General features: G+C 59.8%; 176 protein-coding genes and 3 tRNA genes (2 of these 179 only partly in view). 87 read left to right on the forward strand and 92 right to left on the reverse strand.

From position 1 onward, the window contains the following. From ACYVM5_RS07365 to ACYVM5_RS07400, 8 genes are all read right to left on the reverse strand, one after another. A protein-coding gene (locus ACYVM5_RS07365) for a SusC/RagA family TonB-linked outer membrane protein (protein ID WP_460617495.1) crosses the window boundary here: on the reverse strand, nucleotides 1-1,813 show its 5' portion. 1,472 nt of this gene lie to the left of the window's left edge; the window shows 1,813 of its 3,285 coding nt (coding positions 1-1,813); its start codon is at nucleotides 1,811-1,813; the stop codon falls past the left edge of the window. A gap of 42 nt (nucleotides 1,814-1,855) precedes the next feature. Beyond that, nucleotides 1,856-2,686 (reverse strand): 5-dehydro-4-deoxy-D-glucuronate isomerase, encoded by an 831-nt coding sequence (gene kduI / locus ACYVM5_RS07370; RefSeq protein ID WP_460617496.1) that lies wholly within the window; start codon nucleotides 2,684-2,686, stop codon nucleotides 1,856-1,858. Between the two features lie 95 nt (nucleotides 2,687-2,781). Next, nucleotides 2,782-3,552, reverse strand: a complete 771-nt coding sequence (locus ACYVM5_RS07375; RefSeq protein ID WP_460617497.1) for an SDR family oxidoreductase — start codon at nucleotides 3,550-3,552, stop codon at nucleotides 2,782-2,784. A 414-nt stretch (nucleotides 3,553-3,966) separates the two neighbouring features. Next, complete coding sequence (locus tag ACYVM5_RS07380; RefSeq protein ID WP_460617498.1) at nucleotides 3,967-4,923, reverse strand: pectinesterase; 957 nt, start codon at nucleotides 4,921-4,923, stop codon at nucleotides 3,967-3,969. 65 nt (nucleotides 4,924-4,988) lie between these two features. Next, a complete protein-coding gene (locus ACYVM5_RS07385; RefSeq protein WP_460617499.1) occupies nucleotides 4,989-6,629 on the reverse strand; it encodes a glycoside hydrolase family 43 protein in 1,641 nt (546 codons plus the stop codon). Nucleotides 6,630-6,737: 108 nt separating this feature from the next. Continuing rightward, nucleotides 6,738-8,429, reverse strand: coding sequence for a sodium/sugar symporter (locus ACYVM5_RS07390; protein WP_460617500.1), 1,692 nt, complete (start codon nucleotides 8,427-8,429; stop codon nucleotides 6,738-6,740). A gap of 285 nt (nucleotides 8,430-8,714) precedes the next feature. Beyond that, nucleotides 8,715-10,631, reverse strand: coding sequence for a glycoside hydrolase family 88 protein (locus tag ACYVM5_RS07395; protein ID WP_460617501.1), 1,917 nt, complete (start codon nucleotides 10,629-10,631; stop codon nucleotides 8,715-8,717). A gap of 128 nt (nucleotides 10,632-10,759) precedes the next feature. Next, complete coding sequence (locus ACYVM5_RS07400) at nucleotides 10,760-13,123, reverse strand: glycosyl hydrolase family 28 protein (RefSeq protein WP_460617502.1); 2,364 nt, start codon at nucleotides 13,121-13,123, stop codon at nucleotides 10,760-10,762. 400 nt (nucleotides 13,124-13,523) lie between these two features. Between ACYVM5_RS07400 and ACYVM5_RS07405 the strand changes: the two genes are divergently transcribed. Further along, nucleotides 13,524-14,546 (forward strand): T9SS type A sorting domain-containing protein, encoded by a 1,023-nt coding sequence (locus ACYVM5_RS07405; RefSeq protein ID WP_460617503.1) that lies wholly within the window; start codon nucleotides 13,524-13,526, stop codon nucleotides 14,544-14,546. A gap of 349 nt (nucleotides 14,547-14,895) precedes the next feature. Next, nucleotides 14,896-18,606 carry a beta strand repeat-containing protein gene (locus ACYVM5_RS07410; RefSeq protein WP_460617504.1) on the forward strand — a complete coding sequence of 1,237 codons (3,711 nt, stop codon included), beginning with the start codon at nucleotides 14,896-14,898 and terminating at the stop codon, nucleotides 18,604-18,606. Nucleotides 18,607-18,881: 275 nt separating this feature from the next. Here ACYVM5_RS07410 and ACYVM5_RS07415 read toward each other — a convergent pair whose 3' ends face one another. Next, nucleotides 18,882-21,404: a TonB-dependent receptor plug domain-containing protein gene (locus tag ACYVM5_RS07415; protein WP_460617505.1), complete on the reverse strand. Its 2,523-nt coding sequence runs from the start codon at nucleotides 21,402-21,404 to the stop codon at nucleotides 18,882-18,884. Between the two features lie 394 nt (nucleotides 21,405-21,798). On the opposite strand from ACYVM5_RS07415, the gene ACYVM5_RS07420 reads away from it, so the two are divergent. After that, a complete protein-coding gene (locus tag ACYVM5_RS07420; protein WP_460617506.1) occupies nucleotides 21,799-22,830 on the forward strand; it encodes a LacI family DNA-binding transcriptional regulator in 1,032 nt (343 codons plus the stop codon). 70 nt (nucleotides 22,831-22,900) lie between these two features. On the opposite strand, the gene ACYVM5_RS07425 is transcribed toward ACYVM5_RS07420, so the two are convergent. From ACYVM5_RS07425 to uvrA, 6 genes are all read right to left on the reverse strand, one after another. Beyond that, nucleotides 22,901-24,685 (reverse strand): T9SS type A sorting domain-containing protein, encoded by a 1,785-nt coding sequence (locus ACYVM5_RS07425; RefSeq protein ID WP_460617507.1) that lies wholly within the window; start codon nucleotides 24,683-24,685, stop codon nucleotides 22,901-22,903. A gap of 254 nt (nucleotides 24,686-24,939) precedes the next feature. After that, entirely contained in the window at nucleotides 24,940-25,770 is an 831-nt protein-coding gene (gene prmA / locus ACYVM5_RS07430; RefSeq protein ID WP_460617508.1) for a 50S ribosomal protein L11 methyltransferase, read from the reverse strand. A gap of 121 nt (nucleotides 25,771-25,891) precedes the next feature. Then, complete coding sequence (locus tag ACYVM5_RS07435) at nucleotides 25,892-26,242, reverse strand: DUF6150 family protein (protein ID WP_460617509.1); 351 nt, start codon at nucleotides 26,240-26,242, stop codon at nucleotides 25,892-25,894. Between the two features lie 106 nt (nucleotides 26,243-26,348). Further along, nucleotides 26,349-27,113 (reverse strand): triose-phosphate isomerase family protein, encoded by a 765-nt coding sequence (gene tpiA / locus ACYVM5_RS07440; RefSeq protein WP_460617510.1) that lies wholly within the window; start codon nucleotides 27,111-27,113, stop codon nucleotides 26,349-26,351. An 87-nt stretch (nucleotides 27,114-27,200) separates the two neighbouring features. Next, nucleotides 27,201-28,082: a hypothetical protein gene (locus ACYVM5_RS07445; RefSeq protein WP_460617511.1), complete on the reverse strand. Its 882-nt coding sequence runs from the start codon at nucleotides 28,080-28,082 to the stop codon at nucleotides 27,201-27,203. Nucleotides 28,083-28,305: 223 nt separating this feature from the next. Then, on the reverse strand, nucleotides 28,306-31,149 hold the full coding sequence (uvrA, locus tag ACYVM5_RS07450) for an excinuclease ABC subunit UvrA (protein WP_460617512.1): 2,844 nt from the start codon (nucleotides 31,147-31,149) through the stop codon (nucleotides 28,306-28,308). Nucleotides 31,150-31,315: 166 nt separating this feature from the next. On the opposite strand from uvrA, the gene ACYVM5_RS07455 reads away from it, so the two are divergent. The 4 genes from ACYVM5_RS07455 (at nucleotide 31,316) to ACYVM5_RS07470 (ending at nucleotide 36,327) form a co-directional block, all read left to right on the forward strand. After that, nucleotides 31,316-32,713, forward strand: a complete 1,398-nt coding sequence (locus tag ACYVM5_RS07455; protein WP_460617513.1) for an alpha/beta hydrolase family protein — start codon at nucleotides 31,316-31,318, stop codon at nucleotides 32,711-32,713. Between the two features lie 180 nt (nucleotides 32,714-32,893). Beyond that, nucleotides 32,894-34,378, forward strand: coding sequence for an alpha/beta hydrolase family protein (locus tag ACYVM5_RS07460; protein WP_460617514.1), 1,485 nt, complete (start codon nucleotides 32,894-32,896; stop codon nucleotides 34,376-34,378). A gap of 107 nt (nucleotides 34,379-34,485) precedes the next feature. Continuing rightward, nucleotides 34,486-35,541, forward strand: coding sequence for a ComEA family DNA-binding protein (locus ACYVM5_RS07465; protein WP_460617515.1), 1,056 nt, complete (start codon nucleotides 34,486-34,488; stop codon nucleotides 35,539-35,541). A gap of 150 nt (nucleotides 35,542-35,691) precedes the next feature. Next, nucleotides 35,692-36,327 carry a nucleotidyltransferase family protein gene (locus ACYVM5_RS07470; RefSeq protein WP_460617516.1) on the forward strand — a complete coding sequence of 212 codons (636 nt, stop codon included), beginning with the start codon at nucleotides 35,692-35,694 and terminating at the stop codon, nucleotides 36,325-36,327. A gap of 205 nt (nucleotides 36,328-36,532) precedes the next feature. Here ACYVM5_RS07470 and ACYVM5_RS07475 read toward each other — a convergent pair whose 3' ends face one another. Continuing rightward, the gene (locus tag ACYVM5_RS07475) at nucleotides 36,533-37,807 is read right to left on the reverse strand and encodes an MFS transporter (protein WP_460617517.1); all 1,275 of its coding nucleotides are present in this window, start codon (nucleotides 37,805-37,807) and stop codon (nucleotides 36,533-36,535) included. 129 nt (nucleotides 37,808-37,936) lie between these two features. Here ACYVM5_RS07475 and ACYVM5_RS07480 point away from each other — a divergent pair, with 129 nt between their 5' ends. From ACYVM5_RS07480 to nth, 4 genes are all read left to right on the forward strand, one after another. Further along, on the forward strand, nucleotides 37,937-38,341 hold the full coding sequence (locus tag ACYVM5_RS07480) for a hypothetical protein (RefSeq protein ID WP_460617518.1): 405 nt from the start codon (nucleotides 37,937-37,939) through the stop codon (nucleotides 38,339-38,341). Nucleotides 38,342-38,639: 298 nt separating this feature from the next. Next, on the forward strand, nucleotides 38,640-39,278 hold the full coding sequence (locus ACYVM5_RS07485; protein ID WP_198069106.1) for an RNA polymerase sigma factor: 639 nt from the start codon (nucleotides 38,640-38,642) through the stop codon (nucleotides 39,276-39,278). Beyond that, on the forward strand, nucleotides 39,256-39,447 hold the full coding sequence (locus tag ACYVM5_RS07490; RefSeq protein ID WP_457065254.1) for a hypothetical protein: 192 nt from the start codon (nucleotides 39,256-39,258) through the stop codon (nucleotides 39,445-39,447). The genes ACYVM5_RS07485 and ACYVM5_RS07490 overlap by 23 nt, the downstream gene beginning before the upstream one ends. 210 nt (nucleotides 39,448-39,657) lie before the next feature. Beyond that, nucleotides 39,658-40,335: an endonuclease III domain-containing protein gene (gene nth / locus ACYVM5_RS07495; protein ID WP_460617519.1), complete on the forward strand. Its 678-nt coding sequence runs from the start codon at nucleotides 39,658-39,660 to the stop codon at nucleotides 40,333-40,335. 98 nt (nucleotides 40,336-40,433) lie between these two features. Here the strand turns inward: nth and ACYVM5_RS07500 are convergent, their stop codons facing one another. Next, nucleotides 40,434-41,636 carry a glycosyltransferase family 4 protein gene (locus ACYVM5_RS07500; RefSeq protein ID WP_460617520.1) on the reverse strand — a complete coding sequence of 401 codons (1,203 nt, stop codon included), beginning with the start codon at nucleotides 41,634-41,636 and terminating at the stop codon, nucleotides 40,434-40,436. Between the two features lie 87 nt (nucleotides 41,637-41,723). Then, entirely contained in the window at nucleotides 41,724-42,746 is a 1,023-nt protein-coding gene (locus ACYVM5_RS07505) for a gliding motility protein GldB-related protein (protein ID WP_460617521.1), read from the reverse strand. A 79-nt stretch (nucleotides 42,747-42,825) separates the two neighbouring features. Here ACYVM5_RS07505 and ACYVM5_RS07510 point away from each other — a divergent pair, with 79 nt between their 5' ends. Continuing rightward, nucleotides 42,826-43,506 (forward strand): porin family protein, encoded by a 681-nt coding sequence (locus ACYVM5_RS07510; RefSeq protein ID WP_460617522.1) that lies wholly within the window; start codon nucleotides 42,826-42,828, stop codon nucleotides 43,504-43,506. A 78-nt stretch (nucleotides 43,507-43,584) separates the two neighbouring features. On the opposite strand, the gene ACYVM5_RS07515 is transcribed toward ACYVM5_RS07510, so the two are convergent. The 3 genes from ACYVM5_RS07515 to ACYVM5_RS07525 form a co-directional block, all read right to left on the reverse strand. Continuing rightward, complete coding sequence (locus tag ACYVM5_RS07515) at nucleotides 43,585-45,192, reverse strand: Rne/Rng family ribonuclease (RefSeq protein WP_460617523.1); 1,608 nt, start codon at nucleotides 45,190-45,192, stop codon at nucleotides 43,585-43,587. 343 nt (nucleotides 45,193-45,535) lie between these two features. Beyond that, a complete protein-coding gene (locus tag ACYVM5_RS07520; RefSeq protein ID WP_460617524.1) occupies nucleotides 45,536-46,456 on the reverse strand; it encodes a tetratricopeptide repeat protein in 921 nt (306 codons plus the stop codon). 128 nt (nucleotides 46,457-46,584) lie between these two features. Beyond that, nucleotides 46,585-46,926 carry an HU family DNA-binding protein gene (locus ACYVM5_RS07525; protein WP_317170162.1) on the reverse strand — a complete coding sequence of 114 codons (342 nt, stop codon included), beginning with the start codon at nucleotides 46,924-46,926 and terminating at the stop codon, nucleotides 46,585-46,587. A gap of 157 nt (nucleotides 46,927-47,083) precedes the next feature. On the opposite strand from ACYVM5_RS07525, the gene mutY reads away from it, so the two are divergent. The 4 genes from mutY (at nucleotide 47,084) to recG (ending at nucleotide 51,593) form a co-directional block, all read left to right on the forward strand. After that, nucleotides 47,084-48,166 carry an A/G-specific adenine glycosylase gene (gene mutY, locus ACYVM5_RS07530; RefSeq protein WP_460617525.1) on the forward strand — a complete coding sequence of 361 codons (1,083 nt, stop codon included), beginning with the start codon at nucleotides 47,084-47,086 and terminating at the stop codon, nucleotides 48,164-48,166. A 141-nt stretch (nucleotides 48,167-48,307) separates the two neighbouring features. Continuing rightward, complete coding sequence (locus tag ACYVM5_RS07535; RefSeq protein ID WP_460617526.1) at nucleotides 48,308-48,742, forward strand: single-stranded DNA-binding protein; 435 nt, start codon at nucleotides 48,308-48,310, stop codon at nucleotides 48,740-48,742. A gap of 157 nt (nucleotides 48,743-48,899) precedes the next feature. After that, nucleotides 48,900-49,484: a gliding motility lipoprotein GldD gene (gene gldD / locus ACYVM5_RS07540; protein ID WP_460617527.1), complete on the forward strand. Its 585-nt coding sequence runs from the start codon at nucleotides 48,900-48,902 to the stop codon at nucleotides 49,482-49,484. Nucleotides 49,485-49,493: 9 nt separating this feature from the next. Then, entirely contained in the window at nucleotides 49,494-51,593 is a 2,100-nt protein-coding gene (recG, locus tag ACYVM5_RS07545; RefSeq protein WP_460617528.1) for an ATP-dependent DNA helicase RecG, read from the forward strand. 63 nt (nucleotides 51,594-51,656) lie between these two features. On the opposite strand, the gene ACYVM5_RS07550 is transcribed toward recG, so the two are convergent. Then, nucleotides 51,657-51,884, reverse strand: a complete 228-nt coding sequence (locus ACYVM5_RS07550) for a hypothetical protein (protein ID WP_460617529.1) — start codon at nucleotides 51,882-51,884, stop codon at nucleotides 51,657-51,659. Nucleotides 51,885-52,263: 379 nt separating this feature from the next. Here ACYVM5_RS07550 and ACYVM5_RS07555 point away from each other — a divergent pair, with 379 nt between their 5' ends. Both ACYVM5_RS07555 and ACYVM5_RS07560 read left to right on the forward strand, forming a co-directional pair. Further along, nucleotides 52,264-53,688, forward strand: coding sequence for a hypothetical protein (locus ACYVM5_RS07555; RefSeq protein ID WP_460617530.1), 1,425 nt, complete (start codon nucleotides 52,264-52,266; stop codon nucleotides 53,686-53,688). A gap of 215 nt (nucleotides 53,689-53,903) precedes the next feature. Beyond that, entirely contained in the window at nucleotides 53,904-58,457 is a 4,554-nt protein-coding gene (locus ACYVM5_RS07560; protein ID WP_460617531.1) for a T9SS type A sorting domain-containing protein, read from the forward strand. Between the two features lie 112 nt (nucleotides 58,458-58,569). On the opposite strand, the gene ACYVM5_RS07565 is transcribed toward ACYVM5_RS07560, so the two are convergent. The 8 genes from ACYVM5_RS07565 to ACYVM5_RS07600 all read right to left on the reverse strand — a co-directional run bounded on the left by ACYVM5_RS07565 (nucleotide 58,570) and on the right by ACYVM5_RS07600 (nucleotide 68,485). Next, nucleotides 58,570-60,360, reverse strand: coding sequence for an acyl-CoA dehydrogenase family protein (locus tag ACYVM5_RS07565; protein ID WP_460617532.1), 1,791 nt, complete (start codon nucleotides 60,358-60,360; stop codon nucleotides 58,570-58,572). A gap of 174 nt (nucleotides 60,361-60,534) precedes the next feature. Beyond that, entirely contained in the window at nucleotides 60,535-60,849 is a 315-nt protein-coding gene (locus ACYVM5_RS07570; protein ID WP_460617533.1) for a YggL 50S ribosome-binding family protein, read from the reverse strand. Further along, the gene (locus ACYVM5_RS07575) at nucleotides 60,850-61,326 is read right to left on the reverse strand and encodes an energy transducer TonB (protein WP_460617534.1); all 477 of its coding nucleotides are present in this window, start codon (nucleotides 61,324-61,326) and stop codon (nucleotides 60,850-60,852) included. 93 nt (nucleotides 61,327-61,419) lie between these two features. Then, nucleotides 61,420-62,604 carry an acetyl-CoA C-acyltransferase gene (locus tag ACYVM5_RS07580; protein WP_198069122.1) on the reverse strand — a complete coding sequence of 395 codons (1,185 nt, stop codon included), beginning with the start codon at nucleotides 62,602-62,604 and terminating at the stop codon, nucleotides 61,420-61,422. A 122-nt stretch (nucleotides 62,605-62,726) separates the two neighbouring features. Next, on the reverse strand, nucleotides 62,727-65,132 hold the full coding sequence (locus ACYVM5_RS07585) for a 3-hydroxyacyl-CoA dehydrogenase/enoyl-CoA hydratase family protein (RefSeq protein WP_460617535.1): 2,406 nt from the start codon (nucleotides 65,130-65,132) through the stop codon (nucleotides 62,727-62,729). An 83-nt stretch (nucleotides 65,133-65,215) separates the two neighbouring features. Beyond that, nucleotides 65,216-65,695, reverse strand: a complete 480-nt coding sequence (locus tag ACYVM5_RS07590) for a MarR family winged helix-turn-helix transcriptional regulator (RefSeq protein ID WP_460617536.1) — start codon at nucleotides 65,693-65,695, stop codon at nucleotides 65,216-65,218. A gap of 140 nt (nucleotides 65,696-65,835) precedes the next feature. Continuing rightward, complete coding sequence (locus ACYVM5_RS07595; protein WP_460617537.1) at nucleotides 65,836-66,612, reverse strand: carboxypeptidase-like regulatory domain-containing protein; 777 nt, start codon at nucleotides 66,610-66,612, stop codon at nucleotides 65,836-65,838. 109 nt (nucleotides 66,613-66,721) lie between these two features. Beyond that, nucleotides 66,722-68,485: an AMP-dependent synthetase/ligase gene (locus tag ACYVM5_RS07600; protein ID WP_460617538.1), complete on the reverse strand. Its 1,764-nt coding sequence runs from the start codon at nucleotides 68,483-68,485 to the stop codon at nucleotides 66,722-66,724. Between the two features lie 199 nt (nucleotides 68,486-68,684). Between ACYVM5_RS07600 and ACYVM5_RS07605 the strand changes: the two genes are divergently transcribed. From ACYVM5_RS07605 to ACYVM5_RS07620, 4 genes are all read left to right on the forward strand, one after another. Then, the gene (locus ACYVM5_RS07605; RefSeq protein ID WP_342297115.1) at nucleotides 68,685-69,842 is read left to right on the forward strand and encodes a formimidoylglutamase; all 1,158 of its coding nucleotides are present in this window, start codon (nucleotides 68,685-68,687) and stop codon (nucleotides 69,840-69,842) included. Between the two features lie 8 nt (nucleotides 69,843-69,850). Continuing rightward, entirely contained in the window at nucleotides 69,851-70,096 is a 246-nt protein-coding gene (locus tag ACYVM5_RS07610) for a cytochrome b5-like heme/steroid binding domain-containing protein (protein WP_460617539.1), read from the forward strand. A gap of 11 nt (nucleotides 70,097-70,107) precedes the next feature. Then, nucleotides 70,108-70,908: an N-acetylmuramic acid 6-phosphate etherase gene (gene murQ, locus ACYVM5_RS07615; protein ID WP_460617540.1), complete on the forward strand. Its 801-nt coding sequence runs from the start codon at nucleotides 70,108-70,110 to the stop codon at nucleotides 70,906-70,908. Nucleotides 70,909-71,015: 107 nt separating this feature from the next. Then, nucleotides 71,016-71,600 (forward strand): hypothetical protein, encoded by a 585-nt coding sequence (locus ACYVM5_RS07620; RefSeq protein WP_460617541.1) that lies wholly within the window; start codon nucleotides 71,016-71,018, stop codon nucleotides 71,598-71,600. A 123-nt stretch (nucleotides 71,601-71,723) separates the two neighbouring features. On the opposite strand, the gene ACYVM5_RS07625 is transcribed toward ACYVM5_RS07620, so the two are convergent. The 3 genes from ACYVM5_RS07625 to era all read right to left on the reverse strand — a co-directional run bounded on the left by ACYVM5_RS07625 (nucleotide 71,724) and on the right by era (nucleotide 74,539). Further along, nucleotides 71,724-71,993, reverse strand: a complete 270-nt coding sequence (locus tag ACYVM5_RS07625) for a hypothetical protein (protein WP_460617542.1) — start codon at nucleotides 71,991-71,993, stop codon at nucleotides 71,724-71,726. A 158-nt stretch (nucleotides 71,994-72,151) separates the two neighbouring features. After that, nucleotides 72,152-73,480 (reverse strand): ribosome biogenesis GTPase Der, encoded by a 1,329-nt coding sequence (gene der / locus ACYVM5_RS07630; protein ID WP_460617543.1) that lies wholly within the window; start codon nucleotides 73,478-73,480, stop codon nucleotides 72,152-72,154. A gap of 162 nt (nucleotides 73,481-73,642) precedes the next feature. Further along, nucleotides 73,643-74,539: a GTPase Era gene (era, locus tag ACYVM5_RS07635; protein WP_460617544.1), complete on the reverse strand. Its 897-nt coding sequence runs from the start codon at nucleotides 74,537-74,539 to the stop codon at nucleotides 73,643-73,645. Nucleotides 74,540-74,766: 227 nt separating this feature from the next. On the opposite strand from era, the gene hemH reads away from it, so the two are divergent. Both hemH and ACYVM5_RS07645 read left to right on the forward strand, forming a co-directional pair. Beyond that, complete coding sequence (gene hemH, locus ACYVM5_RS07640; protein ID WP_460617545.1) at nucleotides 74,767-75,813, forward strand: ferrochelatase; 1,047 nt, start codon at nucleotides 74,767-74,769, stop codon at nucleotides 75,811-75,813. 132 nt (nucleotides 75,814-75,945) lie between these two features. Further along, nucleotides 75,946-77,139 carry a T9SS type A sorting domain-containing protein gene (locus ACYVM5_RS07645; RefSeq protein ID WP_460617546.1) on the forward strand — a complete coding sequence of 398 codons (1,194 nt, stop codon included), beginning with the start codon at nucleotides 75,946-75,948 and terminating at the stop codon, nucleotides 77,137-77,139. 12 nt (nucleotides 77,140-77,151) lie between these two features. Here the strand turns inward: ACYVM5_RS07645 and ACYVM5_RS07650 are convergent, their stop codons facing one another. Further along, nucleotides 77,152-77,604 carry a YlmC/YmxH family sporulation protein gene (locus ACYVM5_RS07650; protein WP_460617547.1) on the reverse strand — a complete coding sequence of 151 codons (453 nt, stop codon included), beginning with the start codon at nucleotides 77,602-77,604 and terminating at the stop codon, nucleotides 77,152-77,154. Between the two features lie 92 nt (nucleotides 77,605-77,696). Continuing rightward, complete coding sequence (locus tag ACYVM5_RS07655; RefSeq protein ID WP_460617548.1) at nucleotides 77,697-78,380, reverse strand: hypothetical protein; 684 nt, start codon at nucleotides 78,378-78,380, stop codon at nucleotides 77,697-77,699. Nucleotides 78,381-78,492: 112 nt separating this feature from the next. On the opposite strand from ACYVM5_RS07655, the gene ACYVM5_RS07660 reads away from it, so the two are divergent. Beyond that, on the forward strand, nucleotides 78,493-79,536 hold the full coding sequence (locus ACYVM5_RS07660) for a DUF2157 domain-containing protein (protein WP_460617549.1): 1,044 nt from the start codon (nucleotides 78,493-78,495) through the stop codon (nucleotides 79,534-79,536). Then, complete coding sequence (locus ACYVM5_RS07665) at nucleotides 79,533-80,729, forward strand: hypothetical protein (RefSeq protein ID WP_460617550.1); 1,197 nt, start codon at nucleotides 79,533-79,535, stop codon at nucleotides 80,727-80,729. Before ACYVM5_RS07660 ends, ACYVM5_RS07665 begins: the two co-directional genes overlap by 4 nt. Before the next feature lie 62 nt (nucleotides 80,730-80,791). On the opposite strand, the gene ACYVM5_RS07670 is transcribed toward ACYVM5_RS07665, so the two are convergent. Further along, nucleotides 80,792-81,961, reverse strand: a complete 1,170-nt coding sequence (locus ACYVM5_RS07670; protein ID WP_460617551.1) for a cysteine desulfurase family protein — start codon at nucleotides 81,959-81,961, stop codon at nucleotides 80,792-80,794. 141 nt (nucleotides 81,962-82,102) lie between these two features. Further along, a complete protein-coding gene (gene glmM, locus ACYVM5_RS07675; protein ID WP_460617552.1) occupies nucleotides 82,103-83,500 on the reverse strand; it encodes a phosphohexomutase domain-containing protein in 1,398 nt (465 codons plus the stop codon). A 75-nt stretch (nucleotides 83,501-83,575) separates the two neighbouring features. Between glmM and mazG the strand changes: the two genes are divergently transcribed. From mazG to ACYVM5_RS07715, 8 genes are all read left to right on the forward strand, one after another. Then, nucleotides 83,576-84,433, forward strand: coding sequence for a nucleoside triphosphate pyrophosphohydrolase (gene mazG, locus ACYVM5_RS07680; RefSeq protein WP_460617553.1), 858 nt, complete (start codon nucleotides 83,576-83,578; stop codon nucleotides 84,431-84,433). A gap of 267 nt (nucleotides 84,434-84,700) precedes the next feature. After that, nucleotides 84,701-85,582, forward strand: coding sequence for a MotA/TolQ/ExbB proton channel family protein (locus ACYVM5_RS07685; RefSeq protein WP_460617554.1), 882 nt, complete (start codon nucleotides 84,701-84,703; stop codon nucleotides 85,580-85,582). A gap of 89 nt (nucleotides 85,583-85,671) precedes the next feature. Next, nucleotides 85,672-86,304: an ExbD/TolR family protein gene (locus ACYVM5_RS07690; protein WP_198069142.1), complete on the forward strand. Its 633-nt coding sequence runs from the start codon at nucleotides 85,672-85,674 to the stop codon at nucleotides 86,302-86,304. A 53-nt stretch (nucleotides 86,305-86,357) separates the two neighbouring features. Then, nucleotides 86,358-86,894, forward strand: coding sequence for an ExbD/TolR family protein (locus ACYVM5_RS07695; protein ID WP_198069143.1), 537 nt, complete (start codon nucleotides 86,358-86,360; stop codon nucleotides 86,892-86,894). Continuing rightward, nucleotides 86,891-87,718, forward strand: a complete 828-nt coding sequence (locus ACYVM5_RS07700; RefSeq protein ID WP_211532026.1) for an energy transducer TonB — start codon at nucleotides 86,891-86,893, stop codon at nucleotides 87,716-87,718. The genes ACYVM5_RS07695 and ACYVM5_RS07700 overlap by 4 nt, the downstream gene beginning before the upstream one ends. A 381-nt stretch (nucleotides 87,719-88,099) precedes the next feature. Next, nucleotides 88,100-88,372, forward strand: a complete 273-nt coding sequence (locus ACYVM5_RS07705) for a hypothetical protein (RefSeq protein WP_460617555.1) — start codon at nucleotides 88,100-88,102, stop codon at nucleotides 88,370-88,372. Then, nucleotides 88,365-89,357, forward strand: a complete 993-nt coding sequence (locus tag ACYVM5_RS07710; protein WP_460617556.1) for a PstS family phosphate ABC transporter substrate-binding protein — start codon at nucleotides 88,365-88,367, stop codon at nucleotides 89,355-89,357. Before ACYVM5_RS07705 ends, ACYVM5_RS07710 begins: the two co-directional genes overlap by 8 nt. A gap of 54 nt (nucleotides 89,358-89,411) precedes the next feature. Beyond that, nucleotides 89,412-91,055 carry a tetratricopeptide repeat protein gene (locus ACYVM5_RS07715; protein ID WP_460617557.1) on the forward strand — a complete coding sequence of 548 codons (1,644 nt, stop codon included), beginning with the start codon at nucleotides 89,412-89,414 and terminating at the stop codon, nucleotides 91,053-91,055. A 66-nt stretch (nucleotides 91,056-91,121) separates the two neighbouring features. Here the strand turns inward: ACYVM5_RS07715 and ACYVM5_RS07720 are convergent, their stop codons facing one another. The 14 genes from ACYVM5_RS07720 to ACYVM5_RS07785 form a co-directional block, all read right to left on the reverse strand. Continuing rightward, nucleotides 91,122-92,174 carry an RluA family pseudouridine synthase gene (locus ACYVM5_RS07720; RefSeq protein WP_460617558.1) on the reverse strand — a complete coding sequence of 351 codons (1,053 nt, stop codon included), beginning with the start codon at nucleotides 92,172-92,174 and terminating at the stop codon, nucleotides 91,122-91,124. A 72-nt stretch (nucleotides 92,175-92,246) separates the two neighbouring features. Further along, nucleotides 92,247-92,888, reverse strand: coding sequence for an OmpH/Skp family outer membrane protein (locus ACYVM5_RS07725; protein ID WP_460617559.1), 642 nt, complete (start codon nucleotides 92,886-92,888; stop codon nucleotides 92,247-92,249). A gap of 41 nt (nucleotides 92,889-92,929) precedes the next feature. Continuing rightward, on the reverse strand, nucleotides 92,930-93,607 hold the full coding sequence (locus tag ACYVM5_RS07730) for an OmpH/Skp family outer membrane protein (protein WP_198069148.1): 678 nt from the start codon (nucleotides 93,605-93,607) through the stop codon (nucleotides 92,930-92,932). A 38-nt stretch (nucleotides 93,608-93,645) separates the two neighbouring features. Further along, a complete protein-coding gene (gene bamA / locus ACYVM5_RS07735) occupies nucleotides 93,646-96,168 on the reverse strand; it encodes a BamA/OMP85 family outer membrane protein (protein WP_460617560.1) in 2,523 nt (840 codons plus the stop codon). 9 nt (nucleotides 96,169-96,177) lie between these two features. Then, nucleotides 96,178-96,924 (reverse strand): undecaprenyl diphosphate synthase family protein, encoded by a 747-nt coding sequence (locus ACYVM5_RS07740; RefSeq protein ID WP_460617561.1) that lies wholly within the window; start codon nucleotides 96,922-96,924, stop codon nucleotides 96,178-96,180. Nucleotides 96,925-97,056: 132 nt separating this feature from the next. Continuing rightward, a complete protein-coding gene (gene porG, locus ACYVM5_RS07745; protein WP_460617562.1) occupies nucleotides 97,057-97,812 on the reverse strand; it encodes a type IX secretion system protein PorG in 756 nt (251 codons plus the stop codon). Nucleotides 97,813-97,860: 48 nt separating this feature from the next. Further along, nucleotides 97,861-98,754 carry a DUF6089 family protein gene (locus ACYVM5_RS07750; protein ID WP_460617563.1) on the reverse strand — a complete coding sequence of 298 codons (894 nt, stop codon included), beginning with the start codon at nucleotides 98,752-98,754 and terminating at the stop codon, nucleotides 97,861-97,863. Nucleotides 98,755-98,892: 138 nt separating this feature from the next. After that, nucleotides 98,893-99,786 (reverse strand): diacylglycerol kinase catalytic domain-containing protein, encoded by an 894-nt coding sequence (locus tag ACYVM5_RS07755; protein ID WP_460617564.1) that lies wholly within the window; start codon nucleotides 99,784-99,786, stop codon nucleotides 98,893-98,895. A gap of 80 nt (nucleotides 99,787-99,866) precedes the next feature. Then, a complete protein-coding gene (locus ACYVM5_RS07760) occupies nucleotides 99,867-101,324 on the reverse strand; it encodes a BamA/TamA family outer membrane protein (protein WP_460617565.1) in 1,458 nt (485 codons plus the stop codon). A 6-nt stretch (nucleotides 101,325-101,330) separates the two neighbouring features. Then, the gene (locus ACYVM5_RS07765) at nucleotides 101,331-102,005 is read right to left on the reverse strand and encodes a CBS domain-containing protein (protein WP_460617566.1); all 675 of its coding nucleotides are present in this window, start codon (nucleotides 102,003-102,005) and stop codon (nucleotides 101,331-101,333) included. Nucleotides 102,006-102,140: 135 nt separating this feature from the next. Then, a complete protein-coding gene (locus tag ACYVM5_RS07770) occupies nucleotides 102,141-102,923 on the reverse strand; it encodes an alpha/beta fold hydrolase (protein ID WP_460617567.1) in 783 nt (260 codons plus the stop codon). Nucleotides 102,924-102,934: 11 nt separating this feature from the next. After that, entirely contained in the window at nucleotides 102,935-103,531 is a 597-nt protein-coding gene (locus tag ACYVM5_RS07775) for an anthranilate synthase component II (RefSeq protein WP_460617568.1), read from the reverse strand. Nucleotides 103,532-103,533: 2 nt separating this feature from the next. Next, on the reverse strand, nucleotides 103,534-104,064 hold the full coding sequence (locus ACYVM5_RS07780; RefSeq protein ID WP_460617569.1) for a CvpA family protein: 531 nt from the start codon (nucleotides 104,062-104,064) through the stop codon (nucleotides 103,534-103,536). A gap of 90 nt (nucleotides 104,065-104,154) precedes the next feature. Continuing rightward, nucleotides 104,155-104,616 carry a GatB/YqeY domain-containing protein gene (locus ACYVM5_RS07785; protein ID WP_460610687.1) on the reverse strand — a complete coding sequence of 154 codons (462 nt, stop codon included), beginning with the start codon at nucleotides 104,614-104,616 and terminating at the stop codon, nucleotides 104,155-104,157. A 214-nt stretch (nucleotides 104,617-104,830) separates the two neighbouring features. Between ACYVM5_RS07785 and ACYVM5_RS07790 the strand changes: the two genes are divergently transcribed. The 3 genes from ACYVM5_RS07790 to ACYVM5_RS07800 all read left to right on the forward strand — a co-directional run bounded on the left by ACYVM5_RS07790 (nucleotide 104,831) and on the right by ACYVM5_RS07800 (nucleotide 110,388). Continuing rightward, a complete protein-coding gene (locus tag ACYVM5_RS07790) occupies nucleotides 104,831-105,544 on the forward strand; it encodes a pyridoxine 5'-phosphate synthase (protein ID WP_460617570.1) in 714 nt (237 codons plus the stop codon). 70 nt (nucleotides 105,545-105,614) lie between these two features. Then, the gene (mnmH, locus tag ACYVM5_RS07795) at nucleotides 105,615-106,655 is read left to right on the forward strand and encodes a tRNA 2-selenouridine(34) synthase MnmH (protein ID WP_460617571.1); all 1,041 of its coding nucleotides are present in this window, start codon (nucleotides 105,615-105,617) and stop codon (nucleotides 106,653-106,655) included. A gap of 139 nt (nucleotides 106,656-106,794) precedes the next feature. Continuing rightward, entirely contained in the window at nucleotides 106,795-110,388 is a 3,594-nt protein-coding gene (locus tag ACYVM5_RS07800) for a T9SS type A sorting domain-containing protein (RefSeq protein WP_460617572.1), read from the forward strand. A gap of 81 nt (nucleotides 110,389-110,469) precedes the next feature. On the opposite strand, the gene ACYVM5_RS07805 is transcribed toward ACYVM5_RS07800, so the two are convergent. After that, nucleotides 110,470-111,468: an AAA family ATPase gene (locus ACYVM5_RS07805; RefSeq protein ID WP_460617573.1), complete on the reverse strand. Its 999-nt coding sequence runs from the start codon at nucleotides 111,466-111,468 to the stop codon at nucleotides 110,470-110,472. Nucleotides 111,469-111,777: 309 nt separating this feature from the next. Here ACYVM5_RS07805 and ACYVM5_RS07810 point away from each other — a divergent pair, with 309 nt between their 5' ends. The 8 genes from ACYVM5_RS07810 to ACYVM5_RS07845 all read left to right on the forward strand — a co-directional run bounded on the left by ACYVM5_RS07810 (nucleotide 111,778) and on the right by ACYVM5_RS07845 (nucleotide 122,242). After that, nucleotides 111,778-111,993, forward strand: coding sequence for a PID-CTERM protein-sorting domain-containing protein (locus ACYVM5_RS07810; protein WP_460617574.1), 216 nt, complete (start codon nucleotides 111,778-111,780; stop codon nucleotides 111,991-111,993). A gap of 107 nt (nucleotides 111,994-112,100) precedes the next feature. After that, nucleotides 112,101-112,673, forward strand: coding sequence for an exosortase X (gene xrtX / locus ACYVM5_RS07815; protein ID WP_460617575.1), 573 nt, complete (start codon nucleotides 112,101-112,103; stop codon nucleotides 112,671-112,673). Further along, nucleotides 112,666-113,172: an XrtX-associated membrane protein gene (locus tag ACYVM5_RS07820; protein WP_460617576.1), complete on the forward strand. Its 507-nt coding sequence runs from the start codon at nucleotides 112,666-112,668 to the stop codon at nucleotides 113,170-113,172. The genes xrtX and ACYVM5_RS07820 overlap by 8 nt, the downstream gene beginning before the upstream one ends. A 286-nt stretch (nucleotides 113,173-113,458) precedes the next feature. Next, a complete protein-coding gene (locus tag ACYVM5_RS07825; protein ID WP_460617577.1) occupies nucleotides 113,459-115,672 on the forward strand; it encodes a T9SS type A sorting domain-containing protein in 2,214 nt (737 codons plus the stop codon). A gap of 180 nt (nucleotides 115,673-115,852) precedes the next feature. After that, on the forward strand, nucleotides 115,853-118,060 hold the full coding sequence (locus ACYVM5_RS07830) for a T9SS type A sorting domain-containing protein (protein WP_460617578.1): 2,208 nt from the start codon (nucleotides 115,853-115,855) through the stop codon (nucleotides 118,058-118,060). Nucleotides 118,061-118,329: 269 nt separating this feature from the next. Continuing rightward, the gene (locus ACYVM5_RS07835) at nucleotides 118,330-119,601 is read left to right on the forward strand and encodes a site-specific integrase (RefSeq protein WP_460617579.1); all 1,272 of its coding nucleotides are present in this window, start codon (nucleotides 118,330-118,332) and stop codon (nucleotides 119,599-119,601) included. 48 nt (nucleotides 119,602-119,649) lie between these two features. Further along, a complete protein-coding gene (locus ACYVM5_RS07840) occupies nucleotides 119,650-120,063 on the forward strand; it encodes a helix-turn-helix domain-containing protein (protein WP_460617580.1) in 414 nt (137 codons plus the stop codon). Nucleotides 120,064-121,210: 1,147 nt separating this feature from the next. Next, a complete protein-coding gene (locus tag ACYVM5_RS07845; RefSeq protein ID WP_460617581.1) occupies nucleotides 121,211-122,242 on the forward strand; it encodes a hypothetical protein in 1,032 nt (343 codons plus the stop codon). A gap of 420 nt (nucleotides 122,243-122,662) precedes the next feature. Here ACYVM5_RS07845 and ACYVM5_RS07850 read toward each other — a convergent pair whose 3' ends face one another. Beyond that, nucleotides 122,663-122,974 carry a helix-turn-helix domain-containing protein gene (locus ACYVM5_RS07850; RefSeq protein ID WP_460617582.1) on the reverse strand — a complete coding sequence of 104 codons (312 nt, stop codon included), beginning with the start codon at nucleotides 122,972-122,974 and terminating at the stop codon, nucleotides 122,663-122,665. A gap of 74 nt (nucleotides 122,975-123,048) precedes the next feature. Between ACYVM5_RS07850 and ACYVM5_RS07855 the strand changes: the two genes are divergently transcribed. The 5 genes from ACYVM5_RS07855 (at nucleotide 123,049) to ACYVM5_RS07875 (ending at nucleotide 132,317) form a co-directional block, all read left to right on the forward strand. Beyond that, the gene (locus tag ACYVM5_RS07855) at nucleotides 123,049-124,719 is read left to right on the forward strand and encodes a T9SS type A sorting domain-containing protein (protein ID WP_460617583.1); all 1,671 of its coding nucleotides are present in this window, start codon (nucleotides 123,049-123,051) and stop codon (nucleotides 124,717-124,719) included. A 236-nt stretch (nucleotides 124,720-124,955) separates the two neighbouring features. After that, a complete protein-coding gene (locus tag ACYVM5_RS07860; protein ID WP_460617584.1) occupies nucleotides 124,956-126,365 on the forward strand; it encodes a TRM11 family methyltransferase in 1,410 nt (469 codons plus the stop codon). Continuing rightward, nucleotides 126,362-128,947: a sensor histidine kinase gene (locus tag ACYVM5_RS07865; protein ID WP_460617585.1), complete on the forward strand. Its 2,586-nt coding sequence runs from the start codon at nucleotides 126,362-126,364 to the stop codon at nucleotides 128,945-128,947. Before ACYVM5_RS07860 ends, ACYVM5_RS07865 begins: the two co-directional genes overlap by 4 nt. After that, the gene (locus ACYVM5_RS07870) at nucleotides 128,940-130,748 is read left to right on the forward strand and encodes a hypothetical protein (protein WP_460617586.1); all 1,809 of its coding nucleotides are present in this window, start codon (nucleotides 128,940-128,942) and stop codon (nucleotides 130,746-130,748) included. Before ACYVM5_RS07865 ends, ACYVM5_RS07870 begins: the two co-directional genes overlap by 8 nt. A gap of 90 nt (nucleotides 130,749-130,838) precedes the next feature. Further along, entirely contained in the window at nucleotides 130,839-132,317 is a 1,479-nt protein-coding gene (locus ACYVM5_RS07875; RefSeq protein ID WP_460617587.1) for a TIR domain-containing protein, read from the forward strand. Between the two features lie 351 nt (nucleotides 132,318-132,668). Here the strand turns inward: ACYVM5_RS07875 and ACYVM5_RS07880 are convergent. The 3 genes from ACYVM5_RS07880 to mutS all read right to left on the reverse strand — a co-directional run bounded on the left by ACYVM5_RS07880 (nucleotide 132,669) and on the right by mutS (nucleotide 135,741). Continuing rightward, nucleotides 132,669-132,751: transfer RNA gene (locus ACYVM5_RS07880), tRNA-Leu, on the reverse strand. A gap of 89 nt (nucleotides 132,752-132,840) precedes the next feature. Then, a tRNA-Gly gene (locus ACYVM5_RS07885) sits at nucleotides 132,841-132,916 on the reverse strand. A 131-nt stretch (nucleotides 132,917-133,047) separates the two neighbouring features. Beyond that, entirely contained in the window at nucleotides 133,048-135,741 is a 2,694-nt protein-coding gene (mutS, locus tag ACYVM5_RS07890) for a DNA mismatch repair protein MutS (protein WP_460618077.1), read from the reverse strand. A 225-nt stretch (nucleotides 135,742-135,966) separates the two neighbouring features. Between mutS and ACYVM5_RS07895 the strand changes: the two genes are divergently transcribed. Both ACYVM5_RS07895 and ACYVM5_RS07900 read left to right on the forward strand, forming a co-directional pair. After that, nucleotides 135,967-136,500 (forward strand): RNA methyltransferase, encoded by a 534-nt coding sequence (locus ACYVM5_RS07895; protein WP_460617588.1) that lies wholly within the window; start codon nucleotides 135,967-135,969, stop codon nucleotides 136,498-136,500. Nucleotides 136,501-136,545: 45 nt separating this feature from the next. Beyond that, nucleotides 136,546-136,956: a hypothetical protein gene (locus ACYVM5_RS07900; protein WP_460617589.1), complete on the forward strand. Its 411-nt coding sequence runs from the start codon at nucleotides 136,546-136,548 to the stop codon at nucleotides 136,954-136,956. Nucleotides 136,957-137,045: 89 nt separating this feature from the next. On the opposite strand, the gene ACYVM5_RS07905 is transcribed toward ACYVM5_RS07900, so the two are convergent. Together ACYVM5_RS07905 and ACYVM5_RS07910 are read right to left on the reverse strand one after the other, a co-directional pair. Further along, nucleotides 137,046-137,816 carry a TerC family protein gene (locus ACYVM5_RS07905; RefSeq protein WP_198069170.1) on the reverse strand — a complete coding sequence of 257 codons (771 nt, stop codon included), beginning with the start codon at nucleotides 137,814-137,816 and terminating at the stop codon, nucleotides 137,046-137,048. 102 nt (nucleotides 137,817-137,918) lie between these two features. Then, entirely contained in the window at nucleotides 137,919-138,410 is a 492-nt protein-coding gene (locus tag ACYVM5_RS07910; RefSeq protein ID WP_460617590.1) for a YajQ family nucleotide-binding protein, read from the reverse strand. Nucleotides 138,411-138,560: 150 nt separating this feature from the next. Between ACYVM5_RS07910 and ACYVM5_RS07915 the strand changes: the two genes are divergently transcribed. Beyond that, a complete protein-coding gene (locus ACYVM5_RS07915) occupies nucleotides 138,561-139,019 on the forward strand; it encodes a GNAT family N-acetyltransferase (RefSeq protein WP_460617591.1) in 459 nt (152 codons plus the stop codon). Here ACYVM5_RS07915 and ACYVM5_RS07920 read toward each other — a convergent pair. Continuing rightward, nucleotides 139,016-139,321, reverse strand: a complete 306-nt coding sequence (locus tag ACYVM5_RS07920) for an Mpo1-like protein (protein ID WP_460617592.1) — start codon at nucleotides 139,319-139,321, stop codon at nucleotides 139,016-139,018. The genes ACYVM5_RS07915 and ACYVM5_RS07920 overlap by 4 nt on opposite strands. 111 nt (nucleotides 139,322-139,432) lie before the next feature. On the opposite strand from ACYVM5_RS07920, the gene ACYVM5_RS07925 reads away from it, so the two are divergent. Continuing rightward, nucleotides 139,433-139,912, forward strand: coding sequence for a PaaI family thioesterase (locus ACYVM5_RS07925; RefSeq protein ID WP_460617593.1), 480 nt, complete (start codon nucleotides 139,433-139,435; stop codon nucleotides 139,910-139,912). 73 nt (nucleotides 139,913-139,985) lie between these two features. Here ACYVM5_RS07925 and ACYVM5_RS07930 read toward each other — a convergent pair whose 3' ends face one another. Beyond that, nucleotides 139,986-140,993: an NYN domain-containing protein gene (locus tag ACYVM5_RS07930; RefSeq protein WP_460617594.1), complete on the reverse strand. Its 1,008-nt coding sequence runs from the start codon at nucleotides 140,991-140,993 to the stop codon at nucleotides 139,986-139,988. Nucleotides 140,994-141,377: 384 nt separating this feature from the next. After that, a complete protein-coding gene (locus ACYVM5_RS07935) occupies nucleotides 141,378-142,118 on the reverse strand; it encodes a metal-dependent hydrolase (protein WP_460617595.1) in 741 nt (246 codons plus the stop codon). A 182-nt stretch (nucleotides 142,119-142,300) separates the two neighbouring features. Between ACYVM5_RS07935 and mfd the strand changes: the two genes are divergently transcribed. The 4 genes from mfd to ACYVM5_RS07955 are packed head-to-tail and all read left to right on the forward strand — an operon-like array spanning nucleotide 142,301 to nucleotide 148,419. Continuing rightward, complete coding sequence (gene mfd / locus ACYVM5_RS07940) at nucleotides 142,301-145,720, forward strand: transcription-repair coupling factor (protein WP_460617596.1); 3,420 nt, start codon at nucleotides 142,301-142,303, stop codon at nucleotides 145,718-145,720. A 9-nt stretch (nucleotides 145,721-145,729) separates the two neighbouring features. Beyond that, nucleotides 145,730-146,419, forward strand: a complete 690-nt coding sequence (locus ACYVM5_RS07945; RefSeq protein ID WP_460617597.1) for a DUF6624 domain-containing protein — start codon at nucleotides 145,730-145,732, stop codon at nucleotides 146,417-146,419. 9 nt (nucleotides 146,420-146,428) lie between these two features. After that, a complete protein-coding gene (locus ACYVM5_RS07950; protein ID WP_460617598.1) occupies nucleotides 146,429-146,881 on the forward strand; it encodes a GNAT family N-acetyltransferase in 453 nt (150 codons plus the stop codon). Between the two features lie 59 nt (nucleotides 146,882-146,940). Continuing rightward, a complete protein-coding gene (locus tag ACYVM5_RS07955; protein WP_460617599.1) occupies nucleotides 146,941-148,419 on the forward strand; it encodes a PAS domain-containing protein in 1,479 nt (492 codons plus the stop codon). A gap of 64 nt (nucleotides 148,420-148,483) precedes the next feature. Here the strand turns inward: ACYVM5_RS07955 and ACYVM5_RS07960 are convergent, their stop codons facing one another. After that, nucleotides 148,484-149,188, reverse strand: a complete 705-nt coding sequence (locus ACYVM5_RS07960) for a DsbA family oxidoreductase (RefSeq protein WP_460617600.1) — start codon at nucleotides 149,186-149,188, stop codon at nucleotides 148,484-148,486. Between the two features lie 301 nt (nucleotides 149,189-149,489). Between ACYVM5_RS07960 and ACYVM5_RS07965 the strand changes: the two genes are divergently transcribed. Then, nucleotides 149,490-150,482 carry an aldo/keto reductase gene (locus ACYVM5_RS07965; RefSeq protein WP_460617601.1) on the forward strand — a complete coding sequence of 331 codons (993 nt, stop codon included), beginning with the start codon at nucleotides 149,490-149,492 and terminating at the stop codon, nucleotides 150,480-150,482. Between the two features lie 14 nt (nucleotides 150,483-150,496). After that, nucleotides 150,497-150,985 (forward strand): YdeI/OmpD-associated family protein, encoded by a 489-nt coding sequence (locus tag ACYVM5_RS07970; protein ID WP_460617602.1) that lies wholly within the window; start codon nucleotides 150,497-150,499, stop codon nucleotides 150,983-150,985. A 9-nt stretch (nucleotides 150,986-150,994) separates the two neighbouring features. Here the strand turns inward: ACYVM5_RS07970 and ACYVM5_RS07975 are convergent, their stop codons facing one another. Both ACYVM5_RS07975 and ACYVM5_RS07980 read right to left on the reverse strand, forming a co-directional pair. Further along, complete coding sequence (locus tag ACYVM5_RS07975; RefSeq protein ID WP_460617603.1) at nucleotides 150,995-152,668, reverse strand: T9SS type A sorting domain-containing protein; 1,674 nt, start codon at nucleotides 152,666-152,668, stop codon at nucleotides 150,995-150,997. A 209-nt stretch (nucleotides 152,669-152,877) separates the two neighbouring features. Next, nucleotides 152,878-153,324: a DUF2141 domain-containing protein gene (locus ACYVM5_RS07980; RefSeq protein ID WP_460617604.1), complete on the reverse strand. Its 447-nt coding sequence runs from the start codon at nucleotides 153,322-153,324 to the stop codon at nucleotides 152,878-152,880. Between the two features lie 232 nt (nucleotides 153,325-153,556). Between ACYVM5_RS07980 and ACYVM5_RS07985 the strand changes: the two genes are divergently transcribed. The 5 genes from ACYVM5_RS07985 to ACYVM5_RS08005 all read left to right on the forward strand — a co-directional run bounded on the left by ACYVM5_RS07985 (nucleotide 153,557) and on the right by ACYVM5_RS08005 (nucleotide 157,761). After that, the gene (locus tag ACYVM5_RS07985) at nucleotides 153,557-153,973 is read left to right on the forward strand and encodes an META domain-containing protein (RefSeq protein WP_460617605.1); all 417 of its coding nucleotides are present in this window, start codon (nucleotides 153,557-153,559) and stop codon (nucleotides 153,971-153,973) included. A gap of 76 nt (nucleotides 153,974-154,049) precedes the next feature. Then, nucleotides 154,050-155,381 (forward strand): NAD(P)/FAD-dependent oxidoreductase, encoded by a 1,332-nt coding sequence (locus ACYVM5_RS07990; RefSeq protein ID WP_460617606.1) that lies wholly within the window; start codon nucleotides 154,050-154,052, stop codon nucleotides 155,379-155,381. A 96-nt stretch (nucleotides 155,382-155,477) separates the two neighbouring features. Then, nucleotides 155,478-155,945, forward strand: a complete 468-nt coding sequence (locus ACYVM5_RS07995) for a DUF2721 domain-containing protein (RefSeq protein WP_460617607.1) — start codon at nucleotides 155,478-155,480, stop codon at nucleotides 155,943-155,945. Between the two features lie 104 nt (nucleotides 155,946-156,049). Next, nucleotides 156,050-156,805 (forward strand): SDR family oxidoreductase, encoded by a 756-nt coding sequence (locus ACYVM5_RS08000; RefSeq protein ID WP_460617608.1) that lies wholly within the window; start codon nucleotides 156,050-156,052, stop codon nucleotides 156,803-156,805. A gap of 173 nt (nucleotides 156,806-156,978) precedes the next feature. Next, nucleotides 156,979-157,761: a nitrilase family protein gene (locus tag ACYVM5_RS08005; protein ID WP_460617609.1), complete on the forward strand. Its 783-nt coding sequence runs from the start codon at nucleotides 156,979-156,981 to the stop codon at nucleotides 157,759-157,761. Between the two features lie 74 nt (nucleotides 157,762-157,835). Here the strand turns inward: ACYVM5_RS08005 and ACYVM5_RS08010 are convergent, their stop codons facing one another. Then, the gene (locus ACYVM5_RS08010; protein WP_460617610.1) at nucleotides 157,836-160,139 is read right to left on the reverse strand and encodes a T9SS type A sorting domain-containing protein; all 2,304 of its coding nucleotides are present in this window, start codon (nucleotides 160,137-160,139) and stop codon (nucleotides 157,836-157,838) included. Nucleotides 160,140-160,246: 107 nt separating this feature from the next. Here ACYVM5_RS08010 and ACYVM5_RS08015 point away from each other — a divergent pair, with 107 nt between their 5' ends. After that, nucleotides 160,247-161,545, forward strand: a complete 1,299-nt coding sequence (locus ACYVM5_RS08015) for a UDP-N-acetylmuramoyl-tripeptide--D-alanyl-D-alanine ligase (RefSeq protein ID WP_460617611.1) — start codon at nucleotides 160,247-160,249, stop codon at nucleotides 161,543-161,545. A 93-nt stretch (nucleotides 161,546-161,638) separates the two neighbouring features. Here ACYVM5_RS08015 and rfbC read toward each other — a convergent pair whose 3' ends face one another. Both rfbC and ACYVM5_RS08025 read right to left on the reverse strand, forming a co-directional pair. Next, on the reverse strand, nucleotides 161,639-162,184 hold the full coding sequence (rfbC, locus tag ACYVM5_RS08020) for a dTDP-4-dehydrorhamnose 3,5-epimerase family protein (RefSeq protein WP_460617612.1): 546 nt from the start codon (nucleotides 162,182-162,184) through the stop codon (nucleotides 161,639-161,641). Between the two features lie 194 nt (nucleotides 162,185-162,378). After that, entirely contained in the window at nucleotides 162,379-163,494 is a 1,116-nt protein-coding gene (locus tag ACYVM5_RS08025; protein WP_460617613.1) for a glycosyltransferase family 4 protein, read from the reverse strand. Between the two features lie 174 nt (nucleotides 163,495-163,668). On the opposite strand from ACYVM5_RS08025, the gene ACYVM5_RS08030 reads away from it, so the two are divergent. Beyond that, entirely contained in the window at nucleotides 163,669-163,965 is a 297-nt protein-coding gene (locus tag ACYVM5_RS08030) for a c-type cytochrome (RefSeq protein ID WP_460617614.1), read from the forward strand. A gap of 52 nt (nucleotides 163,966-164,017) precedes the next feature. Here ACYVM5_RS08030 and ACYVM5_RS08035 read toward each other — a convergent pair whose 3' ends face one another. After that, the gene (locus ACYVM5_RS08035) at nucleotides 164,018-165,307 is read right to left on the reverse strand and encodes a kelch repeat-containing protein (protein WP_460617615.1); all 1,290 of its coding nucleotides are present in this window, start codon (nucleotides 165,305-165,307) and stop codon (nucleotides 164,018-164,020) included. Between the two features lie 404 nt (nucleotides 165,308-165,711). Here ACYVM5_RS08035 and hflX point away from each other — a divergent pair, with 404 nt between their 5' ends. Both hflX and ACYVM5_RS08045 read left to right on the forward strand, forming a co-directional pair. Beyond that, nucleotides 165,712-167,043: an HflX GTPase family protein gene (hflX, locus tag ACYVM5_RS08040; protein ID WP_460617616.1), complete on the forward strand. Its 1,332-nt coding sequence runs from the start codon at nucleotides 165,712-165,714 to the stop codon at nucleotides 167,041-167,043. Between the two features lie 125 nt (nucleotides 167,044-167,168). Further along, nucleotides 167,169-168,263, forward strand: coding sequence for a hypothetical protein (locus ACYVM5_RS08045; protein WP_460617617.1), 1,095 nt, complete (start codon nucleotides 167,169-167,171; stop codon nucleotides 168,261-168,263). Between the two features lie 107 nt (nucleotides 168,264-168,370). On the opposite strand, the gene ppk1 is transcribed toward ACYVM5_RS08045, so the two are convergent. The 5 genes from ppk1 to ACYVM5_RS08070 form a co-directional block, all read right to left on the reverse strand. Then, nucleotides 168,371-170,446 (reverse strand): polyphosphate kinase, encoded by a 2,076-nt coding sequence (gene ppk1, locus ACYVM5_RS08050; protein ID WP_460617618.1) that lies wholly within the window; start codon nucleotides 170,444-170,446, stop codon nucleotides 168,371-168,373. A gap of 205 nt (nucleotides 170,447-170,651) precedes the next feature. Then, nucleotides 170,652-171,146 carry a SixA phosphatase family protein gene (locus ACYVM5_RS08055; RefSeq protein ID WP_460617619.1) on the reverse strand — a complete coding sequence of 165 codons (495 nt, stop codon included), beginning with the start codon at nucleotides 171,144-171,146 and terminating at the stop codon, nucleotides 170,652-170,654. Between the two features lie 147 nt (nucleotides 171,147-171,293). Beyond that, entirely contained in the window at nucleotides 171,294-173,309 is a 2,016-nt protein-coding gene (locus ACYVM5_RS08060) for a GEVED domain-containing protein (RefSeq protein ID WP_460617620.1), read from the reverse strand. 290 nt (nucleotides 173,310-173,599) lie between these two features. Further along, a complete protein-coding gene (locus ACYVM5_RS08065) occupies nucleotides 173,600-174,898 on the reverse strand; it encodes a M43 family zinc metalloprotease (protein WP_460617621.1) in 1,299 nt (432 codons plus the stop codon). A 198-nt stretch (nucleotides 174,899-175,096) separates the two neighbouring features. Then, nucleotides 175,097-179,224 carry a metallophosphoesterase family protein gene (locus tag ACYVM5_RS08070; RefSeq protein ID WP_460617622.1) on the reverse strand — a complete coding sequence of 1,376 codons (4,128 nt, stop codon included), beginning with the start codon at nucleotides 179,222-179,224 and terminating at the stop codon, nucleotides 175,097-175,099. A gap of 210 nt (nucleotides 179,225-179,434) precedes the next feature. Here ACYVM5_RS08070 and ACYVM5_RS08075 point away from each other — a divergent pair, with 210 nt between their 5' ends. Then, the gene (locus ACYVM5_RS08075; protein WP_460617623.1) at nucleotides 179,435-180,787 is read left to right on the forward strand and encodes a Pycsar system effector family protein; all 1,353 of its coding nucleotides are present in this window, start codon (nucleotides 179,435-179,437) and stop codon (nucleotides 180,785-180,787) included. Nucleotides 180,788-180,843: 56 nt separating this feature from the next. Further along, a tRNA-Arg gene (locus tag ACYVM5_RS08080) sits at nucleotides 180,844-180,917 on the forward strand. A 30-nt stretch (nucleotides 180,918-180,947) separates the two neighbouring features. Here the strand turns inward: ACYVM5_RS08080 and ACYVM5_RS08085 are convergent. Further along, nucleotides 180,948-181,433, reverse strand: coding sequence for an HNH endonuclease (locus ACYVM5_RS08085; protein WP_460617624.1), 486 nt, complete (start codon nucleotides 181,431-181,433; stop codon nucleotides 180,948-180,950). A 42-nt stretch (nucleotides 181,434-181,475) separates the two neighbouring features. Between ACYVM5_RS08085 and ACYVM5_RS08090 the strand changes: the two genes are divergently transcribed. The 4 genes from ACYVM5_RS08090 (at nucleotide 181,476) to ACYVM5_RS08105 (ending at nucleotide 187,322) form a co-directional block, all read left to right on the forward strand. Continuing rightward, nucleotides 181,476-182,606 (forward strand): WG repeat-containing protein, encoded by a 1,131-nt coding sequence (locus ACYVM5_RS08090; RefSeq protein WP_460617625.1) that lies wholly within the window; start codon nucleotides 181,476-181,478, stop codon nucleotides 182,604-182,606. A 108-nt stretch (nucleotides 182,607-182,714) separates the two neighbouring features. Continuing rightward, nucleotides 182,715-185,024, forward strand: coding sequence for a GH92 family glycosyl hydrolase (locus tag ACYVM5_RS08095; protein WP_460617626.1), 2,310 nt, complete (start codon nucleotides 182,715-182,717; stop codon nucleotides 185,022-185,024). Nucleotides 185,025-185,182: 158 nt separating this feature from the next. Beyond that, nucleotides 185,183-185,965 carry a hypothetical protein gene (locus ACYVM5_RS08100; protein WP_460617627.1) on the forward strand — a complete coding sequence of 261 codons (783 nt, stop codon included), beginning with the start codon at nucleotides 185,183-185,185 and terminating at the stop codon, nucleotides 185,963-185,965. Between the two features lie 523 nt (nucleotides 185,966-186,488). After that, nucleotides 186,489-187,322: an alpha/beta fold hydrolase gene (locus ACYVM5_RS08105; RefSeq protein WP_460617628.1), complete on the forward strand. Its 834-nt coding sequence runs from the start codon at nucleotides 186,489-186,491 to the stop codon at nucleotides 187,320-187,322. A gap of 138 nt (nucleotides 187,323-187,460) precedes the next feature. Here the strand turns inward: ACYVM5_RS08105 and ACYVM5_RS08110 are convergent, their stop codons facing one another. Then, nucleotides 187,461-190,349 (reverse strand): TolB family protein, encoded by a 2,889-nt coding sequence (locus ACYVM5_RS08110; RefSeq protein WP_460617629.1) that lies wholly within the window; start codon nucleotides 190,347-190,349, stop codon nucleotides 187,461-187,463. Between the two features lie 244 nt (nucleotides 190,350-190,593). Between ACYVM5_RS08110 and ACYVM5_RS08115 the strand changes: the two genes are divergently transcribed. Together ACYVM5_RS08115 and ACYVM5_RS08120 are read left to right on the forward strand one after the other, a co-directional pair. After that, nucleotides 190,594-191,148 (forward strand): YceI family protein, encoded by a 555-nt coding sequence (locus tag ACYVM5_RS08115; RefSeq protein ID WP_460617630.1) that lies wholly within the window; start codon nucleotides 190,594-190,596, stop codon nucleotides 191,146-191,148. 130 nt (nucleotides 191,149-191,278) lie between these two features. After that, nucleotides 191,279-191,689, forward strand: coding sequence for a hypothetical protein (locus ACYVM5_RS08120; RefSeq protein WP_460617631.1), 411 nt, complete (start codon nucleotides 191,279-191,281; stop codon nucleotides 191,687-191,689). Between the two features lie 82 nt (nucleotides 191,690-191,771). Here ACYVM5_RS08120 and ACYVM5_RS08125 read toward each other — a convergent pair whose 3' ends face one another. The 3 genes from ACYVM5_RS08125 to ACYVM5_RS08135 form a co-directional block, all read right to left on the reverse strand. After that, nucleotides 191,772-192,776, reverse strand: a complete 1,005-nt coding sequence (locus ACYVM5_RS08125; RefSeq protein ID WP_460617632.1) for a fatty acid desaturase family protein — start codon at nucleotides 192,774-192,776, stop codon at nucleotides 191,772-191,774. Nucleotides 192,777-192,868: 92 nt separating this feature from the next. Beyond that, a complete protein-coding gene (locus ACYVM5_RS08130; RefSeq protein WP_460617633.1) occupies nucleotides 192,869-193,288 on the reverse strand; it encodes a hypothetical protein in 420 nt (139 codons plus the stop codon). Between the two features lie 58 nt (nucleotides 193,289-193,346). Further along, complete coding sequence (locus ACYVM5_RS08135) at nucleotides 193,347-193,745, reverse strand: hypothetical protein (RefSeq protein WP_460617634.1); 399 nt, start codon at nucleotides 193,743-193,745, stop codon at nucleotides 193,347-193,349. Nucleotides 193,746-194,076: 331 nt separating this feature from the next. On the opposite strand from ACYVM5_RS08135, the gene msrA reads away from it, so the two are divergent. The 4 genes from msrA (at nucleotide 194,077) to ACYVM5_RS08155 (ending at nucleotide 202,586) form a co-directional block, all read left to right on the forward strand. Next, on the forward strand, nucleotides 194,077-194,739 hold the full coding sequence (gene msrA / locus ACYVM5_RS08140) for a peptide-methionine (S)-S-oxide reductase MsrA (RefSeq protein ID WP_460617635.1): 663 nt from the start codon (nucleotides 194,077-194,079) through the stop codon (nucleotides 194,737-194,739). A gap of 154 nt (nucleotides 194,740-194,893) precedes the next feature. Continuing rightward, nucleotides 194,894-199,126, forward strand: a complete 4,233-nt coding sequence (locus tag ACYVM5_RS08145; protein WP_460617636.1) for a PAS domain-containing sensor histidine kinase — start codon at nucleotides 194,894-194,896, stop codon at nucleotides 199,124-199,126. 172 nt (nucleotides 199,127-199,298) lie between these two features. Then, nucleotides 199,299-200,453 (forward strand): methionine aminotransferase, encoded by a 1,155-nt coding sequence (locus ACYVM5_RS08150; RefSeq protein WP_460617637.1) that lies wholly within the window; start codon nucleotides 199,299-199,301, stop codon nucleotides 200,451-200,453. Between the two features lie 594 nt (nucleotides 200,454-201,047). Next, nucleotides 201,048-202,586 (forward strand): family 43 glycosylhydrolase, encoded by a 1,539-nt coding sequence (locus ACYVM5_RS08155; protein WP_460617638.1) that lies wholly within the window; start codon nucleotides 201,048-201,050, stop codon nucleotides 202,584-202,586. Between the two features lie 86 nt (nucleotides 202,587-202,672). Here ACYVM5_RS08155 and ACYVM5_RS08160 read toward each other — a convergent pair whose 3' ends face one another. The 3 genes from ACYVM5_RS08160 to ACYVM5_RS08170 all read right to left on the reverse strand — a co-directional run bounded on the left by ACYVM5_RS08160 (nucleotide 202,673) and on the right by ACYVM5_RS08170 (nucleotide 210,476). After that, nucleotides 202,673-203,356, reverse strand: coding sequence for a hypothetical protein (locus ACYVM5_RS08160; protein ID WP_460617639.1), 684 nt, complete (start codon nucleotides 203,354-203,356; stop codon nucleotides 202,673-202,675). Between the two features lie 129 nt (nucleotides 203,357-203,485). Beyond that, a complete protein-coding gene (locus ACYVM5_RS08165; protein ID WP_460617640.1) occupies nucleotides 203,486-209,620 on the reverse strand; it encodes an alpha-2-macroglobulin family protein in 6,135 nt (2,044 codons plus the stop codon). Between the two features lie 259 nt (nucleotides 209,621-209,879). Continuing rightward, nucleotides 209,880-210,476, reverse strand: a complete 597-nt coding sequence (locus ACYVM5_RS08170) for a DinB family protein (protein WP_198069226.1) — start codon at nucleotides 210,474-210,476, stop codon at nucleotides 209,880-209,882. A gap of 159 nt (nucleotides 210,477-210,635) precedes the next feature. On the opposite strand from ACYVM5_RS08170, the gene ACYVM5_RS08175 reads away from it, so the two are divergent. Beyond that, nucleotides 210,636-211,571 carry a hypothetical protein gene (locus ACYVM5_RS08175; RefSeq protein WP_460617641.1) on the forward strand — a complete coding sequence of 312 codons (936 nt, stop codon included), beginning with the start codon at nucleotides 210,636-210,638 and terminating at the stop codon, nucleotides 211,569-211,571. A gap of 80 nt (nucleotides 211,572-211,651) precedes the next feature. Here the strand turns inward: ACYVM5_RS08175 and ACYVM5_RS08180 are convergent, their stop codons facing one another. After that, the gene (locus ACYVM5_RS08180) at nucleotides 211,652-212,869 is read right to left on the reverse strand and encodes a hypothetical protein (protein WP_460617642.1); all 1,218 of its coding nucleotides are present in this window, start codon (nucleotides 212,867-212,869) and stop codon (nucleotides 211,652-211,654) included. A gap of 197 nt (nucleotides 212,870-213,066) precedes the next feature. Between ACYVM5_RS08180 and ACYVM5_RS08185 the strand changes: the two genes are divergently transcribed. Further along, entirely contained in the window at nucleotides 213,067-213,261 is a 195-nt protein-coding gene (locus ACYVM5_RS08185) for a cold-shock protein (protein WP_198069229.1), read from the forward strand. Nucleotides 213,262-213,389: 128 nt separating this feature from the next. On the opposite strand, the gene ACYVM5_RS08190 is transcribed toward ACYVM5_RS08185, so the two are convergent. Together ACYVM5_RS08190 and ACYVM5_RS08195 are read right to left on the reverse strand one after the other, a co-directional pair. Next, a complete protein-coding gene (locus ACYVM5_RS08190; protein ID WP_342298537.1) occupies nucleotides 213,390-213,881 on the reverse strand; it encodes a gliding motility lipoprotein GldH in 492 nt (163 codons plus the stop codon). A 37-nt stretch (nucleotides 213,882-213,918) separates the two neighbouring features. Then, complete coding sequence (locus tag ACYVM5_RS08195; RefSeq protein WP_460617643.1) at nucleotides 213,919-215,595, reverse strand: PSP1 domain-containing protein; 1,677 nt, start codon at nucleotides 215,593-215,595, stop codon at nucleotides 213,919-213,921. 479 nt (nucleotides 215,596-216,074) lie between these two features. Here ACYVM5_RS08195 and ACYVM5_RS08200 point away from each other — a divergent pair, with 479 nt between their 5' ends. Next, on the forward strand, nucleotides 216,075-216,884 hold the full coding sequence (locus ACYVM5_RS08200; protein ID WP_460617644.1) for a M57 family metalloprotease: 810 nt from the start codon (nucleotides 216,075-216,077) through the stop codon (nucleotides 216,882-216,884). Between the two features lie 85 nt (nucleotides 216,885-216,969). On the opposite strand, the gene ACYVM5_RS08205 is transcribed toward ACYVM5_RS08200, so the two are convergent. The 8 genes from ACYVM5_RS08205 to rsfS form a co-directional block, all read right to left on the reverse strand. Further along, nucleotides 216,970-219,552, reverse strand: a complete 2,583-nt coding sequence (locus tag ACYVM5_RS08205) for a S8 family serine peptidase (RefSeq protein ID WP_460617645.1) — start codon at nucleotides 219,550-219,552, stop codon at nucleotides 216,970-216,972. 180 nt (nucleotides 219,553-219,732) lie between these two features. After that, entirely contained in the window at nucleotides 219,733-220,839 is a 1,107-nt protein-coding gene (locus ACYVM5_RS08210; protein ID WP_460617646.1) for an NHL repeat-containing protein, read from the reverse strand. 222 nt (nucleotides 220,840-221,061) lie between these two features. Continuing rightward, nucleotides 221,062-222,228, reverse strand: a complete 1,167-nt coding sequence (locus ACYVM5_RS08215) for a zinc-dependent alcohol dehydrogenase (RefSeq protein WP_460617647.1) — start codon at nucleotides 222,226-222,228, stop codon at nucleotides 221,062-221,064. A gap of 113 nt (nucleotides 222,229-222,341) precedes the next feature. Beyond that, entirely contained in the window at nucleotides 222,342-223,241 is a 900-nt protein-coding gene (locus ACYVM5_RS08220; RefSeq protein ID WP_460617648.1) for a hypothetical protein, read from the reverse strand. A 126-nt stretch (nucleotides 223,242-223,367) separates the two neighbouring features. Then, complete coding sequence (locus ACYVM5_RS08225) at nucleotides 223,368-224,150, reverse strand: UDP-2,3-diacylglucosamine diphosphatase (RefSeq protein WP_460617649.1); 783 nt, start codon at nucleotides 224,148-224,150, stop codon at nucleotides 223,368-223,370. Continuing rightward, complete coding sequence (locus ACYVM5_RS08230; RefSeq protein WP_460617650.1) at nucleotides 224,147-224,809, reverse strand: LutC/YkgG family protein; 663 nt, start codon at nucleotides 224,807-224,809, stop codon at nucleotides 224,147-224,149. Before ACYVM5_RS08230 ends, ACYVM5_RS08225 begins: the two co-directional genes overlap by 4 nt. Nucleotides 224,810-224,934: 125 nt before the next feature. Next, nucleotides 224,935-227,055: an ATP-dependent metallopeptidase FtsH/Yme1/Tma family protein gene (ftsH, locus tag ACYVM5_RS08235; RefSeq protein ID WP_460617651.1), complete on the reverse strand. Its 2,121-nt coding sequence runs from the start codon at nucleotides 227,053-227,055 to the stop codon at nucleotides 224,935-224,937. A 238-nt stretch (nucleotides 227,056-227,293) separates the two neighbouring features. Continuing rightward, on the reverse strand, nucleotides 227,294-227,674 hold the full coding sequence (gene rsfS, locus ACYVM5_RS08240) for an RsfS/YbeB/iojap family protein (RefSeq protein WP_460555825.1): 381 nt from the start codon (nucleotides 227,672-227,674) through the stop codon (nucleotides 227,294-227,296). Between the two features lie 67 nt (nucleotides 227,675-227,741). Between rsfS and ACYVM5_RS08245 the strand changes: the two genes are divergently transcribed. The 3 genes from ACYVM5_RS08245 to ACYVM5_RS08255 all read left to right on the forward strand — a co-directional run. Next, nucleotides 227,742-228,500 carry a biotin--[acetyl-CoA-carboxylase] ligase gene (locus ACYVM5_RS08245; protein WP_460617652.1) on the forward strand — a complete coding sequence of 253 codons (759 nt, stop codon included), beginning with the start codon at nucleotides 227,742-227,744 and terminating at the stop codon, nucleotides 228,498-228,500. A gap of 259 nt (nucleotides 228,501-228,759) precedes the next feature. After that, nucleotides 228,760-229,401, forward strand: coding sequence for a T9SS type A sorting domain-containing protein (locus tag ACYVM5_RS08250; RefSeq protein ID WP_460617653.1), 642 nt, complete (start codon nucleotides 228,760-228,762; stop codon nucleotides 229,399-229,401). Nucleotides 229,402-229,599: 198 nt separating this feature from the next. Next, a protein-coding gene (locus ACYVM5_RS08255; protein WP_460617654.1) for a protein O-mannosyl-transferase family crosses the window boundary here: on the forward strand, nucleotides 229,600-230,686 show its beginning. Its footprint extends 1,925 nt past the window's final position; 1,087 of the gene's 3,012 nt are visible here — the first part of the coding sequence; it begins with the start codon at nucleotides 229,600-229,602; its stop codon lies off the right edge, out of view.

Genomic DNA, 230,686 nt, shown 5'->3' on the forward strand with positions numbered 1-230,686 from the left:
TCAGACGGCCAAAGCCCGACAGCAGACGGTATTCGTCGCGGTCCGTGGTCGGCGCGGGCTGGGCAAACGTGCCGCCGGCGGGCAGTACGCCTTGGTTAATGTTGGCAATGGCCTGCTCGGGGGTAATCTCCTTGGGCAGGTACTTGGTCTGGATGTTCTGGGAAGTCGTCAACTGCTGGTACACTTCCTGGCCTACCAAAGCATCAATGCTGTGCTTGCCGGTCTTGAAGTTGTAGCTCAGCACGTTCGAGTTGTTGATGCTCGTGGTCATGCCGGTTGCCACGTTGGCAAAGGGCTGCAGGTTGAAGTTGCCGGCGGGCTGGCGCAGCGTGGGCGAGTACGGGCCGTAGAAAGATTCGAGGCTCGAATTCGTGATGTCGATGCCGCCCGTGGAGCGGAAAGTCAGGTTTTTGATGATGATAAAGCTGGCGTTGCCGGCCAGGTTCAGCACCTTGCGGCGGTTGCGGCGGTAGTCGTTGTCGATGGCCACCAGCGGATTCACCAAGTTGCTATTGGTCACGAAGTCTTCGTCGAACGCATTGGGGTCCGACGAGCTCAGGTTGGGCAAGTTCAGCGGCGCGTACAGCACCGTGTTGCGCAAGCGGGTGTTGATGGACGACGTAGAAACGCCCGTAGGCGTAGTGCCGTTGGTCGAAGTGCCCGCGCCCTCAATCACCTGGTCGTTGTAGCGCACGTTGAAGCCCAAGCGGAATTTCTCCGACGCCTTGGTGTCGAAGCGGAAGTTCAGCAGGTTGCGCACGTAGCCCGAGCTCACCTGAATGCCGTCCTCCTGGTTATTGGTCAGGCTCAGCGAATAGGTAGTGCCTTTGGTACCACCGGCCACCGAGATGTTATGCGTCTGCATCAGCGCCTTGCGGCCGAATACCTGGTTCTGCCAGTCGATGTTGGGCATGTTGCGCAGGTTTTGCAGCGTATCGCTGCGGAAGCGCGTGGTGCCAAACCGCGACTTGAACGCCGACAGCCCCGTTGCGCCCAGCGAAGTAGCCCGCTCAAACTGATAATCCACAAACTGGCTGGGGTTCATCACGTCCAGCTTCTTGGCTAGGGCGCGCACGCCCACGAAGCCGTTGTAGCTCACCACCGTCTTGCCTTCGCGGCCGGCTTTGGTGGTAATGATAACCACGCCGTTGGCACCGCGCGCACCGTAGATGGCGGTGGCCGAAGCATCCTTTAGCACGTCAACCGACTGAATGTCCTGCGGCGCAATCACGGCCAGGGCGTTTTCTACCTGCACCCCGTCCACCACGTACAGCGGCGAGTTGTCCTGGGTCACGGAGCCACCGCCCCGCACGCGCACCACCACGTTGGCGCCGGGCGAGCCTTCCGAAGAAGTGAGCTGCACCCCGGCGAGGCGGCCGGCCAGGGCCTCCGCGGCCGAGTTTACCGGAATATCCTTAATCTGCTGGGCGCTGACGGACGACACCGAGCCGGTCACGTCGCGCCGCTGCACGGCCTGGTAGCCAATCACCACCACATCTTCCAGCTGCTTGCTGTCCGAAGCCAGCGACACGTTGATGGTCGACTGGTCGCCCACGGTCACTTCTTTCGACACGTAGCCCACGTAGCTGAAGCGCAGCTTGGCACCACTGCTCCCGGCGGGCAGCGTGATGCTGTACTCGCCGTTGATGCCCGTCGAAGCACCGTTGGTGGTGCCTTCTACCAGCACCGTCACGCCCGGCAGGGTTTCCCCGTCGGCCGCTTTCACAACGCCCTGAACCTGGCGGCTTTGCGCCGCTGCCAGCCCGATGCTCCCCAGGAGCAGCAGCCAGAGCAGGAGAAGATGTTTTTTCATCAGATAAAAAATTTGGGTGGGAGTTTTTTATTAATCAGTTGGTTAGCGCAGCGTGTCGAGGGGCACGGCGTCCATGTCGGTGTATTCGCGGTTCTCGCCGGCCATGCCCCAGATGAAGGCGTAGTTGCTGGTGCCGCAGCCGGTGTGGATGGACCACGGCGGCGAGAGAATGGCCTGCTCGTTGCTCACCCACAGGGGGCGGGTTTCGGTGGGCTCGCCCAGCAGATGCAGCACGCGCTGGCCTTGGGGCATGTTGAAGTAGAGGTAAGCCTCCATGCGCCGGTCGTGGGTGTGCGAGGGCATGGTGTTCCACACCGAGCCGGCTTTGAGCTGCGTCAGGCCCATCACCAGCTGGCAGCTCTGGATGCCTTCCTGGTAGATGTATTTATAGATGGTGCGCTCGTTGGCCGTTTCCATCGCGCCCATTTGCACCGGTGTGGCTTCGGCCTGCGTGCGGCGGGCGGTGGGGTGCACCGCGTGGGCCGGGGCCGAAAGCAGGTAAAACTTGGCTGGATTGGCCGCGTCGGCGCTGGCGAAGGCTACTTCCTTGCTGCCCATACCCACGTAGAGGCAGTCCTGGTTGCCCAACTCGTACACGGTGCCGTCTACCGTCACGGTGCCGGCTCCGCCCACGTTGAGGGCGCCCAGCTCGCGGCGCTCCAGGAAGAAGTTCGCCTTCAGCGATTCCGGGCAGGGCAGCGTCAGCGCGGCCGCAGTGGGCTGCGCGCCGCCCACAATCATGCGGTCGTAGTGCGTGTAGGTCAGCTCGATTTCGCCGGCCGTGAAGATGGTTGAAATCAGGAAATGCTCCCGGATGCCGCTTGTGTTGAGCGTGGCAGTTTCGCGGGGGCCAATGGCAAAGCGCTGAGTCATGGTTCAGTTAGCAGTTAGCAGTGAATAGTTAGCAGTTTTTCAGAAGGCAATCGAACAAAGTTCTTCACTGCCCACTGATAACTGTAAACTGATTTTTACCGCCCCATCCAGCCGCCGTCGACGGTGAGGATGGTGCCGTGCACGTAGTCCGAGGCGGCCGAGGCCAGGAACACGGCGGGGCCGGCGTAGTCGGTGGGCAGGGCCCAGCGGCCGGCCGGAATGCGTGCGAGGATGGCGGCGCTGCGCTCTTCGTCCTGGCGCAAGGCGGCGGTGTTGTCGGTGGCCACGTAGCCGGGCGCAATGGCGTTCACGTTCACGCCCCGGCCGGCCCACTCGTTGGCCAGCGCTTTCACCAGGCTGCCCACGCCGCCTTTGCTGGCCGCGTAGCTGGGCACGTTGATGCCGCCCTGGAAGGTGAGCAACGACGCCGTAAAGACGATTTTGCCGCTGCCATTTTTCAGCATCTGGCCGCCAATGGCGCGGGCCAGCCGGAACGGCGCATCGAGGTTGATGCTCAGTACGGCGTCCCAGTCTTCGTCGGAGTGCTCGGCGGCGGGGGCGCGGCGGATAATGCCGGCGTTATTAAACAGAATGTCGATAACCGGAAAGTCGGCCTGCACTTCTTTGATAAAGCCCTGCAGCTCGTCCAGCTTGCCGAAATCGGCCTGGTAGCCGCGGTACTCACGGCCCAGGGCCTGCACAGCTACTTCGGTTTCGCCACCGGCAGGCATGTGGATGGATACGCCGATGATATCAGCGCCCGCCTCGGCCAAACCGAGGGCAATGGCCTGCCCGATACCCCGGTCGCAACCCGTGACGAGGGCCCGCTTGCCGGCTAAGCTAAATGCAGAAGAAAATGCGGTCATAAAAGGGACGATGTTGAGACGATAAAGCAGCGCAGACCCACTCAAAAATACAGTTGGAGCCGGTCCTGCTTCTTAAAGGTTTGGTGAAGCCTTTGCCAAAAGCAAGAGTTGGACAATATTTTTTTGTGCAATCGTTGCCGGGAACGATGCCATGTGCCACTCCCCTGCCCATACCGTCGTCTGAAATTGCTTCAGAACCCGAAAAACCAATAAAATGGGCTTGATTCCTCCACCCCTTATGAGCGGAACCCTTTATTGAACTTTAACAAGAAATCAGACTTTCGTAAAGCCCATTGGCTTTTCCATCGAATCCATGTTTTTCATCAATCCCAAGGCAAGAAAAAGCCCCGGGAGCCAGCCGCTTTGACGCAACCAGACTCCCGGGGATGCCGGTAAAAAACCGCTAAAAGGGGCTTATTGCGGCACGCTTGGCACCCAGCCGCCCAGCACGGCTTCGCGGGTGTAGAAAGCGGCCTGCTGCGGCGTGAGTTGGTGCGACCACAGGATGCGGGCCTTGGGCGCGGCCCCGGGGCCGATGGATTTAAACTCGCCAAAAAAGGCGTCCTGCTTGTTGCTTTCCTTGCCCCAGTGGTCCCAGCCTTTGGGCGTGATGAGGTTGCTCAGCTCGCAGTTGAGCAGCACGGTTTTGGCGGCGGGTTTCCAGGGGCGGGCGATGAAAAGGGAGCCGGGCGTGCCTTCGCCCACAATCTTACAGCGCTGCAGCACGAAGCCGTAGCGGATGCTGTCGGGCGTGGAGGGGGCCATGATGACGGTGCCGCCCGCCTTGCAAAACAGCGTGCAATCCTCAAACCAGGCCGTGGCCGAACCCAGGATAAAATCGGTGGTGCCTTCGATGTAGCAGTTCTTGTAGTACTGCCGGCTGCCGTAGCCGTAAGGGTACAGCGTGTCGCGGAAGCCCAGGAAACGGCAGTTTTCGAACTGGGCTTTGTCGCCGTACACCCACATGGCCGGGCCCTGGCCCACGGTGCCGGCCGTATTTTCGAAGGTGAGGTTGGCGGCCGAAAAATCATTGCCGAAGACCCGGAAGCTGGCCGCTTCGGATGTACCCAGGGGCTCGCCGTTGGCGGGGGTGCGGCCGTTGTAGTCGTCGTAGGTGAGCACGGTGGTGTTCACTTCCTCGCCCACCAGGCGCACCAGGTTCTGTTTTTTGGCCAGATTGAGCTTCTCTTTGTAAACGCCCTTGCGGATAAAGATGGTGATGGGCGTGGTGTTGTTTTTAGGCACTGCATCGAGGGCGGCCTGAACTGTATGGTAGGCGCCACTACCATCCTGTGCTACTACGAATTGCTTGGTTTGAGCGAAACTAGATAAGCTCAGCAATAACAATGAGAAGAGGAAAAGTGTGCGCATGGGTAGGGGTGGGAGTTGGGGAGAAAGAAGCGCCGGCGCGGTCAGCGCTTCCGGACCCTGCTAATTTATGGGGTTATTCTCCACCAGTCCAAATCAGCAGCCCCCGAATCATTGTTCTTGCCTATTCGACTACAAAACAATCCTATTTTAGCTCCAATCCATTTTCCTTCCCGTGCCTGGAAGCTGGCTCCGACGGGTTTGAACTCCCGACCGTCGAGACTGTAGCTGAACTGGCACCGCGCGCCAGCCGCCACCTGCACCCGCAAATAGACGGGGCCGGCGGCCGGCACCAGGCTGATGGGTGGCGAGCCCGCTTCGAGCGTGAGCTTGTCGGCATCGTGGCAGGTGGTTTGGGCAATCTGCCACTGGCCGCCCTGGTTGGTGATGGCCAGGTAAGCGTAATCCAGCCCCATCACGATGAGGCCAACCCGCTCGCCCTCGGTGCGCGGCGTGAAGGTGAGCTTGGTGGTGGCCGTGAACACCTCGGCGGGCAGTTTTTGCAGCAGCAGGCTGGGCACCTGCCAGAAGTTCTTGAAATCGGTGGGCAGCGGTTGGGCGTAGAGGCGCAGGAAGCCCAGCGGGCCGTTGGGGTAGGCCCAGCCCATTTGGGGGTTGGCGTGCCACTGCCACTGCAGGCCCAACATATTGCTGCTGAACTCGTCGGAAGTGGCGGGCGTGGCCAGCGGCTGGGCGGGGCCGGGCACGCGGGGCTTGCGGTAGGTGAGCACGGGCTGGCCCTTGCCGTCGCCATCGGCATCGGTGCCGATGACGGGCCAGTCGTTTTTCCAAACCATGGGCTCCAGGTGCACCACGCGGCCGTAGGCCCCCTGGTCCTGGAAGTGCAGAAACCAGTCTTCTTTACCGTCCGGGGTGTCGACCCAGGCGCCCTGGTGGGGGCCATTGGTGGGGGTTTTGCCCTGGTCCATCACAATCCGGTCTTCGTAGGGACCGAAGACGTGGCGGGAGCGTAGCACGGTTTGCCAGCCGGTGGGCACGCCGCCGCCAGGCGCAAAAATGTAGTAGTAGCCGTGGCGCTTGTAAAACTTCGGGCCTTCGATGGTGGGGTGTTTGGCGTGGCCGTCAAAGACCAGCGCATCTTCGCCCACCACTTTCAGCCCATCGGCGCTGAGGCGCGATACGGCGATGATGCTTTTGAAGCCGGCGCGGCTGCCCGCGAAGGCGTGCACGAGGTAGGCCTGGCCGTCCTCATCCCAGAGTGGGCAGGGGTCAATCCAGCCCCGGGCCTCCTTGATGAGGCGGGGCGTTTCCCAGGGGCCAGCGGGGTTGCTGGCCCGCGTCACGTAGATGCCGCGGTCGGGGTCAGGATAATAGATGTAGAACTGCTTGTTGTGGTAGCGAATGGCGGGGGCCCACACGCCGTTGCCGTGCTGCGGCAGCCGGAACTCGGCCACCGGCGGCTGCTCCCGAAACACGGCCCCGATAATGGACCAGTTCACCAAGTCCTTCGAGTGCAGGATTTGCAGGCCCGGCACGCAGTTGAAGCTCGATGAAACCAGGTAGTAATCGGTGCCGACGCGTACCACGTCGGGGTCCGAATAATCGGCGTAAAGCACCGGGTTTTTGTATGTGCCGTTGCCCAGGTCGGGCACCCAGACCTGCGACAGGGTGGACTGGGCAGTGGCTTTAAGCCCGAAGCCAGCAGCTAATGCTACGACAAGCAGCAGCCGAGAAAGGAAGTTTCGCATAAGTGCTACAAAACAAAACCCGTCGGCCGGGGCCGACGGGCATATGACAATAACCTATTTCAACGTAGCCCAACTGTCGTTTCAGTGTGCTGCGGAAACACCGACAGGCTACCAGTAAATGGTGTACAGTGTGGTGAGGATGACCAGAATAACGGCCGTCCCGATAGCAAAGCTGGGCTGCGGCTTGAACATGCTGCGGTCGACTTCCAGCCCGTTGGTTTTCACACCACGGCTGGCTTCGTACAGGCTGATAATGACCATCCCAATCACGCAGAAGAGGAACACGAAACCCATCCGGTCGAGGAAAGGGATTTCGTAGACACCGGCAGCATTTTTGACGGCGAAGCCGAACGGCGAGAGGAACGACAGGTCCATCATGCCGGGCAGGAACTTGAGGAAAATCGAGAGCAGGAAGCCGCCGATGGTAGCAAACAGCGCCGCGCTCGACGTCGTTTTCTTCCAGAAGAAACCCAGGATAAACATGGCAAAAATGCCCGGCGACACAAAGCCCGTGTACTCCTGAATGTACTGGAACCCCCCTTTTTTGTCGATGCCCAGGTGCGGCGCGATGAGTACGCCCAGAATCATGGCCACCACCACGGCAATTTTGCCGGTGCTCACCAGCGTCTTTTCGGAGGCTTCGGGGTTGATGATTTTCTTGTAAACGTCGAGGGTGAAAATGGTGGCGATGGAGTTGGCTTTGCCCGCCAGCGAGGCCACCACGGCGGCCGTGAGGGCGGCGAAGGACAGGCCCTTCAGGCCCACGGGCAGGATGTTGAGCAGCACCGGGTAGGCGCGGTCGGGGTTCAGCTCGCCGCCCGATACCATGGCCTTGCCAAATTCGCCGAAGATGTCCTGCTTGTAGAGCACGTAGGCCGCAATGCCGGGCAGCACCACAATCACGGGCATCAGCAATTTGAGGAAGGCGGCGAACAGGATGCCGGCACGGGCCGTAGGCAAATCAGCTCCGAGGGCGCGCTGGGTGATGTATTGGTTGCAGCCCCAGTAATTCAGGTTCACAATCCACATACCCCCGATGAGAACCGTAAGGCCCGGCAAGTCCATGTAGTTTTCGTTGTCGCGCTTGAAAATCATTTGGAAGTGGTCGCCGGCGTGCTGCGTCATCATGTTGAAGCCGTTGAGGACGCCTGAGGTGCCGTAGTGCTCCGCTACCAGGTTCAGGGCCAAGTAGGTGGTAGCCAAGCCGCCGAGAATCAGGAAGAACACCTGAATAACGTCGGTGAAGCCAATCACCTTCATGCCGCCCAGCGTGATGACGACTGCGAAACCGGCCAGCATGTACATACAGAACGTGAGGTTCAGGCCGGCGATGCTGCTGATGGCAATGGCCCCGAGGTAGAGAATCGAGGTCAGGTTGACCACAATGTAGAGCGCCAGCCAGAAGAGGGCCATAATCATGGCCACCGTGCTGTTGTAGCGCTGGCTCAGGAATTGGGGCATCGTGGCGATGTTGTTCTTCAGGTAAACCGGGATGAAGAACACGGCCACGACCACCAGCGTAATGGCGGCCATCCACTCATAAGTGGCGATAGCGAGGCCCATCTTGAAGCCTGAGCCCGACATACCCACAAACTGCTCGGCCGAGATGTTGGAGGCGATGAGTGAGGAGCCGATGGCCCACCACGTCAGCGAACCTTCGGCAAGGAAGTAGTCCTTGGAATCGCCTTCGATGGTGCCGTCGTGGCCGGTTTTGCGCCGATAAATCCAGATGCCGTAGCTGGATACGATGATGAAGTAGACGAAGAAAACGATGTAATCAATCGTAGCGAGCTGGTTCATTGAACGAGGACTGGAAATTTGCAGCAGCGCGACTACCCGCACCGGCGGGCGCAGCGTGGCGAGGCTATGGTAAAGTAATGTTCCGGCAAAAAAACCGCTTCTGAAAGTATTTTCTCAAATAAATGCCTAGGAGCAGCGCCAAGGCTACACAATCGGTTGTGTAAAGTATTTACAGGTTGCGTTTTGCCACGGTGCGTGCGGCTATCGGTGCCGGTGGGGCACTCAACAAAAAAGACCGGGCAGGCCCAGTCTTTTTTGTTGGTATTTAACTAGGTGGTAATCTGCTTACTTGCCCAGCAACCAGGTGGCCAAGTTCTTTCCGGCCTGGAAATTCTCGAATGAAGCCGGGATTTTGCGGCCGTCGGTGTACTCGTTGTACAGCCACGGGTCGCCGAGGACGAAGACTTTGCCCTTGCCCAAGCGGGCCGTGGCCATGATGACCTTGCCGTTGTTGGTGACCAGCGGCTGGGCCGGGGCCGCCACCGACAGCACCGAAAGCTCCTTGACGTAGGCCGCAGTGGCATTTTTGAACACGGCTTTGCCGGAGGTCAAATCCACTTTGCCCTGTTCGAACTGCGAGCCCTGCACCATGTTCACGCTCTGGTTGGTGAACTGCACGCCGAAGTTTTTGGCCAGCTCGTTGAAGTGCTTGATTTCGCAGTTGGCGGTGTCGTTGGCGAGGAGCACGAGGGTGCCGCCGCCTTTCACCCATTCAGTGATGGCCTTGCTGTCGGCGGGCTGCACGTAGTTGGGCTTCGGCGACTCCTTGCGCGAGTCCGGGTCGACGATGATGTACACGCTCAGGGGCTTGAGGCTGGCGGCGGTAGGAGCCGCGGGCACAGCTACCGTCTTAGCGCCCAGCTCGCGGAACTGGTTGCCCCACAGCCAAAAGCCGCCGTGGGTGCGCTCCTCCCAGGTGTAGTGCCACTGCTCCTGCTCGCCCGTCACGGGGCTTTTGCGCATCTCGTGGTTGAAGTAATAGTCCAGGCCCACGGTTTTGCCCTGGCCGAGCTTGTCTTCGGCCGCAATTTCCATCTCCGTGCTGGCCAGAATGAAGGGGCCGACGCCCTTCAAATCGTTCTTGCGCAGCGGCTCGGTGAGGTAGTATTCAAACGAACCGTCGCGGTAGGGCTTGCCGCCCAGCCCGCCCACGCTCACCGTACCGTTGAAAGCCAGCGCGCCGCTGGGCTCGGTTTCCACGAAGGTTTTCAGCAGGCCGTCGTAGCCCTTCTTAGCCACTTCGGCGTATTTTTTATCGAGGTAGCCCAGCCGCACGCCCTTAGCCAGCGCGTAGACGAACATGCTGCTGCCGGAGGCTTCGGCGTAGTTGCCCTTGCGGCCTTCCTGGCCCATCACGAGGCTCCAGGTGCCGGTTTTGGGGTCCTGGTACTTGGCCAGCGCGGGGGCCAAGCGTTGCAGGGCCTTGATGAGCATGGGCCGCTGCGGGTGGTTGGCGGGGAAATAGTCGAGCACGTCGACCAGCGCCATGCCGTACCAGCCAATGCCGCGGTCCCAGAAGTTGGGGCTCTGGCCGGTGGTTTTATTGGCCCAGGCTTGCTCCTTGCTTTCGTCGTAGCCGTGGTAGAGCAAGCCGGTTTTGGGGTCCACCAAATGCTTTTCGATGAGGGCAAACTGCTTGGCCACGTCATCAAAGCCGGCGGCTTGGTTGAAAACCTGGCTGTAGTTGGCGTAGAACGGCTCGGCCATGTACAGGCCATCGAGCCACATCTGGTTGGTGTAGATTTTCTTGTGCCAGAAGCCGCCTTCCTTAGTGCGCGGCTGGCCGTCGAGCTGCTTGCGCAGGTACTGCACCGCCTTGATGTACTTCTCATTACCGGGCACCGACATCTGGCTCAGCAGCAGCAAGGCGCGGCCGGTGGCCATGTTATCGAGGTTGAAATCCTCCTGCTTGTACCGGATGATGCTACCATCGGCCTGCACCGAGTAGTCGAGGTTTTTCTTGATGTAGCTGAAGTATTTGGCGTCGCCGGTGCGCTCCCAGATGCGCTCCATGGCGTACATCATCAAGCCCTGCTCGTAGCCCCAGCCGGCCATTTTGTTCTTGCCGATGACCATCGAATCGGGGTGCCAGGTCATGAAGGCATCGGCCATGCGCTGGGAGTAGGCGGCCGGCCGCGCCGTTTGGGCGGTGGCGGTTTCAGCTAACAGCGCCAGCAGTGGCAGAAGAATCTTTTTCATCATTTTGATTTTATGTCAAATAAGCTTTCCCGCAGTGTGCGCAGTGATAAAAATGCAGTGGTTCGCAGTGTCGTTCAACCGTCCACTGCGGAACACTGCATTTTTATCACTGCGCACACTGCGGGAAATAATTACCGCTGCGCGACACTGACCGTTTTCTTGGCCACTTTGTCGCCCAGTTGCACGTCCTTTTTCGCCAGCTTGGTGTTGGTATTCACCAGGCGAATATCCTTGCTGCGGTCGCCGGTCACGCGCAGGAGCAGCTCCGCACCGTTGGCGTAGCGGATGCCGTCGAGGGTGATGTTGCGGCTGTTCTGCACTTCCATCACAGGCGAGGTTTCGGTGGAGAGCAGCGTCACGTTTTTCAGGCGAATGTTCTCAGCTTCCTGGCACAGCAGGCCTTTTTTGCTTTCCAGCACCGCGTTTTCAATGCTGATGTCCTTGATGCTCATCTCGGGCAGGCCGCGCACCAGAATGCCCGTGGTGGCGCCCTTGCAGGTGATGTTGCGAATGCGGAAATTTTTGAACTGCGGCGTGCCTTCGTTCAGCGGCTTGGCGGCGATGACGGGCGGCGCGGTGCTTTCACCGGCCAGCGGCACGGGGTCTTTGGCCGCGTAGTACATATCGAACAGCACGGCCTCGCCGGCAATGTCGGTCATGTCCACGCCGTCCACGAAGATGTTCTCGACCACGCCGCCGCGGCCCCGAGCCGTTTTGAAGCGCAGGCCCACGTCGGTGCCGATGAAGGTGCAGTTGCTCACGTACATGTTGCGCACGCCGCCCGACATCTCGGAGCCAATCACGAAGCCGCCGTGGGCATGGTACACCTTGCAGTCGCGAATGATGAAGTTTTCGGTGGGCACGCCGCGCTTACGGCCTTCCTCGTCGCGGCCCGATTTGATGCACAGGCCGTCGTCGCCCACATCAAACGTGCAGCCTTCCACCAGGCCGTTGCGGCAGGATTCGAGGTCAATAGCGTCGGTGTTCTGGCCGTACCAGGGGTTGCGGGCCGTCACGTTGCGCACGGTGATGTCTTCGCACAGCAGCGGGTGGATAGTCCAAGCCGGCGAGTTCTGAATGGTGAAACTCTCCAGCAGCACCTGCTTGCAGCGCGTGAGGCTGAGCATGTTGGGCCGCAGGAAATCCCGGATATCATCAAAATCAGCCGGATTCAGGCTCTTGCGCGGGGTCCCGGCCGCCGCCAGCATATTGCCTTTCAGCGAAGCGGCCGAGGGGTACCAGTAGTCCTTCTTGTCATTGAGCACGCCGCCCGAGGCCACCAGCTTTTGCCACTGGCTCTCGTTGAGCTTGTTCTTTTTCACGGGCCGCCAGGCATCGCCCGCGCCGTCAAACGTGCCGTTGCCGGTGACGGCAATATTGGTCAGGTCCACGCCCGAAATCGGGGCCTGGCTGCGGATGGCCTCCTCCCCTTCCCAGGTGGTTTTGATGAGCGGGTACTGGCTGCGGTCGGCCGTGAACTGTACGAGCGCGCCGGTGGCCAGGTGCAGGTTCACATTGCTTTTCAACACGATGGGGCCGGTGAGCCACAGACCACGCGGCACCAGCACGGTGCCACCGCCCACGGCGCAGGCGTCAATGGCCTTGCGGAATGCTTCGGTATTCAGGGTCTGGCCGTCGGCCACCGCGCCGTATTTAGTCAGGTTGAAAGTATCCTTTTTAAAGGCAGTTTGCAGCACCACGGGCAGGTCGGCGGCCAGCTTGCCATCGAACGGAGTGTGGGCGAGGTGGCTGGCCAATGCGAGGTGCTGCGTTTGCACGTCTTCGGCCACAATCTGGGCCACACGGGTGGCGCCGTACTCCGAAAAATGGGTGTTATCGTTCTTGGCGGGCGGCACGGGGTTGGGCTGGTAGTAGCCATTCTGGTAGCTCCAGAACAGCGGGCGGGTGCCGGTTTCGCCCATGGCCGAGTACATGGCCCAGCTTTTTTCGTGCAGGTCAATGAGCGGCACTTTCTGGGTTTTGGCTACTTCGCGCACCACGCCGGGGTATTCGCCGTGGTCGTCCTTGCGCTTGCCGGCATCGTCGAAGTAGCGGCGGCCCACCGGCGTGAGCAGTACCGGGTTCGCGCCTTTGGCTTTGGCCTCCTGCACAAATTTGGTGAGGAGCTGGCGGTACAGCGTCTGGGCCGGAGCCGAGCGAGTGCTGTCCTCCACCTTCTCGTCGTTGTGGCCGAACTGGATGAACACCCAGTCGCCGGGCTTGAGGTCCTGTACCACTTTGGCCCAGCGGCCTTCGCGCAGGAAGCTTTTGGTGCTGCGGCCGTTCATGGCGGTGTTGCGGATAACCACGCCGCCGTCGAAATACTGGCCGAATTCCATGCCCCAGCCGCGCTCGGGCTTGCTGAGGTCGGCCTTATCGGCCATGGTGGAATCGCCGACCAGGAAAATCTGCGTTTTCGGGGCATCGGCCGGGCGAAAGGCTGCCGTGAGGCAGGTGCCCAGCCCGGCCAGCAGCGCGACCAAAGTTGATTTCATCGGAGCAAAGGAAAGAGTGACATGGGCCCAAAACAGGCCCCGCGGGCAGTATCGCCCTATACAATATTAGGCCCCTTCCCGACCGCTACTCCCCTGTTCTCACCCGCTCAAGCGCTTTTTTTTGCGCAATCGTTGCCGGGAACGTTCTCGCATCGGCCAATTCCAGCGAGTAAAAACCGCCTAGTCCAACCGCAACTTGGTTTAAAGCCGGTCGGCCTTCCTTCGCCGTCGTGGGTTGATAACGTTCCCGGCAACGATTGCGCAACTAAAGGCAGCCGGTTGCTTGTGTTTTACCTTATAAGTAACCAGCTTGCATCAACAAAAACCGTATTTTCAGCTCGAATTGAAGGCGGCTTGTACTTTGCTTTTGTATCCTTTCATTTTCACCTGCTCATTCAATATGAAAAATCTTTTACTCCCTGCCTTACTCCTGGCTGGCGGCCTTGGCCTGACGCAACAAGCAGCGGCTCAAACCACGCCGGTGTTCAAATTCTGGTCGCTGAAGGCCAATGCTCAGGATAGCGCAGCGCTCCGCTCGCCAAGCACCATGGCAGCCAGCAGCGTCACGCTGCGCAAGTTTGTGCTCTCAAACGGCACGGCAGCCGCGCCACCCAAGCCCTTTAGCTCGCTGTACGGCATGGCCTTCGCCCCCTCAGCCGATGGCGGCGGCTGGTCGACCACTGCTGGGGGTACTGGCAGCACGCTGCGCCGCTACTTCAGCGTGCAGGTGACGGCTACCGCACCGGCCGGCACCACGCTCCGCGCCGACTCCGTAGTAATGAACCTGGCCTTTCTGAGCACCACCAGCGGCACCAACGTAGGGGTTGTGTATTCGAAGAACGGCTTCACTTCCCCCGCTGATTCGACGGAAGCTACTGGTAGTGCCCGCACTCCCTCGGGCACCACTGTAGGAGCAGCCAACGGCACCACCCTTTTCAATACCTTCCAGGTAACACCTTCGATTGCGCTGCCCACCGGAGGCGCTGCGGCTACCCCCAACAACCTGCGCTACGCCATTCCGCTGAACGGCGCAACCGGCGTCACCATTGCCCCCGGCCAGACGCTGACCGTGCGCATTTACTTGAGCTGCAGCAGCAGCAGCGTCGGTCGTTATGCTTTGATGCGCAACCTGGCTCTCAAAAGCCAGCAAGTGGCCTTGTCCACTCGTGCAGGCTTGGCTAGCACCAGCTTGGCTGCCTACCCCAACCCCGTGCAGAATCGCCTGAACGTGCCCCACACCGCCGCCAGCCGCGATGCCCGCGTGACGGTATTTAGCACCACCGGAGCCCGCGTGGCCAGCTTTAGCGCCCAGCCCGGCACCACTGAAACGGCCGTGGACCTGAGCAGCCTGAGCCGCGGCCTCTATCTGGTAGAGTACGCCGACGGTGGCCAGCGCAGCAGCGCCCGCATCACCAAAGAATAGCACGCAACTGCTTCGGTATTGCAAAGCGTCTCCGGGTTGACTGGAGGCGCTTTTGCTTTTTGGGGCAAATGGCAATACTGCGACTATCGCTATTATCGCAACAACCTGTTAATCAAAGACTATAAAGCACAACCACCGCTTCCTGGCGTCATTACCGGGAACGATTGCACAAGTATTAGTCCGGCCTTTCTTTTTTTACGGCCTGATTATTTGATACTTCGCTGTTGTTTTACCTTTTCACTTCGTTTCCACCATTCAATTCCCACCGTACATGCTACAACAAATACCCGTTTCCACCAGGGCCAAAGCATCCCGCCGGGCTGGCTTTTTCCGCCGAGCTACTCCCCGGGTGCTCACCTGTCTTTCGCTCCTGCTGCCCGGCCTAGCGTGGGGTCAGGTTCAAACCCCCACTGCCATTACGCCCATCAGCTTGGGTACTACGGCCTACACGCAGGATTTTAACACCCTGGTCAATACGGGCACCGGCTCGACGGTGCCGGCGGGCTTCGGCTTTGTGGAAACCAATGTGGGCACCGGCACCACGGCCAACAACACGTACACGGCCATCACCATCACCTCCACGGGCTCGGGCAGCTCGGGCACCGGCGATACGTACAGCTACGGGAGCGGCACCACTGCCACCACCGACCGGGCTTTTGGCAGTGTGCGCAGCGGTAGCCTGGCTGCTCAGTTTGGCTTTGCTTTCACCAACACCACGGGCGCTACCGTCACCAGCTTGGCGGTGAGCTACACCGGCGAAACCTATCGGCTGGCAGGCTCAAACCCCGCCCGGGGCGCTTCCGACCGCCTCGACTTCCAGTACAGCACCGATGCCACATCCCTCACCACCGGCACTTTCACGGATGTGAATACCCTGGACTACGTGGGCCCGGTAAACAACGTGACCACCAGCACGGGATACGATGGCAACGACGCGGCCAACCGCACCGCCGTTACCGGCACCATTACGGGGCTGAGCATTCCGGCGGGGGCGACCTTCTACATTCGTTTCGTTGACTTTGATGTGAGCGGAGCTGATGACGGCCTGGCCATTGACGATTTCTCGGTAACGGCCTCTTCCGCCGTGGCGTGCAACGCCGCGTTCAGCTACAGCAATGCCTCGTACTGCGCCAGCGGCACCAACCCCACGCCGACGGTGACGGGTACCACTGGCGGCACGTTCTCTTCCACTGCAGGACTGACTATTGATGCTACGACCGGTACTATCACGCTCAGCAGCACCACGCCCGGCACCTACACCGTAACCTACACGGTAAGCGCCACTTGCAGCAGCACGGCTACCGTCTCGGTATCGGGTTCGCAGTCGGCTACCTTCAGCTACGGAGCCACGGCCTACTGCCGCACGGTGACGACCAGCCAGCCGGTGGTACTTGCCACGGGTAGCAGCGCCGGCACCTTCACTTCGACCACGGGTCTGACCATTGATGCCGCTACTGGCGCTATCACGCCCTCGACCTCTACGGCCGGCACCTACACAGTGACCAACACCGTAGCAGCTTCGGGCTCCTGCGCGGCGGCCACGGCTACCACCACGGTAACCATTACAGCTCAGCCAACGGCTAATATCGGCTACGGGGCGAGCAGCTACTGCACCACCACCACGGGCAGCGTGGTGCTGGGCATCGGCACGGGCAGCACGCTGGGCACCGTCACGGTGAACCCGGCCACGGGCCTGACCATCGCGGCCAACGGCGCCATCACGCCTTCAACTTCCACCCCCGGCACCTACTTCGTCACCAACACCGTGGCCGCCAGCGGCGGCTGCGCAGCCGTGACCGGCGGCACCACCGTCACCATCACCGCACCCCAGACGGCCGGCTTCAGCTACCCGACGGCTGCCTACTGCACCAGCGCAACAGGCACAGTGGCGGCCACCTTAGCCACGGGCGCTACGGCGGGCACTTTCAGCTCTACTACGGGCCTGACGTTGAATGCTACGACGGGGGCCATCACACCTTCTACTTCCACGGCCGGCACCTACACCGTAACCAATACGGTGGCGGCCAGCGGCGGCTGCGCGGCGGCTACCTCCACGGCTACCGTTACCATCAATACCGGGACTTCGGCAGCGTTTGCCTACAGTGGCTCGACGTTCTGCCTGAGCGGCACCAACCCTACGGCCACGGTAACGGGCACCACGGGGGGCACATTCTCATCGACCTCGGGCTTGGCCATTAATGCCACCACGGGCACCATCACGCTCAGCGGCAGCACGCCCGGCACCTACACCGTGACCTACAGTGTGGCCGGCACCTGCGCCAGCAGCAGCACCGCCACGGTCACGCTGACCAATGCGCCTTCAGCAACTTTCAGCTACCCCACGGCTTCGTATTGCACTTCGGGTACTACTGCTCCGGTGCCAACTTTCCCCACGGGCAGCAGCGCCGGCACGTTCACGTCCACGACGGGCCTCACGATTAACGCCACCACCGGGGCCATTACGCTGGCTTCGTCCACGCCCGGCACCTACACGGTGACCAACAGCATTGCGGCCGCTAATGGCTGCTCGGCTGCTACCGCTACTTCTACCGTAACTATTACGGCTCCGGCTACAACAGGCTTCAGCTACGCGGCCACGAGCTACTGTACTTCCGCTACGGGTGCCGTGGCGGTGAGCCTCGGCACGGGCAGCACGGCCGGCACTTTCACGTCGACCACCGGCCTCACGCTGAATGCCACGACGGGCGCGATTACGCCTTCCACTTCTACCCCTGGCACCTACACCGTAACCAACACGGTGGCCGCCAGCGGCGGCTGCGCGGCCGTGACCAGCACCGCTACCGTAACCATTACGGCGCCGGCCACGGCCAACATCGGCTACGGGGCCAGCAGCTACTGCACCACCACCACGGGCAGCGTGGCGCTGGGCATCGGCACGGGCAGCACGCTGGGCACCGTCACGGTGAACCCGGCCACGGGCCTGACCATCGCGGCCAACGGCGCCATCACGCCTTCGACTTCCACCCCCGGCACCTACTTCGTCACCAACACCGTGGCCGCCAGCGGCGGCTGCGCAGCCGTGACCGGCGGCACCACCGTCACCATCACCGCCCCGCAAACGGCTGGCTTCAGCTACGGCGCTACGCCCACTTTCTGCGTGAGCAGCACCACCAACCCCAGCCCCACGCTGAGCACGGGCGCTACGGCCGGCACCTTTAGCTCGACTACGGGCCTGAGCATTGCCGCCAATGGCACCATCACGCTTTCGACCTCCACGCCCGGCACCTACACGGTGACCAACACCGTGGCGGCCAGCGGCGGTTGCGCGGCCGTGACCAGCACCGCTACCGTAACCATTGCTCCGGTACCGTCGGCGGCCTTCACTTACGCCAACGCGGCTTACTGCGCCAATGCTACGGCCGCCACGCCCACCGTGACGGGCGCTACGGGCGGTACGTTCACGTCCACCACGGGCCTGACTATTAACGCCAGCACCGGGGCCATCACGCCCGCGACGTCCACGGCCGGCACCTACACCGTGATGTACACGGTGGCCGGCACCTGCTCGGCCAGCAGCACCCGCTCGGTGACGATAAACGCGGTGCCGGCTACGCCCACCATCACGGTTTCGGGCACGCCGGCCACGGGCATCACGCTCACGTCGAGCGCCACCACCGGTAACCAGTTCTACCTGAACAATGTGCTGATACCCGGCGCTACGGCCCAGACTTACCTCGTCAACTCCGGCACGCGCAACGGCTCCTACACCGTGACCACGACCAATGCCGCCGGCTGCACCTCTTCCTTCTCGGCTTCGACGACGGTAACCGTGACGGCCGCCCGTTCGGCTGCGAATGGCCCGGAGCTTAGCCTCTACCCCAACCCCACTACCGGCCTGCTGCAGGTAGCCCTCACGGCTCCCACCAAGGCGCTGGAACTGTCGGTGCTTAATGCCCTCGGGCAGCGAGTGCTGGTGCGGAATGTAGCCGCCGGCGACCAGCACGCGGTGCTCGACCTCACGGCGCTGCCCGCGGGCGTGTATGTGCTGCAAGGCCGCACGGCCGATGGCACCACCACGCGTCGCTTTGTGCGCGAATAGTCAGTCCGAAAAACATGAAAAAAGGCCTGCCGAATACGGCAGGCCTTTTTTGTTTTAGCCCAATTCGCACTAAGCATGTCAGTCGCCTGGTTTTGAGTATTGCTGGCCCCGCCGACCAAGCATCTGGCGGGCGAGTTACTTGCTCCTTCATTTTATCACTTCTATCAAGCAAAAAGCCCTGCTGGAGTTTCCGGCAGAGCTTTTTGCTTACATTGGAGAGGGTGAGCCCGAGCAAATGCTTCCGCAACCCAGCGGATTTCCCTTGTCACCGGGGTTTACTTCCCTTTCACAGTGAGCGTGCCGCTGCCCATGGCGGGCGCGCCGTCTAGGCTCAAGCCCTCGGCTATGGCCTGGAAGGTGCCACTGCCATCAGCCGTGAAAAAGTGTAGCTCAGCCTCGCCCTTGGCGTTGGTGCGCACGATGGGGTTCCAGTACAGGGTGCTGGTGCGCGGGTCGGCGGGCGGGTTGGTGAGCAGGGCATTATAGCGGGGCTGGTAGAACTCGCGCGCCTCGGAGAAACCGGGCATCTTCACAATGGCAATGCCCGGCGCGGGGCCTTTGTCGGCGCCCTTGTAGTTGGGGTCGGCGCGTTTGGTGTAGATGGCAATGGCCCCGCCCGCGCCGCTGCCCCCAAAAATGGCCGCCTCGGCTCCTTTGAACACCTCCACCGATTCGACGTCGTTGGCCGGCATGTTGGCAATGAAGTCGATGTCGACCCGCTGCCCGTCCAGAATAAAGAGCGGCGTGCCCACGTTCCGAATCTGAACCGATAAGTTGGGGGCTTGGCCCGTGATGACGAGGCCAGCCACGCGTCCCTGCAAAATCTGTAGCACGCTCAGGCCCGATTGCGCCGACGGAATATCGGTAAAGTCGACCACGGTGCCGCCCGTGGCCCCGTAGAGACGGCGCGGGTCGTCGGCAGGGATTTTAATGCGCTTTGCTGTCACGGCCACGTTGCCCAGAGTCACAGTGCGCATAGCGGCGCGCTCGGGGTGCAGGTCGAGCTCGGCGGACTGGGCCTGGCGGCTGCGGCGCACAAAGGCTGCCACCCCGGCCGGGGCCGCCGCCAGCGAGGGCAGCGGCGGCAGTACCTGGGCGGGAATGGCAGGGCCTTCATCGGGCCGGATAAGTACGTTGCTGCCACCCTGCGACCGCCGCGCCTGGATCGTGATAACGGCCGTGTCGACCACCGGAATGCCCACAAAACTGAAGCGGCCGTCGGCGTTAGTGGTGCCGGTGGTAATGTTTTTGGAAGGCCGCGTTTGCAGGAAGGTGAGCTGGCTGTTGGGAATGGGGCGGTTGCCGTGCTCGCTCACGACCTGGCCCACTAGGCTCAGGTCGTGCTCAGGACCGAAGCGCACCACCGGCGGCTGGCCAGCCAGTACCTGCTTCCACACAAAGCGCCGCCAGCCCTGGGTCAGCAGCAGGTCATCGAGGGCCTGGTTGGTGCCGGCCGTGGGGCTGCGGAAGTAGTAGCCGGGGTTCTCCACGTAGCCCACCAGGTCGGAGGTCAGCAGCAGGTTTGAGGCAATGGTTTCGGCATTGGGGTCAAGGGCGCTGAGGCCAGCGTCGCTCACGCCGAGCGAGAAATTGGTGGCTACCGGCTGGCCGGCGGCATCGGTCACGCGCACGGCCAGCTGCACCGGCGCGTGCGGCCCGTAGCTGAGTTGGTCGGGGGTGATGCTGATGCGCAGCCCGACCGGGCCGTTCTGAGCAAAAGCCAGCCGCTCGCACTGCGGCGTGCCTTCCGCATCGAACAGGGTGAAGTGGACGATGCCATTCGGGTAGTTTTTCTTGGGCATGCGCCAGGCAGCGGGTACATCGCCGGCTAAGGTGCGGGGGCCGGGGTAGGCCACCACGCCGCGCACCTGGGTCATCAGCTGCACGGGGCCGGGCGCGGGTGCACCGCCCACGCCCCGGTAGCGGGCTTCTACCAGAAAGTTTTCGCCACCGTCCACCACGTGCAAGGTGTAGCCGGTGGGTTGCACGGCGGGCAGGGGGTAGTCGGCGGTGCTGCCGTCGGGCATGGTGAAGTGGGCGTGGTAGCGCTGGCCGGTGCCGGGGACGAAGGCAAAACGCCCCATGCCTGCGTGACGGCTGCTGAAGGTGGGCACCACCACGGCATTTTTCTCATTCAGAATCTGGCCGCGCACGTCGAGGCCTCGGCCGCTGGCATCGGTGGCTTTGCAGGCCACCACGGCGGGCAGGCCCTCCACCAGGTAGCCACCTTCGGGCATAAACTGCACGTCGGGACGGGCGGCCGCGGCGGCGCGGGCGCGGGCGAAGGCTGTGGTGGGCGCCGCAGCCGCGCGGGGCTCCGAGCCAATGGGCGAGGCCGGCCACACACTCAGCCGGCGGCTGTACACGAACTCGTCGCCGGCGTTGCGCATCCAGTTGGTGTAGGCCCGCAGCACGTAGGTGCCAGCGGCCAGGGTGTCGGCAATGTCGAGGTCGCCGGCGGCGCGGCCACCCTGCAGGCGCAGGGTGCGGCGGGCTACCACTTGGCGCTCGGGCGAGAGCAAATCGACGTGCAGCACTTGGTTGAGCGAGTCGAGCTCGTGCCGGGACGCATCCACCACGTAGGCACTGAACCAGATGGTTTCGCCGGTGCCGTACACCGGGCGGTCGAGGTGCAGGTACACTTTTTCCTGCCGGGCGGCGGTGTAGAACTCGGCCACCTGCCGGGCTATGCGCGGCAGCAGCCCGTCTTCGGGCGGGCGCAGCCGAAACGCGGTGAGGCCAATGGCAACGGCCAGCCCGGCGGCCAGCACTCCTTTTTGCACACGCACTACTTTCATAGTTGAATTCAGTCGAAAACCGCTGGCCCACACGCACGGGCCAACCACTAGATTACCGCACAAAGATGGCGACGACATGAAGCCCGGCCTACTTCTCGGCCTGGTTTCGGGTGCCGCCAGCTGCATCAGGAGTTCTACTACCGGGGTTTTAGCTGCACCTCGGCCAGAAAATCGATACTCTTGTTATAGATTTGGCCTGCTGAAGATTTCCTGAGTGCCCACCCGGCGGCGGCCGCCACGCTCATTGGCTGGCAGCCAAGACCGGGGCGGGTTTGCCGGCAAGCCGGATGCTTGCCCAATCAGGGAACCATTCGGCCCGAAAATCCGGTAGTTAGCCGGGGGCCGTTGGCTCTGGCGGCTGCGGCCGATACTTGTACTTCCTTACCCTACGCGCTTGGACCCCGTCACCATCAAGGATATTGCGCACGCCCTGAACCTGTCGACGTCGACCGTGTCGCGGGCCCTGCGCGACAGCTACGAAATCAGCCCCGAAACCAAGCGGCTGGTGATGGAATATGCCGAGCGCCTCAACTACCGGCCCAACCCCATCGCCCTTAGCCTGAAGGGGAGCAGCAGCAAGGCCATCGCCGTCATCGTGCCCCAGATTGCGAACAACTTCTTTTCGCAGGCCATCAACGGCATCGAGGCCATTGCCTACAACCGCGGCTACCACGTCATCATCTTCCAAACCCACGAGAGCTACGAGCGCGAAGTGGCCAACGTGCAGCAGGCCGTGTCGCGCCGTGTCGACGGCCTGCTGCTCTCACTGTCCAGCGAAACCTCCGATGTGAAGCACCTCAAGGCGCTGGTCGACCAGGGCATGCCGCTGGTGCTGTTCGACCGCGTGGCGGCCGGACTGGATGTGACCCAGGTGGTAGCCGACAACTTTGGCGGGGCCTACGCCGCCACCTCGCACCTGCTGCAAACCGGCCGACGGCGCATTGCCCACCTCACCATTCCGCTCTACCTCAGCATTGCGCAGGAGCGGCTGGCCGGCTACCGCGCCGCCTTGGAGCAATACGGTGTGCCCTTCGATGAAAACCTGGTGCGTTACGGCACTTTTGGCCCCGATGAGGCCGGCACCCTCGTGGATGAGCTTCTGGCCCTGTCCTCGCCCCCCGATGCCTTCTTCACGGCCAGCGACCGGCTGGCTCTAGGCACTTTGGGGGCCTTGCGCCAGCGCGGCATCGACGTACCCGGCGAAATGGCGCTGCTCAGCTTCACCAACTCGCAGTCGGCCCATCTCCTGAACCCGCCGCTGAGCACCGTGACCCAGCCGGCCCAGGAAATCGGCCAGCTCGCCGCCGAGCGGCTCATCGAGCTCATCGAGCGCAAGCACAAAAGCACCGGCCCCAGCGTGATGAAGCTGCCCACCACGCTAGTGGTGCGCGAGTCCTCAAGCCCAGTACCGAAGCTGGTAAAATAGAAATTCAGAAACATAAAAAAGGCCTGCTGAATATTCAGCAGGCCTTTTTTATGTCAGGTTAACGCAGTGCTTACTCGTGCGCGCACTTAGCGGTGAGGCTCACGTTGGCATCGGTGTACACCAGCAGGTAGTTGCCTTTGGCCAGATTGCCGAGGCTAACGGGTGTCGAAATGCCGCCCACGGCGGGCGTGAATGTGGCCACGCGCTGGCCCACAAAATTGTAGACCGTGAGGCGGGCTTCAGCGCCGGAGCGGGGGTGCTCCACAGTCAGCTGCTCGGCGGCAGGGTTCGGAAACAGGTGCAGGGGCTCCAGTACCGCACCGGTGGGCTTGGTGGCCGTTGCCACGGCCACGAGGCCGTTGAGGTAGTTTTCGAGATTGGTGTAGCCGTTGGCGGCGATGGTCTGGCGGTCGGCGGCGTTGTTGGGGTTGAGGCCATTGGCGGCTTCGTAGGCGTCGGTCATGCCGTCGTGGTCCGAGTCGGCAGGCGCGGGGCCGCAGCTCAGTACGGGCCAGGCTACTTGCGAGGTGCTGTAGGGCGTGCCGTGCGGGAAGCCGCCCTGCACGTCGATAATGCCGCCGGTGCGGTTCTGCACGTCGTTGATAATACGTTGGTCCAGCGCATCGCGCACGGGCAGAATGCAGCCCACGCCCTGCAACACCGAAGCGTAGGCGGCCTGGGCAGTTTGGGTATTGAGGGGCGCAATGTTAAACGGCGTCAGGGCTTTCGACTGCACGGTATCGGCCAGAGTGCCGCCCTGCATGGTGGCCCCTTTCCAGTTGGCATTGGTCACGGCGGGGCTGCCGTCCACGTAGTTGCCGGCCAGGTAAACCTGGGCGTAGGGCAGTAGCGGGGCCGAAGTCTGCTTATAGGGATTCACCACTTTAAAGCGGGCACCGGACGATGTGGCCGGCCCCGACTTGTAGTAGTTGTTCACCATGTTGTAGTTGCCGCCCTCGCCGCCGTACACGTTGTTGGAGCCCCAGTCATAGATGACGTTGTTGCGAAAATCGCAGTTCTCCGAGCCGATGGCCGCGCCGTAGCGGGTGCCGTTCCAGCGCGGGGTACGGCTGTTGCAGTGCGCAAACAAGTTGTGGTGAAACGAGGCCCGCCGGCCGCCCCAGATGCCGCCGTAGCCGTGGCGCTCGTAGTCAGTATCACCCGTTTCAAAGTGGTAAGAGTAGTTCAACGGCTCCGAAATCAGGTTCCATTGCAGGGTCATCGAGTCGGTGGCCGCGCCGTAGAACGTGAAGGCTTCGTCGTCGCTCCAGCTCATGGTGCAGTGGTCGATGACAATGTTTTTGCGCTCCTGCATGCTGAAGGCGTCGTCGTCGCCGCTGCCATTCAGGGGGTTGCCGTTGGCATCCACCAGCTTCTGGTACTGGTCGCCGAGGCGGAAGCGCACAAAGCGCACAATCACGTTGTCGCCACTCACCGATACCTGCCGGTCGGCCAGGCAAATGCCGTCGCCGGGCGCGGTCTGGCCCGCGATGGTGGTGTTGCGCGGAATGTTTAGCCGCGCCGTGAGGTGAATGGTGCCGCACACCCGAAACACAATGGTGCGGTACGGCGCCACTGAACTCGACTGGCTCAGCGCATAGCGTAGCGTGCCCTGTGTGTTGGTATCGGCCAGGCTCGTCACCTCATACACCGTGGTGGGCGTGGCCGCCCGGCCCCGGCCGCCGCTCACAAACCGCCCCGCCCCTTCCACGCCTGGAAAGGACAACTGCTGCGCCTGCACCGGTGCGCTAACAGCCAGGCCAGCCACCGTGGCCAGCAGCCCGAGGCCAACCCGCGCTGCCTGCCGGCCGGATGCAAAATGAAGCGAAGAAAAACGAGCGGCGAGAGAAGTCATTGCGGGAAATTTGGGAGTCCGATTAAGAAATAGTCCAAGCCTACAGCTCCGCAGTGGTAGCAGTAGGCAGGTAATTCCGTATGATAATATTACGGCCGCAATGGCCCGTAATATGCCGCCAAGGCCCTTTTTATTCGCGCAATCGTTGCCGGGAACGATGTCATTCAGCTTTCCTGACACTCTGCCCGTCCCGCCCAAACGCAAAACGTCCTGCTTCGGCACCGAAGCAGGACGCTCTTTTCGTATCACTCTCCCTATTCCTTCTCGAACACGGCCGACACCCAGCTGCGCAGCGTGCGGTGGCGTTGGTAGCGCAAGCCGTGCTTGCTGGCCTCGGCCTGGATTTTGGGCAGGTCTTCCTCGTAGAAGCCGCTGAACAGAATGGGCCGGCCGCTGGGCAGCAGGCGGGCGTATTCGTGCATGTCTTCCAGCAGCACGTTGCGGTTGATGTTGGCTAGGATGAGGTCGAACGGCTCCTCGTTGGCAAGAGTTTCCACGCCGCCCAGGCGGCACTCGATGCCGTGGTAGTTGTTTTCAGCGGCGTTGTCGCGGGCGTTTTCCACGGTCCAGGGCTCGGTGTCGACGGCCAGCACCTGCCGGGCGCCCAGCATTTCGGCCATGATGGCCAGAATGCCGGTGCCGGTGCCCATGTCCAGCACGCGCAGGCCTTTGTGGTCCACATCGAGTTGGTTTTCAATCATCAGCGCCGTGGTTTCGTGGTGGCCCGTGCCGAACGACATGCGCGGCATTATCACAATGTCGTAGTCGACGCCGGCCGGCTCGGGGTGGAAAGGCGCGCGCACCGACACGCGGTCGGCGATGATGAGGGGCTGGAAGTTCTTCTCCCACTCGGCGTTCCAGTTCTGCCGGGTGATGACGCGGTGCGAGTGGCTGAGTTCGCCCTGGCCCTCGTAGCGGCTCATGACTTCGGCCACCGCATCAGGATTGAAAATATCCTCGGTGGTGTAGGCGCGGAAGCCTTCGTCGGTGTCCTCAAAGGTGTCGAAACCCACTTCGGCCAGCTCGGCCACCAGAATGTCGGCCAGCTCGCGCGGGGCTTCGACGGTCAGTTCAATAAAATCCACTTCGTTTAGTTATGAGTTAAGAGTCAGGAGTTAAGAGTTGACAAGTGTGATTCAAAAGCTTTGAATTGACGGCATTTACCGTTTTCAACTCCTGACTTTTAACTCTCAACCCTTAACTCCCCTAATTGGTCTTGCAGCCGGCGAAGGAGCGCACTGTGGTGTAGTGAATGCTGAAATCGGCGCGGCTGCGGTCCGTGACGACCAGCAGCACGTAGTCGGCAAAGTCGCGGGCGGGCGCATCGGCCCACAGGCCGGCCTTATCGGCAAACAGCTTGTTGTTCTCCTTGAAAATCAGCACATCGGCAAAGGCTTCTTCCGGCTCTACGTACACCGTACCGTAGCAGTAGCTGCGCCGCCCGGGGTCGGTTTCGAGGTACACCGAGCCGAATATTTTGCACGGCTCCAGCGGGCCGGCGGCCGGGCTTTTGGCGGGCAGCAGGGCCAGCAGGAGGGTGAGGATGAAGGAAAGCATTCGGAAGTAGTTGCGTTTTGAAGGTTGAGGGTTGAGCGCAGAATGTCAAATGCAATGCCGAGTTGTGCATTCAACCCAACACTCAACCCTAAAATTTCAACCCTGCTTAAAACGAGCGGATAATCGTCGTGAAGTCGGCCGCTTTCAGGGCCGCACCGCCGATGAGGCCGCCGTCCACGTCGGGCTGCGAAAACAGCTCTTTGGCGTTCTGCGCGTTGGCCGAGCCGCCGTAGAGAATGGTGGTATCGAGGGCGGCCTGGGCGTCGTAGGCGCGGGCAATCTGCTCGCGGATGAAGGCATGCACTTCCTGCGCCTGAGCGCTGGTGGCGGTGCGGCCCGTGCCAATGGCCCAGATGGGCTCGTAGGCAATTACCACTTGGGCAAACTCCTCGTTGCTGAGGTGGAACAGGCCGTCGGTGAGCTGCTTGCCAATGTAGCTAAACGTCTCGTCGGCCTCGCGGGTGTCCAGTGACTCGCCCACGCAGAAGATGGGCTTGAGGCCGGCGGCCAGGGCGGCTTTCAGCTTCTGGCCCAGCAATTCATCGTCTTCGCGGAAATACTGGCGACGCTCCGAATGGCCCAGAATCACGTATTCGCAGCCCACCGAAGCCAGCATTTTAGCCGAAACTTCGCCGGTGAAAGCACCGCTTTCTTTTTGGTGGCAGTTCTGGGCGCCGAGGTGAAAATTGGAGGATTGGGGCAGTTGCTGGCCCACGCCGTGCAGGAACGGAAACGGCGGGCAAATGACGACGGTGGGCGCATTAGCGTCGCCAGCTTCGCCGGCCAGGCTGGTGATTTCGCCTACCAGGGCCAAGGCCTCGGGGTAGGTCAGGTTCATTTTCCAGTTGCCGGCAACAAGTTTTTGGCGCATAATCGAGCGGGTCAGGTATGGGGGTTGGGACTAGCCACAAAGCTACGGGCCAAACCGCCGGCTGCGTACCCACGCCGTGCCACACGGCTACTCCGTGGCGCGCATGGCGTTACGGGCCGCAATCTCGGCCTCGGCGGCGGCGGCGGCTTCGTCGCGCACCTGCCAGGGCGTTTTGCGGCCGCCCAGCCGCGAGAGTACGAAGCCTGCGATGGCCACCACGGTAGCGCCAATCAGCGCGGCCCAGCCCAGTTCGGGCACTTCGCGCAGCCGCACCACCCACACGGCTACCAACGCCCAGGCCACCACCAGCGGGAACACCATATCGCGGAATACCCGGCTCATAATCAGCCCCAATGCGACTACCACGAAAATCAGTCCCAGCGTGAGCGTAACCGTAGCGCCTTCGGCCGTTTGCCAGCCCAGCTGCCGCAGCCCAATGGTGATATTAATAACCGAAGCCACCGAAATCCAGCCCAAATACAGCGACAACGGCACGCCCGCCAGCGCCGGGGCCGCCCCCGCGAAAATGCGCCGTCGCGCCCGCCCATACGCCACCACCAGGCAGGCAAGAATAAGCAGCATTACGCCCAGGCTGGGCAAAATCAGCTCGTAAGCAAACAAAACCACCCAGGCGCCCGTGGCAATATTGGCCAGAATGAGCGGCTTAGCCAGGGCATCGGGCAGCGAAAGCCGTTGCTGAGCCGGCAGCAGCTGCCACACCGCATAGATGGTCAGGGCCAGAAAAATCAGTCCCCAGATGCTGAATGCGTAGCCCGCCGGCGTGAGCAGTGTGGGGTACTTGGCCGAAACCATGCCCATCGTTTGCCCGGCGAATGGATGGGTATTCGAATAATAGTTGAGGGCAATGTTGCCGACGATGGCCAAAGCCGTTAGCCAGCGCCAGGCCCGGCCCGTGCCCGACCGATTAGCGGCAGCGTAGTGGTCCGGAGGCGTTGTAGCGGTGGGCATAATCACGGGGTGGGGTGAGAGGGGCGGCGAACTTACGTATTAATCTTTGCGCATGTTAATCTTTGCGCATGGTTCTACGTTTTTTAGCCGGCTCCGATTCACGCGCGGCAGCTCGCAGCCATAGCATTGCCGGCCAACGCGTTGGCCGCTTCCTGCTTAACAAACCGGCCCAACTGCGATAGTACAGTTGGGCCGGGTATTCAGTTGTTTTGCTACCAACAGCTTAGGAAACCTTTTCCGCTAGAAAACGGGCCGTGTGATTGGTGTCTTTCAGCTGCACCATGTCTTCGGGCGTGCCTTCGAAGAGTAGGTGGCCGCCGTTGAGGCCGCCTTCAGGACCGAGGTCGATAATCCAGTCGGCACACTTGATGATGTCGATGTTGTGCTCGATGATGAGGACAGAATTGCCCTGTTCGATAAGCGCATTCAGCGCGCCCAGCAGCTTGGCAATATCGTGGAAGTGCAAGCCGGTGCTGGGCTCGTCGAAGATGAACAGGATTTTATCCTGCTGAAGCGTAGCGCCTTTGGTGAGGAAGCTGGCCAGCTTCACGCGCTGGGCCTCGCCGCCGCTCAGCGTGTTGGCCGACTGCCCGAGGCGGATGTAGCCCAGGCCCACGTCTTCCAGCGGCTTGAGGCGCTCGGCCACTTTGGGCTGGCTCTGGAAGAACTGAACGGCATCCGAAACCGTCATTTCCAGCACCTCGTCAATGCCTTTGTCCTGGAACTTGATTTCCAGAATGTCCTGCTTGAACTTGTGGCCGCCGCAGCCCTCGCAGGTCAGGTAAATGTCGGCCATGAACTGCATCTCGATTTTTACCTGGCCTTCGCCCTGGCATACTTCGCAGCGCCCGCCGTCCACGTTGAAGGAGAAGTGCGACGGCTTCAGGCCCCGCGCCTTGGCCAGCGGCTGCTCCGAAAACAGCGTCCGAATGGCATCGTAGGCCTTCACGTAAGTCACCGGATTCGAGCGCGACGACTTGCCGATGGGGTTCTGGTCCACGAACTCAACATGCGTCACCTGCCCGTTCACGCCGGTGAGGCGGTCGAATTTGCCGGTGCTTTCGCCCGCGCCGCCGCCCAGCATCTTCATCAGGGCCGGGGCCAGAATGCGCTTGATGAGCGTGGATTTGCCCGAGCCGGATACGCCGGTGACGACGGTCATTACGCCCAGCGGCAGCTTCACGCTCACGTTTTTTAGGTTGTTTTCGCGGGCACCGGTTAGCTCCAGCGCGTTGCGCCAAGGGCGGCGCACGGCGGGCACGGGCACTTCCATGCGGCCACTCAGGTACTGACCGGTGTAGGTTTCGGTGTCCTGTAGTAGTTGCTCCATTGTGCCCTGAAACATCAGGTTGCCGCCGCCGCTGCCGGCTTCGGGGCCGATGTCGATAATCTGGTCGGCGGCCTCCATCATCTTCTCCTCGTGCTCCACCACCACCACGGTGTTGCCGAGCTGCTGCAACGAGCGCAGCACGCCGATAAGCTGCTCTGCATCCTTGGGGTGCAGGCCGATACTAGGTTCATCCAACACGTACATCGAGCCCACCAGCGCCGAGCCCAGCGACGTAGCCAGCGAAATGCGCTGGCTCTCGCCGCCGCTCAGCGTGTTACTCAAACGGTTCAAGGTCAAATACCCTAATCCCACACGGTTGAGGTATCCGAGGCGGTTGGTGATTTCCGTCACGAGGCGCTCGGCCACTTTGGCGTCGTGCTCGCTCAGGCCCATATTCTCGAAGAATTTCAGCGCTTCCGAGATGGGCAGCAGCACGATGTCGGCAATGCTTTTCCCGTCAATTCGCACGTATTGCGCGTCTTTGCGCAGGCGGGTGCCGCGGCAGTCGGGGCAAGTGGTGCGGCCCCGGTAGCGGCTTTGCAGCACGCGGTACTGGATTTTGTGGGTCTGCTCGGCCACCCATTTGAAGTATTTGTCGAGGCCGTCGAAGAACTTGTTGCCGGTCCAGAGCAGGCGCTGCTCGGCTTCGCTCAACTCATTATAAGGCCGGTGAATGGGGAAGTCGAAGCGGATGCCATTTTTCAACAGCGGCTTCAGCCACTCGCCCTGCTTCTCGGTGCGCCAGGGCGCAATGGCGCCTTCGTACACCGTCATGCTCTTATCCGGAATCACCAAATCCTCGTCAATGCCCAGCACCGAGCCGAAGCCTTCGCAGGTCTGGCAAGCGCCGTAGGGGTTATTGAAGGAGAAAAAGTTGACGCTGGGTTCTTCAAACGTCATTCCGTCCAGCTCGAACTTATCGGAGAATGTGCGGACGTCGTCGCCGTTCAGGTGCACCACGCAAGTGCCGTGGCCCTCAAAAAATGCGGTTTGCACCGAGTCCGACAGGCGGAACAGCAGGTCTTCATCATCGGGGCGCAGCACGGCGCGGTCCACCATGATGTACACGTTGCCCTTCACCTCGGGCTGGCCCTCGCCTATCAGGTCTTCAATCTGGGAAGTCACGCCGTCCACCACCACGCGGCTGTAGCCTTTTTGCAGCAGCAAATCCAGCTCCTTGCTCATGGCCCGCGTCTTGTCGGGGCGGTGCAGGGGGGCCAGAATCATGGCCTTGGTTCCCTCCGGCTGGGCGGCCAGGAAATCGACCACGTCGGCCACATTATCCTTGCGCACCTGCTCGCCGCTGACGGGCGAAAACGTCTTGCCCACCCGCGCAAACAGCAGCTTGAGGTAGTCGTAAATCTCGGTGCTGGTGCCCACCGTCGAGCGGTTGTTCTTGATGCTGACCTTCTGCTCGATGGCAATGGCCGGCGAAATGCCCCGGATGTAGTCCACGTCGGGCTTGTCCATGCGGCCCAGAAATTGCCGAGCGTAGCTGCTCAGGCTTTCCACGTACATGCGCTGACCCTCAGCATACAGCGTATCGAAGGCGAGGCTGGATTTGCCCGAGCCCGAGAGGCCCGTGACGACGATAAACTGGTTGCGCGGCAGGGCCACGCTGAGGTTTTTGAGGTTGTGAACCCGGGCGTTTTTGATGAGGATAAATTCGCGGGGGTCGAGATTATCAATGGCGTTGTCGGCGGGGGCCGAAACCTGCAAAGCGTCTTTTTTGGGCATAAACGAACTAACAGCGGAGAGGGGCCGGAAGGTTTCGGCAGGTGGCAATTGCTGTGGGTACGAAGGTACGGCCGGCACGAAGGCAGGAATAAATTGTTTTTCTATAATTAGAAACTTGTCTAATTATCTTCGTAACATTGCATAATCATTCATCAGCCCGCTTGCCATGCACACGCTTACCCGCTTTTTCCTTGGCACGACCGTTGCCGCGCTGCTTACTACCACCAGCGCCTGCGCTCAGGCCACCCAGCACAGCCTCACCGGCGACTGGGCGGGCACACTCGGGCCGCTGGAATTTACTGCCCACCTCACCGACCCGGCCGGCGGACCGCGCACGGCCACACTGGATATCCCGGCCCAACACGCTAACGGACTGGCAATGCAGTTCACCGCGCCGGCCGACAGCGTGTACCTGCGCCTGCGCCAACCGGCCGCGCAGTTCGCCGGCCGCCGCTCCGCCGACGGACAGCGCTTGGAGGGCGAGTGGCAGCAGGGCTTGCGCTCGTTCCCGCTCACGCTCAGCCGCGCCGCCGCTGGCACGACCAAGTCTGCAGCCGCGCCGCGCCCTCAAACGCCGCAGCCGCCTTTCCCTTACCAGTCGGCCGAAGTCAGCTTTAAAAACGAGAAGGCTGGCATAACGCTGGCCGGCACCTACACCGTGCCCGCCGACATGGGGCCGTTTCCGGCCGTGGTGCTGCTCACCGGCTCGGGGCCCGAGGACCGCAACGAAACCATCCTCGGCCACCAGCCCTTCGCCGTGCTGGCCGACTACCTCACCCGCCACGGCATCGCCGTGCTCCGCTTCGACGACCGGGGCGTGGGCCAGAGCGGCGGTACGCTGGCCGGCACCACCAGCGCCGACTATACCACCGATGCCCAGGCCGCACTGGCGTGGCTGCGCGCCCAGCCCGGCATCCGCAAAAACCAAGTGGGTGTAATCGGCCACAGCCAGGGCGGCACGGCAGCCATTGGGGCGGCCATTCAGCCGGCCGGGCCGGATTTTCTGGTGCTACTGGCCTCGCCGGCCCTGCCGGGTGATGAGTTGATTGTGCAGCAGTCGCTGGCCCTGGCCCGCCTGCAGACTTCGGACGCGGCCCAACTGGCAACTACCGAAAAGCTGCAACGCACCATGACGCAGATTATACAGCAGAACCCCGACAATGCCCAGGCCCGCACCAAGCTGCTGGCGTATTACAACGGTATCAATCCGCAACTGGCGGCCCAGGCCGAGCCGCAACTGGCCATGCTGACCTCGCCCGACTACCGCCACCTGCTGGCCGACCGCCCGGCCCAGACGCTGGCCAAAGTGAAGTGCCCGGTGCTGGCCCTCGGCGGCAGCAAGGACCGGCAGGTGCCCGCCACCGCCAACCTGGCCGCCACCACCGCCGGCCTGAAAACCGCCGGCAACCGCGACGTGACCACGAAAGAATTGCCCGGCCTCAACCACCTCTTTCAGACCGCGCCCACCGGCAACCCGGCCGAGTATGGCACCATCGAAGAGACGTTTGCGCCCAGCGCATTGACCGTGATTGGCGACTGGATTACCCTGCATACCAAGAAGTAGCGCACTCAAAGGTTCGGCTTATTCAGTTCCCCCGACGGCCGCTTTGCAAGAGCGGCCGTCGGCATTTGCGCCCAAGGCTATAAATAGAAAATGACAATGGCAGTAAAAAACATTTGTTGTACTTTTCGACCTTGATTTGCCTTCCAACCCCGTTATCTGCCTTTTTTATATTCTGATTCCATGATAAGATTATTACTTGCTGCCTTGATTTTTCTGGGTTTGATAGCACAGGTGCCTGCCACGGCTGCGGCTCCTCCCCACACACCCACCCCGCTCAACGGCCAATGGAAAGGTCCGCTGAAGCTGCTCGGCGGCGAGATTTCCATCATCATCACCATCGTGCCGCTCACCAACGGCACCTACTACGCCGCCCTGGATGCGCCCCAGCAGCGCATCAGCCGCATGCCGGTCGAAGTGGAACTGAAGGACAACAACCTGACCCTGCGCATCGAGCAGGCCGGCAGCAGTTTCGTGGGCAAGGTGCTGGAGGACGGTGCCACCCTCAGCGGCACCTGGAAGCAGCCCGGCCTGACGGCTCCCATGGTGCTCACGCGGGCCGTGGCTTCGCCGCAGGCCGTCACCAAATTCAAAGCCACGCCGCCCTACCGCGAGTCCGATGTCACGTTCATTAATCCCGTTACTAAAAATCGGATGGGCGGCACACTCACCATCCCGGCCGGCGAGGGGCCGTTTGCGGGCGTGGTGCTGCTGTCCGACTCGGGCCCGCAAACCCGCGACGTGGACGTGAACGGCTACCGCATGTTTGGCCAGCTGGCCGACTACCTCACCCGCCACGGCATCGCCGTGCTGCGCTTTGATGACCGGGGCGTGGGCAAATCGACCGGCAGCTACGCCAGCGCCACCACCGCCGATTTTGTGACCGATGCCCAGGCCGCCATGACCTTTTTGCGCGGCCAGAAGCTGGTGGCTGCGCATCGCGTGGGCCTGCTCGGGCACGGCGAAGGGGCCAACGTGGCGCTGCTGGCCGCCGCCGCGCCGGGCCGCGCGCCGGCTTTTGTGGTGTCGTTGGCCGGCTACGGGCAGCTCGGAAATGAGGTATTGCGCCGCCAGCAGGGCGAAATCATGCGCCTGATTGGGGCCGACCCTTCGCAGGTGAAAGCCGCTCAGGACGTGTACCAGCGCACGGTGGACGTCATCCGCCAGACGCCCGACAACGCCGTGGCCCGTCCTAAAGTAGCCTCGCTGCTGCTGGGAGCTAACATGGGCGTCGATGCCAGCATGGCCCGCGCCCGCGCCGTGCAGCTCACCTCGCCGTGGTCGCGCTATTTTTTTGATTTCGACCCGCAGGCCAAGCTGCCCAACGTGCAATGCGCGGTGCTGCTGCTCAATGGCACTTCCGATTTGCAGGTTTCGGCCAAGCGCAACATGGTGCCGCTCTACAAGGCCCTGCGCCGCTCCAAGCGCACGGCGGCGGAGTATAAGCTCGACGGAATCAACCACTTATTCCAGCCCGCCCCGGCCCAGTGGCCGATGATTAACGGCGTGCAGCAAGCCGTTTTCTCGCCCGAAGGCCTGAAAATCATCCACGCCTGGGTGGCCCAGGAAACCCGCCCGCCCGGCGACCCGCTCCCCGTGACGGTGAAGCGCCCCGCCACCCAGCGCAAGGCCAGCCGCACGCCCAGCCTCAGCCGGGCCCGTAGCTAACTGGTTAAATAATTCGGCGTTACCATCGTTTTGCCTATACTTGCCCCCGCAAGTCGGGCTGCCTTCCCGTACCCGGTGGCTTGCGGTTTTTCACACTCCTCTACCCGATGGCTGCTCTACCCCCGCCGCGCCCAGGCTGGTCCTGGCTCAATTCGCGTCCCATTCGCTGGGTGCGCCACTATTTCGGCTATTCGCGGGGCGAAGCGCGGGGCATGGTGGGCATTTTGCTGCTGATGCTGGGCTTCATCATTGCCCCTATGCTGTTGCGGCCGGAGCTGCCGCAGTACCTGCCCGATGCCGACCAAAAAGGCCTGAACGAGCTGGCAGCGCAGCTCAAAGAGCACCGCGCCACCGACCAGACCTACGCCAGCCGCTACCCGAAACGGGAGTATAAGAAGTTTGAGCGCAGTGGCTCGCGCTACCCCCAAGTGGCGCAGGTGAAGCTGGCCCCCTTCGACCCCAACGCCCTCACCACCGAAGGATGGGAGGCGCGGGGCGTGCCCCATTTCGTGGCCAGCCGCATTGTGAAATACCGCGAAGCCGCCGGCGGCTTCAAAGCCAAAGCGCAGGTGCAGAAAATGTACGGGCTGGCAGATTCCGTGTACCAGCGGTTGGCCCCGTTTATGCAGCTGCCCGATGCAGCGCTCAAACGCGACTACGCCGCCAGTAATAAACCCGGCCCGGACGGCAAATTCCCGCCCTTCGCCAGTGCCGATGGCGCGCCCGCCAAGTTCCCCCGCAAGCCGCGCAACCTCCAACCCTTCGACCTGAACCGGGCCGATACCACGCAGCTGATGCAGATTCGCGGCATTGGCGCGGGCCGGGCGAAGTGGGTGGTGAAGTACCGCAACCAGCTCGGCGGCTACCTGCGGGAAGACCAGCTGGACGAGATTTTTGTATTGAAAGATGCGCCCGACCTGCGCGACAGCTTAAAGAAATATACCTTCATCGCGCCCGGCTACGCCCCCCAAACGGTGAATGTGAACACCGCCAGCTTCGACGAAATGTATCTGCAGCCCTACATCGGCAAGCCCCGGGCGCGCATCATCGTGGCCTACCGGCAGCAGCACGGCCCCTTCAAAACAGTCGAGGATTTGAAGCAGATTCCCATCCTGAAGCTGGCCGACTGGGAGAAAATGCGGCCCTACCTGCGCTGTGAGTAGCGGGTTGATTGGAGATATTTCCCCCCCCCCGAAGCGCGTTAGTCTATAGCTGTAGGCAATGGCTGCATCGCAATAGGTGGTTGAACTTAGCGGGCCGGCCGAGTCCCGAACGACGGCCGCCGCCCGTTTATCAAACAAGCCATTAAAGCCATGATTTCAGCTTCAATTCCCAACACCACCGCGCCCGCTTCGGCCGGGCCGGTAGCGCTGCTGTTACTGGCCGCCGGGGCTTCCACCCGCATGGGCCGGCCCAAACAGCTCCTGCTCTACCACGGCCGCACGCTATTACGCCACGCCGCCGAAACGGCCGTGGCCAGCAGCTGCGCGCCCATCGTGCTGGTGACCGGAGCCCTGCACGAATCTCTGGTAGCCGAGGTTTCAGGCCTACCCATTCATGCTATCCACAACCCTGATTGGGAAACGGGCATGGCCTCTTCCATCCGCGCCGGCTTGGGCGCGCTGGCTGGCACCGCGCCCGTCGCCGTGCTCATTATGCTCACCGACCAGCCGTTGGTAACGCCGGAGCTGCTGCGGGAATTGATGGCCCGGCAGCAGCAAACCCAAGCGCCCGTTGTGGCCGCCACTTACGGCGATACACTGGGCGTGCCCGCCGTTTTTGCTGCGGCTAAGCTGCCGGAGCTGCTTGAGCTGCAAGGGCAGCAGGGGGCCGGGCGGCTCATTGCCAGCTATGGGGCAGCGGTGCAGCGGGTGCCCTTCCCGGAAGGCCTGCTCGATGTGGACACGCCAGCGCAATACGCGGCGCTACTGGCCCACCCCACCCAGTAGGGGCACTTCCCCTGAAATGGGGCGGAGCCTCCAGATAAACGCGCCGGGTGCTCCGCCCACCGGGCGCAAGGCTCGGCTAACGGTGCCGGGTGCTCCGCCCGGTGGGCGGAGGCCTGGGACAAACGCGCTGGGTGCTCCGCCCACGGGGCGGAGCCGCCGGACAAACGCGCCGGGTGCTCCGCCCACCGGGCGGAACCTCCATCTATTATTTGGTGCCCGATTCCAGCTTGCGCAGTTTATCAGCCCGCCAGGTGGTGATTGCCACCACCAGCAGCGTCATCAGCCCGCCAAATACCACCGAGCGCACCGTGCCCAACAGCCGCGCCGCCGTGCCGCTCTCGAAAGCCCCGATTTCATTGCTGGAACCAATGAAAATATTGTTCACGGCCGATACCCGGCCCTTCATGTACTCCGGGGTGTAGATGTGGATGAGCGTGGAGCGCACAATCACCGACACGGAATCGAACACGCCCGTGAGGAACAGCAGGAACAGCGACAGCCAGAAATTAGTAGAAAGCGCAAATGCGATGGTGGCCAGCCCAAAGCCCGCCACCGCCCACAGCAGCTTGCGCCCGGCCCGCCGCCGCAGCGGGAAATACGTCAGGAACACCGCCATCAGCACCGAGCCGATGGCCGGCGCGGCTTCCAGCTGCCCAAAGCCCTTGGCCCCCACCTTCAGAATATCCGACGCGAACACCGGCAGCAGCGCCACTGCCCCACCAAACAGCACCGCGAACATATCCAGCGACAGCGCCGCCAGCACCAGCTGGTTGCCGAAAATAAAGCGCAGCCCGCTCAGCACGCTGTCCTTCAGGTTGAGGCGCTCGCCTTCCATGGGCGGCAGCGGCCGGTTAGCAATGCGCGCAAACTGGAACAGCGCCAGCGCCAGCAGCGCCGTGCTCACCACGTAGGAATTGGTGATGCCCACCGCCGCAATCAGGTAGCCGCCAATAGCCGGCCCCAGCACCGCCGAGCCTTGGTAGGTGGTACTGTTCCAGGTAATGGCATTGGGCAGCAGCGCGCGGTCGGGCAGCAGTTGCGGCATGAAGGAAAACAGCGCCGGCCCCATGAAGCCCCGCGCCAGCCCGCTCACAAAAATCACCCCGTACAGCGGCAGCGTGTACAGCGAATCCTTCGCCAACAGATGAATGCCATACGGGCTGGCAAAGCCGGCCAGCGCCGCCGCGCACAGCACCAGCACCGCCAGCGCCACCACCACAATGTTCTTGCGGCGCATCGAATCGGCCACGTACCCTGCATACAGCGACACCACAATGCTCGGAATAGCCTCCGATAACCCAATCAGGCCCAGCGCCAGCGGGTTGTTGGTGAGGTGGTAAATCTGCCAGCTCACCACCAGTCCCTGGATGCGGGTGGCCACCGTGAGGAGCACGCGGGCCGACACCAGCCGGCGAAAATCGGGAACGCGCAGGGCCGCGTAGGGGTCGTGGGCCGGCGAAGAATCAGCAGAAGGCAGCATAAGCACACAAAACCGCCTGTGCAGCGGCCAGCGGCAAAGGTAGGCCCGCCCCGGCCGTAGCCGGTTGGTTTGGCCACCTCATTTCGCCTACCTTGCGGCCTGTCACTCACCGCGCTTCTGCCTACACTCATGCAAGATTTCGGCCTGGAAATAACACCCCGCCCCGACTTGCCGGCCATCGTAGCCCGCTGGCAGCGCGAAATCACCGAGTCGGAGCTGCAGCACGGCTACCTTGGCATCCTCGCCGCTGGCGATGCGCTGGGCTGCTGGCGCTGGCTGCTCGACCTGCGCCGCCGCGAAGAGCTAGCCACCCCAGCCCTCACCGCCTGGGTCAACGCCGAGTTCTTTCCGCAGCTCCTGCGCCGCTACCCCGCGCCCGTGCGCATTGCCTTTCTCATCTCGCCCCTGCGTGCCGCCACCGAACAGTCGGCTAGTTCCGCCGCGGCCCTCAGTGCCACTTCTCGCCCCGAGCAAGGCTACCAAACCGCCCTATTCACCGATGAAGCCACCGCCTATCATTGGCTCGCCCAATGAGCCGAAAGACAGACGGCCCAAATTTTTTACCCCTACCGGAAACTTTTTTCCAAAAAAACACCTAAACATTTTTCCTCAAAAATGCCCTAGATGAAGTTTTGAGGAAGGTTGCTCGAAATTTTCAAAAAGATTGTGGCATTTTTCCACCAATACCTATTGCGTAAGTGGATTCCCTTTCTCTACATTTGGTCTGATTCTAGCGGGGTAAAAACTACCACCGCCCGTCGCTCCCAATTTTTTTCTCGGTAACTGCATACTATGGCCTAAAGCTCTACGTTCTCCTATTCCGTAGCCCTTTATGGACCTCATGCAACCGAGCGACTCCGCGCTCATCTCGCTCTACCTGGCCGGCCAGGAATCCGCCTTCGCAATCCTGCTGGAGCGGCACCGCAGTCGTGTGTTCACGACCATCCTCCTCATCGTGCGCGATGAAGACGTGGCCGAGGACCTGTTGCAGGACACGTTCATCAAGGCCATCCACACCATGAAAAGTGGCCGCTACAACGAGGAGGGCAAGTTTGCGCCCTGGATTTGCCGCATCGCGCACAACCTGGCCATCGACTCGTTCCGTCGTGGCAAGCGCGTGCCCCACATCAGCCTCACCGATAACGAACGTTTAAACAACACCCTGACCATTGCCGACGACGGCCCGGACGATATTCTCGCCCGGGAAGAAACCCACACCCGCCTTCGGGCGTTAATCCAGGAGCTGCCCGCCGCCCAAAAGGAGGTGCTGCTCATGCGCCATTACGGCGATATGAGCTTCCAGGAAATTGCCGACGCCACCGGCGTGAGCATTAACACGGCGCTGGGCCGCATGCGCTACGCGCTGATAAACCTGCGGAAGAAAATGACCGCAAATTCCCTGCATCACTATGATTCAAACCTTACCCCATTCGACACTGCTCCAGTATGTGTACAACGAATTGCCGGTTGAAAGGCAGCGCGAGGTAGAGGAGGCATTGCAGCACGACCCGGACTTGGCCGCGACCTGCGCCGACCTCCTTTTGGCCCAGCGGGCGCTCGACGGCGTACGTCGCGAACCCCGGCCCGAAACCTCCGAGGCCATTTTGCGCTACTCGCGCACTTTCTTGAGCAAGTCCTGAGCCCCTTCAATTTCTTGTGGCGGCCGCTCCACACCCCGCGCTGGCGGAGTTAGGAGGCTAGCCAACATCGTTTCCACGGTCATGCTGAGCGCAGCCGAAGCATCTCTACCGCAGCAGTAATCCTGTCGATTGGATTTACTATTGCGGGCGAGATGCTTCGGCTGCGCTCAGCATGACCGTTTTATTTTTGCCTGATTTTCGCCCCACCGCATGACCCGCGCCAACCGCTTTCAGTACTTCCTCGACTACTTCACCACCAACTTCCCAGAGCCCAAAACCGAGCTGGCCTACGGCAACCCGTATGAGTTAATCGTGGCCGTAGTCCTCAGTGCGCAGTGCACCGACAAGCGCGTGAACCTGGTGATGCCCGCGTTGCTGGCCGAATTCCCCACTGCCGCGCACCTCGGCGCCGCCTCCGCCGATGACATTTTCCCCTTCATCCGCAGTGTTTCCTATCCAAATAACAAGGCCAAGCACCTAGCCGGCCTGGGCCGAATGCTCACCGAAGATTTCGGCGGCGAAGTACCAAGCCTGATTGATGAACTCCAGCGCCTGCCCGGCGTGGGCCGCAAAACGGCCAACGTAGTAGCATCCGTCATCTACAACCAGCCGGCCATGGCAGTTGACACCCACGTTTTCCGGGTATCGCACCGTCTGGGCCTCGTGCCGAAAACGGCCACCACGCCCCTGGCCGTGGAAAAAGCGCTGGTGCGCTACATACCCGAAGAGCTAATCAACAAAGCCCACCACTGGCTGATTTTGCACGGGCGCTACATCTGCGTGGCGCGGTCGCCGAAGTGCAGCATTTGCCCGCTGGCTCCCAGTTGCGCCTATTTCGAGAAGCATTTCGGGAAAGCCGCCGCTTATGTACCCATCCCGGCAGCATAGCGCCAACCGCTTCAAATGCGCTTTCAGCAGGATTATTAGCACACAAAGTTCAATTGCCAGTTCTAGAAAGCACAAAGCGCTTTTACTGTAGCACAAACTTAGCTGGCTGCTTTCTCCAGAATCTGCTGCACCTGGATGGCCATTTGCTGGCGGTCGAATTCCTCCCTGGCCAGGATGCGGCCTCTTGCTCCGGCCTGGGCCAACGTTTCGGGCTGACTGAGCAGTTGCTGGAGTTGCGCAGCCAGCGCCGGGGCATCACCGGCCGGCACGTACCAGCCGCAGCCGTGCTCTTCTACCAGCGCTTTAGTCCAACCTTGATTGGTAACAATTACTGGCGTGCCCACCGCCAGCGAATCATACAGCTTCGCCGGCGAGTTAGAATCCAGGACCGGCAACCCCAGAAACGAAACCACCGACACATTGGCCAGCGCAAACCAACTGAAAACTTCGTGGCGCGCCTGCCCCCGCACCAGCCGGATGCGCCCCGGCCAGCGCGCTGCCGCCGCCGCAATCAGCGGCTCGAAAAACCCGTGGCCCAGAAATAGCCACACCGCTTCCGCATCGGCCGCCACCAGCGTTTCAGCTGCTGCTACCAGCGTTGGAATATCATTGGCCCGCCCAAAAGTGCCGGCGTAAAGCACCACCCGTTTGCCAACCAGGTCCTGCGTCTGTCGTAGCTGCGCTACTGACGTGGGCGTGGCGCGGGCCGCCAGTTCCAGGTCGGTGCCATTGAGCACGGTGGTGATTTTTGCGGCCGGAATCCCCAAATCCGTCACATAGCGCGTCATATCCGGTGAGAGCGGCAGAATGTGCCGGGCGCTTTTATACAGCCGTTTCTCCAGCTGATAAAGTTGTTGCCGGGCCAGCGCCGTGGGCACGGCACCCATCGCAATGGGAAACGCCGGCCACAAATCCTGTACCTCGAACACCCACGGCACCCGCCGCCAGCGCGCCACCTGCGCCGCCGCCCAGGCAGCAGTCAGCGGCGTACTGATACCCCAAATCACGTCCGGCTTGTCAATCCGTAGCCCCTCGCGCACAGCCCAGCCGGCGTATTGTGCAAAGGCCAGCGCCCGCCGGGCTGGGCCCATTTTGTTATCGTACCGCACGTCGGCTTCGCGGATTTCCACCCCTTCCGGCACCCAGGGAAACTCCTGCGTCAGCCGCTGGCTTTTCCAGGCGGGTGTGGTCAGCAGCGTTACCCGGTGCGTTTTGGCAATGTGGGCCAGCAGCGTGTAGTGCCGGCTGGTGGCCGGGCAGTCGGGATTAGTGTGATACTGGCTGAAAACGGCGATGTGCATGGGGTCAATCAGTGACTGAGCGACGGAGTAACTGAGTGAGCAAAGACAAACGAACAGCAGTAATTACTCAATTACTCAGCCGCCCAATCACCGTTTGGGCCGATAGTGCGAATCGTTGAGAATGCGCTGGGCATTCTTCTCAGCCATCAACCGGCCCAGCGTCACGTCCGGGTGCTCGGCCACGTACTTGCGGATGATTTGCAGGCCCACCCACTGGCCCACGCGGCCGGGGCAGGTTTTATCGATTTCCGGCACGTTGGGCCGCTCGCCCACGTACTTCTGGAGGAGAAACGGCGTGGTGTTATAAAGCAGATTCTTCTCCAGGAAATGGCCCCACACCCGGCCTTCGTTGGCGTCGAGCCCAATCATTTCGCGCCGAGTGTAACCCATCAGCACCGAATCAGGGATGCAGGGAAGCACCAGACTGGCAAAATATAGCGACTTGCCGGCGTGCACCATCGCATCGAGCATAGTGTTGGCCGTCAGTTCGTGCTTATTGTACTTGCTGGCCACGTCCTGGGCCAGCAGCGGCATGAGGCCGGCTGGCGTGTAGCGGCGCAGCATGTATTGCGGTAGGTCGGGCCGCTTGCTGGCTTTGGGACCAATAAACCAGTCCAGGCTCATCACCAGCAAGCTGTCATTCACATAGATGTCTTTGGCCAAAAAGCCGCTCACGTACGTCACCGTGGGCGGTACCCGGAAATCGGGGAAGTAGTGATGCACCCGCCGAAACATCTCACCCAAGTCGTGGCGCAGCGCGGCGCTATCCGGAAAGGCTGCGGCCGTTTCCCGGCCCACTTGCTGCAACGCCGGGTTGGTAGCCAGGTGCACCAGACTACTATCCAGTTGCTTTTCCGTCGCGGGCTGGCGCTGCAAATAGTAGCGCGCAAATGCCGGGTTGGCATCCATAAACTGCTGCGCCTGCGCTGGCGTTTTCAGCTGAAAGAAGGCTAGCTCCAGGCGCTTCACCCGCACGGGAACGGCGGCGGCATCTTCGGCCGCGTCGGGGCGGCAGCCGTCAGTCGGACCGCTTTTGCAGCCGGCAAAGCCGAGGCTAATGCCTAAAAACAGGGGCAGCCAGCGCCGCCAGGCAAAATTATTCGTATTCACGCACGTTACTTTGAAGTAAAATTAGCCAAAACCTGTTGGCTGCCGGCTGTTGCCGACGATAACCGAACAACAAACCCGTATGAAAAAACTACTGCTAGCACTTTTCGCGCTCGCTGCTACCATTAGCAGCGCCTCGGCCCAGGTCGAAATCGGCCTGAAAGTTTCGCCGTCCATCACCAGCCTGCGGGCCGAATCTACTTCCGCCAACGCATTTGGCAGCGACGGCAGCCAGTTCGGTTTTGGCGGTGGCTTGGTAGTCGACTATTTCTTTGGCGAGAACTACGCCTTCAGCACCGGCCTGTTGCTGACGGGCAAAGGAGGCACCATTTCCTACACCGATGTATTGCCCGGTAACCGGACAACGGTGGTTAAGCAAAAAATGACGGCTCAGTACTTGGAATTGCCCCTTTCGGTAAAGCTTTTCACCAACGAAATAGCCCCCGCCACCCGCCTTTATTTTCAAGTCGGCGGTTCGTTAAATGTGCCCATCGGTACGCGCATCAACGACAGCAAGTTCTATGTTGACCCGGCCACGAATGTCGAAAACAAAGCCAGCGATTACGTCTATTTCTTTGATGCCGACGCCTTGGTAGGCGCGGGGTTAGAATATCAGTTGGGCCAAAGCACGAAGCTTTTTGCCGGTCTGGGCTACCACCGTGGCTTGGTCGACATTGACCACTACTTCGAGCGTAAACGCGACTTCAAAGACGTTACCATTAAAAACAGTTCTTTTGGCTTAGACCTGGGCATCAAATTCTAACTCTGAGCCTATTTTCCAACAAAAAGCCCCAGCCTCTTAAGAAGCTGGGGCTTTTTGTTGGCGCGTGATTTCACTCACTTAATCCACAATCTCAACCTCGCGGTCCTGCAAACGGCTCATCGCAGCGGCCGACGAGCGCAGCTGGATTTCCTCGCCCCGCTCGTCTTCGATGCGGTAGTCGGTGAGGCCCAGGCTGCTGTCATTCACCACTTTCACCCATTTGTAGTACTTCAGGTACCATTTCATCTGGCGCGAAATGAGGCCTTTGGTGTAGTAAGCATACAGGAACGGGTGCACCGACAACGTGATGCCCGACTGGTTCTGGTTCACCAGCAGGTCGTCGATGCTGTTGTCGATGTCGTCCGTCACCTGGATGGAGGCCGAAATCTTGCCCGTGCCGCCGCAGGTGGGGCACACCTCGCCGGTCACGATATTCTCGGCCGGCCTCACCCGCTGGCGGGTGATTTGCAACAAGCCGAATTTGGTGATGGGCAGCACAGTGTACTTCGCCTTGTCCAGCTTCATCACGTCGCGCACGGCGTCTTCCACCTTCTTGCGGCTTTCGGCCGAGCGCATGTCGATGAAGTCGACCACGATGATGCCGCCCATGTCACGCAGGCGCAGCTGACGGGCCACTTCTTTGGCCGCCAGCATGTTAATCATCAGCGCGGTGGCTTCCTGGTCGTTTTCCTGGTTGCTCTTGCTGCCCGAGTTCACGTCGATAACGTGCAGGGCTTCGGTGTGCTCGATGACGAGGTAACCGCCACCGGGCACGGTCACGGTCTTGCCAAACAGCGTTTTCAACTGCTTTTCAATGCCGGTTTGCTCGAAAACCTTGATTTTCGAGTTGTGCAGCTTCAGCAAACCGAGCTTGTCCGGCGCGATTTTCTGCAGGTAGTCCCGCATTTCCTCGTACATCGCCGGGGCATCCACGGTAATGCTATCGAACGACTCGTTCAGCATGTCCCGCACCATTGATGAGGTGCGGCCTAACTCGCCGAGCACTTTGTCGTTGGGCTTGGCGGTGCGTAGCGTGCTGTAGAGCTGCTCCCACTTCGCCACCATGTCCTGCATGTCCTTGTCAAGCTCCGCCACTTCGCGGCCTTCCGCCACGGTGCGGATGATAACGCCAAAGTTTTCGGGCTTAATGCTGGCGATGAGCCGCTTGAGGCGGTCACGCTCGCCCTTGCTCACGATTTTCTTGCTGACGCTGATGGTGTTCGAAAACGGCATCAGTACGAGGTAGCGCCCGGCCATCGAAATGTCGGTGCTCACGCGGGGGCCTTTGGTCGAAATCGGCTCCTTAATAATCTGAACAACAATCTGCTGCCCTTTCTTGAATACATTTTCCGCCTTCCCCACTTTATCGAGGACGGGCTCAAACGTAAATTTTTCCAGCCCGGCGCTGGGCGCCCGGCCACTCTGTACCGTGCGTGCCCACTTCGTGAAGGAATGGTATTGCTCGCCGAGGTCGCCGTAGTGCAAAAACGCGTCTTTTTCGTAGCCAATGTCTACGAACGCTGCGTTCAGGCCGGGCATCACCTTTTTCACGGTGCCCAGGAAGATGTCGCCTACTGAGTAGTTGGTGTCGTTGCGGTCGAAGTGGTATTCAATCAGCCGCTTGTCTTGCAACAACGCTATTCGCTCGCCTTCCTGAGTAGAATTAATGACTAATTCATTACTCAAAGCCTTGATTTAGTTAAAGTAACCTGCCGGTAATGCCATCGAAGGCCTACCCCGAAACCGGCAAAGGGAAGCCAGAACCTGACGGCTCTGGCTTCCCTCGCGAGCCACGGGAAAAGCATCTGGCGCGGCCCCACTCGGGAGGCTACGTGAGAGATAGGCGGCTGGCTCCCTTCCCGTTAGGAAAACTGCCGGCCGCCGCTACGCCCCGTGAGGCTTACTTCTTCTTGTGGCGGTTCTTGCGCAGGCGCTTCTTGCGCTTGTGGGTGGCAATCTTATGACGCTTTCTTTTTTTACCGCAGGGCATGATGCTTGGAGGTTAAGTTGGTGATTGATTGTGTCGTAGCTATTTCAATTTGGCAATTTCCTCGTCTACCGAAGCGGCCAGCGCGGGGTCGTTGCTGAGGCTTTTGGCAGTGAGGAAGGCCTGCTTGGCTTCTTCCTTGGCGCCGGTGCGGGCCAAAGTTACGCCGAGGTAAAACTGTCCGTTCACATTTTTCGGATTGACTTTCACCAAATCCTGGAAACGCTTCACGGCTTTGTCGTACTGGTTGCTTTGCACCGCGAGTATGCCCATGTTATACAGAGCTTTCTCGTTGCGGGGGTCAGCTTCCAGCACTTCGCGCAGGTAGGTAACGCCCTGCACGGGGTTTTCGGAGGCCATATAGGCCATGCCGAGGTTTGTTTTGGCGTCGAGGTTGCCGGGTTGGTCCTTCAACACCTTGGTGTAGAGCTCCCGCGCCTTGCCACCGAGCAGTTTCACCCGCTCGTCGGTAGCCGCAAAGCTAAACGCCTGGAAGTAGGCATCGGCGGCCTGTTGCCAGTGTTGGGCGCTGGGCTTGGCCAGGGCCACCTGCTCCAAGTAGTAGCCAGCGCTATCGAAACGCTCCACGTCGTTGTAGCGGCGGGCCAGGGTGGTGGCCACCGTGGCTTTGGCGTCGGGCGTGGCAGCAGCCTGGTACTCACCCAGCAACCGGGCCAGTTCCTGCCGTTGGGCGGGGCTGGTGGTGGTGTGCGGGGCAGCGTTGGGGCCGTTGTTGTCGGTTGCGGTGGCGGGTACCGGCCCCGAGGAAGCCTCGGTTTTGGAGCCGTTGGTAGCCATGCCACCGCCGTCACGGTTGGCCGTGGCGGCAGCGTCCTTGCTCAGTTCCGACTTGCTCTCTTTCGGCTTCATGATGCCCTTGGGCAACACGTATAAGCCGCCAACCAGCGCAAGCGCGGCGGCGACGATAACCAATTGATGCGGAGCGGTGCGAGTAGTAGCCATTAGCTGAAAAAAGCCGGCCGCCGGGCTTTCCCTTGCGGAAAAGACACCGGCGGCGCGGCCGGCAATTCATTGTTGTCAGGAAACTGACAGGCAGTTAATCCGCCTGCTGGTCTCTTTAACAAACAAAATTAGGCTTTGGCCGCAACGGCTTTCACCTTCTTGCTGTTCTTAATCTTAGCCACGAAGGTTTTCGACGGCTTGAAGCTCGGGATGTAGTGCTCCTCGATGATGAGGGACGTGTTTTTCGAGATGTTGCGGGCTACTTTACGAGCGCGCTTCTTGTTTACGAACGAGCCAAAGCCGCGCACATAAATGTTGTTGCCCTCGGTCATCGAATCTTTCACGACTTTGAAGAAGGCTTCAACAGTCATCAATACATCAGCTTTCTCGATGCCGGTCTTCGTGGAGATTTCGGCGATTACCTCAGCTTTAGTCACGTTGGTATGGTACTTAGAGTGGTTGAAAAAAATACAGTTTTAGGCAAAAAAGTCCCAAATTCCAGCGTAAGCCCTTGCCCGGTAGGCGGTTCGCCCTTGAATTGGGGCCACAAAGGTAACCCCATTTTTTTGTTTTACCAATCAACCTTCACAAACTAGGTGTTGGCCCAAATTATTCGCTTTCAAAATTTTGACCGCAAAAACCCCTCAGCCTTCCTTCCTGGCCTCGGCCCTACTGGCCTGGTATCCACGCCATCACCGCGACCTGCCCTGGCGCCACACCCGCGACCCGTACGCCATCTGGCTCTCGGAAGTTATTCTGCAGCAAACCCGTGTGGCGCAAGGTCTTCCCTATTACGAGACCTTCCTGGCGGCCTACCCTACTGTGCAGGCATTGGCCGCCGCGCCCGAGGCCGAAGTGCTGCGCTACTGGCAGGGCCTGGGCTACTATTCCCGGGCCCGCAACATGCACCGCACCGCCCAGCAAGTGGTGACGGAATACGCCGGAAAGTTTCCCGGCACCTACGCCGAATTGCTAAAGCTGCGCGGTGTCGGACCTTATACGGCGGCGGCCATTGCCTCATTTGCTTTCGATGAGGCGGTGGCCGTGCTCGATGGCAACGTGTACCGCGTGCTGGCCCGCATTTTTGGACTTCACTCCGATATCGCCGCGCCCAGCTCGCGCAAGGAATTTCAGGCCGTGGCCGACCAGCACATCCCCGCCAGCACCCCGGCTGATTTCAACCAGGCCATTATGGAGTTTGGGGCGATTCAGTGCACGCCAGCCAAGCCGGACTGCCTGTTTTGCCCCATGCAGCACCAGTGCTGGGCATTTCAGCACGGGCAGGTGGCGCTGCTGCCGGTGAAGAGCAAGGCCAAGGCGTCGCGCACGCGCTACTTCCACTACTTCGTGCTGCGCCACGGCGAGCAGGCATATCTGCGGGAGCGTCGCGAGAAAGACATCTGGCAAGGGCTGTATGATTTTGCCTTGGCAGAAACGACGGTGCCCGAACTACCACCGGCGGAGCTGGCGCGACACCTAGACGCATTGGGTGCCACCCTCGATACCAGCCAAGTGGCCGAGGCCAGCGTGGCCTACCGCCACGTACTAAGCCATCAGAAGCTAGAGGCGCGCTTTCATGATTTACCTCTGACACAGCCACTTCCTGCTACGACGCTTCGTGATATGGGCCTACGAGCGTATTCGCTGGCAGAGATTGAGGCCTTGCCCAAACCCAAGCTGATTGCTAATTATATTGAGCAGAAGCTTTAGCTTAGTCGCTCCCAATATTTTTAGATTTATCAGCAAAAAATATTAGCAATAAATATTGCTAATTCATTTTAAGCCCTTATCTTTGAAGCAAGAACAAGCCGGGTGGTTTGTTCGATTCTGTATTTCCTAACGTGCAATAATATGGCCGGAGTGAACAAGGTGATTTTGGTAGGCAACCTGGGCAAAGACCCCGAAGTGCGCCATTTGGAAGGCGGTGTGAGCGTGGCTCACTTCACCCTCGCCACCAACGACTATTACAAGGACAAGCAAGGCAACCGCGTGGAGCGCACCGAATGGCACAACATTTCGGCGTGGCGCGGCTTGGCCGACATGGCTGATAAATTCCTCAAAAAGGGCCAGCAAGTGTACATCGAAGGCAAGCTGCGTACCCGCCAGTACCAAGACAAGGACCAGCAGACGCGCTACATCACCGAAATCATCGCCGATGAGATTTCGATGCTGGGCGGCCGGCCACAAGGCGCGGCTCCGGCAGCGGGCGAGGCCAACGGGGCGGCCGCTGCGGAGCCGCAGCATAGCTTCCGGCAGGAGCCGGAGCTGGACCAACTGCCCTTCTGACTGATGAATGAGGGACTGACCGGCCTGTGGCTGCAGCTGTCCCGCGCAATGATTGAGATGAAGCCCTGGCACTGTGCCGGGGCTTTTTTCGTTGCGGTGGCAGTTACCTTTGAATCTACGAAGGCTGGGCCATTTTAAGGCCGGGGCCGCTTCTTGCATGAAATACCTTTCAACCTTGCCGGTGCTGACTGGGCTGGTACTGCTGGCGAGTTGCTCGTCGGCCCCGGATTTTACGCCTAAGCCCAAGGGGTACAACCGCATTGACCTGCCGGCGCACCGCTACCGGATGCTGCCGGCTGGCCACCCGTATGAGTTCGAATACTCGACGCAGGCCGTCATTAAGCGGGATTCGTCGTACATGGCGCAGCCGCACTGGCTGAATGTATACTACCCCAAGCTGCACGCCAACGTGCAGATTACTTACATGGACGTGCAACGCGACCGCCGCCTCTATAATAAGATGATGGAGGATGCCCGCAAGCTCACGGGCAAGCACGAAATCAAGGCCACGGCCATTGATGAGCGGATTTTGAAGACGCCGAGTGGGATGCGGGCTTCGGTGTTTGAGCTACAGGGCGAGGTGCCAAGTCAGTTTCAGTTTTACACTACGGACAGCACCAAGCACTTTTTCCGTGGTGCGCTCTACTTCCGCACGGCCACGGCGAACGACTCGCTGGCCCCGGTGATTGAGTACGTGAAGACGGATATGGTGCGGATGCTTAACACATTAAAGTATAAGTAGGGACGGAGAATGAGTAATTTCTTCAATACCCGGCTCGAATTTCTGCGCTCGGTGGGTAGCCTGCAGCGGGCGCAGCTGCTGGGCAAAGAATTGAACCTGTTTACCTACGGCGACCTGATTCAGCGCTACCCGTTCCGGTACCTGGACCGGACGCAGGTGTATAAAGTAGCCGACCTTAACGACGACCTGCCCTACGTGCAGGTGCGCGGCATGCTGCGCGGCAAAGAGCTAGTGGGCGAAGGGCCAAAGCAGCGCCTGACCGCGAAGGTGGGCGATGGCACCGGCGAGCTGGAGTTAGTCTGGTTTAAGGGCATCAAATGGGTGCAGCAGGTAGCTAAGAACAACCAGGAATACATCGTTTTTGGTAAGCCGACAATGTTTAACGGGCGGCCGCAGATGGCGCATCCGGAACTGGAGGAAGTGAGCGAAGCCAAGCCGGGCCAGAGCTTTTTGCAGCCGGTGTATAACACGTCGGAGAAGCTCAAGAACTACCACCGCGTGGATAGCAAGGCCATTATGCGAATGGTGGCCGAGCTGCTGCGGCTGGCGGTGCCGCATATTACGGAGTCATTGTCGCCGGCGCTGATAGAGCGGTATGGGTTGATGAGCAAGGCGCAGGCCTTACAGCAGATTCACTTTCCGCAGAGCGCGGAGCTGCTGGCGGCGGCGCAGTTCCGGCTCAAGTTTGAGGAACTGTTTTACGTGCAGCTCAAGCTGTTGCGGCAGCGCGACCAGCGCAAGGTGACGCTGGCGGGCCAGATTTTCAATCAGGTGCCGACGCTGGTGGACTTCTATAAAAACCACCTCACATTTGACTTAACTGGGGCGCAGAAGCGCGTTATCCACGACATCTATAAGGACTTCTGCACCGGGCAGCAGATGAATCGACTGTTGCAGGGCGACGTGGGCTCAGGCAAAACCATCGTGGCCTTCATCGCCATGCTGATGGCGGCCGACAACGGCGCGCAAAGCTGCATCATGGCCCCCACGGAGATTCTGGCTGACCAGCACTACGTGGGCCTGAAAGTGTACGCTGATGCGCTGGGCATCAAGATTGGCAAGCTCACGGGCAGCACCCGCACGGCCGAGCGCCGCGTGCTGCACGAGGAACTGCGCGCCGGCACCATGCACATGCTGGTGGGCACCCACGCGCTGCTCGAAGACGTGGTGCAGTTCCGTAACCTGGGTTTGACCATTATGGATGAGCAACACCGCTTTGGGGTGGCGCAACGCTCGAAGCTGTGGCAAAAAAATCCGCATGTCATCCCGCACGTGCTGGTGATGACGGCCACGCCCATCCCGCGCACGCTGGCCATGACCCTATATGGCGACTTGGACGTGAGCGTGATTGATGAGCTGCCAGCCGGCCGCAAACCCATCGTGACGGTGCACCGGTTTGATGCCAACCGGCTGAAAGTGTTTGAGTTTATCCGCGACCAAGTAAAAATTGGGCGGCAGGTGTACATCGTGTATCCGCTGATTGAGGAATCGGAAACGATGGACTACAAGGACCTGACTGATGGCTACGAGAGTGTGGCGCGGGCTTTCCCGGAGTTCCAGATTAGCATCGTGCACGGACGCATGAAGGCCGAGGAAAAGGACTACGAGATGCAGCGCTTCATCAAGCGGGAAACCCAGATAATGGTGGCCACCACCGTGATTGAGGTGGGCGTGAACGTACCCAACGCTTCGGTGATGGTGATTGAATCGTCTGAGCGGTTTGGGCTGTCGCAGTTGCACCAGTTGCGGGGCCGCGTGGGCCGCGGGGCCGACCAAAGCTATTGCATCCTGATGTCGGGCTTCAAGCTGAGCAAGGACGCCCGCACCCGCCTCGAAACGATGGTGCGAACCAACAACGGCTTCGAAATTGCCGATATCGACCTGAAGCTACGCGGCCCCGGCGACCTGATGGGCACCCAGCAAAGCGGCGTGCTGGATTTGCTGATTGCGGACCTGGCCAAGGATGGCCGCATCCTGAGCGAGAGCCGGGCCGCGGCCCAGACGCTGCTGGCGGAAGACCCGAACCTGGCCAACCCGGAAAATGCCAACATCCGCCACCACATCGAAAGCCTGCCGGCCACGGCCGTGAACTGGAGCCGGATTAGTTAAACGTTTGTGCTGGGTAGAGGGCAAAAAAAAACGACCTTATAAAAAGTCGTTGTGGGTGTTCTGCTAGAACATCTCGGCTATGAGTCCGCTGCCGCTCTGCTGCGGCTGGGTCTGCTGTCGGGCGGGCTGGACTGGCTCGGAAGTGAGCACTTGATGCACCAGGATAACCGAGGAGTTAGGCTTGGTAGTGGGTTCAACTGTTTTGGCTACGGTAGCAGGAGCTGACTCCTTAACGAGCCTGCCGCCGATGATAAGGGCCGATAACAGCGTGAACTTAAGTAGGGATTTCATAGGAATAGTAGATACTGGCGTTTGCAAAGGTAAGGCAAAACTGAAGTTTGTTCAAAAAAACCGTTAAAAAGGTCAAATAACTCGCCCAAGTGTGGGGATTACAGCTTGAAACGAGGCGCGCTCAATTAGTTCCGACTGAACCCTGAAAGCTGACACAAAGTAAACGGTGTCCCTGTACGGAAGTGACGGCAGGAGTGTTATGCTTAAAATACCTTTTTATTAGCCGCTCCCCCTATTGGCAAAGCCCTTCACTGGTAAAAAGCAAAGTTGAAACTTAAAAGCAGGTACTTTTGGGCATACCAGACCGTTGAAATCCACTTTCCTTATATTTCCAACACGCCAAAATTTTATGTCGCAGCGCGCAGTAATAATCGGTTTAATGAGCGGAGTCCTGTTGGGCAACGCCGCATCGGCCGTGGCCCAGAAGGTGAAGTCGGCCCCATTCAGCTACCTGCCCGAACAGGGCACCGACCGCTACGACATGCGCGTGCCGCACAAGACGTTGGCGCTGGCCGACGGTTCGGGGTTTGTAATTCTGGCCCACCAGAGTGCCGGCGGCTATGCCGTAGAGCGCTACGATGCCGACCTCAAAAAGCAGTGGGCCACCACCATTCCGGTAGGGCCCGGCGAGACGCTGGAGGCTTTCGGGCGCGGCACGCAGCAGGCCCTGGTGGTGCTGCACCACAAGGATGACAACGGCCAGAACCTGACCGTGGTACCCGTGAGCCTGCAAAGCGGCCAGAAGGGCGCAGCCAAGATGGTGATGAGCGCCCCGGCCCGCGACCGCCGCCCGGGCGTAAGCATCTCGCCGGATGGCAGCCGGCTGCTGGCTTTCCGCTACCTCACCAGCAACCAGCAGGTGAAGAGCATTGCGGCCACGCTCTTCGACCAGAGCCTGGCGCAGCTGGAGGAGAAAACGTATGATTTTCGGACACTAAGCGACTTTTTCTCGCCGGCCGTGCACGTGGCCAATGATGGTACGCAGTATGTAACGCTCATCAGCGAGGGCATGAAAAAGCTGACGGTGCGCCGCTACCCGGCTGGGCCTTCCACCGAAATCAAGGTATTGGGTGTGCCGGTGGGCGGCGTGTTTGGCGGCCGGCCCGTGACGGTGCGCGACGCGAAGTTCACGGTATTGAACGACGGCAGCCTGTATGCCGCCGCGCTGTGCGCCGACTACCAAACCGGCGAATACTACAGCCTGAAGGTGGTGAAATACGATTTCAGCGGCAGCGGCGACATGAAATTCTCGCCGGAGTTCCGCTTCACGCCGGCTTACCTGACGGAGGTGAGCAAGGCCAGCGGACTCGAAGTGAAACGCCTCGATGACATCTACTTAGGCGAGTTGCTGCTGACGCCGGAAAAGCAGCTGGTAGTGGTGGCCGAAAAGCACTTTGAGGAAGGCGGCAGCGAAGCGCCGGTGCACGCCCGCGAGCTGCATCTGTTTGGCTATAATGAGTTTGGCGCGCCTACCTGGCACAGCATTGTGGCGAAAGACCAGGTGGCCCCGGCCGTGGATTCCTACACGGGCATTGGGTTTCGGGCGGCGGTATTTGGCGGCACGGTGCAGCTGCTCACGCTGGAAAACATCAACAAGAAATCAGACCTGTACCTGCGCCGCGTGAACGCCCAAACCGGCGTAGTGAGTGCACCTGAGCGCCTAAAACTGAATGTGGCCGACGACCAGCAGCTGGCTTATGTGAAGGATTTCACTGCTTGGCTTGACGAGAAAACCATCATTGGCGTGAGCCGGCCCAGCAAGAAATCGGCCGCCTTGCAGCTGGAAAAAATCGTGGTAAAATAAGGCCGAGGGAGATGCTATTATAGGGCCTGGAAAGCAATAATCAGGTACATGCATCATTGGGGCCGACTGGCGCAATCGTTCCCGACATCGTTCCCGGCATCGATTGCGAGAATATAGTTGAACAGGGGTATTGGGCTACGGTCGAGTTTGGTTGACCTTGCCGGGAAGTCTTCTTTACTGGAGATGCATTATCCCACCATCTGTTCATCTTTTTCATGCTTAAACTTTTACTTGCTGCTGGCAATGCCGACGGGAAGCGCGGCCTCCGTTTTCAGGCCATAATAATTTTGCTGGGCGCCTTTGGGTTGCTGCCTTCCTGCGCGTGGGCGCAGTCGGTGCTGGCGCAATTTCCGCTCACCAGTAATTACACATCCACTACGGCGGCGGGCATCACAGTTCCATCCAGCCCAACGTTCAGCAATCTGGTTTTGACGACCAGCGGCGCAGCCATCGGCTATTCGACGCTGGGCCAGGCTTTTGCTCCTGTCAACGACGGTACCGGGTGGAACGGGACGCCGGTGCTGACCCGCTACGAGGAGTTTCCGGCCACAGTGGCTTCGGGCTACAACGCCCGGGTCGACTCGCTTTATCTGAGCACGGCCTTCAATAATTCGTCATCGGGCAAGCTGGGCATTGCGTATTCTACGGATGGTTTTGCCACTTATACGTTCATCTACGGCAGCATCAGCGGCACTACCATCACCGGGGGGGCAGTAAACAACGTTACCCAGCTAACGGGCACGAACAGCACGTATAGCAAACTGGCACTGGCACTTAATGGAACATCGGGAGTGTCCCTGGCCGCTACCGGCCGGATAGCCTTCCGGCTGTACTATGCTATCGGAACTTCCTCGTCGCGGCCCGCCGAGCTGAAGGCGCTTTCGATACGCGGCCAGGCCATCACGGCAGGCTCCCCCACTACTACCACTGCCCAGGTTTCCTTTAATACGCCGACCCCAACCAGTGCGGGAAGCTATGCTTATTCTCTGAGCACCAACCCGACGGGTGGAACGGCTATATTAACGACGGCCCCAACCAGTGGCAATAACTATGTGGCGACGTACACCATCAGCGGCCTGACGGCTGGAACGGCTTATACGGCTACGGCCGTAGGCACGAACCCCGGCAATACGGTCACGGCCACCATCACCTCTCCCACTTTCACCACCAATGTGGGCACTTGTGCCGACCCAGGCGCGCCGGCTGCTGGCAGCATTGGCCAGACTTCGGCGGCCGTGAGCTTCACGGGAGCGGCGGGCAGCACGGGCTACACTCTCAAATATTATCCGACCACGGCGGGCACGCCTGTTGTAACGCACGCGCTCGGCGCAACGGCTACTTCGGACAACCTCACCGGTCTCACTGCCGGCACCGACTATACAGTAACCCTGCAAAGCACCTGCGCAGTGGGCACGAGCACGCTGCTCAGCACCACCTTTACCACTCTCACCTGTGCCGACCCAACGGGCTTGGCGGTGGCCAACGCCAGCCGCACCAGCAGCTCGGCCAGCCTAAGCTTCGTGCCCGGCGCGGCTAATGCCAGCTACGTGGTGACGTATTATCCCACGGGCTCGCCCGGCTCGGCCGTTACCGTGTCGCCGGCTCCCACGGCCTCGCCGGTGGCCCTCACGGGCCTCACCGATGGCACCAACTACACCGTGACGCTGCAAAGCACCTGCGCCAATGGCGCGGTGGGCACCGTGCTCAGCACCACTTTTGCTACCCGCGTGGCCAATTCGGTAATATTGCAGTCGTTCCCGCTAACGACCGATGCAACGGACGATGCTACCGTGCGCGCCGCTGGCGTGGCGGCCAGCACGGGTACCCTGACGGGCCTGGTGGTTTCGGATGGCACCTCTAAAGACGGCGAATCGACGCTGCTGCCGGCGTACTCTTTCCGCGGCCAGGGCGTGGCGCCCAATGGCGACGGCTCGGGCTGGGGTGGCGGTGTGAACCTAGCCCGCTACACGGAATTCGACGTAACGGCCGCGCCGGGTGGCAGCCTGCGGGTCGATTCGCTGGTGTTTAACTCCGGTGGTTACGGCTCCGGGGCCATGCTGTCGGTGGCGTATTCGACGGACAATTTTGCTACCAGCACTTTTATCCTGGGCAGTGCGGCCACGCCCGTGGCTATTACGAAGGCCAGCAACCCTGGCTACTCGGTGCTGCGCCTGCCGCTGGCGGGCACGGCCGGCGTTACCCTAAGCGCGGGCAGCACGGTGGCTTTCCGCCTGTACTACGCCATTGGGTCGAGCAGCCAGCGCCACGCGCTGACCCGCAATCTCTTTGTGACAGGCGTAGCGATATCGGCTTGTCCCAGCGCCACCAATGCCAGCATCGGCAACATTAGCGCGACCCGGGCTCAGTTGAGCTTCGTACCCGGCGCGGGCAACGCGGCCTACACCGTGAGCTACTACCCCACCGGCGCGCCCGGCTCGGCCGTGACCGTGAACCCCACGGCCTCGCCGGTGGCCCTGACCGGTCTGAATGCCGCCACTACTTATACCCTGACCCTGCAAACCAATTGCGGCGGTACCCCCGGCTACGCCCAAACCCTGACCTTCACCACCGGGGCGGCCAGTTCCGGCAGCATTCAGCAGTGGCCTCTGACGGCCGATAACGCCGACAACGCTGCTACCCGCTCCTACGCGGTGGTAGCCGCTACACCCACGTTGAGTGGGCTGTACCTGTCGTACAACCAGTTCAATGCCTCGCTGAATACGCCGGCCATTCCCGTGTACTCGCCCACCTACGGCCAGGCGTTTTCGCCCGATAATTCCGGCCCGGCCGGGGTGGGCGGCGGCACCAGCAACGGCGGCGGCTGGAGCAGCAGCCTCAGCGCCGGCGTCTACGAGCAGTTTGACGTGACGGCCGCGTCCGGCGACAACCTGCGCGCCGACTCGCTGGTGTTTTCCCACGCATTTTACGGCACTTCTAATGGCAAAATAGCCGTGGCGTACTCCACCGATGGCTTCGCCACCAGCACGTTCATCAAAGGCACGGCGCTGAATGCTCCCGATGCCGCCCCTTATTATAACGGCACCAACACCCTGACCACCTACCGCCTGGCCCTGAACGGCAGCATTGGCGTACTCCGCAGCAGCGGCCAGGTGCTGAGCTTCCGCTTCTACTTTGCGGCGGGCACTTCCAATCAGAGCCGCTACGCTTTTCTGCGCAACGTGTACGTGGCCGGCGAAGGCTTCGTGAATGGCCTGCCCAACCTCACCATTGGCGACGCGCAAACCGTACCCGCCGGCACCTACGGCAACGTGACGGTGGTGAGCGGCGGCACGGCCACCCTCACCGGCCCGCTCACGGCGCAGGGCAATACGCTGGTGCAAAGCGGCGGCGTGCTCAACACCGCCTGCCAGACCATCACGGGCACCAGCTTTACGCTGGCGGCCGGCGGCGAGCTGCAAATCTGCGCGCCGGCCGGCATTGCGGCCAGCGGCAGCACCGGCGCGGTGCAGGTGACGGGCACCCGCTCATTCAGCCCCGATGGCATTTACACCTACACCGGCACCTTCACGGGCGGCGCCAACCAGCAGTCGGGCTCCGGCCTGCCGGCCACGGTGCGCTCCCTGAAAATCAATCTGGCCACCGCTTCCGATACGCTCCAGCTCAACAGCGACGTGACCGTGAACACCAGCCTTGCACTCAGCCGGGGCATACTCAAGGGCTACCTGCCCGATGGCTCGGGCGCGCACCTGCTCACGCTGGGCCGCAACGCCACCATCAGCGAAACCGCTACCAGCTTTGTGCTGGGCCAGGTGCAGTCGGCTACGCTCAGCTTCGTGGCCGATGGCAATTCCACCGGTTTTGGCGGGCTTGGGCTTACCCTCACGGCTCACACCACCGGCGGCGCGGCCCTGCCTGGCAGCACCTACGTGGTGCGTACCACGGGCACGCCGGTCTACGGCGTCACGCCCACGGCTGGGGCCAATGCCGGCGTCACCAGCCGTAGCATCCGTCGCCAATACCGCATCGTGCCCACCACCGAAACCGGCCTTAACATGGACCTGATATTCGGCTATTCGCCCAGCACAGCTGAGTTGAACGGCATTCCTGCGGCCAATCTTCAGCTCTTCAGCCGGCCCATTGCCGGCGGCCTGTGGCGGCCCGAAGGCGGCACCGCCAGCGCAAATACCGTAACCCTGACCGGCCTCACTCACCTCTCCGACTGGACGTTGGGCAACCGCGCCGCGCCGCTGCCCGTCACCCTCACCCGCTTCGATGCCGAACGCCAGGGCCAGCAGGCTTTGCTCACCTGGGCTACGGCTACCGAACAGAACAGCAAGGGCTTTGCCGTGCAGGTTTCGGCCGATGGCCGCGAGTTCCGCACGTTAGGTTTCGTGCCCAGCCGCCAGGCCAGCAGCAGCCAAACACAAGCTTACCAGTTTCTGACGGCGGTAGATAACCTGACTGGTACCGCGTATTTCCGCTTGCAGCAGATTGATTTAGATGGCAGCAGCACCTTCACCGCTCCCAAAGCCGTGGTGTTTGGTGCGGGCAACGCCGTCACGCTGACCGCCAGCCCCAACCCTTTCAGCGAAACCCTGACGCTGACTACCCAAGCCACCTCCGCTACCGTTACGCCCCTCACCCTAACCGATGCCACCGGTCGCACCGTGCACACACAGGTAGCAGAAGTACCCGCCGGCTTGGCCAAGCTGCGCGTTTCCGGTCTGTCGTTCCTGCCCCGGGGAATTTATGTACTGCATATCACGCTGAACGGCAAGGTTCAGCATTTGAAACTAGTGAAAGAATAAGATTCGTCCGCTGATATTTATCAAACAAAAGGCCGCTCCTGAATCCAGGAGCGGCCTTTTTTAATGTCTACAAAATCCGCAGAATCCGCCGGCAATCCGACGCATCCGTGATTTAGACGGCGTACTCGTTGGCCGTAATCAGCTTGGCGGCAATGCGGCGGCGCGACTCCTTCACGTTGATGAGTTCCGTTTTGGTGAAGCGCTTCAGGCCCATGAGCAGCAGGCGCTGCTCGTCGCCTTCGGCCATGCTGCCAATTGCGTCTTTGCCGGCTTTCTCCACGATGTCCACGGCATCGGCCAGGTACACGCGGGCGATGTCGATTTCTACGGCCATGGCTTCTTCGCCTTTGGCGGCGGCTTCCTTCTCCACGCGGAGCAGGGTGCTCTCGGCGATGTAGGTTTTAATGGCCATGTCGGCAATGTTCATCAGCAACTCCTGCTCCTTGGCGAGGGTAGCGGTGAACTTCTGCACGGCCGAGCCGGCCACCATCAGGATGGCCTTTTTCAGGTTGGCGATGGTCTTCATCTCCTTGCTGAACAGGCCGGTTTCCTCGTCCTGGCTCATGCTCGGGATGCTCATCAGCTCCTGCTGCACGGCCTGGGCGGGGCCCATCAGGTCGATTTCGCCTTTCAGGCCCTTTTTCAGAATCATGTCAACGGCCAGCAGGCGGTTGATTTCGTTGGTGCCTTCGAAGATGCGGTTGATGCGCGAATCCCGGTAGGCGCGGTCCATCGGGTAATCGGCCGAGAAGCCGTAGCCGCCGTAAATCTGCACGCCTTCGTCCACCACATAGTCAAGCACTTCCGAGCCTTCCACTTTCAGGATGGCGCACTCCACGGCAAACTCGCGGGCTGCGCCCAGCAGGGCTTCGTTCGAGCCTTTGCCTTCGGCGATGAGCTGCTGCTCCATGCGGTAAATGTCGGAACCCGCGCGGTAAATGGCCGATTCAACGGCGTAGATGCGGATGGCCTGTTGCGCCAGCTTGTAGCGAATAGCGCCAAACTTCGAGATGGGCATTTTGAACTGCACCCGCTCGTTGGCGTATTTCACGCTGAGGTCAGCCGCCATTTTAGTAGCGCCCAGGCAAGCCGCGGCCAGCTTGATACGGCCAATGTTCAGCACGTTGAAGGCGATGAGGTGGCCTTTGCCAATCTCGCCCAGCACATTCTCCTTCGGCACCTGCGCATCGGTCAGGAACACCTGACGGGTCGACGAGCCTTTGATGCCCATCTTATGCTCCTCGTTGCCGAGGCTCAGGCCGGGCGTGTTTTTCTCCACGATGAAGCCGGTGAACTTGTCGCCGTCAATCTGGGCAAACACGATGAACACATCGGCAAAGCCGGCGTTCGTAATCCACATTTTCTGGCCGTTCAGCACATAGTGCGTGCCTTCGGCGTTCAGCACGGCCTTGGTCTTCGCGCCCAGCGCGTCGGAACCGGAGCCGGGCTCGGTGAGGCAGTAAGCGCCCATCAGGGTGCCATCGGTGAGGCCGGGCAGGTATTTGGCCTTCTGCTCATCGTTGCCGAAGTACAGGATGGGCAGCATGGCGATGCCCGTGTGCGCCGCAAACGCCACCGGGAATGAGTGGCCGCCACCCACGCCCTCGGTCACGCGCAGGGCCGTAGTGAAGTCCATGTCCAGCCCGCCGTACTGCTCCGGAATGCTCACGCCGAACAGGCCGAGCTGGCCAGCTTTCTCCATCAGGCCACGCATCAGGCCTTCCTCATGGTTGTCGAGGCGCTCCAGCAGCGGCTGCACTTCGGCGGCCACGAAATCCAGACAGGTCTGGTGCATCATGACCTGCTCTTCGGTAAAGTCGGCCGGGGTGAAGACGCTCTGGGCATCGGTCGGCTTAATAATGAATTCGCCGCCCTTCAGGCTGGCTTGCTGCGTTACTTCCATGACGGTTTGGGGTGGGGTGTGGAGTTGAATAGTGTTAGGCTAGCCTACTAGTTAGAGAAACAATTAGCCGGCCGGTTTAGTGTTGCAAGTTAAGAAAAAATGTTAGGCACGCCTACTATATCGGCGAAAGAAAACCCCGGTTGAACGGGGTTTTCTTTTTATCAAATTATGCTGCTACTCAAATGAGCCATGCCAGGCATCCACCAACAGACTCACATTTACGGCTGATACTTCTGGCTGCTGATGTAGCCAAGTCTCAATGGCTTTCCGGTCAGCTTCGGTAGCACTGCGGCGGGAATCAGTACCTACAAAGAAGTCATTGAGCCCGCCGCCCATGAGCAAATGGTTGGCTTCTACTACTTCGACCAACTTATCCCAGAAAGTGAAGTAAGCTTCGTCGCTTCCAAGCTCAGCTAAATCGAACTTCACAGAGAAGCCCATCTCCTGAAACTCCCGTAGCCGAAGCTTCTTTCGCAGCCGCTTTTTCATCTATTGAGGCTTAATACAGCTTATCGGAATCGTCAGACGGACTGGTACTGCTTGACCATCATGATAACCAGGGCTTAACCGAGGCAGACTTCTTACGGTTGTCAGTAGTGCATTGTCAATGATGGGGTTATTGCTGCTTTTCGATATTTCAGCATTTCGCACCTGTCCATCAGCACCGACTACAAATGTTACATGGATGCCTGAATAACGAGTATCCCCGTCATCAGTAAATGCCGGTATACGCAACCGTTTTGAAAACTCATTCACAATTCCTGTAACCCCACCGCCCCCAAGCAATTGCGGCATCTTTTCCACGTAAGTGTACACATGTGTGGAATCAACAGCTTCTTTTGAAACTGGCAGTTTTTGAGCGCAGGCTGCTAGTGAAGGCACAATCAGCAGAAAGAATAAGCTGAGAATATGTTTCAGAACTGCCATTTGCTCATGCTGTTTGTTGAACTGAATGTAGTGAAGCATCTCTACCCTTTTACAATCAATCTCGATTACTCTCGCGGTAGAGATGCTTCACTACGTTCAGCATGACGTTCTGATTGGCTGCGATACAGAAAGCTACTTCAGCAACTCGTAGATACCGGCGACGCCTTGGCCGCCGCCCACACAGGCCGTGACGATGCCGTACTTCTTGCCACGCTCGCGCAGCTCGTCGAAGAGTTGGATGCTGAGCTTGGCGCCGGAGCAGCCCAGCGGGTGGCCGAGGGCAATAGCGCCGCCGTTCACGTTCAGCTTTTCGGTATCAATGCCCAGCTCACGCACCACGGCCAGTGACTGCGAGGCGAAGGCTTCGTTCAGCTCAAACAGGTCGATGTCATCGAGTTTCAGGCCGGCTTGCTTGAGCACCTTTGGCACGGCTTTGATGGGGCCCATGCCCATGATGCGCGGGTCGACGCCTTCGGTGGCGTAATTCACCATGCGGGCGATGGGCTCCAGATTCAGCTCCTTCACCATGCGCTCCGACATCACGAGCACGAAGGCCGCGCCGTCGGAAGTCTGGGAAGAGTTGCCGGCGGTCACAGTGCCGTTGGCGGCAAACACAGGCCGCAGCTTGCCCAGGGCTTCCACCGAGGTGTCGGCGCGGGGTCCTTCGTCGGTATCCACCACATAAGAGCGGTTTTTCTTCTTGCCGGTGGCCTGGTCCAGGTAGGTTTCCTCTACCGTGATGGGCACGATGCTCTTTTTAAACTTGCCAGCTTCGATGGCTTTGATGGCCTTCTGGTGCGAGTTGTAGGAGAATTCGTCCTGGTCCTGACGGCTGATTTTGTAGTCGTTGGCCACGGCTTCGGCGGTGAGGCCCATGCCCATGTAGTAGTCGGGGTGCGCCATCGCCAGCTTGTAGTTGGGCACGGTTTTCCAGCCTACCGTGGGCACCATACTCATGCTCTCGGTGCCGCCCGCGATGATGCAGTCGGCCATGCCCGAGGAGATTTTGCCCACCGCCATGGCGATGGTTTCCACGCCGGAGCCGCAGTAACGGTTCACGATGAGGCCGGACACGTTGATGGGCAGGGCCAGCAGCGAAATCAGGCGGCCCATTTGCAGGCCCTGCTCGGCCTCGGGCACGGCATTGCCGACGATTACGTCGTCGATGCGCGTGGGGTCGAGGGCCGGCACCTGGGCCACGAGGTGTTTGATAACGGCAGCGGCGAGGTCGTCGGGCCGGGTGAAACGGAGGCCGCCACGGGGGGCTTTGCCCACGGCCGTGCGGTAGCCTGCTACGATATATGCGGTGTTAGACATGTTGTTTTTATTGTCATCCTGAGCGCGGCGAAGGACCTTATCACGCCTGCGCCACTGAGGTTTAAGACGCTAACAAAGGCAGCCGTGATAAGATGCTTCCTTCGTCAGCATGACAAATTGAGTTAGTTGCGCAATGGCTTACCCGTGGTCAGAATCGATTGAATCCGCTCCAGTGTCTTGCGCTCGCCGCACAGCGACAGGAAGGCCTCACGCTCCAAATCCAGCAGGTACTGCTCGCTCACTTCGGTGGGCGATGACAAATCTCCACCGCACATCACATAGGCCAGCTTGTCGGCAATGAGTTGGTCGTGGGTCGAAATGTAGTTGCCTTGCTGCATGGCGTACACGCCGGTTTTGAACATGGCCAGCGCGCCTTTGCCGTGCACCTTGATGTTGGTTTTCTGCATCGGCTGGGTGTAGCCGGCATCGGCCAAGTCGAGGGCGGCCGATTTCGCAGCGGCGATAACGCGGTTACTGTTCAGCACCACTTCATCGCCCCGGCGCAGGAAGCCTAGGTCGAAGGCTTCAGCGGCGGAGGTCGAAACCTTGGCCGTGCTGATGGTCATGTAGGTGTTGCGCAGCAGGTTGAATTCGGGCTCGCCGTCTTCGTATTTGAGGGCAGTGCGCAGGGTCATTTCCTTGGTACCGCCGCCGCCGGGAATCAGGCCCACGCCGAATTCCACGAGGCCGATGTAGGATTCGGCGGCCGCTACCACGCGGTCGCAGTGCAGGTTCAGCTCGCAGCCTCCCCCCAGCGTGAGGCCGTGCGGAGTGCCCACCACCGGGATGCTGCTGTAGCGCATGCGCATCATGGCCTGCTGGAACTGCTGAATCATCATGTTCAGTTCGTCAAAATCCTGCTCCAGGGCCTGCATGTACACGAGGCCCAGGTTGGCGCCGGCCGAGAAGTTCGGCGCGTCGTTGCCTACCACGAGGCCGCGGTAGCCGGCTTCGGCCATCTCCACGCCTTTCAAGAGGCCCTGGATAACGTCGGTGCCCAGCGAGTTCATTTTGGAGTGGAACTCCACGTTCAGGATGCCGTCGCCGAGGTCGATAACCGACGCGCCCGAGTTTTTCCACAGCACTTTGCCGCTGGCGCGCAGGTTGTCGAGAATAATGAAATTCTCCACGCCCGGAATGGCTTGGTAGCTCTTGCTGGCCTGGTCGTAAAACTTCCGCACGCCGTCTTCTACCTTATAGAAGGTCGAATTACCGGCGGCCAGCATTTCCTCCACCCACGTAGCCACGGTGCGGCCGGCCGCCTTGGCAAGGTCCACGCCCGCTTGCACGCCCAGCGCGTCCCAGGTTTCAAACGGGCCCAACTCCCAGCCGAAGCCGGCGCGTAGGGCATCGTCAATCTTATAGAGCTGGTCCGAAATTTCCGGCACTCGGTTGCTCACGTAGGCAAACAGCCCGCCGAAGCTCAGGCGGTAAAACTCGCCGGCTTTGTCTTTGCCACTCACCAGCACCTTGAAGCGGTCGGCCAGCTTCTCAATGGTTTTAGTCATCTCCAGCGTGGCGAATTTCACCTTCTGGCTTGGCTTGTATTCCAGCGTATTGAGGTCCAGCGCGTGAATTTCCGACTTGCCGCCTTCGCCCTTCACTTTCTTGTAGAAGCCCTGGCCGGTTTTGTCGCCCAGCCACTTGCTCTCGCCCATCTTCTTCACGAAATCGGGCAGCACAAATACGTCCTTGGCCTCGTCATCAGGCAGGCCCTGGGCCAGACCGTTGGCTACGTTGATGGTGGTATCCAGGCCCACCACGTCGGAAGTGCGCAGCGTGGCCGACTTCGCGTGGCCGATAACCGGGCCGGTTAGCTTGTCGGTTTCCTCCACCGTCAGGCCCAGCTTCTGCATGGTTTGCATGGCATCGAGCAGGGCCCACACGCCCACGCGGTTGGCGATGAAGCCGGGCGTGTCCTTGGCCAAAACCACCGTTTTGCCCAGATACAAATCGCCGTAGTGCTGCAGGAAATCCAACACCTCCGGCTTGGTGTCCGGCGTTGGAATGATTTCCAGCAGCTTCAAATAGCGCGGCGGATTGAAGAAGTGCGTGCCCGCGAAATGCTGCTTGAAATCCTCCGAGAGGCCCTCGGCCAGCAGGTGAATGGGAATGCCGCTGGTGTTGCTGGTAATCAGCGTGCCCTTTTTGCGGAACTGCTCCACCCGCTCGTAGAGGCTCTTTTTGATGTCGAGGCGCTCGATAACTACCTCAATCGTCCAGTCGCAGGTGGCGATGTCCTTTAGGTTGTCATCAAAGTTGCCGGTCTTGATTTTGGCAGCATCGGCCTTGCGGTAGAGCGGCGAAGGGTTGGCAACGATTGCAGCCTGTAAAGCCGCATTTACAATGCGATTGCGCACGGCCGGAGCGTCCAGTTTCAGACCCTTCTTTTCTTCGTCGGGCAGCAGCTCTTTGGGGGCGATGTCGAGCAGCAGCACCTGCACGCCGATGTTGGCGAAGTGGCAGGCAATGCGCGAGCCCATGACGCCGGAGCCGAGTACGGCAACTTTCTTGATGGTTCGATTCATCCTCTTTGTGGGGTGATGAGGTGGGTGGTAATGTAAGCGGTAAGCCCGGGTGCTGACAGCGTCACCGCCAGGCGGTTAGAACTTTAAGACGCCGAAGACTCGGTGCGCAATGGCTTCAGCACAAATTCCTCAAAGAGGGTTTTGCTCTCAATCATGCTCGTAATCTGAGCGGCGACTTTGAAGAAAACATCCAGCTGATTCTGCGGGATTTTCTCGCGGATTTTCAGGTTGAAGTGGCGCACCGTCTGGCGCGAAACTTCTTTTTTCTCCAAGCCCAACTCGGTCAGGAAAATGCGGACCGAGCGTTTATCCACCGAGTCGGCCTGCTTATAAATCAACCCTTTTTCCTCCATGCTGCGCAGGATGCGGGTGAGGCTGCGGGTTTCGAGGCCCAGCAGCGGGGCGATTTTGGTGGCCGGCGTGCCGCGCTCCTGGTCGATATTGAGCAGCACGAAGCCGATGCTGGTCGTGATATCGTTCTGGGCGGCCTGGGTGTTATACATCCGCGAAATCGCGTGCCAAGCCACTTTTATGTTGTAATCGACGGTTTCTTCGGGTTTCATGGGCGGGCTGATAGTGCGGTAAACTTACGAAAAATTTGTTAGGCTTGCATACTAGTTCGTCGGAAAAAAGATTGGGCCAGCGTCGAAATCAACATTTCGCCAGCTGGCCCAATCTTTTAACTTCTATCGCCCTGCAATACCTACAACACGAAGCTTATCGCATTAGATGGAGTCGGGTTTAACGAAGTGTACACAAAGCGGCCCGTTGTAGGGTCAACGTAGCTGGCCAATGAAACCGGGCTGCCATACGCTACCAGATATACCGTGGTACCCGCCGCAAAACCGGCATTGAGCAGCGTGGTGCGAGAGAAAAGGATGCTCGTTGGTCCGGAAGCATTGAGAATGTAGGTGGTCAGCAACGTACCGTTGGCGGACGTTACCCCCGCCGTATTACTGGCGAAGAAAGATGCCCGATATGTCGAATTAGCGGTGTTTGAATTAACCACGTTGAAAGAGAGCGGGATGCCGGAAGTGGTGGAAGGCCCCGTCTGCGTGAGGTTGGTTATCGTCGTATTGGAAACTTGCGTAACAGTAGTTAAGCCCAAAAAGGTGGGCTGGTCGCCACCAACGTGGGACACGGCAAAACGCTTGACCGTGGCATAATTGGCCCGCGTGTAGGTAAGGTTGTAGGTACCGTTGCGCACATTCAGAAACTCGAAGCGTCCATTCGCATCGGTAGTTGCCGTTTGGGTAGTAGCGCCTTCCAGCGCGACGCTCACGCCCGCCTTGCTCACCGATGCTCCATTTTCGTCGGTAGAATTGACAAAGCCGTAAACCGTACCCGTCAGGCTTTGGCCAGAAGTACCAGCTGCGCCCGTGGCGCCGGCAGGTCCCGGGTCGCCGTCCTTGCCTTTGCAACCATTTAGGAGGAGTGCTGCACTCAAGGCGAAGCAAGCGAATTTGGAAAGGTTACTCATGTATGAAAATGAAGTAAATGGTGGAAACACAAGGTGGCAAAGCTAAAACATAAAAGCGCCCGCTTGATACAAGCGGGCGCTCTATTTTCAATGTTTCCTCATTTTTCTCCTATGAATACATCCCTTCAATCGCCTCCTTGTGGTTTTCGGTAATGACTTTGCGCTTCACCTTCATCGTAGGCGTCATTTCACCGGTTTCCACGGTCCAGAGCTCGGGCAAGAGGGTGATTTTTTTCACCTGCTCCCATTGGGCGAAGCTCTGGTTATATTTCTTCACCAGACCTTCGTACATATCCACAACTTTTTGATTTTTAATCAACTCCTCATTTGAGGCATCTGGCACACCGTTGCGCTTGCACCAGCCTTTGAGGTCGGAGAAGGAAGGGATAACCAGCGCGGAAGCATATTTCTGGTCGGCGCCCACCACCATGGCCTGCTCGATGAGCGGGTCTTCCTTGAGCTTGCCTTCGATAACCTGCGGGGCGATGTACTTGCCGCCCGAGGTCTTGAACATCTCCTTCTTACGGTCGGTGATTTTCAGAAACTTGCCATTCACCAGCTCGCCGATGTCACCGGTGTGGAACCAGCCCTCCTGGTCGAATACCTCAGCCGTAAGGTCGGGCTTGTTGTAGTAGCCCTTCATCACGGAAGCCGACTTGGTCAGAATCTCGCCATCAGCGGCAATTTTCACCTCCACGTTGTCGATGAGCGGGCCAACAGTGCCAATCATGTTGTTCTCCGGCTCGTAGCCACCCACGGCAATTACGGGCGAGGTTTCCGTCAGGCCGTAGCCCTCCATCACGCGGATGCCGGCCGCCCAGAACACGCGGGCCAGCCGCGGCTGCAAGGCCCCGCCACCGCTCACGATGCAACGCAGGTTGCCGCCCAACGCCTCACACCATTTATTGAAAATGAGCTTATTGGCCAGCGCCAACTGGGTATTATATAGGAAACCCTGGTCTTTTTGGGTGTCGTATTTCAGGCCCAAGTCGAGGGCCCAGAAGAACAGGTTTTTCTTGATGCCCTCCAGTTCGTGGCCCTTCTGCACGATTTTATCATACACCTTCTCCAGCAGGCGGGGCACGGTGGTGAAGATTTCGGGCTTCACCTCGCGCAGGTTGTCGGCGATGACGTCCATGTTTTCGGCGTAGTAGATGCTCACGCCGTTTATCATGTACAGGTAGGTCACCATACGCTCAAAAATATGGCAGAGCGGCAGGAAACTCAGTGCTTTGTCGTTCTTCGTGACGGGCACAAAACGCTGCGAGTTGCGGCAGTTGCTCAGAATGTTATCGTGCGTGAGCATCACGCCCTTGGGCTTGCCAGTGGTGCCGCTGGTGTAGATGAGCGTGAGCAAATCGTCGGGCTCCACGGCGGCTTTCAGCGGTTCCAGGTCGGCGGCGTTGCCTTTTTTGCCCAGCTCCAGCAGCTCGCTGAAGTGGCGGGCACCTTCCACTTTGTCGAAGGTGAAGATGTTGGCGGCGGGAATATCGAGGCCTTCGGTGGCCTCGCGCACCTTGTCGAACAGCTTTTTATCGGCCACAAACACGGCCCGCACGCCGGCATCGGTGAAGATGTATTTGTAATCTTCGACGGTGATGCTGGGATACATCGGCACGCTGGTGGCCCCTATTTGGGAGATGCCGAAGTCGGCCATCATCCACTCGGGGCGGTTCATGCTGATAATGGCCACCTTATCGCCGCGCTTGAGCCCGAGCGACACGAGGCCGAGCGAGACGAGGTTGGCCTGGTCCTGAAGTTGCTGGCTGCTGATGGGCACCCATTTGCCGTCAATTTTGGAGGCCAGGGCGTCGGACTTCGGCGACTCGGCAATTTGGTGAGCTAGGATATCAAAGGCGCGACGAACGTCCATGGGTGGGGTCGGATAAAGGCGTATTGCGTGAAATTCAGCTTAAATAAAGCGCTTTTTTTGGGGCTGCGCCATCCCGGTCTAACCACATCTGTGGCCTTCCGCTTACGGCTAAAAACCAAATTGACCGCAAAAACGCTCAAAAAGCCCCAAAACCCGGCTTTTTTCGGTGTAATTTTGGGCTCTAGCATTCCCGCTCCCAATGAATCTGGCCCTGTTTTTTGACCCGCTGCCGGAAACGCTGACCGAGGCCTCACCTGCGCCTACCACGCTGGCCGCCTACGCCACCCGCTTCACCGAAACATTTCCCGACTGGCGCACCGCCGACCTGGCCCTCATCGGGCTGGATGAGTGGCGTGGCAGCGCGGCCGGCCCGCCCAACGCCCGCCGCCACGGCCCCAACGAAGTGCGCCAGCGCTTCTACCAGCTGCAAAAAGGCTCGGGCATGCTGCGCCTGGTCGACCTCGGCAACCTGCGCCCCGGCCTTACTCTGGAAGACACCTATCAGCGCCTGCGCGAAATCATCGGGGCGCTGCTGGAGGAAAACACGGTGCCCATCCTGCTCGGCGGCAGCCACGATTTAGACTACGGCCAGTTTCTGGCCTACGAAGCCCAGGACCGCACCATCAACGTGACCATTGTGGACTCGCGGCCCGACATGGCCGAGCCCGGCCCCGGCACCCCGCCCGAAGAAAGCCACCTGCGCCGCCTGCTGGTGCACGAGCCCAACATCGTGTTCAGCCTGGCCCACCTCGGCCATCAGCAATACCTCACGCCGCCCGAGGTGATGGTGGCCCTCGAAAAGCTGCATTTCGACACCATGAGCGTGGGCGAAGTGCGCGCCGACCGCCGCCTGGCCGAGCCGCTGGTGCGCCAGGCCGATTTTATGAGCGTGGACATTGCCGCCATTCGCTGGCAGGACTCGCCGGGCTACTATCCCGCCAACCCCTTTGGGCTGGGCAACGAGGAAGCGACGCAGCTGTGCTGGTATGCGGGCCACAACGAGCAGCTTAGCTCTTTCGGCCTCTACGGCTACCGCGCTGATGTGGACCCCAACGGGCTGGCTGCCGCCACCATCGCCACCATGCTCTGGTACTTCGTGGAAGGCTTCTACCACCGCAAGCCCGAAACCGGCTTCGGCACCTTCCGCTTCCTTACCTACACCGTGGTATTGCCCGGCAACCCCGACAAGCTGGTGTTCTACAAATCGCGCCGGGCCGAAAAGTGGTGGATGGAAGTAGAGCGCCTCGGCGATAACGCGACCAAGCGGGTGGTGCCCTGTACGTATGAGGACTACCTGAACGCCTCGCAAGGCGACTTGCCGCAGCGCTGGATTCGATTGCAGGCGTTGCTGAGCTAGATTTCGTAATGGAAACACTGCCCCTGCCCTCTTACACAGCCCGCCAGCTCGCCCTGCGCAACGGCCAGGACCGCGACGAAATCTGGGTAGCATACCAGGGCCAGATTTACGACGTGAGCCGCTCGCGGCTGTGGCGGCGCGGCAACCACTACGAGCATTGGGCCGGCCAGGACCTCACCTCCGAATTGGACAAAGACGCTCCGCACACCGCCAACGTATTCGACAACTTTCCCGTCATTGGCCTGCTGGCCTAACTAGTATTTGCATGACCACCGAAGCGCCCTCCGAATTCAACCACCTCGAAACGCTGTCCACCAACGAGTTGCTGACTGGCATGAACCGGCTCGACCACACCGTGCCCGATACCGTGGCCAAAGCTCTGCCGCAGATTGAGCGGCTGGTGGAGGCCATTGTGGCGCGGCTGGGCGCGGGCGGACGGCTGTTCTACATCGGGGCGGGCACCAGCGGGCGGCTGGGCGTGGTTGATGCCTCGGAGTGCCCGCCCACGTTTGGCGTACCGGCCGGGCTGGTGGTGGGCATCATGGCGGGCGGCGACACCGCCATTCGCCAGGCCGTGGAAGGTGCCGAGGACGATGCCGAACAAGCCTGGAAAGACTTGCAGGGGCACAACATCACCGCCAAAGATGTGCTCGTGGGCATCGCCGCCTCGGGCCGCACGCCCTACGTCATCGGCGGGCTGAACCAGGCGCGCGCGGCCGGCCTGGCCACTGGCTGCGTGGTCTGCAACGCTGACTCAGCCGTAGCGGCGGCGGCCGAGTTTCCGGTGGAAGTAGTGACGGGGCCGGAGTTTCTGACGGGCAGCACGCGCCTCAAGGCTGGCACGGCGCAGAAGCTGGTGCTCAATATGCTCACCACGGCCACGTTCATTCGCCTGGGCCGGGTGAAGGGCAATAAGATGGTAGACATGCAGCTTTCCAACGAAAAGCTGGTGCACCGCGGCGAGAAGATGCTAATGGACGAGCTCGGCATTGGGGAAGCCGAAGCGGCTAAGCTGCTCAAGCAACACGGCTCGGTGCGGGCGGCGCTGGAGGCGGCTAAGCAGTAGCGAATGCTTCAGCTTGTGCGTCACGGGCTTATTCTTTAGGGCGAACGATTCGGCAGTTCAAGCGTTTCTAAAGGTGCACAGGCTACAGCTTGTGCGCCTTCTGCCCTATGCATACCATCGAGCCGCACTACAACTGGATTGAGCAATATTCGGCTTCCGAAGACCCCCGCTCTCCCCTTTTCGAAGCCGAAAACAGTCTCGAAACCTTTACCAATACCATCTACGGCTACTACATCCACCCGCAATGGGACAGCCTTGGGTCAGATACACTCTTTTTCAAAATCCTGTTTGCCGACTATGAGGACGGCATCGCCGTGCTCGAATTCATCGGCGAGTGGAACGACGCCATCGAAAACGACATTATGGAGCTTAAGCGGAATATCATTGATATTCTGACGCATGAGGGCATTCGCAAGTTCATTCTCATTGGCGAAAACGTATTCAACTTCCATGGCTCCGACGACGACTATTACGAAGAATGGTACGAGGACGTGGAAGACGGCTGGATTGCGGGCGTGAACTTCCAGGAACACGTGCTGCGCGAAATGAAGCAGTACAACGTCGACAACTACATCAACTTCGGCGGGCAGCTCGACGACCTGCCCTGGCGCACCTACGAGCCGCGCCGCCTGTTTGAAGTGGTGGATAACCTGCTGAACCGTCGGCTGGGTCTACCTGAAACCGAATTGTAGCGCGGACTCTGTAGTCCGCGAGTCAAATCGTACACTCGCGGACTACAGAGTCCGCGCTACGGCCCGAACGCAAAAAAGCCTCTCCGTTGCCGGAGAGGCTTTTTATTAACCAGGAGGCAAGAATTACTTCTTAACTTCTTCGGTCGTGGTAGTGGTGGTGCCGGCAGCGGGAGCAGCAGCGTCCATTTTGTCAGCGTTGTCCTGGATGGCTTCGCCTTTGGCATCAGCCGAGTCACGTACGGCGTCAGCCTTGTCTTCCATGGCATCAGCTTTGGCTTCGCCAGCTTCTTTCACGTTTTCGCCAACCTGCTCCTGAGCATCTTCTTTCTTGCTGTCGCACGAAGTGAAGGTGAACGAACCGAGGGCCAGGGCGAGGAACAATACTTTTTTCATCTTGGGGTTTGTTTTAAATGTGGTTGATTTTCAAGCAACTTCTGAAGGTTGAGCCGAAGCTTAACTTCAAATTCGGGGCTTTATACCCTGGCTTGAAGAAGGTAACCCGCCGCCTGAAAAAAATTTATGAAGAATATGTGAGGCCGGCGTAGTTCCGCTTATTTCTTGCGGAACAGGATGCCGATGGGCACGCCCGTAAAGTCGAAATGCTCGCGCATCCGGTTTTCGAGGTAGCGCGTGTAGTTGGTTTGCACGTACTGCGGCAGGTTGGCAAAGAAGGCAAACACCGGGTTGTGCGTGGGCAGCTGCGTCACGTACTTGATGCGAATCATCTTGCCTTTGAGCGCGGGCGGGCCGTACTTCTCAATCTCCTTCAGCATGATGTCGTTCAGCTGCGAAGTCGGAATTTTACGGCGCTTGTTACCATACACTTCAATGGCCGTTTCGATGGCTTTGTGCACACGCTGCTTGTTCAGCACCGAGATAAAGATGATGGGGATATAGGAAATAGGTGCAATCTTTTCCAGGATTTTAGCCTCAAATTCCTTGGCGGTGTTGGTGTCCTTGTCAGCCACCAAATCCCACTTATTCACCAGAATCACAATGCCTTTGCGATTCTTATCGGCCAGGGTGATGATGTTCACGTCCTGCGCCTCGATGCCGCGGCTGGCGTCCAGCATCACGATGCACACATCGCACTCCTCCAGAGCGCGCAGGCTGCGCATGTTGGCGTAGAACTCCACGTCCTCGCTCACCTTGGCTTTGCGGCGCAAGCCGGCCGTATCCACCAAGATAAACTCCTTGCCGAAGGCATTATAGCGCGCCGAGATGGAGTCGCGCGTGGTGCCGGCAATGTCCGTCACGATGCTGCGGTCTTCGCCCAGCAGCAGGTTCACGAGGCTGGATTTGCCCACGTTGGGGCGGCCCACCACGGCAATGCGGGGGATTTCCGACTCCGGTTCCTCAATGCCGGGGTCGTCGAAGTTGGCTACCACGGCGTCCAGCAACTCGCCGGTGCCGTGGCCGTTGGCGCTGCTGATGGCGTAGATTTCGCCATCGCCGAGGCCCAGCGAGTAGAATTCGCCCACGCCGTTGGCGCGCAGGTTGGTATCGGCCTTATTGGCCACCAGGTAGATGGGCTTTTTGCCGATGTAGCGGCGCAGCACGTGCGCAAACTCTTCGTCGAGGCTATGCACACCGGCGTCGGCATCCACCATAAAAAGCACCACGTCGGCCTCTTCAATGGCCAGCTTTACCTGCTTGTTGATTTCGCCCTCGAAAATATCTTCCGAATTGTGCACGTAGCCGCCCGTGTCAATCACGGTGAAGTTCTTGCCAATCCAGTCGCCGTAGCCGTAGTGACGGTCGCGGGTAACGCCGCTCTCATTGTCCATGATGGCCTTGCGCTGGCCCACGAGGCGGTTGAAAAGCGTGGATTTGCCCACGTTGGGCCGCCCAACGATGGCGACCGTGTTTTGCTTTGACATGATGTGTGGCCCCAGCCGCCGACCCGACCTAGATTCGGCAGTGCCCGGGGTGTATTAGTTATAGATGGTCGGAAGTTTTGTAGCGCGGACTCTGTAGTCCGCGAGTATGTCGTATTGGTCGTTCAATTCGCGGACTACAGAGTCCGCGCTACGTGGACATGGCTATTGATAGCCGAACCGGCTCAATGCTTTCGCATCGGTGCGCCAGTTCTCGTTCACTTTCACGTGTAGCTCCAGGAACACCTTTTTCAGGAAAAACTTTTCCATTTCCTCGCGCGCCCAAGTACCTACTTTTTTCAGTGCCTCACCGCCCTGGCCGATGACGATGCCTTTCTGAGAGCTGCGCTCGACGTAAATGATACCGCGAATGCGAATGATGGCGTCCTCTTCCTTAAATTCCTCAATCACAACTTCGCAGCTGTAGGGAATCTCCTTTTTATAAAGCTTGAAGATTTTCTCGCGCACCATTTCGGCAGCGAAGAAGCGTTCGGGCTTGTCGGTTAGCTCGTCCTTCGGGTAGTACGGCGGGTGGATGGGCAGGCGCTCCAGCACCAGCTGTAGCACGCCATCGGTGCCGAAGTGGTTGAGGGCGGAAATGGGAAGCACCTCGGCGGCATTGGGGAGCTGCTCTTTCCAGTAGGCCAGCTTGGCTTCGACTTCTTCCTGGTTGGCCTGGTCGATTTTGTTGACGAGCAGGATGATGGGCGTGTCCACCATCTTGCGCAGACGCTCCACCACGGGCTCCTCGTCGTGCTTCTCGTATATATCCGTGACGAAGAGCACCACGTCAGCGTCTTCGAGCGACGAGTACACGAACGACATCATGGCGTTGTGCAGTTCGTACTTGGGCTGGATGATGCCGGGCGTATCGGAATAAATCAGCTGGAAATCATCGCCGTTGAGGATGCCCAGGATGCGGTGGCGCGTGGTCTGGGCCTTGCTCGTGACAATGCTGAGCCGCTCGCCCACCAGCGCGTTCATCAGCGTGGACTTGCCCACATTGGGCTTGCCAATGATGCTCACGAAGCCGGCGCGGTGGGGTTTAGTTTCGGGGTTCACGATGGATGGGTTTGATAATCAGGGCCGCAAAGGTACGGCTTTCGGCGCGGAAATGCTAGGATGGGCCGGAAGTTGGCGGATAGTCGGCTGGCTTAAACCATGCTGCGGGCCGGCTGTTTGCTGGGCAGAGTGTAGCGCGGACTTTGTAATCCGCGAGTTGTACCGCCCCACTTGCGGACTACAAAGTCCGCGCTACACTCTGCCGCCAGCTTCCGAACTTTGCCCCAATGAATTCTCCTGCTACTCCCGGCCGCCGCATCGGCGTGCTCCTCGTCAACCTCGGCACGCCCGACTCGCCCAGCACGCCCGACGTGCGCCGCTACCTCAACGAATTCCTCACCGATGGCCGCGTGATTGACATGGCTGCCGCCATTCGTTACCCGCTTTTCCAAGGCATCATCGTGCCGCTGCGAGCCCCGAAATCGGCCAAGATATACCAGCAGCTCTGGGATGCTGAACGGGGCTCGCCCCTGCTCTACCACGGGCTCGATTTGCAGGCCAAGCTGAAAGAAGTGCTGGGCAAGGAGTACGTGGTGGCCTTTGGGATGCGCTACCAGAAGCCCAGCATCGAGAAGGCGCTGGAGGAGCTGCGCGACGCGGCCGTGGACCGCATCATCGTGCTGCCGCTGTTTCCGCAGTACGCCTCGGCCAGCACGGGCTCGGTGCAGGAAAAGGTGATGGACATCGTGAAAGACTGGTGGATAGTGCCCAGCATCAGCTTTATCAGCACCTTTGCCGACGACCCCGGCTTTATTTCCAGCTTTGGGGCGCGGGGCAAGGCCGAGATGGCCAAGCACGCCTACGACCACATCGTATTTAGCTACCACGGCATCCCGGAGCGGCACGTGCTCAAGGGAAGCGTTAAGGGCTATTGCAAGCTGGGCACCTGCTGCGCCAGCTACAATAAGAACAACCGCTACTGCTACCGGGCGCAGTGTTTTGCCACTTCGCGCCTGCTGGCCGAAGAGCTGGGCCTGCGCGACGACCAATACACCGTCACCTTCCAGAGCCGCCTGCAAAGCCGCCTGCGTGACCCCTGGCTCCAACCTTACACCGACGAGGTTATTAAGGAATTCCCGGCTAAAGGCATCAACAATGTGCTGGCCTTTTCCCCCGCTTTCGTGGCCGACTGCCTCGAAACAACTATTGAGGTGGGTGAGGAATTCAAGGAAATGTTCGAGCAAGCCGGCGGAAAGCACTGGCAGCTGGTGCCATCGCTAAACTCCGAACCGTACTGGGTGGATGCCGTGGCCGATATGATTCGGCAGAATTAGCGTGCCAATAATCGAATAGCCTAGGAGGGCGCTGTTGAGCTTAGCTCGGCAGCGCCCTCTTTTATTTTTATATTTTCATTAACAGGAGTTTGTGTAACTTTAAGGTTTCGTCCTCAAAAAATTCCCACGTAGATGCGCCTTCGTTACACTTTAGCACTTGCTTTTGGACTATTGACCGGCACTCAGGCCCGGGCTCAGCAAGCTGTCAAAATCCTATTTGATGCTACCAAAGCCCAAACTGCTGGCAACGCTGACTGGGTGATTGATTCCGACGCTTCGGGCAGTCCCCAGCGCCTGCCCACGCCCGCGCAAAGCACCGTGACGGCCAACACGCCGGAAACGTACTGGACCGGCGCACTTTCTTCCTGGGGCATTGCGCTGGTGAAGCGCGGCTATCAGGTGGAAACCCTGCCCAGCAGCGGCCGCATCACCTACGGCGATGCCACGAATGCCCAGGACCTGCGCAACTACGCCGCCTACATCGTGGATGAGCCCAACACGCGCTACACCGCCGCCGAAAAAACGGCTATCCTGAACTATGTGCGGAACGGCGGCGGCTTGTTCATGATTTCGGACCACACCATTTCGGACCGCAACGGCGACGGCTGGGACTCACCCGCCATCTGGAACGACCTGATGGCCTCGGCCAGCCCCGCCAACCCGTTCGGCATCACCTTCGACCTCAATAACCTCGTCTTCACCACCGGCGTGGGCGCGGCCACCGCACCGGCCGATTCGCTGCTGCACGGCCCCGCCGGCAACCCCGTGGCCATGGAATACCACAACGGCGCCAGCATCACCCTCGACCCCACCGCCAATGCCAGTGTGCGCGGGGCCTTGTTCCGGCCCGGCGCGGCCACTACCGGCACCACTGGGGCCATCGTGGCGCGGGCTCGCTACGGCCGGGGCCGCGTGGTGGCCCTCGGCGATTCGTCGCCGCCCGACGATGGCTCGGGCGCGCCCGGCAATAACCTGTACGACGGCTGGGCCGCCGAAGCCAACGGCGACCACGCCCGCATCCTGCTCAATGCCACCATCTGGCTGGCCACGCCCAACCGCACTGCTACCGCCACCCGCGGCGCCACCGAGGCCGATTTCAGCATTTACCCCAACCCCAGCACCGATGCCTTCTTCATCAGCGGCAATGTGCTGCCGACTGAAATTCGCTGCCACAATGCCGTGGGGCAGGAATTTGCCATAAGCAGCACGGCTGCCGGCGCTGGGGCCTTGCGGGTACAAACGGCAGGGCTGGCCCCGGGCATCTACGTGCTCAGCCTGCGCCTACCCAACGGGCAGGTCCTCACGCGCCGCATTGCGCGGCAATAATATTTGGCCGGTTTAAGAAGCTCGGCGGCGACTGTAGAAGCTGTCGGCGTCGAACGAATCCTGTTCGTAGAAGCGCGGATTGGCCGGGGCGGACTCTTTGCCCAATGCCCGCAGCATGGCTTCTTCGTACTCACGGGTAATCTGGATTTCGACGTAGGGCGGGTAGCTTAGTACGGTTTCGGCATTGAGTGCGGGCACGAAGACATTGTCACCGTCCTCATCCAGCGAAGCGGCCCCAATAGGCAGCAAAATGTGGTTTTCGTGCTCGTTGATATGGAAGCTGGCATCTAGCTCCACGTCCAGGTAGCGCACTTTCATGGCCTCAGGCTCCACAATCAGCTCGAACACTGTGCCCAGGGCCTGCCCGTCGGAGCCGCGCACGGTCCAGCCGCGCACGTCGGGGTTGTCGTCGGCTACTTCAAAATCGGTCAGGTCGCGCAAGCGGCGCAGGACGGGCGTTTCCATAAAAATATTTTGTGTTTGGCAGTGAGCATTCATTCATCAGCTGAACGCAGGGCACCAGGCAAAACCAGACGGCGAACGCCTGGCACTCGTTTCTAATTTAGCTGTTTCGGCTCGCTGAGGATGCGAACGGCGGCGGCGGCCTGGGTCAGAAACTGCTGGTTCTGGTGCTGCTCGGCCGCCGTGGCGCTGCGGCCAGATAGCTGGCCGGCAAGGCTTACCAAGGCATTGGCTTGTGTTTCCAGGTCAGGGTAAGCCTTTTGCTGCATGGCCCGGATGAGCCCTGCCGCCGCCACAAAGCCGGGGCGCAAACTGGTATTGGGCTCGCCGAGGCGGGCGGTGGCACTGGTCAGGTTGTCGCGTTGCTCGGTGGTAGTAGGGTCGCGCAGGTCGTCGCGGTCAGTGAGGGACACCAGTACACCGGTGAGTTTTTGCAGGCCGTTCAGAGCGTAGCCGGGGGCAGCCGGGTCGGAAGCAGCCTGCGTGGCCAGCGCGGCAGCCGTTTCGGAACTGCCCGCATCCGGAGAGGCATCACCCTGCGGAATACTGTCAATGGCCGCTCGGCGCGTGGCCTGGTCTACGGCAGCGGCGGCAGCCAATGTGTCCGGCGCAGTAGCGGGTGCCGCCGCCTCCGGGGTCGCAACGGGCGGCGCGGGCTCATCGGCCGGGTCGGGGCGCAGAAAGAAATAAGCAGCCACGGCCACCACTACGGCCGCCAGCAGCACCAGCAGCCACGGGCTGGGCGAAGATTTTTTGCGTTGAATGTTGATGTCAGCCATACAAGAATCAGAGTGAGGCGCTGGATTTACGAAGCCCGGCCAAAAATAGCTGACTTGCCCGGCCATTGGCGTACTTGCAGCACACCAACCACGTCGGCTGTTCGGCCTGCCTATGCCTGATTCCCGCCAAATCCCCTTTTACCTGACGGTCCTGCAGTCCCGCAACCTGCTTCCTCCGGCCCAGGCAGATGTCATCGCCGCAGCCGAGCGCACCCGCCCCTTTTCGCTGCACTACGAGTTGCGGGCGCTGCTGTATCTGGGCATCACGCTGCTGGCCGGCGGCCTGGGTGTGCTGGTGTACCAGCATATCAACTCCATCGGGCACGGCGTCATTATCGCTGTCATTGCCGCACTCATGGCGGCTTGCTTTGCCTACGCGGCGCGGCATCGTTCGCCCTTCACTTGGGCGGCGGCTCCCAAAACCTCGGTCGGGGCCGACTATCTGCTACTGCTCGGCTGCCTGCTGTTTGTGGTGCTGGAAGGCTACGTGCAGTATCAGTACAGCCTGTTTGGTAACCGCTACGGGCTGGCCACGGCGCTGCCGGCGCTGTTTTTCGTGCCGCTGGCGTATTGGTTCGACCACCGGGGCGTACTGGCCATGGGCCTCACGGCGCTGGCCTCGTGGGTGGGCCTCACGGTGGCCCCGCTGGCGGTGCTCACCGAAAACGAGTTTTGGAACGACCACATTCGCGGAGCCGCCATCGGCCTGGGCATCCTGCTGATGGCCGCCGGCTTCTACTCCGAACACCGGGGGCGCAAGGCGCATTTTGCCTTCACCTACTTGTTGCTGGGCAGCAACCTGGCCCTGGCCGCGCTGGCCACCTCACTGGTGCGGGCCGCCTTCAGCGAGCAGCCGGCTCTGGGGCTGAGCTTCGTAATAATCATGCTGGCATTGTGCGCGGGGCTGTACTGGTACGCCCGACGCACGCAGTCGTACTGGTTTCTGGTGCTGGCGGCTGGCTACGCCTACTTCGCGGTGGGCTACGCGCTGGCGCAGTTGGTGATGCTATTGCCCTCAGAAGCGGTTTTCATGACGGCCTTCTTTTTATTCCCGCTGTCGGCCATACTGGTCGTGCTTTTCTTCCTCAACATCAGGAAAATCATGCACGGGCCAACGGATGCTCCTAAAGCACCAACCTCTCCTCCGCAAGCATGAAGATACCAGCCTACAATACGGATTGGGCGTTCAATACAGCCCTGCGAAACCAAGCGGCACGCTGGCAGCGCCAGCAGCTGGTCGGCGCTAGTCAACTGGTCGCTATTGAGGCCGCTCATCCGCTGGACTACTATCGGCCGGCTTGGCCGCTGCGCGTGGGGCTGTTCATTTTTACCTGCGTGGGGGTGGCGCTGGGCAGCATCTTTTCCTTTTTGATTACCGGGAGCAACTCACCGTTTGTGGCGGGAATAGTTTTTTGCGCCGCCTGCTTCGGCATGTTGGAGTTTTTGATTAGGGAGCACCGCTTCTACCACGCCGGGGTCGACAATGCCCTGCTGTATCCCGGGCTGGCCAGCGCCGTGGGCCTTATCTACTATGCTTTTTCGGAATACCTGTGGCCTTCCGGCGGCGCTTTTCATCTCAACCTAGGTGCCAGCTACCTGGTGCTTTTGCTGGTGCTTGCCTTCCTGATAGCCGCCACCCTGCGCTACGCCGATGCTGTGGTGATGGCAGCGGCCTTTGTCGCCGCGCTGCTGCTGGTCACACTATTTGGCCTGAACAGCCAATTGGGTCAACTGCTGCTCCCTTTTCTGCTGATGGCCGCTGCCGGGGGAATGTTGCTTCTATACCGCACCCTGACCCGGCGCCTAGCCGGAACCTACCTCGCCGACTATTACACCAACTGTCTGCTCACGCTCAAGGTGCTGAGCTTAGTAGTGCTGTACCTCAGCGGCAATTACCTGGTAGTGCGCGAAGGTAATGCCGAGCTGCACCACCAGTTCGCCTCCACCCAAATTCCGTTTGCGCCGGTATTTTATGCCTTCACGGCCGGCATTCCATTGCTTTACATCGCACTGGGCCTGCGTCGGGCCGACCGGCCCACGTTGCTGCTGGGCCTGCTGGCGCTGGCGTTTTCCTTCTTCACGCTGCGGCACTACCGCTCGCTGCTGCCGCCGGAAGTAGCCGCCGTAGCCGCTGGCACACTGCTCACGGTGCTTGCCGGCACCTTGCTCCGCGCCCTGCGCCCTGTCCGCTGCGGCCTCACCTCCCTCCCCGACGACGAGCCGCGCCACTTTAACCTCGAAAACCTGGTTCAGGCCCAAACGGCTCATGCACCAACGGCTCCCGCCGGGGGCGGCTTCGAGTTCGGTGGCGGGCGGTCGGGCGGTGGCGGGGCCACGGGAAATTTTTAAGGGCTGAGTGGACAATGATAAATTCCACTCAGCCCTTAACATTCAAACCTTAACCCTTAAAGCTACACCGCCACCGGCCGGTACAGCTTGGCCAGCACCGCCACAGCGTAGTCTACTTCGGCTTCGGTGTTCATCTTGCTCATCGAGAAGCGCACGGTGGCGCGGTCGGGGTCGCAGCCCAGCGCCTCCAGCACGTGCGAACCGGCTTGCGCCCCGCTCGTACAGGCCGAGCCACCCGAAGCCGCCACCTTGCTGATATCGAGGTTGAACAACAGCATCTCGCTGATGGCCGATGGCGGCAGGCTCACGCTCAGCACCGTATAAAGGCTCTTGTCAGCATATTCCGCCAGGCCGTTGAACTGCACGTCCTCCACCTCGGCGCGCAGCTTTTCGATAAAGCGAGTCTTCAATGCCTGCACGTGCGCCTGGTGAGCGGCCAGGTCGCGCACCGCAATTTCCAGCGCTTTGGCCAGGCCCACGATGCCGTACACGTTCTCGGTGCCCGAGCGCACGTTGCGCTCCTGCGAACCGCCGTGAATGAGCGGGCTCACCTGCAGGCCGCTGCGGGTGTAGATGAATCCCACGCCCTTCGGCCCGTGAAATTTGTGGGCCGAGCCCACCAGAAAGTGGTTTTTCAGCTGCTGCACGTCGTGCCGGTAGTGGCCCATCGTCTGCACCGTGTCGGTGTGGAAGATGGCATCGTACTGGGCACAGATACCGCCGATAGCAGCAATGTCGTTTAGGTTGCCGATTTCGTTGTTTGCGTGCATCAGGCTCACGAAGGTGCGCGACTGCGTGGCCAGCAGCTCTTCCAAATGGCCCAAATCCAGCGCGCCCTGGGCGTCGTGCTTCACGTAGTGCAGCTCAATCTCGCCGCTTTTGGCCAGCGCCTGCAAGGGGTGCAACACGGCGTGGTGCTCTAGCGGCGAGGTGATGGCGTGCTTCAGCCCCAGTGTCCGCACACTACCGAAAGCGGCGTAATTATCGGCCTCGGTCCCACCGCTGGTGAAGATAATTTCGGCCGGCGCGGCATTGAGCAAGTGGGCTACCGTCTTGCGGGCATTCTCGATGGCGGCGCGCACCTGCCGGCCCGGCCCGTGCAGGCTGCTGGGGTTGCCGTAGTGGTTTTGCAGAAACGGCAGCATGGCCTCCAGCACTTCGGGGTCGAGGGGCGTGGTGGCGGCGTTGTCGAAGTAGACGTAGGCGGGGGCGTTGGGGGAGTTTGTGGTCATAGATGTGATTTCAGCAGAAAAAGCCAGGAGCCGGGTGTGGGTGCACCCGGCTCCTGTTAAGCTATGCGCAAATACAAATTTCGGCTTTCCAACTGAAACCAGCCCACAGTAGCCGCTCCAATTGTGCAGAACACCGACTAATTAACTCTTTGCAGCGATAATCTCCTTGATGTCGCCAATGATTTTCTGGGCCAGATAATCGGCCGTGGAATTCGAATCCGATTCGGCGTAGATGCGAATGATGGGCTCGGTGTTGGACTTGCGCAGGTGCACCCACTCCTTGTCGAACTCAATTTTTACGCCGTCAATCGTGTTTACCGGCTGCTTGGCGTAGCGCTGTTCCATCTTGGTCAGCACATCGTCGGTGTTGATTTCGGAAGTCAGCTCAATCTTATTTTTCGAGATAAAATAACTCGGGTACGAGTTGCGCAGGCGGCTCACCGTCAGGCCCGTTTTGGCCAGATGCGTCAGGAACAACGCAATGCCCACCAGGGCATCGCGGCCGTAGTGCAATTCGGGGTAAATGATGCCGCCGTTGCCCTCGCCACCGATTACAGCATTGGTTTCCTTCATTTTCGTCACCACGTTCACCTCGCCCACAGCGGCGGCCGAATAGCTGCCGCCGGCCTTCTCGGTCACGTCGCGCAGGGCGCGGGTGCTGCTCAGGTTGCTCACGGTGTTGCCGCCGCCCAGGCTTTTCAGCACGTAGTCGGCCACGGCCACCAGCGTATATTCTTCGCCGAACATCTCGCCGTTTTCGCTCACCAGCGCCAGGCGGTCCACGTCCGGGTCCACCACGATGCCGAGGTCGAAGCCGCCTTTTTCCAGCACCTTGGCAATGTCGCGCAGGTGCTCGGGCAGCGGCTCGGGGTTGTGGGCAAAGTCGCCGGTGGGCTCGCAGTGTAGTTTCTCAATGGTCGTCACGCCCAGTGCTTCCAGCAGCTGCGGCACCGCGAAGCCGCCCGAGGAATTCACCGCATCCACCACTACCCGGAAGTTACGGGCCTTAATGGCCTCCACATCCACCAGCGGCAGCGCCAGAATGGCCTTGATGTGCTTCTTCAGGAAGTTATTATCCGTGGTGTACTGGCCCAGCTTGGTCACGGGCGCAAAATCGAAGTCCTCGCTCTCGGCCGAAGCCAGCACCTGCTGCCCATCAGCTTCCGAGATGAATTCGCCGGTTGCGTTCAGCAGCTTCAGCGCGTTCCACTGCTTGGGGTTGTGAGAGGCCGTGAGGATAATGCCGCCCGCCGCCTTCTTGGCGGGCACCGCCATTTCCACGGTGGGCGTGGTACTCAGGCCGAGGTCGCACACATCAAGGCCGAGGCCCTGGAGCGTGGCGGCCACCAAGCGGCTCACCATATCGCCCGAAATGCGGGCATCGCGGCCGATGACAATCAGCTTACTATCGGTCGCTTGGGTTTTAACCCAAGTGCCGTAGGCGGCAGCGTATTTCACCACGTCGAGCGGCGTGAGGCCCTGGCCCACCGGCCCGCCAATGGTGCCACGAATGCCGGAAATAGATTTTATTAAAGTCACGGAGGTAGTTAATTTGAAAGACCAAAATTAGGCATTAGCAACCGGTTGGCGGCACAGAGTTTTATCTTTGGAATAATGGAAAACCTTACGCCCCCCACTAGTTCCCTGTTGGCCAGCGCACGTCGCCCGGCTCAGCTCGAAGCCTTCGGCCGCCTGCTCGACGTGCTCGACCGCCTCCGCACCGAATGTCCCTGGGATAAAAAACAGACGCTGCAAACCCTGCGGCACCTCACCATTGAGGAAACCTACGAAATCAGCGACGCCATTCTGCGCGATGACCTGCCCGACTTAAAGAAGGAGCTTGGCGACGTCATGCTCCATTTGATTTTCTACGCCCGCATCGCCGCCGAAAAAGGCGCTTTTGACATTGCTGATGTGCTTAATGCCCAGTGCGAAAAGCTAATATACCGCCATCCGCACATCTACGGCGACGTGCAGGCCGACGATGAAGAAACGGTAAAACGCAACTGGGAGCAACTCAAGCTCAAGGAAAAAGGCAATACCAACGGAGTTCTCGGTGGCGTTCCCACCTCGTTGCCGGCCCTGGTGAAGGCCATGCGCATTCAGGAAAAAGCCCGGGGCGCAGGCTTCGATTGGGAGCAGCCCGAGCAGGTATGGGACAAAGTGCAGGAAGAATTAAACGAGTTTGGGGCCGAGTACAACCACGGCAATCCCGACCGGATGAACGCCGATAAAGCCGCCGATGAGTTCGGCGATTTGCTCTTTTCACTGGTCAATTTTGCCCGCTTCGCCGGCATCAATCCCGAAGAAGCCTTGGAGCGGACCAACCGTAAGTTTATCAGTCGCTTTCAGTACCTGGAAACGGCCGCTGCGGCCAATAATGAGCGCCTCGCTGACCTCTCCCTGGCCCAGATGGATGTGTATTGGGAGGAAGCCAAACGGCGCCCAGCTCAACCCCAAGGCACTGTTTAGCGTTGGTAAAACTTCATCCAACTTTCATTGCAATTCTAGCGGGTGCAGGTAAGTTTTCTTTGGTCAGGCCGCGCTTTTTGGTTAGGTTTGCCCAGCTAAGACGGCTCGTCGGGTAGTTTAGACTTCGGTAAGTGCTATTTTAATCTCCTCATTACGGGATTATCGATTGTCTTTTTGCCGTTGCCTGCGCTCCCAACCAACTTTTTGCATTTTCTTTACCCACTCAATTCAACTACTTCACTCAATAACCCCAAACACTCCGGCACAATGGAACAGAAAAATGCCATGAACACGAGCCCACGGCCCGCCGCAACGGCCGCCAAAGCCGAAGCCCAAAGCAGCGGTGGCGCCTCGCTGTTTTCCGTGATAGTTATCATTTTGGCCTTCGTCATCAGCTATATCGTTTTTAAATTCGTTTTTGGTGATGGTAGCCACTTCCAAGGCGGCAACCCCGAAAACAACCCCAATCCCGGCGATTACCTCGGCGTAGTGTATAAGGGCGGTGTTATCGTACCGTTCCTGCTCACCATGTTCCTCTGCGTTATCACCTTCTCGATTGAGCGGATGCTGACCATCTCGAAAGCCAAAGGCTCGAAAGGCATTGAAAGCTTCGTGCGCACCGTGCGCCAGAAGCTGAACGCCAACGACATCAACGGTGCCCTCGCCGCCTGCGACCAGCAGAAAGGCTCGGTAGCCAACGTGGTGAAAGCCGGCCTGATGAAATACAACGAGATGACCCGCGAGCGTGGCATGACCACCGACCAGAAAGTACTGGCCATCCAGAAAGAAATCGAGGAAAGCACCGCGCTGGAGCTGCCCATGCTGGAGAAAAACCTGGTTATCATCTCGACCATCGCTTCGATTGCAACCCTGACCGGTCTGCTCGGCACGGTATTCGGCATGATTCGCGCCTTCGCCGCTCTGGCGCAGGCCGGTACTCCCGACGCAGTAGCACTGGCAAACGGTATCTCGGAAGCTCTGATTAACACGGCTCTGGGTATCGGTACCTCGGCCCTGGCCATTGTGGCTTACAACTACTTCACCAGCAAAATTGACGAGCTGACCTACAGCATCGACGAGGCTGGCTTCAGCATCATCCAGACGTTCGCTGGCCAGCACGGCCAGACCACGGCTACCCAGACGGTTTAATTCCGTTTGCGCAGCTACCGGCTGATGCACTAAAACGCGGGGCGATTCGTTCTTCGGAATGAGTCGCCCCCTTTTAACCCCACCTCGCAATGCCCAAAGTAAAACCGCACCGTACCTCGCCGTCGCTTGATATGACGCCGATGGTGGACCTGGCTTTCTTGCTGGTGACATTCTTCATGCTCACCACCAAATTTGCCCCCGAAGAGACTGTGGTGGTGGACACGCCGTCATCGACTTCGGAGCTTAAATTGCCCGAGAACAACGTTATTACGCTGACCGTTGATGCTAAGAAGCGTGTCTTCTTTGGCGTCGATGCTCCGCAAACCAAGATTCAGGCATTGCAGAAAGTAGGCGCTAAATATGGCGTAAACTTCACCGCAGCCCAGGCCAAAGAGTTCAGCAACCTGCCCAACTTTGGCCTGCCTATCAGCCAGCTTGGTTCTTACCTGAACATGGCCAAGGAAGACCGCAAGCAGGTGAATGCTCAGCAGCCCGGTGTTCCACTCGACTCGCTCAATAACCAGTTAATTGACTGGGTGCTGGCGGCTCGCACGGCCAACCAAGCCATCTTCCACAAGCCTACCTACATCGCCATCAAAGGCGACGGTAATGCTGATGTACCCACGGTGCAGCAGGTTATCAAGGTGTTGCAGGAGAAGGATATCAACCGCTTCAACCTCATTACGGATATGGAGAACAAGCCCGTAGCTGCCGCCAAATAACATTGGTTGCTCCTACTGCTTCAGTTTCTAATCTCCTCACTTAACTAAATCCCATGGCAGAAATTCAAGGCAAAGCCGACTCCGGTGGAAAAGGTGGGAAGAAGCGGGCCAAGAAAATGTCGACCAAAATCGACATGACCCCAATGGTGGACTTGGCCTTCCTCCTGCTTACCTTCTTCATGCTGACAACCACCTTCGCCAAGCCCAACGTGATGCAGCTCACGATGCCGGTGAAGAAGACCGACGATGTGGAGGACACGAAAATCAAGGCTTCGCAAGCCATGACCATCATCCTCGGCAAAGACAACAAGGCGTATTACTACTTCGGTTTGAATACGCCCAATGACAAAACCGTAGCCAAGCCTGAGTTGAAGGTGACGAACTTCGCTGCCAATGGAATTCGGCAGGTCCTGTTGGACCGCCAGCGCCAGAAGCCGGAGCCCATCATCCTCATCAAAGCCACCGAAGACGCCAAGTATAAAAACATGGTGGACATTCTGGACGAGATGAACATCACGAACCAGAAGAAATACGCGCTGGTGAAGGTACCCAAAGACGACCTGGACCTTATTAAAGACTCCGCCCTATGATGGACAATGCGCAAATTGCCAAGGCCAGCTTAAACGACATCGTTTTTGAAGGCCGTAATAAGGCATACGGTGCTTACGTACTGCGTCGCTTGTATCAGCGGCACGTTACCCGGGCACTGATTATTGCTACGTCGGTATTCGCGCTCCTCGTGTTTTTCCCGCTCATCGCTCAGTATCTGAAAGACAAGATGCCGAAGGAAGCTCCGAAGAACCTCAAGGAGAACGTGCTGATGGACGCTCCGCCTCTCGATGAGACGAAGCCGCCGCCCCCCCCTCCTCCCCCCGAGGCACCGCCACCCCCTCCGCCCAAGCTCACCACCATCAAATTCACTCCTCCGGTAGTGAAAAAGGATGAGGAAGTGAAGAAGGAAGAGGTTCCGGACCAGGAAGAGCTGAAGGACAAGACGGTAGCCACCGTAACCGTAAAAGGTAACACGGACGCCCCCGACCTTTCTGAACTCTCCGGCACCGGCGACAAAGTGGTTGAAGAAGTAGTTGAGAACAAAGTCTACACCTACGTAGAACAGATGCCTCAGCTGCCCGGTGGTGGTGGTAACGCCGCTATCGTGAATGCCATCCAGAAGGCGGTGAAATACCCCCCGCTGGCGCTTCGCAACCAGGTTGAAGGCCGCATCTTCGTTAGCTTTACGGTGAACCCGCAGGGCGACGTTTCGGATGTGAAAGTGGTAAAAGGCCTCGGTTCGGGTCTTGACGAGGAAACGATTCGGGCGGTGAAAACCCTGCCCAAGTTTATCCCCGGTAAGCAGAACGGCCGGGCAGTAAGCGTTTCGTTTACGGTACCGATTACCTTCAAAATTCAATAAGTTCTTAATTCGGAGTTAACTCCGAATTAGTAAAAACCCTGGATTGAGCTTCATGGCTCGGTTCAGGGTTTTTTTATTGTATTCAAAATCAATACAGCATGAGAAAATCTGCGTCTTCGCATACCGTTTAATTGAGGTAATCGTTGAATACTTCTTACTGCGGAGAGTCAACAACAGCAGCATCTCAATGCAAGAAATAGTCTGACTCACGAAGCAAATTGTGGTGCAAATCCGTTAAAGTCAGAAAATTGCCGGCTTCTATGAAAAGCAGTGTTTTTTCGGCTTTTTTGTAGCCTGGTTCAGAAGCTTTACCATTGCCAGCCGAACCTTTACCCAGTTTTTTTGGGTTTATTATATATTCATTTCTGAATTTTCCTGTTTATGCTCAACCTGCCTACTACTGAGGAGCGGCTCGGTAAGTCGCCCCAACGGCTGGTGCGTTACTTTGTGCTCCTGATGGCCGTGGTTTATGTAGGCCTTGGCGTGTGGTTGTGGTGGTCGGCCAATAGCTCTTCTGCTGGCGCAATCATCCAATTAGGTCCTATAGCCCGACGGGTTCTGGGTTCCGTTTTCATTCTCTATGGATTACTTCGCTTTAGCCGAGGCTACCAGGAGCATTTCCGCAAAAAAACCATTTCTGACGATAATGATTAAGCGCGCTCACTTTTTGACTGCTGGTGTTACAGTGCTGGCCGGAGCCATTGCCATTGCTTCCTGCAACGGCCCAGGCTCGCCCGGAGCCCAGGACACTCCTACCAGCGGTAACGTTGCGGTGAGCGTCGATGAAACATTTGCGCCCATTCTGCAAGCGCAGATAGACACGTTTGCGAAGCTCTACCCAAATGCTCACGTTAAGATGAGCTTTCAGCCGGAGGAAAAGGTGATGCTGGACCTCATCAACGACAAGGTGAAGCTGGCCGTGGTATCGCGGGAGCTGAATGCGGAAGAGCAGGCTGATTTTGCCAAGCAAACCATCGTGCCGCGCACCACCCGCATTGGCATCGATGGCCTGGCCATTGTCCTCAACCGCAGCAACCCCGATTCGCTACTGACGGTAGCGCAGCTGGCAGACATTTTCACGGGCAAAACCGGCAAATGGAGCCAAGTCAGTGGCAAGAAAGGGCTGGCGGATATCAATGTGGTATTTGATGCGAACCGGAGCAGCACGACGCGTTTCGTGCGCGACTCGGTGACGCATGGTGCCGCCCTTACCACCCGGGTTTTTGCCGCCGCATCGAACCCAGCTTTGCTCGATTATGTTGCAACTCACCCCAGCGCTATTGGGGTGGTGGGCGTGAACTGGATTTCGGACCGGGACGACCCGGCCGCCATGAAGTTTGCCAATAAGGTGCGGGTGGCCAGCATCACGGCCCGTCCCAATCCCAAGCCGAGCGACTACATCCAGCCTTACCAGGTGTATCTGGCGGAAAAGACGCCTGAGCAGCTGGCGCAGGACCCGGATTTGCAGAATTACCCGCTCCGGCGCAACCTTTACGTCATCAGCCGGGAAGCGCGGGCAGGATTAGGCACAGGGTTTGCATCCTTTGTGGCAGGCAAAAACGGTCAGCTGATTTTTCAGAAATCGGGACTATTACCGGCTCAGATGCAGGCCCGAATAATTACCACGCCTAAACTGTAAGCGCACTTTTCGCGTAACAATTTCTCATTGCTTTTTCATCCTTTTTCTTCTCCTATGAGTTTCAAGCCCTGGAAACAGCCGCTGCTCGCTGCCGTTGCGATGGTAGCAGGTACTACGGCGGCCACCGCCCAAAACGTGCAAACCGCCCAACGCGACATTGAGTTGGGTCGGTATAACGAAGCCCGCGCCATTTTGCGCCCCGGCTCCACGCCCGAGACTGCTTTCGAGTTGGGTCGTCTGTATCAGATGCGTGACATGCCCGACTCAGCAGCTTATTTCTTCAATAAAGCAGCTGGCTCTACTCCCTTTGGTCAGGTAGCCGCCGGCCGTGCATTGCTGGCCAAAGGCCAGGTGGCGCCGGCAGAGGTTCAGTTTGATGCCGCCGCCAAGGCTACCAAGAACAAGGACACCAAGGTGCTGACAATGATTGCCCAGGCATACGGCGAGGCTGACGGTAAGACGACCGGTAAGGCTCAGACGTATCTCGATGCCGCCCAGGCCGCTTTCAAAAAAGATGACCCGGCGCTGATGGTGGCCCGTGGCGACGTGTTTCTGCACTCGGACCAGGGTGGTGGCGAAGCCATGACCAGCTTTGACCGAGCCATTGCAGCCAACCCCAGCTACGCGCAGGCTTACTACAAAAAAGGCGCTTTGAGCGTGCGTTCGCGCAACTTCAATGCGGCCCGCGAGAGCCTGAACAAGGCTGTAGAGCTGGACCCCAGCTACGCACCGGCTTACCGGGAACTGGCTGATATGTACTACTACGCTGGCCAATACGACTTGGCTCTGAGCAGCTTTAAAAAGTATCAGGACTTGGCAGAGCACTCGGCTACTACGGATGCGCAATATGCATCCTTCCTGTACCTGACCAAGAAGTACCCGGAGGCGCTGACGGAGGTAAACAAGGTATTGCAGGTTGACTCGAACAACCTGACCATGAACCGTCTGAAGCCGTATCTATTGTATGAAACCGGTGACTACGCTGGGGCCTCGACGGCCATGGACACGTATATGAAAATAGCTCCTGCCGATAAAGTAATTTCGGAGGACTTGGCTTACAAGTATAAAATCATGAGCAAAACCGGCAAAGGCAGCGAAGCCATTGCCGGCATCAGCGAAATCATTAAGAAAGACCCAAGCAAGGCTTGTGACTTCCAGAATGACCTAGCTGCTATCTATGCCAACCAGAAGGACTACAAAGGCGCAGCCCGCGTTTACAGCTACAAGCTGACGAACTGCAAAGGCGACCTGACCGACCAGTTCCGTCTGGCTACCGCCCTCACCGGCGACAAGCAGTACACTCGTGCCGACAGCGTTTACAACATCATCCTGACGGCTAAGCCTACGTACGGACCTGGCTACCTGGCCCGCGCTAAGGTAAATTCGTACCTTGACCCCGAAGCCAAACAAGGCTTGGCCAAGCCGTACTACGAGAAATACATCGAGCTTTCGAAGGCGGAAGGTGCTGACCCCACCAAGTTCAAGGAAGGTGTAGTGGAAGCCAATGGCTACCTGGGTGTATACAGCTTCCAGAAAGGCGATAAGGCTGCTGCGAAAAGCTACTTTGAGCAAGTGCTGGCCATGGACCCGGAAAACGCAGGTGCTAAGAACAACATCAAGATTCTCAGTGCGCCTACTAAGGCTACCAAGACCACTACTACGAAGACCGCAACAAAAACCACGGTTAAGAAGAAGTAATTAGCTTGATGGCACAAAAAAGGCCCCTTCGCAACTGCGAAGGGGCCTTTTTTGTGTCGGTTAATATTAGCTAGCCCAGGCTCGCCACTTCTCCAATACAGCAGCAAAATCCTCCGGTATTTCCGCTTCGAAGAGTAGCTGTTTGCCGGAAGTAGGGTGGACGAAGCCGAGGGAGCGGGCATGCAATGCTTGGCGCGGCATCAACTGAAAGACGTTTTCCACAAATGACCGATACGCTCCAGTGTTCTGGCCCACGCGAATGCGGTCGCCGCCGTAGGTCGCATCGGAGAATAAGGGATGGCCGAGGTACTGCATGTGAGCGCGAATCTGGTGGGTGCGGCCGGTTTCCAGCACGCAGCGGACCAGCGTCACCGGGCCGAAACTCTCTAACACCTCATAATGCGTCACAGCGGGCTTCCCTTGCTCGCCGCCGGGGTACACGGCTTGCACCTTGCGGTCGCGCACACTGCGGCCAATATGGCCGGTAATCGTGCCCGTGGGGCCGGGCGGGGTGCCCCATACCAATGCTAAGTAGCTGCGCTGAATGGTATGATGGAAAAACTGCAATGACAGGTGTGTCATGGCAAACTCGGTCTTGCCAATTACCAGCAAGCCCGAAGTATCCTTGTCGATGCGGTGCACCAGGCCAGGCCGGATTTCTCCGTTGCGGCCCGTGGGCAGGTTGGCGAGGTGGTGGGCAAGGCCATTGACCAGCGTGCCCTGCCAGTGGCCGTAGGCCGGATGCACTACCAAGCCAGCCGGCTTGTTCACGATGAGCAGTTCCGCATCCTCATAGCGAATATCGAGCGGCATCTCCTCGGGTATCACTTTGCCTTCGCGCGGCGGCTCGGGCAGCGTGACCGTGATAATATCCTGGGGCTTGACCCGGTAGTTGGGCTTTACGGGCACACCGTTCACCTCCACAGCCAACGCCCGGATGGCTTCCTGTACTTTGTTGCGCGAAGTATTGCGCAGCCGGCCGTGCAGAAACTTATCAATCCGCAGCATTTCCTGGCCGCGGTCTACCACAATGCGGTGATGCTCATAAAGCTCATCACCTCCTTCTTCGTCGGCCTCACTGTCGGACAGTGCATCCGCCTCAAATTCGTCGTCTATCATTTCCCAAAGTAGTAGTATATGAAAAAAGCCGGAGCGAGTGCTCCGGCTTTTTTGGCAGGCGGCAGTTGCCGCTTACTTCTTGGTTTTGGTCTTGGTCTTGTTCACACCAGGCGCTACCGGAGCGGTGGTAGCCGGCGAGGCCGGACCCGATTTGATGGGAGCTGCCGCGCCGGGCGTGATGCCCATTTTCTTCAGCACGAGGTCCGAAATATCACCCTCTTTAGGAGCATGCAGCAACAGCGGGCTGCCGCCACCATCGGAATTGAACACGTAGGTGAAACCATTCTCATCGGCAACGAGGTCGATGTTCTTTTGCAGTTTGTCCAGGGCAGGCTTCAGCAGGGTTTGCTGCTTCTGCTGCAACGACTGCTCGGCCGTGCGCTGGAATTCCTGAATGGACTGCTGCAAACGCTGCAGTTCCTTTTCGGTATCCGCTTTCACTACCTCGGTCATGGTGCCGGATTTCTGCTGGTAATCCTTCACTTTGGTTTCAAACTCGGAGCTTTTGCTTTTTAGCTGAGCGGCAAGCTGGTCGTTATACGTTTTGAGTTCCGACTCAATCTGCTTGCTTTCGGTCATCTGGGATAACACGTACTGAACATCGGTGTAACCAATTTTCAGGGGGGCCTGGGCCTGCGCAGAAGTGGCAGCCAGGGTTCCGGCGGTCAGCAGAGCGGCGGCGAGCGTCAGACGAAAGATTTTCACGAGATTCATCAAAAAGAAAAAGTGTCAGAAAAATATTGGGGCAAAGGTAATTACTTCTTATTAGTCGGACGCGCTGGCTTGGTTACCGGCTTGGTACCAGGCGCAGCATCAGGTGTGCCCGAGTCCGATTCAAAGTTAGGGTCTACCGGCGTTTTGGGCGGGGCTACCGTTTTCACTGCACCCTTGGGGCCGGGTTGGTTGCGGTCTTCAGCGCCCAACCCCAGCTCTTCGAGCACAAATTCGGTGTAATCGTGCGCCGGATTGGTGTAGAGCATGGTCAGGTCGCCGGATTTATCGAAAACCACGGCCAGCGACTTCTTCTTGGCTACTTTTTCCACCGCTTCAAACACCTTGTCCTGCACCGGCTTATTCAGTTCCTGGCGCTTCTTGAACAGCTGGCCTTCGTAGCCAAACTGTTTGTTGCGGTAAGCTTTCAGTTCCTGCTCCTTAAGCAGAATTTCGTCCTGCCGCTTTTTCTTCATGGCTTCCGTCAGCACTACTTCCTCGTTCTGGTAGTTCCGATGGAGCTTGTCGAGGTCTTTTTGCAGGGTTTCTATCTCCTTCTGCCAAGTGTCCGACAGCAGGTTCAGCTCCTGTTGAGCCTTGGCGTACTCTGGCATTTTGGCCATGATAAACTCCGAATCGACCCAGCCAAACTTCTGGGCGTGGGCTTCCGGAGCAATAATCAGCAACAACAAGGCCAGTAGCAGGCCGCCAAAATTCTTCATATAGGAGGAAACGTGAAACTCCGCTCGCTAGTGCCTTGCTAGCGAATTTGCTGACCGATGATGAAGTGGAAGTGGTTGGGGTCCTGCTTGGTGCCAGCGGCCGTGCCTACGGGCGGAATCACGGAGTCGAAGCCGTGGCCGAAATCGAAGCCCAACAAACCAAAGGCCGACATGAAGATACGGGCACCTACCCCGGCCGAACGGTACAGCTTGTAGGGGTTGTAGTTCTGGTAAGAGTCGAATGCATTACCCGCTTCAGCAAAGCCCAGTACATACACCGTAGCCGCTGGGTTGAGGCTGACGGGGTAGCGCATTTCCAGCACGTACTTGTTGTAGGCAATGCCACCGGCCTGATTGGCCTGCGCCGTCGGGATGGCAAAGGCCGCGTTGGGGTCATCGTAACCGCGAAGGCCCACATAGTCGGTACCCACCAGGTAGTTGCCGCCGCCATTATAGCCCAGGCCCGCGCCGCCCATTTTGAAACGCTCAAACGGCCCTACATCACGCTTCGAATTGTACGTTCCCAGGTAGCCAAAGTGGGCGCGGGTGTTCAGCACCAGCTTGCCCACAATCGGGGTAAACCATGAAGCATCAAACATCCACTTGTGGAATTCAATCCACTGGTTGTTGCTGGGATGGTCGGGGTTAATCAGCGAGTAAGGGGGCGTTAGGTTCACGCTCAGGCTTAGCGAAGAGCCCCGGCGCGTATAGGTTGGGTTATCAATGCTGTTACGGGCCAGCGTGGTGTTCAGGGTAATGTTGTTAAACGTGCCCGAAGCTGCCCCGGCAATAACCGCGTAGTTCTGCGTCTGGTACTGGCTGTACGACAGCGAGTTGCTGAGCGTGAAGTAGTCATCCGGCACGCGCAGCTGGCGGCCCAGGCCCACCGTGGCACTGTTCACTTTGATAAACTGGTCCGAAGCCGCATCCAACGCCGCCCCGGTGCGCTGCACACTGTGGTTCAAGCTGAACGAGAACGAATTCGGCCGCCGGCCGCCCAGCCACGGCTCGGTGAACGACAGCGAGTAGGCTTGGTATTGCAGACCATTGGCCTGCACGTTGAGCGACAGGCGCTGGCCATCGCCGGCGGGCACAGGCGTCCAATTGCGCAACGTACCTGCCTTGCGCAGCGAGAAGTTGTTGAAAACCAGACCTACCGTACCGATAAAGCCGGCGTAACCGCCCCAACCACCCGACAGGGTTACCTGGTCCGAAGGCTTCTCGACCACCGTGTAGTTGATGTCAACCGTACCATCAGCTTGATTTGGGATGGGGTTGATGCCGATTTTCTCCGGGTCGAAATAGCCCAAAGTGGCAATTTCACGCTGCGAGCGGATGAGCAGTTCCCGGTTGAATTTATCGCCGGGCAACGTGCGCAGCGTGCGGCGCAGCACGTGGTCGCTGGTTTTGGTATTGCCCGAGATGTTGATGTCCTTAATGTGCGCCTGCACGCCTTCGTTCAGGCGCATCTCAATGTCAATCGAGTCGCCTTCAACCTTGGTTTCCACCGGGTCGATGGTGAAGAACAGATAGCCGTCGTTGAGGTACAGCGAAGAGATGTCCTGCCCTGTTGGGTTGTAATTCAGACGCTTATCCAGTATTTCCTTGCTGTAGGTGCTGCCGGGCTTGATGCCCAGCACGTTGGCCAGCGTCTTATCATCGTAGAGGTAGTTGCCGTTCCACGTGATGTGGCGGAAGTAGTACTTGGGCCCCTCGTCAACGGTGATGCGCAAGGCCAGGCCTTTATCGTCGCGCGTCAGCGTATCGCTCACAATGGTGGCATCGCGGTAGCCTTCAGCGTTGTAAAACTCCAGCAGCTTCTTCTTATCCTCCTCGTACTCGCTACGTTGGAACTTGCCGGCGGTCAGAAACTTATAAGGCTTCCGCTCCTTGGTTTTCTTAAGCTTTCCTTTCAGCTTCCGGTCGGTAAATGCTTTATTGCCTTCAAAGGCAATTTCGTGGATGCGCACTTTCGACCCCTTATCCACGTCGATGCGCAAAGCCACACTGTTCGATAGGCTCGAATCGGCAACCTGCACAATATTCACCTTGGTATCGAGGTAGCCTTTGTTCACGAAGAACTTGCGCACTTGTGTCCGTGCATTGTTCATCAGGGCATCCGTTACCACCTTGCCCCGAATCAGCGTAATTTTCTTTGTCAGGTCTTCGGTTTGGCCCTTTTTGATGCCCGTAAACGTGAATTTTGACAAGCGTGGCCGCTCCTTCAGGTTATAATCCAGGAAAATCTTGTTGCCCTCGATACGAGCCACCGTCACGCTCACGTCGCCGAGGATTCCCTGGGCCCACAGCTTGCGAATGGATTTGCCAATCTCTTCCCCTGGAACGCTGATAGGGTCGCCCACACGCAAACCAGTCAGGCCAATCAAGGTATTGGGGTCGAGGTAACGGGCACCGCTAATGGTGATGCCCCCCAACTCGTACTTTTTGGGCTCGTCGGCTCCCGGTTGCTGTGCCTGCGCGTGCATTGGCTGAGCTACCAAGCCGGCCAACACAGCTACTACAAGCGCACACTTGATAAAAAAATTACGCACAATAAACATTACAAAGATTTAAGATACAGTGATTTGCTCACTGGTTTTACCAAACCGCCGTTCCCGGCGCTGATAAGCCCGAATGGCCTCCTGGAAATGCTCCTTCCGAAAATCCGGCCACAGCAAATCGGTGATGTACAACTCAGTATAGGCTAGCTGCCACAGCAAAAAATTACTAATTCGCTGTTCGCCGCTGGTTCGGATAAGTAGTTCCGGGTCCGGCATTTTAGCCGTCACCAAGTAGCTCGCTACTATAGCTTCGGTCACTTGGTTGGGCTGAAGCTTGCCGGTAGCCACATCGTCAGCCATGCGCCTGGCAGCTTGGGTAAGGTCCCAGCGGCCGCTGTAGCTCAAGGCCAGTACCAGCGTCATGCGGCTGCCGTCCTTGGTTAGCTCCATTGCTTCGGCCAGCTCACGTTGGCAATTTTTGGGCAAAGTGGCCAAGTCGCCGATGGCTTCCAGGCGAATGCTATTCTTCAGCAGCGTGGCCGTTTCCTGCCTAATGGTATGTACCAGCAACTGCATCAACGCCATCACTTCCAGCGCCGGACGATTCCAGTTCTCTGTCGAAAACGCGTATAGCGTCAGATAGCGCACACCTAATTCGGCCGCTTCCTCCACGGTTTCACGCACAGCTGTGATGGCGCTTTGGTGACCAAAGACACGCAAGCCCCCACGCTGCTTGGCCCACCGCCCATTGCCATCCATGATGACGGCAACGTGAGCGGGAATATTTTGAGTATCTATTTCGGCCTTGCCGGTCATCTTTGCGGTTTCGCTAAAAGAGCCCGCAAGTTACGGAAATGGTTGCATTTAGCAGCCGAATACCAACAATGCCCTCCTTCTATATCCCTCTCACGACTGCACCTGCGCCAGTTATCAGAGCATAGCTAACTACTACTTTAACAGCTTCTTATTCTTCTTGTATTGATTGGGGCAGCGGATTTTATAGAACGTATAGGATAGGCTGACCCCGCTATAATAATACCAATCCTGGTCATGAATATTTACCAGAAGCGGGTCTTGGGTACTTAAATGGTCGAGTTGGTCCGTAAATGTCTTGCGCACCCCCATTTCAAGGCCGAGATTCAGGTGTTCCGAAAGGGCATATTTTATGCCCGCCCCTGCCGGAATAGCCAACCCTAACATGCTGCCCTGTTGGTTAAAGCTTGCCTGCAGAAGGGGATTATTTGAGACCGTAGTGGTATTGGCGTAAAATCCTGCCAGGCCAGCGAACAGATATGGCGTGAAATGCACCTTATCTGTCCGATAATGGTAGTCCAGGAAATTGTATTCCACCACCGCAGATGCTTCGAATACGCTGCCTTTGGTATTAGCCTGCCGATAGGCCTGGAGCGGAGGCACTCCCCCATTCACGCCCGTCACGTTGTCGTCGGCTCCGCGCAGGAAGCCGGCCGTGAAACCACCCCGCAAAGTGATTGGCACCGACACATCCTTGCGATAAAAGGCGGTGAAGGCGGGCCGGCTATTTTGCAGCTGAAAATCGGGTGATACTTCGCCCCGGTAGTTAGTGGCACCGATGCCAATACCTATTTCACTGGTGTTCTGAGCATTGGCAGAAGCACAAAAAAACGTACTCCCCGCCTGCACAAAGCAAGCGAGGAGTACGTTTTTGAAACCTGAATTCGTCATTTAGTAATTGCTGACTTGGAAAAGGAGACCTAAGCCAGCAGTCGCTGGCTATCGGAATTTGGGGTTCTTGATGCGGGGCGTCAAGATGTAGTTCAATGTTACACCTGTTACGATGTACCAGTCGGTTTTATTGCCCGTGTCACCACGTGCCTCGCCGGGATTAGTGAATCCGTTGAAAGTACCAGTGCCATCTTTCAAGCTTTTGGTGATGCCGCGGCCAAAATAAGTCGATGCATCAGTAGTCAGCTTGGAAGGGTCAGCATATTTGCCTCCTACGTCATCCAAGTAATCGGTAAAAGTTTTGCGCCAGCCGATTTCCAAGCTTGCATCGAAGTTACGGTTGATACGGTAACGGATACCGCCGCCGAATGGAATCGAAAATTGCGTCTTGCCGTATGCAGTCGCCTGACCTTCGGTTTTCAATGGTTGCAGGTCAACATAATTGCCTGTACGGCTGTCAAGACCTTGGGGGTTGGTGTAAAAACCAGCCACACCAGCAAAAACGTAAGGCACAAAGTCCGGACGCTTGAGGTAGTTATTGCGGTTTTCGATAAGGTCAACGATGGCAACGGCCGAAGCTTCCAGAATGTCATTCCGGAAATTCATGTTGCGGTTGTTACGGAAGCGAGCGTCCGGGTCTTGGTCGTTGGCGAACGAGTCATCGCCCGAGATGCGACCGTAAGACAAGCCGAAGCGGCCCGACAAACGTGGGTAGAAACGACGGGTAATGGAAACGCCAGCACCAACCCGCGTAGCGCCTAAACGCAAGCTAGTGAAGCTAGTTACGGGCGTCAAGTCCCCGAAATAGTTCATAGCATTCAGGCTGAAGCCTATGGAGTTGTATTGCTTCCGCTTGCTGAACTGCTGGGCATCCGCCTCCGGTGTTGCCACCAAAGCCAGCCCGAGCACAACGGCCGTAGAATACGTGAAAATATTTTTCATAAGGCAACTAAAATGATGATACTAGGTTCGGCGGGTAAGAGCAGTGCAGAGAGCGCACAGTTTCAGACGGTGACAAAAGTAGGGGGAATCGGGAACTAAAAAAAGCTTTGACAATTTTTTCAGCGAAAAACTCTGTTTTCAAACCTGAATGCCGGCGGGATTCCGGCGGTCGAGACCCCAATTGAGTTTGCTGCGCAAGGTACTGAGGAAGTTAACGTGGTTGAGTTTTACTAGACGAGCATTGAAAGCTTCTCGGCGAACGGCAATCTGGACGGACGCTTCGACAGGCAGGGAGCGGGAATCGAGTGCCAGCATGTAGCTGGAGCTACGGCCTTCAATTTCGAAGGAAATCACGCTCTGGTCGGACACCACCAAGGGGCGCACATTCAGATTGTGGGGGCATACGGGAGCGATGATAAAATTGTTTGTCTGGGGCAGCATTACCGGACCGCCGCAACTCAGGGAGTAGCCGGTGGAGCCGGTAGGTGTGGCCACCACGAGACCATCGGCCCAATAGGAATTCAGGTATTCGCCGTCAATATAGGTGTGCACGACAATCATAGATGAAGTGTCGCGCTTGAGGACGCTGAACTCGTTGAGGCCGAAGTTGAGGCTGCCGAAAACGTCGGGGTCGGTGTCGACCCGAATCAGGCTGCGCTCTTCGATGGTGAAGTGGCCTTTGAAAAGGGCATCGATGGCCTGGGTGATGCGGTCGGGGGTAATGGTGGCGAGAAACCCCAAGCGGCCGGTGTGGATGCCGAGAATGGGAATCTGGAGGCTGCCGACGTAGGTGACGGTGTCGAGCAGGGTGCCATCGCCGCCGATGCTGAGCACGAACTGGACGCCGCGCAGCGAGTCGCCGCGATGGAATTCGGTGGTGCCTTCGGGCAGGCGCAGGCGGTTGTCGAGGAAGGTGCGGAAGGCTTCGCCAATGCGGACTTCGGCCCGGCGGGCGGCCAAATCGTCGAGCAGGGCCTGAATGGCCGGGGCGGCTTCGTCGTCGAAAGGCTTACCGAAAATGGCGATTTTCATGCGGAGGAGCGAGCGGATTACGTAATGCGGCGGCGGACTTACGTAACAAATAAATAACTTATGTGGCGGGAATGAAGCGGCTAAATTGGGAATTCAGCCCGGAAAAAGTAGCCGGTTTGTCCTAAGCCGTTGAGGGTGTATTCGGCAGTGAACACCCGGTCGTAGTAGGTGACGAGGTGCAAGCCGACGCCGACGGCACTCAGTAGCTGGTTGGGCAGGCGGTTTTGGGGCAAGGGATGGGGGGCAACGACGTAGCCGGCATCGGCAAAGATATTGAGGTAGAGGGCGAGCGGGATGGTGTTGACTTTGGGATTGTCGATAGATGACAGCCGGATGGGCTGGGGCCGCAGCAGCGGGTACGAGACGCCTTGCTGCAATAGGGCGTAATGGCGGCCGTCGATAACATATTGGTCGTAGCCGCGCACCAGGTCGTCGTAGCCAAGGGCGCGGCTGTCGGCGTAAGCGAGCTGCCGGGTGAGGCGGGCCTGGCCGGTGAGGCCAACGCTGTAGTAGAATTCGCGGCCAAGGGCCAGGTAGCGGGTGTAGGTGAGGTGGAGGGTGGTGATGCTGGGCGTGGTGCCATCGAGGAAAATGCGATGCGTGAGGGCGGCCTGAGCATACTTGCCGGTGAGCGGGTAGGCAAAGGTGTTGCGCTGGTTGCGGGTACTGGTAAGGTTCAGGTCGAGGTATTCGCGTTGGGTACGGCCGAGGTAATAGGTTGGGTTGTAATAATTGACGGAGTCACTGATTTGCTCGCGGTGGTACGAGACATTGATGGCCGTGAGAAACTGGACGGTGTGCCGGAAACGCAGCCCGCCGGTGACGTAGAAGCGCTGAATAGGAAATTCGTCATCGGCCCGGAATGGAGTGAGACGGTCGGCCAGGGTGCGGTAGTCGAGGGAGTGGCTTTGGTAATAGGATGCGCCGACGCCGAGGCCCAGCCGTCGGTAATGGCCCAGGCCGGGCGCTTCGTAGAACAGCTCGTATTTGCGATTGAAGCCCAGCTGCAGGTTGGCGATGAGCTGCTCATTGCGGCCCCGAAAATTGCTGCGCACGACGTGCACGCCGTAGTCGACGCGCCGCCAGCGGTCGGAGCGGTCGAGCCAGGAGCGCAGGTTGCGGTCGGCCAATGAGAGAATGGGCACCGGGAAGGTGTACCATCTTTCCTGGACCCCAAACACGATGAGCAGGCGCCCGCCGGTGCAGCTGGACTGCACCACCACGGCATGAAACAACTGGAGATTGAACAGCCGGCGGCGGTTGGCTTCGAGGCGGGCCGGCAAATCGGCTAGAGCAAGCGTGTCACCTTCGTGAAAGTCAAGCTCTGCTCGCAGAATGCGGTCTTTGGTAACTGCATTGCCCGTGAAAAGGATGGTACCGACTGGCGCTCGCTCGATGCCGGGACAAGGCACTATCCGCACGAGCGTATCGGTGGGGGCCACCACGGGACGCAGTGGGTGCGGCAGCGTATCGGCGGCCTGCACTGGCACTAGGCTGGCCAGCAGCAGCCGCAACGAGAGAAGGATTCCGAACAGCACCCGACTTTACACGCTCAGGTAGCGCAGGAGGGCATCGTAGCGCTCCTGCTCGTCATCGTTGGCCACGGCGGTGCCGCTGAACTGAGCCGTGACCACGTAGCCAAACCGCTCCAGCGTGGCCGTGATGCGGGTCAGGTTGTCGGTATTGAGCTTCAACGTGAGGCGAATGCGGTGGGGGTCGACTTCGTCCTGAGCAACCAAGGCGCTCATGATTTTGGCGTTGTTTTCCTCGACGTAACGGCTGATTTGGGTGAGCGAATAGTCGCGCTCCTCCATGGTGAGCACGATGATGCCGCCCTGCCCGCCGGCCGGTTGCTGCCCGAAGGCGGCCAACGCATCGGCGATGGTGACGACGCCGGCGTACTCGTGGCGCTCATCGACGACGGGCACGAGCTGGATTTTATTTTCAATGGCCAGCTCCATCACGCGGTAGAAGTGTTGGTCGGGCCGCACGTAGGCATCGGCGTAGCCCAGGGGAAGTTGCGAAAGGGGGGTTTCGGGGTCGTCGAAGTCGGCAAGGTCGGCTTCGGTGACGAGGCCGCGGTATTGCCGATTGTCGAGCACGGGCAGCTGGGCCACGTGAAACTCATCGAGCCAGCGCGCTGCCTTGCCCGCCGAATCGGTGCCCTTCAGGGGCGGAATCATTTCGTTGAGGAGGTCTTCGGCAAGCAGGGCGGGCATATGCGTAGCAGTTTAGGAGGGATGAGGTATAGATGCCGAATTGGGTGAAAAGAAATAATTGAAAGGCATAAATTATCACCGGGCGGGTGATGGAATGGTGAACAACAATCGGGCCGGCAGAAGGATATCGGCCTTTTAGGCAGCCAGGGCCGGGGTGGCTTCGGTAGTACGCAGAAAATGCCGCAGGTAGGCATTGAAGCCGGCGGGGCGCTCCATCATGGGGGCGTGGCCGCAGTGGTCGAGGAAGCGCAGCTCGGCGTGGGGCAGCAAACGCTCGAACTCGTGGGCCACGGGCGGCGGCGTGATGGTATCGTTCAGGCCCCAGACCAATAGCGTGGGCACGGCAATTTTAGCCAGCTCCTTGCTTAGGTTGTGGCGCTGGGCCGAGCGCGCGATGGCAATAATACGCAGACACTTGGCATTGGAGTTGGTGACGTTGAACACTTCGTCGACCAGCTCCTGAGTGGCTACTTTGGGGTCGTAAAAGGTGTAGCCCACCCGCTCCTGCACATAGGCGTAGTTGCCGCGCTTGGGAAACGAGCCGCCCATGCTGTCCTCGAATAAGCCACTGCTGCCGGTGAGCACCAAGCGGCTGACGCGGGCCGGGTTTTTCAGGGTGTAGACCAAGGCGATGTGGCCACCGAGGGAGTTGCCGAGCACGGTGAACGTGGCCGGTAATTCGAGGGCCTTCACGAAGCCTTCGACATAGGCGACCAGGCCCGGCACGCCGGCCTGGGTGAGGGGCATGTCGTAAACGGGCAGCAGCGGAATAATGACGCGGTAATTGGGCGCGAACTCCTGCACCACGTCCTGCCAGTTGCTCAGGGCCCCGAACAGGCCGTGCAGCAGCAGCAATACCGGCCCCTGGCCTTCATCCACAAATTCGTACCCGTGCTGGTGCTGGCGGCGCAATTCCATCTCGTATTTCCTCAATTACCGGCGGTTTTGGCAATGATACAACAGCGGAGCCAATTGCCCAAAATTGCCAGCCCGTGCGGGGTGAGCAGGGCTTCGGGGTGGAACTGGACGCCGTAGAGCGGCAACGTGCGGTGCCGCAAGGCCATAAGCTCGGGGGTGGGGCCGGTGGTGTGGGCCAGGGCCTGGAGCATGGCTGGCAGGGGCTCACGGAGAATGAGGGAGTGGTAACGCGTAATGGGCTGCACGGCCGGCAGCCCGGCAAAGAGCGGGTCAGCAGTATCGCAACGCATGTCGGTGACTTTGCCGTGCATGGGCCGGGCAGCCCGCACCACTGCGCCCCCAAAAAACTCGCCTAGCGCCTGGTGGCCCAGGCACACGCCCAGCATGGGTAATTGCTGATGAAACGCCTGGATGACGGCCGGCATCACGCCGGCTTCGGCCGGGGTGCCGGGGCCGGGCGACAAAACCAGACCGTCAAATTCGGACACATTCAGCTCGGCCAGGGGTACGTCGTTGCGGCGCACCACCACTTCGGCCCCCAGCTGGCGCAAGTAATCGGCCAGCGTGAAGGTGAAGGAATCGAAGTTATCGAGCAGTAGCAGGCGCATGGTCAGCTTTTAACAAAAGCCGACCGCATTCGTCCCAGCAGGTCCTGCCCGATGGGCAGCACGTAACCCGTGATTTGCAGGGCCAGCGGGGTGGCCTGCCGCACGATGGGCAGCACCTCCGAGCCCGCCATCAGGTGGGGCGAGAGCAGATGCAGGCCGGCCAGGCCGGTACCATGTAGTAGCAGGCTCAGGCCGAGAATCCACTTGAGGACGCCGGCGGCACCGCCCAGCAGGTTATCCAGCACGCCCAGCGGGGTGAGGTGCACGGCGGTTTTGAGCAGGCCGCCCAGCAGGTGCACGCCCCACATAATAGCCACGAACACCAGCGCAAAGGACACCAGCGGCAACATCCCGAAGGCATCGCCCACGTATTGCCGCACCAGCGGCACGGCTGCCGAAAGCAGGCTCAGCCCGCCCACCACGCCCAGCACAAAGGCCAGCAGCGAAACCACTTCCAGTACCAGCCCGCGCCGGTAGCCTTTCACGGCCCCAATGCCGAGCGGAAGAAGCAGGAGGATATCGAGGGCAGTCATTTTTCAGTTAACAACTAACAGTTATCAGTGAGCAATTAGTCAAAGGCGTTACCTGAATTGATAACTGCTCACTGGTAACTATTAACTGAACTACAGATTCGTGTTGTTCAGCAAATGCCCCAGAACGTCGGAGATGCGCTTGCCGTCGGCCTGGCCGGAAAGCTCGCGGGCGGCCACGCCCATTACTTTGCCCAGGTCGGAAGGGCCGGTGGCGCCGACGCGCTGGATGATGTGGACGAGTTTCTCCACCAAATCGGCTTCGGTAAGCTGGGCGGGCAGGAATTCTTCGATGATGGCCAGTTCGGCCAGCTCGGTTTCTTCGAGGTCGGAGCGGAACTGCTCTTTGTAGATGGCGGCGGCGTCGCGGCGCTGCTTGGCGGCTTTGTTGAGGAGCTTGAGCTCGGCTTCGGGCGTGAGGCCGGCTTCGCTGGCGCCCTCGGCGGTTTCGGCCAGCATGATTTGCGATTTGATGCTGCGCAGGGCGGTGAGGCGCACCTTGTCTTTGGCGAGCATGGCCTGCTTGATGGCGGCGTCGATGGTGGTTTTGAGCATAGCGTTAGGGCTTGGGGGTATGGGGGTGTGGGGGTAGGAGGGCGCGGAGGAAGGCGTAATTTCGCCTCGAAGCTACGGCCCCGTTTGTCATCCTGAGCGCAGCGAAGGACCTTATCATGACTTCGCTGGTTATGTTACGGCAAACAGTTCAGCCTTGATAAGGTCCTTCGCTGCGCTCAGGATGACAAATTCATACCATCATACCCACCTTCTCATGACCAAGCTCAGCGTCAACATCAACAAACTGGCCACCCTGCGCAATGCCCGAGGCCACAACCGCCCTGATATCCTGCAGGCCGCCCGCGACATTGAGCGTTTCGGAGCCGAGGGCATTACCGTGCACCCGCGCCCCGATGAGCGCCACATCCGCTACCAGGACGTGCGCGACCTCAAAAGCATTGTGACCACCGAGCTGAACGTGGAGGGCAACCCCACCCCCGATTTCGTGGCCCTGTGCCGCGAGGTACGCCCCGAGCAGGTGACGCTGGTGCCCGATGCGCCCGACGCCATCACCTCCAACGCGGGCTGGGACGTGGTGACGCACCAGCAATTCCTGCGCGAAGTGGTGGCCGAGTTGAAGTCGTTCGGGGCCCGCGTGAGCATCTTCCTCGACCCCGACGTGAACCTGGTGGAAGCCGCCGCCAGCACCGGCACCGACCGCATCGAACTCTACACCGAAGCCTACGCCGTGCAGTACCTCGCCGACCGCGAAGCCGCCGTGGCCCCCTACCGCGCCACGGCCGCCCGCGCCGGCCAACTGGGCCTGGGCGTGAATGCCGGCCACGACCTCGACCTCGACAACCTGGCCTGGCTGCACCAGCAGCTGCCCGAGTTGGCCGAGGTGAGCATCGGCCACGCCCTGGTGTGCGATGCGCTGTACCTGGGCCTCGAAAACACGGTGCAGCTGTACCTGCGGCAGCTGAAGTAGCGCCTGCCTAAAGCTGGCGAAGCCACTCAACCGCCAGCCATCCTTCCCAAACTCACGTACCACCGCAGCTATGCCCCGCCACCCCCTTTCTGAATTCCAGAACCTCCCCTACCCGATTCTCGACGTGCGGGCCCCGATTGAGTTTGCGCAGGGCCACGTGCCGGGCGCGCTCAACCTGCCGCTGTTTACGGACGAGGAGCGGGCGCGCATCGGCACCACCTACAAGCAGGTGAGCCAGGAGCGGGCCGTGCACCTGGGCCTGGAGTTTTTCGGGCCGAAGATGTCACAGATGGTGAAACAGGCCAAAAAGCTGGTGCCAGGTAAGGAAGTGCGCCTGCACTGCTGGCGCGGCGGCATGCGCAGCGGCGCGGTGCTGTGGCTGCTGGAGCTGGCCGGCTTCAAGGTGCACCTGCTCGACCACGGGTATAAGGAATACCGCCGGGCGGTGCTGGATTCGTTCGAGCAGCCCCGGCAGTGGCGGGTGCTGGGCGGCCTCACCGGCAGCGGCAAAACCGACGTGCTGCACCAATTGGCGGCCACACCCGGCCAGTATGTGCTCGACCTCGAAGGCCTGGCCCACCACAAGGGCTCGGCCTTTGGCAGCATCGGGCAGCCGGCCCAGCCCACGCAGGAGCAGTTCGAGAACAACCTGGCCGCCGCCCTGGCCCAGTTGCCCACTGATGCGCCCATTTGGGTGGAAGACGAAAGCCGGCAGATTGGCCGGCTCACCATTCCGGCCGCGTTGTTTGCCCAGTTGCACGCCGCCCCGCGCTGGGTGCTGGAAGTGCCCCGCGCCGCCCGCGTGGCCAAGTTGGCCGCCGAGTACGGGGCCGAAGACCCGGCCCTGCTGGCCGAAGCTATCGAACGGCTGCAGAAACGCCTAGGCGGCTTGGCCACCAAACAGGCGCTGGCCGCCGTGGCCGCCGGCGACTTCCCGCTGATGGTGGAGCTGGTGCTCGATTACTACGACAAGACCTACACCTACGGCCTGGCCCCGCGCCCCGAAGAGCCGCCTCGCACCTTTGTACCCGTGGCTGGCTGCGATGCCGCCCAGAATGCAGCGCACCTGCTCAGGGCTGCATCTGCAACAACTGCCTCAACGTCGCACTAAAAGAACTGTCAGTCGATAATACGGTCGTGTTTCGGCGCGGCATCGTAATTTGTCCCCTGAATCAGCATTATTGCTCTTACTTTCTTCCATTCACCTGCCAGTTAATCATCCCAATATTTCCCACTTTTCCTCATTTTTCATGTTAACAAACTTACAGAGCCGGCTTAAACGCGCCGGGCGGCTGTTGCCGTTTGCGTTACTGCCGTTTGCGGCCCATGCCCAATTGGGCTACTCCTCAGCAAACGCAGTTAACACCGCAGGCACTTATACCGACCTGGGCACCACGGGTACGGTCATCGCCACCAGCAGCACCGATGATGCGAACTCGGCGGCAACGCCTTTGGGCTTCACGTTCACGTTCAATGGCACGGCATTCACGGATTTTGTGCTGAACACCAATGGCTACGTGAAACTGGGCACTGCGGCTCCTTCCGCAGCCACCCTGGTCAATCCCATTGGCAGCGCTGACCCGCTGGATATTAACATTGTAGCGCCGCTCTCGAACATCGACCTGCAAACGTCGGCCACGGCTACGGCCGAATACCGCGTATTCACTTCCGGCACGGCGGGCAGCCGCGTAACCACCATTCAGTGGAAAAACGTGGCTGATAAGCTTTCGGCCAGTGCCCCGGCACAGTTCGCGTCGATGCAGTTTCAGCTGAAGTTTTACGAAACCTCTAACCGAATTGAATTCGTGTATGGCACCTGGGTGGCCGGCACCGGTACTGCCACCGGCCAGCCGTTTCTGGTGGGCCTGAAGGGCACGACCAACGGCCTCGCCGACCGCCTGCTGGGTTCCAAAACCAGCAGCGCAACGGCCTGGACGACCACAACCTTCACGCCGGGCACCGTGGCGACCACGCTGCCCACGCACTTTGTGCGAAACACTTTCCCGCCCGATGCCGGCCGGACCTACCGTTTCCTGCCCACATCGGCCAACGATGCGGGCATAGCTAACATCCAAACGCTGGGCACCGTGTCAAGCACCTACGGGTCGCCGGTGACGGTTAGCGCCTCTATCCGCAACGCGGGCAGCAATGCCCTAACCGCGCTGCCCGTTACGCTGACGGTAGCCGGAGCCACTACGTTTACCAATACCCAAACGGTAGCCAGCCTGGCTGCCGGGGCCAGCACCACCGTTACGTTTACGGCCTATCCGGTGACCACTGCCGGGGTAAATACGCTGACGGTAAGCGTGCCTGCCGATGACAACGCCACCAACAACTCGGCTACTTACAGCCAGACCGTAACGGCCGCCAGCCAGGGCTATGTAGACACGACCCAGCCTTTTGCAAGTACCGCCGTTGGGATTGGTGCTGCCAACGGGGTCTTGGCCGTTAAATACTCTACTTCGACTGCTGCCGCTGTCACCAGCATCACGCCTACTTTCACGGGGGCTGGCTCAGGTGCTACCACTTACCAGTTGCAGGTGTACGCGGCTGGGGCTACAGGCCCTGGTGCACTCCTTTATACCTCCGCCACGCTCACCCGGCCTACCGTTACGGGCGCAATGGCTACTGCCATTCCGAACATACCGGTTACCGGCAGCTTCTACGTAGCCATCAAAGAGCTTGACAACAACTTGGGCCTGGGCAACCAGGTAGAAGACCCGCTGCGCGCTGGCACGTTCTTCTTCACCACCACCGGTGGTACTACCTGGACCGACGTAAACGCCACCACGCTCAAAACCCGCCTGGCCCTGGACGTAACCCTGGGCGCACCGGCGTCGTGCGGCACCGCCACGGCCCTGACCACTACGGGCATCACCAGCACGGCGGCTTCGGTGGGCTTCACCGCTCCTAGCGGCGCCACCAGCTACACGGTAACGTACACGCCCACCGGCGGCACCGCTACCACCGTTACCCCGGCCCCTACTGCTTCGCCTATTGCCCTGTCCGGCCTCACCCCGGGCACGACTTACACGGTAAGCATCATCACGAACTGCGCCGCCGGCCAGACCTCGTCCGCCGCTACCACTACCTTCACGACGCTGCCCACCGCACCAGCCAACGATGACTGCGCCAACGCCATTGCGCTCACGGTTGGTACTACCTGCACCAACACGCTCGGTACCAACCAGGGCGCTACTGCCAGCACGGCTCCAATCCCAGCGCCTTCGTGCGGTGGTGCTGCCCTTGGCCCCCTGGCCGACGTGTGGTACACCGTAACCGTGCCCACCAGCGGCAACGTAGCAGTAACCACGAGCGCAGCCACCGGCAGCCTAGTGGATGACACCGTTATTGAGATTTACTCAGGAACCTGCGGCGCCCTCACTTCGCTGGGTTGCAACGACGACAACCCCGCTGGCACAGACGGTTTCTCGGCGCTGAGCCTGACGGGACAAACTGCTGGCGCCGTACTGTACGTGCGTGTTCGCAGCTACAATGCCACGGCTACCGGCCAGTTCAATATCTGCGTTACCAACCCGGTTACGCTTGCTAACGACAACCCGAGCGGCGCCATCACCCTCCCGCTTGCTGCCACCTGCACGCCGACCAATGGCACCAACCTGGGCGCTACCACGACTGCAATAAATGGCTATGTCAACCCTGGCTGCGGCATTGCTGCCAACCCGAAAGACGTATGGTTCAAGTTCACCACGGCCGCTTCCGGCGTGGGTAGCACCTCCGTTAACATCACGGTAACCGGCGCACCCGCCGGGCAGGTACGAGTATTCTCGGCCGCAAGCGCCGCGGGTCCTTTCACCTCTGTAGGTTGCGCTGCCGGCACTGCTGTCAACACTGTAGCGGCTCCCCTGCGAGTGGATGGCCTTACTCCCAGCACCACCTACTACGTTTTCGTGTCGGGCTACGGCTCCAACGATACTCAAGGTGCATTCACCATTTGCGCCGTGGGCCTGGCACCACTGGCCACGCCCACCTATGTTACACTGCCCTACACCGAAGGGTTTGAGGCTACTTGGGCAGATGATGCCTTGGCAACTCGCGATATCCCAACAGTTAACTGGCGCAACACCCCCGCTACCGGCAACAACTCCTGGCGCCGCGAAGACGACGGATTTGCTACACTGAGCGGCTCTTCGGCAAACTGGAGCTACCCCGACAACGAGCAGCCCACCACCGCCTTCCCCATCCCGCCCTACGTTACTCGTTCCAGCGTAGGCAGCCACTCGGCCCGCTTCCACTCGTTTGGTGCAGTTGACACGACCATTCCTGGCAAGCTGGACCTGTACGCCAACCTGAGCGGCACGGGTACCAAGCAACTGAGCTTTGACTTCATCAACCCGAGCGGTACCGACAAAGTCGAAGTTTTCGTGAGCACAGACGGTGGCCTCACGTTTGGCGCCACTCCGGTACTCACCGCTACCACCAACGCTACTTTCACGAATAAAACTGTTACCATCGCCAGCACTTCGGCCACTACGGTTATCCGTTTCCAGGCCACTTCGGACTATGGCAACGACGACATGGGCATCGATAACCTGCGCCTGGCCGTGGTAACGGCTACGCAGAACGCTGCCCTGGCCGCTACCGTGAACCTGTACCCCAACCCGGCACACCAGAGCTTCCAGCTCAGCGTGCCCACCAGCCTGCGCGCCGCTTCGGCCTCGCTGAGCAACACCCTGGGCCAGGTAGTGCAGTCGCGTCAGCTGAACCTGCCCGTGGCTGGCGGCACCACCGACTTCAACGTGAGCAGCCTTGCTCCCGGCGTGTACACGCTGACGCTGAAATCGGGTACCGACCTGGTAGTGAAGCGCGTGGTAGTGGAATAACCACCACCCACTCCGCATCCCATAGAAAAGGGCTGACCAACTGGTCAGCCCTTTTTTTGTGGCCTTTGCCTTGCTGTGCGTCTAGCTAATGGGCACCTTCCGCAGAATAGCTTCAATCAAATCCTGGGTCCGAATGCCATCGGCTTCGGCCTCGTAGGTGAGCAGGATGCGGTGGTTGAGCACATCGGCTGCCACTTCCTTAATGTCTTCGGGCAGCACGTAGTCGCGGCCTTCGAGGTAGGCTACGGCTTTGGAGGCGCGGTGTAGGGCAATGCTGGCCCGCGGGCTGGCTCCAAACTGCACGGCCTGGGCAAACTCGGGCAGGTCGTAGTCGGCCGGCCGGCGAGTAGCAAACACCAGCTCAATCAGGTAGTTTTCCAGGGTATCCGAAATCTGCACCTGATTAATTTGCTGACGAATGCCGAAAATATCGTCCTTAGTTAGAATGGGTTGCACATCTTCTACGAAGCTTAGGTTGGCCATGCGGCGCATCACCTCCAGCTCGTCGGCCTTCTTGAGGTAGTCGACGTGTACCTTGAGCATAAAACGGTCTACCTGCGCCTCGGGTAGCGGGTAGGTGCCCTCCTGCTCCACGGGGTTTTGGGTGGCCAGCACCAGAAAAGGCAGGTCGAGCGGATAGGTGGTATCGCCGATGGTCACCTGCTTTTCCTGCATGGCCTCGAGTAGGGCGCTCTGCACCTTGGCGGGCGAGCGGTTGATTTCGTCGGCAAGCACGAGGTTGGCAAAAATCGGCCCCTTCTTCACTTCAAAAACCGATTGATTCTGGTTGTAAATCATCGTACCCACTAAGTCCGACGGCAGCAGGTCGGGCGTAAACTGCACCCGCTGGAAGTGCAGATGCAGTACTTTGGCCAGGGTCGAGATAGTGAGGGTTTTGGCCAGGCCCGGCACCCCTTCCAGCAGGATGTGCCCGCCGGTAAACAGCCCAATCAGCAAGCGGCTGAGCAGGGGCTGCTGGCCCACCACCACCTTGCCCATCTCCGAAAATACCTGGCGGATGAGAGGATGATAATCGACGGGTGCCGCCGGCACGGGGGGGGTATCAGAAGCAGGATTCATATGTAAGGCAATGGGCAAAACAGTAGCTGCAAGGTAGGCACAAGGCCGGGGCTGTCCGGCACCGGAGCCTCGGACTCATTCAGACGTGCCACGCCATCCATCCTATCGCCGGCATCTCTTCGAGCAACACATATTATTTGTGTATCACCCTAAAAATCAGGCATTAAATTCCAATCACACGTTCCAAACAGTGAAGGCAATGTAGAATTTGGCATCATTTAGAGGTATAATTAAAAGATTCTTCTACTTTTACACCCTCCTACTTTCACGTGCATTTATCAATTTACCCCACTGTCTGGCACCATCTCTATGAAGTCACTTTTCCTCAAGCGTTTACTTCCAGTCCTGGCGCTGGTAATTGCTTCCAGCGCCATCGCCCTGGCACAGCCCAATAACGGCGGCCCGGGAGCCGACCCGGACCCAGACCCCACCAACACGCCCATCGACGGTGGTGTGTCGCTGCTGCTGGCCGGCGGCGTTGCCTACGGCGTCAAGCACTTGCGGGCGCGGCGCAAGAAGGTATAGCTACTTTATTTATTCCTTTAGCCGTCAGAAACGCATTGCCTAACGCCCCCCGCCACTGGCCGGAGTGGCGTTAGACAATGCGTTTCTGACGGCTTATGCCTGGTTTTATGCCTACCTCTCCCGCCATTCGTGATTACGGTAGCCGGCAGTTGCTGCGCTTTTTGCTGCTAACCGGAGGCATGTACCTGCTCTGGTTTTTTAGCTACGAACAGTGGCTGGCCCTCGATGGCCACCTGGATTTGGCCCTGTGTGCCAACATCGCCCAAACCAGCGTCCGTCTGCTGCGAACCATAGGTTTCGACGCAGCCGTGGCTCCGACTAACGCCTACCTGCTGCTGATGAACGGCCACCCTTCCGTGATTGTGGGCATCCCCTGCAATGGGCTGGTACTTTATGCGCTTTTCGGTGGGTTTGTGTTGGCTTTTCCTGGCCCCTGGCGGCGCAAGCTATGGTTTATTCCGGCAGGCATGGTGCTCATCTGGACACTAAATATATTGCGCGTAGCAGCGCTGGCCATCAACCACAGTTACGCCTATCGGTCGGTCTATTTCAACCACCACTACACATACACCTTCGTGGTGTACGGCTTCATTTTCGGCCTGTGGATGCTGTGGGCCAAACGCCTGGCCGTGTACGACAGCCAACATTCTGCTCCGTCTACGACTTTTGTAGGTGCCTGATTCGCTTTACATTCAACCTGCAACACGCTCCCCGCAGGTGGGACGCTGGACGCTAACGGCGCTACTGCTGCTGGCGCTGCTGCTCATTGGCATCTACGATGACCCGGCCCTTACCTTTCTGACGGTAATGTGGGAACGGCTGTTGGCCGCCTTTGGCCTGCATCGCCTGGCGGCGGCTATGCAACAGGGCATCAATGGCGGTATTACCAAGCGCCTGCTGCCCGCTGTGGCCACCTACGCCGCCCTTTACCTTGGCATCTGCCTGCTGCTGCTGCGCCTGGTGCTGGCCCCGGCCCAATGGCGCATGGCGGTGAAGCTGTATGCCGGCATTCTGGGCATATATGTGGGCATTACCTTGGTGGGCAAGCTGGCCGGCGATGCCGTGTGGGCCTACCGGCTCAGCCGCCAGATTCTGGATTTTGTGGTGAGCCCGCTGCCGGTGGCTGGGCTATATGTGCTGTTTCGGGCGGGCTTTGGCCCGCGGGTGGCCCGCGCTTAGGGCAGGGCAATTACACATCGGGCCGAGAGCCTGGCTTGCTCTGGAACAAAAGCAGCTAAATATTTTTCCGTTTTTCAATCACAAAATCTCGTTGCTGAAGCGCTGAGGCTGGTTGTGCTTAAACTGAACAAAAAAACCGGGTTTAATTCCATCTTTTTGGAACCAAAATTGCGCACTGCATAAATGCCTTAACCTGGGCACTTTATCGTTCGATACGCTTGTCTGTACCACCGCCTCGGCGGAAGGTGCCCGGTACCATTTTGTCGATTTTTTCCTTCCGTTCAGCATGAAAAAACACTTACTTCTGGCCTTCCTTTTCATGTTTGCAGGCAGTCTGTTGGTGGGGCTGGAGCCGGCCCGGGCCTCGCACATACTCGGGGCCGACATGACGTACACTGCCCTGAGCAGCAACCAGTACCGCGTCAATCTGCGGGTGTACAACGAATGTTCGGGCATCCTGAATCCTGCCTACACGCTTGAATGCCGCAATGGCGGCTGCAATGCCACAGCCACCGTAACGGCCGCGCTCGTACCGCAGGCCAACCCGGTGATTCCGCTGCCACTGTGTCCCAGCACGCCCGGTAGCTGCGGCACCCCTTCGTTGGTTTATTCGTTCTACAGTTTCACCAACTACCAGGCTACCGTGACGCTGCCCCCCGGGCAATGGACAATGAGCACCAACAATTACGCCCGAGCTACGGTAGCCAACATTGTAGGTATGCCCGACCTGTACACCGAAGCATATCTGGACAACCGGGGCTCAAACGTTGCCAACACCTCACCGCAGTTTGATGGCCAGGATGTTCCGATTCAGTACGTGTGCGTAAACCAGCGCACCACTTTCGGCTTCTCGGCCATGGAGCCCGATGGTGACTCCGTGGTGTATTCGCTGGCCGCACCGCTGGCGGCTTGTGGCACGCCGGTAACTTATGCCCCCAGCCCATATTTCGGTATTGCAGACATCATCATCACCAGGACCCCGCTGTGCGTACTGAATATTTCGCCCTACCTGGGAGGCAGCTTATACACGCCCACCCTACCCATGCCCGTAGGCTTCGATACGACGGGCACCTGCCCGATTAAGCAGGGTGTACCAATCTTCCGGCTGAACCAGGAAGCACGCACCATCACGTTTGCGCCGAGCTACTATGCTCCACTCACACAAGCAGCTGACGGCCGCAACAAGTATCAGGTAGCAATTGAAGCCACCGAGTATCGCCGCGTAGATGGCGTGCGCCGCGTGGTGGGCCGGATACGCCACGAGGCCATGCTTATCGTGATGGATTGCGGGGCGAATACCGTGCCCAACCCGGGCCACCTCACCAGCGCGACGGCGGCCTCCAACGCCGGGGCCGTGAATACGACCGACACCACCAAGCTCACGGTGTACACGTGCAACTACGCGCGGGTCCGCCTCAATTTCACCGACCCCGACAACCTGCGCACGCCCAGCGCCCACCAGCAGCTCACCGTGACGCTGCCCACCGACATCAACACCAACCCGCAGCTGCTGGCCGGCGGCGACGTGGGAACCTTCACCCTGAGCGGCAATGGCACCGAGAACCCGGTGGGTACCTTCTACTTCCAGCCGGCCCCTACCACGGCGGGCAGCATTATCCGCATCAATGTGCGGATTGAGGACAACGCCTGCCCCGTGAAGGGCCGCCAGAACCGCGTCATCGTCATCAAAGTGCTGCGCAAAGCCTTTGCATCGGTGGTAAATACTGCGGGAAGCCCAAATCCCTTCGTGTATCTGGGTAACTCGCTGGACATCCAGGGGCTGGCCCAGCGGCCCGACTCAGTCCGGCGCATTGCCCTGAATACGACCGCCGCGCAAACTTACACTTACCAGTGGCGCGTGCAGGGTGATGGCCTGAACGCCGCCCAGGCGTCGTCGGCCAATATCACCGTGACCCCGACGGTCACCAGCCGGTATTTTCTCACGGTGACTCCCACCATTGGCGGCAGCGGCTGCGGCGATACTACCTCCGTATTGGTGCAGGTGCTGTCGCCGCTGGTAGCGCCCGTCATTTCGCGGGCCGGCAACGTGCTCACCAGCAACTTCCCCACTGGCAACCAGTGGTACCTCAACGGCCAGCTGATTGCGGGTGCTACGGGCCAAACCCTGGTGGTGACCACCGGCGGTACCTACACGGTGCGGGCAACCGTCGTGATTGGCGGCACCAGCTACACCACGCCCATGTCGGCGGCGCAAACCGTGCTATCGGCCCAGCGGGCGCTGGCCGGGGCCAGCCTGAGCGTGGCGCCCAACCCCACGCCCGACGGCCGCCTCAGCGTCACGCTCACCGGCTACCGCCTGCCCGTCGAGCTCACCGTGCTCGACGCCCTGGGCCGCCCGGTGAGCCACGCCGCCATCGCCAGCCCCAACCCGCAGGGCACCACGCAGGCACTGGACCTGGCGCGGCTGGGCACGGGCGTCTACGTGCTGCAAGTGCGCACCGCCGTCAGCCTGGAAACCCGGCGCATTGTGCGCGAATAGTTTTTGCCGCGACCATTTGAGCAGCCATGCGTTTTCGGTGTCGGGGCACTGGAGACGCATGGCTGCCACTCGCTATTTCCTTGAATTTCATTGATATATTACCCCCGATTTCAATCACCTTTTTCCTTTCACTTTTTTCAATTCTCTCACATGAAGAACCGTTTACCCTTTGTTCTATTCATGCTGCTGCTTCTGGGTGGCCTGCTGGGCGGGCTGCCGGCGGCAAAGGCCTCTCACCTGCTGGGCTGCGACATGACTTACACCTCGCTGGGCAATAACCAGTACCGGGTGAAATTCCGCCTCTACCGCGACTGCTCTGGTATCCAGGCATCGCCCTTCGTGCTGTCGTGCCGCAACGGGGGCTGCAATGCGACGGCTACCGTTACGGCTCCGCTCGTACAGCAGGGCGTTACCATTGCGGCCAACCCGCTGGGGCCCAACACACCCGGTACCTGCGCCAGCCCATCGGCCCTCTACCCGCTCTACGATTTCACCAACTACGAAGCAACCGTAACCCTGCCCCCGGGCCAGTGGACGATGAGTACGAGCCAAGGCAGCCGTCCCGACATCGCCAACCTGTTAAGCGCTAGCGGTGTAGACTTGTACGCCGAAGCCTACCTGGACAACCGTAGCAGCGGCAGCACCACGGTGGCCAACAGCTCGCCCCAGTTCGACCCACAGGACATTCCGGTTCAATATGCGTGCGTGAACCAGCGTAACTCCCTCGGCTTCTCCTCCATCGAGCCCGATGGCGACTCGCTGGTGTACGCCTTGGTTGCGCCTCTGAGTGCCTGCGGGACCGTCGTTTCATATGCGCCCTATCTCAATCAGCCCGCCCCCGTACTGATTTCCTCGAATCCGGTTTGCTTGTTTAGCCCAGTGGCCTTGGGCAATAATAATTTCACCCCCACACTGCCTATCCCGGTAGCACTGGATACGACCGGCAGCTGCCCCCTGCTAACCGGACGTCCGCGCTTCAAACTCAACCAGACGGCCCGCACCATCACATTCATGCCGAACGTGTACAGCCCGGCTACGTCGGCCGCCGATGGCCGCAACAAGTACCAGGTAACAGTGGAAGTGACGGAGTACCGCCGCATCAACGGCGTGCGCCGCGTGGTGGGCCGCGTGCGCCGCGAGGCCGTGATTATCGTTATCGACTGCGGGGCGAACAACGTGCCCAAGCCAGTGGTGGCCGTGGCCCGCACCATCAACTCCGGTACCAGCACCTACAACACCGTCGATTCCACGCAAATCGACATTGCCTCGTGCAGCTTCTCGCGCGTCTCGCTCAACTTCACCGACCCCGATAACCTGCGTACGCCCAGCGCCCACCAGCTGCTCACCGTCACGCTGCCGGCCGATATCAACACTAACCCCCAGCTGCTGTCCTCGGGCGACATCGGCTCGTTCTCCATTACCGGCAATGGTACCGAGAGCCCGGTCGGCACGCTGTATCTCCAGCCTTCGCCCAGCATGGTAGGCCGGCTCATTCGCCTCAACTTCCGGGTTGAAGACAATGCGGCGCCCGTGAAGGGCGTGCAAACCCGCGTGGTGGTGGTGCGCGTTGTGCGCAACAACGCGGCCTCGCTCGTAACGGCCGGGGTGGCCGGCGGTGGCTCAGCCGACCTCTGCGCCGGCGGCACCCTGGTGCTCCAGGCCAACGCCATGCGCCCGGACTCGGTGCGCCGCCTCTCCAACAACACTACCGTACCCCAGACCTACGCCTACCTCTGGACGGTGCGCGGCGATGGCCTGAACCAGGCCCAAGCCACCAGTGCCACCATCAGCGTGGCCCCCACGCGCACCAGCCGTTACAGCCTGGCCGTGTCGCCCCTCACCGGCTTCGGCACCAGCTGCGGCGATACCACATCGGTACTCGTGCGGGTGCTGCCAGCCACAGCCGCCCCGGTGGTCACGCGCAATGGCCTTGTGCTCACCAGCAGCTACGCCACAGGCAACCAGTGGTACCGCGATGGCCTGCCCATTGTTGGGGCCACCGCCCGCACCCTCACAGTTATCGCCAATGGGTCTTACTCGGTGCAGACCCTAGTAGCGGGTAGCACCCTCGGCAGCTGCCTGTCGCCCTTCTCGGCGGCCCAAACCGTGCTATCGGCGCAGCGGGCCTTGGCCGGCAGCAGCCTGAGCGTGATTCCCAACCCCACACCGGATGGTCGCATCAGCGTAATTCTTACCGGCTACCACCAGCCCATCGAGCTCACGATGTTTGATGCCCTGGGCCGCACCATCGCGCACCAATCGGTAGCTACGCCCAATCCCCAGGGCACCACCCAGCCGCTTGATTTGAGCAGCGTGGGTGCCGGGGTGTACGTGCTGCAGGTCCGCACGGCTGGCAGCCTCGAAACCCGCCGCGTGGTACACGAATAGCCCAGCCAGTACACACAAAAAAGCCGGCCACTTTGCGAAGTGGCCGGCTTTTTTGTGTGTACTGAACTTTGTACCGGAGACGGGAGTACCACGTACCGCAGACAACACCAATCCTTTCACTACGTAAACCCGCAAAAACACCCGTAGAGGCATTTTTACACAAAATTCAATCTCTTCACAATGGTGTTTTTTACGCCCTTTTACGGCAAGTTTGTACCCCACACTGTACCCCAAGCATACTTCGCGACATCTGTTAACTTTTCGAAACTGTGGCAACTGTATCCTTCCACTTAAAGGAGCCAAAGGCTGATAAGCCAACCGCAATTTTTATTTGGTTCAATCCCCAGAATGGTCAACGTCGCATTCGGTTGTATACAGGAGACAAGATTAGTCCAGTGTACTGGGCCGGTGGCCGAATACAATCAGCCATTACTAAGGGACGCGGGTTAGACCCTGACTTGAAGCAGGCCAATGAGTCTTTGAACGCCAGCCTGGAACGAATGGGGAAGCGATTGTTGGCTTATTGGGCAGAATGCCGGGCTGCGGGAATATTGCCTTCAGACAAACAGCTACGGGACGCTATTGAGCCAGAGTCGGCACCGGTTGAGACACTTGTTCCAGCAGTCGTTTCTCCTCTTACTGACCTGCTCGATTATAAAGAACGCCTCGCCCGTACACGACGCCCCAACACGGTAAAAGCTCTGGGTACGCTGTATAATCACTTGCGCCATTACGAAGAATACACGGGTAAGCTGTTGACCTACGAGAGTTTCATGGGTCATTTTTGGCATGATTTCACGGCTTACCTACTTAGCGAAGCTCGACTTGCTGACAACAGTATATCGAAACATTTAGCTCATTTTAAGCCTTTTCTAAGTGATGCCTACGAACACGGTCGTAATCCATCTCAAGATTACAAGCGCTGGCGATGGGTTCGTCGCGACCCTGATGTAGTAGCGCTTACTCAGCGTGAGCTTCATGCGTTGGAAAAAGTTAACGTTTCGATGCTTCCAGATTCAGCTCGCCTCGAAAATGCCCGTTCACTTTTTTTAATCAGTTGCTACACCGGGCTACGCTTTTCTGATGTGGCGGCGCTACGGCCTGAACACCAAAGAGGGGAATGGTTAAAACTAACCGCTCAAAAGACCAGCGAAAAGTTATCCATTCCCCTCCGGGGCAACCCAGTTCTTCCACTATTAGAGAAGCTGTGGGCTGGCCAAGTGCGTCCCATCTCGAATCAAAAGCTCAATAAATACATCAAAGATGTAGCCATGCTGGCTAAACTGAATACTCCAATTGAACAGGTTGAGTATCGAGGTAGCCAACGAACCAGTGAAATACTACCCAAGTATGCAGTGATTAGCTCCCATACTGGCCGACGCACTTTTGTTACGCTCTCTCTGGAAGGCGGCCTTTCATGGGAAACCATAATGAAAGCCACCGGTCACAAGGACTTCAAGTCATTCCGTCGCTACATCCAGGTAACCCCGGAAAGACTCCTCGCTGACTTTGCTCAGGTTTGGGGGAAGGAAGGAAAATAATCCCAGAAGCACCGGTAACGGGCCCGCCGGGCTTTTCGTAAAGTGAGTATGAAATCGACTCACATGCCAACAAGCCAGCCACTTACCAACTATGCCCCGCATGGAATTAATGCGGTATTACCCCTTCGAAACACTTGGCTTGAAACGCTGCTTTTGCCGGTTTTAACAGAGATTGAGCGCTATGCGCGACAAGCGGCACGCGAAGAATACAAGTCCCTTTTAGCTGAGCGAACAGCAAACGAAATTGCAGTTCAGCAACATGATGAACTGCTAACTGTCCAGCAGGCCGCTCGTGTATTAGGTGTCCGTCCCCAAACAGCATATGACTGGATTAAGGTAGGCAAGTTGAAGGCTAACCGGATTGGAGGGCGGGCCCTGCGGCTGAAGCATGGCCAAGTGATGGCAGTATTGCAAGAGTTAACCCAGCCTGATGGACGCCGCAAGTATGCTCGTCGTGCTTAATAGCATCCAGCCTCGATTCGATTTACTAAGCCCATGCAAAGCGAGTCATTTATACCTCACGCCTTGTGTTCAAGGGGTTTGTAGGTATCCTTTGGAACGGGTAACCATGTTTGGTATAACCGTTTTCCCGCATAATACTTTGCCAGTATGATTTGGGGTCGGCGCTTATGCTGGTGATGTGCACAACTTCAGCCAGGCACTTACTTCGAGGCGCGCGCTGGTGCCACTCTTCTTCCAAAGTGATTAGGTTTGGATTATCGGCCAATGGCTTTGCTCCAAGTACGCGGCAAAGATGAAGGTAACGGTCTTGGAACCCCGCTATATCATTCAAGTTAAGAGTGTTCATCTACGGGAAGTAAACCGGATATTCTTACGCACCTGTGGCGAACAGTAGAGGCTACACTCAAAATACGGAGAATGGGCGAGTACAGATGCAGGAAAAGTTTAACAACGTCAGCCCACGCACTCGTATGTAACTTATTGACTTCTAGGTTTTTGATTATCGCCGAGCCCGGAGAAGCTGCCCACAACATATTTCTGCTTCAAAGGGGAATGTTTTTCGTTTCGTTTCAGTAGATTGGTCAAAAGGAGTGAGAACGGCTTCACACCCATAAAGTAGCGCGTAGCGCATAGGAAACCTCTTACACTATGTGCTATGGGACAGGGCAATGGGCAACCCAGGATGAGGTGACAACAGCTCATTCATTGGCCTGCAAGGCTGTGGATGCTTGTGCTCGGGGCCCCGAGTAGAATACAAATTATTGCAGGCGCCAATACCCCGTCATGGGCAACCTGGCGCTTTGCCAGCCTGCACAGCTGCAGCAAAAAATGGCTATTCAATCCAACTCTTTTTACAAGGGCAGGCATCGCTTTGCCCTGTGTTTCCCTCATCTTTTGTAACGCGCTCCCCTTGTTAAATAAGCAAACATCTTCACCCCTATCCATTGGGCTTTATGATGAAGCCCAACAGATGGCACATTGGTTGAGGACTGAATCATTCGGATACAGTGTGGGTCACCCAGTACAAAAGAGCCTGCTGTACGCTTCGAACAGAATTCATGCATGTGGCAGCATGCCCCTTACTGGAAGTGACGGACGTTCGCATTGCGGGCACAAATTGTGTCCCAGATGCCAGAATGCCCTGAAAATGAAAAGATGGGCTAACCTCAAGCAGTTCTACTACAGCAATGTTTCCGCCTTACTGGATTACCGCCCATTTCATATGGTATTGAGTGTTGCTCATTCAACCATTGATAATAAAAACACTGATTTCTACTTCGACGGGCTCCTCAAGAAAGCGAGAGAGCTACGAGGAGCAGGAAACGGTGCTCAAGCTCGGCGATGGCATCAAGCCATTGCCGGAGGGTTGCAATCAATCGAAATTGAGAAAGGGAAAGACGAAACCGCTCATATCCACTTGCATTTCCTGCTGTTGGGGTTAAGCGACTTGCAGGCCAGCAAAGGCGGTAAGCCATCCGTCGAAGATTTATTCCGTGACAAGTGGATGAAGGAAACTGAGGCCGGTCCAAATGGACTTTACCTTGAGCCTCTTTACTGGAAGGAAGGTGGGAAGAAACTGTACTTCTCCCGCGCAGATGGCCACGGTGCAGACGAATTGTTAAAAGCGCTGAATAGTGGAGTACCATACATAACGAAGGGTACCAACCCAGTTGTTTTCCAGCGGATGAAGTCTAAGATGGCGTATGGCTACCTGGGTAGTTCCAGCCACAGAAGTGACCAGTTTGGCATCCTACACGGGCAAAGTAAGCAAACCCCATTCACCGATTTGTACTTGCTTAGTATCAACCCTCGCCCAACCAAACATGCATCAACTGGCCAGTTTCCACCAGAAGAAAATTGGCTCGGCGACACCCTGAGCTTTACTAAAGTTGAGCTTCCGGGACGAACGACGCCGACGAAGGAGATGCGTGCTGACTCAGCACATAGGTATCAACTGCAAGCTTCATACAGCAAGCATTCACCTACCACACCGAAAGCCCTTCGCAAGCTTTTCCGTAGTAGAAAGGCCCTTTTTCCGTCTTCTTCGGTTGTCCCGCTTCACTCATTTCTGGCGCTCCTTCTCAATCCAGAAGCGCCGAGTGTTACCCGTGCAAAGCGTACCAAAAGCTCTTCCAAATCACGCTTACGCCGTGTGTTTCTGAAAAACAAGAAAGACTGAGGTCCACTAAGGACTGGCTCCCTTTGCGCTTTATTAAAGTCCAAAAAATAACAGTACTCAACCCAAGCTTTTCTCATTTTTTGAGTTCGCCAAGGCAACACTACGCTTAAATAATGGAGTAGATAGTCACTGGCAAAAACCCCTTTCCAGCAATTTGAACGATAAAAACATCCCCCTTGAGCACTGTTAACCCTTAATACCTCAATAATCCGGCATCTTTCACGTCCCCCCTCCCCCATGTATCCGCTAACATCACCCCCCTCCCCCTCCTCCCATCCGGGTGAGGCACCCCACCCAGGAAATTTGCGGTGTGATTCTACTTTGCAAATTCGCTCAGTATACTAGTATAACAACACTTGGGCATCATGCCATCCAAATTACCTGATGGCCAAACCATTGACTGTACGCTGCGTAGTAAACTTAAGCTGAGTCCTTCTCCTCGGCTTCTTCCTCAATACCCTCGAATAACTCACCCAGTGTAACATGGTAATGGGCTGTCAGGGTGACGAGGGTCTTCACCGTTACGTTTTGCCTGTTGGATTCGACCCGGCCCACGTTAACGTTGGTCACGTCCAACACTTCCATCAGGGTCAGGTGCCGTGCCTCCCGCAAAGCCTTGAGCCGACGCGCTAAGGTGACCAATATGGGATGAATCTCTTTGCCTGCCATGCGGCAACAAAGTGCGTCTTCAACCGCGCCACCGGCAATAACATATAAGTTATTGCGCAGCAAACAATCATTACTTTTGAATCCGACTTTAACCTCTTATCGCTCAATCAATGCGCATTCTTCCACCAGTATTTTCCATGAAAAACCTCTTCACGTTTACATTACGAAGTGTCATACTTCTTCTCCTTTTGCTCTGGGGAGAAAATAGTCACGCTCAAGCTCCCGCTTGGCAAGGAGCTGTGGGAATTGCGCCATCGACGCTTCCCACATCCAACTATTCCATTGTACAGGCTACAGCCGCGGATGCATCTGGGAATGTGTACTTGGCAGGACGCTTCCAAGGAACCGTCTCTTTCGGGAGCATTTCACTAGTCAGTGCTGGATTGGAGGATGGTTTCGTGGCTAAATGGAACACCAATGGAGGGTTTGTCTGGGCGCAACGGGTAGGCGGAGCAGACAGAGACGAGGCCACCGCCATCACGATAAACGGTCCAAACGTTTATGTAGCAGGGTTTTTCTACAGCTCCTCAGTGGTTATTGGCAACACTACCTTAAACAATGCCGGCGGTAGCAACCCACGTACTGGAGATGCATTCATCGTCAAGTTCACCGATGCGGGCACGAGCAGCCAAGTCGTTTGGGCTCAACGAGCAGGGGGGAATGATGACGATTCCGCCACTGGAATCGCAGTTGCTGGCGGAAACGTGTACGCGACGGGATGGTTTTTGAGCCCTGCAATGACGTTTGGTAATATCACGTTAACAAATTCGGGCTTCTACGACATGTTCGTTACCAAGCTAACTGACAACGGCACAACGAGCAGCTTCACATGGGCTCGACAATCCAATGGATTGAACTTGGAGCAAGCAACTGCCATTGCGGTAAACGGAGTGAACGTGTATGTAGTGGGCACTTTCAGCGGTGGGACTATTGCTACATTTGGCAACATAACACTCACTAATACAAATAGTAGCGGTGATGTATTTGTTTCCAAGCTGACCGACACGGGTACCTCAGGGAGCTTTACGTGGACTTTGAGGGGAGTCGCAGGTTACGCCAATGCGGTTGCCGTAAATGGGGCCAACGTATACGTCGCAGGAGCAGGCGTTTTCGTCTCGAAGTTCACCGACGCGGGAGCGACAAGTGTAGCAACATGGACTCAATCAACTACCGGTAGTGGAGACAACGTGGCGAATGCTATTGCCGTGAACGGCACCAGCGTTTACGTAGCAGGTCGCTTCACCACTAATGGACTTCGCGTCGGGAATGCTACGCTTTACAATACCGGAACAATAGGCGGGGATGTATTTGTGACCAAGCTCACCGATGCAGGAGCCAGTGGTGGTTTTACTTGGGCACAATCTGCAGGCGGAACATCCAATGATTTTGGTGCCGCTATAGCAGTTAACGGAACAAGCATCTACGTGGGAGGCTTTGTTTCGCGTCCGGCCAGTTTTGGGAGTTACGTCGTAACGAGTTCCACCACCCTTTCCATCGGGTTTCTCGCATCACTCACCGATAACGGAGCTTTAGCAACTACTTCAACCGCTCAGCTACAGAAGGTGCAAGTGTATCCAAACCCCGCCCACTACGAGACCCTGATAACTATTCCGGCCATTGCGGCCGGGAATTCAGCCACGATTACACTGGTGGATGCACTGGGCCGTAGCCAACGGCAATACACCGTTGTATTACCAGCTCAAGGCTTGCACCATTGCGTAGACCTTACTGGATTATCTGGCGGCGTGTACTCTTTGCAGGTACAAGCTGGGGCAACGAAGCTCACCCAACGGTTAGTAGTCAACTAATGATGGACAGAAATCCCATCAAAAGCGCCTTCACAACTTGCGTAGGTGGCAGAACTCGATTCATAACGAAATTTGCTGGCAAACCCACCTCCAACAGCGGCGATACAACGCGGCGAAATCGTTAGGTTTGTAAAAAACGGGGGATTTCCGTTGCCGTCTCAGGTATTTGCTCTGGCGGTACAGTCCTTTTCTGACTTCGCTACGCCCTGCTTCGGCCTGAAACAAGCTCATTTCTTATGCAACCTCTACCACTCTTTCTACCGCATAATCTTCCCAAAAGGGAAAAAGCGCCACCATCACCCGAAAAACTTGATTCAAAGCTAGTTAAGCTCTTATCGGAAAAAACCGCGAGTGACCCACTGTACTGGAGCCTGCCAGACCGCAACCGGCGTCAGTTAGCACACGCGTTGTTTCAATACCCGGCTATGATGGTACCAGAGGTGCAACGGCGCCTCATCGAAGTGCTGTGCAAGGTGAAGCCTACTACGGCTTCACTCTACGACCCCTTCGTAGGCTCTGGCACCGCGCTGGTAGCTGGGATGCGCAACGGTCTTACATGCGTGGGCCAAGACATCAATCCGCTGGCCGTTCTGCTGGCCAACGTCAAAACACAACCATTCCGCTACCGGCGGCTGCAGCACCAAGTCGTAGCAGTTGTTAAGGGAGCGCGCGGCGATGAGAGACTGGACGTTGAAGTGAATTTTCCAGGCATTAGCAAATGGTTTCGTTCGGATGTTCAACGCGACCTCTCCCGCTTACGCCGGGCTATCGTTGCGCAGCCTGCCGAAGCCAGACCATTTCTGTGGGTCATTCTGGCGGAAACCATTCGACTAACCAGCAATGACCGTACGTCCACCTATAAGCTCCACGCACGGGCCACCGAAGAAGCTAATGAACGTAAAATCAACGCGATAGACACCTTTGAACTACTGGCCAAGCGCGGGTGTGAAGACTTAAAGGACTTTCACTTCACGCTGGCCAAAGCGCGATTGCTGGTCAAGCGGGCGACGTATAAAGGACAAGCCCGCGCTGAACTGGCAAACACTCAAGAGAAGGCAGTATCGCTGCCTGATACAACGCAAAAGTATGATTTATTGGTGACGTCGCCGCCGTACGGGGACAACACTACTACGGTTCCCTACGGCCAGCACTCTTACCTCGCCCTGAACTGGATTGAGTTGAGTGATATTGCTCACAACGTTGACCCGACCCTGTTATCCACAACTCAAGAGATTGACCGACGCAGCCTTGGCGGAGCCTTGGAGCACCAGAAACTGGCTGCCCTTACTGCAACTTTGACCAGTAAATCCGCCACGCTGGGGGCCACGCTGCAGCTGATGACGGGCAGTAAGGTCTACGCTCCCGCGGCGCGTATCGCTTCGTTCTACCGGGATTTGGACGTTTGCTTGGGCAACATTTTAGCGCAGATGAACTCCAACGCTTATTTGTGCTGGACAGTGGCCAGTCGACGGGTCAGCAATATTGAAATACCCATCGATATAATTCTCAAGGAGTTGATGGCTACGCGCAATGTAAAGTATGTGACCGCCATTGAACGCACCATTCACCACAAGCGAATGGCCAGCCGCAACAACACGGCCGACACAATGAAGAAAGAACGTATCCTTATATTCCGCACTCTATGAGTGGTGCAGAGGAGAACGAAAAGCAATTTGTCATTAGTGCCCACGTAGTGAGGCAACTGGGTGAACAATTGGTATCGGATGAAGTAACCGCCCTCATTGAGTTGGTGAAAAACAGCTACGACGCCGACGCACGTAGCGTGAGCATTGTGGTAGATACACGGGCCACCTACGTAGAGGAAGACTTGGCATTTGCGGTTTCGAATCCAACTACAACGCCCGGTTACATTACCCTTTCCGATACTGGAACGGGTATGGATGAAGCCGATGTGACTAAGGGATGGCTTTACATCTCCTTTTCGCTAAAGCGCGGCGTGAATGAGTTGGGTATCACAACACCCAAGTACAAAAGAGCCTTTCTGGGAAGCAAAGGGGTGGGCCGGCTCAGTGCTCAGCGTCTGGGTAGCAGATTGGACCTTTTCTCCCTGAAAGAATACCCCATTTTCGAGGCTCCAGAAGGGTCTCCGCCGAAATGGCGGACTGCTGATATTGGGGTGCATGTAGGCGTCAACTGGGAAGATTTTCAAGAGAACCGCCGCTTGCAGGACGTTCCGGTCTCCTTCGCCACATGGATGCCCGATAACGGCCGACCAGGCACCAAGCTCGTCATTACTGAGCTACAAAATCATCAAATCTGGCAGGAGCCGAGTAGCCGAAGCGCGCTCATGAGCACATTGGCTCAACTCATATCGCCCTTCGAGCCGGCCAAATCCTTCCGCATTAACCTGCAGATTGATAACATCGCTTACGACCTGTTCGAACTAACTAAAGGCGTCAGGGACACCGCGATTTCTACATATCGGTTTGCATTTGACGGGCAAGAACTTATCATAAAGGGTAAGGCAAAAACCAGCTTGTTTCGAGGCAATAATGACCCTGCACTGGCTCGGGATTACCAGGCGCTGATAGCTGGTGACAACGGGGCCAACTTTTTCGAGTTCCTAAAAGATGCTAAGGGTTTAGCCATGTTAAAACCCGGCAACGGGACCTGGTTTTTTGAGTACGAAATCCGGCTGCAGGTTGCTTCCTTGGGACTTGACGGCCTCGTAGCGTCCGGTAACGGAGATGAGCCGGCCACCCTGCTCAAAGGAGCGAACCCAGGGCCATTCCATGGCGAAATCGACCAGCTGGTGTACGACGCCGCGGATGCTACTGGAGAGGAATCGGTATTCAACCTGATTAATGACTACAAAGCTTATATCCGCCGCCAGTCCGGGGTTCGCATTTATCGCGACGGCTTCGGCATACGTCCGTACGGCATTGACGGCGATGATTGGATGGGATTCCAACACGGCACTACTTCGGGCAAATCATTTTACGGGCTGCGGCCCAAAAACCTGATTGGCTATATCTCTTTGACCGCCAAGGACAACGGCGTATTGGAGGAAAAAACAGACCGAGAGGGATTTGTTCTGAATCTGGCCTCACGCAATTTTTTCACCCTTGCATACAAGGTGCGAGATGAAATCAATGGCGTTTTAAACCGCGTGCGTCGACGTTACAATGATTACAAAGACCAGCAGTCCGTCGCGGAAGCTGAGATTTCATCGGCCACCGAAGTATTAGGCCGCCTCCGTGGCACTGCAGAGCAGGTCGCCGCATTGCGGCAAAAAACGCAGCAGGTTAATGTAGAGGCTGTGAGCACGGCCATCAACCGAAAGCTCACGGCCATTCGTCAAAATCCATTGCTGGAAAGCGGTAACGACGCGGCCTTACAGAAACTGCTGGCTGAGGCCCAGCAAGAACTGAACAAAGCCACCGAGGTCATTAATTTGCTCAAACAGGTACAGCAAGAATTGACGAATCTTGCCCCGCTGGCTACGTTTTTGGAAAGCCAGTTGGAACAGCTCAACAACCAACTAAGCGACGTTACCGAGTTAGCCGGGCTGGGCCTCACAGCTGAGGCGCTCTCTCATGAAATTGGCAACGTTGTAGACTGGTTGCTGGATGAGACAAAGCGTACGGTAGACTTTTTGCGCCAGCAACCCAGCACCGCTCCCGAAGTATTTCTATTCACCGAACGCGTTCGCTCCTCGCTGCATGCCTTGCGCCGCGAGACTCAACACCTCGACCCATCTCTTCGCTACCTTCGCGAAAAGCGGGAGATACTGGTAATGAGCAAGTTTGTAGAAGGCTTGAAGGAGTTCTACGAGGGTCGGCTTCGGTTTCAAGAAGCGGGAATTAAGTTTATCGTTGAAATCGCGCCAGACAAAGACTTTACACTGTTTTGCAGTCGAGGAAAGTTTACGCAAGTACTCGACAACTTGGTTATTAACTCCGAATATTGGCTCCGTGAGGCACTCCGGCAGCAAGTAGTGACGGCTCCCCGCATCATACTACGCCTCAACGACCCATACCTCGAAATCAGCGATAATGGCGTTGGCCTTGACCCAGGTATTGTACCGCATTTGTTCGAGCCATTCGTTACTACCAAACCGCGCGAAACAGGTCGAGGATTGGGACTTTTCATTACTCGTCAGTTGCTGGAGTCGATGGGTTGTTCCATTGACTTGCTCCCAGCTCTCAACCGCTTCAATCGCCCATATATTTTTCGGCTCGACCTGACCGGCGCCCGCCATGGCTAATTCTCTACCCGCTCTACCCGCAACCCAATCAGTCGAAGTTGTTCACAAACTGTTGAATGTCCTTGGGATTCAACGGGTCGTGTACATTGATGACTATTTTGAATTTGGCGCAACTCAAGTCATCGAACACGTGGTGGCGGGCCTTCTTACTGGTCGCAAGGCTGAGGTCCAACCCCTATTCGACGCTGACTTAGCAGGTCCCAGGCCTGATTGGGAGGCGGACATTACTGAATGGTGGGAGACAGCTGATGTACCAGCACGCACTGCAATTATAGAACAGATACAAGCCCTGCATCTTATTCCCGATGCAATGGACGGTCTGGCAGCTGGAGCTCTGCAATCATTGTTGCCCAGCCATATTGAATACTGTCCCGTATCGCCTCAAAAGTGGGTACACCATCGCGACGCTTGGTTAGCTGAGGCTTCGGTCACTCGCCGGTTAGTGTGCCTTTTTGATAAGCAGTTCAGCTACCTTCCTCCAGGCGACACCGTTCCGCTTGATGGCCTGGCAATGCTGGAGCATGCAGTACAAGCTGTTCGAGCACAAGTAGATGGTTATGATGGACGGGTGTTGTTTGGCATCTTTTCTCACGAATTCAAGGTAGAGGGAGAACAGCAACAAGGGGCTATCATCTGTAATGAGCGGAGGATTCCATCCAACGTCTTCCTACCCATATCCAAATGGCGGTACGATAAGCCGGACCGACTTGCTGAGGGTATCCAGATGCTGGTGCTCAATCTCTACGCCGGCTCAATGAAGAATACGGTTAAACGGGCTATGTCCACCGCATGTCGCCAAGCATGCGAAGAACTGGACCGGCTGGATGTATTCGATTTCGATGACATGGTATTGAAATCCTCACTGAATGAGGGGGTATGGGAAGGTGAAACTCTGGTGAGACTGTTTCTCTTGTTGCAGAAGCGCCACGGTTGGGAAGAGTTATTGTCGGCGACCACAGCCAGCAGTTTCAATACACTTGTCCAAACAGCGCGGCAACTGGCCTATCCCCGTCTATTCGGGGACCATGGAAGCGACAAAGCACTCGAAATGCGGCGCCTTGAGCTATACGTTGAAGGCCCTGCCCTAAATCGGGTTCATGCGCCTTTGGCTCTTGGCGACATCTTTGAAATTAATGCCAGCAAACGGTACATCCTGTTGGCGCCGCCTTGCGATATGATGGTTCGTTCGGGCAAGGAGGATGAAAGGGGACGGCGTGGCAAACCGGCCAATGAACTGAAGTGGGTAGAGCTTTTCCGTATTCACGACATCAGGACAGACCAAGTAGAAGGAATGACGCCTGGGCAACTACGTGTCAGCGGCTTTCTTCAACATTACAAAAAGGGAAATTTGGGCCGCATCTCCTTCAAAGACCGCATCATAGTATCCATTCAAGTCTTGGAGCTGGCCGTACTGAACGGCGATGGCACATGCCAACTGGACTTGAGTAACCTACCGGCTGTCCCATCGCAGTTCCACCCAGCTTGGCAAGCCCGCTACCCCCTACTGGTAGCGCATTTTCAGCAATTAGTCGAACCCATTCGTTTAGCTCAAGCTATACTCAGCAATAAAAGACTCGCGCCTGCAAAGCGGTCTGCATTAGAACAACTTATTGGTGTTCAATTGAATCCAAACAAGGCTTTACCACGGCCGCCTGTTTTTCAGAACGAAAAACTCAATTTTCACTTGAAGCGTTCGGCGAACTACCGCCATGAGGTCTCGCAACACCTTCTTGCAGCCTATACCGATTTTCTGAGTCGGCCAGCAGAAGAACACGATTTTTCTGCACTGGAAACAGATTAAACCAACGTGCCCAGCCGCTAAAACTCAGGTTTACAGCTTGAATTCCTTTCGAGGCGTCACTATTTTTACTAGGTACTAAACTCCGCAATAATGGCCGAGCAACTGGATGCGCCCAAAGTTTTCATCTCATACAGTTGGCAACCGCCCCAACACAAACTCAAGGTCATTGCCTTAGCCGAGCGCCTTGTCAATGACGAAGTCCATGTTATACTCGACGAGTGGGACCTTCGAGAAGGGCAAGACAAAAATCTGTTCATGGAGCAGATGGTGACTAACCCGGAAATCAAAAGGGTACTACTGATTTGCAATAAGCCCTACAAGGAAAAGGCGGACGGTCGCAAAGGCGGAGTGGGAGCTGAAAGTCTCATCGTATCGGATAGCATTTACTCGAAAGCTGACCAGACTAAGTTTATTCCACTGGTTTTTGAGTTCGATGAAGCCGGACAGCCATATACACCTGTCTTTGTAAACAGTCGAATCTTCCTCGATTTCAGCAACGAGGAGACATTCGAAAAGAATTACGAGCTACTCATTCGCAATATTTTTGACCAACCTGTCCACCGTCGTCCTCCCTTGGGAGTACGTCCAAGCTACCTGAATGACGAAAAACCGCTGGTGCTGGCAACGGCCCACCGCGTGGCAACCATTCGAAGTGCTTTTACCAATGAACGCAAAAATGCGCCCTTGCTGGTAAAGGAGTATTACCATGCATTCTTGACTGCTGTCCGCGGTTTTGCCCCAGAGGAAAACGAGGTCAATCTGGAAAATTTTATCGACTTCACCCTTGACCGCATGGAGCATATGAGGCCATTGCGGGACGATTTCATAGATTTTCTGGAGATGTATTGTGCAGTTGTTCCAGAACTCGACGAAGAAGCCCTACATGATTTCTTTGAAGAATTTGCTCAGTACTTCCATAGCTCCGGAGCTGCTCAGCCTGGTGAACACTTGGGAGAGGTCCGCTCGGATTACTTAAGGTTTTTTGCTTATGAATTAGTGGTGTATGCCACAGCCGTTTTGATAAGGAGGGGGCGTTACGCTTTCTTGGCCAGTCTTCTACGAGACACCTTCGTTATTCCGCGAGAGTATGGCCCTGTGCAGGTTGAAACTTACAACCTATTCAACCGCTACAACTTCACCTTGAACCGGTTTATGAACGAAAAGCGGCAGGCAAACCGTGTGAGTTGGGTTGCTGATAAACTAAAGGAACGAGCGACAGGGTCTTATTCATTTGAAGAACTCAAGCAAGCCGATATAGTATTATATTTTGTGGGATTGCTGCTTCATTTAGACCCAGAGTATAAAGTAAGATGGTTTTGGAAACCCGAGACAGCCGCTTACAACTATCAAGGATTGCCCATATTCGATAAAGCAGTATCTAAAAGACACTTCGACAAAATTAAGTGCCTCTTTGGCGTGGAGACGAAAGAAGAGCTTGTGGCTCAAGTCAACCAGGCACAGACGAGCGAATACATTCGCAACTGGCAAAATCAAGTTGAATGGACTTACCGTGGTCTACCCGACTTATCGCGGGGGCTAAGCCTTGATACCATGGCAACGGTTAGGTAGCGAGTGAATTGGTCAAAATTTGTGAAGCACCAAACCCAGCAGATTTCCATCCATCGTGGAAGCTTACGGATACTTGTTTTGGCCGTATGCTGGCCCCGTGCCTGCTTGGCGATGGATTTCGTGCTCAGAACAGTAGCGCGGTAGACAGACGCGAAATACTGGCCTTTTTGAACACTACTATTGAGCGAAGGCCTTGCCCCGTTTATGTTGCCAGTGATTTGGGTACGGCTTCTGCTGGGCCATTCATGATTTTAGACAGCACCCTACTACAACAAATCGAGAGGTTTGTGCCCTATAGTGTACCCTAAAAAAATAAAAACCCCGTTTGCAAGCTGCAAACGGGGTTTTTCGTACCGGAGACGGGACTCGAACCCGTAAGCCCGTGAAGGCAAGGGATTTTAAGTCCCTCGTGTATACCATTCCACCACTCCGGCAGGCTTGGCGAATGCCAAAACTACTTTAAAAAAACTGGACTCTGTTTAAACAAAAAACGCTGCCCGAAGACAGCGTTTTTTCGAACTTTTGGAGCGGGAGACGAGGTTCGAACTCGCGACCTCGACCTTGGCAAGGTCGCGCTCTACCAACTGAGCTACTCTCGCAGGAGGTTCAGAACAATTTTCGTTGTGCTGAATGGTGCGACAAAGGTAAGGCAGTTTTTTGGAGACGCAAGTACTAAGTGTGGAAATATTCTCTCTAGAGGCCTTTCCATCTCATTTTCAGGGCGAAAAATTTAACCCTTTCCTAACGTCAGCTTCAATTCATTCAGCTTCATCAGCGCCTCGATGGGCGTGAGCGTGTTCACATCGAGGTGCTGGAGCAATTCGCGGATGCGTTCCAGGGCCGGGTCCGAGGGCTCGAAGATGCTGAGTTGGGCGCGCGGCGCAGTAGCCACGGCCGTGGTGGCGCGGGGTTTGGGCTGAGCGGGCTCACGAGGCGGCGGCACGGCGATATTGGCGCGGCTGGCGTTGCCATTGGGCTCGATACCAGCCAGTACATCATCAAACTCGGTGGGCACGTTGTCCTCGGCTCCGGCGCTGGTGCGCTCCACTTCGAGGTGGTGCATGATTTCGTTGGCGCGGAGCACCACGCTGGTGGGCATGCCGGCCAGCCGCGCTACGTGGATGCCGAAGCTGTGCTCGGAGCCGCCGGGCTGGAGCTTGCGCAGAAACAGGATGCGGCCGTCGGCCTCCTTCACAGCCACGTTGTAGTTGCGGACGCGGGAGCAGTCGTCGGCCAGCTGGTTGAGCTCGTGGTAGTGGGTGGCGAAGAGGGTTTTGGCCCTGGCTTTGGGGTTGTTGTGCAGGTGCTCCACAATGGCCCAGGCAATGCTGATGCCGTCGTAGGTGCTGGTGCCGCGCCCGATTTCGTCCATCAGCACCAGGCTTCTATCCGAGAGGTTGTTCAGGATGGAGGCCGTTTCGGTCATTTCCACCATGAAGGTGCTTTCGCCCTTGCTCAGGTTGTCGGAAGCGCCGACACGGGTGAAAATCTTGTCGATAATGCCGATGGTGGCGGCGTCGGCGGGCACGAAAGAGCCGATTTGGGCCAGCAGCACGATGAGGGCCGTCTGGCGCAGCAGAGCAGACTTACCGGCCATGTTGGGGCCGGTGATGACTACAATCTGCTGGTCGTCCTGGTCAAGGCAGATGTCGTTGGGAATGTAGCTTTCGCCGGGCGGCAGTTGGCGCTCGATGACGGGATGGCGGCCCGCTTTGATGTCGAGTAGGGTGCCGTCGTTCACCACGGGCTGCACGTAGCGCTGCTGCCGCGCCGTGAGGGCGAAGCTGGCCAGGCAGTCCGTTACGCCAATGGCGCGGGCATTCTGCTGAATCTGGGGCACGAAATCGAGGGCCGCCAGCACGAGGTCGTTGTAGATTTTCTGCTCGATGACGAACAGCTTTTCCTCGGCGTTAAGAATTTTCTCCTCGTAGGTTTTCAGCTCCTCGGTTACGTAGCGCTCGGCGTTCACCAGCGTCTGCTTGCGAATCCACTCGGCGGGCACCTTGTCTTTGTGGGCATTGGTGACTTCGAGGTAGTAGCCAAACACCTTGTTGTAAGCCACTTTCAGCGACGAGATGCCGGTATTGCGCTGCTCGCGCTGCTGGAGTTGCAGCAGATAGTCTTTGCCCGAGAAAGCTAAAGCACGCAATTCGTCCAGCTCCGCATCAATTCCGCTGTTCAGCACGCCGCCCTGGTTGGTGAGAATGGGGGCGTCGGGCTTGATTTTGGCGAAGATTTCCTGACGCAGGTTGGCGCAGGGGTTGAGTTGCTCGGCCAGCTTTACCAAAGCTTTCACGCCAGATGCGGCCAGCCGCTCGCGCATGGGCGCCACGGCTTCGAGGGCGCGGGCCAACTGCAGCAGCTCGCGGGGGTTGACGCGGCGCACGGCAACTTTGGAAATCAGGCGTTCCAAGTCATTTATATGGCGCAGGTGCTGGGTGAGGTCGCCGAGAAGTTCCTCATCGGCCACCAGGGCGGCCACCGTATCGAGACGACGCTGAATCTGGCTTACTTCCTTGAGGGGCAGCACTATCCACTTGCGCAGCAGGCGGGCGCCCATCGGCGTGAGCGTCTGGTCGAGCACGTCGATGAGGGGCACGCCTCCCGGGTGCTGGGCGTGCACCAGTTCCAGGTTGCGCACCGTGAAGCGGTCGAGCCACACGTACTTGTCCTCCTCCAGGCGGCCAAGGCTGGCAATGTGCTGGATGTCGGTGTGCTTGGTTTCGGCGAGGTAGTGCAGAATGCAGCCGGCCGCAATCACGCCCTCCTTCAGGTTATCGACGCCGAAGCCTTTGAGCGAGGTGGTGCGGAAGTGGCGCGTGAGGGTGTCGTGGGCATAGTCGGCCCCGAAAACCCAGTCATCCAGCGCGTAGGTGCAGTAGTCGGGGCCGAAATTCTGCTCAAACTCGCTCCGGCTTTTCTTACAGAACAGCACTTCGGCGGGGCTGAAATTCTGCATCAGCTTGCCCAGGTAATCGAGTGTGCCTTGGGCAGCCAGGAATTCGCCGGTGCTGATATCGAGGAAGGAAATGCCGGCTTCGGTTTTGCCGAAATGAATGGCAGCGAGGTAGTTGTTGGAGCGGCGTTCGAGCACGTTGTCGTGCATGCTCACGCCGGGTGTCACCAGCTCAGTGATGCCGCGCTTTACCAGGCCCTTGGCTTCCTTGGGGTTTTCGAGCTGGTCGCAGATGGCCACGCGCTGGCCGGCGCGCACCAGCTTGGGCAGGTAGTTGTCGAGGGAGTGGTGCGGGAATCCAGCCAGGGCCACTTCGCTGCTGCTGCCCGCGCCGCGCTTGGTGAGCGTGATGTCGAGAATGCGGCTGGCCGTGACGGCATCTTCGCCGAAGGTTTCGTAAAAATCGCCGACCCGGAACAACAGCACCGCGCCCGGATGCTGCTGCTTGAGCTGGTAATACTGCTTCATCAGCGGCGTTTCGGTCACGGCCGGGATGGGCACGGTGAAATGGTCGGGGCCGACGGATTTGATAACGAATTCTTTTTTGGGTGCAGGCAAGGCAAGTAGCGCGAACTTTGTAGTTCGCGTTTGTGGCGAGTGAATAAATAGCGGAAGCCCGAAGACCAACCAGCTGCGAGCCGCTTCAACGGAATTAAACCAACGACGCGAACTACAAAGTTCGCGCTACTGACCATGCGAAAACTCACAATGGCCGAGCTGAACCGGGCCTCGGTTGATGACTTCAAAAGTACGCCCAAAAGCCCCGTGGTTTTGGTGCTCGACAACGTGCGCAGCATGCACAACGTGGGCGCCATTTTCCGCACGGCCGACGCCTTCGCGCTGGGAAAAATCTACCTCTGCGGCTACACGCCGCGCCCGCCGCACCGCGAAATCACCAAAACTGCGCTGGGCAGCGAGGAGTCTATGGCCTGGGAATACGCCGCCGAAACGGTCACGGCCGTGGCTGCCCTCAAAGCCGCCGGCTACCAAATAGCAGCCGTGGAGCAAACCACTGGCAGTGTGCTGCTCCCACAATTTCGACCCGAACCCGGCCGGCCACTGGCGTTGGTGCTGGGCAACGAGGTGTTCGGCGTGGATGATGCCGTACTGGCCTTGTGCGACGTGGCCGTCGAAATCCCCCAGTTCGGCACCAAGCACTCGCTGAATGTGGGCGTGGCCGCTGGTGTGGTGCTCTGGGATGCGCTGGTGAAGTTGGGCGTGGTGTAACGGCAACCATTGGCGGGCGCAGCGGTTCCCCTGCTTTCATCCGCCATGCCCGCTCCTGAATCATCCCGCCCCGATGTGGCCCTACTGGCCCTGCGCCCCGTCGTACCCACCGAAACAACGGACGCACAAGGCACCGTCGGGGCTTTTCTGCACGCCACGCTGCGCCCGGTGCTCAAGCTGCAAAACAATCTGCTGCTGGCCGTGGTGGCCGATTTTGTGCGCGACCATCACATCATCCTGCGCTCCACCGACCAGCACCACCAACTGACCGAATTACTCAGTCGCAACACTAAGCTGCGCTACACGGTGGTGGGCCTGATAACCGGCGTTTTCACGGCCGACGAGTACGCATTTTACAGCCAGCACCGCTCGGAACTGAACCGCCGCTTGCTGGAGATGGCCCTGCGCCGCGTGCTCGACCAAGGTGATAAAGTGGTTGCGCTGGCCGTTGTATAGTTCCCATATAAAATAAAGAGGCGCAGAGGTCGCAGAACGTTCTGTAACCTCTGCGCCTCTTTGCTGCGCCTTCTGCGGTGAAAAACCGCCTAGTCGTACTGCGAGTCGCGCAGGTGCACGGGCTTGGTTTTCTTGCGCAGGCGCAGGTTCAGCATTTCCACCGTCAGCGAGAAGGCCATGGCGAAGTAGAGGTAGCCTTTTTCGATTTCCTTGTGGGCGGCTTCCATCACCAGCATGAAGCCAATCATGATGAGGAAGGACAGGGCCAGCATCTTGATGGTGGGGTTGTTATTCACGAAGTTGGCCACCACCCCACTGAAGCTCAGCATGATGCCCATGGCGCAAATCACGGCCGCAATCATCACCAGCACGTTATCCACCAGACCCACGGCGGTGAGAATGGAGTCGAAGCTGAATACAATATCAATCACCACGATTTGCAGGATGATGCTCATCATTGAAGCACCTTTGCCGCCCATGGTTTCCTCTTCCTCCTCGCCCTGCAGCTTGGTGTGAATTTCGGTGGTGCTCTTGTACATCAGGAACAGGCCGCCGGCCAGCAGAATCAGGTCGCGCCCGGTCACGCCAAACGGCTGGTCCAGCCACGGGAAATCGGGCAGGTTGAACAGCGGGTTGCGCAGGCTCACAATCCAGGAAATACTCAGCAGCAGCCCGATGCGGAACAGCAGCGCCAGCAGCAGGCCAATGGTGCGGCCCCGCGCCTGCTGCTCCTTCGGCAGCCGGTTCACCACGATGGAAATGAAGATGATGTTGTCAATCCCCAGCACGATTTCCATGAACGTGAGGGTGAGCAAGCTAACCCAGGTGGCGGGGTGGGCAAAAGCCGAAAAATCGTACATTAAGTAACTGCTGGGGTGATATCTGGGGTTGTGAAAAAGCTGAATCGAAGCAAGTCGCTCCGGCATTACAGCTTTCCCACCTTATTTCCTGATTTCGTGGCGCTAGGATTTCATGTTCACGAACTGCAGCGGCAGGCCGATGTCGGCCTTGCGGAGCACGGCAATGGCCGCCTGCAAATCGTCGATTTTCTTGGAGGTCACGCGCACCTGGTCGTCCTGCATCTGGGCCTCCACCTTCACCTTGGCATCCTTGATGGCCTTGATGATTTTGCGGCCGAACTCCTTGTCGACGCCGGCGCGCACCTTGATGGTTTTCTTGATGAGCTGGCCGCTGGGCTGCTCGTCGGCCGTGAAGTCGAGGCTGGTGCCGTCGATGCCCTGCTTCACCACGCGGCCGAGCAGGATGTCTTCCAGCGCCTTGATGCGCATGGAGTTTTCGGACGACAGCAGAATGGTGTTTTCCTTTTTGTTGAGTTCGATGCCGCCCTTCGTGTCGCGCAGGTCGTAGCGGGTTGCAAGTTCTTTTTGGGCCGTATTTACCGCGTTTTCGAGGGTTTGCGGGTCAACTTTGCTCACGATGTCGAAAGATGCCATGGCGGGGTGGGATGTAGTTTTGAGAAGATTCAACCGGCCCGGGCCGGGCCGTAAAGGTAACGCCCCGCACCGGCCTTGGTTGCGCCCGCACTTCACGTTTCCCTCATGAATACTGCTTCCTTGGTTGCGCCCGCACTTCACGTTTCCCTCATGAATACTGCTTCCACTATTCAGCCGCCCCGTACACCCGCCGAGTGGGCCGCCTACTACAAGCTGCGCTACGCCGTGCTGCGCCAGCCCTGGCAGCAGCCTCCCGGCTCGGAGCGCGTGCCAGCCGACGACGAGCCGGGCACCATGCATGCCCTATTGCTGGCCGAAACTGCCGGCCCGCCCGAGGCGCTGGCCGTGGGCATGCTCCAGCCCACAAGTGATGAACAAGGCCAAATCCGCTTCATGGCCGTGGCGCCGCAGGCGGCGGGCCAGGGCCTGGGGCAGCGCGTGGTAGCGTACCTAGAAGGGCAGGCGCGGGCGGCGGGCCTGCGCGAAATCGTGCTGCACTCCCGTGAGAAAGCCGTCGGTTTTTATGAAAAGCTGGGCTACGCGCTGGTCGAGCCATCGCACGTGCTGTTTGGTGAAATCCAGCATTTCCTGATGCGGAAACTGCTCTAGAATTTCTCGCGGCCGCGCCAGAGGTCGAAGTACATCCGGAAATCGCCCAGCAGCGAATACCATGGATGCTGGAACGTGGCCGGCCGGTTGTGTTCCACAAAAAAATGGCCGACCCAGGCAAAGCCATAAGCGGCTACCACGCCGGCAGCCAGCCAGTTCCAGTTGCCGGTGCGCACCAACATTGTCAGGCAAAGAATGAACAGCGTGGTGCCCACAAAATGCAGTACCCGCGTGCCCCGCCGGCTATGCTCGCGCAGGTAGCGGGGATAAAACTCGGCAAACGTGAGCGGCTGCGTGGACATGGCGGCAATGAGCAAGAGGTGATACCACGGCTTTTCAGTCCTGAAAATGCCGCCTCCAACAAATGAAGCAAATTTTTCGGCAAACTTGCCAGCGCAATTCCCACCGCCGCCATGTCTGATAAAGCTCTTCCCCTCCCCAACCTCGCCACCATGGTGGCCGCTTACAACCAGATGAACCACTACGGCCGCACCAACGGCATGGAATTGACGGTGAGCACGCCCGGCCAGGTGGAATACCGCATGGTTATCCGCGAGGAGCACCTCTCCTCCCCCAACACCTGCCACGGCGGCGTACTGGCCGGCCTCATGGACGCCGCCCTGGGCGCAGCGGCCCTCTCGCTGGCCTTCACCAAAATGGAGCTGGTGTCCACCGTCGAGTTCAAGATGAATTACCTTCACGCCGTGCACCTGCACGATGAGCTGGTGGCGCGCGGCACCGTCGACCACAGCGGCAACTCCCTGGTGGTGAGCAGTTGCGTGGTCTACCGCGTGAAGGCGGGCCACGACGACGTGGCAGTGGCGCGCGGCCTGGGCACTTTCAACCGCTACCCAGCCTCCAAGCGCGACTTTGCGCAGCTGCTGATGGGGTAGGTATTACCTGTCAAGACAAAAAAGCCCGTCAGAATCATCTAACGGGCTTTTTTGTCTTAAGTAAGTAGCTGAATTACAGCTCGGCCGTGGCGTGCACGCCTACGGGCTCGTACTCGTCGTCGCCGTCGGTCATTTGCGGGGCGGGCACTTTGCGCACGTTGCGGGCGCAGTCCTCGTCGCGGTGGTTGCGGCCCACGGTGAATTCCACCCAGTCGCCTTCGCGCAGGTCGTTGAAGTCACCCTCGGTCAGGTCGGCGTAGCTGAAGAACAGGTTGTTCGGGGGCATTACCACGAAACCGAAGCCGTTTTTCAGGTTTTTGATGGTGCTCATGCCGAGCGTGCCCACGGGGCCAGCGGCGGTGGGACCGGTGGGGCGGGCCAGCTTGGGTGCGGCAGCGGTGCTGGGCGCAAAGGCGGCGGGCTCCGACTGGTTCACGAACATGGCTTCCACCACTTCGTCCTGCTGCTGCAGGCCGCGGTCAATCACGTCGTGCATGGCCACGGGGTAGGTCACCTGCTCCAACAGCTGCTGCGAGGCGCGCGTCACGCGGGTTTCGCCCTTGAAATCTTCGTATTTGAAATCCCAGTTCAGCAGCATCACGCGGGTGCCCACGGTGTTGAGCTTGCGGATGAGGGGCACGTAATCGGAGTCGCCGGCGATGAGCACGACCACGTCGAGGGTTTTGTGCAGGGCCAGTTCGAGGGCTTCGAGGCTCAGCCACACGTCGATGCCTTTTTCCTGCAGGCGGCCGTCGCGGGTTTTGAGGGCCATGTAGTGCGTTTGCACGCCCAGGTTCATCAGAATGTCGTCGAGCAGGCGGTCGTGGAACAGGCGGTCCTTGTCGCGGGCTTCGGTAGCGGAGAGGCGACCACGGAAAAAGTGGGCATCGGTGATTTGTGCCAGACGCACGTCAACATCTTCTTCTTCAGCTACCTGGTGACGGATGTATTCGTGCAGGCCTTCGAGGCTGATGCGGGCCTTGCGCTCGTGCTGGAAATAATAATAGTCGCTAATTTTTAAGAAATAGTTGCCGTCATAAAAGACACCAACCCGAATCAAAGGGCTGTTCATCTGGTTCATGGGATGCGTTAAGTAAAGTTAGAGAAGTGTTTTGAGTGGGACTAGGAGTGTGAATCAGGTAGGAATGCCGGAACCGCGCGCGACAGAATACTCGTCACCCGTTCCAGCGTTCAGTATAACTCAGTAGAGAAATCCCGACGAGACAGCCCGCTAATAGGCGGCAGCCGATGGGATTAAAATGTAGCTTAATTGATTTTAATGAATGCCGGCTGGCGAAAACAATTGAAAACGCAGAATAATAACACGGTTCAATGCCAAATCGACCCTAATTTACCAGCATATCTGCTGCGAAGCTAACGGTCTTAGCTGACTTATGCAACAGTGCCCACAATCAAGCGGATGGCGTTTATGGCACGTAGTGCCAACCAGCAGAGCTCTGTCGGGCTAAAAGCCCATGTGGCCCACCACCAGCCCCAGCACCAGCAGCGCATACCCCACGCAAATGCCTACTTCCAGCACGTTGCCGCTGGCCGAGCCGGTGCTGATAAGCGGAACCTTAATGGAGTATTCGGAGATGGGCAAAAACCACCGCACACCCGATTTGGTGAGCGTATCGGCCACCAGATGCGAGGCGTAGCCGGTGCCCGCGTACAGGGCCACGCCGCGCCAGCCGAGGTGCTGGTCGGCGAGGTAGCCGATGTAGGTCCAGAGCGCGGTGGCCCAGATGGTGTGCGTCCAGGAGCGGTGCGCGGTGAAGGGCGCCAGCGCCACAAACGTGCCCAGCAGGCTCAGCCAAAGCTGCTCGGTGTAGAGGCCGGCCACCACCGTGCCCAGGCCCGTGAACAGCAGCGCCAGCCGCCGCGTGGAGCCGCCCTGCATGCCTACCCCAATCAGCCCGAAGGCCAGCGCGCCGGTGTAAAACAGGCGCTGCTCGGCCCCGGGCCGCAGTTGCAGGTAGGCGTAGGCGGCCAGGGCCAGCGCCCCGGCGGCAAAGGCCCAGCGCACATAGTTTTGGCTAAAGCCTAAGCGCTTGCTGAGGCGGCTTTCGGGGTGGTCGAGGTCGGGCGCGAGGCTGGAAAAGCCGGCCAGCGCAATGCCGGCCAATGAAAACGGAATGCCCGGGGCCAGCCCGGCCACGGCCACGCCGGTGATGAGGCCGATGGCCAGATGGGAAGAGCCGCGCATGAGGTATTTCTGGATGCTTGTTGCTGGATTTTGGTTAAACGCCTGACAGGCCGCCAAAAGGCAACGAAGCTACGGGCAGCCTCGGAAACCTTCGCCACCTTTGCCGTGTATTTACCCCGCTGCCCGACCGGATTTTTATCTGGCCGGGCTACTTCATTTGCCCTGCCTTAGCCTGATTTCTTGTGCAAGTAGCTGATTTTCTTCGTTTATATCGCCTTTCTCCCGAGTTGCAGGTGCTGGCCTCCCGCCTGCGCGAAGCCGCCAAGCCCAACCCCGGCAGCCTGCGCCTGCACCTGCGCGGCCTGGTGGGCAGCCAGGATGCGGTGGTAGCGGCAGCCGTGGCGCACGCCCAGCACCCGCACGTGTTCATCATGCATGACAAGGACGAGGCGGCGTATTTTCTGTCTGATTTGCAGCACTTACTGCCCGAGGGGCCGGAGGTGCTGCTGTTTCCCAGCTCGTACAAGCGACCTTACCAGTTCGACGAAACCGAAAACGCTAACGTGCTGATGCGCGCTGAGGCGCTGAACCGCATCAATACCACCCGGGCGGCCAGCACGAGCAACAGCGTGTTTATCGTGACGTATCCGGAGGCGCTGACGGAGAAGGTAATTAACCGGCAGAGTCTGGTTAAAAACACCTTCAATGCGAAAGTGGGCGACAAGTTGGACGTGAATTTCCTGGGCGAATTGCTGGCCGAATACGATTTCGAGAAAACGGATTTTGTGTACGAGGCGGGGCAATACGCGGTGCGCGGCGGCATTGTGGACGTGTTTAGCTACGCGAATGAATTGCCGTTTCGCCTCGAATTATTCGGCGACGAAATTGAGAGTATTCGGACGTTTAATCCGGAGACGCAATTGTCGGTAGACCCGCGGCCGAGCATCAGCATTATCCCGAACGTGCAGACCAAAATGCTGACCGAAACGCGGGAGGCTTTCTTCGAATTTCTGCCCCGCACGGCCTGCATTTGGGTGAAAGACGTGCGCCAGACGCTGGACGTGGTGACGGAATTATTCGAAAAAGCCGAAGCCAATTTTCAGCAGATGCTGAGCGAAAGCGGCGGCATGCAAATCGTGAGCAAGCCCGGCGATTTATTTGAATCGGGCAAGAATTTCAAGAAGCTGCTCGATGAATTTGCAGTGGTGGAATTCGGCAAGCGCTTTCACTTCAAAAACGCCGATACGTTTCAATTTACCGCCAAACCGCAGCCGAGTTTCAACAAGGAATTCGAGCGGATGGTGAAGAATATCAAGGAAAATCAGCTGCGGAATTTCGTCACGATAATTACCGCCGATACCGTGCGGCAGGCCGACCGGCTGCGGACGATATTCGATGAATTGGATAACAACGTGCAGTTCCAGCACTTGCTATTGGCGCTGCGCGAAGGCTATGTGGATGAGCAGCTTGAGTTGGCGGTTTACACCGACCACCAGCTATTCGAGCGCTATTACCGGGCGCAGGAAGCGCGCAAATTCTCGAAGAAAAAAGCGCTGACTTTGCGCGAATTAAAAACGCTGCAACCCGGCGATTACGTTACGCACCAGGACTACGGCATCGCGCGTTTTGCGGGCCTGACGCAGGTGGAAATTAACGGGCAGATTCAGGAGGCCATTCGGCTGGTGTACCGGGATGATGACTTGCTGACGGTGAGCATTCACTCGCTGCACAAGATTGCCAAGTACAGCGGGGCGGAGGGCGCACCGCCGACGATGAGCAAGCTGGGCTCGCCGGAGTGGGAGAACAAGAAAAAGTCGGTAAAGAAGAAGGTGAAGGACATCGCGGCCGACCTGATTCGCCTGTACGCCAAGCGGAAAACCGCGCCGGGCTTCGCCTTTTCGGTGGATGGTTTCCTGCAGGCCGAGCTGGAATCGAGCTTCATTTACGAGGACACGCCCGACCAGGCCAAGGCCACGGAGGACGTGAAAAACGACATGCAGCAGCCCCACCCGATGGACCGGCTGGTGTGTGGCGACGTCGGCTTTGGCAAGACCGAAGTGGCTATCCGGGCCGCGTTCAAAGCCGTGGCCGATGGCAAGCAGGCAGCGGTGCTGGTGCCCACCACCATCCTGGCGATGCAGCACTACAAGACCTTCCGCGACCGGCTGGCCACGCTGCCCGTGACGGTGGAATACATCAACCGGTTTAAGTCGACCAAGCAGATTAAGGAAACGTTGCAGCGCGTGGCGGAGGGCAAAACCGATATTCTGATTGGAACGCATCGACTTACTAATAAGGATATTAAGTTCAAAGATTTGGGCATTCTGATTATTGACGAAGAGCAGAAATTCGGTGTCAAGACCAAGGACAAGCTCAAGGAACTGAAGGTGAACGTGGACACGCTCACGCTCTCGGCCACGCCGATTCCGCGCACGCTGCACTTTTCGCTGATGGGCGCGCGCGACTTGAGCGTGATTGCCACGCCGCCGCCCAACCGGCAGCCGGTGAACACGGAGCTGCACGTGTATGACGAACTACTGATTCGCGATGCGGTATCAAGGGAGTTGAAGCGCGGCGGGCAGGTGTTTTTCGTGCACAACCGCGTGAAGGACATCGAGGAAATGGCCGGCACGATTCTGCGGCTGGTGCCGGATGCCAAAATCACCTTCGCCCACGGGCAGATGGACGGCGAGATGCTGGAAAAGCGCATGATGAAATTCGTGGAAGGCGAATACGACGTGCTGGTTTCGACCAACATCATCGAATCCGGACTCGACATTCCGAACGCCAACACCATCATTATCAACCGGGCCCACCTGGCCGGCCTGAGCGACTTGCACCAGATGCGGGGACGCGTGGGCCGCTCCAACCGCAAGGCGTATTGCTACCTGCTGACGCCGCCGGTAGCCCAGTTGCCGGCCGATGCCCGCAAGCGCCTGAGCACGCTGGAAGAGTTTTCGGACCTGGGTGCGGGCTTCAACGTAGCCATGCGCGACCTGGATATTCGCGGCGCGGGCAACTTGCTGGGCGGCGAGCAGTCAGGCTTTATCAACGACCTGGGCTACGAAACCTACCACCAGATTCTGGACGAGGCGGTGACGGAACTCAAGGAAACTGAATTCCGCGACTTGTTTTTGGGAGATGCCAACTCCCAGCAGCGGCTGCAAATGGCGGCCGGCGCGGGCCGCGTGCAGGAGTGCAACGTGGAAACGGACCAGCAGGTGCTCATCCCGGAAAAGTACGTGAGCAACGTGTCGGAGCGCCTGCAGCTCTACGCCAAGCTCGACCGCGCCCAGAAGCCGGAGGAGCTGCGCAAGCTGCTGGCCAGCATGGTGGACCGGTTCGGACCCATGCCGCCCGAGGTGGAGCAGCTGGCCGACATCGTGCGGCTGCGCTGGCAGGCCTGCAAAGTAGGTTTCCACAAAATCACGCTCAAGCGCGACACGCTGAAGGGATACCTGCCGGCTGATGACGACCACAAAGCCTATTTCCAGGGCGAGCAGTTCGGCACCATCCTCAACTACGTGCAGACGCACCCGCGCACCGCCAAGCTGAAGGAGCACAAGGAACAGCTCATTGTGACGTTTGAGGAAGTGCGGTCCATTCAGCAGGCCAAGCGCGTGCTGAGCGAGTTAGGCAGTGAGGAGGCCGTGACGGCGTAATTTGACGGTATGAGACTCCTGCTTTTTGCTTTGCTTCTGGGGCTGCTGCCGCAACTGGCCGCTGCCCAAACCACGTCGCAGAATCTGCGTCTGAAGCACGAGTTGGACAGCGTTTACGCCGTGGACCAGAAGTGGCGCAGCCTGTTGTTTGACCCGCACCGGCGGCCCCGGACCGATTCATTGGCCCGGGCCTTGGGCGTGACGCGCGAGAGCCTGCCCACTTACATCCCGCGCCAGATGATGCAGACGGATTCGGCCAATCAGGTGCGCGTGAAGCAGATTCTGAAGCAGTACGGCTACCCCGGCAAGACGCTGGTGGGCGAGCCAACGAACGAGGCCGCGTGGTACGTCATCCAGCATTCTGACGACATTGGCCAATACCTGCCGCTCATCAAAAAGGCGGCGGGCAAGGGCGAATTGCCGTTTTACCTCTACGCCCAGATGCTGGACCGCCAGCTCATGCGCGCCGGCAAGGCGCAGCTATACGGGACGCAGGCGTTTGGCTACAATGTGCTGAACCCGCAAACCGGTCGGCGCGAGGCCCAGCCGCCCTTCGTGTGGCCCATTAAAGACCCGCAACAGGTGAACGAGCGGCGAAAAAAGGCCGGCTTCCCAACCACTGTGGAGCAGAATGCCGCTAATTTGGGTATTCAGTACCGTGTGTTGACGTTGAAGGACGTCGAAAAAATGCCCAAATAGAACCCGCTTATGACCATTCGCTGGCACTGCCTTCCCTTCGCAGCCCTTCCAAGCCTGATTCTCTACGACCTGCTGCGCCTGCGCTCCGAGGTATTTGTGGTGGAGCAAAACTGTGCTTTCCAAGACATTGACCGGCACGACATGGACGCCCATCACCTGCTGGGCTACAACGAGGCCGGCGAGCTGGCCGCCTACGCCCGGCTATTTGACGCGGGCAAGAGCGGCGAGCAGGCCAGCATCGGCCGCGTGATTGTGGCGCAGCCCTTCCGGCAGTACGGCCTGGGCCGCGAGCTGATGCGGCAGGCGCTGGCTTTCTCCGATGCCTTATTTGGGCCACAGGCCAACAAAATTGGGGCGCAGCAGCACCTGGAGCGGTTTTACAACGAGTTTGGCTATGAGCAGTCGGGGCCGATGTACGTGGAGGACGGCATTCCGCACATTCCCATGGTGCGGCCCGCATAGCCAAGTTGTTAAAATCTGCGTATTTCGCACTCCATTGCCGCCGCCCTTACCTCTGAGTTATGCCCGCCCTTGCCTCGGACCTGTTATCCATATTTAGTGCCCTACCCAGTGCCAGCCTGCTGCTTTCGCCCGAACTCCTGATTGAGGCGGCCAGCGACGCGTACTTGGGCGCAACCGGCATGAAGCGCCCCGATATGATTGGGCGCTACGTATTCGACGTATTTCCTGATAACCCCAACGCGCCAGAAGCCCATAGCGTGCGCGATGTGCGCGCCTCGTTGGAACAGGTACTGGCGACCGGCCAGCCGCACGAGCTGCCCGTGCAGCCCTACGATACGCCCGACCCGGACCGGCCCGGCCGGTTTATTGAGCGCTACTGGCAAACCCGCAACGCGCCGGTGCTCGATGAGCAGGGCCGGGTAACGCATCTGATTCACACCGTAGTCGACATCACGGCCCAAACCCGCGATGCCCAGCAGCTACACGATGCGCAGGTGCGCGAGCAGGCCGTCCACGAAGCGGCCGAATGGCAACGTAATGAGCTGGCCCGCATTTTTGAGCAAGCCCCGGTGGCCATTGCGACTTACCGCGGCCCCAACTTCGTGATTGAGCTGGCCAACCCGCTGGTGCTCAAACTTTGGGACCGCACCCCGAAGCAGGCCATTGGCACGCCCCTGTTTGAGCTGCTGCCCGAGATTACCGGGCAGGGGTTCGATGACTTGCTCAACCATGTGATGGCTACCGGTGAAAACCACGTAGCCAAGGAGATGCATTCGACCATCGTCCGCAACGGCCAGCCCGAATCCGTGTACTGGAACTTCGTGTACCTGCCGCTGCGCGAAGACGACGGCACCATCACAGGGGCCATGGTGGTGGCCACCGAGGTAAGCGAGCAAGTGCAGGCCCGCCAGCAAATCCAGAGCCTGAACGACCAGCTGGCGGCCGTGAACCGCGCCCTGCACGAAAGCAACGCCGAGCTGCTGGCCAACCAGGAAGAAGTGTTGAAGGTGCAACAACTGCTCGAAGGCAGTGTGAGCGAACGCACCAGACAACTCGAAACCGCCCTTGCCGATGCCGAGCAGCACCGCACCGCACTGGCCCAGCAGCAGCGCCTGCTGAGCCAGATTCTGGGGCAGGTGCCGGCCAGCATTGCCACGCTCACCGGGCCGGAGCACCGCTATTCGTTTTTCAATGAGCACTACCAGGAGCTTTCCGGCGGCCGCACCCAGCTCGGGCACACGGTGGCCGAGGTGTTCCCGGAAGTGGTGGAACAGGGCTTTATTGGGCTGCTCGACCAGGTGTATACCACGGGCCAGCCCTTTCAGGGCCGCGACACGCCCGCCCAACTCTACGACCCCGCCACGGGCCGCCCGGAGCAACGCTACGTCGACTTCGTTTATCAGCCGCTGCGCAGCGAGCAGGGCGTTACGGTGGGCATTCTGGCCTTCATTGTTGACGTGACGGCCAAAGTGCTGGCCCGCCAGCAGGCCGAAACGCTGCAGGAACAGCTGCGCACCGGCACGCAGCCAAGCCGTTAACAAAAAAAGCCTCGGCAACAGTTGCTGAGGCTTTTTTCATCAAATTTATCGCAGGCTTTTTTTGCTACACCGCGCACCCCTCGGGGCCGCAGGCATCGCCGTCGGCCACCACGGTCAGGGCCGGTTTGGCAGGCTTAAACTCCTCGTACACCTTTTCCAGCACCTCGGCAAATAGCTCGCTGGGCTGCGCGCCTGAAACCGCATATTTATCCTCGAACACGAAGAAAGGCACGCCGCGCACCCCAATTTGCTGGGCCTGATACTCATCGAGGCGCACCGCATTGGCGTAGGTACCAGCAGTGAGGGCTTCGCGGCTTTCGGCAGCGTCGAGGCCGACTTCGGTGCCTAGTTTTACCAGCGTATCGAGGTCGCCGATGTTCTGGCCTTCGAGGTAGTAAGCGGCCATCAGGCGCTCTTTGGTGGCGTCTTGCCGGCCGTAGTGGGCACCGAGGTGAATGAGCTGGTGCGCCAGAAAGGTATTGGCCGGAATGGCTTTATCGAACTGGTAGTTGAGGCCGACTTCTTTGGCAGCGGTAGTCATGTAGTCGTTCATTTTGCGGCCCTCTTCCACCGAAACGCCCTTTTTCTTGGCCAACGACTCGTGGATACTTTCGCCGGGAATGGGCTCGAAGTCGGGAGCGAGCTGGAAGCTGTGCCACACCACTTCTACTTCGTCGCGGTGTGCAAAGTCCTTCAGTGCGTTTTCAAACTTGCGCTTGCCGATGTAGCAGAATGGGCACACCACATCGGACCAGATTTCAACCTTCATATCGTTGGAGATTTTTTGCAGGAGATACGTAAGGAGCTAGAAGAAGCTGAAGGCGCGAAAAGTTTCGGTAGTGGGTCTATTGACGCAAATGCATTTCTGTATCGTCTGTCATCCTGAGCTTGCGAAGGACCTAATCACGTAAGAGCAACTTATTCAGCGGTGATAAGGTCCTTCGCAAGCTCAGGATGACAGACAGCGCGGGCAAGCCATTTGGGGCTTCCACAACCTTCGTCCCCAAAGCCCGGTTAACAGCCCCGGCTCCAACGCGACCATTTCTCACCCATCCGACTTCAACTTCCCCATGGAATATCAAAAATTAGGTTCCTCCGACGTTTCTGTTTCGCGCATCACCTTTGGCAGCTGGGCCGCCGGCGGCTGGATGTGGGGTGGCACCGAACAAAACGACGCCGTGGGCGCCATCCACGCCAGCTACGAGCTGGGCGTGACCAGCATCGACACCGCGCCCATCTACGGCATGGGCTTCAGCGAGCAGATTGTGGGCGAAGCCATTAAGAGCCTGCCCCGCGACAAGGTGCAGATTCTCACCAAATTCGGCATGCGCTGGGACTTGGCGAAAGGCGATTTCGCCATGAAAACCAAGGACAACAACGGCCACGACCTCGACGTGTACAAGTACGCTGGCCGCGACAGCATCATCAAGGAATGTGAGGACAGCCTGCGCCGCCTCGGCACCGACTACATCGACCTTTACCAACAACACTGGCCCGATGTGACCACCCCGATTGATGAGACAATGGAAGCCGTGAGCCGGCTCATCGAGCAAGGCAAAGTGCGCGCCGCTGGCGTGAGCAACTACTCGGTGGCCCAGATGCAGGAAGCCGAAAAGACACTTAACATTGCCTCTAACCAATTGCCTTACAGCATGGTGCGCCGCGACATTGAGGCCGACGTGGTGCCGTACTGCATCGAAAACAACAAGGCTATTCTGGTCTACAGTCCCCTGCAGCTGGGCCTGCTGACCGGCAAGATGAAGCCGGGCCAGGAGTTCGGCGAAGGCGACCTGCGCCGGGGCCATCGCCTCTTCACCCCCGAAAACGTGAAACGGGTGAACAGCATGCTGAACAAAATCCGACCGCTGGCCGAAACCAAAAACGCCACCCTCGGCCAGCTCGTGCTGCGCTGGACGCTGGCACAGCCCGGCATCACGGTGGCGCTGGTGGGCGCCCGCAACCCCGAGCAGGCCGTGCAGAATGCCCGCGCTATGGATTTCCAGCTCACATTCGAAGAGGTGGATTTTATCAACAAGCAGCTGCGGGAGCTGGCGACGGCGTAGAAAGCGCAATTTTTATGACGCCCTCCCCCATTCATTTCCGGGCTGTGCTGGAGCCGGGCGGCCCCAGCTTCATGCCCACCCAAACCATTGTGGTGCCGGCCGAAGTGCTCGAAGCCCTCGGTGGCAAGGCTGCCAGGCGCGTCATCGTCGGCATTCGCGGGCAAGCGCTACGGCTGGGACTGCTGCCGCTGGAAGGCGGCGGGCGCTACCTCATGCTGAATAAGGACGTGTGCAAAGCTGTGGGCATTGAGCTGGGCCAGGAACTGGAAATCAGCATCGAACCTGACCCGAACCCCGACCACGTGGACCTGCCCGACGAGCTGGCCGAAGCCCTGGCCGCCTGGCCCGAGGCCGAAACGGCCTTCAACAACTACAGCGGCGCACACCGGCGCGCCATGGCCCGGCTGGTAGCTGAAGCCAAGCAGCCCGCCACCCGCGCCCGCCGCGCCGTAACGCTGGTGGAACGACTGGGTCGCGGGCTGCATCCATTCCGGGGCGACTGAGCGGTGCGCCTAGCGCTTCTCGATGCGCTGCACTGCGCTGCCCACCTTCAGCACGTATAGCCCGGCGGGAATGCCGGCCAGCGAAATGTCTTGGAGCTGCCCGCCCGCCCGGGTTTCGTGCCGCAGCAGCTGGCCCGTCAGGCTTAGCAGGCGCACTTCGCAGGGCGCGGCCGTCACGGCGGTCAGGTCGAGGGTGAGGCGGTCGGTGGCGGGGTTCGGATAGAGGCTGATGGACTCGTAGCTGGCCTTCCGGCTCACGGTTACGACCGGCGAGTATTCGGCGCTGCCATCCAAATCAACCTGCCGCAGACGGTAATAGCTCAGGCCGGCCAGGGGCGTGGCATCGGTGGTGGCGTAGTCGGTGGCGGTAGTCGAATTGCCCTGGGCCGCCACATCGCGCACGGCGCTGAACCCCTCGCCGGTGGCGCTGCGCTCTACCACAAACTTGGCGCTGTTGCGCTCCGAGGCCGTATTCCAGCGCAGCTGCACCTTGCCATTCACCGCTTCAGCCGTGAACGAAGTGAGCTCGACGGGCAACGGCCGCAGCGAACAGAAAGTAGTGCTGCCACCCACGCTCCCCGTTTGCGCATCGAACCCGATGGCATTGCCGGAGTCGCAGAAATCGAGCCGGCCCACCACGCCGAAAGCGCCCGCGTTGGACGAGTAGCCGGAAGTGGTGAAGCTGCCCCGATACGGCGCGGCCGGGCCCGTCATTTTTCCACTGCCCATATTCGAGAAGTTGTCGGTGGTCGACACCACGCCGGCATTGCTCACGGTGCCGTAGTTCACCAGCTGGCCCGTCACCCGGAACGTGGCGCCCCGGCTGTTGGTCAGCAGCGAGTTGGCGCTGATGTCGCCCATGCCCTGCGTCAGGGTCATGGCTCCGCTGTTGGTGATGGTGGTGTTATTGCCCATGCCCAGGGCACGGTCGAGCGTAGCGGTAGCTCCCGCGTTGTTAACGAAGCTATTGGGGCCGGTGCCGGGGAAGTTGAAGCCCCGCGTCCAGGTCGCACTGTTGTTGATGGCCAGGGCCGTGCCGGGATTGAGGTTCGTCGTCCAGCTGCCGCTGAAATGGTTGATGGTCAGGCTACCGGAGTAGTTCAGGTCAGAAGCCGTCCAGTTGCCTCGGTTGTTGATGACGGTGGTGCCGGTGGGCGTGAGGTAGGCCGTCCAGTTACCGTTGTTGTTGATGGTGCCACTGGAAAGGCCGTTAATCTGGCTGCTCCAGTTAGCATAGTTATTAATAACGATGCCGCTGGCTGCAAAGCGGTTGCCCACGTATCCGGTCCAGGTGGCGTTGCTCACCGTGGCGCTGCCGTTGTTGATGGTGACCGGCGCATTCAGCGTCACCTGCTGCGACGAGACATCGCCCAGGTTGTTTATCACTGTGCCGACTGTCCCGCTTTTCACCAGCACTACGCCGGTTATGTCGCCCCCGTCGTTGACGATGGTCGTGTTGTTGCCATCCACGGTTATCGTTCCTTCATACTTCACGTTGAAGCGAATGGTAAGCGTTTCGCCCGTTTTCAGGCTGTAGTCGCTTTTTTTATCCGGGTTGCCCACGTTATACGTTTGAGCCTGAGCTGCACCGGCCATTGCCAGTAGCACTACCCCGATGTGCCCGCAACGACGAGCGCCCGTCATAAAAGAGCCTGAGCGGAAACCAAGTAAAGTCTGCATCATAAAGCCAAAACAAAGATTGAAAAACCCTATTCAATCCAAAAATAAGCACAAGCATTATTTATAATTGCATCAAGAATTTGTTTAAAATATTAAATACAATTCAATCATGCTAACTATTCTATATAACCCGATAGCACTCAAAAAAATCATAAAAAAAAGCTCCTGCGGATGCAGGAGCTTTTAGAGTAAGGCCATGATTTTCTTTGTGTTTAATCCTTGAGCACGATGCTGACTACCTTGCCAGGCTCGTTCACGGTGAATTTGCATTCATCAAAACCGGGCGCAGCCACGGTGGGGCGCACGTTGTTGGAGAAAGCGTAGGGCTCAGTGGGAATGCCAAGGAAGTTTTTATCGATTTTGTCGTTGTTGTTCAGGTCCTGGGTGATGGCCACGGCCCACTCGCCCTTTGGCAGGTCGACGGGCAGCGTGAATTCGCTCTTGCCCATGGGCTTCACCGATTTGGAGAAGGCCCATTTGCCACTTTTCAGGAAGCCTTCGCGGGTGTTGTAGAAGTACAGCCGGACGGCGGCGGTGGTAGATACCAGCGCCGAGACCACCACCGTAACGGAGGAGGTTTCGGCGGGCGGCGGAGCAGGCGCGGCGGCTCCCAAGAGGCTGCCGCCAATCAACAACGAGCAAAGCGATAACACGTTCATAAGCGAATAATTGACTGGTGACAAATGGAGGACGATACGAACCCAACGCCCCTGCTTACGCAAAGGGTTCGATAACAACTGATTTCGCCCAGTTAAATCGTCTATTCGCCGAGGTTCTGCGGCCCTGTGCAGCAATACCGGCCGCCTTGTTCGTTTTCCAGCTACTATTGTGTTCCCACGCTTGCTTACCATGCCAATGACTGCCCACCGTCTTTTCCCCCTGGCTTTATTGATGACTTTCGCACTGGCCAGCTGCGAAAAAGACGAGGCGGCGCTGCCCACTCAGTCTGCCGCCCTGCTGCAAAGCCACTGGCAGCTGACGCAGATTGACAATTTTCCGGTGATGGCGTCCAGCTACTCCGAAACCAGCAAATCCTATCTCGAATTTGTGGAGCTGGGCACTTGCACCGTGGGCCTGGGGCCGTGCAATAATTTCAGCGGCCGCTACAGCTTGGCGGGCGGCGGGCAGGAGCTGCACATCACGCCCCAGATTGCGACCCGCGCCACCTGCCCCGTGCAGGCCCTGGAAACGCGCTACCTCGACAATCTGGCCCTGACGGCCCGCTACGAAATCAGCGGCGACGAGCTGTGGCTGTATGATGCCACCGCGCCCACCCCGCGCCTGCTGTTTCGGCGCACGGCGCAGTAAGGCGGGCAACCCCGGGCCGGCAAAGTAGGTAAGCAGCCCAATGGTGGGCCAGCGTCTGGCCCGCATCTTTACCGCCATGGAAGGGTTAACGAAAATAGACGACCTCGGCAAGCCGCGCGTGGTGATTGTGGGTGGCGGCTTCGGCGGCCTGGAGCTGGCCAAGGCCCTGGCCGATGTGCCGGTGCAGGTGGTGCTTATTGACAAGCAGAACTACCACGCCTTTCAGCCGCTGCTGTACCAAGTGGCCACGGCCGGGCTGGACGAGGGCGACATCGTGTCGCCGTTTCGCAAAATCCTGAATCAGCAGGAGAATTTTTACTTCCGGCTGGCCGAAGTCACCAGCATCGACGCCGAAGAACAGGTGGTGGAAACCACCATTGGCCTCATCCGCTACGACTTTCTGGTGCTGGCCACGGGCGCGAACACCAACTACTTTGGTGATGAGGTGATGGCTAAAAACGCCATTGCCATCAAAAGCGTGGAAGATGCCCTGGAGCTGCGCAACACCGTGCTTTCCAACTTCGAGCAGGCCCTGCAACTCGGCGATTATGAACAGCTGAACAGCATGCTGGACTTCGTGATTGTGGGCGGCGGCCCCACGGGCGTCGAAATCGCGGGCGCGCTGAGCGAGCTGCGCACCCACGTGTTCCCGAAGGACTACCGCGAAATCGACTTCAAGGAAATGGACATCCACGTGGTGCAGAGCGGGCCGGTGCTGCTGAAAGGCATGTCGGCCAACGCCTCGGCCAAGTCGCTGGAATACCTCAAGAAACTGGGCGTGCAGGTGTGGCTCGATACACGGGTGAAGTCCTACGACGGCTACACCGTGACGCTGAACAACGGCCAGGAGCTCATTGCGCGCACCCTGATTTGGGCGGCGGGCGTGACGGGCGCCCCCATCGCGGGCCTCAATGCCGACTGCTTGGTATCGGGCAACCGCTACCTGGTGGACGGCTACAGCCGCGTGCACGGCTACGAAAACATCTTTGCCATCGGCGACATCGCCATCATGAAAACCGAGGCCACTCCCGAGGGCCACCCCATGGTGGCACAGCCCGCCATTCAGCAGGGCGACCACCTGGGCCGCAACCTGAAACGCCAGCTCAACGGCCAGCTTATGGAGCATTTCGTGTACCACGACAAGGGCGCGATGGCCACCATCGGCCGCAACCACGCCGTGGCCGACATCAAGCTCTTCGGGCGCGAATACCACCTCGACGGCTTCATTGCCTGGCTGGCCTGGAGCTTCATCCACGTAATGTCGTTGGTGAGCTTCCGCAACCGGGTGGCCGTATTTTTCTCCTGGGCCTGGAATTATTTCACCCAGGACAAGGGCCTACGCTACATCATCGGCAAAACCAAAGCCCCGCTGGTGGAAAAGGATATGGAAGAGAAGGCCATTGTGTAGAGACGCGTATTCGCGTCTCGTCGTTGAACGGGAACGTGAAGACGGAACGCAAACGACGAGACGCGAATACGTGTCTCTACAAAATATCCCCTTCCCATGCCTCTCACTGGCACGCTCAGCATCCTCACCGATATGTTTGCGCCGGCGGTGCTGGTGTCGGCCTGCGCGTCGCTCATCCTCACCACCTCGCAGCGCCTGAGCCGCAGCGTGGAGCGGCAGCGCGAAGTAGCGCGGCTGCTGCACCACCACCAGCGCCACCAGCCTGCCCCGGAACCGGCCGAGCGCACCCACCTCCGGCTGCAACTGTCGTTTGCCATCCGGCGGGCGCGGATGCTCCAGCAGGCCATGACGGTGCTGCACCTCACGCTGGGCGTGTTCATCGCCAGCATTCTCAGCATCGGCGTGTTCGAGCTCACCCACAGCGCCGCTACCTGGGTGGTGGCCGCGCTCAGCGTGCTGGGGGCCGGGCTGTTGCTCGTGGCCAGCGTGCTGCTCATTCGCGAGTCGCGCCTCGCCTTGGCCGATGTGGCGGAAGAAACGGAGTACCTGACGCGGCTGGAGTAGCGCGAGAAGCAATCAACTGTCATGCTTCTAGCCCCAAATATTACATAAATTGAATGTGTATATTTGGCAAAAGCTCTGAGCATCGCTCCACAAGTCGCTAGCCTATGAACCGCCTCCAAGACAAAGTCGCTGTTATCACGGGTGGCAATAGCGGCATTGGCCGGGCCACCGCGGAGGCCTTTTTGGCCGAGGGCGCCCGCGTCGTTATCACCGGCCGCAGCAAGGCAGCCCTCGACCAGGCCATGGCCGAGTTAGGCCCCAATGCCTATAGCGTGGTATCCGACACCGGCAGCCTGGCCGACATTCGCCAGCTTCCCGCCCTCGTTCAGGCCCACGTTGAGGGCATCGATGTCGTGTTCATCAATGCCGGCCTGGCCCGGTTTGCGCCCCTGGCCGAAATGACCGAGGAGCTATTCGACGACACCATGAACACCAATTTCAAGGGGGCCTACTTCACGCTCCAGGCCCTGCTGCCGCTGCTCCGCGACGGCGGCAGCATCATTCTCAATGCCTCCGTGAATGCCCACATCGGCCAGCCGGGCGCTACCGCATACGCGGCCAGCAAAGCCGCCCTGCTGTCGCTGGCCAAAAACCTGTCGGCTGAGCTGCTGCCCCGCCGCATCCGCGTCAATGCCATCAGTCCCGGCCCGGTGCACACGCCCCTGCACACGGCCGCCAAGCTGGGCATTAGCCCGGCGCAGCTGGCTGAGATGGACGCGGGCATCATCGCCCACATTCCCATCGGCCGCTACGGCCTGGCCGAGGAAATTGCCAAAGCCGCCCTGTTCTTCGCCTCCGATGATTCCTCCTTTGTGCTGGGCGCCGAGCTCATCGCCGACGGTGGCATGATTACGCTCTGAGGAGCGCGAGGGCGTGAAACGCCACGGCGCGTAGGGCACAGTAATTTTTGGTGCGTAGATGCGCGGGGCACGGCCAGAGCCTGGGACGGTATTGGCGCTGGCGGAGCCGCGGTCGCTGCCCGCAACTGCGCCGCGCCGTAGCTTCAGGGCCGCAAAAGTCCTTTCCCCTTCTCATGGCCGACCTCACCGTTTCCTTCATCCAAACCGCGCTGCACTGGCACGATGCCGCCGCCAACCGCGCCGCCTTCGACCAATACCTCGCCCAACAGACCATCCCCGCCGACATCATCGTGCTGCCGGAGATGTTTACCACCGGCTTCAGCATGGATGCCGCCGCCCAGGCCGAAACCATGCAGGGCGAAACCGTGGCCTGGATGCGCCAGCGCGCCGCCGACCACGACGCCGTGGTCACGGGTAGCGTTATCATCGAAGAAGACGGCAATTTCTACAACCGCCTGCTCTGGGTGCGCCCCGATGGCAGCCTGAGCTGCTACGACAAGCGCCACCTTTTCACGCTGGCCGGCGAGCAGCACACCTACACGCCCGGCCACGAGCGCCTGGTGGAGGACTGGCGCGGCTGGCGCATCTGCCCGCTGGTGTGCTACGATTTGCGCTTCCCCGTCTGGAGCCGCAACCAGCCCGCCGCGCCCTACGACCTGCTGCTGTACGTGGCCAACTGGCCCGCCGTGCGCCGCACCGCCTGGATGACGCTGCTCCGCGCCCGCGCCATCGAGAACGTGGCCTGCGCCCTTGGTGTGAACCGCATCGGCGAAGACGGCAAAGGCCACGTCTATTCCGGCGACTCGGCGCTGCTTGATGCCAAGGGCGAATATTTGGTGGAAGCCCACGACCAGGACGGCATTTTCACCCACACGCTGAGCCGCGCCGAGTTGGATGACTTCCGCGCCAAGTTCACCGCGCTCAATGATGGGGATGCGTTTGAGCTGTTGGGGTAATAACGCCTGTCATTGCGAGTGGAGCGCCGCGGAACGCGGCAATGACAGGCGTTATTACCCCACCAACCCACATGCTACCGCACCAGCAGGCGCTGCACGGCGGCTCCGTCGGTTCCTTCGGCGCGCACGAGGTACACGCCGGCGGCCAGGCCGGTGAGGGCGAGCGTGTGGCGGCGCTGGGCCGCATCCGCGGCCTGCACCACGCGGCCCGTGAGGTCGAGCACCGAAACGCGGGTGGGCAGCGCGGTTTCGACGGTGGCCGTGGCGGTGGCGGGGTTGGGATAGATGCTCAGGGCCAGGGCGCGGGCAGCCTCCGTGCGGGTGGCCGTGACGGTGCGGTTGCGGGTGCCGTAGCTCAGCACGCCACCGGCTTCAGTGCCCACGAAGAGTTCGGGCGCGCCGTCGCCGTTGAGGTCGTTGGCGGCCAGGCCGTAGTGCGAGTAGTCGCCCAGGCCCAGGCGGGTGGGCTCATAGAGGGCGGTGAGCGGGTTATACTGCAAGTCGGTGCGCTCGGCAAACAGGGCGGGCGACTGGTTGCGGTAGTCAGAAAACAGGCGCAGGTAGCCGGTGGCATCAGCCGTGAGCAGGTCGGGGCGGCCGTCGCCGTCGAAGTCGGCCACGGTGGGGCTCAGGTTGGCAGGCCGGTCGCCGGAGGCGGTGCGGATGTGGCCGTAGTCGTTGTTCACCAGCACGAAAGCGCTATCGAGCGGGCCACGGCCGCGGTTGCGGAAGTAGCGCAGGGCCATCCCCGGCTCGCGCACCTCGTTGGTCCCGATGAGCAGGTCGACATAACCGTCGTTGTCCACGTCGGTGAAGCAGGGCATATCGTCCTTGGTATAGGGTATCAGGCCGGTGCCGGTGGTGGCAAACTGCGGCTTGAAACTGACGGCATTAGCCGCGTTAAAGGCCACGGGCCGGCCGGCCGCAGCCGTATTCAGAATGTAGTAGATGATGTTGGCGCCCCGGTCCCAGGCCGCGTAGGCTAGGTCGATGGCGCCGTCGCGGTTCAGGTCGACGAGGACGGGCTTGATGCCTTCCATGCCCAGGGCGGCCATGCCCAGGTAGTCGCTGGTCACGAACTGGAACACCGGCCGGGCGCGGGTACCCACGTTGTGGTAGTAGGTGAGGTTGGCGCGGTACACGTTGTTCACGCGGTCGGCCCGGTTGCCGATGAGCATATCCGGCAAGCCGTCGCCGTCGATGTCGCCGAAAGTGGGCGCGGCGGCCTCGCTCACGTCAATCATATCGTTTTGCAGGAAGCCGGCCGGCTGGTTGGTGTAGACGGGCGCACCGCTGGTGGCCGAGTTGGTGAAAAGCTGCACGTTGTTGCGCATGCTCACCAGGTCCGACACGTTGTTGAGCATATTGGAGGCCACCACCAAATCCAGCTTGCCATCGAAGTTGGCATCAAACTGGTAGCCAGCCGGAAACACCGGCACCCGCGCCGGCGTGGCGGCCGACGGAAAGCTGGCGCTGATGCTAGCCTGCGTGATGACGGGCACGGCCGTGGTGCCCATATTGAGCAGGCGGGCCAGCTCAGGGCAGTTGTCGCGACCGTCGAGCAGGTCCTGGTCGCCGTCGCCATCCAAGTCCACCAGCAGCAGGCTGTGGCCGCCGGTATGGGTGGGCTTGCCGGCCGTGAAGCACTGCTGGCCAGTGAGCTTGAACTCAGCGCAGCCGCCGCAGGACTGCACATCGCCCCAGTGGTCGGTGGTGAGGGTGAAGGTGAGGGCGCTGCCGCAGGTGCCGGGGCTGGTATTAATGTATTGCTCGATGAACGTGGCGCTGATGAAATCATACGTCATGATGTCGAGCTTGCCGTCGCCGTTCACGTCCTGAATGGCCGGCATATTATAGCCGCCGATGGTGAGGTTGGCCGTGCCCGTGAAGTTGCCGCCGAAGCGAATCTGGTTAGTGGCCAGGACAAAGCTCGGCTGGCCATTCACCAGGGTATTGCGGAACACCCGGATTTCGCCGCCGTTGATGTAAGTGAACAAATCAGGGCGGCCGTCGCAGTCGTAATCGCGCAGCAACGCCCAGCCGCGGATATCAGCCGGGAACAGACTTTCGTACTGCGGAGCGTACTGCCAGCGGTGGCCGTTGGGGGCCGTGGGCGCGACCACGCTCAGGAAAGTGTAGCAGCGGCTGCTTTCGTGGTCGAAGGCAAACAAGTCCTGCTGGCCGTCGTTGTTCAGGTCGATGGTGCTGAACTGGGGCGTGTTGAAGCCGCCGGCCCAGGCATTGCGCAGGGTATCGGTGCCCTGCACTACTTTGGCCGTGGCCCGGCTCTCGAACCCAAAGGCGGCGCTGCCCGACTGGGCCCGGGCCACCCCGGAAAAAGCCAGCGATGCCAGCACCAACGCGTAAAAACGATTCATCAGAAAGGAAGTAGCTAAAGGTGAAAAAGGAGTTGCGGGGCGCGGTACAAAAATCACGCCCACCTTTGCAGCAAGTTACACCCGGTTTGATTTTCCAGTTCCGCAGCATGTTGCTCTATTACCGTTATTTGGCCGCCGGCGGCCTCGTCAGCACCGATTCGCGCCAGCCCCAGCCCGGCACCCTGTTCTTCGCCCTGAATGGCCCCAGCTTTCGCGGGGCCGAGTTTGCGCCGCAGGCGCTGGCCGCCGGTGCCAGCCACGCCGTGGTCGACGACGTGCTGCTGGCCGCTTCAGACCCCATCCACTACACCTACGCCCCCGACCCGCTGGTGGCCCTGCAACAGCTGGCCCGGCACCACCGCCGGCAGTTCCGCATTCCGGTGCTGGCCATCACGGGCTCCAACGGCAAAACCACTACCAAGGAGCTGCTCACGGCCGTGCTGGCGCAGCAGTTCAAGGTCCTGGCCACGATTGGCAACCTCAACAACCACATTGGCGTGCCGCTTACGCTGTTGCGCCTGCGCCAGGGCGAGCACGATTTTGCCGTGATTGAGATGGGGGCCAACCACCGGGGCGAAATCGCGGCCTACTGCGAGTGGGCCGAGCCCACCCACGGCCTCATCACCAACATCGGCAAGGCCCACCTCGAAGGTTTTGGCGGGGCCGAAGGCGTGGCCCTGGGCAAGGGCGAGCTGTTCGACTACCTGACCCGCACCGGCGGCACGGCCTTCGTGAATACGCTGGATGCGCGTTTGCCGAGCCTGGCCGCGCAGGTGCCCACCATCCTCACCTACCCCCGCGTGATGGATAACTACCCGGCCACACTGCTTTCGGCCGCGCCGGCCGTGGCCCTGCGCCTGGGCGATGGCACCGAAGTAGTAGCCCAGCTCACCGGCGATTATAACTTCCCGAACCTGGCTGCCGCTGCCGCCGTGGGTCAGTATTTCGGGATTTCGACCGATAAAATCGCGGCTGCTCTGGCCCGCTACAACCCGCAGAACAACCGCTCGCAGCTGGTGCGCACTGCCGCCGGCAACGAGCTGGTGCTGGATGCCTACAACGCCAACCCCAGCAGCATGGGCGCGGCCCTGCGTAGCTTTGCGGCGCGCCCGGTGGCGGCCGGCCAGACCAAGTTGGTGCTGCTGGGCGATATGTTTGAGCTGGGCGATGACAGCCCCGCCGAACACCGCAACCTCGGCCAGCTACTGGCGGAGCTCCAACTGCCGCAAGTGCTGCTCATCGGCCCGGAAATGGCGCGGGCGGCGGCGCTTGCTCCCGCCGCCCAGCATTTCGCCACCAAAGCGGAGGCCGCCGAATGGCTCCGCGCCCACCCCGTGCGCAACCGCCAGGTACTGGTGAAAGGCAGCCGCGGTATGGCTCTGGAAACGCTGGTGGAGCTGCTGTAATTTCATTTATCAATTAACCTTTAACAGCCGTTCAACTAACCCATTCGGGTCCGTTGAACGGCTGTTAAAGGTTAATTGATAATTGTTAAATGACTAAAACGGGCTCACGAAATCCTTGAAAGCCGGCAGCTCATTGTCCTTGCCCGATACAAGCGGGTGTACTTCGGTGCCCCAATTGATGCCCAGGTCAGCATCGTCCCAGCGCAGGCCGCCTTCGGTGGCGGGAGCGTAATAGTCGGAGCACTTGTAGAGGAAAATGGTGTTTTCTTCGAGGGCCATGAAGCCGTGGGCGAAGCCGGCCGGAATGTAGAGCATATTGCCCCGTTCGGCCGCCAGCGCCACCATCTGGTGCTGGCCGTAGGTGAGCGAGTCTTTGCGTAAATCAACCGCAACGTCGAGGGCGCGGCCCTGGCCTACGCGCACGAGTTTGGCCTGGGCATGGGGCGGACGCTGGAAATGCAGGCCGCGCAACACGCCTTTTTTGGAGTTCGACTGGTTGTCCTGCACCCAATGTGCATTGGCCCCGGCTTCGGCCATGAGGCGTTCGCAAAAGGTTTCGAAGAACACACCCCGGTCGTCGGCGAAAACGCGGGGGGTAAACTCAATCAGGCCGGCGAGGGGGAACGTCTTTACTTCCATTGGAACAAAGGTAGAAGATTGGATAAGATGGTTTGCTGCGGCTGAGCGGGAATTGGCCGGAAATATTGGAACGTCATGCAAAGCGTAGCGAAGCACCTTTACCGCGCAATGCAATCCAATTGACAGGTTTACCTGCTCGGTAAAGATGCTTCGCTACGCTCTGCATGACACCCTTCTCCAGCATTTTGACCACCCTACTTCCGCTGCACCGCCGCCACCGCCGCAATGTATTTATCCAACACCAGCCGCTCGTCGAATTTGGTTTCGGCCAGGTAGCGGCTGTTCTGGCCCATGCCCTGCAGGTCGGCGTCGCTCAGGCGCAGCACTTGCAGCATTTTGGCGGCCAGGTCCTCGCCGCTGCGCACCTGGCAGAGGTAACCGTTGCGGCCGTCCACCACGGTTTCGCGGCAGCCGGGCACGTCGGTGGTCACGATGGGCTTGCCTACGGCGGCAGCTTCGAGCAGGGTTTTTGGGGTGCCTTCGCGGTAGCTGGGCAGCACTACGCAGTCGGCGCGGTGCAGGTGGGCGGCCACATCATCGGAGCGGCCCAGGTATTCGATGTCGCCGGATTTTAGCCACTCCTCAAACGTGGCACGGGGCACGCCCACGCCGCCGGCCTCATCGAGCCCGCCCAGCAACTGAATGCGCGTGCCGGGTACGGCTTGGCGGATGATTTTGGCTGCCTCGAAATATTCGACCACACCCTTTTCATACAGTACCCGCGCCACCATCAGGAACACGAACGGGGTTTGGCGCACGAAGCCGGCGGCGGGCCGGAACTTGGTGGTATCAACGCCGGAACCGGGCAGCAGGTCGGTGATGCCGCGCTTCACCAAGCCGTTATCGAGGAAGAGCTGCCGGTCGTCGCCGTTCTGGAAAAACACTTTGGCCGGGAAGCGGAACGCGAAGCGGTAGAGGCCTAAGGCCACCTTGCTCACGAAGTTTTTGATGATAAACACCGTGCCCAGCCCGCTCACGTTGTTGATGCTGGGGATGCCTGCGATGCGCGCCGCGATGCTGCCGTAGATGTTGGGCTTGATGGTATAGTGCAGCACCACATCGGGCCGCTCGCGCCGGTAGATGCGGTAGAAGCGGCGCGTGAGAGCGGCATCCTTGATGGGATTGGTGCCCTTGTTCTCCATCAGAATGGGCACGAAGCGGCAACCCAGCTCGGTTTCGAGGCGCGCCGAGTAGTCATCGGGCGGGGCAATGGCCAGCACTTCGTGGCCGGCGGCCTGCAAGGCCCGCACAAGGCTGGCGCGGAAATTCCAAATATTCCAGCTGGTATTGATGACGATGGCGACGCGCACTTTTTCGGGGTAAGAGGGTATAAAGGCAGGAGAGAATGAGGGGTCAAAGGTCGGGCCTACGGCGTTATTCCTGCCAGGTTGTAAGTGGCGGTTTCCTGCCTGTCTTCATACGCTCTTACCCGCATTCCCTTATTGTTCCGGTACTTTGTGGGCTCTTTGCGTGTTGTGCCTGCTATGAATCTTCGTCTTTCGACCTTCTTGTTTCTCTCGGCGCTGCTGCCGCACCTGGTTTCGGCCGCGCCGCCGGTATTGCCGGGCCAGGCCATTTTCCAGAAAAACTGCGTGCGCTGCCACGGGACCAACGGCAAGCTGGGCCTCAACAGCGCGCACGACCTCACCAAAAGCAACCTCAATGCCTTCGGGCGCACTTATCTCGTTACCAACGGCATGGGTAAAATGCCGGCCTTCGGCAAAAAGCTCACGCCCGAGCAGGTGCAGCAGGTGGTGGCGTATTCGCTCACGCTGAAGTAGCCCTATTCCGTGCCCGCGGCAGTGGGGCTGCTGATTCCGAGGCCAATCAACGCTATTGCAACACGAGCCTGCGCGTGAACACGCGACTGCCACTGTGCACTTGCAGGGTGTAAAGCCCCCGTGCCAAATCAGCCACTGGCGTGGCGGTGCGCAGTTCATGACCGGCTACGGCAGCCGTGAACTGCCGAACGCGCTGGCCAAGGTTGTTAACTAAAGTGACCTCGGCCGTGTTTTCCGCGCCTGAAAAGCCGCTGGCTACTACCTCCACTGACGCGGTGCTTGCCGGATTTGGGTAAAGCTGTAGCGCGTCGCTCTGCTGGGCGCCAGTGCTGTTGGCCAAGGGCCCGGACGCGATGGTGGAGCGAAATACACTGACATACTTAAAGCAGTAAATGTCGTTACCGAGTCTGGTTGCCACCACCTCACCGCCTTGACTGACGGGCAGGCTGGCACCGGTGCTCCACGTATTGGCGGCGGGGTCATAGACGTACACCGTGCGCACGTCTGTAACCCCAGCATTCGGAATAAGCGTCTTACCACCAATAACGTAAATGTTGCCATCGGCGCCCAGTACTCCCCCGGCCATGTATACACCCGCGGGCAGCGGCGCCGCGGCGGTCCAAGTGTTGGCGGCGGGACTATACACTTCGTGCGAAGTAAGCACCTGCGCGGGGTACACGTCGTCATTCCGCCCCCCAATGGCGTGAATGCGACCGTTGGCATCGGTCACGGTCACGTGCCCGTAGCGGCCATTCGTCATCTGAGCGGCTGGAAGCCAGCGATTTACAGCAGGGTTGTAATAAACGTTGCCGGAGTTACCATCACCCCCACCCATAAAATGAATATTACCGTTGGCCGCCGCCGCGGCCGCGGCGTTGATGCCATTGGCGGGGTTGAAGGACAGAGCCGTCCAAGAGTTGGTTACGGAACTGTATTTATAATCTATCCCCCAATTAAGAACGACAGGGCTAGGGTTGCTGCCCCTGATGCTGTAGAGCAGCCCATTGGCATCCACTGCATGGCCCTGCCTCGAAATCGAAACACCCGGAAGCGGCGCTCCAGTCGTCCAGGTGTTGGCGGCGGGGTCGTAAACCTCCAGGGCGTTGCTTGTCGTCGGGCAAAGAGAGCAATTCGGGTCCTTCGTCCCGCCCCATACGTAGAGACGGCCGTTGGGCAACCCTTCTATAGCGCCGCCGATGTGAACCTGGGGGGTGCTGGTCACAAAAGTCCAGGCCGTCATGCTGCTGGTGCGTCCCTGTCCCCCGGCGGCCGGGGTGGTTTGCGCAGATGCCTGCGGCAGTGTCAGCAGCAGAAACGCGCCGAGCGGTAAAAGACATTTCATATTTTCTGACTGGAAAGATTGAATGAAGTTATGACTAAATTAAACGAAATGACGTCGCACGAAAACATATCCGCCTTGTTGAAGCAAGTAGCATCCTTGTAACTACATAAACGCAGTTCGTCTGCAGCCAGTAATGCGAGCTTAAGCCGAATATCTAAAATTCACTTTTTGATAGCAGCAAAGCCGCCGCCTCAATTATTGTCAATGCCGTCCGGGTCCTTAAAACGTCCATTGCCCTAAAAACGCCGTAGGCAGTTTGACCGGTTTTTAAAACCTTGCCGGCAATTAAGTTGGGTGAGCCGGGCATTATTTCCATCCCATGGCAGGCGGCGTATTCTTTTTACCGGCCCTGCGCTTCCTCAACCAGTACCTTTGTCCCCCTTACTGAATTCGCGCCCTTATCCATGGCAACTAACCAATCCGGCGGCCGCAAGCCCGGCAACAGCACCCGCCACGTCGGCGCCGTCGACGGCGTGAAGGGCCGGGCCGGCCGCATCCTGCTGAAAGCATCTGACAACGGCACCTACGAAACCGCCAAAGAGCACGAAACCGCCGTGCTCGTCTCGGTGCCCCCGCGCCGGCAGTCCGAAGCCCAAACCACCGAATACCTTGACGAGCTGGCGTTTCTGATTGAAACGGCCGGCGCTACCGCCACCAAGCGCTTCGTGCAGCGGCTCGAAAAACCCGACATCCGCACCTATGTGGGCGAGGGCAAGCTGGCCGAAATTAAGGCTTACGTGCAGCACGAAGGCACCAGCATGGTGGTGTTCGATGATGACCTGTCGCCGTCGCAGCTGCGAAACCTGGAGGCCGAGCTGCTGGTGAAAATCGTCGACCGCTCGCTACTCATCCTCGATATTTTCGCGCTGCGGGCCAAGTCGGCCACCTCGCGCACGCAGGTGGAGCTGGCGCAGTATCAGTACCTATTGCCCCGCCTCACCGGCCTCTGGACTCACCTTGACAAGCAGCGCGGCGGCGTGGGCATGAAAGGCCCGGGGGAAACGGAAATCGAAACTGACCGACGCATTGTGCGCGACCGGATTGCCTTCCTCAAAGAGAAGCTCGAAGACCTCGACAAACAGAGCCACACGCAGCGCAAATCGCGCGGCGGCAGCATCCGGGTGGCGCTGGTGGGCTACACCAACGTGGGCAAAAGCACGCTGATGAACGTGCTGGGCAAGGCCGAAGTCTTCGCCGAAAACAAGCTGTTCGCCACCGTGGATGCGACCACGCGCAAAGTGGTGCTCGAAAACACGCCGTTTTTGCTCTCTGACACAGTTGGATTTATCCGTAAGCTGCCCACCAAGCTCATTGAGAGTTTCAAAAGCACGCTCGATGAGATTCGCGAAGCCGACTTGCTGCTGCACGTCGTGGATATCTCGCACCCCAACTTTGAGGAGCAGATTCAGGTGGTAAACGATACACTGGGCGAAATTGGTGCGGCCGACAAGCCCACGCTACTGGTGTTCAACAAAATAGACCAGTATAAGCCCGATGATGCCGAGCAGGACCCATTCGGCGAAGTGCTGGATGCCGAGGACGACGGCACCGCCCCACGCCCGCCGCTGGCGCAGCTGCAGGCCACCTACATGGCCAAGCTGCACGACCCGGTGGTGTTCATCTCGGCCCAGGACCGCACCAATCTGGACGAGCTGCGCGAATTGCTGGGCAAGCGCGTGGTGGCCCTGCACCAGCAACGCTACCCCTACCAGGCCAATACCTGGGCCAGCGAATAGTAGCAAATACCCCAATCAGCCCGGCGGCATTATCAAATCATTGCCGGGCCAGTTGGGCATGAACGTTACATGAATATTATCGTAAGGGCGAGGGCCGGGCTTTATCAGGCCCGGCCCTTTCTGCTATGCTTCAGGTGCGTTTTCTTCGTTTGGTTGGTTTGCTGCTGCTGGGCTTGGGCCGGGCCGCCGCCCAGGACATTCCCGTGTACCCGCCGCCCGCGCCGCTCGATACGGCCGGCGTGCGCTCCGATGCCCAGACGTTTGCCAACTCGCAGGTGGTGGGCATGGGGCCAAGCAAGGGCCTGATTGTGAAATACGAGCGGATTCCGGGCAACTTCAGCCTGAAAAGCACGGCCGTGGGCGGGGGCACTGACTACAACACGCAAGTCAGTAAAAACGCCAACCTCGTCGTCAAGGCCTACGCGCCGCTGCTCAACCACCCGCACCTCAAACTGATTCTGGGCCTGAACTACGACCGGCAGGAATTCCAGTTCAGCACACCCGCCACTACCGACCAGTACGGCCTCTACAGCAATATTGAGAACAAGGGCCTGAGCATCATCGGGGCGCAGCTGGCCGTGATTCGGCCCGTGGACGCGGTGCACTGGTACCTGTTCCGCACCAAAACCGAACTCAACGGCGACTATAATTCCGACGAGCTCAGCGTGAGCGACTACCTCAAAGTCACTTCCGAATTTATCTATGGCTGGAAGCGCAGCCCCACCTTTGCGTGGGGCCTGGGGGTGCAGCTGGGCTACACGCTGGGCCGCCAGAGCATCTACCCCGTGCTGGTGTACAACCGCTCTTTCAACCCGCGCTGGGGCGTGGAAGCGCTGTTTCCGGCCCGGGTGCTGGTGCGACACAACCTCTCGCCCAGCTCGCTGCTGTTTGCCGGCTACGAAGTGGCCAGCAACAACTACAACCTGAAGCTGCGCAACGCCTTTGCCGCGCCCAATAACCCCAGAGTCACCTCACTGGAGCTGCGCCAGATTGACCTGAAATTCCGCCTGCGCTACGAGCGGGAGCTGCTGTCCTTCCTCTGGACGGGCATCGAGGCCGGCTACCGCTACAACTACCAGTTCAACGCCTTCGACCGCACCAACAACACCCGCGACCGCCTCATCGACAGCCAGCTCGGCGGCACGCCCTACGCCAGCCTCGACCTGTTCATCGTGCCGCCTCGGAAGCTGCTGCAGAAAGCCGAGCGCAGCCGGAAGTAATGTAGCGTGGACTCTGCGAGTCCGCGAGCGAGCGTAGCGAGCATTGGGCGTATAGTATGCGGTTACGGCTGTTCGCTACGCTCACTCGCGGACTCGCAGAGTCCACGCTACATTTTTCGCTGCCGCCGTTTCACTCCCTTTAGCCACGCATAGGTCGCTTCCTGTGCCCTGAGCGGCTTCTCTCCTTCCACGGCCGGGATAAACGCATTCTCGAAATCGCGGGCCTTCACATTGTCGTTGCGCTGGAAATCGAGCAGCTGGCGCACTTCGGCGCGCAGCTCATCATTCAGAATCGGAAAGGCTACCTCCACGCGCCGGTCGAGATTGCGGGTCATCCAGTCGGCGGAGGACACGTAGACTTTTTCCTCGCCGCCGTGGCCGAAAACGTAGACGCGGCTGTGCTCCAGAAACCGGTCGACAATACCGCGCTGGCTGATGTTTTCGCTGAAGCCGGGCTGGCCCGGCACCAGCCGGCCAATGCCGCGCACGATGAGCTCGACGCGCACGCCGGCGTGGCTGGCTTCGTAGAGTTTGGCAATCATGGCCTCATCCTCCACGGCATTTACCTTGAGAATGATGTAGGCGTCGTGGCCTTTTTTGGCCTGCTTGATTTCGTAATCAATAAGGGAATTGAGACCGGGGCGCAAGCCGAAGGGCGCTACCAGCAGCTGGTGCAGCTCGGGCACGGTGGTTTGGTCGTGCAGGTACTCAAACACGGCGGCCGATTCCTTAGTCAGCCGCTCATCGGCCGTAAACAGGCCGTGGTCGGTGTAGAGGTCGGCGGTGCTTTCGTTGAAGTTGCCGGTACTGAAATAGCCGTAGCGGCGCGTGGTTTCGTCGGGCTCGCGGCGGGTTATCAGCAGGAGCTTGCTGTGCACCTTGAGCTCGGGCGGGGTGAAGACGACGTGCGCCCCGGCCCGCTTCAGCTTATCGGCCCAGAACAGGTTGGACTCCTCATCGAACCGGGCTTTCAGCTCCACCACCACCGTCACCTGCTTGCCGTTTTTGGCGGCTTTGAGCAGGGCTTTCACCACGGCACTTTTGCTGGCCACGCGGTAGAGCGTGATGCTGATGCCGGACACGCGCGGGTCGGCGGCGGCTTCGCGCAGCAGGCGCGTCACGTAGTCGAACGACTGGTAGGGCGGGTGCAGCAGGTGGTCGCGCTGGGCGATGGCCGCCAGCAGGCTGCCCGTGCGCGGCAGCGTGGGGTGCGGCAGCGCGGGCCGGGCCGGGTAATGAAAATCGGCCTCGCCAAAATCGGGAAAGCCGAAGAAGTCGCGAAAATTGTGGTAGCGGCTGCCTTCCACCAGTTCCTCGTCGGTGATGCCGGTTTTCTGCTTGATGGCGCGCAGGACTTCCCTGGGCATCTGCGGGTCGAAGAGCATGCGGGCCGGGAAACCGGTGGCGCGCTTGGCCAGGCTGCTGCGGATTTTCTCCATCAAATCGCCCGAAACCTCTTCTTCAATGTCCAGCTCGGCATCGCGTGAGAGTTTGATGGCGTTGACTTCCACCTGCGCATACGCCGGAAACAAGCTGGGTGCCCCCACCCGGATTACGTCGTCCAGAAACAGCACGTACCGCTCCTCGCCCTCATCGGGCAGGCGCACGAAGCGGCCGCCGTGGCGCCTGGTGGGCAGCTCCATTATCAACACCCGCTCGTCGGCATGCTTGTTTTTGGCTTTGCCGGCGGCAGCGTGGGGCTGGCTCAGGAAGAAGGTGAGGTAGACGGCCTGGTCCTTGAGAAAGAGGTGGTGCAGGGTGTCATCAAGCGCCACGGGGGAGAGCAGGTCGCGCACGTTTTTTTCGAAGTAGCGGGCCGTCCATTCGCGCTGCTTGTCGGTGAGCTCGGCCTCGCTCAGCAGGTGAATGTGGTGGCGGTTGAGCTCGGGCAACAGCTGTTCGCGGAACGTGGCCCCGAACTCTTCCTGCTGCCGCGCCACTTCGGCCAGCACTGCTTTGAGCTGCCGCTTGGGGCTTTCGCCTAGCCGGGCGCGGGTTTTCTTCTTCAGCTTGGTCAGCCGCCGCAGCGTGGCCACGCGCACCTTAAAAAACTCATCGAGGTTGCTGCTGAAAATGGCCAGGAACTTGAGGCGCTCCAGCAGCGGCACGGCATCACTCTGGGCTTCCTGCAGCACGCGGGCGTTGAAACGCAGCCAGCTCAGGTCGCGGGAAAGGGTTTTCATGGGTGGTTTTGTCATTGCGAGTGAAGCACAGCGAAACGCAGCAATTCGTCGTCCTGTCAATGCCGGACACTTCTTTTAGCGACCAGCTTATTTGATGGATTTCCGCCCTTTACGGCTGCATCCACAAAAAGGCTTGTCGCAGAAGAAAGTATCTGGCATTTACAGGACGGATTGCTTCGTCGTGCCTCCTCGCAATGACAGCTGGTTACTCCGCATTACGCGGGTAGTCGTAGAAATAAAACTCGGCGTTCACCTTACTTATTTCCGCCCACTGCTCGCACTCGAAGCGCAGGCACACCACGGCGGCGGTGGGCATCTCGTTGAGGCTGGAGGGCGAAAGGGCATTCGCCGTTTCGGTGATGGTGGGGTTGTGGCCCACCACCAGGGCCGAGGCGGCTGAATCGGGCAAACCTTTGAGAATGGCGAGGAAATCGTCCACATCAGCTCCGTAGATGCCGGACTCGACCACGATTTTATCGTGCGGGTACTGCATTTCGCGGGCCACCAGCACGGCTGTACTCATGGCGCGCACGGCGGGCGAGCTCACAATCACATCGGGGCAGATGCGGCGCTTGGCCAGGGCCTGACCCATCATAGGGGCATCGTCGCGGCCGCGGTCGTTGAGGGGGCGCTCCTGGTCGCTGAGCTCATCGAAGCTCCAGCTGGATTTGGCGTGGCGAAGGAGATAGAGGGTTTTCATGGGGGCGAAGCTAACGGGCTTTTGCTTACCCGGCAGGTTAGGAAAAGGTTATGCGCTTTAGCCGTTGCTTACCCCCATACACAAAAAAGCCCCGACCAACTGGCCGGGGCTTCTTGTTTTCAGTAGCTCGAAAAGGCTATTGCTATGTTATTCTTTCACAAAGCGCTGGTGTGAGGTCTTGCTGCCGTCGCTCACGCTCAGCGTGTAGATGCCGGTGCGCAGCGAGGCCACGTTCAGTTGGCCATCCACGAAGGACAGGCCCTTGATTTCGCTGCCACGCACGTCGTACACACGCACCGTGAATGCCTGCTCGGGGTCCATGTTCAGCGGGCGGGCAATGGTCAACACGCTGGTGGCCGGGTTGGGGTACAGCGTGTACTGGTCGGCCAGGCCGGCGGCACCGCTGGTGCGTACCGTGGTGCCGTCGAGGCGGGCACCACCGGTGATGTTCACCGTGTAGTCCTCGGTTTCGCCGTAGCTGTAGCTGCCGCAGCTGGTGGTGGCGCTGTTGTCGCTCATCACCACGCGCAGGCGGGTAACGCCGTTCTTGGCCGTGGTGGGCACCGTGAAGGAGCCCGTGCGGGTTGTTGCGGCCGTGCTGGCGGCAGCATTCACCACCAGTTCACCGGCATCGGTGAACACGCCGTTCTGGTTGTAGTCGATGTACACTTTCACGTACTCCGAGTAGGCCGAGCCCGTGAAACCGGCCGAGAAGCTGATGGTCTGGGCCGAGCCGGCCGCGAGGCTAGTGCTGCTGGCCGTGCCGTTGTAGTAGCCGGCATCGGCGCCCGACGTACGGCTGATGCTGCCCAGGGCTACGTAGTCGATGTACTCATACGAAACGCTGGTGCCCTTGCTGGCGCAGTAGGTAACGGTGCCGCCCGTGGTGGTGAAGGTGGCAATGCCGCTGTAGGCGCTGCTGCTGCCGCTGCACACCGTTTGCACCTGGTACTCGTAGGTGGTGCCGGCGGTGAGGCCAGTGAGGGATTTGCTGGTGGCCGTCTGGTTAACCGTGGTCCAGGTGCTGCCGCCCGACACGCGGTACTGCAGGTTGTAGGACAGCGCGCCGGTAGCTGCGCCCCACGATACCGTGGCCGAGGTGTTGGTGAGGCTGCTGGCAGCCAGGCTGGCCGGCGTGGGGCAGGAACCGCCCGAAGGAGCCACGCCACCCATCGACGAGAGCAGGGCCACACGGGCACCGCCGGTGCCAAACAGCGCGTTCATGCGCGAGCTCTGGCCGGTCGAGAACATGAACATGGCGTTGTCATCCACGTAGTCCATGTAGTTCATAAACATGTCACCGTTCGGGCCGTTCGAGCACGACACGTGCGGGAATACAGGCTTGCCGTAGTTCTCAGCACCCTGGTTGGGAGTATCGGCTACGTTGTCGGTGCCGGTGCAGGCCCCGGAGTCATCGCCCCAGATGTGGTTCAGGTTCAGCCAGTGGCCTACTTCGTGGCTGGCGGTGCGGCCCAGGTTGTAGGGCGAGGTCACGGTGCCGGTGCGGCCGAAGTACACGGGCGAAATCACTACGCCGTCGGTAGCCGCCGCGCCGCCGGGAAACTGGGCGTAGCCCAGGATGCCACCACCGATGGTGCCCACCCACAGGTTGAGGTACTGGCCCATGGGCCAGGCATCGAGGCCGCCGGTGCTGACCTTCTTGATTTTATCGGCCGTGCCCCAGCTGGTGATGGTGCTGCTTTTGCGCTCGATGCCCGTGGTGGCGAGGCCGCTCGGGTTGCGCTTGGCCAGCACAAACTGGATGCCTACATCGGCCACCTGGCCGGCAAAGGCACTGGGGGTTTTGGTGTAGTCGGCGTTCAGCTTGTGGTAGTCCTCGTTCAGCACGTCAATCTGCGACTGAATCTGGGCATCGGAAATGTTTTCGGAGGCCGTGCTGTAGAGCACGTGCACCACCACCGGAATGGTCACCGTGACGGCGGCAGTGGCGTTGGTGGCCTGGTTGGTTTTGGCAAACTGCAGTGCTTGGCTGTTGATGGCGGCCATGCGCTGGGCCAGGCCGGGGTCGGCAGCAAGCTGCTGCTGAAGCACTTCAACCGAAGCACAGGTACGGTGGGGAGCAGGTGCCTGCGCACTGGCCGAATTGGAATTGAGCGCAAGGCCTAGAAGGCCCAGCGCAGCAGCGTAAACATTTGTTTTCATTCAAATGGGGGTTTGGTGGTGAAAATGTTTTTTGGACCGGCAATCTATTGAAAATATTGCAACATTTTCAACATAATTCTGGCATAGCTTGCATTATTTGTAATTCATTAAACAATTTTAATATTGTTTAATATTCAACCCAGAAAATTTGGCTGTTGTCCATCCTACGGCCCAACATATTTTTGCTTCGCCCTCAGCTTTCTGTCGCTCACCGACTCTAAACCACCTCCTTAAAACAACGCCGCCCTGCCCGAAGGGCAAGGCGGCGCGCAAGTAAAAACCAGAAACCGCTACTCCTTCTCGAAGCGCTGGCGGCTTACCTCGGCTCCGGTGCCGATGGTGACGTAGTACAGGCCCTTGGGCAGGTCGCTCACGCGTACCTGGCCCCGGCCATCGTAGCGCGCCTGGGTCATTTCGTGGCCGGTGAAGTCGAACACGCGCACGGCGTACTGGGCAGCATCGGCACCAGCAGGCAGGTCCAGCGTCAGCACGTCGGAGGCGGGGTTAGGATAGAACGAAGCGGGCGAAGACGTGGCCAGCGCGCGTGGCGCGGTGCCGCCCAGAGAGGTGAGCAGGCCCACGCGGGCCCCACCAGCGGCAAACAGTGCGTTCATGCGCTGGCTCTGGCCGGTCGAGAACATGTACATGCAGGCATCGTCCACGTAGTCCATGTAGTTCATGCTCATGTCGCCCGAGTTGGAGCACGACACATGCGGGAAGGCCGGGCAGCCGTAGTTTTCGGCACCTTGGTTGGGGGTATCAGCCACCTGGTCCGAGCCGGTGCAGGCGCCCGAGTCATCGCCCCAGATGTGGCGCAGGTTCAGCCAGTGGCCTACTTCGTGGGTGGCGGTGCGGCCCAAGTCGTAGCTGCTGGTGTAGGTGCCGGCCGCGTACTTGGCGCGGCTGCCGAAGGCCGAATACAGAATCACCACGCCGTCGGTGCTGGCCGAGCCGCCGGGGAACTGGGCGTAACCCAACAGGCCCTGGCCCAGGTTGCAAGCCCACAGGTTGAGGTATTTGGTGGCATCCCAGGCATCGTCGCCGCCGCGCTTGGAGTTTTTCACGGCATCGTTGGTGCTCCACGACGACGTTTTGGTGGATTTGTGGATGATGCCGGTAGTGGCCGCGCCGGTGGGGGTGCGCTTGGCCAGCACAAACTGCACGTTGGCGTTGGCCACCAGGCCGGCGTAGATGCCGGGCGTTTTGGTGTAGTCGGCGTTCAGCTTCTGGTAATCTTCGTTCAGCACGGCAATCTGCGATTGCACCTGGGCGTCGGAGATGTTCTGGGCGGCCGTGTTGTAGAGCACGTGCACCACCACCGGGATGATGACCGTGCCAGCCGTGCTGCGTTGCAGGGCCGGGTTAGCCAGCAGTTGCTGAGTCTGGGCTTCGATTTTGGCCATACGCTGGGCCTGGGCGGGGTCGGCGGCGAGCTGGGCGGCCAGCACTTCCATGGTGCCGCAGGCGCGGTGCGTGATGGGGGTGGTCGTTTCCTTTATGGTGACTGACGCAAGGCGTAAAGCATCCTGAGCCAGGGCGGGAGCGGCGCTGCCCAGCAGGGCCAGCGCAGAGAAGTAAAGTTTGTTCATGTAAGAGTTGGGCGATAAGGTAAAAAATGGTTGAATCGGGATACTAACTTATGAAAAAAAGGTTACGTTTTCGCAGTTTTATTATCAAATCATTTATTAATTTGCCCAATAAAAACGAAAAATGGCAGTAAAAACAGGAAAACCTGTCTCTACTGCCATTTTTCGTTATTTACCGAATTTGCGGGGCGGGGCTTCTGCTTAAAACAGGAAATCGAACCCAACAAACACCAGTTTCTCCTCCCCTACCGAGTAGGTGGCGTTAATGATGGCGGCCTTGAGGATGTCGACGTAAACACCGCCGCCAAAACCGCTGTGGAAGGCATTGAGCCCGGTGTAGGTGCCGGTGTCATTGTCGGAATACACACGGCCGATGTCGGCCAGGCCCATCACGCCAAACTTGCCGGGGAAGAGGTAGGCGTTGAAGGAAAACAGCTCCAGGCGCGGCTCGAAGTTGGCGTAGATGGCCGTGCGGCCCGCGAAGCGCGTGCGGCGGTAGCCGCGCAGGTTGGTGGTGCCGCCCAGCGTGTTGGCCTGGTAGAAGCGGTAGTCGCCGTAGTTGTGCTGGTAGCCGATGCGGCCGGCATACGTCAGGTGGAAGGGGAAATTGGGCGTGAGGTAGGCCCGCACCTCCGAGCTGAAGCGTCCGAAGCTCAGGCTTTCTTGGTTGAGCTGCCAGTTGTACTGGTACTCGTTGTACCAGCGCAGGCCGATGCGGGGGTTTTTGGCCGATGAGCTGGCGTCGAGGTTCAGGTACACCAGGCCGCCGAGGTACTGGTTGGTCTGGAAATCGGAGGAGCGCACGCCGAAACGGCGGTTTTCGTAGGTGGTTACGCCGTTTTTGTTGGTCAGGCTGTCTTTGATGACCGAGCCGATGGGGTCTTTCTCGATGCGGAACTGGTCGTACTGCGGCCCAATGCCGAATTTGAGGAAGCTGAACAGCCGGCGCTCGAAGGTGGGCGCGATGGTGAAGCGGTCGAAGCGCACGCGGTAGGCGCTGTTCACGGTGCGGTTGGTGACTACGCCGCGGGTTTCGTCCTCGGTGGCCAGATTGGCCGTGTTGTTGCCGATGCCGAAGAAGTTGTACAGCAGCTGCGGGCCGTAGAACTGAGCCGCGATGTGCAAATCGGTCTTCTTAAAGATGCGGGTAAAATGCCCCGAATAACGAATATTGTAGGCATCGCGGGCCGGCGCGAAGTTGGCCGTGATGGTCTGCTCCCACGAGTACGGCTCGCGGCGGAAGCCGTAGTGGCGGTAGGTCACGCCGCCGCCCAGCAGGATGCCATCGTCAATATTATAGCCAAAGTACAGGGCCGGCCCCACGTAGTCGAGGCGGTAGTCCTTGAGGTCGAAGCGGTGCGGGTAGTCGTAGCGGCTCACCTCGTAGCCGGGCTCCAGGCGCTTGCGGGCTTCGGAGCTGGCGTTGATGACGTTGCCGGTGTCGGCGTCGTAAATCTGGGTTTTGTGGAGCAGGCCGCCCACGTGGTCGCGGGTGGTGATGGAGTCGTGGCCCGTGCCCGCGATGATGCGCAGCTTCACGCCGCGGTTCACATCGCCCTTCACATCGTACACGTCCTTGCCGCTGATGCCGTAGAGGCGCACCTCGTCGGTCACGTTGTCGTCGAAGGTGCGGTCGTAGAGGATTTTGGTCAGCTTGCCATCCTTGTTAATCTTCTGCATTACCACGTGGGTTTTGCGATTATTCAGGCGCTCCACGGTGAACTTCTCGTTCTTTTTCGAGCCGCGCACTTCCACTATTTCGGCCAGCACGTCGGCGTAGTCGCCGGCCAGCTTGGGTAGCAGGTCGCGGCGGCTTTTCAGCTTGGCAATGATTTCCTTGCCGTGCAGGTCATAAATCTGCTTGGGCCACTTCTCCAGAAAAGCCGTCTCAATCACTTCATCGGTGAGGTGAGTTTTCATGTACTCGGCTTCCTTAATCCAGTCCTCGCGGGTCACGGCGCTCATGAACACCCGGTCGTTGCTCATGCCGGTCTGGTTCAGGCCGCGGAAGTCGGCGTAGTCGTAGCCGAAGTTCTGGAAGTTGCGGATAGCGAACTTGCGCGAAATCAGATAGGGCAGCACACCATCGCCTTTAAAGAAGGCAATGTCGCGGTCCTCGGGCACGGCCGTGAAGGTGCGGTCGCCCTCCTTGTCCTTCACCTCGCTCCAGCGCCACTGGTCCTCGTGGCGGTCCCAGTCGCCAATCCACATATCGAAGAGGCGCGAGCGGGCGAAAGCCTTCTGGTTGACCTGGTTGTCGTTGTCGTCGAGCAGGCGGCTCAACATTTTCTCGGTGCCCACCAGGTTTTTGGCGAAGCCGAGGCTGGCCACGTTGTCCTGGTTGTCTTTGGAATCTTCTTCCAACGCGGCCGGCAGGTTGGCAAACTGCGCGTAGTACTGCCCCAGCAAGGGGTCCTGCGGAATGTAAACGGGCGTGGGGTTGGTGTGCAGAATGCCGGCGGCCGTGCCCAGCGGCGGCAGCACAAACGAGGCGTACGGGTGCTGGGCCGAAATCTGGTCCTGCAGCACGGCCTTGGCCAGGCCGGTGCGCAACTGCTCGGGCAGCACGGCGGCGGGGTCTTTGTCGATGCCGCGCAGGGTGAAGTTGTGGCCCTCCTCGTTGCGCACTTTCAACGACGCGGTTTGCTTGCCGCCGCCGGTTTTGTAGGGCATCAGGCCGCCCTTGTCGTTGGCCAGGTCCAGGGTGGGGAACTTCACGGGCGTGGCCCACTCCTTGCGGTAATGCTCACCCAGCAGCCAGTTGTGGAAGCCGCCGTGCTTGTTGTAGTTCGGGTTGATGGCCACCGTCACCGAGCTGTCGCGGAAATCGGGGCGCTTGGTCGGAATCGGGGCTTTGGCAATGGCGGCGGCCTCTTTTTCCTTCTTCTTGTCCTTGTCCTTCTTCTTCTCCTTGATGGCCTCCTCGGTCTGGGGCAGCTTCTTGCCGCCAGGCAGGCCGTTGGTGGTGGTCAGGGCCGTTTCGGAGATGGGTTGGGCGGGCGTGGTGGCAATGGTACCCGTGGTTTTGGCATACATGGGCGTGCGGAACACGCGGCGGGCCGTCTGCCCGTTGCCTTCCGGAATGAAGTATTCAACCCACACCTGGCCGTCGTCATAGTAATTCACCTCGGCAAAACCCTTCTCCTTGTCCGAGAACAGCGCTCCGCCGCCGTCGCCGGGCTTCACGTGCTGGGTTTTGCAGCCCGAACCGCTGGTGATGAAGTGCGTGCTGCCTTCGGTATAGTATTGCAGGTTGTGCTCGTGCCCGGCAGCGTACACCACATTGGGGTATTTGGCGAAAATATCGAGCAAGCCTTTGCGGTAGGCCTGGTACAGCGGGTGCGGAATATCCTGGCTGATGCCACCATATTTCCGCGCAAACGGATAAATGGAGCCAATGATTGGCAGCGGCACAAACGCGTATTTGAGCACGATGCTGAGCGGGAAAATATGGTCGGCCAGTGTGAAGTAGCCGCCGTGAATACCGTCGGAAAACAACGGGTGGTGGGCAAACACCATGATGTGCTTGTCCTTGTTGCGGGCAATAATTTCTTCCAGCGCCGCAAATACGTCGTCGTTGTTATCGGCCCCGCAAGCCCCGTTCAGGCCGAACGGGCGGTTGGTGGGCGGGGTCAGAAACCACTGCGAGTTGAGGGCGAGGAGCACCAGGTCGTCCTGCACGCGCACCTCAAACGGGCCGGGGCAGCCGTCGCGGGGCAGGAAAAAGTCGCCGGTGTAGGCAAAGGCCGTCGAATCCTTGCGCATATACTGCTCCACGAAGGCCTGCTCGCGGTTTACCTGGGCCAGCCCGCCGGCCGCGCCCTGAATCCAGTCGTGGTTGCCGGGCGTCATGTATTTCTCGCCGGTATAGCCCCGGAAGATGTCGAGCTGGGCCGTGAGGCGCTCCTCGGCGTTTTTGCGGTCGTAGGCACCTTCTTCGGGCATGCCGAAGTTGTACACGTTGTCGCCCAGGAAGATGGTCGTGCTGTTTTTACCGGCCTGCATGATGCGCTGGCGCAGGTAGTTCAGGCTGGGTTCACCGCCCTTGGCCTTCGGAATGGGGTTGCCCACGTCGCCAATCAGGAACACGCGGTAGCGGATACGGCTGGAATCGGGCGGAATGTTCTTCTGCCAGTTCACACCGGCGCGGCGGTAGTTGGGCCGGCTGACGTGCGGGTTCTGGTCCGACTCGCCGGGCGAAGGCATCTCCCGTTGGGTCCCGCGGGGCTCCTTAGGCTCTTTGGGGGTTTTGAGCGCCGCTTGTTGCGCAGTGGCGACCAACGGCAGGGAGCAGGCAAGCAGAAAAGTGAGGCGGCGAAGTAGGTGCATGAAATAAATTTACGAGGCGAGGAATGGGCCACGCCGCAGGGCCCGGGCAAATACTAGAAATAACGCGCCCGCCCGGCTGAGGGCCGGCGCTGTAGCGCCCGTTACGCAAAGCACGGCGGTGCGGTTTGGCCCAGTTTTTAACTTCCGGCCCGCGCTTCGCGTTGAAAGCCGGCGGACCAGCCCAATGCGCCGGCCGTAGCTTCGCGTACCATGAAAGAAATTACCCCCGAAACCGCTGAATCATCGGCCGCGCCCGCGCCAACGGCGCAGGTAGAAAAGCCGGTTCCGGCTGCCCCGCCCGCCCCTGCCACCGAGCTGCCGCTGGAAGCTGAGGCCGACAAAACACCCAAAGCCAAAGCTTCGGCCCTGGTGAAAGAGGCGCAGGCCTACATCACCGACCTGTTTGGCAAAGAGCTCCCGGCCAAGCTCACCTACCACACCCTGGGCCACACAGAGGCCGTGGTGAAGGAGTGCCGCGCCCTGGCCCCCGCCGCCCAGCTCAGCGACGAGGACACCGAAAACCTGCTGCTGGCCGCCTGGTTTCACGACGCTGGCTACATTGATGTATACGACGGCCACGAGTTCCGCAGCATGGAGCGCGCCGGGGCCTGGCTCAGCGAGCACGGCCTGCCCAAGGCCCGCATTGAGTTGATTCAGGAGCTGATAAAAACCACGCACCGCGACTCGCCGCCCGAAACCGAGCTGCAAAAGCTGCTCTCCGATGCCGACATGAGCAACCTGGCGCGCGACGACTACCGCTCCCGCGCCGAGCTGCTGCGCACCGAGTGGGAACTGGTGCTCAACAAAACCTATTCCACGCCGGAGTGGACCGAGCTGCAGCTCAACTTCATGCTGGCCCACAAGTACCTGTCCGAAGCCGGCAAGGCCCGGTACAAGAAGGCGCTGAAAAAGAACATTGAGGACCAGCGCGACCACCTTAAAAAGAAGGAGAAGAAGGACAAGAAAAAGACCAAGGAGAAGTCCGACACCTTCGCCGAGCCCAAGCGGGGCATCGAAACCATGTTCCGCACCATGTACTCGAACCATATGAAGCTGAGCGACATGGCCGACAAAAAAGCCAGCATGATGATTCAGCTCAACGCCGTGCTCATGTCGGTTATCATCACCTACCTGGGCGCCAAAATGGGCAAAGCCGGCGCCCTGGGCCCCATGATGAGCGGCAACCCGGTGCTGGGCATTCCCATCAGCATCCTGCTGGTCACGGCTTTGGGCTCGGTTATCACGGCCATCCTCTCGGCCCAGCCCGACGTGACCAGTTTCGCCTGGCTGAAAAAGAGCCCCGAAATCGCCACCAACCGCCGCGTCAACCTGCTGTTCTTCGGGCAGTTCACCAAGCTCAATCTCGATAACTTCCAGGGTGGCATGCGCGAGCTGATGCGCACCAAGGACATGCTCTACACCAACATGGTGACGGATATTTATTACCTCGGCGAGGTGCTCACGCGCAAGTACCGCCTGCTGCGCACCAGCTACACCATCTTCATGGTGGGGCTGATTCTCACGGCGCTCTCGTTCGGCATCGCGCTGCTGTATAAGATGTAGGGCTGAACCTCGTATTGGCGGACTTGCGTTATCTTTGTCAGGCACTGCTATTACCTGGGCCTGTAGCTTAACTGCATAAAGCAAGCCTCTCCTAAGGGCTAGAGTACAGGTTGGATTCCTGTCAGGCTCACATAGTTACACCCCGCGCCGCTTGCTTTAATTAGCTGAGTAGTGCGGGGTGTTCTGCTAGCAGGCCGTGGTCGTATTCCCAATGGCAGTTGGGGCACAGCAGCAAAATATTTTCCGGGCCCGACACAGCTTGCACAGTGACCGAATCGGGAAAGGATTTTATTGGCTGCTTGTGGCAATACTCCACGTGCTTAGCGTAGCCACATGCCTGACAAACGCGAGGGCGATGCTCATTGAGCAGCCGCGTGATGCTATTGAGGTAGCCCCGGTAATAGCTGGGGTGCTTAATGGCATCCTTTGCTTTGAGCTGCGCCACAGTTAACAGGCGATAATCGGCCTTACGCTTACCATGTACCGCGCAAAACTGACGGCTGCCTGGAATCAGGGTATCGCATTCCGCGCATTGGCGCGTCAGTTGCCGCTTGGGCGCTTGTTGGTTGGTATGAATGGCCGCGTGTGACCGGGAGCAGTATTTGGGGTTCGCAGTTTCAGCGCCGCAGTGTAGGCAGTTATTCATGGCTCAAATTACTGGATATTGCCTCCTCATTTGCCACCCAGCATGAAGAAGCTGAAGAAACTCCTGCCCCTGCTGCTCCTCGTTGTTTCAGTTAGCGCCGCTGCCCAAACGCAGGCCGACAGCGTATGGACGCGGTTCGAGAAACAGCAGAAGGACCATTACTTATTCGGCTACAAAGACGCGGCTGGGCGTATCCGTACTCCAGCCAAGTTCGGCAGTTTCAGCGATGCACAGAAGTTTCGGCACATCATGGCAGTCAATGAGGACGCAACTCAGAAACAATATTACCTGCTGAAAAACGGCCGCCCGGTGGGCCGCGACAGCGTGTATATGTTCGATTACACGTTCGACTGTGAGAGCGAAGGCAAAATCCGTTTTCGGGACCGTAAGAGGTACCGCATGGGCTTTTTCGACAGCGCGGGTCACGTTAGCATTCCCGCGATTTATAATACCGTAATGCCGTTCCATAATGGGCTGGCAGCCGCCCGCATCGGGGCGCATCTCAAATGTATAAGCGGGGAAAAAGACACTATTCAATGCGAGCACGCCATTTGGGTAGGCGGCCGGAATGTGCTCATCAATACGCGCAACGAAGTGCTGGCCGACAACCTGCCCGAAGACCAGTTGGCCAACCTCAACTGGTACTCGCTACGTATCAACGCCACGGCCGTTGACACCGCCACCACCCGCACTTTTCGCGCCGTGAACGGCGACCGATACACGTTCACAGACTATGAGAAAGAATTCACTCATTGGTTCTACGAAGTGTTTGTGCCGACCGTGCTCACCGGCCCGGCCGAAAAAGTAGCACCGCTGTGCTTTGCGGAATTGGCCGTGGCCGGGAAGCCATTCCGCGGCTGGCCGCATTTTGAGCCGGCGGCTTTCGTGAAGAAATTCTACCAGCCTGCGCTGCTCCCGAAGCTGGGCCGCTTGCAGTTCGGCACAAAAAACGTTGAAATTTCCGCTGAGGAATTCAACAACCTCATCTTTAACGGCCCTCGATTCCGGCCTTTCCTTACCGATTGTGGCGCGCCTTTTCAGGAAAAATACCCAGCTTTTAACGTTGTGGTCAATGAAGATGACGCCTCAGGCAAAAGGAATTACGAACACCAGCAGCATTTCGCATTCATCCGTACCACCGAGGGCTACCGGCTTTTCAGCGTAGCCCTTTAGCGCCAGCTAAGACATACTTCAGCCACAACTTGCGCCGTCGTGGCTCCCCTCTCCTGAGGAGAAGGGCCCGCCCTGTAGGGGTCTCGTGAGTGGCGCTATCTTGGCAGCATGAAGCACCTTCTGATGCCCCTGCTGCTCCTCGCTGCATCTGCCGCCTCCGCCCAAAAGCCCATTGCCCAGCCCGAAAACCTCGTGCAGTACGCGCACCCCCTGGTGGGCACCCAGAAGATGGGCCATACCTACCCCGGCGCCACCGTGCCCTTCGGCATGGTGCAGCTATCGCCCGATACCGACACCCTCAGCTACGAGCTGAACGGCAAGTACAACCCCGACATCTACAAGTACTGCGCGGGCTACAACTATGACGACAAAACCATCGTCGGCTTCAGCCACACGCACTTCAGCGGCACGGGGCACTCCGATTTGGGCGACTTCCTGCTCATGCCCACCACCGGCCCGCTCCAGCTCAACCCCGGCACCGCCGACCACCCCGAGCGCGGCTACCGCTCTGCCTTTTCGCACCAGAACGAGGTGGCCGAGCCGGCTTACTACCGGGTGAAGCTCGATGACCACAACATCCTCGCCGAGCTCACGGCCACCACCCGCGTGGGCTTCCACCAATACACGTTTCCGGGCACCGAGCCGGCGCACATCATCCTGGACATGATGGCCGGCATCTACAACTACCCCGACAAAAACGTGTGGAGCTATGTGCGCATCGAAAACGACTCGCTCGTGACCGGCTACCGCCAAACCACCGGCTGGGGCCGCACCCGCACCGAGTACTTCGCCATGCAGTTCTCGAAGCCCTTCAAGACCTACGGCGCCCGCAAATACGACCCCAAGGAAGCATACCGCGGCTTCTGGGGCCGCTTCGACCAAACCAAAAACTGGCCCGAGCAGGCCGGCCGCCAGCTGCGCCTCTACTTCGATTTCAGCACCGTGGCGGGCGAGAAAATCAAGGTAAAATTCGCCCTCTCGCCCGTGAGCGCGGCCGGCGCGCTGGCCAACATGCGCGCCGAGCTGCCCGGCTGGAACTTCGAGCAGACCCGCCGCGCCGGTCAGCAGCTCTGGCAGCAGGAACTGAGCAAAATCACCATCCAAACGCCCAACCGAGCCGATAAGGAGAACTTCTACACGGCCCTCTACCACGCCTGCCTCAGCCCCACCGTGTACCAGGACGCCGACGGCCAGTACCGCGGCCTCGACCAGCAAACCCACCGCGCCGAGGGCTTCGTGAACTACACCACCTTCTCGCTCTGGGACACCTTCCGGGCCCTGCACCCGCTCTTCAACCTCATCCAGCCCCGCCGCAACGCCGACATGGTGCAATCCATGCTGGCCCACTACGACCAGAGCGCCGAGCACATGCTGCCCGTCTGGAGCCACCACGCCAACGAAAACTGGTGCATGAGCGGCTACCACAGCACCTCCGTGGTGGTCGATGCCGTGCTCAACGGTGCCGTGCCGCCCGCTCAGGCCGAGCGCGCCCTGGCCGCCTGCGTGGCCACCGCCCGCCACCGCTGGTACGACGGCCTGGCCGACTACATCGACCGCGGCTACGTGCCCAACGAGCGCAGCGGCACCTCCGTCTCCACCACCCTCGAATACGCCTACGACGACTGGTGCATCGCCCAGCTCGCCCAAAAGCTCGGGCACGCGGATATCTACCAGGAATTCAGCAAGCGCGCCGCCAACTGGCAAAACGTGTTCGACCCGCGCGCCAACGCCATGCGCCCGCGCCTGGCCGACGGCAGCTTCCGCCCCAAGTTCGACGTGCTGAGCACCAACGGCCAGGGCTTCATCGAGGGCAACGCCTGGAACTACACCCTCGCTGTGCCCCACGACCCCGCCGGCCTCATTGCCCGCATGGGGGGCAACCGCCGCTTCGTGCCCCACCTCGATTCACTCTTCAGCATGCACCTGCCCGACTCGTTCTTCGCCGAAACCGAGGACATCACCCGCGAGGGCATCATCGGGGGCTACGTGCACGGCAACGAGCCCGCCCACCACGCCGCCTACCTCTACAACTACACCGACCAGCCCTGGAAAACCCAGGCCCAGGTCCGCAACATCCTCGCCCGCCAGTACCATCCCACCCCCGACGGCCTCGGTGGCAACGACGACTGCGGCCAGATGAGCGCCTGGTACCTCTTCTCGGCCCTCGGCTTCTACCCCGTCGCCCCCGGTTCGGGCCAGTACGCCCTTGGCAGTCCCCTCGTGCACGGCGCCATCCTGCACCTCGAAAACGGCCAATCCTTCACCATCCAGGTCAAAAACCAAAGCGCCAAAAACGTCTACGTGCAGCAAGTCACCCTCAACGGGCAAAAGCTGACGCAGCCGTTTCTGGCGCAGCAGGACGTGGCGAAGGGCGGTGTGTTGGTGTTTGTGATGGGGGCGCGGCCGGCGCGAAAGTAAAGTTGGGCAACCTTGAGAAGATATTATAGAACATGGGCAAGTACTTACAGGACGTACAATTTCGCGTCTACAAATCCACTCGCAATGAAACTTTCTCTAATGAACAGAAAGAAGCGTTCAAATCCTGTGGATTGATAAGCGACCTTTTCAATATATACTTGCCAAACAAGCTTGTTATTGGTAATAATATTTGGCGTCTTATTGTCAATATAACTACAGTTAGAGCATTAGACGGGATTGTCAAAGAAGAAGGGCTTTGCCAAGTCTATTATGCTTTCTGCGATTTCAACCATCTACTTACCCTTAATCAGCACCAGCAGAAAGAAGAATTGCTCGGCTTGTTTTCAAAGGGCATAAGAGGCTGTTGTGAGTCTCTAGGCTATTCAGATGACCAATTTCAGAAAGTTGAACAGAAAATAATATCTAATGGTATCGTTTTTAGCGACTATTTTAAAGAGAAGAAAACAAGCCCTGATAAAAAGCATACAGCAAGATTAAAAGGGTATTTATCAGAATCATTCGAAGCAAGAGCAACTTATGTTGTAGTGTCAGACCAAATTCTAAATACGACGAAAGAAATTTTGGTCGATAATATTGATTTCAGAGTAATCGATAAATTAAGCTGGGCTAACAACCAAACCATAAATATTTACCACATCAATACTATTGCCTCGTATAAGCGCAAAAAAGTAGCTGCTGATTATTATAGTATTGATATTTCGAAAGGTATAGTCACTTACCATCCCGTGACAAGAGAAGGTATTTTCGATTACGGGGTGAAATTATTAACTCAATTAGGGAGATACGGGGAAGGCATAACGCTTTTAGAACAAGCCAAAGAGTTAGGGCACGGAAAGGCCGATAACATACTGCAAAATCTAAAAATCAATCCGGAGCAAAGAGACAAGGCCATATTGCTCCAAATACCAAAGCAACGCTAGGTTGTTACACAAAAAAGCCGCCCGCTCCCCAACCGGAAGCGGGCGGCTTCATTTCCAATCCGGCCGAAACTTACGCCGCGACTGGTTTCTCCTTGCCGCTGCCGCCGCCGGAGTTGATAATCTTGCGGGCCTGCGTGTAGCCGTCGTAGAGCGGGCGGTCGAGCAGCTTGAAGGCTTTCATGTCCTCGTCGAGGGTGCGCCTTCGTCCAGCAGCTCCGCCAGCAGGTCTTCCAGGGCCGCGCTGGGGAGGGCGCTCATCGTTGGACCTGCGTGAGTTCTAGCAGCAATGGTCGCCGGGCAATCCCTTCAATCAGAGGCAATGGCCACTATCGCCGGTAATCTCCCTTATGTGAAGCCCGGCAATTATTCTCAGTAATACTCTGACTAATTGTTATAACGAAAAAGGCACGTAGTAGCCTCAAAACATTTAGCAATACCATTAATCATGTCATCAATCCAATAAGCTGAATTATGTAGTATGTTAGCCCGCCCAATTACCTAATCTTATCAACGCCCCCACCCAATGAGTCCATCCAATACCTCTATTCTCGACCGCAGCAACGTTACCATTTCCGGCGCTTCCGGCCCCGGCACCCGAGCCATCGTGTTCCTGCACGGCCTCGGCGGCGACCAACACGACTGGCGCCTCGTGGCCCCCGCCTTTGAGGACCAGTACCAGGTTATCCTGCTCGACCTGGTGGGGGCCGGTCAGTCCGACCTCAACGCCTACCAGCCCACCACCACCCACAGCACCCTTGAGGGCCATGCCACCGACCTGCTGGGCGTGCTCAGCGCCCTGGCCCTGCACGATGTGGTGTTTGTGGGCCATTCCGTGGCCAGCATGATTGGCGTAATTGCCGCCGTGCGCGAGCCCCAGCGCTTCGCCAAGATGGTGCTTATTGCGCCCTCGCCCCGCTTCATCAACGAGGCTGGCTACGCCGGCGGCTTCGAGCAGAAGGATATCAACGAGCTGCTGGCGGCCATGGAAGCCGACTACCACGGCTGGTCGCACGGCATCTCGCCCGTGATGATGGGCCAGCAGGATAACCCCGAGCTGGTGCTGGGCCTCACCAACAGCTTCGTGCGCACCAACCCCGAAATAGCCAAGCACTTCGCCCGCGTCACCTTCTTCTCCGACACCCGCGCCGAGCTCGGCTTCCTCACCATCCCCACGCTCATCATCCAGTCGGCCCACGACGTCATCGCGCCGCTGGCCGTGGGCCACTACATCAACGAGCAGCTGGCCGACAGCCGCATGGTCGTCATCGAAACCAACGGCCACCTCCCCCACCTCTCGGCCCCGCAGGAAACGCTCTCCGCCATGGACCACTTCCTGCACGAGGAAACCGTGCTGTAGGGAGGCGAGAGCGGGCTATTTTCCCGTTTGTCATGCTGAACGCAGTGAAGCACCTTATCACGACTGAGCATGTTGTCTCAACGTGATAAGGTGCTTCACTGCGTTCAGCATGACAGACTTTCCCTCCCACCCCAACCTCTACAGCCGAATGCTGAACGCCAGCGGCTCCACCGCCCAGGCCCCTACCGCCGAGCGGTACACCACCCGCACTCCCGCCTCGATGGGCGTGCGCAGCCGCAGCACGTTGAAAAGCACCAGCAAATCGGCTCCCACGTTGCGGTAGTTGAGTTGCGCGGCAGCGCCCCGAAAATCATTGCCCTGGGCAAAGTCGCCGAACACGGTGGCCCGCAGCCGCTGCACGTACAGCAGGCGGCCCAATTCCCAGTGCGTGTAGCCCAGCGGCAGGAAGTAATCGACGCTGCTCACCCCCAGCCGGTCGAAGCTGGTGTAGCCCTCGCCGCGGGGGAATGACACGGCGGGCGCAAACTGGTACTGCATTTGGTCCTGCCACTGGTAGCCGGCCCGCAGCCGAATGGCGTGGTGCTGCCCCAGCCCCGGCAGAAACACGCTGCCCTGCGCCGCCCACTGCCGCGCCTCCAGCCCCGTCCCAAAAGGCGTGGTGCGCCACGTGCCCAGAAAAGTATAGCCCAGCGTGGGCGCGATGCCCCGCGCCGGGGCCTTGCGCTGCTTCACGTAGCTGAGGGTGGTTTGCAGGGCGTTGAGGGGCGTATTGGGGCCGGTTTCGGAGAGCTTGCGGGCCGGCAGGTCGTAGCCATACACCTGCTCGTGCAGGAAGTAGGTGCCCAGCGACAGGGCTTCCAGAAACTTGGAATGCGTGAGGTTGAGCGGCAGCCGCAGCCCGGCCGTGAGGCGCGCATACTGCCACTGGTCGCGGTAGGCAGCACCCCGGTAGATGATGGCCGCATCGCGCCCGCCATAGGTCACGTCGGCATCCAGCACCGGAAAGCGGCCCTGGTAGCTCAGTGCCCCCGTCACGTTAAAGGTGCGCTCCACCTGGTCGTAGCCCAGCCCGGCGAAGACCTGCGTGGTGTTCAGCAAGTCCTGCGAGCGCAGGCCCACGCTCACGGTGTTGCCGCTCGGGCTCTGCACCACCCCGTAGCTAAACAGGTTGAAGGCGTGCGCCAGCGGCCGGTACCGCCGCACCCCATAGCGCGGGGCCGCCGAATCCGCCCGTACCGCCAGCAGGCGCGGCACCAGCTTGCCGGCCGGCTCCTGCGCCGCAATCGCCGTTGCGTAAGGCCCGGGAACATCCGCCGTAGCAGTGGGCACGGGCACCCAGGCCGTGGTATCGAGCGGCATTTCGACCACCCGCGCCCCGGTGGCCCGGTAGTCGTGGAAGGCCAGCGTGCGCCCATCCGGCGACACCGCCGCCTGGTACGCCCCAAACGGCCGGTTCGTAACGCGGTAGGTCTGGCCGGTGCGGGCGCTCACGGCGTAAATGTTATCGATGCCCGACTGGGCCGAGTTGTAGAGCACAAAATCGCGCCAGGGCTGCGGGTTGGCCAGGTTGAGGTTGGCCACGGGCAGCAGGGCTTTTGAAGTGCCGGCACTTGGGCCCTGCCCGGCAGGGTCGAGTACGGCGATTGTTTTGCCGGCCGCACTGAGCGTCACGGCCACCAGACGGCGGCCGTCGGGGTGCCAGCGGGGCTGCTGGTAGAAGTCGTTGGCGGGGTTGGGCAGGGCTTGGATTTCGGCCCCGGTCTGGGCATCCAGAATAACGAGCGTGTGGTGGTAGTCGGCCCCCTCCCGCACCGCCACCAGCCGCAACCCATCGGGCGAAAGCGCCGCCGCCGAGTAGCGCTGGCCCTTGCCGATGCGCGTGATTCGGCCGGTTTTCAGGTCCAGCACCTTCAGCTCGGAGGCAATGCGCTGGCCCCAGCGGGAATGCTGCTGGTACTCGGGCCACACGGCCCGCCCGCCATTTGCCGACAGCATTTCGGGGATGTTCAGCTGGCCCGGCGTGAAGACGGTTTGCTCGGCTCCGTGCCGGCTCAGCAGCACGAAGCGCGGGATGATGGCGAGGCCGGTTTTCAGGGCCAGCACCGTGCTGTCGTTCACGTACTGCGGGTATTGGTATTGGGTAAAAATCTTCCCAACGCCAGTCTGCTTCAGCTCCCGAACCGCCGTGGTGGCCGGCTGCTCCCGCTGCTGCACCCACCACAGCGAGTCGATTTCGGCCATGCTGCGCGTGTACACCTCTTCCACCCGCAGGCCGGTGGTGCGCCGGATGCCGTTGGAAAACGAGAACGGGTAAAACGGAAACCGGTAGTACTTGTCCAGCACTTTGGCCCACACGTCGGGGCCGTAGTGGGCTTTCAGGTACGACGTCATGAAGTAGCCCAGCACGTACCAGTCGGGCACGTTATCCACCAGCGAGCCGTTCACGGCCTTTTGGTAGCTGTAGTTGAAACCGCTGTGCAGGTTGGCCCGCAGGCCCACGTTGAAATTGGGGATGCGCCCGCGCCCGCTGCGCGTGAGGGCCGTTTCGGTGCCCACGGCGTCGCCCTCAAAAAACCACTGCGGCACGCCCACCGCCGCAATGCCCAGCGCCCCATCGCCAAACAGCGGCCCCAACACGCGACCCACGCCCTGCCGGGCCTTCTCAAACTGTCCTACGTGCCGGAACTCGTGCACCGCCAGCCCATCGAGCCAGTCCACGGTGCCCAGCCCGAAGCCCTGCTGCGGCGTGGTGAAAAACTCCGCGTGCCGCGGCAGAAACGTCACGAAGCCGTTGCTGACCGTGGTCTGGTTCTGCATCACCACCGCAATGGGGCGGGGGCTCACGCCCAGCGTGGCCACATCCGGCCCGTGCAGCTGCTCCAGCCGCGCCGCCGTGCGCTGCGCCGCCGAGTCAATCCCGCCCGCGTAGAGCACCCGGAAATGCGGCGTGCGCACCTGGCGCCAGCGCAGCTCGGGTGGGTTTTGGGGAAGAACGGGCAGGCTTTGGGCGCGGACCGGCGCGGCGAAAAACAGGCTCAGCAGCCCCGGCAGCAACAAACGACGCATAGAATGATGAAGATTCGGGAAATGGGGCCTAAAGAACGTCATGCCAGGCCGTCGCCACCGCATCGGCCTTGGCCAACCCATCAAAATCAGCAGTTTGACTACCTTGTGTTCCTCGGCCACCCAACCTGTTTGAACTTTTGGGCACGGGAATCGTTAGGCTAAAAAATAATCAATGTATCGACATAAAATGTAGCAACATTGATTATCTTTGTAATCTCAATTCACCTTTTCAACCCCAAACGCCATGTCTGATACCGCAACCGCCGCCACTGCCACCAAATGGACGCTCGACCCTACCCACTCGGAAATCCAGTTTAAAATCAAGCACCTGGTGATTTCCACCGTCACCGGCTCGTTCAAGTCGTTCCAGGGCTCGATGCAGAGTGCGAGCGACGACAACTTCGAAAACGCCCAGGTGGAGTTTTCGCTCAACGTTGACAGCATCGATACCAACCAGGAGATGCGCGACGGCCACCTCAAGGGCGAAGAATTCTTCGATGCGGCCAAATACCCGACCATCAAATTTGAGTCGACTTCTTTCGTGAAAGACGGCGACGGCTACAAAGTGACCGGCAACCTCACGATGAAAGACGTGACCAAGCCCGTGACCCTGCAAGCCGAATACGGCGGCTCGGCCGTCGATTTCTACGGCAACCACAAGGCTGGTTTTGAAGTGACCGGTAAAATCAACCGCAAAGACTTCGGCCTCACCTGGGGCGGCATCACCGAAGCCGGCGCCATCGTGCTGGGCGACGACGTGAAGCTGATTGCCAACGTGCAGTTTGCCAAGCAGGCTTAATTGCCCTTCGCAGCTTATTCAAGCGGCGGCTTCTTCGGAAGCCGCCGCTTTTTTTTGGGTGATGCAACGCCGCGCGGCAGCCGGCGGTCAGGGCTGCAATTCCGGTTCTTTCACTTTTCCAGCCCTGCTTATGCTTCGCTCCCTTTCCTCTCTCTGTCTGGCCGCGCTCACGGCCGGCTCGCTCCTCGGCTGCAAAAAAGACTGCGCCACGCCCCAACCCAGTTGCTACAGCGGCACCGTGGTAGCCACCACCTGCATGCTGGGCGTGTTGGTTGATGTTGACCCGGCTTATCCCATCGGGGCACGGGCAGTTTCAGTGTACGGCAACCGCTTTTTGGGCAACAACGTGGTGGCCGTGGCCAATTCGGCCAGCTTAGGCAACCTGGGCCAGGTAGGCAAACAGTTGCACTTCACCTACACCAAAGCCTCGACCGGCCCCGGCATGGCGTGCCTGGCGGCCGATGGCACGACTACCCCGGTGCCGTTCGTGACGCTCAGCAACCTTTCCACGGTATCCTGCGACTCGGTTCGCGCGAAATAGGTGCCGGTCCGAATTCCGAATTTTTGACCACAAAAAAGGCGGCCCGTTGGGGTCGCCTTTTTGTTTATCCTGCGTCTGAACATTACGCCGAGAGCAACTCCTTATCCGGCACGCTCTGGTCTTTGAGGGTGGCGGTGCCGCGCTCCTTGCGCATGATGCGCGAGTAGAGGCTGATTTCCTGGTCGAACAGGAATTTAAAGAAGAGCTTGGTGTAGCTGGTGTGCGCCAGCAGCGGCTCGTAGAATTCGGGGGCCACGGTTTTGAGCTTGGGCAGGTTGTTCCACGGAATGCTGGGCATGTCGTGGTGCTCGTTGTGGAAACCCACGTTGAGGTTGATGCCGTTGAGGCGGCCGTAGTAGGAGTAGGTTTCCTGCTCGGGGCTCAGGGTGAGGTAGTGCTCCTGAATCCAGCGGGCGCCCAGCGGGTGCAGGCCGACGGAGAACCAGAAGCTGAGGAACAGATACAGCAGCGCCGTCCAGCCAAAGAAGTAGACGATGGCCACGTCGAAGGCCACCTGGGCCACAATGTTGGCAACCACGTACTTATCAATAGTAGCTACCTCGCGGCAGCGCGCCGTGCGGATTACCTGGAACAGCGGGAAGAAAAACAGCCAGATGGCCTTGCCAATGCTGTAGTTGTGAATCAGTTTGGCCTCGTACCAGTCGGGCAGGTCAGCATCCAGCTCGTGCACGCCCTGAAACACGTGGTGCTTGATGTGGAAATTCTTGAAGCTGATGGCCGTGGGGAAAATCGACGGAAAATTGGCCAGAATGCCGGTGGCCACGTTCTGCCATATCTTCTTGAAGACCAGATTATGGGCTGCTTCGTGAATCACCACAAACAGCGTGTGCGAGAAAAACGCCCCCACCAGGTAGGCGGCGGGAATGGTCCAGTACCAGGCTTTGTCCCGCAGGAAATACGCAATGGCCACCTGGGCCACCACACAGCCCAGCCCGATGAGGAAAGTGGTGGGGTTGCGCGTCATCAACTGCTTCACCTCGGGGTGGGCCTTGATGATTTGGCGGGTGCGGATGCGGTGCGGCTCGGGGGCCGTGGCCACGGTGAAAGCGGTAGGTGCTGATGCCATAAGAAGCAGAAAGTGGGCGCCATGAATAGCAACGCGCCCGGCCTTTCAGACAAAAATACGGCAAATAGGTTCAGCTTGAAACGTCGCGGGCACTACGGCAGGCTGCGCAGCCAATCTTCGGCATCCTCCAGGCGGTCAAACATTTTAATCTCAAACTGGTCGCTGATGCGCTGGTGCAGGTCCTTCATCGAGAGTTGTCCGAACACGCCGGGGGCCAGCACCTGGGCAAAGTAGCGCAGGCCGGCCTGCATGATGCGCGGCGTCCAGACCTGGGCCACCCACTCGTTGGCATCCACGAAGCGCCCCACCAGCTCGCGGTGGTCGTTAAGCAGCTTGGCGCAAGGCTCGGCGTGGAGCATGTCGATGTACGCCAGGCCGCCGGTCTGGATGGTGGCCAGAGTTTGCACGCCCGACCACTCCGCATGAATCCAATTATTGACCCGGTCGCGGGTGGCCGTGAGGTACACGTGGCCATCGGGCCGGCGAAAAGTGAAGGTTTCAACAGGTTCCACGGGAGAGGCAGCGAAGGAGGACGATGGAAACCCCAAACCTACTGCAAAATCCCAGCAGTTACACCTGCGCCAGCCAGGCTTTGGCAGTGTCGATGTCGTCGAACGTTGCCACAACCGGCTGGCCGCCTGTAAACTGCAGGGTGAGGTCGGTGGAAAGGCGGCTGTAGAGGTTGGGCGAGTATATCCAGGCGAAGTATTGCAGGCCGGCGGCCGTCATGGCCGGAAACCAGTCTTTGCCGGCCCATTCGGCGGCTTCGCTCCACATACTGGTTACGCGGGTGTTGTCGTTCAGCACTTTGTGGCAGCGCTGCAGCTGCAATAGCCGCAGCATTTCCTGGCCGCCGAGTTGCACACTGGCCAGGTCCTGGTTGCCGTGCCAGTCGGCCAGGAGCCACTCATTTAGATGGTCGTAGGAAATGGTGATGTGAGGTGCTTCAAGTAAAGTTTGTAAGGACATAGCAACAGGTTGGACGGCAATTGCGCCTGCTACGTGAAGTACGTAGCAAAGGATACGAGCCGGGGGCACTTTCACCTTTTCTAAATAACCCGCACCCTTCCAAACCATATAACAGGCTTTAGCATCGCCATAAATACGGATGCGCCGCACAGTCGCGCTTGCATCCGTGACCAACATCAGGCAACCCCGCCAACCCGGAGCGCGCCCGGGGCCGTACATGGCGTGCAAAGAGCTGGGCACGGGCTGTAAGGCCAGCCCCACAGCCGCGTCTACCGACGCAGCAAGTCCTTTTTGGTATTCTTCTTTCGTCATCATTTACATGAAAAGTCAATTGAAATCCCTGCTTGGCATTGGCCTGCTGGCCTTCACGTTTGCCTGCGGCTCGCAGCAGCCCGCCGATGCCCAGAACCCACCGCGCTCCACGGCCGGCTTTGCGCCCACCAACCTGACTGGGCTGGCCGTGGCCACGTTTGCCGGCGGCTGCTTTTGGGCGCAGGAAGAAGCTTTTGAGGAGATAAAGGGAGTGAAGCAGGTGGTGAGCGGCTACGCCGGCGGCACCAAGGCCAACCCCACTTATGAGGAAGTGGCCGACAAAACCACCGGCCACACCGAAACGGTGCAGATTTACTACGACCCCAAAGTCATCAGCTACCAAAAGCTGGCCGACATCTTCTTCACCGCCTCGCACGACCCCACGCAGCTGAACCGGCAGGGGCCGGACGCCGGGCCGGAGTACCGCTCGGCCGCGTTCTACCGCACGCCGGAGGAAAAGAAAATCCTGGAAAACACCATTGCTAAGGTCAACGCCTCGAAGGAATACGACAGCAAAATTGTGACCCAGGTGGTGCCGTTTCAGAAGTTCTGGCCCGCCGAGGACTACCACCAGGGCTACTACCGCCTGCACCCCGAAAACCCCTACATCGCCCACGTATCGGCGCACAAGGTAGAGCACGTGCAAAAGCTGTTTCCTCAGGACCTTAAAAACCCGTTGTAGCGCTCAACTGTTCAGCTGGCGCGCAACTCTCGAAAGCCCTGGCCCGTACCGGCCGGGGCTTTTGGTAGCTGCTGTGCACCCGTTCCCGGCGGCCTATCTTTGAAAGCAGAAGTGGCCTGCTGGTGGCCTGTTTCTGTTGCTTGTCTGTTTGTGTATGTCTGTTGCTACCCCGCCCGCGCTGGATTTTGAGCTGCTGTTTTCGCTGCTGCCCGCGCCCCACGGTGTGCTGGCCCCCGACGGCACGGTGCTGCATCTGAATGAAGCTATGGCTTCCCTGCTGCCAGCGGGCACTGCGCCCGGCACCCTCGTCGGCCAGCCGCTGGCAGCCCTGTGCGCCGCGGTTGAAACGGGCGGAAATATGCTGGCGGCCACCGATACCTGGGCTCCGGCTCTGGCTGCCGCGCTGGCCGGCAGCACGCAGGTGCTGATGCCCGAACGGACGAACACCGCCCCACCGCACGGCTATTGGCAGGCCACGCTGCAACCCGTGCCACCGGAGCAGACGCAGTACGTGCTGCTGCGCCTGTTGGATGTGACACCGCAGCTGCACAGCCAGCAGGTGGCGGTGCAGGAGCAGGAACGGTTCCGCTTTCTGGCCGAAAGCCTGCCCCAGCTCATCTGGGCCACTAATGCGCAGGGCGAGGCCGACTACACCAATCAGCGCTTCATTGCCTACACCGGCCACGACGTGCTGCAAATGGCTCCGGCCGACAAAGCCGCGCTGTGGCAAGAGATTATCCACCCCGACGACCTGGCCGGGATGTATGCCCAGTGGGGCGAGGCGCTGCAAAGCGCCCAACCCTTCGAGCTGGAATTTCGGATGCGCGGCGTAGACGGTGAATACCGCTGGTTTCTTTCGCAGGTGGTGGCCCAGCGCGGGGCCGATGGGCGGGTACAGCGCTGGTTTGGGCTGTGCACCGACGTGGATGCCCGGCAGCGCGCGCAATTGCAGGTAGGGGCCCAGCAGCGCCATATGCAGCGCATTCTCGACCAGCTGCCGCTCACCATCACCTCCATGGAAGCGCCCGATTTCCGGTTCACTTTTCTCTCGGCCCGTGCTCGTGAAATGATGGGTTCCCGGGTTAAAATCGGTGCATCGGTGGCCGAGAGTCTGCCCGAAATTGCCGACCAGGGCTACCTGAAACTATTGCAGCAGGTGGTGGCCACCGGCCAGCCCGTGCTGGGCCACGAAGAGCATTCGCTGCTGACTGACCCCGCCTCCGGCGAGCCCCGCGAGCATTACAACAACTTCGGCTACCTACCACTGGCCGGCGAACCCGGAGCCGCCCCCGGCGTGCTGGCCTATAGCCTCGATGTGACGGAGCAGGTGCAGGCCCGCCAGCGCAGCGAAGCCCTGCAAGCCGAAGCCCGCGCCGCCGACCAGCGCCTGCGCCGCGTGACGGAAAGCCTGCCTTCCATCACCTTCATCAGCGACCAGGCCGGGGAGGTGCTCTACCTCAGCCCGCAGTGGTACGCCTACACCGGCACCCGGCCCACCGACGACCTGGCCGAGGTCTGGGCCGCCTGCCTGCACCCCGATGACACCGCCCGCGTGGCCACGGCTTACAGCGCCGCACTGGCCGCCGGCACGCCATGGCGCTATGAGTTGCGCCTGCGCCGCCATGACGGCGAATACCGGTGGTTTATGAGCCAGGGCGTCCCCGAGCCGCTGGCCGATGCCGTGGGCCGCTCCCGCCAGTGGTTTGGCTCCGACCTCGACATTCATGAGCTGCACGAGGCCCGGCACCGTCTCGAAGCCAAGGACCAGCAGCTGAGTCAGATTCTGGCCCAGGCCCCGGCGTTCATTGCCACATTTGAAGGCCCCGACCACCGCTACTCGTTCTTCAATACCAGCTATAATCAGCTGATGAGCCCGCGCCCCCGCCTGGGCCAGCCCGTGGCCGAGGTGCAGCCCGAAGTCGAGAAGCAGGGCTTCCTGCAGCTGCTCGACCGCGTGTACCAGACCGGCGAGCCGTTTATGGGGCACGAAATGCTCATCAGCCTGCCCGGCCACCAACCCGACGCCCCCAGCACCGAGCAATACTTTGACCTGAGCCTGGTGCCCCTGCGCAACGACCAGAACCAGGTGTATGGCGTGCTGAATTTTGCCCTCGAAGTGACCGAGCGCGTGCACGCCCGCCAGCGCGCCGAGGCGTTGGCGGCCGAAATGAACCGCCGCAACGAGCAGGTGAATGCCATCACGGCCTCGGTGCCGGTGTTCATCTTCAACTTCGACCCCAGCGGCTCCATCACCTACACCAACCCGTACTTTTACGAGTACACCGGCCTGAGCCCGGCCGCCGCGCCCGATTCGGCCTGGGAAGCCCTGCCGCCCGACGACCGCGCCGCCGTGAGCGCCGTGGGCCAGGCCGCTATGGCTGCCGGCCAAGCCTGGGAGGCCACCTTCCGCTGCCGCCGGCGCGACGGCGAGCTGCGCTGGTTTCAGACCAAGGCCCAGCCCTACACCGACGCCGCCGGCCAGCTGGCGGGCTTCAGCGCGGCCACGGTTGAAATCCACGACCTGCACGAGCGCACCGAGGAACTGACCCGCAGCCGCACCAACTTTGCCGCGCTGGCCGACAACATAGCCCAGCTGGCCTGGATGGCCGACGCCACGGGCCGTATTTTCTGGTATAACCAGCGGTGGTACGACTACACCGGCACCACCTTCGATAGCATGCAGGGCACGGGGTGGCGGGCCGTGTACGACCCCGCCCTGGTAGCGGGCATCAACGCCCGCTACCTGGCGGCCGTGCAGGCCGGGCAGCCCTGGGAAGACACCTTCCCGCTGCGCCGCCACGACGGCGAGTTCCGCTGGTTCCTCAGCCGCGCCCGGCCCATTCGCGACGCGGCCACCGGCGAAGTGGTGCGCTGGTTCGGCACCAACACCGACGTGACCGAGCTGCGCCGCCTGCAAACCCAGCTGGCCGAAAGCGAGGAAGAGCAACGCATTCAGGCCGAGAGTATTCCGCAGCAGGTGTGGACAGCCCGGCCCGATGGCACCGTGGACTTCTACAACCACCGCACGGCCGCTTACCTGGGCGAAGCCATGGAGAAAAACGGCGCGGCGCACTGGCTCAGCTTTGTGCACCCCGACGACCGCGCCCACATGCAGGAGCGGTGGCAGGCCGCCATCGCCAGCCAGCGCTACTACGAGGCCGAGTTCCGTCTGCGCCGCTACGACGGGCAGTACCGCTGGTTTCTGGGCCAGGCCCAGGCCCGGCGCGCGCCCGGTGGCGGTATCCTGAAATGGTACGGCACCAACACCGACGTGCACCAGCAGCGCCTGCTGCAGGAGCAGGTGCTGGCCAGCCAAAACCGTTTCAAGCAACTGCTCGAAGCGCTGCCCCAGATGGCCTGGACCTCGCGCCCCGACGGCAGCGTGAACTACTACAACCAGCGCTGGTACGACTTCACGGGCAGCACCTTCGAAACCATGCGCGACTGGGGCTGGGAGCGGTTTATTCACCCCGATGACCTGGCAGTCACCGTGGCCCGCTGGAAGCACAGCGTGGCCACTGGCGTCGACTTTGAGGCCGAACACCGCTGGCGCGACCAGATGGGCCACTACCGCTGGTTTCTGGCCCGCGCCGAAGCCATCCGCGACAAGGACGGTGCCGTGGTCTTGTGGGTGGGCGCCAACACCGACGTGCACGACTTCAAGCAGGTGCAGCAGCAGCTCGAACACCAGAACGCCCGCCTGACGCGCACCAACGAGGACCTTGACAACTTCGTGTACACGGCCTCGCACGACCTCAAGCAGCCCATCAACAACATGGCGGGCATCTTCGAGGAGCTGACCCGCACGGCGTATTTCCGCGACCCCGACGCCATCAAGCTCATTGGCTATTTCGAGCGCGCTCTGGCCCGGATTTATGCCACCATCGACGACCTCAGCGCTATTGTGCAGGTGCAGCGCCAGCAGCAGGAGCTGCCCGTCGAAGCCGTGGACCTCAACCAGCTGGTGGGAGAAATAATGGCCAGCCTGCACGACCAGATTGAGCAGAGCAAAGCCACTTTCGAACTGGACTTTGCCACTTTCCCGGCCATCGATTTTGTGCGCCCCAACCTGCAAAGCGTCCTGTTCAACCTCATCAGCAACTCGCTGAAATACGCCGCCCCCGGCCGGCCGCCGCGCATCCGCCTCAGCAGCACCCCCGATGCCATCACCGGCCGCCCCACCCTCACGGTGCAGGACAACGGCCTGGGCATTGACCTCGACCGCTTCGGGCCGCAGCTGTTCCAGCTGTTTCGCCGCTTCCACGCCCACGTCGACGGCACCGGCATGGGGCTTTACCTCGTCAACCGCATTGTGCAGAACCACGGCGGCCGCATCGAGGTGAGCAGCGTGGTGGACGAGGGCACCACGTTTCAGATTTATTTGTGAGCGCAGAGAGGCTACATACTGAAAAAGAACGTCATGCCGAGCGCAGCGAAGCATCTTTACCGCAGTACTAAATCCTTTCAATTGGATTACTTACACGGTAAAGATGCTTCGCTGCGCTCGGCATGACGTTCTTTTGAAATCCTAAATTCTCCTCACCACTCCCACCCCACCCGTGCTCCAGTCCAAACTCCCCGACGTTGGCGTCAGCATTTTCACCCAAATGACCCTGCTGGCCCAGGAAACCGGCGCCATCAACCTCGCCCAGGGCTTTCCGGATTACGACCCGCCACAGGAACTTCTGGAGGCCTTGGCCCGCCACGCCCTCACTCCCGGCCACCATCAGTACGCGCCCATGCCCGGCCTGCCCCGGCTGCGCGAGGCCATTGCTGCTCAGGTGACCCGCCTCCACGCTGACGCGCCCGCCCCCGACCCGGCCACCGAAATCACCATCACGGCCGGGGCCACCGAGGCGCTGTATGCCGTGCTGGCCGCTGTGGTGCGCCCCGGCGATGAGGTGCTGGTGTTTGAGCCTGCCTATGATTTGTACGGCCCCGCCATCCGGCTGCAGGGCGGCGTGCCGCGCTACGTGCGCCTGCCCGCCCCGCACTTCCGCCCCGACTGGGACGCCGTGCGCCGCGTGCTCACGGCCCGCACCCGCTTGGTAATAGTGAATACGCCCCACAACCCCAGCGGCGCCATTTTCACCGCCGACGACTGGCACGAGCTGGCCCGCCTGCTGGATGGCACCGACGCACTGGTGCTCAGCGACGAAGTGTACGAGCACCTCGTGTTCGACGGCACGCCGCGCATGAGCGCCCGCCAGTACCCGGCCCTGCGCGAGCGCAGCTTCGTGCTTTCGTCCTTCGGCAAAACCTATCACGCCACCGGCTGGAAAGTGGGCTATTGCATTGCCCCGCCCGCCCTCACGGCCGAGGTTCGCCGCGTGCACCAGTTCCTCACCTTCGCCGTGAGCACGCCCACCCAACACGCCCTCGCCGACGCGCTTGAAGGCGATGCCACCGATGCCCACGCCCGCGGCCTGGTCGGCTTTTACCAGCAGAAGCGCGACGAATTCCGCGCCCTGCTCGACGGTGCGGGCTGGGACCTGCTGCCGGTGCCCGGCGGTTACTTCCAGTTGGCCCGTTACGAGGCCTTCTCGCCCGCCAGCGACCTGGCTTTCGCCCAGTTTCTGGCCCGCGACAAGGGCGTGGCCGTCGTGCCCGTTTCGGCCTTCTACCACGATGGATTCGACGACGGCCTCATCCGGTTCTGCTTTGCCAAAGAATCGGCCACGCTACAGGCAGCAGCAGCGCGGCTCCGTTCGTAGCCCCGGCGTCTTCCTTCTAAGGCCAATAAATTTCTAACTGCCCGCTTTTTTTCAGAGAAGGCGGGCAGTTTTGTTTTTCGACTATCCCTTTTTGGAAACCGCAGCGGAGGTGCCAACTGAAAACCAGCCAGAAAAGCCATTGGCAGTGCTGAAATCCTCTGCGTTATAATCCAGGGCCTAGACTGCCAAAAGACATATATTCATCCACTCTCCCCCTTTGGCAAAAGCATAAAACAGAAAATAAGCACAACTATTTGCTTGCCAGCCCTGCGGCAAAAGGCAGTTCAGCAAATCTTCATTATTCTTTAATTCTTAGAAAAAACCATTTTTCCGTATAACTCTTTTACTTATCTTATCACATTGGCCCGAAGTATGCACTTCCGGTTTTAGGTACTAACGAGCGGCCAAATACCCCATTACAAGCCAACTACTTTATCCATTACTATCCGCCATTCGCCGATTATTCCCCGGCACTCGGCCCATTAACAGCTCAACAGCATTCACTATTTATTCCAAATTCATACCTTTCGAATTATCCGAAGCTGAACCATAAACCGATTCGGCTTTTTTCTATTCTCCTTACACTTCCCACCCGTGTCATTTGAACTAGAAATGGCGGCCCGCCTCGCGGCAGCTGCCCCCGGCGTTTCGCCCGCCCCGTCCCGCACTTCCTACGACCATGTCGTATTGCCTGGCGACTTCCCCGACCCCACCGTCACCAAAATCGGCGATACCTATTGGGCCAGCGCCACCTCGGCCGAGTGGGGCGCGGTATTCCCGATTTTCACCTCCAAAAACCTGCTCGATTGGGAGTTGGTGGGGCATGTTTTTCCTGAGAAGCTGCCCGACTGGGCCGGTTCCAATTTCTGGGCCCCTGAGCTCTATCACGAAAACGGCCGCACCTATATGTACTACACCGCCCGCAAAAAGGGCGGCATGCTGTGCGTGGCCGTGGCCAGCGCCGACCATCCTGCCGGCCCTTACACCGACCACGGCATATTAGTAGGCCAGGAGGCCGGCTCCATCGACGGCTTTGCCATGCCGGATGAGCACGGCGACCTCTACCTCATCTGGAAGGAAGACGGCAACTCCTGCCACCAGGACACGCCCATCTGGGCCCAGCGCCTGAACGATGAGCGCACCGCCCTCGTCGGCGAAGCTACCGAGCTGTTCGGCAACGACGTGAAGTGGGAAGGCCCGCTGGTGGAAGGCTCGGCCCTGGTGCGGCACAACGGCTGGTTCTACATGTTCTACGCCGGCAACAGCTGCTGCGGCAAGGGCTGCAACTACGCCACCGGCGTGGCCCGCTCGCGCCACCTGCTCGGTCCTTGGGAAAAGCACGAGCAAAACCCCATCCTCGACCGCAACACTACCTGGAAATGTCCCGGCCACGGCACCGTGACCGAGCTGGACGGCCGCTGGTTCCTGCTGCACCACGCCTACGCGGCCGAAAGCCACGAGTTTGTGGGCCGCCAGGGCCTCCTGAGCGAGTTTACCTGGAATGAGCAGGAATGGCCCGAGTTTGTGCACCGCAGCCCGCAGGCCCCGGCCCTCACCGACATGGGCCGTTTCAACGTGGCCGAGGAATTTGGGGGCGACCGCCTGGGCCTGGAATGGCAGTGGCCCATTGGCCAGCAGCCGGCCACGGCCGTGCGCGACGGCCAGCTGCGCCTCGCCGCGCACGACTCGCGCCTCGGCGCGCTGGTAGCGCGCCGCACCCACGCCGCCACCTACAAGGCCGCCACCACCATCGACTTCGCCAACCTGCCCGTCGACACCTTCGCCGGCCTGGCGGCCGTGGGCGACCCCTACAACGCCCTCGCCCTGATGGCCGGCAACGGCCAGCTCCAAATCTGGCACCTGAAAAGCGGCAAGCAGCAGTGCCTGGTCAACATCTTCATCGATGCCTGCCCCACCCTCACGCTGCGCCTCGAAGTGTGGGGCGGCCAGCGTTACCGTTTCGCCTACAGCACCGACGGCACCACCTGGCAGCCCCTGCCCACCGAAAGCTTCACCCTGAACGGTACCTACCTCCCGCCCTGGGACCGGGGCGTGCGCGTGGCCCTGGTGGCCCAGGGCGCGGCCGGCAGCACGGCCACGTTCAACAATTTCATCATCCGCAACCAGCGGTAGCAATCCAAACCGTTCGAGCCCGAAACAACAACGCCCGACACTGCTGTGCCGGGCGTTGTTGTTTTCCACTGCTTCAAGCGGCCGTACTAGCGGCGGTGCTTGGTCTTGCTCTTCGTTTTGGAAGGCGTGGATTTCTTGGTGGTTTTGTGAGCCGTGCTCTTTTTAGCACTGGTTTTTTTGGCTTTCGAAGAGCTGTGGGTGGGTTTGCTTTTGGCTTTGCTGCTCTTGCTTTTCGAGGTGCTTTTGCTGCTGTGCGAGGCCGACTTGCTCTTGCTCTTCGACTTGCTCGCCTTGCTTTTGCTGCTGCTGTGCGAGGTTGATTTGTGGGCTTTCGACTTGCTGCTGCGGCTGCTGTGGCGGGCGGCGCGGCGGGCTTCGGCCCGGGCCTCGGCGCGCGCTTCAGCTCTGGCTTCGGCGCGGGCTTCTTCGCGGCGGGCGGCGGCGCGGCGGGCGGCGCGGGCTTCGGCGTGGCTGGCCTCGTAGCTGCGGGCGGTGCGGGCCGAGGTGTTAACGGCTTCGTCGGTGGCCTCGGCGTAGTGGGCGGTGGCGTCGGTTTCGGGGGCGGCGGTGTTGTCTTCGGTGCTGGCTTTGGGGGCTTCGGCTACGATTTTCTTGCGGCGCACCGGCATCAGAAAATCACGCTCGGCGCGCTCGCGGAGGCTGAGGTTTTCCTCGCCCGGCAGCTTCGTTACGGGCGTTTGTTTCTCATTTTGGGCCTGAGCACTGCCCCAAGTGAGCAGCAGCGAAAGGAAGACAAATAGGTGCTTCATAGACGAATAAAGAAATAACAACGGAAGACAAAGCTACATAGCACCCCGGTTAAATGCAAGGCAAAAGTGGTTTTAAACGCTGCCGGAGCCGTTTCAGCTGCCTAAGGGCCTATTTTGCCCATTCAGTGGCTACGGTGCCACCCGCAGCCGCACGCCGGCCGATTGCGCTCCAAATTCGGGAGCATATAGGCACTGTACCTGGCTCAGCCCGCCCGAAAAATCGCCGGCCTGGCTGGCCCGCAGCCGGTACTCGAACACATGCGTACCGCGCGGCACTTCGCCCAGGAAAAAGTTGGTGGCCGCATCACGCGGGCTCTCGTAGTAACCCAGGCCGTTCTGGTAGCGGTAGCCGCTGGTTTGGCCGATGGGCTCCAGGCCGGCGGCGCGCTGGTCCTTGAGGTGCACGTATTCGAGGGCGCGGTCGGTGCGCAGCACGAGGCGCACCACCAGCGCATCGCCGATTTTGAGGGGCGACGTAGGCGTGAGCTTTTCCAGCACCGGGCCGCCGGCGGTGCGGGTTTCGCGGTAGAGCTGGCGCTCCAGGCTGAGCGGCGTGGCGGCAGGCGTCACTTTATCGATATCCTCGAAATACTGCCAGTAGAGCGCGCCCCAGGCCACGCCCGCGTCGGGCTTGCTGACAGTGACTTTGCCTTGCGCGGGCTGAATTTCGGCGGCGGGCCAACTGGTTTTGAAGTAGCCGGTGCCGGCCTGCGCGGCTTCGGGCTTCACGGCCTGGCCGCCGACGGTGACTTGCAGGGGCTGGGTGGGCGCGAGCCAGTCGGAGCCGCGCAGCAGCAGGGCGTAGCAGGCATCGGCGGTGGCGCGGGTGCTTTCCCAGCTGTGGGTGTGCTTGTGCTGGAGCAGCCAGAGCTTCATCTCGTCCACCGCTTTCTGGTCGTTTTTCACTTCATCGAAGGCCTCAATGAGCGTGGCTTGGGTTTCGGTGGGGGCTTCGCGCCAGTAGTAGCCGCCGCGCACTTCCTTCCAGTACATTCCCAATTCGGGCGAGTGCAGGGCGTTTTCCGACAGCGCCCGCAGGATTTCAGCGGCGGCCGGGGCTTTCGCATCCTGGCGAAACAGTGCCAGGGCAACTTGCGCTTGCAGGTAGCGCGTTTGGGCAGGCCAGTATTTGGCGGCCTGCTCGCGGTAGTAGGCGAAGGCTGTTTTTGAAACGGCTTCGGCGGGCTGGGGCCAGAAGCTACGGGCGTAGATAGCCTGAATTTGCAAGTCCGTGAGGTGGTTTTCGGCCAGCTTCACGTTTTTCTGGCGGCGCAGGTCGGCGTAGTCTTTGGCCAGGCTGGCATCGAGGTAGCGCAGGGCATTTTGCAGGATGTCGCGGCCCACGGCATCTTTTTCGGCATCGAACGCGCCCAGCTTGTGCAGCTTGCCGAAGCCGGCCACGATGAGCTGGGTGATGTACCGGTCGTCGGGCATTTTCTCAAACCACGGGAAAGCCCCGCCGGGCAGCTGCATGCGCTGGAGCTTGAGCAGGGCGCGGGCGGTTTCGCCCTGCAGGCGGGTTTCGTCGAACAGCTCGGTGAGGCGGGCCAGACGGGCAGTTTCGCTCTGCGCGTCGCGCACCCAGGGCGTCTCCTGGAGCAGCAGGTTTTTCAGCTCCTGGTTTTGGGCAAGCTTGCTTTCGAGGGCATTTTTCTGGGCGGCGGTGCCGCTTTGCGCCTGCCACGTCCACTCGGCCAGGATGGTTTTGAAGCGCGGGTTGGACTTGAGAATCTGGGCCGCGATGAGGTTGGCGTAGAGGCGGCTGAACACCTGCTCCGAGCACTCGTAGGGGTACTCCATGAGGTAGGGCAGGCTCTGCACGGCGTACCAGGCGGGGTTGGCCGTCATTTCCAGCGTGAGCGAGTAGTTGCGGCGCGTGGGGCTGCTGGTGCTAGTGAGCTTCTTCAGCTCAAACTCCCGCGTGCCGGGGCCGACGATGGGCAGCGGCAGGCTTTCGGTGATGAGAATTCGGTTCGGCAGCACCGGCAGGGTATTTTCCTCCCCATCGGAGAAAGTGGTAGCGGGCTGCTTGCGCTTGCCTTTTTTGCCTTTTACCTCATCCTGACCACTGGCCTGTGCCACCACCCGGTACGTCACGGCGGCCGGCGCGAAATCACTCGACACGCTGATTTCCCAGCCCAGGGCGGCGCTCTGGTGCGCGGCGGCCGACACGGCCTGCTGCGCCGGGCCCTTCAGCAGCTGTCCGGTGATATCCTGCCCCGTGGCGGCATCGAGCAGAAAGAGTTGCGCGGTGCCGGTGGTGGCATGGTCGGTCAGGTTTGAGAACTTGGCGGGGAAGGTGAAGGTGTCGCCCTGCCGCAGGAAGCGCGGCGCGTTGGGCGTAATCTGGATTTCCTTCTGCGTCACGAGCTGGCGGGCGAGCTGGCCGCTGTGCAGGGCTTTGTCGTGGGCCAGGGCCAGCAGCTGCCAGCGCGTCACGGCCTCGGGCATCTGAAATTCGAGCACGATGTCACCGTTTTTGTCGGTGCGCAGGGCCGGCTGCCAGAAGGCCGTTTCGCGGAAATCGGTGCGGGTGGGCACGGTGGTTAGGTCGGGGGCAGCCGCTTGCGGCTTGGGAGGGGCTGCAATGCTACTGGTTCCCCGAATCATGATTCGGGCACCGGCTTGCATCGGCGCAGGGGACACCATCCTATCGGCCTGCGTTGTCATCACGGTATACGACTTGTTCTCCACCACTTCCTCCACCGCTGTACTGCCCATTTGCCCAGCGTAGCCGAAGCCCTGCGCACTGCTACGCAGCATGGGATACACTATGGCGCGTGCTCCACTGGCAGCCAGCGGCTCCGAAGCGGCCACTGCGTTCAATATTCCAAACTCCCCCATCCACCCAAACCGCGCCGGATAATACCCCGCGCCAAATTCCAGCCCCATGAAGCTGTGCGGCCGGAAAATATCCAGGCTCTGGTCGTATAGCGTGGCCAGCAACTCGGCCGCAGCGGCTTTGCCATTGGCCTGGTGAATGGTGACGCGCCAGGTTTCCTGCTGGCCGGGCTGGAGTTTGTCGCGGAACGTGGCGATGGAGAGCTGGAGCGGCTGCGGGCTCTCGGCCACCTGTACGGTGGCATCGTGGCGGTATAGACGGTTGTCGCGCACCTGCGTGGTGTGGATGTAGAGCGGGCCCACGGCCGTAGCCGCGCCGCTTTCGATACTCAGGCGGCGCTGTTCGCCGGCTTTCATCGTCAGCCATTCCTGCCGCAGCAACTGGCCCTCGCGCTCCACCTCCAGCAGAATGCGCGCGCCGGCTTCGCTGCTGCCCAGCAGGATTTCGGCGGGCTGGCCGGGAGCCACAGTATCGGCCAGGGCCACAAACCAATCGGGCGTGGCGTAGGGCACAGTTGCAGCCTGCGAATCGTAAAGGGTGAAATCGAGTTTTGCCTTAGCCGAATCGGCCCCGGCGGCGCGGGCTTCGAGGCGGTAGCGGCCGGTGGGCAGCTGGGCGAGGGCGGCTTTCAGGTCCAGCGTGGGGCTGGCTTTGGTGTCGAAGGGCAGGGTCTGGACCAGCTCGGCGGGGGCTTCGTTTTCCTCCGTTTCGGGAGCCGGGCCGGGCACGCCGGGCGGGTTGGGCCGGTAGCGGCGGGCCAGCAGGCGCAAGGTGCCGGTGGCGGGCAGCGGCTCGCCGGTGGCGTTGGTGCTGAGCAGCTTGATGGCGGGCAAATGCTGTTTATCCACCTCATTCGGGCCGGTGAGCTGTAGGCTGAGCGGGTTGCGGCCGATGGGCAGGCTGCGGGTGCCGGTGCGGGTTTCGCCGGCCGCGTCGGTCACATCGGCGGTTATCTCGAACAGGTAGCCTGGCTCCCAACGGCGGCCCGTGGGCTTGGGCACCAGCGGCGGCGTGAAGGTGAGGCTGAACCGGCCCTCGGCATCCGTAGTAGTGGTGCCGTGGGCAATTTCCTGGCTGCCCTGCCCCCGGCCCGGCGCATAAATGCCGCGCCCGCCAAAGCCATAATCAAACAGCGGAAACAGCTCGCGGCGCGTGACTCGGTAGTTCACCGTGGCCCCGTCGGTGGCCTGCCCGGCGTAGGCCCGGGCGCGGCCGTTGATAGTGAGCGGCTGCCCCAGCTGCGGCCGGCCCGGTACCGAATCAATGCTGACCAGGAAGGTGGGGCGCTTGTAGTCCTCCACCGCGAAGCTGAGGCTGCCGTGGTCGGTTTGCAGGCTCATTTCGCCATTGAGCAAGCCCGTGGGCAACACCAGTGAGCCATTGAACGAGCCAAACTCCGAGGTGGTGAAAGGCAGTGTTTGTACGGGCTGGCCGTTCACATCCATCAAGCCCACCACCACCGGCTCAGTAGGCAGCAGATGGGCTTTGCCAGCCAGGCTCTCGGTCAGAATCCCCTTGAAATAAACCGTCTGCCCCGGCCGGTAAATGGCGCGGTCGGTAAACAGAAAGGTGCGGCGCTGCGCTTTCGGCGCCGGAAAAGTGCCGGGGCCATAGTAGCCGCCGATGCCGTTGAGACGCAGGGTATCGCCGCCGCGCCATAGCCGCACCGATTGCAGCTGCTCGACATTGCCGCTGCCCTGGCTACGGCTGTTATTAGGCAGGGGCAACGCCACCACACCTGTGGCATCGGTTTGCAGCACGTCGCTTTGACGAGTGAAATTCCGGTTGGCCCCCTGCGCGTACACTTGGTATGTGGCCTGCGACCGCACACCGGCCAGCGCCTCCCCGGTTTGGCGGTGCAGCACCAGCAAGTCAGTCGTGCCGGTGGTAGCCACATTCCGATGCACGGCGCTCAACTCGCTGGCCCGCAGCAACCCGTAGCTGATGGCTGCGCCGGAGCGAGGCTTCGCCGGATTGGTACTTTGGGTGCTGAGTACCACAAGGTAATGGCCAATTGGCAATGCCGCGCCCGCCGCAGCCAGTTTCAGCGGCTTGTATGCCGGGATATTGGCGGGCACCGGCACCGTCCAGGCTGCGGCGGGCGGGCGTTTCAGTGGCCGGGCATACCGCTCAGCAAAAGGCTGATTCAACGGGCTATACTCCTGCAAATCCGCCCATTCTTTCAGCGAAATCCGATACGCCCAGGCGTGCAGCTCGGTCGCGTTGCGAGCCGTCACGTCCAGCCGCCAGGGCTGGTTGGGAATCACGACATCGGCCACCGAAAATGTCAGCTCCGGCTGCTCAATCTGCGCCCGCAGCTGCCGGGCCTGCGCCGCGCCACGCGACTTCGGAAACCGCGCCTCCGCCTCTCGCGCCAACCGCACGGCGGCCACATTGTCGCCGGCCTCATACACCGCCTGGGCCCGCCGGGCCATAAACTCTGTGCTGACAGGAAGTGCCTTATACGTCTCGGCCATCCGCACCAGCGCCGGCTCGTACTGCGCAGCCAAATCCGTGTTCTGGGTGAGCGAATGCAGGTAGTCAATCCGGCTCAAATCCACTTCGGCCAGCGCAGCCACATTCTGCGGCGCCAGCTGCTGGCGCGAGGCCGTGAGGCGCTGCAGCAGGTGCAGCGCATGCAGCTGGCCGTTCAGCGAGTCGGCCTCCGGGGCCAGCAGGCGCAGCGCGGCAAACTCGGCCGCAGTTCCGAATAGCTTGGGGTCCGTGAGCTGGAACTGCTGCTCGGGCCGGGTCACGTACAATTCCTGGTGTTGAAGGCCCTCAATGGCGCGCTGGGCCAGCAGGTCATACAGCGTGGGGCGCAGGGCTCGGCCCTCGGCATCGCCGCCGGTGGCCAGGTCGCCAAGGTCGGCCAGGGTGGTTTTCAGCTGCTTCTGCGGCTCATCTTCTACAGATTGGTAGTAGTGCCGCACAATGGCCGCGCCCAGCCGGCCCATGTCCCAGGTGGCAAGGCCGGTACCGCCGTCAGCGGTTTTCTGGTCGTCAGAAGTAGGGGTAGCGCCGGCCGTGCGCTGGTAGAGGCGGTAGCGGTTCAGGTTGAGGTAGTTGGTGTACTGCTCGGCCAGCAGCGAGTGCAGGATGGGCCGGGCCGGGAAGGCGGCCGTTTTCACATCGGCCTCCAGCAGGGCAATGGCCTTTTCGTCGGCGTCCTCCTGCTTGGCTTGCAGCAGACGGATTTTGTATAGCAACGCCCGCACGTAGGCCGCGCTGTTATTCTCCTTCTTCGCTTGCTGATAAATGGCTTCCACCAGCGGCGCGGCCGTGGCGGTCTGGTCCTTTTTCAGCAGCGCGTCAATCTTCTTCCAACGGGCGGCATAAGGGCCGGGCGGCGGGCCGGGAGCGGCAGAGTCGGCACTGAAAATCATGGTCAGGAGCAGGCAGGCAAACAGGAATAAGCGCATAGGCGGGGTGGGCACAGGCAACAGGTTGGAGCCATAAAGATGCCCGGTCCGGCTTTATTGCACAGAGCGGGCCATTTTAGCTCACCTCCCGGCCATAAGCGGTTTCACGCTGGCATTGGCGGCCCTTCAAGCCTTGAAATCCTGTCAATTGCCGTGCGTAATGAACGGACCACCACGACAAAAAAAGCGCCGGGAACCCCGGCGCTTTGGCAGTTTCATTCAAAACCCCGTCGAAATCTGCAGGTGGCCAAGCCGCTCTTCAAGCCACCGAAGCGCTGGCCCCCACAGCATTGCCAGCCAGCACGGCCTCGGCCTGGGCAATGTGGCGCTGCATGTGCACCACCAGGAACTCAAGCTGGTCCGTCAGGCGCAGCAAAATCAATGGGAATAAGGCGTTGGGAATCCGAATGGCGTTGGCATTTACCTGCCGGGCCAGCAGTGTGAGGCGCAAGAGCTCGTCCACCTGCCGGCTAAAAACCTCCGTGACGGTGCGCGGCAAGCGGGTACCCGTGGGCGCGTAGCGCTGGGGCGAAGTGTAGGTTTTAACGCTCGCCGGCGTGCGCATGGCGTCGATGAATTTCTTGCCCAGATAGCCCTGCTTGGCCACGGCAGCCGGTTTCGAGCCCCGCTCCTGGGCGCGCTTGATGCGGGCCGCGATGCTGGGCAAGTAGTAGCCGCCCACGATGTTGAGGTGCTCCAGGCACTGGCCAGCGCTCCAACGGCTGGGGCTGGGGCGACGGTTCAGCTCTTCGGCGCTCAGGGGGCGGAAACGCTGCTGCGCCGTCACCCGCAGCACCAACAGGTCATTGGTGAGCTGGTCAAAGAAATCAGAAGTGGCACGAGCGGCAACGGGCATAAAAGCAGAGGCTAACGAGTCGTAAACATACAATTTAGCAGCGGATTCCGAATAATTTACGGTGGATTTCCGCCTCGCCAAGCTCAACATTTGGGTGCGGGCTGGTATCTTGGCTGCATGGTAAAACAATGTTTTTGGTATTGTAGTGCACTGATTGCCTTGGCAACTGCTTTGCACGATGAGGTTCGGGCCCAGGCCGTACCTAATGCCGGCGAACGGGTAGAAAGCCTCGTCACATTTGGCGCGCAATCGGACAAGATGTGGGGCGACGATGACTTCACCCAAACCTTCTTCTTCCTCATCCCCGAAAAGCAGCGCACCCCGGTCTACATCCGCGTTTTTGACCCCGACTGCGGCGGCAAAAACGATGACCTGAAAGGTGCCGCCAATACCACCACGTCGTTCAGCCTCTACGGCGGCCCGGGCACCTTCAGCGGCCCGCAGGCCCGCGACCCGCGCCCCACCAACCCCACGCCCACCGGCCGCCTGCTCAAGAGCCAGACCTTCGGCAACGAGCCGAAATATGACGGCAAGTGGTACACCTTCGGCCCGCTCAATCCGCTGGAAGGCGAGATGGTGGACGAATTTAAAGGCCACGTTTTCAAGTTGGTGGCCCGCGGCCTCAGCGGCAACGATGGCAACCTGTACCGCTACTTTTTCAGCACCAGCCCCACCGAGAACGTGTCAGTGGAAGGCGGCAACGCTTTCACCTACGAGTACTGCTTCCGCCTGCCGGCCACGGCCAGCAAAACCACCGTGCACCTCTACCCCTTCGTGAACGACAAAGTGGTGAGCATCAAGCAAAGCAATTTCGACGCCGACAATGCCGCCACCCTCAACGTATTCAGCATTGCCAAAAACGGCCAGCCCGGCACCATGAGCGGCGACGGCGCATGGAGCAGCAGTGTCTTTCAGGTTTCGCCCAAGGAGCACGGCCTCAGCCTCGATTTCCGCCTCACTTCCACCAAGCCCGCCCCCAACGACATGGTGTTCTACGTGACCGACCAGTACGAAACGGCCATGCCGTTTTTCGCCATTCCGCTGGGCGGCCCGCCGCGCTATCAGTACGACATCAACGTGAAAGTGCACCGGTAAGCGCCGGATACAGGCCTTTAAAGAAGAACGGTCATGCTGAGCTCAGCATGACCATTCTTTGGTTAATGCCTTCTCGTGCCTTACTCGTCGGCTTCCCCGTCGCGGCCGGCGTTGCGTTTCGGGGCACCGTGGTCAGCGCTGTCTTCGTCGCCGGTTCGGTTTTCCTGACGGGCCGCCGAACCGTAGTTCTGGGCTGTGTCTTCGGCGCGTTGTCCGCCTTTGGCGGGCGAGCCGGCGGTGCTGCCAGCTTTGCTGTCGTCGTAGGAATCATTATAGGAGCCGCCGCGCGAGCCAATGCCCTGGGCAGCGTCGCCTTTGTTGGCTTCGGGCTGCGTGTAGCCGTTGCGTTCGCTGCCGGTATTGTTGTCGGGCACGCTGTTGGGCTGGTTGCGGCCCCGGTCACCGTAGCCCTGCCCGCGCTGGTCAGCCATTTCGGGCTGGTTGGTGGAATAGGTGCCGGAATCGTGACGGCCCTCTTTCTCATTAACCCCACCTTCGGCAGGCATATAATCTGTTGTCTCGTTGCGGTGTTCACCTTCGGCAACATTTCCGGTGCGCTGGCCAGAGGCATCGCCGGAGCGGAGCGACGTGTGGCCGTAGTCGGCCGCAAAACCAGTGTCGATGCTTTTGGGCGAGCCGTTATCGTTCAATCGAGGGTTGCCAGTACTTCCCATTGAGTCTGGCGCGGCGCCGGCTTCGAAACCGTATTCGGTGCGGCTGTCGGGGCGGGCGTCACGTCCGTCGTAGCTGCGGTAGGCGTTGTCCTGCTCGCCGGGGCGGCCGGGGCCGCCGTAGTATTTGTCTTCGGCGGTGTTATTGGGCTCGTAGTCGGCCAGGCGGTTCTGGTTGCCGAAGCCGCCGTGGGTAGTGCCGCCCAGGTCCTGCGCGCCAAACTCGCCCCGGTTGGGGTCGCTGTCCTGGTTTTCGCGGCGGTCCTGGTCGTGGTAGCTGCCCTGGGTGCTGTTGCCAAAGTTGCCGCCGTAGGAGCCTTCCGGCACCAGGTGGGCCGGGTCGGCTGCTTTGTTTTCCTGGGGCTGGCCGTCGGCATCCACTGCGCCTTGTGCCATGCTGGTTTCGGCGTCTGCCAATGCTTCGCTTGTCACTGGGGCCGGGGTGGCGTGGCTGGTGGGCGGGCCACCGGGCTGGCCCACACCTTCGCCGGGCCGGGTATGCTTGGTGGCAGTGTTGCCCACCGGCCCGTCGATGCGGTTGCCGGCGATGTCATTGGGCTCGGTATTCAGATTTTCTTCGGCGTTGGTCATGGCGGTGGGCTGATAATTAGGAGGAGGAAAGAGCATTAGCCAAGGGCTGCTTACCTATACGCACCGCCGAACCCGTTGTTTTCGACATCCGCCAAGCACCGGGCGAGGTGCGGTTTTCGGCGGTGCCATTTTACCTTTGCCCGGCAGTGGCCCGCCGCGCACCAATTCCCGGCCCTTCGCCAGCCGGCCGCAGCGCAGTAAAACCCGATTCATTTTACCCTTACCCCACGCTTATGCTTACCGGCACCGTTAAGTTTTACAACGACACCAAAGGCTTCGGCTTCATCATTGCCGACGACAATCAGGAAGAAATCTTCGTGCACCAAACCGGACTCATCCACGAAATCCAGGAAGGCGACCGGGTGCAGTTCAACATCAAAGCCGGCAAGAAAGGCCCTAACGCCGTGGACGTTACCCGCGTGCAATAACATTGAAGCGCTGGCATCAAGCAGTCGATAATCAGACCGCCAGCGCAGCGTTATCCATTTAGAAAGCAAAAGGCCGGCCCCGCATTATGCGGGGCCGGCCTTTTGCTTTTCGGGCACGCTCAAACCAACTACTTCTTTGCTACATGCTTGGCCACCCGCACGCCCACGGCCATGAGGCCGGGCAGCTGGTCCTGGCGCATGTACTGCTCCAGGGTCAGGGTGTAGTTGCCGGGTTTGGCGAAGTGCTGATTGGGCAGTGCCAGCGCTTGCAGGTCGTAAATATCGCCGGTACCACTGCCTTTGGGCTCGCCGGTTTTGGGGTCCATCAGCAGGATTTGGTGCAGCAGCGGCGGGCCGGCCGGGCCGGCGGGCCCGGTCAGCGTGTGCTTCACATACAGGTTGTAAAACCCATAGGCCGAGGCAAACCGAACGTTAAAAAAGACGTCGTAGCGCGCCGTGGTGTCTTCGATAGCGAAGGTGAAAGCGGGCTTCTGCTGCACGTCCCACGAGTATTTGGGGAAGTCCGTATTCTGCTCAAATACTCGGTTGGGGTCACAGGCCGTGAGCAGACTCAGAAGGCCACCCACTACAGCCAACTTCCATGCAAAACGCTGATTCATATTAATAACTGGCATTCAAAAACAAAACAGCGTTGATTTAAGAACCAGCCGGAGCCGGGGCAGCGCCGGGCGCGGCACCACCTTCGCCGGCTGGGCCACGGCCACCGCGACGGTTGCGGCCACCTCGGCCTTCGCGGCGCTCGCCACCTTCGGCACGGCGCTCACCACCTTCCCGGCGCGGGCGCGGCTCGCCGCCACCTTCGCCAGCGGCGCGGGGCGTGGCTCCGGCGGTCGAGTCGGAGCGGCGGGGGTTGTCGGGGCGGCGGTTGCGGCCGCCTTCGGGGCGTGGTTCGCCAGCTTCGCCTTCGGGGCGAGGGGCGTCGCTGCGGTTGCGGCCGCCACGGCGGTTGCTGGGGCGGGCCGCCGCACCACGGCGGCCGCGCTGCTCGGCGGTATCGCCCAGGGCGGGTACCGGGTTGTCGATATCGCCGGGGCCAGGGCTGGTCATTTGCTCGGGCGGGCGGGGGCCGCCGGGCGCGGCACCGGCGGGGCGGCGGCCATCGCGGGCGGGCCGGCCTTCGCGGGGCTCGCGCGGCGGGCGGCTTTCGCGGCCTTCACGCGGCTCGGTGCCGGGCTCCTGGGCAGCGCGAGGCTCGCGCTCGGCACGGGGCGCACGGGGTTCGCGGCCTTCGCGCGGGGCGCGGGCTTCGGTGGCTTCGGCGCTGCTGCCTTCTTTTTCGCCGCGGCCTTTTTTGCGCTTGCTGCGCTTGGCGCTCGATTTGATTTTGTCGTCGAGGCGGTCGAGCGAGCCTTCCACGATGGCGGACACTTCGGGCTCGGGCGCTTCTTCGCGCGGGGGCAGCAGGCTTTCGATGACTTCGCCGCGCTTGTTCATTTCCAGCAGCTCGCGCACGCGGGCCGTGTCCAGCATCACCCAGTTGTTATCGCCTTTGAAGGCAAACCACATGCGGCGACGGAAGATGTCGGTTTTCTGCAAAAAAGCTTCGCCCTTGCTGGTTTTCAGCGGGCGCTGCACCTGCGGAATGTCCTTGAGGGCATCCAGGTACGCATCCAGCTCATAGTTGAGGCAGCATTTGAGACGGCCGCACTGGCCGGCCAGCTTCTGGGGGTTCAGGCTGAGGTTCTGGTAGCGGGCGGCGGTAGTGCTCACCGTCTTGAAATCGGTGAGCCAGGTAGAGCAGCACAGCTCGCGCCCACAGATGCCGAGGCCACCGATGCGGCCAGCTTCCTGCCGCAGCGAAATCTGGCGCATCTCCACACGCACCCGGAACTCGTCGGCCAGCCGGCGGATTAGCTCCCGGAAATCGACCCGGTCCTCGGCCGAATAGTAGAACAGGGCGCGGGTGCGGTCAGCCTGGTATTCCACGTCTGAGAGTTTCATGCGCAGGCGCAGCTCGCTCACCATGGCGCGGGCCCGGAACATGGTGCCGGTTTCGAGGTCGCGCACGGCCTGCCACCGCTCCTCATCGTCGGGCGTGGCAATGCGCAGGATGTTGCGGATTTCCTTGGAGTCGGTGGATACCTTCTTCTTGCGCATTTGCAGGCGCACCAGCTCGCCCTTGAGCGAGACGTGGCCCAAGTGCCAGCCCGAGCCGGCGGCATCTACCACCACGGCATCGCCGGTCACGAGGGGCAAGCGCAAGTCATTGCGCATAAACTCCTTACGACCACCTTTGAAGCGTACCTCCACGAGGTCGAACCCGGCGAAGGAATCGGGAATTTCTACGTCCTGGAGCCAGTCGAAGACGTTCATGCGGGTGCAGCCGCCGGAGCTACAGCCCCCTTTGGAGCCGCAGCCCCCTACTTTGGTGGTGCCGCAGCCCCCACCGGTTGAACATGAAGCACAAGCCACGAGTCAGACAATTATATAGTTGGGCGAAAAGCGGGTTTTCGCGAAAATTCGGTTCCTAGCAAAGATACACAAATAGCACAGGGCGTTTCCGGCAGGCTAATAACAGCATTCGGAGTACTTCTATCCCGGGCCGGCCGGTCCCTATGTCGGCCATAATGCCCTCACTTGGCCGTGTAATTATTACAATAGTTTATTAAACTGGCACTTACAAAATTTTGTCATTTTTCATAATTTAAAACCTCAAAAACCGCTTTATTCGCCGTTAAAACCGTTTTTGGTTGAATTATTTTCAAATCATTCGATAATGACTGATGTGATTCACAATTTCATCCACATATATTCGCCCATTCTTCACCAAAACCTCACCACCAAAAAGTTCTATGAAAAATTTCAAACTTCTCACCCTCCTTGCGCTGGCTGGCGCAACTCTATCACTTTCTTCGTGCAGCAAGAAAGAAGAAGCTGCAACCGTTGCCCCTACCACTGCTTCGGCGGACGCAATGGCTCAAATCAAAGCCCTGGGTTTTAGCAACCAGGACGTTAAAAAAGTTGATGCCGGCTACGTAGTCGAAGGCGACATCCTGCTGACCCCGGAGCTGCTGGCCAGTGCCCCCGGCTACTCCACCCTCCGCGTAGGCGACCAGGAGCAGTACCGCACCACCAACCTGGTGACCGGCCTGCCCCGCACCATCACGGTGAGCCTCAGCAGCTCGTTTCCGTCTGCTTATGTGTCGGCCATCGATGAGGCTATCCGGCGCTACAACGCGGCCGGCCTGCGGATAACTTTCCAGCGCGTTACCAGCGGTGCTCAAATGCCCGTGAAGTATTCGTCGAACCTGGGCCCAGGCGTACTCGGCCAGTCGGGCGGCTTCCCCAGCGGCGGTAACCCTGCACCCGGCTTCACGCTGGTGCCCAATGTGATTAACAGCTCGAACGTTAACTACATCGCCACCATCATGGCCCACGAGATGGGTCACTGCATCGGCATGCGCCACACTGACTACTACAACCGCGCCATTAGCTGCGGCGGCAGCGCTTCCAACGAAGGTGCCAGCACGGTGGGTGCCATCCTCATTCCCGGCACGCCCTCCACGGCCGAGTCGAACTCCTGGATGCTGGCCTGCGTGGGCAACGGCGTGAACCGCCCCTTTACCGCCAACGACCTGACCGCCCTGAACTACATCTACTAGTTTCGGCTAGTAACTCAACAAAAAGCCCCGGCTCTGTGCAGAGCCGGGGCTTTTTGTTGAGTTACTACATCCAAATGCGCCGGGCTTATTGAATAATAATCTTCAGGATTTGTCCCAGCTTGTTGTCCTGCTCCACTCGCAGCAAATACATCCCCGGTTTCAATCCGCTGGTCTCTACCAGGTTGACGAGGCCTTCAGCAGTGGCGGTGCGCTGATATCGGCCCAGCATATCGTAGAGGCGAATGGTTACGGGGGCCGTGCTGTTGGCCACCACGGTAAGTGGGGCACCGGCGAGCACGGGGTTGGGGTAGGCCTGAATCAGGCCGGCACCCAGCAGGAAAGCTTCTTCGGTGCTGCTGTAGAATTGCTGGCCGGCCACATTGTCGAGACGCACGCGGTAGCGGTAGCGCCCGGCGGCAGCGGGCTGGTCGGTGAAGGAGAACGTGGTGCCGGCGACCGGGCTAATCGTCTGCACAGCCGTGAAGCTGCCATCGGGCTGCTCGCGCTCCAGCGTGGCCGATTTCAGGTGGTATACCGTACCAAGGACTACATCGAAGCGGATGGTTTCATCGACCAGCTGCCGAGCCAGAAAGGAGCGGAAGTAGCACGCCGTACCCTGTGTGGTGTAGTTGATGGTAGTGCCCGGCTGGCCCACGCGCCCGCCCACCACGGGAGCCACGGCGTAGTAGAGCACCGGCACCTGCGCGCGGCCGAGCACCAACGTGGTATCGGTGGTTTGCGCCAAGGGCTCCAGATACGTAGCGCCCAACTGGTACACCTGATAGCGAGCCACGCCCGGAATGTGCGCCCATTGCAGCAGCGCTTCCTCGGGGCAGGCATAGCCGACCTGCAGCACCGGGGCCCGCACAATGGCAAATGTGTCAGATACAAACTCACTGCTGCCGCTCACCAGCCGCAGCTGGGCCAGCGTGGCCGTGTCGGGCACGGTCCAGGTGGCGCGGCGGTCGGCCAGCGGTACACTGGGCGTCAGCACGCGCCAGCCGGGGCGGCCCACGGGGCGGTAGTCGAGGCGTGCAGTGGCGGTGGGCGCGCCACTCCACTGCCAGCGCAGGTTGGCAGTGGTGGTGGGGCGCAGGTTGTCGGAGCGCACGGGGTAGGTCCAGGTGAGGCCGGGTGAGCTGGTCTCGTAGGCCAGGCTAAAGGCTTGCGGACCTTGCGGCACGGCGTAGCCACGCACATGCAGCTCGTAAGTACCGGCGGCGGGCAGCGTGAGGGTTATCTGCTCGGCATTATTGAGGTGGTCGGCGCGGCGGCGGGCGGGGCGGGCCAGCGAGTCGGCATTGGGGTAGGCGCTCAGGGCCCAGGGCAACCAGCGCTGGGCGGTGCTCACGTTTACTAGTTCGAGGTCGAGGTCGTTTATGAGGGCTGCGGCGGCGTTGGCGGCGGCGGCGGGGTCACTCCAGACAAGCGTGGCTTTCAGCTGCTGCTGGCCAGCGGGCACGGTGATGCGGAACACCTGGTCGGTGCCCTGACCGGCGCTGCCGCCGAAGAAGCGGCCGGCGCGCATGGTGCTCACGGCCCCCAGTGCATCGGCCTGCCCAAAACCGCTGAGGTAGTCGATTTCGGCCGTGCCGAGGTCGTCGGCACTATTCAGCAGCACGGCTTTGACGAGGGCGGCGGGCGGCAGGGTGCCGACGTGCTGGTCGCGGTACTGCTGCTGGAGCAGGATGCTGATGCCCGACACTAGCGCCGCCGCTTCGGAGGAGCCGCCTTCGCCGTAGGCCACCAGCTCGGGCTTGATGCGGCCGTCATAAGCCGGGCCGCGCGAGCTGAGCGCGGCCACCTGCCCGCTGGGGTCGGTAGCGCCCACGGTCAGGGTGTTCTTCGACATCTTGAACTGCCCGCTGATGTTGGCGAACCGGGCAATGTCTTTATAAGCACCGCTGGGGCTGGCCGACGAGCCCACGTTGCCCGACGAAAACACGTGCAGCAGTTGCGGCATTTGCTGCGTCTGCTGGTCGTAGGCCTGCGATTCGAGGCCGTAGTAGTTTTCGATGCCCACGCCATAGGAATGGTTTTGCACCGATATGTTGGCCTGGGTCAGCTGGGTGGCATCGTCGGGCAGCAGACGGACAAAATCGGAAGTAGCCAGCCGCACGGCACGGGCCGCGCCCCGGCCCAGCGGGTCGGAGTTGCCGGCGCCACCCAGCAGCGTGGCCATGGCCGTGGCATGGTCAGAATACGGCTTGGCGAATGCGGCCGGGCTCACCACACGGCCTTTCAGGTCGACGTCGTCCGGGTCGAAGGGCAGCTCCTTTACGGAGGCAGTGAGGCCCTGCCCGGTGAGGTCGGGGAAGCGGACGTGCACCGCCGAGATGGCATTCACCGAGATATCAGAGTTGCTGAGGCGACGCTCTTCGTGGGCGCGGCGGTCGGCCACGTCCACAAATTCTACGCCCGGCGCGGCGGCCAGCTGGGCCGGTGTGAGGCCGGCAACGGTAAGCGTGCGGGCGTCAGTCCCGGCCGGCGTTACCTGCGCGGCGGGCTGGTGCTGCCGCGCCCACTGCCGGAAGGCCGGGCCATTGGCCACGCGGATGCGGAGCGGGCTGGGGGCATCCGCTACCGAGGCAGCTTGTAGGCCCGGGGCCAGCCGGGAGGACTGCGCCGGGCGCGGCGCGGGCTGGGCCAGTAGTAGCTGCGGCAACATAAGCAGCGCTCCCAGCAAGCCGACTCCGCCCCGGTATCCGGCAAAAAATCTGCTTGCTTCTCCAATGGCTGGCTTCATGCACATAATGAATCTGGGGGAGCTCCGGCACCTGCCGTTGCTGCTGCCCAAAGGTAAAGCCGGGCTTCGGCAGTGCGCGCGGCCAGCACTTTTGCCGAAAAGCTATTCCGCCGCGATTTTGCGAATGGTGTTGCTTCCACTGTCCGTCACATAGAGCGTGCCGCTGGCATCCACGGCTATTCCGCCGGGCCCGTTGAAGCGGGCGGCGGCCCCGGTGCCGTCGTTGGTGCCGAAGCGCAGCGCACTGCCGGCCAGCGTGGTTACCTCTCCGGCGGGAGAAATTTTGCGAATGAGCGCATTGAGGTGGTCAACCACATACACGTTGCCGCGGGCATCGACGGCCACGCCGGTGAGGGCCCGGAACCGGGCCGTGGCTCCTGTCCCGTCAGTGTGGCCGCCGCGACGGGCATCTCCGGCCAGCGTCGTTACCTGCCCGGTGGGGGTGATTTTTCGAACCGTCCCGTTCCCGTTGTCCACTACGTATAAAACCCCTTGCGCATCAACAGCGACAGCGGCCGGGTGGAAGAACCGGGCTGCAGCCCCCATCCCGTCATTGCTGCCCTTGTGGCCAGCCAAGCCCGCCAGGGTGGTGACCTGGCCAGCCGGAGTGATTCTGCGAATGGTATGGTTAAACGTGTCGGCCACGTAGAGGACGCCGCTGGCATCCACGGCCACGCCGTGGGGCAGGTTGAAGCGGCCGGCTGGACCAGAGCCATCGGCGCTGCCTTTCTGGCCCGCCGTGCCCGCTACGGTGCTCACGGCACCATCGGGTGTGATTTTGCGGAGGGTGTGGTTCTCGCCATCGGCCACGTACAGGGTGCCATCGGCGGCCACGGCCAGCCCTACCGGGTGGTAGAATCGGGCGGCCGGACCGGGGCCATCGGCACTGCCTTTGGTGGCACGGGCACCGGCCAGCGTTGTTGCTTCGCCCAACGGCGAGAGGCGGCGGATGGTCATGTTCTCTTCGTCGGCCACGTACAGGGTGCCGTTGGCGGCCACAGCTATGCCCATTGGGTAGTCGAACCGAGCGGCTGGGCCGGGGCCATCGGCACTGCCTCTGCTGCCCGCCGCGCCCGCCAGCGTTGTTACGGCAGCCGTTGAGGAATAGGAAGCCGTATCGGCGGGCACAAACACGATGCGCTGGGCCTGCACCTGCGCCAAGGGCAGCAACAGCCAAGCCGCCAGGCAAACGAGGGAGCGGTAATGCATAAGCAAACAACGAGGAAAGTGACGCTTCAAAGGTATTAGCCCAGCCCCAACGAAAAACGCCCCGACCAAACCGGCCGGGGCGTTTCAGTTAGCAACCCAAAGCTGCTACGGCTTCGCGAGCTTCTTGCCGCCGCCTGGGGCCACGGCCTCAATCACATCGAATCCATGCTCGCTGGCTTTGGCGAGGTTGGCAAACCGGAGTTCAGGAAAGGCAACCCAAGATTACTCGCCTGGCTTCAGCACTACTTTGGTGCAGTTGTCCTTCTTGTTACGGAAGATGTCGTAGGCGTGCGGGGCCTGCGAGAGGGGCAGGCGGTGCGAGATGATGTCGTCCAAGCGCACGTCGCCGTTGGCCACGTGGGCCAGCAGCTTGTCGATGTACTTATGGGCGGGGGCCTGGCCGCCTTTCAGCGTGATGCCCTTGTCGAAGAACTGGTGGATGGGGAAGTTGTCGAACGGCGAAGAGTACACGCCCAGCACCGACACGAAGCCGCCCCGGCGCACGGCGCTCATGCAGGCCAGCAGCACTTTATCCGAACCTTTTTCGAGGTTGGCTACGGCTTTGGCACGGTCCAGCAGGTTGCGGTCGGGCTCGAAGCCCACGGCTTCCACCACCACATCGGCCCCGTAGCCCTTGCTCATGGCCCGGATTTCGTCGACCACTTGCTTCTGGTTTTCCCAGAGAATGCCTTCGGCACGGGCGGCCTGCTTGGCCTTGTCGAGGCGGTACTGCTGGGTATCGACGATGATAACGCGGCTGGCCCCGCGCAGCCAGGCCGACTTAGCGGCCATTATGCCCACCGGGCCGGCCCCGAAAATGGCCACGATTTCGCCGCCCCGCACATTGGCCCAGTCAATGCCGGTGTAGCCCGTGGGAAAGATGTCGGTGAGGAACAGCACCTGCTCGTCGGTGAGGTTGTCGGGCACTTTGCGGGGGCCGTTGTTGGCGTAGGGCACGCGCACGTATTCGGCCTGGCCGCCGTCATAGCCGCCGTACAGGTCGGTGTAGCCGAAGAGGGCACCGCCTTTTTCGGTCATCAGACCGCCTTCGGGGCCGTAGTGGTCGGGGTTGGAGTTTTCGCAGTGGCCGGGCAGGTCGTGGTTGCAAAACAGGCAATGGCCGCAGGCCACCGGGAAGGGCACCACCACGCGGTCGCCGCGCCGGAGGTTAGTAACACCTTTGCCCACTTCCTCCACAATGCCCATGAACTCGTGGCCTAGCGTCATGGGCTTGGGCTGGGGAATGCTGCCGTTGTAGATGTGGAGGTCGGAGCCGCAGATGGCCGTGCTGGTCACGCGCAGAATGACATCGCGCGATTCCTTGATTTCGGGGTCGTCCACGTTATCAACGCGGACATCTTTGGCACCGTGAATGCGGAGAGCTTTCATATAGCAGTCGTTAGGAATGAAACAGAAGAACCTGCTTTCCTAACGACCGGCTTTTCGGGCGGGTTGCTACGGTTGAGCCTTGGCGGCCGGTAGCCTCCACCGTCCCGTCGGCTTTACATCTGATAAACAGCCACGCCCGCCGCCGTGAAAATATAGGCGTAGGTTTCGCCCACCAGCACCTGCCGCACCGCGCCGGGGTCTTGGCCAGCGGGCAGGGCCACGCGCCGCTCGGTCAGGTTGTAGAGGTGGAAGAAGTGGATGGCGCCAGCCTCCAGAAAGTACAGCTCATCGCCCCGGAAGCCCACCGTACTCAGGCCCGGAAAGGGCAGCTTCTTCTTGTAATTTCCGAGGTTGTCGAACACATACACGCCGGTGCTGCGGTCCACGAGGTAGGTGTTGTTCTGGTATTGCCGAATAAACCGGAAATCGGGCCGTGAGCGACCGATGAGCAGGTCCAGCGGGGTACTCTGCACCAGGCGCAGGGTATTGGGGTCGAACTCGCGCAGCACGAGGTTGCTCTCATCCAGCAGCCAGATAAAGTTGTCCGGGGCCAGCGTGGCCACGCGCACCGTGCCATCGAGGTAGTCGGCCAACCGCACCTCGCTGATGAGCGCGAGGAACCTATCGAGCAGCACCAGCTGCTGGCGGTCGTCGTTGAACACGAGGGTGCTGGTCACGTTCCAGGCCTCCACCTGGGCCACGTGGCCGGGCTGAGCGGGCGCATAGGTATTCAGGGGCAGGCCTTCGGGGCCGTATTGGCGGAGGTTGTTGTCGGCATCGGCCACGTAAAGCGCGCCGCGCCGGTCCAGCGATGCCGCGCCCGGATTGGGCAGCTTGATGAGGCGCAGCAGCTTCCAGGCGGCCACAGTGGGCGCGGCCGTGGCATCGAGCGCGGGCCCGGCGGCCGGCTGCACGGGAGCCACGGCTTCTTTAGCGGCGGGCGCAGCAGAAGCGGCCGAGGGCACGGTAATTTGGGCGCGGGCGGTGCTGGCGAGGAGGAGAAGGAATGCCAATTTGATAAAACGGTCATGCAGAGCGCAGCGAAGCATCTTGCTCGGGGAACTAACCCAATCGAGTGAGTTGCTTCCCCAAGTAAGATGCTTCGCTGCGCTCTGCATGACGTTCGTTGCCGTGCTCATTTACTGCTCAAAATGCCGCAAGGCCAGCTCGTTGCCATCATACACGCCGTAGCTGCAATAATTGACCCACTCCCCCAGATTCACGTAGCGGCTGCCGGGGGCCACTTCCACATCCAGCGGCAAGTGGCGGTGGCCGAAGACGTAGTAGTCGTGGTGTAAACGCGTTTCCAGCTCGCGGCAGTATTGCAGCAGCCATTCCTCGTCGCCGAAATACACGGTATCGTCCTTGCCCACCTGCATCCGGCTGCGGCGGCTCCACTTATTGGCCATGCCAATGCCGAAGTTGGGGTGCAGCCGCGCAAACAGCCACTGCGCCACGCTGGAGGTGAACACCTGCTTCAGGGCTTTGTAGCTGTAGTCCTTTGGTCCCAGACCGTCGCCGTGTCCGATGTGAAACATCTTGTCGCCGATGCGTTGGCTCACCTCCTGCCGCAGTACCGGGATACCCATTTCCTGCGTGAAGTAACCGAACATCCACATATCGTGGTTGCCGGTGAAGATAGTGATGGGCAGGCCGCCATCCGTCAGCTCCGCCAATTTCCCCTGCAAACGGCTGAACCCGCGCGGAATGGCGTGCTTGTATTCAAACCAGAAATCGAACAAATCGCCCAGCAGGTAGATGGCTGCCGCGTCCTTGGCCGCCTCATCCAGCCAGCGCACAATGCGCTTCTCCCGCGCCAGCGAAGTGGCCGCATCGGGCGCGCCCAGGTGGAAATCGGAAGCGAAATAAACCCGCTTGCCGGGTGGCAGGATAAGGTCAGAAAGTAAATGGGGTGACTTCATTCGGGTGAGTTTTCGGCGTCGTCTTCCAGCAAAAACAACGCGATGCGGCGCGGGCCATGCGCCCCGAGCACGAGGGTTTTTTCAATATCGGCAGTGCGGCTGGGGCCGCTGGTGAGCGATACCATCGAGGGCAGGGCCGCGCCGTAGCGGCCTTGTACCACGCGCAGGGCCTCCCCTATCTCGTGCACCACCTGGCGGGGTCGGGCCAGCACGAGGTGTTGGTCGGGATAGATGCTCAGCCGCCGCCCGCTGGCCGTGGCAGCCGATACCAGTACGCTGCCGGTACGCGCCACCAGCGCCTCGCAGGAGGTCAGGCTCAAATCAGCCTTGGCAATAAAATCGGTTTCATCGGCCTGAAAAGCGATGCCCGCCCGATACAGCAGCGCCTGCATCTCGGGTTCCCACACGTAGGGCGCGCCCACCTGCTGCCGCTGCCGGAAGCCCGCTACCTGCGCCGCCAAGTGCGGCAACGACTCGCAGTAGTAAAACTCGCCGCCCACGCGCTGGAAGCTTTCGGCAAATGCCACCACGGCATCGGCGTTGTTCAAAGGCGGATGCACGGGAGCCGCAAAATCCGGACGGGGCGGCAACGGAGCAGGGCCCGCCGCCAGCCCCTGGCGAATGCGGGCTAAAACGGCATCGCGGGAAGAATCAGCCATGACGAGAGAGTTGCGGGTTGAAGCTGCCAAAGGTAACCGTTGCCCGATAACCGGGCTTGCTTCACAAAAAAAGGCCCGCCTCCTAAGTGGAGGCGGGCCTTTTTCTGCAGTTAGCTTGAACCGGACTATACGCCGGCTACCGCGTTGCCATTGGGAGCCGAAGCTTCGTTGTTGCGGTTGTCGTCCACGCCGGGCAGGTGCAGGTCGGGCAGGTCGCTGCCGAGCTTGCCGCCGGCGGCCTGTTCGCCCTTCACTTCCGAAGCGGTTTCGCTGCGGTCGGTGCCGGCCATGTGGGCCTGGTAGTTGGTCTGGGTTTCGAAAGGGCGCGGGCCCACGAGGCGGGTCAGGTCTTCCTGTTGCAGCACTTCTTTTTCCAGCAATTCCTTGGCTACCACCTCCAGCTCGTGGCGGCGCTCAGTGAGAAGTTCCTTGGTGCGGGTGTAGGCGTTTTCGATGATGGTGCGCACTTCCTCGTCAATCATCTGCGACGTGGCTTCCGAGTAAGGCTTCGAGAAACCATACTCGTTCTGCCCCTTCGAGTCGTAAAACGACACGTTGCCGAGCTTCGAGTTCATGCCGTACATCGTCACAATAGAATAGGCCATCTTGGTGATGCGCTCCAGGTCGCTCAGTGCACCGGTCGAGATTTTGCCGAACACCAACTCCTCGGCGGCGCGGCCACCCAGGGCCATGCACATCTCATCGGTCAGCTGCTCGGTGTTGTAGAGGAACTGCTCCTTGGGCAGGTACTGCGCGTAACCCAACGCTGCTACCCCACGAGGCACAATGCTCACCTTCACCAAGGGGTCAACGTGCTCCAGGAACCAGCCTGCAATGGCGTGACCGGCTTCGTGGTAAGCCACAATGCGCTTCTCGCCGGGCGAGATGATTTTGTTCTTCTTCTCCAAGCCACCAATCACGCGGTCGATGGCGTCGGTGAAGTCCTGGTCGGTGATGAATTTCTTGTCGCGGCGGGCGGCGATGAGGGCCGCCTCGTTGCAGACGTTGGCAATTTCCGCACCCGCAAAGCCGGGCGTCTGGGCCGAGAGGCGCTTGGCATCTACGTCGGGACCCAGCGTCAGCGGCTTCAGGTGCACGTTGAAAATCTGGGTACGGCCGTTGATATCCGGCTTGTCGATACTGATTTGACGGTCGAAACGACCGGGACGCAGCAGGGCCGAGTCAAGGGTATCGGGCCGGTTGGTGGCAGCCAAGATGATAACGCCGGAGTCGGTGCCGAAGCCGTCCATCTCCACCAGCAGCGAGTTCAGGGTGTTTTCGCGCTCGTCGTTGCCGCCGGGCATCGAGCCTTTGCTGCGCGAACGGCCTACGGCGTCAATCTCATCGATGAAGATGATGCACGGTGCCTTAGCCTTAGCCTGCTTAAACAAATCCCGAACGCGGGCTGCGCCCACACCCACGAACATCTCGACAAAGTCGGAGCCCGAAAGCGAGAAGAACGGCACGTCGGCTTCGCCAGCTACGGCTTTGGCCAGCAAGGTTTTGCCGGTGCCAGGAGGGCCTACCAGCAGCGCGCCTTTTGGAATTTTACCACCGAGAATAGTGAACTTGCTGGGGTTCTTGAGGAACTCCACAATCTCCTGCACTTCCTCTTTGGCTTCTTCGAGGCCAGCCACGTCTTTGAAGGTGATTTTCACCTTATCACCGCCTTCAAACAGGGCGGCTTTGCTTTTGCCGATGCTGAAAATCTGGCCGCCGGGGCCTCCTGCGCTGCCCATGCGGCGCATCAGGAACCAGAAACCGACAATCATTAAGACAATGAAGCCGTAGGTGCCGATGTAGTCGCCGGGGCTCGACCGCTCCTCAATGTTGAGGGGCAGGCGCTGGGCGGCTGGCACGTCTTTCTGCAAAGCATCCAGGTTTTCCTGGAACAGCTTGGCATCCACCACCGGGAAGTAGAACTGCGAGCCCACGCCCGACGCGCCAAATGGCGTGCGGCGCGTGAGTTCCTGTCGGTACTTGGCCTGGGCCGCCTCCTTCAGGGTCACTTCGACCACTTTCTGGTTGCTTACAATGGTGACGGCCTGCACATCGCCGGCCGCCAGCATGCTCTCGAAGCGCTGCTGGTTGATTTTGGCGGGAGAGTTGAGGTTATTCACCCACATCACCCCAAACAAAAACACCAGCAAACCAGCCAGCACCCACAGCTGCAAGCCCGGGCGCGGGTTAGGCACCGGAGTCAGGGGCTTCTTCTTCTTATTGTTATTCAGATTTTTATCCGACATGAAAATAGCTACTTAAAACCGAGGATAGGTAGGAGCAAAACACCACGCCGAAAACAAATGTTCGGCAAAAAGGCAGACGTTCGGGAAGCAGTTTTATTTTACAGCGAAGCGGCTTTTCTGTCATCCTGAGCGCAGCGAAGGACCTTATCATACCCGTGCCGTTTGGCATTACTGCAAACTATTCACGCGTGATAAGGTCCTTCGCTGCGCTCAGGATGACAGGTTCAGACCAAACGCCTTACGCTGGCTCCGATTCGATGTAGCTGATGTCGGCATCGCCCCACAGCTCCTCAAGGGCGTAGAACTTGCGGCGGTCGCGCAGGAACACGTGCACCACCACGTCCACATAGTCGAGCAGCACCCACTCGCGGTTGGTGCGGCCTTCGGTTTGCCAGGGGCTTTCACCGGTTACTTTTTCGATTTCTTCTTCTACCGAGCGGGCCACGGCTTCGAGCTGCGTATCGGAGTTGGCCGAGCAGATGATGAAATAATCGGCAACGGCATTTTTTAATTCCTTCAAGTTCAGCACCACGATGTCGGATGCCTTCTTGTCTTGCATGCCGCGAACGACCAAATCTGCCAATGTGTCTGAATCCTGACGGACCAACGTGCTTTTCATATTGTCTTGTTAGGTGTGAGCTTTACAGCCGAAAGTCTACGAAGTTAAGGATACGCGAAAGAAGGCCGTGGTTGTCACTCCAAAAACCCTGTTCACGGGCCAGCAATTAGTATGGTTGCCGGCCTGCCCCTCGACCAATTCGGAGGCTCAGAATTTGATAGTCCAAAACCGGGCCAGCGAAGGCTGCACCGTCATAACGGACTTTCAGACCGCCGGCCGGGGCCAGCGTGGCAACCAATGGGTGGCCGCCCCCGCCGAAAACCTGATGCTGTCGGTGGTGTGGCAGCCTACGTTTCTGGCCACCACCGAGCAGTTTCGCCTCAGCCAGGCCGTGGCCCTGGCGGTGCACGACTGGGCTGCGACTTTGCTCGGGCCTGGCCCGGAGCTCAAAGTAAAATGGCCCAACGACCTGTATTATGGTAATCAAAAGCTGGGCGGCATATTGATTGAGAACAGCCTGAGCGGCTCAAAAATTCAATATAGCATCATTGGCGTTGGCCTGAACATCAACCAACAAGCCTTTGAGCTACCCACGGCCACTTCGTTTGCCCGCCTCACTGGCCGCGCCTACGACCGCGCCGCGCTGGCCGCCCGCCTGCTGGAGTGCCTGGAGCGGCGCTACCTGCAACTGCGGGCCGGACAGGTGAGCACCTTGCGGCGCGATTATTTACAGGCCCTCTACCGCTACCAGGAAATTCACCCGTTTATTATCGACGGGCAGCCGGTGAGCGGCCAGATTGTCGGGGTGGAAGAAGATGGCCGGCTGGCCGTGGCCATTGGCAATGAGCTGCGGCGCTTCGGCTTGCAGGAAATTCGGCACGGCTAGCAACCATGGCCGCCTGTTTCGGCATCAGGCTGATAAAGTTTGGGAGCAGTGAAAAAAATAATTCTTTTCAGGCAACTAATTCCCAGCTTCCGCCGAGTTGTCAGTAGCGTTGGCTTAAACGGTTGCCTTTTTCACCGGTCTATCAAACTGAAATAATTTTCGGGGTGTTAATTTGAGGGAAAGGGAATTCGGCACAGTGCTTGTCAAAGCCTTATCCACAACCTTTTCAAATTTCGCCTTCACTTTTTCTGCGTCAGCTATGAAACTCTCTACTCGCTGTTTAGTGCTCCTGGCGGCTTTGCTGCTGCCGCTGGCCTCGGCCTTTGCCACAACGGTGACGGTCACGATTGGCAGCAATTTTTACTCGCCCCTGACGGTCAATATTCAGACCGGCGATGTAGTGCATTTTGTCCTGCAAAGCGGCCAGCACCCCACGGTATCGGACGATAATACGTCCATTCCACTGTTCACCCTCAGCTCAGCCAGCCCCACCCGGGATATCACCTTCAATACGGCGGGAGCTATTCCGTATTACTGCCTGGCGCATGGCGCACCCGGCCAGCCTATTGGCCAGACCATGAATGGCTTAATTAACGTGACGCAGCGCACCACTACGGCCACGCTGGATGCCAAAGCAGCCGGTATTGACGTGAATGTGTACCCCAACCCCAGCCACGGCCAAGTGACGGTGCAGCTCAACCAGAAAATCGGCGCGGGCATTTACCAGCTGCGTCTGAGCAACATCATCGGCCAGGAAGTGCGCACCATTGCCCTTAAGCCCGAGTTGACCACCGCCGGCCTGCCGCTTGACCTGAGCGAACTGCGCACCGGCGTATACTTCTACAGCCTGGTGGTGGATGGCAAGGTAGCCAGCACCAAGCGCCTCGTGCTTCAGAACTGATCCACTCGCTTCGTCCAAATCATTTGACCAAAAAGCAGCCTCGGGCTGCTTTTTGTGTTTCTAGCCCGAATTGGTTTCGCGCAAGCATCAGTGCAACGGTGCATTGCCTACTTTTGCCTTTTCACCGATTTGCTCGTTGCTTCTTCCGGTAGTGTGCGGCTTGCGCATGTGCCGGTGTCTTGTGTCCCATTCGTTTCTATGCGCTCTTTTAAAAGCCTGAACAACCTCGTCGGCTGGCTCGTGTTTGCCATTGCCGCCGTCACCTACCTGCTCACCCTGGAGCCTACCGCTTCGTTCTGGGACTGCGGCGAGTTCATTGCCTGCTCCTACAAGCTGCTGGTGCCCCACCCTCCGGGGGCGCCCACGTTCCTGCTGCTGGGCCGTCTGTTCTCGCTGTTTTCGTTTGGCGACGTGACGAAGGTGGCCGTGCTCATCAACGCCCTGTCGGGGCTGAGCAGCGCCTTCACCGTCCTGTTTCTGTTCTGGATTATCACCCGCATGGCCCGCAAGCTGGTGCTGCGCGAGGCCACGGGCAACAGCGGCCTGGCCGCCGAAGCCATCGAGCCCAGCGGCTACCAGAGCTTGCTCATTCTGAGCGCGGGCGTGGTGGGCGCGCTGGCCTTTGCCTTTTCCGATTCGTTCTGGTTTAACGCCGTGGAGGGCGAGGTTTACGCCATGTCGGCCCTGTGCACGGCGGCCGTGGTCTGGATTATGCTGAAGTGGGAAGCTCATTCCAACGAAGCCGATTCGGATAAATGGCTCATTCTGATTGCCTACGTCATCGGCCTCAGCATCGGAGTTCACTTGCTGAACCTGCTCACGCTGCCCGCCCTGGGCTTCATCTACTACTACCGCCGCACCGCCAATCCTTCGCTGAAAGGCGGCATCATCGTGATGGTGGTGAGCATGATTATCGTGGGCTCCATCCTAGTGGGCATTATCCCGGGCCTGCCCACGCTGGCAGGGGGCTTCGAGGTGTTCTTCATCAACACCGTGGGCCTGCCCTTCAACTCGGGCCTGTTCATCTTCCTGATTGTGTTTATTGGACTGATTTGGTTTGGCTTCCGCCTTTCCTTTCAGCGCCGCAGCCAGTTGCTGAACACGGCCATGCTCTGCTTCGTGTTCATCCTGATTGGCTATTCGAGCTACCTGATTGTGCCGATTCGCAGCTCGTTCCAGCCTACCATCAACGAGAATGACCCTGAGGATGTGCTGAGCTTCGTGAGCTACCTCAAGCGCGAGCAGTACGGCTCGCGCCCGCTGCTCTACGGCCCGCAGTTCAACG

This window comes from Hymenobacter ruber (genome assembly GCF_054783255.1).

Bases quoted from the DNA above. Each gene is read 5' to 3' on its own strand.
- kduI (WP_460617496.1), bottom strand. From the start codon at position 2,686: ATGACTCAGCGCTTTGCCATTGGCCCCCGCGAAACTGCCACGCTCAAC.
- ACYVM5_RS07375 (WP_460617497.1), bottom strand. From the start codon at position 3,552: ATGACCGCATTTTCTTCTGCATTTAGCTTAGCCGGCAAGCGGGCCCTC.
- ACYVM5_RS07380 (WP_460617498.1), bottom strand. From the start codon at position 4,923: ATGCGCACACTTTTCCTCTTCTCATTGTTATTGCTGAGCTTATCTAGT.
- ACYVM5_RS07385 (WP_460617499.1), bottom strand. From the start codon at position 6,629: ATGCGAAACTTCCTTTCTCGGCTGCTGCTTGTCGTAGCATTAGCTGCT.
- ACYVM5_RS07390 (WP_460617500.1), bottom strand. From the start codon at position 8,429: ATGAACCAGCTCGCTACGATTGATTACATCGTTTTCTTCGTCTACTTC.
- ACYVM5_RS07395 (WP_460617501.1), bottom strand. From the start codon at position 10,631: ATGATGAAAAAGATTCTTCTGCCACTGCTGGCGCTGTTAGCTGAAACC.
- ACYVM5_RS07400 (WP_460617502.1), bottom strand. From the start codon at position 13,123: ATGAAATCAACTTTGGTCGCGCTGCTGGCCGGGCTGGGCACCTGCCTC.
- ACYVM5_RS07405 (WP_460617503.1), top strand. From the start codon at position 13,524: ATGAAAAATCTTTTACTCCCTGCCTTACTCCTGGCTGGCGGCCTTGGC.
- ACYVM5_RS07415 (WP_460617505.1), bottom strand. From the start codon at position 21,404: ATGAAAGTAGTGCGTGTGCAAAAAGGAGTGCTGGCCGCCGGGCTGGCC.
- ACYVM5_RS07425 (WP_460617507.1), bottom strand. From the start codon at position 24,685: ATGACTTCTCTCGCCGCTCGTTTTTCTTCGCTTCATTTTGCATCCGGC.
- ACYVM5_RS07435 (WP_460617509.1), bottom strand. From the start codon at position 26,242: ATGCTTTCCTTCATCCTCACCCTCCTGCTGGCCCTGCTGCCCGCCAAA.
- tpiA (WP_460617510.1), bottom strand. From the start codon at position 27,113: ATGCGCCAAAAACTTGTTGCCGGCAACTGGAAAATGAACCTGACCTAC.
- ACYVM5_RS07445 (WP_460617511.1), bottom strand. From the start codon at position 28,082: ATGCCCACCGCTACAACGCCTCCGGACCACTACGCTGCCGCTAATCGG.
- uvrA (WP_460617512.1), bottom strand. From the start codon at position 31,149: ATGCCCAAAAAAGACGCTTTGCAGGTTTCGGCCCCCGCCGACAACGCC.
- ACYVM5_RS07455 (WP_460617513.1), top strand. From the start codon at position 31,316: ATGCACACGCTTACCCGCTTTTTCCTTGGCACGACCGTTGCCGCGCTG.
- ACYVM5_RS07460 (WP_460617514.1), top strand. From the start codon at position 32,894: ATGATAAGATTATTACTTGCTGCCTTGATTTTTCTGGGTTTGATAGCA.
- ACYVM5_RS07465 (WP_460617515.1), top strand. From the start codon at position 34,486: ATGGCTGCTCTACCCCCGCCGCGCCCAGGCTGGTCCTGGCTCAATTCG.
- ACYVM5_RS07470 (WP_460617516.1), top strand. From the start codon at position 35,692: ATGATTTCAGCTTCAATTCCCAACACCACCGCGCCCGCTTCGGCCGGG.
- ACYVM5_RS07475 (WP_460617517.1), bottom strand. From the start codon at position 37,807: ATGCTGCCTTCTGCTGATTCTTCGCCGGCCCACGACCCCTACGCGGCC.
- ACYVM5_RS07480 (WP_460617518.1), top strand. From the start codon at position 37,937: ATGCAAGATTTCGGCCTGGAAATAACACCCCGCCCCGACTTGCCGGCC.
- ACYVM5_RS07485 (WP_198069106.1), top strand. From the start codon at position 38,640: ATGGACCTCATGCAACCGAGCGACTCCGCGCTCATCTCGCTCTACCTG.
- nth (WP_460617519.1), top strand. From the start codon at position 39,658: ATGACCCGCGCCAACCGCTTTCAGTACTTCCTCGACTACTTCACCACC.
- ACYVM5_RS07500 (WP_460617520.1), bottom strand. From the start codon at position 41,636: ATGCACATCGCCGTTTTCAGCCAGTATCACACTAATCCCGACTGCCCG.
- ACYVM5_RS07510 (WP_460617522.1), top strand. From the start codon at position 42,826: ATGAAAAAACTACTGCTAGCACTTTTCGCGCTCGCTGCTACCATTAGC.
- ACYVM5_RS07520 (WP_460617524.1), bottom strand. From the start codon at position 46,456: ATGGCTACTACTCGCACCGCTCCGCATCAATTGGTTATCGTCGCCGCC.
- ACYVM5_RS07535 (WP_460617526.1), top strand. From the start codon at position 48,308: ATGGCCGGAGTGAACAAGGTGATTTTGGTAGGCAACCTGGGCAAAGAC.
- gldD (WP_460617527.1), top strand. From the start codon at position 48,900: ATGAAATACCTTTCAACCTTGCCGGTGCTGACTGGGCTGGTACTGCTG.
- recG (WP_460617528.1), top strand. From the start codon at position 49,494: ATGAGTAATTTCTTCAATACCCGGCTCGAATTTCTGCGCTCGGTGGGT.
- ACYVM5_RS07550 (WP_460617529.1), bottom strand. From the start codon at position 51,884: ATGAAATCCCTACTTAAGTTCACGCTGTTATCGGCCCTTATCATCGGC.
- ACYVM5_RS07555 (WP_460617530.1), top strand. From the start codon at position 52,264: ATGAGCGGAGTCCTGTTGGGCAACGCCGCATCGGCCGTGGCCCAGAAG.
- ACYVM5_RS07560 (WP_460617531.1), top strand. From the start codon at position 53,904: ATGCTTAAACTTTTACTTGCTGCTGGCAATGCCGACGGGAAGCGCGGC.
- ACYVM5_RS07565 (WP_460617532.1), bottom strand. From the start codon at position 60,360: ATGGAAGTAACGCAGCAAGCCAGCCTGAAGGGCGGCGAATTCATTATT.
- ACYVM5_RS07570 (WP_460617533.1), bottom strand. From the start codon at position 60,849: ATGAAAAAGCGGCTGCGAAAGAAGCTTCGGCTACGGGAGTTTCAGGAG.
- ACYVM5_RS07575 (WP_460617534.1), bottom strand. From the start codon at position 61,326: ATGCTTCACTACATTCAGTTCAACAAACAGCATGAGCAAATGGCAGTT.
- ACYVM5_RS07580 (WP_198069122.1), bottom strand. From the start codon at position 62,604: ATGTCTAACACCGCATATATCGTAGCAGGCTACCGCACGGCCGTGGGC.
- ACYVM5_RS07585 (WP_460617535.1), bottom strand. From the start codon at position 65,132: ATGAATCGAACCATCAAGAAAGTTGCCGTACTCGGCTCCGGCGTCATG.
- ACYVM5_RS07590 (WP_460617536.1), bottom strand. From the start codon at position 65,695: ATGAAACCCGAAGAAACCGTCGATTACAACATAAAAGTGGCTTGGCAC.
- ACYVM5_RS07595 (WP_460617537.1), bottom strand. From the start codon at position 66,612: ATGAGTAACCTTTCCAAATTCGCTTGCTTCGCCTTGAGTGCAGCACTC.
- ACYVM5_RS07600 (WP_460617538.1), bottom strand. From the start codon at position 68,485: ATGGACGTTCGTCGCGCCTTTGATATCCTAGCTCACCAAATTGCCGAG.
- ACYVM5_RS07605 (WP_342297115.1), top strand. From the start codon at position 68,685: ATGAATCTGGCCCTGTTTTTTGACCCGCTGCCGGAAACGCTGACCGAG.
- ACYVM5_RS07610 (WP_460617539.1), top strand. From the start codon at position 69,851: ATGGAAACACTGCCCCTGCCCTCTTACACAGCCCGCCAGCTCGCCCTG.
- murQ (WP_460617540.1), top strand. From the start codon at position 70,108: ATGACCACCGAAGCGCCCTCCGAATTCAACCACCTCGAAACGCTGTCC.
- ACYVM5_RS07620 (WP_460617541.1), top strand. From the start codon at position 71,016: ATGCATACCATCGAGCCGCACTACAACTGGATTGAGCAATATTCGGCT.
- ACYVM5_RS07625 (WP_460617542.1), bottom strand. From the start codon at position 71,993: ATGAAAAAAGTATTGTTCCTCGCCCTGGCCCTCGGTTCGTTCACCTTC.
- der (WP_460617543.1), bottom strand. From the start codon at position 73,480: ATGTCAAAGCAAAACACGGTCGCCATCGTTGGGCGGCCCAACGTGGGC.
- hemH (WP_460617545.1), top strand. From the start codon at position 74,767: ATGAATTCTCCTGCTACTCCCGGCCGCCGCATCGGCGTGCTCCTCGTC.
- ACYVM5_RS07645 (WP_460617546.1), top strand. From the start codon at position 75,946: ATGCGCCTTCGTTACACTTTAGCACTTGCTTTTGGACTATTGACCGGC.
- ACYVM5_RS07650 (WP_460617547.1), bottom strand. From the start codon at position 77,604: ATGGAAACGCCCGTCCTGCGCCGCTTGCGCGACCTGACCGATTTTGAA.
- ACYVM5_RS07655 (WP_460617548.1), bottom strand. From the start codon at position 78,380: ATGGCTGACATCAACATTCAACGCAAAAAATCTTCGCCCAGCCCGTGG.
- ACYVM5_RS07660 (WP_460617549.1), top strand. From the start codon at position 78,493: ATGCCTGATTCCCGCCAAATCCCCTTTTACCTGACGGTCCTGCAGTCC.
- ACYVM5_RS07665 (WP_460617550.1), top strand. From the start codon at position 79,533: ATGAAGATACCAGCCTACAATACGGATTGGGCGTTCAATACAGCCCTG.
- ACYVM5_RS07670 (WP_460617551.1), bottom strand. From the start codon at position 81,961: ATGACCACAAACTCCCCCAACGCCCCCGCCTACGTCTACTTCGACAAC.
- mazG (WP_460617553.1), top strand. From the start codon at position 83,576: ATGGAAAACCTTACGCCCCCCACTAGTTCCCTGTTGGCCAGCGCACGT.
- ACYVM5_RS07685 (WP_460617554.1), top strand. From the start codon at position 84,701: ATGGAACAGAAAAATGCCATGAACACGAGCCCACGGCCCGCCGCAACG.
- ACYVM5_RS07690 (WP_198069142.1), top strand. From the start codon at position 85,672: ATGCCCAAAGTAAAACCGCACCGTACCTCGCCGTCGCTTGATATGACG.
- ACYVM5_RS07695 (WP_198069143.1), top strand. From the start codon at position 86,358: ATGGCAGAAATTCAAGGCAAAGCCGACTCCGGTGGAAAAGGTGGGAAG.
- ACYVM5_RS07700 (WP_211532026.1), top strand. From the start codon at position 86,891: ATGATGGACAATGCGCAAATTGCCAAGGCCAGCTTAAACGACATCGTT.
- ACYVM5_RS07705 (WP_460617555.1), top strand. From the start codon at position 88,100: ATGCTCAACCTGCCTACTACTGAGGAGCGGCTCGGTAAGTCGCCCCAA.
- ACYVM5_RS07710 (WP_460617556.1), top strand. From the start codon at position 88,365: ATGATTAAGCGCGCTCACTTTTTGACTGCTGGTGTTACAGTGCTGGCC.
- ACYVM5_RS07715 (WP_460617557.1), top strand. From the start codon at position 89,412: ATGAGTTTCAAGCCCTGGAAACAGCCGCTGCTCGCTGCCGTTGCGATG.
- ACYVM5_RS07720 (WP_460617558.1), bottom strand. From the start codon at position 92,174: ATGATAGACGACGAATTTGAGGCGGATGCACTGTCCGACAGTGAGGCC.
- ACYVM5_RS07725 (WP_460617559.1), bottom strand. From the start codon at position 92,888: ATGAATCTCGTGAAAATCTTTCGTCTGACGCTCGCCGCCGCTCTGCTG.
- ACYVM5_RS07730 (WP_198069148.1), bottom strand. From the start codon at position 93,607: ATGAAGAATTTTGGCGGCCTGCTACTGGCCTTGTTGTTGCTGATTATT.
- bamA (WP_460617560.1), bottom strand. From the start codon at position 96,168: ATGTTTATTGTGCGTAATTTTTTTATCAAGTGTGCGCTTGTAGTAGCT.
- ACYVM5_RS07740 (WP_460617561.1), bottom strand. From the start codon at position 96,924: ATGACCGGCAAGGCCGAAATAGATACTCAAAATATTCCCGCTCACGTT.
- porG (WP_460617562.1), bottom strand. From the start codon at position 97,812: ATGACGAATTCAGGTTTCAAAAACGTACTCCTCGCTTGCTTTGTGCAG.
- ACYVM5_RS07750 (WP_460617563.1), bottom strand. From the start codon at position 98,754: ATGAAAAATATTTTCACGTATTCTACGGCCGTTGTGCTCGGGCTGGCT.
- ACYVM5_RS07755 (WP_460617564.1), bottom strand. From the start codon at position 99,786: ATGAAAATCGCCATTTTCGGTAAGCCTTTCGACGACGAAGCCGCCCCG.
- ACYVM5_RS07765 (WP_460617566.1), bottom strand. From the start codon at position 102,005: ATGCCCGCCCTGCTTGCCGAAGACCTCCTCAACGAAATGATTCCGCCC.
- ACYVM5_RS07770 (WP_460617567.1), bottom strand. From the start codon at position 102,923: ATGGAATTGCGCCGCCAGCACCAGCACGGGTACGAATTTGTGGATGAA.
- ACYVM5_RS07775 (WP_460617568.1), bottom strand. From the start codon at position 103,531: ATGCGCCTGCTACTGCTCGATAACTTCGATTCCTTCACCTTCACGCTG.
- ACYVM5_RS07780 (WP_460617569.1), bottom strand. From the start codon at position 104,064: ATGACTGCCCTCGATATCCTCCTGCTTCTTCCGCTCGGCATTGGGGCC.
- ACYVM5_RS07785 (WP_460610687.1), bottom strand. From the start codon at position 104,616: ATGCTCAAAACCACCATCGACGCCGCCATCAAGCAGGCCATGCTCGCC.
- ACYVM5_RS07790 (WP_460617570.1), top strand. From the start codon at position 104,831: ATGACCAAGCTCAGCGTCAACATCAACAAACTGGCCACCCTGCGCAAT.
- mnmH (WP_460617571.1), top strand. From the start codon at position 105,615: ATGCCCCGCCACCCCCTTTCTGAATTCCAGAACCTCCCCTACCCGATT.
- ACYVM5_RS07800 (WP_460617572.1), top strand. From the start codon at position 106,795: ATGTTAACAAACTTACAGAGCCGGCTTAAACGCGCCGGGCGGCTGTTG.
- ACYVM5_RS07805 (WP_460617573.1), bottom strand. From the start codon at position 111,468: ATGAATCCTGCTTCTGATACCCCCCCCGTGCCGGCGGCACCCGTCGAT.
- ACYVM5_RS07810 (WP_460617574.1), top strand. From the start codon at position 111,778: ATGAAGTCACTTTTCCTCAAGCGTTTACTTCCAGTCCTGGCGCTGGTA.
- xrtX (WP_460617575.1), top strand. From the start codon at position 112,101: ATGCCTACCTCTCCCGCCATTCGTGATTACGGTAGCCGGCAGTTGCTG.
- ACYVM5_RS07825 (WP_460617577.1), top strand. From the start codon at position 113,459: ATGAAAAAACACTTACTTCTGGCCTTCCTTTTCATGTTTGCAGGCAGT.
- ACYVM5_RS07830 (WP_460617578.1), top strand. From the start codon at position 115,853: ATGCTGCTGCTTCTGGGTGGCCTGCTGGGCGGGCTGCCGGCGGCAAAG.
- ACYVM5_RS07840 (WP_460617580.1), top strand. From the start codon at position 119,650: ATGAAATCGACTCACATGCCAACAAGCCAGCCACTTACCAACTATGCC.
- ACYVM5_RS07845 (WP_460617581.1), top strand. From the start codon at position 121,211: ATGAAAAGATGGGCTAACCTCAAGCAGTTCTACTACAGCAATGTTTCC.
- ACYVM5_RS07855 (WP_460617583.1), top strand. From the start codon at position 123,049: ATGAAAAACCTCTTCACGTTTACATTACGAAGTGTCATACTTCTTCTC.
- ACYVM5_RS07860 (WP_460617584.1), top strand. From the start codon at position 124,956: ATGCAACCTCTACCACTCTTTCTACCGCATAATCTTCCCAAAAGGGAA.
- ACYVM5_RS07865 (WP_460617585.1), top strand. From the start codon at position 126,362: ATGAGTGGTGCAGAGGAGAACGAAAAGCAATTTGTCATTAGTGCCCAC.
- ACYVM5_RS07870 (WP_460617586.1), top strand. From the start codon at position 128,940: ATGGCTAATTCTCTACCCGCTCTACCCGCAACCCAATCAGTCGAAGTT.
- ACYVM5_RS07875 (WP_460617587.1), top strand. From the start codon at position 130,839: ATGGCCGAGCAACTGGATGCGCCCAAAGTTTTCATCTCATACAGTTGG.
- mutS (WP_460618077.1), bottom strand. From the start codon at position 135,741: ATGAAGCAGTATTACCAGCTCAAGCAGCAGCATCCGGGCGCGGTGCTG.
- ACYVM5_RS07895 (WP_460617588.1), top strand. From the start codon at position 135,967: ATGCGAAAACTCACAATGGCCGAGCTGAACCGGGCCTCGGTTGATGAC.
- ACYVM5_RS07900 (WP_460617589.1), top strand. From the start codon at position 136,546: ATGCCCGCTCCTGAATCATCCCGCCCCGATGTGGCCCTACTGGCCCTG.
- ACYVM5_RS07905 (WP_198069170.1), bottom strand. From the start codon at position 137,816: ATGTACGATTTTTCGGCTTTTGCCCACCCCGCCACCTGGGTTAGCTTG.
- ACYVM5_RS07910 (WP_460617590.1), bottom strand. From the start codon at position 138,410: ATGGCATCTTTCGACATCGTGAGCAAAGTTGACCCGCAAACCCTCGAA.
- ACYVM5_RS07915 (WP_460617591.1), top strand. From the start codon at position 138,561: ATGAATACTGCTTCCACTATTCAGCCGCCCCGTACACCCGCCGAGTGG.
- ACYVM5_RS07920 (WP_460617592.1), bottom strand. From the start codon at position 139,321: ATGTCCACGCAGCCGCTCACGTTTGCCGAGTTTTATCCCCGCTACCTG.
- ACYVM5_RS07925 (WP_460617593.1), top strand. From the start codon at position 139,433: ATGTCTGATAAAGCTCTTCCCCTCCCCAACCTCGCCACCATGGTGGCC.
- ACYVM5_RS07930 (WP_460617594.1), bottom strand. From the start codon at position 140,993: ATGAACCAGATGAACAGCCCTTTGATTCGGGTTGGTGTCTTTTATGAC.
- ACYVM5_RS07935 (WP_460617595.1), bottom strand. From the start codon at position 142,118: ATGCGCGGCTCTTCCCATCTGGCCATCGGCCTCATCACCGGCGTGGCC.
- ACYVM5_RS07945 (WP_460617597.1), top strand. From the start codon at position 145,730: ATGAGACTCCTGCTTTTTGCTTTGCTTCTGGGGCTGCTGCCGCAACTG.
- ACYVM5_RS07950 (WP_460617598.1), top strand. From the start codon at position 146,429: ATGACCATTCGCTGGCACTGCCTTCCCTTCGCAGCCCTTCCAAGCCTG.
- ACYVM5_RS07955 (WP_460617599.1), top strand. From the start codon at position 146,941: ATGCCCGCCCTTGCCTCGGACCTGTTATCCATATTTAGTGCCCTACCC.
- ACYVM5_RS07960 (WP_460617600.1), bottom strand. From the start codon at position 149,188: ATGAAGGTTGAAATCTGGTCCGATGTGGTGTGCCCATTCTGCTACATC.
- ACYVM5_RS07965 (WP_460617601.1), top strand. From the start codon at position 149,490: ATGGAATATCAAAAATTAGGTTCCTCCGACGTTTCTGTTTCGCGCATC.
- ACYVM5_RS07970 (WP_460617602.1), top strand. From the start codon at position 150,497: ATGACGCCCTCCCCCATTCATTTCCGGGCTGTGCTGGAGCCGGGCGGC.
- ACYVM5_RS07975 (WP_460617603.1), bottom strand. From the start codon at position 152,668: ATGATGCAGACTTTACTTGGTTTCCGCTCAGGCTCTTTTATGACGGGC.
- ACYVM5_RS07980 (WP_460617604.1), bottom strand. From the start codon at position 153,324: ATGAACGTGTTATCGCTTTGCTCGTTGTTGATTGGCGGCAGCCTCTTG.
- ACYVM5_RS07985 (WP_460617605.1), top strand. From the start codon at position 153,557: ATGACTTTCGCACTGGCCAGCTGCGAAAAAGACGAGGCGGCGCTGCCC.
- ACYVM5_RS07990 (WP_460617606.1), top strand. From the start codon at position 154,050: ATGGAAGGGTTAACGAAAATAGACGACCTCGGCAAGCCGCGCGTGGTG.
- ACYVM5_RS07995 (WP_460617607.1), top strand. From the start codon at position 155,478: ATGCCTCTCACTGGCACGCTCAGCATCCTCACCGATATGTTTGCGCCG.
- ACYVM5_RS08000 (WP_460617608.1), top strand. From the start codon at position 156,050: ATGAACCGCCTCCAAGACAAAGTCGCTGTTATCACGGGTGGCAATAGC.
- ACYVM5_RS08005 (WP_460617609.1), top strand. From the start codon at position 156,979: ATGGCCGACCTCACCGTTTCCTTCATCCAAACCGCGCTGCACTGGCAC.
- ACYVM5_RS08010 (WP_460617610.1), bottom strand. From the start codon at position 160,139: ATGAATCGTTTTTACGCGTTGGTGCTGGCATCGCTGGCTTTTTCCGGG.
- ACYVM5_RS08015 (WP_460617611.1), top strand. From the start codon at position 160,247: ATGTTGCTCTATTACCGTTATTTGGCCGCCGGCGGCCTCGTCAGCACC.
- rfbC (WP_460617612.1), bottom strand. From the start codon at position 162,184: ATGGAAGTAAAGACGTTCCCCCTCGCCGGCCTGATTGAGTTTACCCCC.
- ACYVM5_RS08030 (WP_460617614.1), top strand. From the start codon at position 163,669: ATGAATCTTCGTCTTTCGACCTTCTTGTTTCTCTCGGCGCTGCTGCCG.
- ACYVM5_RS08035 (WP_460617615.1), bottom strand. From the start codon at position 165,307: ATGAAATGTCTTTTACCGCTCGGCGCGTTTCTGCTGCTGACACTGCCG.
- hflX (WP_460617616.1), top strand. From the start codon at position 165,712: ATGGCAACTAACCAATCCGGCGGCCGCAAGCCCGGCAACAGCACCCGC.
- ACYVM5_RS08045 (WP_460617617.1), top strand. From the start codon at position 167,169: ATGCTTCAGGTGCGTTTTCTTCGTTTGGTTGGTTTGCTGCTGCTGGGC.
- ppk1 (WP_460617618.1), bottom strand. From the start codon at position 170,446: ATGAAAACCCTTTCCCGCGACCTGAGCTGGCTGCGTTTCAACGCCCGC.
- ACYVM5_RS08055 (WP_460617619.1), bottom strand. From the start codon at position 171,146: ATGAAAACCCTCTATCTCCTTCGCCACGCCAAATCCAGCTGGAGCTTC.
- ACYVM5_RS08060 (WP_460617620.1), bottom strand. From the start codon at position 173,309: ATGAAAACAAATGTTTACGCTGCTGCGCTGGGCCTTCTAGGCCTTGCG.
- ACYVM5_RS08065 (WP_460617621.1), bottom strand. From the start codon at position 174,898: ATGAACAAACTTTACTTCTCTGCGCTGGCCCTGCTGGGCAGCGCCGCT.
- ACYVM5_RS08070 (WP_460617622.1), bottom strand. From the start codon at position 179,224: ATGCACCTACTTCGCCGCCTCACTTTTCTGCTTGCCTGCTCCCTGCCG.
- ACYVM5_RS08075 (WP_460617623.1), top strand. From the start codon at position 179,435: ATGAAAGAAATTACCCCCGAAACCGCTGAATCATCGGCCGCGCCCGCG.
- ACYVM5_RS08085 (WP_460617624.1), bottom strand. From the start codon at position 181,433: ATGAATAACTGCCTACACTGCGGCGCTGAAACTGCGAACCCCAAATAC.
- ACYVM5_RS08090 (WP_460617625.1), top strand. From the start codon at position 181,476: ATGAAGAAGCTGAAGAAACTCCTGCCCCTGCTGCTCCTCGTTGTTTCA.
- ACYVM5_RS08095 (WP_460617626.1), top strand. From the start codon at position 182,715: ATGAAGCACCTTCTGATGCCCCTGCTGCTCCTCGCTGCATCTGCCGCC.
- ACYVM5_RS08105 (WP_460617628.1), top strand. From the start codon at position 186,489: ATGAGTCCATCCAATACCTCTATTCTCGACCGCAGCAACGTTACCATT.
- ACYVM5_RS08110 (WP_460617629.1), bottom strand. From the start codon at position 190,349: ATGCGTCGTTTGTTGCTGCCGGGGCTGCTGAGCCTGTTTTTCGCCGCG.
- ACYVM5_RS08115 (WP_460617630.1), top strand. From the start codon at position 190,594: ATGTCTGATACCGCAACCGCCGCCACTGCCACCAAATGGACGCTCGAC.
- ACYVM5_RS08120 (WP_460617631.1), top strand. From the start codon at position 191,279: ATGCTTCGCTCCCTTTCCTCTCTCTGTCTGGCCGCGCTCACGGCCGGC.
- ACYVM5_RS08125 (WP_460617632.1), bottom strand. From the start codon at position 192,776: ATGGCATCAGCACCTACCGCTTTCACCGTGGCCACGGCCCCCGAGCCG.
- ACYVM5_RS08135 (WP_460617634.1), bottom strand. From the start codon at position 193,745: ATGTCCTTACAAACTTTACTTGAAGCACCTCACATCACCATTTCCTAC.
- ACYVM5_RS08145 (WP_460617636.1), top strand. From the start codon at position 194,894: ATGTCTGTTGCTACCCCGCCCGCGCTGGATTTTGAGCTGCTGTTTTCG.
- ACYVM5_RS08160 (WP_460617639.1), bottom strand. From the start codon at position 203,356: ATGAAGCACCTATTTGTCTTCCTTTCGCTGCTGCTCACTTGGGGCAGT.
- ACYVM5_RS08165 (WP_460617640.1), bottom strand. From the start codon at position 209,620: ATGCGCTTATTCCTGTTTGCCTGCCTGCTCCTGACCATGATTTTCAGT.
- ACYVM5_RS08170 (WP_198069226.1), bottom strand. From the start codon at position 210,476: ATGCCCGTTGCCGCTCGTGCCACTTCTGATTTCTTTGACCAGCTCACC.
- ACYVM5_RS08180 (WP_460617642.1), bottom strand. From the start codon at position 212,869: ATGCTCTTTCCTCCTCCTAATTATCAGCCCACCGCCATGACCAACGCC.
- ACYVM5_RS08185 (WP_198069229.1), top strand. From the start codon at position 213,067: ATGCTTACCGGCACCGTTAAGTTTTACAACGACACCAAAGGCTTCGGC.
- ACYVM5_RS08190 (WP_342298537.1), bottom strand. From the start codon at position 213,881: ATGAATCAGCGTTTTGCATGGAAGTTGGCTGTAGTGGGTGGCCTTCTG.
- ACYVM5_RS08195 (WP_460617643.1), bottom strand. From the start codon at position 215,595: ATGAACGTCTTCGACTGGCTCCAGGACGTAGAAATTCCCGATTCCTTC.
- ACYVM5_RS08200 (WP_460617644.1), top strand. From the start codon at position 216,075: ATGAAAAATTTCAAACTTCTCACCCTCCTTGCGCTGGCTGGCGCAACT.
- ACYVM5_RS08205 (WP_460617645.1), bottom strand. From the start codon at position 219,552: ATGTTGCCGCAGCTACTACTGGCCCAGCCCGCGCCGCGCCCGGCGCAG.
- ACYVM5_RS08210 (WP_460617646.1), bottom strand. From the start codon at position 220,839: ATGCATTACCGCTCCCTCGTTTGCCTGGCGGCTTGGCTGTTGCTGCCC.
- ACYVM5_RS08215 (WP_460617647.1), bottom strand. From the start codon at position 222,228: ATGAAAGCTCTCCGCATTCACGGTGCCAAAGATGTCCGCGTTGATAAC.
- ACYVM5_RS08225 (WP_460617649.1), bottom strand. From the start codon at position 224,150: ATGAAGTCACCCCATTTACTTTCTGACCTTATCCTGCCACCCGGCAAG.
- ACYVM5_RS08230 (WP_460617650.1), bottom strand. From the start codon at position 224,809: ATGGCTGATTCTTCCCGCGATGCCGTTTTAGCCCGCATTCGCCAGGGG.
- ftsH (WP_460617651.1), bottom strand. From the start codon at position 227,055: ATGTCGGATAAAAATCTGAATAACAATAAGAAGAAGAAGCCCCTGACT.
- rsfS (WP_460555825.1), bottom strand. From the start codon at position 227,674: ATGAAAAGCACGTTGGTCCGTCAGGATTCAGACACATTGGCAGATTTG.
- ACYVM5_RS08250 (WP_460617653.1), top strand. From the start codon at position 228,760: ATGAAACTCTCTACTCGCTGTTTAGTGCTCCTGGCGGCTTTGCTGCTG.